Annotated in this window: 195 protein-coding genes, 2 tRNA genes and 3 pseudogenes (2 of these 200 running past the window's edge); 121 read left to right on the top strand and 79 right to left on the bottom strand. The window is 71.0% G+C overall.

Annotated elements, in window-relative coordinates; all coding sequences use genetic code 11:
- The 4 genes from ACIPWY_RS17170 to ACIPWY_RS17155 form a co-directional block, all read left to right on the top strand.
- On the top strand, positions 1–317 hold the 3' portion of the coding sequence (locus ACIPWY_RS17170) for a DUF3027 domain-containing protein (RefSeq protein ID WP_383881869.1). Its footprint begins 607 nt before the window's first position; only the last 317 of its 924 coding nucleotides appear in the window; the start codon falls outside the window, past its left edge; its stop codon occupies positions 315–317.
- Positions 318–413: 96 nt separating this feature from the next.
- Positions 414–1,085: a hypothetical protein gene (locus ACIPWY_RS17165; RefSeq protein WP_401533700.1), complete on the top strand. Its 672-nt coding sequence runs from the start codon at positions 414–416 to the stop codon at positions 1,083–1,085.
- 97 nt (positions 1,086–1,182) lie between these two features.
- A complete protein-coding gene (locus tag ACIPWY_RS17160; RefSeq protein WP_401533849.1) occupies positions 1,183–4,335 on the top strand; it encodes a sacsin N-terminal ATP-binding-like domain-containing protein in 3,153 nt (1,050 codons plus the stop codon).
- Positions 4,336–4,499: 164 nt separating this feature from the next.
- Positions 4,500–5,363, top strand: coding sequence for a DUF5707 domain-containing protein (locus tag ACIPWY_RS17155; RefSeq protein ID WP_351986546.1), 864 nt, complete (start codon positions 4,500–4,502; stop codon positions 5,361–5,363).
- Positions 5,364–5,399: 36 nt separating this feature from the next.
- Here ACIPWY_RS17155 and ACIPWY_RS17150 read toward each other — a convergent pair whose 3' ends face one another.
- Entirely contained in the window at positions 5,400–7,799 is a 2,400-nt protein-coding gene (locus tag ACIPWY_RS17150; protein ID WP_362898067.1) for a cation-translocating P-type ATPase, read from the bottom strand.
- A gap of 110 nt (positions 7,800–7,909) precedes the next feature.
- Positions 7,910–8,176, bottom strand: coding sequence for a DUF2530 domain-containing protein (locus tag ACIPWY_RS17145; RefSeq protein WP_362898065.1), 267 nt, complete (start codon positions 8,174–8,176; stop codon positions 7,910–7,912).
- A 192-nt stretch (positions 8,177–8,368) separates the two neighbouring features.
- Here ACIPWY_RS17145 and ACIPWY_RS17140 point away from each other — a divergent pair, with 192 nt between their 5' ends.
- Positions 8,369–9,817 carry an NCS2 family permease gene (locus ACIPWY_RS17140; RefSeq protein WP_401533697.1) on the top strand — a complete coding sequence of 483 codons (1,449 nt, stop codon included), beginning with the start codon at positions 8,369–8,371 and terminating at the stop codon, positions 9,815–9,817.
- A gap of 26 nt (positions 9,818–9,843) precedes the next feature.
- On the opposite strand, the gene ACIPWY_RS17135 is transcribed toward ACIPWY_RS17140, so the two are convergent.
- A complete protein-coding gene (locus ACIPWY_RS17135; RefSeq protein ID WP_362898061.1) occupies positions 9,844–10,026 on the bottom strand; it encodes a ribbon-helix-helix protein, CopG family in 183 nt (60 codons plus the stop codon).
- 154 nt (positions 10,027–10,180) lie between these two features.
- On the opposite strand from ACIPWY_RS17135, the gene ACIPWY_RS17130 reads away from it, so the two are divergent.
- Both ACIPWY_RS17130 and ACIPWY_RS17125 read left to right on the top strand, forming a co-directional pair.
- Positions 10,181–10,618, top strand: a complete 438-nt coding sequence (locus ACIPWY_RS17130; RefSeq protein ID WP_100595753.1) for a MarR family winged helix-turn-helix transcriptional regulator — start codon at positions 10,181–10,183, stop codon at positions 10,616–10,618.
- Between the two features lie 58 nt (positions 10,619–10,676).
- A complete protein-coding gene (locus ACIPWY_RS17125) occupies positions 10,677–12,020 on the top strand; it encodes an MFS transporter (RefSeq protein ID WP_362898059.1) in 1,344 nt (447 codons plus the stop codon).
- Between the two features lie 17 nt (positions 12,021–12,037).
- Here the strand turns inward: ACIPWY_RS17125 and ACIPWY_RS17120 are convergent, their stop codons facing one another.
- Positions 12,038–12,268 (bottom strand): hypothetical protein, encoded by a 231-nt coding sequence (locus tag ACIPWY_RS17120; protein WP_401533694.1) that lies wholly within the window; start codon positions 12,266–12,268, stop codon positions 12,038–12,040.
- A 17-nt stretch (positions 12,269–12,285) separates the two neighbouring features.
- On the opposite strand from ACIPWY_RS17120, the gene thpR reads away from it, so the two are divergent.
- Positions 12,286–12,867, top strand: coding sequence for an RNA 2',3'-cyclic phosphodiesterase (gene thpR, locus ACIPWY_RS17115; RefSeq protein WP_401533692.1), 582 nt, complete (start codon positions 12,286–12,288; stop codon positions 12,865–12,867).
- 270 nt (positions 12,868–13,137) lie between these two features.
- On the opposite strand, the gene ACIPWY_RS17110 is transcribed toward thpR, so the two are convergent.
- Both ACIPWY_RS17110 and ACIPWY_RS17105 read right to left on the bottom strand, forming a co-directional pair.
- The gene (locus ACIPWY_RS17110) at positions 13,138–14,133 is read right to left on the bottom strand and encodes an aldo/keto reductase (RefSeq protein ID WP_362898053.1); all 996 of its coding nucleotides are present in this window, start codon (positions 14,131–14,133) and stop codon (positions 13,138–13,140) included.
- A 30-nt stretch (positions 14,134–14,163) separates the two neighbouring features.
- A complete protein-coding gene (locus ACIPWY_RS17105; RefSeq protein WP_362898051.1) occupies positions 14,164–14,856 on the bottom strand; it encodes a GDSL-type esterase/lipase family protein in 693 nt (230 codons plus the stop codon).
- A gap of 69 nt (positions 14,857–14,925) precedes the next feature.
- Between ACIPWY_RS17105 and ACIPWY_RS17100 the strand changes: the two genes are divergently transcribed.
- The gene (locus tag ACIPWY_RS17100) at positions 14,926–15,903 is read left to right on the top strand and encodes a WD40 repeat domain-containing protein (RefSeq protein WP_393701403.1); all 978 of its coding nucleotides are present in this window, start codon (positions 14,926–14,928) and stop codon (positions 15,901–15,903) included.
- Between the two features lie 67 nt (positions 15,904–15,970).
- Here the strand turns inward: ACIPWY_RS17100 and serC are convergent, their stop codons facing one another.
- On the bottom strand, positions 15,971–17,089 hold the full coding sequence (serC, locus tag ACIPWY_RS17095) for a phosphoserine transaminase (RefSeq protein WP_362898047.1): 1,119 nt from the start codon (positions 17,087–17,089) through the stop codon (positions 15,971–15,973).
- Positions 17,090–17,227: 138 nt separating this feature from the next.
- Positions 17,228–18,439, bottom strand: coding sequence for a cytochrome P450 (locus ACIPWY_RS17090; protein ID WP_393701405.1), 1,212 nt, complete (start codon positions 18,437–18,439; stop codon positions 17,228–17,230).
- A gap of 60 nt (positions 18,440–18,499) precedes the next feature.
- Between ACIPWY_RS17090 and ACIPWY_RS17085 the strand changes: the two genes are divergently transcribed.
- On the top strand, positions 18,500–21,445 hold the full coding sequence (locus tag ACIPWY_RS17085) for an FAD-binding and (Fe-S)-binding domain-containing protein (RefSeq protein ID WP_362898043.1): 2,946 nt from the start codon (positions 18,500–18,502) through the stop codon (positions 21,443–21,445).
- Here the strand turns inward: ACIPWY_RS17085 and ACIPWY_RS17080 are convergent.
- The gene (locus ACIPWY_RS17080; protein ID WP_401533687.1) at positions 21,435–22,382 is read right to left on the bottom strand and encodes a LysR family transcriptional regulator; all 948 of its coding nucleotides are present in this window, start codon (positions 22,380–22,382) and stop codon (positions 21,435–21,437) included. The genes ACIPWY_RS17085 and ACIPWY_RS17080 overlap by 11 nt on opposite strands.
- A gap of 214 nt (positions 22,383–22,596) precedes the next feature.
- On the opposite strand from ACIPWY_RS17080, the gene ACIPWY_RS17075 reads away from it, so the two are divergent.
- The 10 genes from ACIPWY_RS17075 to ACIPWY_RS17030 all read left to right on the top strand — a co-directional run bounded on the left by ACIPWY_RS17075 (position 22,597) and on the right by ACIPWY_RS17030 (position 33,152).
- Positions 22,597–23,574 (top strand): DMT family transporter, encoded by a 978-nt coding sequence (locus tag ACIPWY_RS17075; protein ID WP_393701639.1) that lies wholly within the window; start codon positions 22,597–22,599, stop codon positions 23,572–23,574.
- 194 nt (positions 23,575–23,768) lie between these two features.
- A complete protein-coding gene (locus ACIPWY_RS17070) occupies positions 23,769–24,563 on the top strand; it encodes a TIGR03084 family metal-binding protein (RefSeq protein ID WP_401533684.1) in 795 nt (264 codons plus the stop codon).
- Entirely contained in the window at positions 24,560–26,260 is a 1,701-nt protein-coding gene (locus ACIPWY_RS17065; RefSeq protein WP_401533681.1) for an acyclic terpene utilization AtuA family protein, read from the top strand. Before ACIPWY_RS17070 ends, ACIPWY_RS17065 begins: the two co-directional genes overlap by 4 nt.
- A complete protein-coding gene (locus ACIPWY_RS17060) occupies positions 26,257–27,855 on the top strand; it encodes an acyl-CoA carboxylase subunit beta (protein ID WP_401533679.1) in 1,599 nt (532 codons plus the stop codon). Before ACIPWY_RS17065 ends, ACIPWY_RS17060 begins: the two co-directional genes overlap by 4 nt.
- A 17-nt stretch (positions 27,856–27,872) precedes the next feature.
- Entirely contained in the window at positions 27,873–29,723 is a 1,851-nt protein-coding gene (locus ACIPWY_RS17055) for a biotin carboxylase N-terminal domain-containing protein (protein ID WP_401533847.1), read from the top strand.
- The gene (locus ACIPWY_RS17050; RefSeq protein ID WP_362898034.1) at positions 29,723–30,892 is read left to right on the top strand and encodes an acyl-CoA dehydrogenase family protein; all 1,170 of its coding nucleotides are present in this window, start codon (positions 29,723–29,725) and stop codon (positions 30,890–30,892) included. Before ACIPWY_RS17055 ends, ACIPWY_RS17050 begins: the two co-directional genes overlap by 1 nt.
- A gap of 291 nt (positions 30,893–31,183) precedes the next feature.
- Positions 31,184–31,435: a DUF6400 family protein gene (locus ACIPWY_RS17045; protein WP_362898032.1), complete on the top strand. Its 252-nt coding sequence runs from the start codon at positions 31,184–31,186 to the stop codon at positions 31,433–31,435.
- A complete protein-coding gene (locus ACIPWY_RS17040; protein ID WP_266671677.1) occupies positions 31,419–31,658 on the top strand; it encodes a hypothetical protein in 240 nt (79 codons plus the stop codon). The genes ACIPWY_RS17045 and ACIPWY_RS17040 overlap by 17 nt, the downstream gene beginning before the upstream one ends.
- Before the next feature lie 157 nt (positions 31,659–31,815).
- Entirely contained in the window at positions 31,816–32,562 is a 747-nt protein-coding gene (locus tag ACIPWY_RS17035) for an enoyl-CoA hydratase family protein (protein WP_393701416.1), read from the top strand.
- Positions 32,550–33,152 carry a TetR/AcrR family transcriptional regulator gene (locus ACIPWY_RS17030; RefSeq protein WP_362898028.1) on the top strand — a complete coding sequence of 201 codons (603 nt, stop codon included), beginning with the start codon at positions 32,550–32,552 and terminating at the stop codon, positions 33,150–33,152. Before ACIPWY_RS17035 ends, ACIPWY_RS17030 begins: the two co-directional genes overlap by 13 nt.
- 106 nt (positions 33,153–33,258) lie before the next feature.
- On the opposite strand, the gene ACIPWY_RS17025 is transcribed toward ACIPWY_RS17030, so the two are convergent.
- Positions 33,259–34,377 (bottom strand): citrate synthase 2, encoded by a 1,119-nt coding sequence (locus ACIPWY_RS17025; RefSeq protein WP_362898026.1) that lies wholly within the window; start codon positions 34,375–34,377, stop codon positions 33,259–33,261.
- Between the two features lie 209 nt (positions 34,378–34,586).
- Here ACIPWY_RS17025 and pdxH point away from each other — a divergent pair, with 209 nt between their 5' ends.
- Complete coding sequence (gene pdxH, locus ACIPWY_RS17020) at positions 34,587–35,324, top strand: pyridoxamine 5'-phosphate oxidase (RefSeq protein ID WP_389539835.1); 738 nt, start codon at positions 34,587–34,589, stop codon at positions 35,322–35,324.
- A gap of 62 nt (positions 35,325–35,386) precedes the next feature.
- Here pdxH and ACIPWY_RS17015 read toward each other — a convergent pair whose 3' ends face one another.
- Together ACIPWY_RS17015 and ACIPWY_RS17010 are read right to left on the bottom strand one after the other, a co-directional pair.
- Positions 35,387–36,247, bottom strand: a complete 861-nt coding sequence (locus ACIPWY_RS17015; protein ID WP_362898024.1) for an alpha/beta hydrolase — start codon at positions 36,245–36,247, stop codon at positions 35,387–35,389.
- Between the two features lie 630 nt (positions 36,248–36,877).
- Positions 36,878–37,570 carry a metal-dependent transcriptional regulator gene (locus tag ACIPWY_RS17010; protein ID WP_362898022.1) on the bottom strand — a complete coding sequence of 231 codons (693 nt, stop codon included), beginning with the start codon at positions 37,568–37,570 and terminating at the stop codon, positions 36,878–36,880.
- A 205-nt stretch (positions 37,571–37,775) separates the two neighbouring features.
- Here ACIPWY_RS17010 and ACIPWY_RS17005 point away from each other — a divergent pair, with 205 nt between their 5' ends.
- Entirely contained in the window at positions 37,776–38,531 is a 756-nt protein-coding gene (locus ACIPWY_RS17005) for an SIS domain-containing protein (RefSeq protein ID WP_362898020.1), read from the top strand.
- A gap of 14 nt (positions 38,532–38,545) precedes the next feature.
- Here the strand turns inward: ACIPWY_RS17005 and ACIPWY_RS17000 are convergent, their stop codons facing one another.
- The 3 genes from ACIPWY_RS17000 to ACIPWY_RS16990 all read right to left on the bottom strand — a co-directional run bounded on the left by ACIPWY_RS17000 (position 38,546) and on the right by ACIPWY_RS16990 (position 41,912).
- Positions 38,546–39,943 carry a PAS domain-containing protein gene (locus ACIPWY_RS17000; RefSeq protein WP_362898018.1) on the bottom strand — a complete coding sequence of 466 codons (1,398 nt, stop codon included), beginning with the start codon at positions 39,941–39,943 and terminating at the stop codon, positions 38,546–38,548.
- 513 nt (positions 39,944–40,456) lie between these two features.
- Positions 40,457–41,341 (bottom strand): formyltetrahydrofolate deformylase, encoded by an 885-nt coding sequence (purU, locus tag ACIPWY_RS16995; protein WP_362898016.1) that lies wholly within the window; start codon positions 41,339–41,341, stop codon positions 40,457–40,459.
- Positions 41,342–41,411: 70 nt separating this feature from the next.
- Positions 41,412–41,912 carry a hypothetical protein gene (locus ACIPWY_RS16990; RefSeq protein WP_383881796.1) on the bottom strand — a complete coding sequence of 167 codons (501 nt, stop codon included), beginning with the start codon at positions 41,910–41,912 and terminating at the stop codon, positions 41,412–41,414.
- Between the two features lie 117 nt (positions 41,913–42,029).
- On the opposite strand from ACIPWY_RS16990, the gene ACIPWY_RS16985 reads away from it, so the two are divergent.
- Positions 42,030–43,328, top strand: a complete 1,299-nt coding sequence (locus ACIPWY_RS16985; RefSeq protein WP_393701426.1) for an ABC transporter substrate-binding protein — start codon at positions 42,030–42,032, stop codon at positions 43,326–43,328.
- A 48-nt stretch (positions 43,329–43,376) separates the two neighbouring features.
- Here ACIPWY_RS16985 and ACIPWY_RS16980 read toward each other — a convergent pair whose 3' ends face one another.
- Together ACIPWY_RS16980 and ACIPWY_RS16975 are read right to left on the bottom strand one after the other, a co-directional pair.
- Entirely contained in the window at positions 43,377–44,906 is a 1,530-nt protein-coding gene (locus ACIPWY_RS16980) for a hypothetical protein (protein ID WP_362898011.1), read from the bottom strand.
- Between the two features lie 216 nt (positions 44,907–45,122).
- Complete coding sequence (locus ACIPWY_RS16975; protein ID WP_362898009.1) at positions 45,123–46,505, bottom strand: transcriptional regulator; 1,383 nt, start codon at positions 46,503–46,505, stop codon at positions 45,123–45,125.
- Positions 46,506–46,828: 323 nt separating this feature from the next.
- On the opposite strand from ACIPWY_RS16975, the gene ACIPWY_RS16970 reads away from it, so the two are divergent.
- The 3 genes from ACIPWY_RS16970 to ACIPWY_RS16960 are packed head-to-tail and all read left to right on the top strand — an operon-like array spanning position 46,829 to position 49,978.
- Complete coding sequence (locus ACIPWY_RS16970) at positions 46,829–47,512, top strand: bifunctional DNA primase/polymerase (protein WP_362898007.1); 684 nt, start codon at positions 46,829–46,831, stop codon at positions 47,510–47,512.
- 37 nt (positions 47,513–47,549) lie between these two features.
- On the top strand, positions 47,550–48,401 hold the full coding sequence (locus ACIPWY_RS16965; protein ID WP_362898005.1) for an ABC transporter ATP-binding protein: 852 nt from the start codon (positions 47,550–47,552) through the stop codon (positions 48,399–48,401).
- Positions 48,398–49,978, top strand: a complete 1,581-nt coding sequence (locus ACIPWY_RS16960; protein WP_401533668.1) for a transporter — start codon at positions 48,398–48,400, stop codon at positions 49,976–49,978. Before ACIPWY_RS16965 ends, ACIPWY_RS16960 begins: the two co-directional genes overlap by 4 nt.
- 41 nt (positions 49,979–50,019) lie before the next feature.
- Here ACIPWY_RS16960 and ACIPWY_RS16955 read toward each other — a convergent pair whose 3' ends face one another.
- A complete protein-coding gene (locus tag ACIPWY_RS16955; RefSeq protein ID WP_393701433.1) occupies positions 50,020–51,363 on the bottom strand; it encodes an MDMPI N domain containing protein in 1,344 nt (447 codons plus the stop codon).
- Positions 51,360–51,947, bottom strand: a complete 588-nt coding sequence (locus ACIPWY_RS16950) for a sigma-70 family RNA polymerase sigma factor (RefSeq protein ID WP_362898001.1) — start codon at positions 51,945–51,947, stop codon at positions 51,360–51,362. The genes ACIPWY_RS16955 and ACIPWY_RS16950 overlap by 4 nt, the downstream gene beginning before the upstream one ends.
- A gap of 279 nt (positions 51,948–52,226) precedes the next feature.
- Between ACIPWY_RS16950 and ACIPWY_RS16945 the strand changes: the two genes are divergently transcribed.
- Positions 52,227–52,601 carry an STAS domain-containing protein gene (locus ACIPWY_RS16945; protein ID WP_362897999.1) on the top strand — a complete coding sequence of 125 codons (375 nt, stop codon included), beginning with the start codon at positions 52,227–52,229 and terminating at the stop codon, positions 52,599–52,601.
- 171 nt (positions 52,602–52,772) lie between these two features.
- Positions 52,773–53,300, top strand: a complete 528-nt coding sequence (locus tag ACIPWY_RS16940; protein WP_362897997.1) for an EF-hand domain-containing protein — start codon at positions 52,773–52,775, stop codon at positions 53,298–53,300.
- Between the two features lie 7 nt (positions 53,301–53,307).
- Here the strand turns inward: ACIPWY_RS16940 and ACIPWY_RS16935 are convergent, their stop codons facing one another.
- On the bottom strand, positions 53,308–54,888 hold the full coding sequence (locus tag ACIPWY_RS16935; protein ID WP_393701436.1) for a class I adenylate-forming enzyme family protein: 1,581 nt from the start codon (positions 54,886–54,888) through the stop codon (positions 53,308–53,310).
- A 165-nt stretch (positions 54,889–55,053) separates the two neighbouring features.
- Between ACIPWY_RS16935 and ACIPWY_RS16930 the strand changes: the two genes are divergently transcribed.
- The 4 genes from ACIPWY_RS16930 (at position 55,054) to ACIPWY_RS16915 (ending at position 59,256) form a co-directional block, all read left to right on the top strand.
- Complete coding sequence (locus ACIPWY_RS16930) at positions 55,054–56,244, top strand: amidohydrolase family protein (protein ID WP_376539159.1); 1,191 nt, start codon at positions 55,054–55,056, stop codon at positions 56,242–56,244.
- An 11-nt stretch (positions 56,245–56,255) separates the two neighbouring features.
- Entirely contained in the window at positions 56,256–57,440 is a 1,185-nt protein-coding gene (locus tag ACIPWY_RS16925; protein WP_393701438.1) for an acyl-CoA dehydrogenase, read from the top strand.
- A 2-nt stretch (positions 57,441–57,442) separates the two neighbouring features.
- Positions 57,443–58,306, top strand: coding sequence for an acyl-CoA dehydrogenase family protein (locus tag ACIPWY_RS16920; RefSeq protein ID WP_362897990.1), 864 nt, complete (start codon positions 57,443–57,445; stop codon positions 58,304–58,306).
- A 476-nt stretch (positions 58,307–58,782) separates the two neighbouring features.
- Positions 58,783–59,256 carry an ATP-binding protein gene (locus ACIPWY_RS16915; protein ID WP_362897988.1) on the top strand — a complete coding sequence of 158 codons (474 nt, stop codon included), beginning with the start codon at positions 58,783–58,785 and terminating at the stop codon, positions 59,254–59,256.
- A gap of 345 nt (positions 59,257–59,601) precedes the next feature.
- Here the strand turns inward: ACIPWY_RS16915 and ACIPWY_RS16910 are convergent, their stop codons facing one another.
- Entirely contained in the window at positions 59,602–60,528 is a 927-nt protein-coding gene (locus ACIPWY_RS16910) for a cyclase family protein (protein WP_393701442.1), read from the bottom strand.
- 84 nt (positions 60,529–60,612) lie between these two features.
- On the opposite strand from ACIPWY_RS16910, the gene ACIPWY_RS16905 reads away from it, so the two are divergent.
- The 3 genes from ACIPWY_RS16905 to ACIPWY_RS16895 are packed head-to-tail and all read left to right on the top strand — an operon-like array spanning position 60,613 to position 63,786.
- Positions 60,613–61,524: an SDR family oxidoreductase gene (locus tag ACIPWY_RS16905; RefSeq protein ID WP_362897984.1), complete on the top strand. Its 912-nt coding sequence runs from the start codon at positions 60,613–60,615 to the stop codon at positions 61,522–61,524.
- A gap of 16 nt (positions 61,525–61,540) precedes the next feature.
- Positions 61,541–62,740, top strand: coding sequence for an acyl-CoA dehydrogenase family protein (locus tag ACIPWY_RS16900; protein ID WP_393701444.1), 1,200 nt, complete (start codon positions 61,541–61,543; stop codon positions 62,738–62,740).
- Complete coding sequence (locus tag ACIPWY_RS16895) at positions 62,737–63,786, top strand: Zn-dependent alcohol dehydrogenase (RefSeq protein ID WP_383881753.1); 1,050 nt, start codon at positions 62,737–62,739, stop codon at positions 63,784–63,786. The genes ACIPWY_RS16900 and ACIPWY_RS16895 overlap by 4 nt, the downstream gene beginning before the upstream one ends.
- Before the next feature lie 28 nt (positions 63,787–63,814).
- Here the strand turns inward: ACIPWY_RS16895 and ACIPWY_RS16890 are convergent, their stop codons facing one another.
- Positions 63,815–64,816, bottom strand: coding sequence for a helix-turn-helix domain-containing protein (locus ACIPWY_RS16890; protein ID WP_362897979.1), 1,002 nt, complete (start codon positions 64,814–64,816; stop codon positions 63,815–63,817).
- Between the two features lie 85 nt (positions 64,817–64,901).
- On the opposite strand from ACIPWY_RS16890, the gene ACIPWY_RS16885 reads away from it, so the two are divergent.
- Entirely contained in the window at positions 64,902–66,242 is a 1,341-nt protein-coding gene (locus tag ACIPWY_RS16885; protein WP_401533660.1) for an MFS transporter, read from the top strand.
- On the opposite strand, the gene ACIPWY_RS16880 is transcribed toward ACIPWY_RS16885, so the two are convergent.
- The 4 genes from ACIPWY_RS16880 to ACIPWY_RS16865 all read right to left on the bottom strand — a co-directional run bounded on the left by ACIPWY_RS16880 (position 66,243) and on the right by ACIPWY_RS16865 (position 71,400).
- Complete coding sequence (locus ACIPWY_RS16880; RefSeq protein WP_401533659.1) at positions 66,243–66,860, bottom strand: flavin reductase family protein; 618 nt, start codon at positions 66,858–66,860, stop codon at positions 66,243–66,245.
- Between the two features lie 64 nt (positions 66,861–66,924).
- On the bottom strand, positions 66,925–67,713 hold the full coding sequence (locus ACIPWY_RS16875) for an enoyl-CoA hydratase-related protein (RefSeq protein WP_362897974.1): 789 nt from the start codon (positions 67,711–67,713) through the stop codon (positions 66,925–66,927).
- Between the two features lie 61 nt (positions 67,714–67,774).
- Positions 67,775–69,991: an acetate--CoA ligase family protein gene (locus ACIPWY_RS16870; RefSeq protein WP_362897972.1), complete on the bottom strand. Its 2,217-nt coding sequence runs from the start codon at positions 69,989–69,991 to the stop codon at positions 67,775–67,777.
- 254 nt (positions 69,992–70,245) lie between these two features.
- On the bottom strand, positions 70,246–71,400 hold the full coding sequence (locus tag ACIPWY_RS16865; RefSeq protein WP_401533656.1) for a flavin-containing monooxygenase: 1,155 nt from the start codon (positions 71,398–71,400) through the stop codon (positions 70,246–70,248).
- 149 nt (positions 71,401–71,549) lie between these two features.
- Between ACIPWY_RS16865 and ACIPWY_RS16860 the strand changes: the two genes are divergently transcribed.
- The 4 genes from ACIPWY_RS16860 to ACIPWY_RS16845 are packed head-to-tail and all read left to right on the top strand — an operon-like array spanning position 71,550 to position 73,909.
- Positions 71,550–72,002 carry a DoxX family protein gene (locus ACIPWY_RS16860; RefSeq protein ID WP_362897969.1) on the top strand — a complete coding sequence of 151 codons (453 nt, stop codon included), beginning with the start codon at positions 71,550–71,552 and terminating at the stop codon, positions 72,000–72,002.
- The gene (locus tag ACIPWY_RS16855; RefSeq protein WP_362897967.1) at positions 71,999–72,415 is read left to right on the top strand and encodes a Zn-ribbon domain-containing OB-fold protein; all 417 of its coding nucleotides are present in this window, start codon (positions 71,999–72,001) and stop codon (positions 72,413–72,415) included. Before ACIPWY_RS16860 ends, ACIPWY_RS16855 begins: the two co-directional genes overlap by 4 nt.
- A gap of 24 nt (positions 72,416–72,439) precedes the next feature.
- Positions 72,440–73,327: a GNAT family N-acetyltransferase gene (locus ACIPWY_RS16850; RefSeq protein ID WP_362897965.1), complete on the top strand. Its 888-nt coding sequence runs from the start codon at positions 72,440–72,442 to the stop codon at positions 73,325–73,327.
- Positions 73,328–73,333: 6 nt separating this feature from the next.
- Positions 73,334–73,909 (top strand): GNAT family N-acetyltransferase, encoded by a 576-nt coding sequence (locus ACIPWY_RS16845; RefSeq protein WP_362897963.1) that lies wholly within the window; start codon positions 73,334–73,336, stop codon positions 73,907–73,909.
- 10 nt (positions 73,910–73,919) lie between these two features.
- Here ACIPWY_RS16845 and ACIPWY_RS16840 read toward each other — a convergent pair whose 3' ends face one another.
- The 4 genes from ACIPWY_RS16840 to ACIPWY_RS16825 all read right to left on the bottom strand — a co-directional run bounded on the left by ACIPWY_RS16840 (position 73,920) and on the right by ACIPWY_RS16825 (position 78,636).
- Positions 73,920–74,573: a pyridoxal 5'-phosphate synthase gene (locus tag ACIPWY_RS16840; protein ID WP_401533653.1), complete on the bottom strand. Its 654-nt coding sequence runs from the start codon at positions 74,571–74,573 to the stop codon at positions 73,920–73,922.
- Positions 74,574–74,655: 82 nt separating this feature from the next.
- Positions 74,656–76,107 (bottom strand): amino acid permease, encoded by a 1,452-nt coding sequence (locus ACIPWY_RS16835; RefSeq protein WP_362898404.1) that lies wholly within the window; start codon positions 76,105–76,107, stop codon positions 74,656–74,658.
- A 153-nt stretch (positions 76,108–76,260) separates the two neighbouring features.
- Complete coding sequence (locus tag ACIPWY_RS16830; RefSeq protein ID WP_362897960.1) at positions 76,261–77,217, bottom strand: hypothetical protein; 957 nt, start codon at positions 77,215–77,217, stop codon at positions 76,261–76,263.
- A 201-nt stretch (positions 77,218–77,418) separates the two neighbouring features.
- Positions 77,419–78,636 carry a thiolase C-terminal domain-containing protein gene (locus ACIPWY_RS16825; protein ID WP_401533650.1) on the bottom strand — a complete coding sequence of 406 codons (1,218 nt, stop codon included), beginning with the start codon at positions 78,634–78,636 and terminating at the stop codon, positions 77,419–77,421.
- 155 nt (positions 78,637–78,791) lie between these two features.
- On the opposite strand from ACIPWY_RS16825, the gene ACIPWY_RS16820 reads away from it, so the two are divergent.
- Together ACIPWY_RS16820 and ACIPWY_RS16815 are read left to right on the top strand one after the other, a co-directional pair.
- Positions 78,792–79,988: an acyl-CoA dehydrogenase family protein gene (locus tag ACIPWY_RS16820; protein WP_393701458.1), complete on the top strand. Its 1,197-nt coding sequence runs from the start codon at positions 78,792–78,794 to the stop codon at positions 79,986–79,988.
- Positions 79,988–80,464 (top strand): nitroreductase family deazaflavin-dependent oxidoreductase, encoded by a 477-nt coding sequence (locus ACIPWY_RS16815; RefSeq protein WP_362897954.1) that lies wholly within the window; start codon positions 79,988–79,990, stop codon positions 80,462–80,464. The genes ACIPWY_RS16820 and ACIPWY_RS16815 overlap by 1 nt, the downstream gene beginning before the upstream one ends.
- A 99-nt stretch (positions 80,465–80,563) precedes the next feature.
- Here ACIPWY_RS16815 and ACIPWY_RS16810 read toward each other — a convergent pair whose 3' ends face one another.
- A complete protein-coding gene (locus tag ACIPWY_RS16810) occupies positions 80,564–81,211 on the bottom strand; it encodes a TetR family transcriptional regulator (protein ID WP_362897952.1) in 648 nt (215 codons plus the stop codon).
- Positions 81,212–81,510: 299 nt separating this feature from the next.
- Between ACIPWY_RS16810 and ACIPWY_RS16805 the strand changes: the two genes are divergently transcribed.
- Entirely contained in the window at positions 81,511–82,197 is a 687-nt protein-coding gene (locus ACIPWY_RS16805; RefSeq protein WP_401533647.1) for a VOC family protein, read from the top strand.
- A 214-nt stretch (positions 82,198–82,411) separates the two neighbouring features.
- A complete protein-coding gene (locus ACIPWY_RS16800; RefSeq protein ID WP_362897949.1) occupies positions 82,412–84,817 on the top strand; it encodes a PQQ-binding-like beta-propeller repeat protein in 2,406 nt (801 codons plus the stop codon).
- A gap of 11 nt (positions 84,818–84,828) precedes the next feature.
- Here the strand turns inward: ACIPWY_RS16800 and ACIPWY_RS16795 are convergent, their stop codons facing one another.
- A complete protein-coding gene (locus ACIPWY_RS16795) occupies positions 84,829–85,494 on the bottom strand; it encodes a hypothetical protein (RefSeq protein ID WP_362897947.1) in 666 nt (221 codons plus the stop codon).
- Positions 85,495–85,634: 140 nt separating this feature from the next.
- Between ACIPWY_RS16795 and ACIPWY_RS16790 the strand changes: the two genes are divergently transcribed.
- Positions 85,635–86,225: a hypothetical protein gene (locus ACIPWY_RS16790; protein WP_351986494.1), complete on the top strand. Its 591-nt coding sequence runs from the start codon at positions 85,635–85,637 to the stop codon at positions 86,223–86,225.
- A gap of 48 nt (positions 86,226–86,273) precedes the next feature.
- Here the strand turns inward: ACIPWY_RS16790 and ACIPWY_RS16785 are convergent, their stop codons facing one another.
- From ACIPWY_RS16785 to ACIPWY_RS16775, 3 genes are all read right to left on the bottom strand, one after another.
- Complete coding sequence (locus ACIPWY_RS16785; protein ID WP_401533643.1) at positions 86,274–87,047, bottom strand: enoyl-CoA hydratase/isomerase family protein; 774 nt, start codon at positions 87,045–87,047, stop codon at positions 86,274–86,276.
- Positions 87,044–87,496, bottom strand: coding sequence for an OB-fold domain-containing protein (locus tag ACIPWY_RS16780; RefSeq protein ID WP_362897944.1), 453 nt, complete (start codon positions 87,494–87,496; stop codon positions 87,044–87,046). The genes ACIPWY_RS16785 and ACIPWY_RS16780 overlap by 4 nt, the downstream gene beginning before the upstream one ends.
- Positions 87,497–87,558: 62 nt before the next feature.
- The gene (locus ACIPWY_RS16775) at positions 87,559–88,710 is read right to left on the bottom strand and encodes a lipid-transfer protein (protein ID WP_362897942.1); all 1,152 of its coding nucleotides are present in this window, start codon (positions 88,708–88,710) and stop codon (positions 87,559–87,561) included.
- Between the two features lie 123 nt (positions 88,711–88,833).
- Between ACIPWY_RS16775 and ACIPWY_RS16770 the strand changes: the two genes are divergently transcribed.
- Positions 88,834–90,420, top strand: coding sequence for a FadD3 family acyl-CoA ligase (locus tag ACIPWY_RS16770; protein ID WP_393701467.1), 1,587 nt, complete (start codon positions 88,834–88,836; stop codon positions 90,418–90,420).
- A gap of 31 nt (positions 90,421–90,451) precedes the next feature.
- Positions 90,452–90,769: pseudogene (locus ACIPWY_RS16765) on the top strand (SUKH-4 family immunity protein); the annotation flags it as partial.
- Between the two features lie 105 nt (positions 90,770–90,874).
- Here ACIPWY_RS16765 and ACIPWY_RS16760 read toward each other — a convergent pair.
- Entirely contained in the window at positions 90,875–91,045 is a 171-nt protein-coding gene (locus tag ACIPWY_RS16760; protein ID WP_165914673.1) for a hypothetical protein, read from the bottom strand.
- Between the two features lie 217 nt (positions 91,046–91,262).
- On the bottom strand, positions 91,263–94,262 hold the full coding sequence (locus ACIPWY_RS16755; protein WP_401533638.1) for a BTAD domain-containing putative transcriptional regulator: 3,000 nt from the start codon (positions 94,260–94,262) through the stop codon (positions 91,263–91,265).
- 175 nt (positions 94,263–94,437) lie between these two features.
- Between ACIPWY_RS16755 and ACIPWY_RS16750 the strand changes: the two genes are divergently transcribed.
- From ACIPWY_RS16750 to ACIPWY_RS16720, 7 genes are all read left to right on the top strand, one after another.
- Positions 94,438–95,694: an amidohydrolase family protein gene (locus ACIPWY_RS16750; protein WP_362897936.1), complete on the top strand. Its 1,257-nt coding sequence runs from the start codon at positions 94,438–94,440 to the stop codon at positions 95,692–95,694.
- A 4-nt stretch (positions 95,695–95,698) separates the two neighbouring features.
- On the top strand, positions 95,699–96,640 hold the full coding sequence (locus tag ACIPWY_RS16745; RefSeq protein WP_401533635.1) for an LLM class F420-dependent oxidoreductase: 942 nt from the start codon (positions 95,699–95,701) through the stop codon (positions 96,638–96,640).
- Positions 96,641–96,747: 107 nt separating this feature from the next.
- Positions 96,748–97,527: an SDR family NAD(P)-dependent oxidoreductase gene (locus ACIPWY_RS16740; RefSeq protein WP_362897933.1), complete on the top strand. Its 780-nt coding sequence runs from the start codon at positions 96,748–96,750 to the stop codon at positions 97,525–97,527.
- 157 nt (positions 97,528–97,684) lie between these two features.
- Entirely contained in the window at positions 97,685–98,803 is a 1,119-nt protein-coding gene (locus tag ACIPWY_RS16735; RefSeq protein WP_266563126.1) for an LLM class flavin-dependent oxidoreductase, read from the top strand.
- A 212-nt stretch (positions 98,804–99,015) separates the two neighbouring features.
- Positions 99,016–100,755 carry an amidohydrolase family protein gene (locus tag ACIPWY_RS16730; protein WP_393701475.1) on the top strand — a complete coding sequence of 580 codons (1,740 nt, stop codon included), beginning with the start codon at positions 99,016–99,018 and terminating at the stop codon, positions 100,753–100,755.
- Between the two features lie 8 nt (positions 100,756–100,763).
- On the top strand, positions 100,764–102,230 hold the full coding sequence (locus ACIPWY_RS16725) for an aldehyde dehydrogenase family protein (RefSeq protein ID WP_362897930.1): 1,467 nt from the start codon (positions 100,764–100,766) through the stop codon (positions 102,228–102,230).
- 263 nt (positions 102,231–102,493) lie between these two features.
- Positions 102,494–104,059: an APC family permease gene (locus ACIPWY_RS16720; protein WP_362897928.1), complete on the top strand. Its 1,566-nt coding sequence runs from the start codon at positions 102,494–102,496 to the stop codon at positions 104,057–104,059.
- Positions 104,060–104,072: 13 nt separating this feature from the next.
- Here ACIPWY_RS16720 and ACIPWY_RS16715 read toward each other — a convergent pair whose 3' ends face one another.
- Positions 104,073–105,602, bottom strand: a complete 1,530-nt coding sequence (locus ACIPWY_RS16715; RefSeq protein ID WP_362897927.1) for a CehA/McbA family metallohydrolase — start codon at positions 105,600–105,602, stop codon at positions 104,073–104,075.
- A gap of 167 nt (positions 105,603–105,769) precedes the next feature.
- Between ACIPWY_RS16715 and ACIPWY_RS16710 the strand changes: the two genes are divergently transcribed.
- Both ACIPWY_RS16710 and ACIPWY_RS16705 read left to right on the top strand, forming a co-directional pair.
- Positions 105,770–106,600, top strand: coding sequence for an LLM class F420-dependent oxidoreductase (locus ACIPWY_RS16710; protein WP_362897925.1), 831 nt, complete (start codon positions 105,770–105,772; stop codon positions 106,598–106,600).
- A 98-nt stretch (positions 106,601–106,698) separates the two neighbouring features.
- Positions 106,699–109,281 carry a bifunctional FO biosynthesis protein CofGH gene (locus ACIPWY_RS16705; protein ID WP_362897923.1) on the top strand — a complete coding sequence of 861 codons (2,583 nt, stop codon included), beginning with the start codon at positions 106,699–106,701 and terminating at the stop codon, positions 109,279–109,281.
- Positions 109,282–109,343: 62 nt separating this feature from the next.
- On the opposite strand, the gene ACIPWY_RS16700 is transcribed toward ACIPWY_RS16705, so the two are convergent.
- Positions 109,344–110,783 carry an FG-GAP-like repeat-containing protein gene (locus tag ACIPWY_RS16700; RefSeq protein ID WP_362897921.1) on the bottom strand — a complete coding sequence of 480 codons (1,440 nt, stop codon included), beginning with the start codon at positions 110,781–110,783 and terminating at the stop codon, positions 109,344–109,346.
- A 176-nt stretch (positions 110,784–110,959) separates the two neighbouring features.
- The gene (locus ACIPWY_RS16695) at positions 110,960–112,039 is read right to left on the bottom strand and encodes a tyrosine-protein phosphatase (protein WP_393701480.1); all 1,080 of its coding nucleotides are present in this window, start codon (positions 112,037–112,039) and stop codon (positions 110,960–110,962) included.
- Between the two features lie 263 nt (positions 112,040–112,302).
- On the opposite strand from ACIPWY_RS16695, the gene ACIPWY_RS16690 reads away from it, so the two are divergent.
- Entirely contained in the window at positions 112,303–113,442 is a 1,140-nt protein-coding gene (locus ACIPWY_RS16690; protein WP_362897917.1) for an ADP-ribosylglycohydrolase family protein, read from the top strand.
- A 59-nt stretch (positions 113,443–113,501) separates the two neighbouring features.
- Here the strand turns inward: ACIPWY_RS16690 and ACIPWY_RS16685 are convergent, their stop codons facing one another.
- Together ACIPWY_RS16685 and ACIPWY_RS16680 are read right to left on the bottom strand one after the other, a co-directional pair.
- On the bottom strand, positions 113,502–115,088 hold the full coding sequence (locus ACIPWY_RS16685) for a sodium:solute symporter family protein (RefSeq protein WP_401533628.1): 1,587 nt from the start codon (positions 115,086–115,088) through the stop codon (positions 113,502–113,504).
- A 208-nt stretch (positions 115,089–115,296) separates the two neighbouring features.
- Positions 115,297–116,079 (bottom strand): SDR family oxidoreductase, encoded by a 783-nt coding sequence (locus ACIPWY_RS16680; protein WP_362897913.1) that lies wholly within the window; start codon positions 116,077–116,079, stop codon positions 115,297–115,299.
- 81 nt (positions 116,080–116,160) lie between these two features.
- Here ACIPWY_RS16680 and ACIPWY_RS16675 point away from each other — a divergent pair, with 81 nt between their 5' ends.
- The gene (locus tag ACIPWY_RS16675; protein ID WP_393701484.1) at positions 116,161–117,003 is read left to right on the top strand and encodes a hypothetical protein; all 843 of its coding nucleotides are present in this window, start codon (positions 116,161–116,163) and stop codon (positions 117,001–117,003) included.
- A 142-nt stretch (positions 117,004–117,145) separates the two neighbouring features.
- Here the strand turns inward: ACIPWY_RS16675 and ACIPWY_RS16670 are convergent, their stop codons facing one another.
- From ACIPWY_RS16670 to ACIPWY_RS16660, 3 genes are all read right to left on the bottom strand, one after another.
- A complete protein-coding gene (locus tag ACIPWY_RS16670) occupies positions 117,146–117,355 on the bottom strand; it encodes a DUF397 domain-containing protein (RefSeq protein ID WP_356288190.1) in 210 nt (69 codons plus the stop codon).
- A 287-nt stretch (positions 117,356–117,642) separates the two neighbouring features.
- Positions 117,643–118,512, bottom strand: coding sequence for a helix-turn-helix transcriptional regulator (locus tag ACIPWY_RS16665; protein ID WP_362897910.1), 870 nt, complete (start codon positions 118,510–118,512; stop codon positions 117,643–117,645).
- 337 nt (positions 118,513–118,849) lie between these two features.
- On the bottom strand, positions 118,850–119,581 hold the full coding sequence (locus tag ACIPWY_RS16660; protein ID WP_390012311.1) for a GPP34 family phosphoprotein: 732 nt from the start codon (positions 119,579–119,581) through the stop codon (positions 118,850–118,852).
- A gap of 195 nt (positions 119,582–119,776) precedes the next feature.
- On the opposite strand from ACIPWY_RS16660, the gene ACIPWY_RS16655 reads away from it, so the two are divergent.
- Complete coding sequence (locus ACIPWY_RS16655; protein WP_401533624.1) at positions 119,777–122,503, top strand: D-alanyl-D-alanine carboxypeptidase; 2,727 nt, start codon at positions 119,777–119,779, stop codon at positions 122,501–122,503.
- A 93-nt stretch (positions 122,504–122,596) separates the two neighbouring features.
- On the opposite strand, the gene ACIPWY_RS16650 is transcribed toward ACIPWY_RS16655, so the two are convergent.
- The 4 genes from ACIPWY_RS16650 to ACIPWY_RS16635 form a co-directional block, all read right to left on the bottom strand.
- Positions 122,597–124,303: a hypothetical protein gene (locus tag ACIPWY_RS16650; RefSeq protein ID WP_393701489.1), complete on the bottom strand. Its 1,707-nt coding sequence runs from the start codon at positions 124,301–124,303 to the stop codon at positions 122,597–122,599.
- A 172-nt stretch (positions 124,304–124,475) separates the two neighbouring features.
- Positions 124,476–125,789, bottom strand: coding sequence for an extracellular solute-binding protein (locus tag ACIPWY_RS16645; RefSeq protein WP_362897904.1), 1,314 nt, complete (start codon positions 125,787–125,789; stop codon positions 124,476–124,478).
- Positions 125,786–127,090 carry a hypothetical protein gene (locus ACIPWY_RS16640; protein WP_401533621.1) on the bottom strand — a complete coding sequence of 435 codons (1,305 nt, stop codon included), beginning with the start codon at positions 127,088–127,090 and terminating at the stop codon, positions 125,786–125,788. The genes ACIPWY_RS16645 and ACIPWY_RS16640 overlap by 4 nt, the downstream gene beginning before the upstream one ends.
- Positions 127,091–127,143: 53 nt before the next feature.
- Complete coding sequence (locus ACIPWY_RS16635; protein WP_401533618.1) at positions 127,144–129,426, bottom strand: tetratricopeptide repeat protein; 2,283 nt, start codon at positions 129,424–129,426, stop codon at positions 127,144–127,146.
- Positions 129,427–129,553: 127 nt separating this feature from the next.
- Here ACIPWY_RS16635 and ACIPWY_RS16630 point away from each other — a divergent pair, with 127 nt between their 5' ends.
- On the top strand, positions 129,554–130,807 hold the full coding sequence (locus ACIPWY_RS16630) for a globin domain-containing protein (RefSeq protein ID WP_393701495.1): 1,254 nt from the start codon (positions 129,554–129,556) through the stop codon (positions 130,805–130,807).
- Positions 130,808–130,878: 71 nt separating this feature from the next.
- Here ACIPWY_RS16630 and ACIPWY_RS16625 read toward each other — a convergent pair whose 3' ends face one another.
- Positions 130,879–132,015, bottom strand: coding sequence for a sulfite oxidase (locus tag ACIPWY_RS16625; RefSeq protein ID WP_401533614.1), 1,137 nt, complete (start codon positions 132,013–132,015; stop codon positions 130,879–130,881).
- A gap of 271 nt (positions 132,016–132,286) precedes the next feature.
- Here ACIPWY_RS16625 and ACIPWY_RS16620 point away from each other — a divergent pair, with 271 nt between their 5' ends.
- The gene (locus ACIPWY_RS16620) at positions 132,287–133,642 is read left to right on the top strand and encodes an FAD-binding oxidoreductase (RefSeq protein ID WP_393701645.1); all 1,356 of its coding nucleotides are present in this window, start codon (positions 132,287–132,289) and stop codon (positions 133,640–133,642) included.
- Between the two features lie 37 nt (positions 133,643–133,679).
- On the opposite strand, the gene ACIPWY_RS16615 is transcribed toward ACIPWY_RS16620, so the two are convergent.
- From ACIPWY_RS16615 to ACIPWY_RS16605, 3 genes are all read right to left on the bottom strand, one after another.
- On the bottom strand, positions 133,680–134,225 hold the full coding sequence (locus tag ACIPWY_RS16615) for a GNAT family protein (RefSeq protein WP_362897892.1): 546 nt from the start codon (positions 134,223–134,225) through the stop codon (positions 133,680–133,682).
- Positions 134,226–134,321: 96 nt separating this feature from the next.
- Positions 134,322–135,686, bottom strand: coding sequence for a glutamate decarboxylase (locus ACIPWY_RS16610; RefSeq protein ID WP_362897890.1), 1,365 nt, complete (start codon positions 135,684–135,686; stop codon positions 134,322–134,324).
- A 179-nt stretch (positions 135,687–135,865) separates the two neighbouring features.
- Positions 135,866–136,756, bottom strand: a complete 891-nt coding sequence (locus ACIPWY_RS16605) for a helix-turn-helix transcriptional regulator (RefSeq protein ID WP_393701500.1) — start codon at positions 136,754–136,756, stop codon at positions 135,866–135,868.
- A 346-nt stretch (positions 136,757–137,102) separates the two neighbouring features.
- Between ACIPWY_RS16605 and ACIPWY_RS16600 the strand changes: the two genes are divergently transcribed.
- The 4 genes from ACIPWY_RS16600 to ACIPWY_RS16585 all read left to right on the top strand — a co-directional run bounded on the left by ACIPWY_RS16600 (position 137,103) and on the right by ACIPWY_RS16585 (position 140,800).
- On the top strand, positions 137,103–137,978 hold the full coding sequence (locus ACIPWY_RS16600) for a helix-turn-helix transcriptional regulator (RefSeq protein ID WP_401533611.1): 876 nt from the start codon (positions 137,103–137,105) through the stop codon (positions 137,976–137,978).
- Positions 137,979–138,308: 330 nt separating this feature from the next.
- Complete coding sequence (locus ACIPWY_RS16595; protein ID WP_362897884.1) at positions 138,309–139,148, top strand: SDR family NAD(P)-dependent oxidoreductase; 840 nt, start codon at positions 138,309–138,311, stop codon at positions 139,146–139,148.
- 224 nt (positions 139,149–139,372) lie between these two features.
- Positions 139,373–140,155, top strand: coding sequence for an SDR family oxidoreductase (locus ACIPWY_RS16590; RefSeq protein ID WP_362897882.1), 783 nt, complete (start codon positions 139,373–139,375; stop codon positions 140,153–140,155).
- Positions 140,156–140,308: 153 nt separating this feature from the next.
- A complete protein-coding gene (locus ACIPWY_RS16585) occupies positions 140,309–140,800 on the top strand; it encodes a zinc-binding dehydrogenase (protein ID WP_401533608.1) in 492 nt (163 codons plus the stop codon).
- Between the two features lie 56 nt (positions 140,801–140,856).
- Here ACIPWY_RS16585 and ACIPWY_RS16580 read toward each other — a convergent pair whose 3' ends face one another.
- The 3 genes from ACIPWY_RS16580 to ACIPWY_RS16570 form a co-directional block, all read right to left on the bottom strand.
- Positions 140,857–141,294, bottom strand: a complete 438-nt coding sequence (locus ACIPWY_RS16580; RefSeq protein WP_401533606.1) for a carboxymuconolactone decarboxylase family protein — start codon at positions 141,292–141,294, stop codon at positions 140,857–140,859.
- Between the two features lie 170 nt (positions 141,295–141,464).
- Entirely contained in the window at positions 141,465–142,919 is a 1,455-nt protein-coding gene (locus ACIPWY_RS16575; RefSeq protein ID WP_401533604.1) for an amidohydrolase family protein, read from the bottom strand.
- Positions 142,920–143,098: 179 nt separating this feature from the next.
- Complete coding sequence (locus ACIPWY_RS16570) at positions 143,099–143,890, bottom strand: Atu4866 domain-containing protein (protein WP_362897874.1); 792 nt, start codon at positions 143,888–143,890, stop codon at positions 143,099–143,101.
- Between the two features lie 466 nt (positions 143,891–144,356).
- On the opposite strand from ACIPWY_RS16570, the gene ACIPWY_RS16565 reads away from it, so the two are divergent.
- Complete coding sequence (locus tag ACIPWY_RS16565; protein ID WP_401533601.1) at positions 144,357–145,169, top strand: tetratricopeptide repeat protein; 813 nt, start codon at positions 144,357–144,359, stop codon at positions 145,167–145,169.
- 189 nt (positions 145,170–145,358) lie between these two features.
- On the opposite strand, the gene ACIPWY_RS16560 is transcribed toward ACIPWY_RS16565, so the two are convergent.
- A complete protein-coding gene (locus tag ACIPWY_RS16560) occupies positions 145,359–145,931 on the bottom strand; it encodes a TetR/AcrR family transcriptional regulator (protein WP_362897870.1) in 573 nt (190 codons plus the stop codon).
- Positions 145,932–146,057: 126 nt separating this feature from the next.
- Here ACIPWY_RS16560 and ACIPWY_RS16555 point away from each other — a divergent pair, with 126 nt between their 5' ends.
- Positions 146,058–147,080, top strand: coding sequence for a hypothetical protein (locus tag ACIPWY_RS16555; protein ID WP_393701510.1), 1,023 nt, complete (start codon positions 146,058–146,060; stop codon positions 147,078–147,080).
- Between the two features lie 81 nt (positions 147,081–147,161).
- Here ACIPWY_RS16555 and ACIPWY_RS16550 read toward each other — a convergent pair whose 3' ends face one another.
- Positions 147,162–147,374 (bottom strand): hypothetical protein, encoded by a 213-nt coding sequence (locus tag ACIPWY_RS16550; RefSeq protein ID WP_401533598.1) that lies wholly within the window; start codon positions 147,372–147,374, stop codon positions 147,162–147,164.
- A gap of 115 nt (positions 147,375–147,489) precedes the next feature.
- Here ACIPWY_RS16550 and ACIPWY_RS16545 point away from each other — a divergent pair.
- The 3 genes and pseudogenes from ACIPWY_RS16545 to ACIPWY_RS16535 all read left to right on the top strand — a co-directional run.
- Positions 147,490–147,561: pseudogene (locus ACIPWY_RS16545) on the top strand (oxidoreductase); the annotation flags it as partial.
- A gap of 902 nt (positions 147,562–148,463) precedes the next feature.
- Entirely contained in the window at positions 148,464–148,682 is a 219-nt protein-coding gene (locus ACIPWY_RS16540; protein ID WP_401533596.1) for a hypothetical protein, read from the top strand.
- Between the two features lie 573 nt (positions 148,683–149,255).
- Positions 149,256–149,492: a hypothetical protein gene (locus ACIPWY_RS16535; RefSeq protein ID WP_401533594.1), complete on the top strand. Its 237-nt coding sequence runs from the start codon at positions 149,256–149,258 to the stop codon at positions 149,490–149,492.
- A 221-nt stretch (positions 149,493–149,713) separates the two neighbouring features.
- Here ACIPWY_RS16535 and ACIPWY_RS16530 read toward each other — a convergent pair.
- Positions 149,714–149,786 (bottom strand) — tRNA-Arg (locus tag ACIPWY_RS16530).
- A 1,010-nt stretch (positions 149,787–150,796) separates the two neighbouring features.
- On the opposite strand from ACIPWY_RS16530, the gene ACIPWY_RS16525 reads away from it, so the two are divergent.
- The 10 genes from ACIPWY_RS16525 (at position 150,797) to ACIPWY_RS16480 (ending at position 159,060) form a co-directional block, all read left to right on the top strand.
- Positions 150,797–151,783, top strand: a complete 987-nt coding sequence (locus ACIPWY_RS16525) for a GlxA family transcriptional regulator (RefSeq protein WP_401533592.1) — start codon at positions 150,797–150,799, stop codon at positions 151,781–151,783.
- A gap of 126 nt (positions 151,784–151,909) precedes the next feature.
- Complete coding sequence (locus ACIPWY_RS16520) at positions 151,910–152,239, top strand: chorismate mutase (RefSeq protein WP_362897858.1); 330 nt, start codon at positions 151,910–151,912, stop codon at positions 152,237–152,239.
- Positions 152,236–153,111 carry a menaquinone biosynthesis protein gene (locus tag ACIPWY_RS16515; RefSeq protein WP_401533590.1) on the top strand — a complete coding sequence of 292 codons (876 nt, stop codon included), beginning with the start codon at positions 152,236–152,238 and terminating at the stop codon, positions 153,109–153,111. Before ACIPWY_RS16520 ends, ACIPWY_RS16515 begins: the two co-directional genes overlap by 4 nt.
- Positions 153,108–153,407, top strand: a complete 300-nt coding sequence (locus tag ACIPWY_RS16510) for a Dabb family protein (RefSeq protein ID WP_393701520.1) — start codon at positions 153,108–153,110, stop codon at positions 153,405–153,407. Before ACIPWY_RS16515 ends, ACIPWY_RS16510 begins: the two co-directional genes overlap by 4 nt.
- Positions 153,408–153,489: 82 nt before the next feature.
- Complete coding sequence (locus ACIPWY_RS16505; RefSeq protein WP_362897853.1) at positions 153,490–153,906, top strand: DUF2000 domain-containing protein; 417 nt, start codon at positions 153,490–153,492, stop codon at positions 153,904–153,906.
- A gap of 21 nt (positions 153,907–153,927) precedes the next feature.
- Positions 153,928–155,352: a phenylacetate--CoA ligase family protein gene (locus ACIPWY_RS16500; RefSeq protein WP_401533587.1), complete on the top strand. Its 1,425-nt coding sequence runs from the start codon at positions 153,928–153,930 to the stop codon at positions 155,350–155,352.
- Complete coding sequence (locus ACIPWY_RS16495) at positions 155,349–156,326, top strand: branched-chain amino acid transaminase (protein WP_393701524.1); 978 nt, start codon at positions 155,349–155,351, stop codon at positions 156,324–156,326. Before ACIPWY_RS16500 ends, ACIPWY_RS16495 begins: the two co-directional genes overlap by 4 nt.
- A gap of 24 nt (positions 156,327–156,350) precedes the next feature.
- A complete protein-coding gene (locus tag ACIPWY_RS16490) occupies positions 156,351–156,944 on the top strand; it encodes a prephenate dehydratase domain-containing protein (protein ID WP_362897847.1) in 594 nt (197 codons plus the stop codon).
- 17 nt (positions 156,945–156,961) lie between these two features.
- Positions 156,962–157,948: an ornithine cyclodeaminase family protein gene (locus ACIPWY_RS16485; RefSeq protein WP_362897845.1), complete on the top strand. Its 987-nt coding sequence runs from the start codon at positions 156,962–156,964 to the stop codon at positions 157,946–157,948.
- Between the two features lie 38 nt (positions 157,949–157,986).
- Positions 157,987–159,060, top strand: coding sequence for a histidinol-phosphate transaminase (locus ACIPWY_RS16480; protein ID WP_362897843.1), 1,074 nt, complete (start codon positions 157,987–157,989; stop codon positions 159,058–159,060).
- Between the two features lie 3 nt (positions 159,061–159,063).
- On the opposite strand, the gene ACIPWY_RS16475 is transcribed toward ACIPWY_RS16480, so the two are convergent.
- On the bottom strand, positions 159,064–159,516 hold the full coding sequence (locus ACIPWY_RS16475; RefSeq protein ID WP_362897842.1) for an Lrp/AsnC family transcriptional regulator: 453 nt from the start codon (positions 159,514–159,516) through the stop codon (positions 159,064–159,066).
- Between the two features lie 187 nt (positions 159,517–159,703).
- On the opposite strand from ACIPWY_RS16475, the gene ACIPWY_RS16470 reads away from it, so the two are divergent.
- The 9 genes and pseudogenes from ACIPWY_RS16470 to ACIPWY_RS16430 all read left to right on the top strand — a co-directional run bounded on the left by ACIPWY_RS16470 (position 159,704) and on the right by ACIPWY_RS16430 (position 174,985).
- Positions 159,704–160,612, top strand: a complete 909-nt coding sequence (locus ACIPWY_RS16470; RefSeq protein WP_362897840.1) for a DMT family transporter — start codon at positions 159,704–159,706, stop codon at positions 160,610–160,612.
- Between the two features lie 315 nt (positions 160,613–160,927).
- A pseudogene (locus tag ACIPWY_RS16465) lies at positions 160,928–166,552 on the top strand (SDR family NAD(P)-dependent oxidoreductase); the annotation flags it as partial.
- Entirely contained in the window at positions 166,545–168,446 is a 1,902-nt protein-coding gene (locus ACIPWY_RS16460; protein WP_401533583.1) for a beta-ketoacyl synthase N-terminal-like domain-containing protein, read from the top strand. The pseudogene ACIPWY_RS16465 and the gene ACIPWY_RS16460, both read left to right, overlap by 8 nt.
- A gap of 2 nt (positions 168,447–168,448) precedes the next feature.
- A complete protein-coding gene (locus ACIPWY_RS16455; RefSeq protein ID WP_401533581.1) occupies positions 168,449–170,005 on the top strand; it encodes a long-chain-fatty-acid--CoA ligase in 1,557 nt (518 codons plus the stop codon).
- 27 nt (positions 170,006–170,032) lie between these two features.
- On the top strand, positions 170,033–171,250 hold the full coding sequence (locus ACIPWY_RS16450; RefSeq protein WP_393701536.1) for a cytochrome P450: 1,218 nt from the start codon (positions 170,033–170,035) through the stop codon (positions 171,248–171,250).
- A gap of 2 nt (positions 171,251–171,252) precedes the next feature.
- Positions 171,253–171,507, top strand: a complete 255-nt coding sequence (locus ACIPWY_RS16445) for a ferredoxin (RefSeq protein ID WP_362897830.1) — start codon at positions 171,253–171,255, stop codon at positions 171,505–171,507.
- Positions 171,508–171,562: 55 nt separating this feature from the next.
- Complete coding sequence (locus tag ACIPWY_RS16440) at positions 171,563–172,453, top strand: TauD/TfdA family dioxygenase (RefSeq protein WP_362897828.1); 891 nt, start codon at positions 171,563–171,565, stop codon at positions 172,451–172,453.
- A gap of 105 nt (positions 172,454–172,558) precedes the next feature.
- Positions 172,559–173,122: an FcoT family thioesterase gene (locus ACIPWY_RS16435; RefSeq protein ID WP_362897826.1), complete on the top strand. Its 564-nt coding sequence runs from the start codon at positions 172,559–172,561 to the stop codon at positions 173,120–173,122.
- A 150-nt stretch (positions 173,123–173,272) separates the two neighbouring features.
- Complete coding sequence (locus tag ACIPWY_RS16430) at positions 173,273–174,985, top strand: class I adenylate-forming enzyme family protein (protein ID WP_393701539.1); 1,713 nt, start codon at positions 173,273–173,275, stop codon at positions 174,983–174,985.
- A gap of 30 nt (positions 174,986–175,015) precedes the next feature.
- Here the strand turns inward: ACIPWY_RS16430 and ACIPWY_RS16425 are convergent, their stop codons facing one another.
- Positions 175,016–176,299 (bottom strand): M6 family metalloprotease domain-containing protein, encoded by a 1,284-nt coding sequence (locus tag ACIPWY_RS16425; RefSeq protein WP_362897822.1) that lies wholly within the window; start codon positions 176,297–176,299, stop codon positions 175,016–175,018.
- A 304-nt stretch (positions 176,300–176,603) separates the two neighbouring features.
- On the opposite strand from ACIPWY_RS16425, the gene ACIPWY_RS16420 reads away from it, so the two are divergent.
- Together ACIPWY_RS16420 and ACIPWY_RS16415 are read left to right on the top strand one after the other, a co-directional pair.
- A complete protein-coding gene (locus ACIPWY_RS16420; protein ID WP_383882330.1) occupies positions 176,604–177,230 on the top strand; it encodes a TetR/AcrR family transcriptional regulator in 627 nt (208 codons plus the stop codon).
- Positions 177,231–177,408: 178 nt separating this feature from the next.
- Complete coding sequence (locus ACIPWY_RS16415) at positions 177,409–178,893, top strand: MFS transporter (protein ID WP_362898400.1); 1,485 nt, start codon at positions 177,409–177,411, stop codon at positions 178,891–178,893.
- Between the two features lie 50 nt (positions 178,894–178,943).
- Here the strand turns inward: ACIPWY_RS16415 and ACIPWY_RS16410 are convergent, their stop codons facing one another.
- Positions 178,944–179,456, bottom strand: a complete 513-nt coding sequence (locus ACIPWY_RS16410; protein WP_362897818.1) for a MarR family transcriptional regulator — start codon at positions 179,454–179,456, stop codon at positions 178,944–178,946.
- Between the two features lie 109 nt (positions 179,457–179,565).
- Between ACIPWY_RS16410 and ACIPWY_RS16405 the strand changes: the two genes are divergently transcribed.
- Positions 179,566–180,327 (top strand): dioxygenase, encoded by a 762-nt coding sequence (locus ACIPWY_RS16405; protein WP_393701647.1) that lies wholly within the window; start codon positions 179,566–179,568, stop codon positions 180,325–180,327.
- Positions 180,328–180,353: 26 nt separating this feature from the next.
- On the opposite strand, the gene ACIPWY_RS16400 is transcribed toward ACIPWY_RS16405, so the two are convergent.
- Positions 180,354–180,881, bottom strand: coding sequence for a GNAT family N-acetyltransferase (locus tag ACIPWY_RS16400; protein ID WP_401533576.1), 528 nt, complete (start codon positions 180,879–180,881; stop codon positions 180,354–180,356).
- A gap of 202 nt (positions 180,882–181,083) precedes the next feature.
- Here ACIPWY_RS16400 and ACIPWY_RS16395 point away from each other — a divergent pair, with 202 nt between their 5' ends.
- Entirely contained in the window at positions 181,084–182,088 is a 1,005-nt protein-coding gene (locus ACIPWY_RS16395; RefSeq protein ID WP_100596094.1) for an RNA polymerase sigma factor RpoD/SigA, read from the top strand.
- Between the two features lie 45 nt (positions 182,089–182,133).
- On the opposite strand, the gene ACIPWY_RS16390 is transcribed toward ACIPWY_RS16395, so the two are convergent.
- A complete protein-coding gene (locus tag ACIPWY_RS16390; protein ID WP_393701543.1) occupies positions 182,134–183,129 on the bottom strand; it encodes a helix-turn-helix transcriptional regulator in 996 nt (331 codons plus the stop codon).
- 153 nt (positions 183,130–183,282) lie between these two features.
- Between ACIPWY_RS16390 and ACIPWY_RS16385 the strand changes: the two genes are divergently transcribed.
- A complete protein-coding gene (locus ACIPWY_RS16385) occupies positions 183,283–184,785 on the top strand; it encodes an MFS transporter (protein ID WP_362897810.1) in 1,503 nt (500 codons plus the stop codon).
- A 64-nt stretch (positions 184,786–184,849) separates the two neighbouring features.
- Here ACIPWY_RS16385 and ACIPWY_RS16380 read toward each other — a convergent pair whose 3' ends face one another.
- Positions 184,850–186,109: an ABC transporter substrate-binding protein gene (locus ACIPWY_RS16380; protein WP_393701545.1), complete on the bottom strand. Its 1,260-nt coding sequence runs from the start codon at positions 186,107–186,109 to the stop codon at positions 184,850–184,852.
- Between the two features lie 71 nt (positions 186,110–186,180).
- Here ACIPWY_RS16380 and ACIPWY_RS16375 point away from each other — a divergent pair, with 71 nt between their 5' ends.
- The 6 genes from ACIPWY_RS16375 to ACIPWY_RS16350 all read left to right on the top strand — a co-directional run bounded on the left by ACIPWY_RS16375 (position 186,181) and on the right by ACIPWY_RS16350 (position 192,251).
- A complete protein-coding gene (locus tag ACIPWY_RS16375; RefSeq protein ID WP_393701547.1) occupies positions 186,181–186,891 on the top strand; it encodes a TetR family transcriptional regulator in 711 nt (236 codons plus the stop codon).
- A 55-nt stretch (positions 186,892–186,946) separates the two neighbouring features.
- On the top strand, positions 186,947–187,711 hold the full coding sequence (locus tag ACIPWY_RS16370) for a glucose 1-dehydrogenase (protein WP_362897805.1): 765 nt from the start codon (positions 186,947–186,949) through the stop codon (positions 187,709–187,711).
- 229 nt (positions 187,712–187,940) lie between these two features.
- Positions 187,941–188,702, top strand: coding sequence for a DeoR/GlpR family DNA-binding transcription regulator (locus ACIPWY_RS16365; RefSeq protein WP_362897803.1), 762 nt, complete (start codon positions 187,941–187,943; stop codon positions 188,700–188,702).
- A gap of 70 nt (positions 188,703–188,772) precedes the next feature.
- On the top strand, positions 188,773–189,720 hold the full coding sequence (pfkB, locus tag ACIPWY_RS16360) for a 1-phosphofructokinase (protein WP_362897801.1): 948 nt from the start codon (positions 188,773–188,775) through the stop codon (positions 189,718–189,720).
- A gap of 124 nt (positions 189,721–189,844) precedes the next feature.
- The gene (locus ACIPWY_RS16355) at positions 189,845–191,911 is read left to right on the top strand and encodes a fructose-specific PTS transporter subunit EIIC (RefSeq protein WP_393701550.1); all 2,067 of its coding nucleotides are present in this window, start codon (positions 189,845–189,847) and stop codon (positions 191,909–191,911) included.
- Positions 191,912–192,017: 106 nt separating this feature from the next.
- Positions 192,018–192,251 carry a hypothetical protein gene (locus ACIPWY_RS16350; RefSeq protein WP_362897797.1) on the top strand — a complete coding sequence of 78 codons (234 nt, stop codon included), beginning with the start codon at positions 192,018–192,020 and terminating at the stop codon, positions 192,249–192,251.
- A 52-nt stretch (positions 192,252–192,303) separates the two neighbouring features.
- On the opposite strand, the gene ACIPWY_RS16345 is transcribed toward ACIPWY_RS16350, so the two are convergent.
- From ACIPWY_RS16345 to ACIPWY_RS16335, 3 genes are all read right to left on the bottom strand, one after another.
- Positions 192,304–193,074, bottom strand: a complete 771-nt coding sequence (locus ACIPWY_RS16345; protein WP_362897795.1) for a DUF6227 family protein — start codon at positions 193,072–193,074, stop codon at positions 192,304–192,306.
- Between the two features lie 168 nt (positions 193,075–193,242).
- On the bottom strand, positions 193,243–194,436 hold the full coding sequence (locus ACIPWY_RS16340; protein ID WP_393701649.1) for an Ig-like domain-containing protein: 1,194 nt from the start codon (positions 194,434–194,436) through the stop codon (positions 193,243–193,245).
- 285 nt (positions 194,437–194,721) lie between these two features.
- Positions 194,722–195,789 carry a P1 family peptidase gene (locus ACIPWY_RS16335; protein ID WP_393701552.1) on the bottom strand — a complete coding sequence of 356 codons (1,068 nt, stop codon included), beginning with the start codon at positions 195,787–195,789 and terminating at the stop codon, positions 194,722–194,724.
- Positions 195,790–196,122: 333 nt separating this feature from the next.
- Between ACIPWY_RS16335 and ACIPWY_RS16330 the strand changes: the two genes are divergently transcribed.
- Positions 196,123–196,305: a hypothetical protein gene (locus ACIPWY_RS16330; protein ID WP_362897792.1), complete on the top strand. Its 183-nt coding sequence runs from the start codon at positions 196,123–196,125 to the stop codon at positions 196,303–196,305.
- Between the two features lie 7 nt (positions 196,306–196,312).
- Here the strand turns inward: ACIPWY_RS16330 and mscL are convergent, their stop codons facing one another.
- The 6 genes from mscL to ACIPWY_RS16300 form a co-directional block, all read right to left on the bottom strand.
- Positions 196,313–196,771, bottom strand: a complete 459-nt coding sequence (mscL, locus tag ACIPWY_RS16325) for a large conductance mechanosensitive channel protein MscL (protein ID WP_362898396.1) — start codon at positions 196,769–196,771, stop codon at positions 196,313–196,315.
- Positions 196,772–196,921: 150 nt separating this feature from the next.
- Entirely contained in the window at positions 196,922–197,506 is a 585-nt protein-coding gene (locus ACIPWY_RS16320) for an RcpC/CpaB family pilus assembly protein (RefSeq protein WP_393701554.1), read from the bottom strand.
- Positions 197,507–197,685: 179 nt separating this feature from the next.
- The gene (locus ACIPWY_RS16315; protein ID WP_362897788.1) at positions 197,686–198,561 is read right to left on the bottom strand and encodes an S-methyl-5'-thioadenosine phosphorylase; all 876 of its coding nucleotides are present in this window, start codon (positions 198,559–198,561) and stop codon (positions 197,686–197,688) included.
- 93 nt (positions 198,562–198,654) lie between these two features.
- Positions 198,655–198,990 carry an FmdB family zinc ribbon protein gene (locus tag ACIPWY_RS16310; protein WP_362897786.1) on the bottom strand — a complete coding sequence of 112 codons (336 nt, stop codon included), beginning with the start codon at positions 198,988–198,990 and terminating at the stop codon, positions 198,655–198,657.
- Between the two features lie 67 nt (positions 198,991–199,057).
- On the bottom strand, positions 199,058–200,344 hold the full coding sequence (locus ACIPWY_RS16305; protein WP_362897784.1) for an MFS transporter: 1,287 nt from the start codon (positions 200,342–200,344) through the stop codon (positions 199,058–199,060).
- 338 nt (positions 200,345–200,682) lie between these two features.
- Positions 200,683–202,254 carry a potassium/proton antiporter gene (locus ACIPWY_RS16300; protein WP_362897783.1) on the bottom strand — a complete coding sequence of 524 codons (1,572 nt, stop codon included), beginning with the start codon at positions 202,252–202,254 and terminating at the stop codon, positions 200,683–200,685.
- 217 nt (positions 202,255–202,471) lie between these two features.
- On the opposite strand from ACIPWY_RS16300, the gene ACIPWY_RS16295 reads away from it, so the two are divergent.
- Positions 202,472–205,321, top strand: coding sequence for a penicillin acylase family protein (locus tag ACIPWY_RS16295; RefSeq protein WP_393701560.1), 2,850 nt, complete (start codon positions 202,472–202,474; stop codon positions 205,319–205,321).
- Positions 205,322–205,425: 104 nt separating this feature from the next.
- On the opposite strand, the gene ACIPWY_RS16290 is transcribed toward ACIPWY_RS16295, so the two are convergent.
- Positions 205,426–206,028 carry a 5-formyltetrahydrofolate cyclo-ligase gene (locus ACIPWY_RS16290; protein ID WP_393701562.1) on the bottom strand — a complete coding sequence of 201 codons (603 nt, stop codon included), beginning with the start codon at positions 206,026–206,028 and terminating at the stop codon, positions 205,426–205,428.
- An 84-nt stretch (positions 206,029–206,112) separates the two neighbouring features.
- On the opposite strand from ACIPWY_RS16290, the gene galU reads away from it, so the two are divergent.
- From galU to ACIPWY_RS16255, 7 genes are all read left to right on the top strand, one after another.
- Positions 206,113–207,015, top strand: coding sequence for a UTP--glucose-1-phosphate uridylyltransferase GalU (galU, locus tag ACIPWY_RS16285; RefSeq protein WP_362897780.1), 903 nt, complete (start codon positions 206,113–206,115; stop codon positions 207,013–207,015).
- A 4-nt stretch (positions 207,016–207,019) separates the two neighbouring features.
- On the top strand, positions 207,020–208,369 hold the full coding sequence (gene glp / locus ACIPWY_RS16280; RefSeq protein ID WP_362897779.1) for a gephyrin-like molybdotransferase Glp: 1,350 nt from the start codon (positions 207,020–207,022) through the stop codon (positions 208,367–208,369).
- Between the two features lie 83 nt (positions 208,370–208,452).
- Positions 208,453–208,947, top strand: a complete 495-nt coding sequence (gene moaC / locus ACIPWY_RS16275) for a cyclic pyranopterin monophosphate synthase MoaC (RefSeq protein ID WP_362897777.1) — start codon at positions 208,453–208,455, stop codon at positions 208,945–208,947.
- Positions 208,944–209,444: a molybdenum cofactor biosynthesis protein B gene (locus tag ACIPWY_RS16270; RefSeq protein WP_393701565.1), complete on the top strand. Its 501-nt coding sequence runs from the start codon at positions 208,944–208,946 to the stop codon at positions 209,442–209,444. The genes moaC and ACIPWY_RS16270 overlap by 4 nt, the downstream gene beginning before the upstream one ends.
- On the top strand, positions 209,441–210,112 hold the full coding sequence (locus ACIPWY_RS16265; RefSeq protein ID WP_362898394.1) for a GNAT family protein: 672 nt from the start codon (positions 209,441–209,443) through the stop codon (positions 210,110–210,112). The genes ACIPWY_RS16270 and ACIPWY_RS16265 overlap by 4 nt, the downstream gene beginning before the upstream one ends.
- Before the next feature lie 171 nt (positions 210,113–210,283).
- On the top strand, positions 210,284–211,723 hold the full coding sequence (glpR, locus tag ACIPWY_RS16260; RefSeq protein WP_393701567.1) for a gephyrin-like molybdotransferase receptor GlpR: 1,440 nt from the start codon (positions 210,284–210,286) through the stop codon (positions 211,721–211,723).
- A gap of 86 nt (positions 211,724–211,809) precedes the next feature.
- Positions 211,810–211,883, top strand: a tRNA-Ala gene (locus tag ACIPWY_RS16255).
- A gap of 93 nt (positions 211,884–211,976) precedes the next feature.
- Here the strand turns inward: ACIPWY_RS16255 and ACIPWY_RS16250 are convergent.
- Entirely contained in the window at positions 211,977–212,483 is a 507-nt protein-coding gene (locus ACIPWY_RS16250) for a GNAT family N-acetyltransferase (protein WP_351986514.1), read from the bottom strand.
- Between the two features lie 284 nt (positions 212,484–212,767).
- Between ACIPWY_RS16250 and ACIPWY_RS16245 the strand changes: the two genes are divergently transcribed.
- Positions 212,768–213,568, top strand: coding sequence for an exodeoxyribonuclease III (locus ACIPWY_RS16245; protein ID WP_393701569.1), 801 nt, complete (start codon positions 212,768–212,770; stop codon positions 213,566–213,568).
- A 193-nt stretch (positions 213,569–213,761) separates the two neighbouring features.
- A complete protein-coding gene (locus ACIPWY_RS16240; protein ID WP_393701571.1) occupies positions 213,762–214,772 on the top strand; it encodes a DUF6528 family protein in 1,011 nt (336 codons plus the stop codon).
- Between the two features lie 14 nt (positions 214,773–214,786).
- Here ACIPWY_RS16240 and ACIPWY_RS16235 read toward each other — a convergent pair whose 3' ends face one another.
- Complete coding sequence (locus tag ACIPWY_RS16235; protein WP_362898392.1) at positions 214,787–215,413, bottom strand: MerR family transcriptional regulator; 627 nt, start codon at positions 215,411–215,413, stop codon at positions 214,787–214,789.
- 229 nt (positions 215,414–215,642) lie between these two features.
- On the opposite strand from ACIPWY_RS16235, the gene ACIPWY_RS16230 reads away from it, so the two are divergent.
- From ACIPWY_RS16230 to ACIPWY_RS16215, 4 genes are all read left to right on the top strand, one after another.
- Positions 215,643–217,196 (top strand): NAD(P)/FAD-dependent oxidoreductase, encoded by a 1,554-nt coding sequence (locus tag ACIPWY_RS16230; protein WP_362897769.1) that lies wholly within the window; start codon positions 215,643–215,645, stop codon positions 217,194–217,196.
- Positions 217,193–218,185 (top strand): alpha/beta fold hydrolase, encoded by a 993-nt coding sequence (locus ACIPWY_RS16225; protein ID WP_401533565.1) that lies wholly within the window; start codon positions 217,193–217,195, stop codon positions 218,183–218,185. The genes ACIPWY_RS16230 and ACIPWY_RS16225 overlap by 4 nt, the downstream gene beginning before the upstream one ends.
- The gene (locus ACIPWY_RS16220; RefSeq protein WP_362897765.1) at positions 218,182–219,057 is read left to right on the top strand and encodes an SDR family oxidoreductase; all 876 of its coding nucleotides are present in this window, start codon (positions 218,182–218,184) and stop codon (positions 219,055–219,057) included. Before ACIPWY_RS16225 ends, ACIPWY_RS16220 begins: the two co-directional genes overlap by 4 nt.
- 135 nt (positions 219,058–219,192) lie before the next feature.
- Positions 219,193–219,399: a hypothetical protein gene (locus ACIPWY_RS16215; protein ID WP_362897763.1), complete on the top strand. Its 207-nt coding sequence runs from the start codon at positions 219,193–219,195 to the stop codon at positions 219,397–219,399.
- Between the two features lie 245 nt (positions 219,400–219,644).
- Here ACIPWY_RS16215 and ACIPWY_RS16210 read toward each other — a convergent pair whose 3' ends face one another.
- Positions 219,645–222,977 (bottom strand): S41 family peptidase, encoded by a 3,333-nt coding sequence (locus ACIPWY_RS16210; RefSeq protein ID WP_362897761.1) that lies wholly within the window; start codon positions 222,975–222,977, stop codon positions 219,645–219,647.
- Positions 222,978–223,153: 176 nt separating this feature from the next.
- Here ACIPWY_RS16210 and ACIPWY_RS16205 point away from each other — a divergent pair, with 176 nt between their 5' ends.
- Together ACIPWY_RS16205 and ACIPWY_RS16200 are read left to right on the top strand one after the other, a co-directional pair.
- The gene (locus ACIPWY_RS16205) at positions 223,154–223,744 is read left to right on the top strand and encodes a TetR/AcrR family transcriptional regulator (protein ID WP_362897759.1); all 591 of its coding nucleotides are present in this window, start codon (positions 223,154–223,156) and stop codon (positions 223,742–223,744) included.
- A 146-nt stretch (positions 223,745–223,890) separates the two neighbouring features.
- Positions 223,891–226,098: an MMPL family transporter gene (locus ACIPWY_RS16200; RefSeq protein WP_401533561.1), complete on the top strand. Its 2,208-nt coding sequence runs from the start codon at positions 223,891–223,893 to the stop codon at positions 226,096–226,098.
- 47 nt (positions 226,099–226,145) lie between these two features.
- Here the strand turns inward: ACIPWY_RS16200 and ACIPWY_RS16195 are convergent, their stop codons facing one another.
- On the bottom strand, positions 226,146–226,475 hold the full coding sequence (locus ACIPWY_RS16195; RefSeq protein WP_362897755.1) for an SsgA family sporulation/cell division regulator: 330 nt from the start codon (positions 226,473–226,475) through the stop codon (positions 226,146–226,148).
- A gap of 203 nt (positions 226,476–226,678) precedes the next feature.
- On the opposite strand from ACIPWY_RS16195, the gene ACIPWY_RS16190 reads away from it, so the two are divergent.
- The 4 genes in view from ACIPWY_RS16190 to ACIPWY_RS16175 are tightly spaced (at most 51 nt apart) and all read left to right on the top strand, a layout consistent with a single transcriptional unit that may run on beyond the window.
- Positions 226,679–227,728 carry an energy-coupling factor ABC transporter permease gene (locus tag ACIPWY_RS16190; RefSeq protein ID WP_362897753.1) on the top strand — a complete coding sequence of 350 codons (1,050 nt, stop codon included), beginning with the start codon at positions 226,679–226,681 and terminating at the stop codon, positions 227,726–227,728.
- 1 nt (position 227,729) lies between these two features.
- On the top strand, positions 227,730–228,491 hold the full coding sequence (gene cbiQ / locus ACIPWY_RS16185; protein ID WP_393701583.1) for a cobalt ECF transporter T component CbiQ: 762 nt from the start codon (positions 227,730–227,732) through the stop codon (positions 228,489–228,491).
- Positions 228,479–229,252, top strand: a complete 774-nt coding sequence (locus ACIPWY_RS16180) for an ABC transporter ATP-binding protein (RefSeq protein WP_362897751.1) — start codon at positions 228,479–228,481, stop codon at positions 229,250–229,252. The genes cbiQ and ACIPWY_RS16180 overlap by 13 nt, the downstream gene beginning before the upstream one ends.
- Before the next feature lie 51 nt (positions 229,253–229,303).
- Positions 229,304–229,641, top strand: partial view of a serine hydrolase domain-containing protein gene (locus tag ACIPWY_RS16175; protein WP_362897749.1) — the beginning only. 823 nt of this gene lie beyond the right edge of the window; only the first 338 of its 1,161 coding nucleotides appear in the window; the start codon lies at positions 229,304–229,306; its stop codon lies beyond the right edge, outside the window.

Below are 229,641 nucleotides of genomic sequence, written 5' to 3'. Positions count from 1 at the left end.
ACGGAGCGAAGACGCAGATGGCCCAGGCGGCGCCCGCCACCTGCGTGTCCTGCGGTTTCCTCGCCCGGATCGGCGGTTCGCTCGGCCAGGCCTTCGGCGTCTGCGCCAATGAGTTCTCTCCGGCGGACGGACGTGTCGTCTCCCTCGCGTACGGCTGCGGTGGGCACTCCGAGGCGGCCGTCATGCCGAAGCCTCCCCGGCCGGCTCCCCACGTGATCGACGAGACACGCGTGGACCCCTTCCCCCTGCGCCCGGCGGCGGACTCGGGCTCGGTCCCGGTGACCCCGGACGGCACGGAGGATCTGGGGCACTCGTGAGCGGCCTGGCATAAGCCTGGTCACAGGGTTCCCACGGGATCTACTGTTCCCATGCGGCGCTCGGTGTGCGCGCTCGGGGGGTGTGGGGTGGGGACCTTGCGACGGGTGTTTCTGCGTGCCATGACGGCGGTCGTGGCGCTCGGTCTGGCGGCCGGGTGCGACGGTGGGACGTCCGCTCCGCCGCGTGAGGATTTCACGAAGAAGCAGCTGAGCAGGGCCGTCCTGGAGAAGGCCGCGCTCGACGGCTCGTCGCGGTTCAAGGTCATGCAGATCCCGCAGAAGGAGTTCCGGAAGCTGTCTGTGGACCCCTCGTCGCGGTGCGGTCCCCTCCGTCTCGCCATTGGCCACACCACCGTGCCGAGAGCCGAGGTGCGGACGACTGAATTGGTCTGGCCCGGCGACAGCACCGGCCCACTGCAGGTGTCGCTCCTCGCGCACCGGTACGACGATGCCCGTGCGGTCATGAAGGGCCTGCGCGCCACCCTGGCCCACTGCCGCACGTACCGCGACGAGGAGGGAGACACCGATGAGGTGACTCGGCTCCACGCGCGCTTCGGGGACGAGTCCGTGGCGTTCACCGTCGAGCTGGCGGCGGACAGCCCGGCCACCGTAATGGCCCGGATCATGTTCCGCTTCGTAGTGGTGCGGGCTGGTTCGGTGGTGGTGTTCGTGTCGCGGCTGGATTCGCAGGCGGGCGGAGCCCGGTTCATCGCATCCGCCGACACTGTCCTGCGCGCCCAGCTCGACAAACTCGCCCGCACTGCCTGACCAGCCCGCTCATTGCGGGCCGCAGGCCATCGCGCGGTAGCGTCTGCGTCGCCAGGGTTGGCCTGGGTGAACGGCAGAGGGAGACCACACCGTGAGCGTGAGCAAGATCGTGCGCCCGGCAGCCGAGGGGATGGACCCGTTCGGGACGGCCCGTCTGCGGCGTGGGGTCCTCGACGCCTGGGCCGGCAGCCCGGCCCGCTTCCGTGAGGACGCCAACGCCGAGGAGGACCTCGCCCTCGGCGGCTACCGCGACCGTCTCGTCGTCGAACTCGCCCAGAACGCCGCCGACGCCGCCGCCCGCGCAGGCGGCACCGCAGGTGGTCGCTTCTCCCTGACCCTGCGCGACGGTGTGCTCGTCGCCGCGAACACCGGTGCGCCGCTGGACGCCGCCGGTGTCGAGTCGCTGTCCACACTGCGGGCCTCCGCCAAGCGTGAGCAGGGCGACGGCGCGGTGGGCCGGTTCGGTGTCGGGTTCGCGGCCGTCCTCGCCGTGACCGACGAGCCCGCGGTCGTCGGCCGCACGGGCGGGGTGCGCTGGTCGCTCGCCGAGGCGCGCGGCCTCGCCGCCGACACGGCGCGGCACAGTCCGGGTCTCGGCGACGAGCTGCGCCGCCGGGACGGCCATGTCCCGTTGCTCAGGCTCCCGTTCGCCGCGGAGGGCTCCGCTCCGGAGCCGTACGAGACTGTCGTGATCCTGCCGCTGCGCGACGCCGCCGCCGAAGCGCTCGCGGGGCGGCTGATCGACGCCATCGACGACACGCTGCTGCTTGCCCTGCCCGGTCTCGACGAGGTTCACGTGGAGACCGCGTCCGGTACGCGCACGCTGCGCCGCAGGGCCGACGGGCCGTACGTGGCAATGGACGACGAGCGCGTGGACGCCGCGACGGGCGGGCGCGAGAGCGTCACGACCCGCTGGCGTGTCCTCACCCGCAACGGCCCGCTCGAAGCCGCCCTCCTCGCCGACCGGCCCCTCGAAGAGCGGCTGCGCCCGCACTGGTCCGTGACCTGGGCCGTGCCGGTGGACGCGGACGGCGCTCCCGAGCCGCCCCGCAGCGCGCCCGTGCTGCACGCGCCCACCCCCAGCGACGAGCCGCTCGGCGTGCCCGCGCTCCTCATCGCCTCCTTCCCTCTCGACACGACCAGGCGGCACGCCGCCCCCGGGCCGCTCACCGACTTCCTGGTGGAGCGCGCCGGCGACGCGTACGCCGAACTCCTCGCCGGATGGCGCCCGGTGAGCCCCGCCATCCTCGGCCTCGTGCCGGGCCCCCTCGGCCGGGGCGAGCTGGACGGCAGCCTGCGCGGCGCGATCCTGGCCCGGCTGCCGCGCACCGCGTTCCTGCCGCCCGCGCTGGCGCGCACGAAGGACGACGCCGACGGACTGCCCGAGACGCTGCGGCCGCGTGAGGCCGAGGTCGTCGAGGGCGCCGGCGCCGAGACCGTGCAGGTCCTGGCCGAGGTCATGCCGAGCCTGCTGCCCGCCGGCCTGGAGCGCCGTGTCGAGCTGCGGACCCTGGAGGTCGCCCGGGTCCCGCTGACCGAGGCCGTCGACCGGCTCGCCGGTCTGGAGAAGGAGCCGGGCTGGTGGCGGCGCCTGTACGACAGCCTCGCGGGCGTCGACCCGGACCGGCTCACCGGGCTTCCGGTGCCGCTGACCGGCGGGCGTACGACGATCGGGCCGCGGCAGGTGCTGCTGCCCATGCCGGACGCGACACCCGGCGAGACGCTCGCCCGGCTCGGCCTCAAGGTCGCCCATGTGGACGCCGCGCACCCCCTGCTCGAAAAGCTGGGCGCGCTGCCCGCGACGCCCCGCGCCGTCCTGACGACACCTCAGGTGCGGGCGGCCGTCGCCGGTTCCCTCGACGACGACGCCTGGTCCCTCGACGACGACGGCCCGGTCGGCGTGGACGAACTGGCCGAGCTGGTCCTCACCCTCGTACGGGACGCGAATCTGGAGCCCGGGGACGAGCCGTGGCTGGGTGCGCTCGCGCTGCCCGACGACGAGGGCGAGCTCGTGCCCGCCGGTGAACTGGCCCTGCCCGGCAGCCCGTTCGCGCAGGTCGTGCGCGAGGGCGAGCTGGGCATGGTGGACGGTGACCTCGCCGAGCGGTGGGGCGAGCAGCCGCTCGCCGCGTGCGGTGTCCTCGCCGGGTTCGCCCTGGTCCGTGCCACCGACGTGGTCCTCGATCCGGACGAACTCGACCCGCGCGAGGGCGACTTCGCGGAGCCGGACGACGCGGGCCTGCTCGACGCGGTCGACGTGTGGTGCGAGGACGTGCTCGACCGGCTGCCCGACACTCCCGTGCCGCCCGTCGCCACCGAACTCGTCGCCGTACGCGACCTGGACCTCGTCGACGACGACCGCTGGCCCCAGGCCCTCGCCCTCCTCTCCCGCCCGCCGCTGCGCGACGCCCTCACCCAGCCCGTACGGGTCCTGCTGCCCGACGGCACGCACGAGATCGTCCGCCCGTACACGGCGTGGTGGCTGCGCGACCACCCCGTCCTCGACGGCCGCCGCCCGGCCGGTCTGCGCGCGGCGGGCGGAGACCCGCTGCTCGCCGGGCTCTACGACCCGGCGGACGCGACCGGCTTCGAGGACGAACAGGTGCTGCGCGCGCTCGGCGTCCGCACGTCGGTCGCCGCGCTCCTCGACGAGCCGGGCGGCGCGGCCGAGCTCCTCGACCGGCTCGCCGACCCGGACCGCGAGGTCGGCGCGGCCCAACTCCACGCCCTGTACGGGGCGCTGGCCGATCTCGACCCGGAGCAGGTGACCCTGCCCGACGAGCTGCGGGCCGTGGTGGACGGTGAGGTCCGGGTCGTGGACGCGGCCGACGCCGTCGTCGCGGACGCGCCCGATCTGCTGCCCCTCGCCGGAGGTCTCGCGCTGCTGCCGGTGAGCCCGGGGCGGGCCGCGGACCTGGCGGAGCTGTTCCAGGTGCGGCGGCTGAGCGCGACCGTGGACGCCGAGGTCACGCAGGAGGGCGCCGAGCATCCGGTGCCGGAGTCCGTACGGACCCTGCTCGGGTCCGCGACCCCGCAGACGTACGTCGAGCACGAGGAGCTGCTCGTCGCCGGGGTGGAGGTCGACTGGCGGCGCACGTCCGACGGCACGGTCCACGCTTCGACGCTGGAGGGCGTGGCGGCGGGCCTGGCGTGGGCGGCGGGCCAGTGGCCGCGCCGCTTCGAGGTCGCGGCGCTGCTCGAGGACCCGTCGCGGACGGCGGAGCTGGCGCGGGACCGCTGGTTCGACTGAGGGGCGGGCGGAGCTGCGTAAACCAATCACAAAATGTTCACGCGGCGTACAACCAGCCCCGCCCGTCGCATGTCTGATCTTCCGAGTCAACAGACTCCTAGATCACTTGGATCCCGCGTGACGGCATTCGCACCGCGGGACCCCTTCTCCACCTTGGGGAACACATGCGCATACGTGCCACTGCGGCCGCCGCGACCATCTCCGGCGCCCTGGCTCTCACCGCGTTCGCCGTCCCGGCCGCGCATGCCGGCACCGGTACGGCTTCCGACCTGAACAAGCCGGGCGCCGCCCAGCGCTTCGCCGCCGAGGCTCCGGCCGAGCACATGTCCGCCTTCGCCGCGGAGACCGAGCCGGTCGTCTCCAACGTCACGGTCAACAGCGGCCAGGACGTGGTGCTCGGCACCACGAACCTGAAGACGTTCACGGTCTCCCTGACCGCCAGCCACGCCTCCGGCATCCAGGACGCGTACATCGACCTGTGGCACGGCTCCGACGTCGACCACGTCGACGGCTACCTGCCGCCGAACGAAGACGCCGCCACCTGCACCGCCGCCAGCGCCACCACCTCCACCTGCAAGCTGACCATCACGGTCGACCCGCGGGGTGACCTCGCCAACTCCCTTGCCGGTAGCTGGCACGTGACGGCCGGGGCGCTCGCGGGCGACGGCAGCATCTACTGGAACGACTACTACGGCAAGCGCAGCGTGAAGCGCTACTCGAAGCTCACCACCAATGCCGCCCCCGAGCCGGTGAAGAAGGGCAAGACCATCACGGTCACCGGCTCGCTCACCCGCGCCAACTGGGACACCAGCAAGTACATGGGCTACACCAAGCAGCCGGTGAAGCTCCAGTTCAAGAAGAAGGGCGCCAGCACCTACTCCACCGTCAAGACGGTGACGTCCTCCTCGACCGGCGGCCTGAAGACCACCGTGACGGCGGCCTCGGACGGCTACTGGCGCTACAGCTTCGCCGGTACGTCCACCACCCCGGCCGTGAACTCGACGAGCGACTTCGTCGACGTGCAGTAGTCCGTCAGACGGGGCCCCTCACACACGCGGGGCCCCTCACACGGGAAAGCGGCGGTCGACCCAGCGCCATGCGAATTCCAGGGCGACCGCCGCCACCGCCGCGACGCCGACCGCCGTCCACGGCATCGACGCGCCCACCAGCTTCAGCGCGAAGAAGTCCTGGAGCCACGGCACGACGAGGACGAGCAGGAATCCCGCGCCCATCGCGGCCACCAGGCACACCCGCCACCAGGTGTAGGGCCGCGCGATGATGGCGAGCACCCACATCGAGACGAGGAACAGCGTCAGCGTCGCCGAACTCGTCTCGGCGTCGAGCGCGCCGGAGCCCGTGTAGTAGTGCCGGGCGAGCATGTACGTCACGAAGGTGGCGGTCCCCGCGACGACGCCGCCCGGGATCGCGTACCGCATCACGCGCTTCACGAACTGCGGTTTGGCCCGCTCCTTGTTGGGCGCGAGGGCCAGGAAGAACGCGGGGATGCCGATCGTCAGGGTCGACAGCAGCGTCAGGTGCCGGGGCAGGAACGGGTACTCGATCTGGAAGCAGACCACGAGGACGGCGAGCAGCACCGAGTAGACCGTCTTGACCAGGAACAGGGACGCGACGCGCGTGATGTTCCCGATCACGCGGCGGCCCTCGGCCACCACCGACGGCAGCGTGGAGAAGCTGTTGTTGAGGAGCACGATCTGCGCGACGGCCCGCGTCGCCTCCGAACCCGAGCCCATCGAGACGCCGATGTCGGCGTCCTTGAGGGCGAGTACGTCGTTCACGCCGTCGCCCGTCATCGCGACCGTGTGCCCGTTCGACTGGAGCGCGCCGACCATGTCGCGCTTCTGCTGCGGGGTGACGCGGCCGAACACCGTGTTCTCGTCGAGTGCCTTCGCCATCCCGGGCTGGTCGGCGGGGAGCGTGCGGGCGTCGACGGTGTCCTGCGCGCCCGCGAGGCCCAGCTTCCCGGCGACGGCGCCCACCGACACCGCGTTGTCGCCGGAGATGACCTTCGCCTGGACGCCCTGGTCGGCGAAGTACCGCAGGGTGTCCGCCGCGTCGGGCCGCAGCCGCTGCTCCATGGCGATCAGGGCGGCGGCCTCGGCGCCCTCCTTGAGCGCCGGGTCGTCGAGGTCGGCACGGGCGCGGGCGAGCAGCAGGACACGCAGGCCCTGGTGGTTGAGCTCCTCGGTCTCGGCGAGCACCGGGTGCCCGGCCGGCAGGAGCACGTCGGGCGCGCCGAGGAGCCACGCGCTGCTCGTGCCGTCGCCCTCGCTGAACGCGGCGCCGCTGTACTTGCGGGCGGAGGAGAAGGGCAGCGACTCGGTGCAGCGCCACTCCTCGCTGTCGGGATAGGCGTCGATGATCGCCTGGAGCGAGGCGTTGGGCCGCGGATCCGACTCGCCGAGCGCTCCGAGGACCTTGCGCAGGTAGCCCTCGTCGGCGCCGCCGAGCGGGCGCAGTTCGGTGACGTCCATGCCGCCCTCGGTGAGGGTGCCCGTCTTGTCGAGGCAGACGGTGTCGACGCGGGCGAGGCCCTCGATGGCGGGCAGTTCCTGGACGAGGCACTGCTTACGGCCGAGGCGGATCACGCCGATCGCGAAGGCGACGGAGGTGAGCAGGACGAGCCCCTCGGGGACCATCGGCACGATGCCGCCGACGGTCCGCGCGACGGAGTCCTTGAAGTCGTTCTCCTTCACCACGAGCTGGCTGATGACGAGGCCGATCGCGGTCGGGACCATCATCCAGGTGACGTACTTGAGGATGGTGGAGATGCCGGTGCGCAGCTCGGACTGGACGAGTGTGAAGCGGCTTGCCTCCTCGGCGAGCTGCGCCGCGTAGGCCTCGCGGCCGACCTTCGTCGCGGTGAACGCGCCGCCGCCGGCGACGACGAAGCTGCCGGACATGACCTGGTCGCCGTGTTTCTTGACGACGGGGTCGGCCTCGCCGGTGAGCAGGGACTCGTCGATCTCCAGGCTGTCGGCCTCGGCGCACACACCGTCCACGACGATCTTGTCTCCGGGGCCGATCTCGATGAGGTCGCCGAGGACGATTTCGGAGGTGGAGATCTCGGTGGCCTGCCCGTCGCGCCGGACCGTCGGTCTCGCCTCGCCGATGACGGCGAGCGAGTCGAGGGTCTTCTTGGCGCGCAGCTCCTGGATGATGCCGATGCCGGTGTTGGCGAGGATGACGTAGCCGAAGAGGCTGTCCTGGAACGGCGCGACGAACAGCATGATCAGCCACAGGATGCCGATGATCGCGTTGAACCGCGTGAAGACGTTCGCGCGGATGATCTCGGTGGCCGAGCGGGAGCTGCGGACCGGTATGTCGTTGACCTCGCCCCGCGCGACGCGTTCGGCCACCTCACCGGTGGTGAGCCCCCTGGCCCGCTGGGGGACCGGCACCGGGTGGACCGGGTCCAGCTCGGAGCCCGCGTCGATGTGCGTCATGCAAACGACAGTACGGGCGGATTTGCGGCTTCACCCCTCGGGTGCGCCAAAGATCCGACCCGGGGAGGAGAGGGGTGGTCCCGTGGCGGTATGCGAGCCCCGCCCGGTGACTACTCGGGTGCCGTGCCCGCCTCGGCCGCCGCGCGCTTGATCGCCGCGTCGCGCCCCCGTACGTACCAGATGCCGATGAGTCCGAGCCCGGCGCCGGCCAGGCAGGTCCACACCCACCAGAGGTGGCCGTGGTCGTCGAACCAGCCGTAGAACGGCAGCTGCACCAGGAAGAGGACGAACCAGAGGATCGTGCCGCCCGTGATGGTGGCGACCACGGGCCCTTCGAGGGGCTCGGGTGCCTCGTGCTTGGGGGTCCACTTCTCCATGGGCACAGCTTACGAGGAGCACGAAACGGCGTCTTCAGTCGCCCCGGAACCCGTATGGGTCAAGGGTCTACGCGCGGAGATAGCCATTTCTTGCTCATATGTTCATACTGAAACGGCCTGAGTCTGGCCACTTCTGTTCGTAGAAAACGCCAAATGGCACCCCCACCAGCTACACCGATCCAGAGGTCATCCATGCCCAGCCCGGCCCCCGCCCCGGTCGATCTCACCGAGCCGCCGTCGGCCCCGACGAGCGGCCTCGACCGCTACTTCAAGATCTCCGAGCGGGGTTCGACCGTCAGTCGCGAGATCCGCGGCGGCTTCGCCACCTTCTTCGCGATGGCCTACATCATCGTGCTGAACCCGATCATTCTCGGCAGCGCGAAGGACATGTACGGGCACCAGCTCGACAACGGCCAGCTGGTCACCGCGACCGCGCTCACCGCCGCCTTCACGACCCTGCTCATGGGCGTCATCGGCAACGTCCCGATCGCGCTCGCCGCCGGCCTCGGCGTGAACACCGTCGTCGCCCTCCAGCTCGCGCCCCGCATGTCGTGGCCCGACGCGATGGGCATGGTCGTCCTCGCGGGCTTCGTCGTGATGTTCCTGGTGGCGACCGGCCTGCGCGAGCGCGTCATGAACGCCGTGCCGCTCGGCCTGCGCAAGGGCATCGCGATCGGTATCGGCCTGTTCATCATGCTGATCGGCCTGGTCGACTCGGGCTTCGTCTCCCGCATCCCGGACGCCGCGCACACCACCGTCCCGATCCAGCTGGGCGCCGACGGTCACCTCAACGGCTGGCCGGTCCTCGTCTTCGTGCTCGGCGTGCTGCTCACCCTCGCCTTGATCGTGCGCAAGGTGCCGGGCGCCATCCTGATCTCCATCGTCGTCATGACGCTCGTCGCGGTGGTCATCGACGCGGTCGCCGACGTCCCGAGCTGGGGCCTGACGACGCCCCAGTGGCCCGGCAACCCGGTCGAGATGCCGGACTTCGGGCTGGTCGGCCAGGTCAGCCTGTTCGGCGGCTTCAGCAAGGTCGGCATGCTGACCGGCATCCTCTTCGTCTTCACCGTGCTGCTGTCGTGCTTCTTCGACGCGATGGGCACGATCATGGGCGTGAGCGACGAGGCCCATCTGACGGACAAGAGCGGTCAGATGCCCGGCATGAACAAGGTCCTCTTCATCGACGGCATCGCCGTCGCCGCGGGCGGCGCCTCGTCCTCGTCGGCCACCACCTGCTTCGTGGAGTCCACCGCCGGTGTCGGCGAGGGCGCGCGCACCGGTTTCGCCAACGTGATCACCGGCGGTCTCTTCGCTCTCGCGCTGTTCCTCACGCCGGTCGCCACGATGGTCCCGTCCCAGGCGGCCACGCCCGCGCTGCTCGCGGTGGGTTTCCTGATCCTGTCGGGTTCGATCGGGGCCATCGACTGGAGCGACTACACGATCGCCATCCCGGCGTTCGTGACGATGCTGATGATGCCGTTCACGTACTCGATCACCAACGGCATCGGAATGGGCTTCATCAGCTTCACGCTGCTGCGGGTCGCGGCGGGCCGCGCCCGTTCGGTGCCGGTCCCGATGTACATCGTCTCGGCGGTCTTCGCCTTCTACTACCTGATGCCGGCGCTGGGTCTCACGAAGTAGCTGCCGGGTCGGTCACCCGGCGGCGCTCACGCCGCCCCGTAGAACTTCTCTGTCTCCTCGACGGCCGTCGCGAACCGTTCGTCGAAGTCGTCTCGAATGAGCGTCCGGACCACATAGTCCTGGACGCTCATTCCTCTTTTGGCGGCGTGGGTCTTGAGCCGGTCGAGCAGCTCACCGTCTATCCGCAGGCTGAGCACTGTCGATCCCATGCGCAACAGGGTCGCGGGCCGCTGTCGGCCCGCGTGTCACTTTTCGTGGCCACGTCACTCATATGGGTGATGGAGGGTGGTTCGGAGGATTCAGTGGGCGGAGTCACGGGAATCCGAGTGGTCTTTAGAGAGGGTAATGACTTAAGCTAAGGACATGCCGGACCTCTCCCATGGCGACGACGCAGCCGCAGTGAACGCACTGCGCTCAGCGGTGATGCGCCTGTCGCGCCGACTCAAGCACCAGCGGGTCGACGAGTCGCTGAGCCCCACCGAAATGTCGGTGCTCGGCACCCTCGCCCGCTGCGGCAGCGCGACTCCGGGCGAACTCGCCCGCAAGGAGCACGTGCAGCCGCCGTCGATGACCCGCATCGTCGCGCTGCTCGAAGCCAAGGGGCTCGTCCGGCTGGAGCCGCATCCCGAGGACCGGCGCCAGAAAGTCGTCACCTCCACCGAGCAGGCCGAGGCCATGCTCGAAGAGAGCCGCCGCAAGCGCAACGCCTGGCTGGCCTCGCTCGTGGAGAACCTGGACGAGGACGAGTGGGCCAAGATCCGCGCCGCCGCCCCCGTCCTGGAGAAGCTCGCCCACCTGTAAAGCCCCACGGGGCGCACACCGACCCGCCGTTCACGGCCGCCAAGGAGGCGAACCCGCATTGAGTACGGGATCCGGAGCAGACTCCGCCCCCGCACCAACCGCCCTCGACACGACCGACCGCCCCCGCAAGAGTTCGATGTTCAGCTCGCTGAAGATCCGTAACTACCGGCTCTTCGCGACCGGGGCCGTCGTATCCAACACCGGCACCTGGATGGCCCGCATCACCCAGGACTGGCTGGTGCTCAGCATCACCGGCTCCTCGGCGGCCGTCGGTATCACCACCGCCATGCAGTTCCTGCCGATGCTCCTGTTCGGCCTCTACGGCGGCGTCATAGCCGACCGTTTCGCCAAGCGGAACCTCCTGTTCGTCACCCAGGGCGCCATGAGCCTGTCCGGGCTCTTCCTCGCCGCGCTCACCCTCACCGGGAACGTCCAGGTCTGGCACGTCTACCTCGCGGCCTTCTTCACCGGCCTCGTCACCGTCGTCGACAACCCGACCCGCCAGTCCTTCGTGTCCGAGATGGTCGGCCCCGACCAGGTCCGCAACGCGGTCAGCCTGAACTCGGCGAACTTCCAGTCGGCACGCCTGATCGGTCCCGCGGTAGCGAGTGGACTCACTGCTGCCGTCGGTCCGGGCTGGGCGTTCCTCGCCAACGGCCTGTCCTTCCTCGCCCCGCTCACCAGCCTCTGCCTGATGCGCACCCGCGAACTGCACCACACCCCGCGCGCCTCGCGCGGCAAGGGCCAGCTCCGCGACGGCCTCGACTACGTCTCCAAGCACCCCGAGCTGATCTGGCCGATCGTCCTCGTCGGCTTCGTCGGCACCTTCGGCTTCAACTTCCCGATCTGGCTGAGCGCCTACGCCGACGACGTCTTCCACGGCGGGGTCGGTATGTACGGCGTCTTCAACACCCTCATGGCCCTCGGCTCGCTGGCCGGTGCGCTGCTCGCCGCCCGGCGCCGCTCCACCCGGCTACGCGTCCTCGCGGGAGCCGCCATCGGCTTCGGTGTCCTGGAGGTCCTGGTCGCGTTCGCGCCCGACGTCTGGGTCTTCGCGCCGCTGATCGTGCTCCTCGGCATCCTCGGCCTCACGGTCAACGTGACCGCGAACTCGTCCGTCCAGATGTCCACCGACCCCGAGATGCGGGGCCGCGTCATGTCCCTGTTCATGATGGTGTTCACGGGCGGTACGCCGCTCGGCGGGCCCCTGTTCGGCTGGCTCGCCGATCAGTACGGGGTCCGGGTCAGCTTCGCTCTCGGCGGCCTCATCTGCGCCGTGGCCGCGGTCGGCGTCGCACTGATGCTGGCCCGCGCCGCGAACCTGCGGCTCAAGCTCGACCTGCGCCGCGGACAGCAGCACGTGCAGTTCGTACCGCGCGACCAGCTGGCCACGGCGGCGTGAGCCGAGAGGCCTGACCGTCAGACGCGCCGGGCCAGGACCTGGCCCGGCCAGACGCCGTCGGTCTCCGCGATCCACGGCTGGCCCTTGGCCACGTACTCCTCGACCATCGCCACGGCCCGCGGACGCCGCGACCACGGCTGCTCGCCCCACTGCCCCGTGCGCCCCTGTGACACCAGCCACTCCATGGCCCCGTCGAACAGGCCGACTATCGCGGGGATGTCCGCCGTGCTGCCCTTTCTGATCTCCATGCGGGGACACTAGCCCGGTGAGACTCTTCGCAGCAGTGCTTCCGCCCGACGAGGCGGTGGCCGAACTGGGGCCCGCCGTCGACCAGTTGATGGACACCGAGGGGGCCGAGGGCCTGAGATGGACCGGCCGCCCCGGCTGGCACTTCACGCTCGCCTTCTACGGCGAGGTGCCCGACGAGACCGTGCCCGAGCTGTCCCGCCGCCTGGCGCGGGCGGCGGGACGCACCGCGCCCTTCCCGCTCGCCCTGCACGGCGGCGGCCACTTCGGGGACCGGGCCCTGTGGGCCGGCGCGTCCGGTGACGTGGCGGCGCTGCGGCGCCTCGCCGAGCGGGCCGGGGCCGCGGCCCGCAAGGCCGGCCTGCCGGCGGAGGAGCACCGCAAGGAGCACACCCACTACCGGCCCCACCTCACGCTGGCCCGCGGCTCCGGCGCCGTCCACCTCAAGCCGTACGCGGCCGCGCTCGACACGTTCACCGGCGAGCAGTGGACGGTCGGTGAGCTGGCGCTCGTCCGCAGCCGGCTGCCGACGTCCGGGGTACGGGGCGAGCAGCCCCGCTACGAGAAGGTCGGCGGCTGGCCGCTTTCGGGCACCGGTTAGTCTCGAAGGCGTGGACCCGAAGAGCCGTAACCGGATCATGGCCGTTGTGCTGGTACTGATGTTCGCCGTCGTCGCCGTGGCGGCCGCGGTCGGCAAGTGACCGCGGCCGCGCGGCGCCGTACCCGTACGTAGCCGGTCGGCTACCAGGTTCGCAGCGCGAGGCCCCGCTCTACCAGGCGAACGCCTCCGGCGACGGCCCCGGGCCCGGGCTGTGCTGTCCCGGGGGGCGGCCCCCGGACCCCCGGCCGTTTGCAGCGCGAGGCCCCCGCTCTACCAGGCGAACGCCTCCGGCGACGGCCCCGGACCCGGGAAGATCTCGTCCAGGCCCGTGAGGACCTCCTCGCTCAGTTCGAGTTCGACCGCGCGCAGCGCCGAGTCGAGCTGTTCCGAGGTGCGCGGGCCGACGATGGGGCCGGTGACGCCGGGACGGGTCAGGAGCCAGGCCAGCGCCGCCTCGCCGGGCGCGAGGCCGTGCTTGTCGAGCAGGTCCTCGTAGGCCTGGAGCTGGGCGCGCGTCTCGGGGTTCGCGAGCGCGTCCGCGGCCCGGCCGCTCGCGCGGCGACCGCCCTCGACCTCCTTCTTGATGACTCCGCCGAGCAGGCCGCCGTGCAGCGGCGACCAGGGGATGACCCCGAGGCCGTACTCCTGCGCGGCCGGGATGACCTCCATCTCGGCGCGGCGCTCCGAGAGGTTGTAGAGGCACTGCTCGCTGACGAGGCCGAGGGTGCCGCGGGCGGCCGCCTTCTCGTTGGCCTGGGCGATCTTGTAGCCGGGGAAGTTCGACGACCCGGCGTACAGGATCTTGCCCTGCTGGATCAGGACGTCGACGGCCTGCCAGATCTCCTCGAAGGGGGTCTCGCGGTCGACGTGGTGGAACTGGTAGATGTCGATGTAGTCCGTGCCCAGCCGCTTGAGGCTGGCCTCGACGGCGCGGCGGATGTTGACCGCGGAGAGCTTGTCGTGGTTGGGCCAGGGGGATTTGGTGCCCTCGCCGGCCATGTTGCCGTAGACCTTCGTGGCCAGGACCGTCTTGTCCCGCCGGTCGCCGCCCTGGGCGAACCAGCTGCCGATGATCTCCTCGGTACGGCCCTTGTTGTCGCCCCAGCCGTAGACGTTGGCGGTGTCGAAGTAGTTGATCCCCGAGGCCAGCGCCGTGTCCATGATCGCGTGGCTGTCGGCCTCGTCGGTCTGCGGGCCGAAGTTCATCGTGCCGAGAACGAGACGGCTGACCTTGAGTCCTGTGCGTCCGAGCTGCGTGTACTTCATGGGTCCCCAGCCAACGGCGTGGAGTGGACTCTAGGCAAGGCCCCCGTGCGATGCGTCCGGCGGACCCCACGCCTGACGCATCGCGAGGGCGAACGTGTCCGCGAGCTTGCGCTCACCGCTCTCGTTCGGGTGCGTGCCGTCGTACGTGTCCTGGTGGATGTCGTACGACTCCGGGACGGACGCGAGGAGCAGGGGGGAGCGGCCCGAGTCGAGGTCGGCGACCGCCTTCGCGAGAAGCGTGTTGAAGTGGGCGACCTCCGCGGCGAACGGCGCGTCCGTCTCGGCGCGCACGTTCGGGATGACCGGCAGCAGGACCATCCGCACCCGCGGGTTCGCCGCGCGGGCCCCGGCGACGAAGCGGCGGACGTTCTGCGCGGTCTGCTCCGCGTTCGTGTAGAAGCCGAGGTCGATCAGGCCGAGCGAGATGAGCAGGACGTCGGTGCGGGCGAGCGCGACCGCCTCTTCGATGACGGCCGCCATGTGCAGCCAGCCCTCGCCCCAGCCCGCGAGGTGACCGCGCGGGAATTCGGGGTCCGCGTCCGCGTAGTCGTGCGACACCGGGGCGTTCGCCGTCTTGTCGTGGAGCGTCTCGCGCGGCCCGGCGATCTCGAACGCGCCGTCGCCGTACGCGGCCCGCAGATGCTGCCACATCCGGTAGCGCCAGGTGAGTTCGCCCGCGCTGCCTATCGTCATCGAGTCGCCGACGAAAGTGAACCTGAGCATCCGCTCATCATGGCGGATCAAGGCCGGGCGGAGTGTGTGACGCTGAGCACGCCCTGGCAAGCTGGGGGCATGCGTTCGTTTCTGGGTGCGGCCGGAGCCGCCGTCGTTCTCGCGTTCGGTGCCACCGCTCCCGCCGTGGCGGACGACCCGGGCAGCGACGGTTTCACCATCAAGGACCCCCGGATCACAGAGTCCAGCGGCCTCGCCGCGTCCCGGATCCACCCGGGCATCTACTGGACCCACAACGACAGCAGCGACGGCGCGTACCTGTACGCGGTCGACGGCAGGACCGGGAAGACCGTCGCCACCCTCACCCTGACCGGCGTCGGCGCCCCGCGCGACGTCGAGGCCATCTCCATCGGCCCCGACAACAACCTGTACGTCGGCGACATCGGCGACAACCTCGGCGGCAAGTGGGACCACGTGTGGATCTACAAGCTGCCCGAGCCGAAGGAGCTCGTCGACCAGACCGTGCGGGCGACGCAGTACGTCGTGAAGTACGCGGACGGGCCCCGCAACGCCGAGGCGCTGATGGTCCATCCGAAGACCGGCCGTGTCTACATCGCCGAGAAGAACGAGGACGGCGGCGGCCTCTACGAGGGCCCCGAGAACCTGTCCGCGTCGGGCACGAACGTCTTCCGGCGTGTGTCCGGCATCGACCTGTGGGTGACGGACGGCGCGTTCTCGCCCGACGGCAGGCACCTCGCCCTGCGCGGCTACTTCGGCGGGATCTCGTACGCCTGGAAGGACGGGAAGCCCGAGCGCGAGGGGCAGTTGAGCGTGCCGATGCAGCCGCAGGGCGAGTCCGTCACGTACACCGCCGACGGGAAGACGCTGCTCTACGGGAGCGAGGGCCGGGGCAGTTCGGTGAAGCCCGTACAGGCCGGGGACGGGTCGTCCGGCGGCGACTCGAAGGCGCCCTCGGCGGACGGGGACTCGGGCGACGGGCGCATCGAAACGGGACTCAGCGCGGGCGCGGTCGGGCTCATCGCCGTGGTGATCGCCGTGTTCGGGATCGGGCGGCTGCTGCGGCGGCCGAAGAAGTAGTGACGCCGTACGCCGATGGGGCGCCCGGCGTGATGCCGGGCGCCCCATCAACGTGGAACCGGTGCGACTAGAGCTTCTCGATCACGTAGTCGATGCACTTCGTCAGCGCCTCGACGTCCGCCGGGTCGATCGCCGGGAACATCGCGACGCGCAGCTGGTTGCGGCCCAGCTTGCGGTACGGCTCCGTGTCGACGATGCCGTTGGCGCGCAGCACCTTGGCGACCGCCGCCGCGTCGATCTCGTCCGAGAAGTCGATCGTGCCGATGACCTGCGAACGCTTCGCGGCGTCCGTGACGAACGGCGTCGCGTGCTTGGAGTCCTCGGCCCAGCTGTACAGGCGCGTCGACGAGTCCTTGGTGCGGGCCGTCGTCCAGGCCAGACCGCCCTGGCTGTTCATCCACTCCAGCTGCTCACCGAGCAGGAACAGCGTCGCGAGCGCCGGGGTGTTGTACGTCTGGTTCTTGCGGGAGTTGTCGATCGCCGTCGGCAGCGAGAAGAACTCCGGGATGTGGCGGCCCGACGCGTGGATGCGCTCGGCGCGCTCCAGGGCGGCCGGCGAGAACGCCGCCAGCCACAGGCCGCCGTCCGAGGCGAACGACTTCTGCGGGGCGAAGTAGTAGACGTCCGTCTCGGCGATGTCGACGGGCAGGCCGCCGGCGCCGGAGGTCGCGTCCACCAGGACGAGGGCGCCGTCGTCGGCACCCGCCACGCGCTTGATCGGGGCGGCGACGCCGGTGGAGGTCTCGTTGTGCGTGAGGCCGTACACGTCGACGCCCGCCTCGGCCTGCGGCTCGGGGTGCGTGCCGGGCTCGGAGGCGATCACGGTCGGCTCGGCCAGCCACGGGGCCAGCTTCGAGGCCTTCGCGAACTTGGACGAGAACTCGCCGAAGTTCAGGTGCTGCGACTTGTTCTCGATCAGGCCGTGCGTCGCCACGTCCCAGAAGGCGGTGGAGCCGCCGTTGCCCAGGATCACCTCGTAGCCCTCGGGGAGCTGGAAGAGGTCCTTGACCCCTTCGCGCACCCGGCCGACGAGGTTCTTGACCGGGGCCTGGCGATGGGAGGTGCCGAGCAGGGACGTGCCGGTGGCGGCCAGGGCGTCCAGCGCCTCCGTGCGCACCTTGGAGGGGCCCGCGCCGAAACGTCCGTCGGCGGGCTTGATGTCAGCGGGAATCTGGATCTCAGCCACGACGTGAGCCTAGCGGCTCGGGGCACGCCGTCTTGTCGGTGTCCGTCGGCTGAGACCGTGCCCCACCCGGGTGGACGTTGCGGGGCTCCGCCCCGGACCCCGCTCCTCAAGCGCCGGAGAGGCTGGACAGGCCGGGCTTCAGGGACGAAGCCGTACCGGCAGCTCGAAGAGGTCGTTCTGCGTCACCACCGGCTTGTGGCGCAGGGACGTGGGCGGGACGGCGAGGGTGAGGTCGGGGAAGCGGGCGTACAGGGCCGGGAGTGCCACCGCCGCCTCCAGGCGGGAGAGCGCCGCGCCCGGGCACACGTGGGGGCCGTGGCCGAACGAGATGTGGCGGTTCGGGGAGTTGCGGGTGATGTCGAAGTCACCCGCACGGGGGCCGTGGGCGGCCTCGTCCCGGCCGATGGCCCCGTACGAAACGATCAGCGCCTCGCCCTTCGCGATCACCTTGTCGCCGACCGGTACGTCCTCGGCGGCGAAGCGGATCAGGACGTGCGACGTCGGCGTGGAGTGGCGCAGCGTCTCCTCGACCACCGCCTCCCACGGGACGTCGCCGGCGAGGACCTGGGCGAGCTGGCCGGGGTGGGCGGACAGGTTCACCACGGCGTTGACGATCAGCGAGATCGTCGTCTCGTGGCCCGCCGCGACCATCAGCTGGAGCGTGGAGACGATCTCCTCGTCGGTGAGCCGGTCGCCGTCGTCGCCCGACGCCAGGATCAGGGCGCTCGTCAGGTCGTCACCGGGTTCGGCGCGCCGGGCCGCGACCGTGGCGGCCATGATCCCGGCCAGTTCCGTCAGCGTCGCGACGACCTCCGCCGGCGGGGTCTGCGTGGAGAAGAACTTCTCGAAGAGGACCTTCAGGCGGGGCAGCGCCGAGTCGTCGATGCCCATGAGGTCGGCGATGACGTACATGGGGAGGGGGTAGGCGAACGTGGCCTTGAGGTCGACGGTGGTGCCGTCCGTGGGCAGGGCGTCCAGGAGCTCCTCGGTGCGCCGCGCGATCCGGTCGCGCATCAGCTCCACCCGGCGCGGCGTGAGGGCCTGCGCGACGAGCGTGCGCAGCCGGCGGTGGTCGTCGCCGTCGACGGTCAGCATGGAACGGCCCGGGTTGGCGAGCCCGATCAGCGGCCAGTCGTCCGGGATCTCGCCGCGCCGCCACGCGCCCCACACCTCGATGTCCTTCACCAGGCGGCGGTCCGTGAGGAGTTGACGTGCCTCCGCGTGATGCGTGACCGCCCATACGGGTACACCGCCCGGCAGCTCGGCCTCGGCGAGGGGCCCCGCGGCGCGCAGCGCGGCGCTCTCGGCGTCCAGGTCGGTGACGAATGGATCGAGGGCTATGCGGGGCATGGGAGTTGCTCCTGTCGTGGCGAACTGTTGTCGTTCCCGGGGGAGATGCATGCTGGGGGCATGGCTGCCACCGTGGGAAACCAGGACCCGGAAGGTATCGCGAGGGCGTTGCGCGGCGTCGTGCGCGGGGAGGTCGACTTCTCCGCGGCTGCGCGGGCGCTGATGACCATGGACGCGTCGAACTACCGGAGAGTTCCCGTCGGCGTCGTGGCGCCGCGCGACGCCGATGACGTGGCGGCCGTGCTCGCGGTCTGCCGGGAGCACGGGGTGCCGGTCGTGGCGCGCGGCGGCGGTACGTCGATCGCCGGCCAGGCGACGGGGACGGGCGTCGTCATGGACTTCACGCGGCACATGAACCGAATTGTGGACGTTGATCCGGACACGCGGACTGCCGTGGTGCAACCGGGAGTTGTGCTCGACCGGCTCCAGGAGGTGGCCGCGCCGCACGGCCTGCGGTTCGGGCCCGACCCGTCCACGCACAGCCGGTGCACGCTCGGCGGCATGATCGGGAACAACTCGTGCGGGTCGCATTCGGTGGCCTACGGGACGACGGCCGACAACGTCCGTTCGCTGTCCGCTGTCGTCCGTCAGTCCGGCGGTGATTTCCGGCAGCGCACCCTGGGCCGTGGCTGGCAAGGCGCCCCTGACTCCCTCCGTCCGCTGATCGAGGGCGAGTTGGCACTCCTGCGCACCGGCTTCCCCGACCTGCCGCGCCGCATCTCCGGGTACGCCGCCGACGCCCTGCTCCCCGAGAACGGCGTCGACCTCGCCCGCTTCCTCTGCGGCACCGAAGGCACCCTCGGCATCGTCACCGAGGCCACGGTCCGGCTCGTCGAGGCGCCACGCGCGCGTGCCCTCGCGGTGCTCGCCTACGCCGACGAGAGCGCCGCCGCCGAGGCCGCCGCGGGGCTTTTGCCGTACGGGCCGCTCACGGTCGAGGGCATGGCCGCCGACCTCGTACGGGAACAGGCCGGCCTGCCGAAGGGCGGCGCCTGGCTGTTCGTCGAGACCGGCGGCGACACCGCGGCGCAGGCATGCGCGCGCGCCGAGGCGATCGTGCGGGCCGCGGCCGGAGGCACGACGGACTCCCTCATCGTCGACGACCCCGCGGGCCAGCGTGCCCTGTGGCGCATCCGCGAGGACGCCTCCGGCACCGCGACCCGCATGCCGGACGGCACCGAGGCGTGGCCAGGCTGGGAGGACTGCGCGGTGCCGCCCGCCCGCCTCGGCCCGTATCTGCGGGACTTCAGGGGGCTCCTGGCGCAGCACGGGCTGCGCGGTACCCCGTACGGGCACTTCGGTGACGGGTGCATCCACGTGCGCATCGACTTCGACCTCCTCAGCGAGACCGGGGTGCGGCGCTTCCGCCACTTCTCCGAGGACCTCGCCGACCTCGTCGTCGCGCACGGCGGATCACTGTCCGGGGAGCACGGCGACGGGCAGGCCCGCGCCGAACTCCTGCCGAAGATGTACGGGACCGAGCTGGTGGGCCTCTTCGGGCGGATCAAGGACGCGTGGGACCCGGACGGGCTGCTCAACCCCGGCGTGCTCGTGCGCCCCGCCCGCCTCGACGAGAACCTGCGTTTCGCCGTCCTGCCGCGCGGCCCCGTCGACGTCGAGTTCGCCTACCCGCACGACGGCGGCGACTTCTCCGCCGCCGTACGCCGCTGCGTGGGCGTCGCCAAGTGCCGTACGGAATCGGCTCCTTCGGGCGGTGTCATGTGCCCGTCCTTCCGGGTGACGGGCGAGGAGGCGCACTCCACGCGCGGGCGCGCGCGCCTGCTGCACGAGATGCTCGCCGGCGAGGTCGTCACGGACGGCTGGCAGTCCACGGAGGTACGGGACGCGCTCGACCTGTGCCTGTCGTGCAAGGGGTGCCGCACGGACTGCCCGGTCGGCGTCGACATGGCCACGTACAAGGCGGAGTTCCTGCACCACCACTACGAAGGGCGCAGGCGGCCGGCGGCGCACTACTCCATGGGGTGGCTGCCGCGCTGGCTGTGGGCCGTGCAGCACGCGCGCGTGGCCGGCGCGGTCAACGCCGTCGCGCGCGTGGAGCCGTTGGCCGCCCTCGGCAAGCGGCTCGGCGGGATCGCGTCGGAGCGGAAGATTCCGCGGGTGGCCGCCGAGACGTTCAGCGCGGGGTGGCGGCGGGAGCTGCGGCGGCGGGTGCAGGCGGCCAGGCGGGGCGGCGCGGCGCGGTCCGGGGGCGACGGGCCTGAGGTCGTGCTGTGGCCGGACACGTTCACGGAGCATCTCGCGCCGCAGGTCGGGCGTGCCGCCGTGCGGGTCCTCGAAGCGGCGGGGCTCTCGGTGCTGCCGCCCCCGACGCGGGTCTTCGACCACAAGCCGGACGGCCTGGCGGCGGTCGCCGGGCTCCTGCCGTCGCGCCGTGGCCGCGTCTGCTGCGGCCTCACCTACGTCTCCACGGGCCAGCTCGACCGTGCCCGAGCCGTCCTGCGCCGCACCCTCGACCTGATGCGGCCGGTCATCGACGCGGGGCTGCCCGTCGTCGTCCTGGAGCCGAGCTGCGCCGCCGCGCTCCGTACCGATCTGCCGGAGCTGCTGCCGGACGACCCGCGCGCCCGGCGCCTCGCCGACTCGGTCCTCACGTTCGCCCAGGCTTTGGAGCGGCTCGTTCCGCACTGGGACCCGCCCCGTGTCGACCGCCCCGCCGTCGGCCAGACCCACTGCCACCAGCACGCGGTCCTCGGCGACGCCGACGAGCGGCGGCTGCGCGAAAGGGCTGGTCTGGAAGGCGAGTTGAGCGGCGGCTGCTGCGGTCTCGCGGGCAACTTCGGCTTCGAGGAGGGGCATTACGACGTGTCGGTGGCCTGTGCGGAGGAACAGCTCCTGCCGGCCGTCCGCACCGCCGGCGAAGGGGCGGTGGTTCTCGCGGACGGCTTCTCGTGCCGCACACAGCTGGAACAGCTGGCACCGGAAGGGGGCCGGCCGGGGCGGCATCTGGCGGAGGTCCTCGCGGAGGCGCTGGGGATCACTCCGTAGGGCCTGTGCGCCGGACGCGGCGCGCGCCGCCGGACGGCATGACCTCGTGGGCGAGTTCCACGAGGTCCCTCACGGCGGGGTGGCGCGGGCCGTCGCGCCAGGCGAGGACCACGGGCAGGTCGGGGGCGTCGGTGAGCGGGACGTAGACGACGCCGGGGTGCGGGTGCATGCCGGGCGTGGCGGTCGTCGTGACGCCCACCGCGCGGTCGGCCGCGATGGCGGCTAGCCAGTCGTCCGTGTTCGCCACGGTGATCGTCGCGGTGGGCCGGGCGGCGGCCGGCCAGAGGTCGGGGGCGGTGGTGCCGGAGACGGTGTTCACGGCGATGGTGTGGCCGGAGAGGTCGGCGAGGGTGAGTGCGCCGCGCGCCGCGAGGGGGCTGTCGGAGGGGACGGCCGCGACGCGGCTCTCCGTGTGCAGCAGCTCGGTGACCAGGCCCGGCGCGTCCACGGGCCCGCGCAGCAGCGCGATGTCGACGGCGCCGCGGGTCAGGCCGGCCGTGCGGTCGTCGATACGCAGGAGTTCGAGCGGCACGTCGGGGTACCGCTCGCGCCAGCGCCGCAGCAGGGGCGTGGTGTACGGGCCCGCCGCCGACCAGGCGTGCCCGAGCCGCAGCGGGCGCCGCACGGCGCGGACGGAGTCCAGGGCGTCCTCGAACGCGGCGACGGCGGCCGCCGCGCTCTCCTGGAACGCCCTGCCTTCGGCGGTCAGCGTGAGGTGGTGGGTGGACCGGTCGACGAGCCGTACGCCGAGTGCCTCCTCAAGGGTCGCGAGGGTGCGCGAGACGGCGGGCTGGGTGAGGCGGAGGCGGGCGGCGGCGCGTGTGACGTTGCCCTCCTCGGCGATGGCGAGGAAGCAGCGCAGATGGCGCAGCTCCAGCGAGTGGAGGGCGTACGGACCGCTCATGCCTGGGGAGCATAACGGGAGCACAGTAGGCATTTCACGGACCGAGCGCGGCGTCTTAGCGTGGCAGGTGGGCCCTTGTCGCACGTCAGCCGCAAAAGGGGTCCACGATCATGACGTGGTGTACTACCTTGGACGTTGAAGTCCACCCTGTTGAACTGTGGGGGGTGGCGGTGAAAGGGAAGGCTCAGACGTGAACGTCTCACGTACCGACCGGGCGGCGACCGGCGCCGACGCGGCGGCCGCCGCGCTGGTGCAGCCGGAGGCCGCGGTGGCGCAGCCGGAGGTGGCGGGGGCTCCCGCCGCGCCCGAGGGTGCCGCGCCGAAGGGCCGGTGGGGCGCGTTCGGCCCGGTCGGACTCGTGCTCGGCGGCTGCGTCTCGGTGCAGTTCGGTGCGGCGGTCGCGGTGACCCTGATGCCGCGCGCCGGGGCGGTCGGCGTGGTCACCCTGCGGCTCGTGTTCGCCGCGATCGTGCTGCTCGTCGTGTGCCGGCCGAAGCTGCGGGGGCACTCGCGCGCGGACTGGGGCACCGTCGTCGCCTTCGGCGTCGCCATGGGCGGCATGAACATGCTCTTCTATCAGGCGGCGGCGCGGATCCCCCTGGGCCCGGCCGTCACCCTGGAGGTGCTCGGCCCGCTCGCTCTGTCGGTCCTCGCCTCCCGCCGCCTGGTCAACGCCCTCTGGGCGGGCCTCGCGCTCTGCGGCGTCTTCCTCCTCGGCGGGGGCGGCTTCGGCGGACTGGACCTGGTCGGCGCGGCCTTCGCCGTCTCGGCGGGCGGCATGTGGGCCGCGTACATCGTCTTCAGTGCCCGTACGGGGCGCAGGTTCCCGCAGGCGGACGGGCTCGCCCTCGCGATGGGGGTCGCGGCCGTGCTCAGCCTGCCGATCGGCATCGCGGAGTCCGGCTCGAAACTCGTCGTGCCGACGACGCTGGCCCTCGGCGCCGCCGTCGCCGTCATGTCCTCGGTCCTCCCGTACACCCTCGAACTCCTCGCCCTGCGCCGCATGCCCGCGTCCACCTTCGCGGTCATGATGAGCCTGGAACCGGCCATCGCCGCGCTCGCCGGATTCCTCATCCTCGACCAGGCCCTGTCCGCCCTCGGCGCCCTGGCGATCGCCCTGGTCATCGCGGCCAGCATCGGCGCGGTGCGCACGCAGGTGGGCCGCGGGCGGGCGAAGCTGCCCGAGCCGGAGACCGTGAAGCGGCCGGTGCCGGAGGTCAAGTAGGCCGAACGGCGGGCTGGTTGACGCGCGGGAGCGGCGGACGCAGGTGCAGGGCCGAGCAGAGGCCCTCCGGCGTCCGCCGCTCCCCGTTTTCCGTTCCCCCGCCCTGGCCAATTCTCATACAAGCACGCTTGATTGTTTCTCCGGGCGCTGCCATGCTCCGGGGCACGCCGTCGTGCCCCGGAGGGGAGCGCATCGTGTCCGACCCGTTGGCCGTGCTCGAGGATCTGCGCAGTGAGAGCGCCGAACTCGACCGGATCGTCAGTGAGCTGAGCGAGGACCGATGGGCCCTCGCCACCCCCGCGCCCGGCTGGAGCGTCGCCCACCAGGTCGCCCATCTGGCCTGGACCGACCACTCCGCCCTGATCGCCGTCACGGACGCCGACGCGTTCGCCGCCCTCGTGCAGGAGGCCGTCGCCGCGCCCGACGCCTTCGTCGACGCGGGGGCGGAGGAGGGCGCCGCGCTGCCGCCCGCCGAACTGCTCGCCCGCTGGCGCGCCGGCCGCGAGGAGCTGCTCCGGGCCCTGGTCGCAGCCCCCACGGGAGTGCGCTTCCCCTGGTACGGGCCGCCCATGTCGGTCGCCTCCATGGCGACGGGCCGCCTCATGGAGACCTGGGCGCACGGCCAGGACGTGGCCGACGCGCTGGGCGTCGAACGCAAGCCCAGCGACCGGCTGCGGCACGTGGCCCGCATCGGGATCCGGGCCCGCGACTTCGCCTTCACCACGCGGGGCCAGACCCCGCCCGCCGAGGAGTTCCGCGTCGAACTGACCGCGCCCTCCGGCGACCTGTGGACGTACGGGCCCGAAGACGCGGCGCAGCGCGTGACCGGATCCGGGCTCGACTTCTGTCTGCTGGTGACGCAGCGGGCGCATCGCGCCGACCTCGACGTGCGGGCCGAGGGCGCCGACGCCGACCGGTGGCTGGACATCGCCCAGGCGTTCGCGGGACCGCCGGGAGCCGGGCGCACGGCCAAGGGCACGGCGCGGTGAGCGGGGACGTACTGCGCATAGGCAACGCCTCCGGGTTCTACGGCGACCGCTTCGACGCCCTGCGCGAGATGCTCGACGGCGGCCCCCTCGACGTCCTGACCGGCGACTACCTCGCCGAACTGACGATGCTCATCCTGGGCCGCGACCGTCTGAAGGACCCCGCGCGCGGCTACGCCCGCACGTTTCTGCGCCAGCTGGAGGAGACCCTCGGCCTGGCACTCGAACGGGGCGTGCGCATCGTCGCGAACGCGGGCGGCCTCAATCCGGCCGGACTCGCCGACGCCGTGAGGGAGTTGAACGACCGCCTCGGCCTGCACGCGCGCGTGGCGCACGTCGAGGGTGACGACCTCGCCCCGGGCGGGCGCCACCCGGGTGCCCTCACCGCCAACGCCTACCTCGGCGGCGCCGGGATCACCGCCGCTCTCGCGGCCGGCGCCGACATCGTGGTCACCGGCCGTGTCACCGACGCCGCCCTGGTCACCGGGCCCGCGGCCTGGCGCTTCGGGTGGGAGCAGGACGCGTACGACCGGCTCGCGGGTGCCGTCGTCGCCGGGCACATCCTGGAGTGCGGGACCCAGGCGACGGGCGGCAACTACTCCCGATTCGCCGGGCGGGCCCGCGACCTGCGGCGCCCCGGCTTCCCCCTCGCGGAACTCCACGAGGACGGCTCCTGCGTCATCACCAAGCACCCCGGCACGGGTGGCTTCGTGACCGTGGGGACGGTGACGGAACAGCTCCTGTACGAGACCGGGAGCGCCCGGTACGCCGGACCCGACGTGACCGCGAGGCTGGACACCGTACGGCTCACCCAGGAGGCTCCTGACCGCGTCCGCGTCGACGGCGTACAGGGCGAGGCCCCGCCCCCCACCCTCAAGGTCGGACTCAACCGGCTCGGCGGCTTCCGCAACGAGGTCGTGTTCGTGCTGACCGGGCTCGACATCGAGGCCAAGGCGGCGCTCGTGCGGGAGCAGATGGGCGAGGCGTTCGACCACGCCAAGTCCCGCCCCGCGCAGGTGAAGTGGGAACTGGCGCGCACGGATCGGGCGGACGCGGACACGGAGGAGACCGCGAGCGCGCTCCTGCGTCTCGTCGTCCGGGACGGCGACGCGGAAGCGGTGGGCCGCACCCTCAGCAGCGCGGCGATCGAGCTGGCGCTCGGCAGCTACCCGGGCTTCCACGTCACGGCCCCACCGGGGAAGGGAACGCCGTACGGGGTGTTCGAAGCGGCGTACGTGGATCGGGGCGAGGTCGAGCAGGTCGCCGTACTGCCGGACGGCGAGCGGAAGTTGATCACGTACGACGGGCCTGCACGCGCGCTGACGGACGTGGAGGAACCGCCCCTGCCCGCGCCCCTGCCGCCCGGTCCCACGCGGCGCGCCCCCCTCGGTCTCGTCGCGGGCGCCCGCAGCGGCGACAAGGGCGGGGACGCGAACGTGGGGGTGTGGGTGGACGGCGACGAGGCCTGGCGCTGGATCAGTCATGAGCTGACGGCTGACCGATTTCAGAGCCTGCTGCCCGAAAGCCGGCACCTGTCGGTCGTCCGGCACGTACTGCCCAACCTCCGCGCCCTCAACTTCACCGTCACCGGCCTCCTCGGCCAGGGAGTCGCCTCCCAGCACCGGTTCGACCCGCAGGCCAAGGGGCTCGGCGAGTGGCTGCGCTCCCGTCATCTGGACATACCGGAGGTCCTGCTGTGACCGTTCTCGCCTCGGCCCTGGACGTCGGCGGTGCCGACTTCGCCGCTCACCGCGAGGCCATGCTCGGCAGACTCGACGCGCTCGACGCCGAGCACGCCAAGGCGCTCGCGGGCGGCGGCGAGAAGTACGTCCAGCGCCACCGCAAACGCGGCAAGTTGCTCGCCCGCGAACGCGTCGAGCTGCTCCTCGACCCCGACACGCCCTTCCTCGAACTCTCCCCCCTCGCGGCCTGGGGCAGCGACTACGCCGTCGGCGCCTCCCTCGTCACCGGGATCGGAGTCGTCGAGGGCGTCGAGTGCCTGATCACCGCGAACGATCCGACGGTGCGCGGCGGGGCCAGTAACCCGTGGTCGCTGAAGAAGGCCCTGCGCGCCAACGAGATCGCGTACGCCAACCGGCTGCCCTGCATCAGCCTCGTCGAGTCCGGCGGCGCCGATCTGCCGTCCCAGAAGGAGATCTTCATCCCGGGCGGCGGCATCTTCCGCGACATCACGCGGCTGTCGGCCGCCGGGATCCCCACCGTCGCCGTCGTCTTCGGCAACTCCACCGCCGGCGGCGCGTACATCCCCGGCATGTCCGACCACGTGATCATGGTCAAGGAGCGGGCGAAGGTCTTCCTCGGCGGGCCGCCCCTGGTGAAGATGGCGACCGGCGAGGAGAGCGACGACGAGTCGCTCGGCGGCGCCGAGATGCACGCCCGCACCTCCGGGCTCGCCGACTATTTCGCCGTGGACGAGCGGGACGCGATCCGGCAGGCGCGCCGCGTCGTCGCCCGCCTCAACCACCGCAAGGCGTCCGCGGATCCACAGCTCGTGGAGCCGCCCAAGTACGACAGCGACGAACTCCTCGGCATCGTGCCCGGCGACCTCAAGGTGCCCTTCGACCCGCGCGAGGTCATCGCCCGGATCGTGGACGGCTCCGACTTCGACGAGTTCAAGCCCCTGTACGGGTCGAGCCTCACGACCGGCTGGGCGTCCCTGCACGGCTATCCGGTCGGCATCCTCGCCAACGCGCAGGGCGTCCTGTTCAGCCAGGAGTCGCAGAAGGCCGCCCAGTTCATCCAGCTCGCCAACCAGCGCGACATCCCGCTCCTGTTCCTGCACAACACCACCGGCTACATGGTCGGCAAGGAGTACGAGCAGGGCGGCATCATCAAGCACGGCTCGATGATGATCAACGCCGTCAGCAACAGCCGCGTGCCGCACCTCTCCGTCCTCATGGGCGCCTCGTACGGCGCCGGGCACTACGGGATGTGCGGGCGGGCCTTCGGCCCCCGCTTCCTGTTTGCCTGGCCGAGTGCCAAGTCGGCCGTGATGGGGCCGCAGCAGCTGGCCGGTGTTCTGTCGATCGTGGCCCGCCAGTCCGCCGCCGCGAAGGGGCAGCCGTACGACGACGACGCGGACGCCGCGCTGCGGGCCATGGTGGAGCAGCAGATCGAGTCCGAGTCCCTGCCGATGTTCCTTTCCGGGCGGCTGTACGACGACGGGGTCATCGACCCGCGCGACACCCGGACCGTCCTCGGCCTGTGCCTGTCCGCGATCCACACGGCGCCCGTCGAGGGCGCGCGCGGTGGGTTCGGCGTCTTCCGGATGTGAGGCCCATGACCACGCGAATGATCACCTCTGTACTCGTCGCCAACCGCGGCGAGATCGCCTGCCGCGTCTTCCGTACCTGCGCCGAGCTGGGCATCCGGACCGTCGCCGTGTACTCGGACGCCGACGAGAACGCCCTCCACGCGCGCGTGGCCGATGCCGCCGTACGGCTTGAGGGGGCTGCGCCCGCCGAGACGTATCTGCGCGGCGACCTGATCGTGAAGGCCGCCCTGGCCGCCGGCGCGGACGCCGTGCACCCCGGCTACGGGTTCCTGTCCGAGAACGCCGGCTTCGCGCGGGCCGTCGCCGACGCGGGCCTGACCTGGATCGGTCCGCCGCCCGAGGCGATCGAGGCGATGGCGTCGAAGACGCGCGCCAAGGAACTCATGGGCATCGAGCCCCTCAAGGCCGTCACGGACAAGGACCTCCCCGTCCTCGTGAAGGCCGCCGCCGGCGGTGGCGGGCGCGGCATGCGCGTCGTACGCGAACTGGCCGATCTGGACGAGCAGTTGGCCGCCGCCGGGGCCGAGGCGCTGAGCGCCTTCGGGGACGGCGAGGTGTTCGTCGAGCCGTACATCGAGGGCGGCCGGCACGTCGAGGTGCAGATCATGGCGGACGCGCACGGCACCGTGTGGACGCTCGGCACCCGCGACTGCTCGCTCCAGCGGCGCCACCAGAAGGTCATCGAGGAGGCGCCCGCGCCCGGCCTCACGCCGGAACTCGAAGTGTCCCTGAGGGAGATGGCCGTGCGTGCCGCACGCGCCACCGACTACCGGGGCGCCGGAACCGTCGAGTTCCTCGTCGCCGACGGCAGGGCGCACTTCCTGGAGATGAACACCCGCCTCCAGGTCGAACACCCCGTCACCGAGGCCGTGTTCGGCGTCGACCTCGTGGCGCTGCAACTGCGCGTCGCCGAGGGCGAGCCCCTGGACGAGGAGCCGCCGCCCGCACGAGGCCACGCCGTGGAGGCCCGTCTGTACGCGGAGGATCCGGGCGCCGGCTGGGCCCCGCAGACCGGCACGCTGCACCGGCTGTCCGTCCCCGCGTCCGTACGCCTGGACACCGGGTTCACGGACGGCGACCCGATCGGGGTGCACTACGACGCGATGCTGGCCAAGGCCGTCGCGCACGCGCCGACCCGCGCCGAGGCCCTGCGCAAGCTGGCGGGCGCCCTGGAGCGGGCTGTCGTGCACGGCCCGGTCACCAACCGGCAGCTGCTCGTCCGGTCGCTGCGGCACCCGGAGTTCACCGCGGGCGGCGCGGACACCGGCTTCTACGACCGGCACCTGGCCGCGCTCACGGCGGCGGACCCGGACCCGTACGCGCCGCTCGCCGCGGCCCTCGCCGACGCGCACGGCCGCTCCCGGTTCGGCGGCTGGCGCAACGTGGCGTCTCAGCCGCAGATCAAGCACTACCGCAGCGAGCCCGGCGGGACCGAGCACGAGGTGCGCTACCGGCACACCCGCGACGGCCTGGCCGCGGACGGAGTGCGCGTCGTGCGCGCGACCCCCGCGCTCGTCGTACTCGAAGTGGACGGCGTGGTACGGAAGTTCGACGTGGCGGTCCACGGGGAGCGCGTGTACGTGAACGGCGCCGCGCTCACCGCCCTGCCCCGCCTCCCCGAGCCCGTCGCACGCCAGGAGCCGGGATCCCTGCTCGCGCCCATGCCCGGCACCGTCGTCCGGCTCGCCGAAGGCCTCGCCGAGGGCGTCACGGTCACCGCGGGGCAGCCCCTCATCTGGCTGGAGGCGATGAAGATGGAGCACCGCATCACCGCTCCCGCCTCCGGCACGCTCACCGCCCTGCATGCCGCGCCCGGCCGCCAGGTCGAGGTCGGCGCCCTGCTCGCCGTCGTACAGGAGGATCAGTGATGAACGCTCCCGTCCTCGAATCCGAGGAGCACCGGGCCCTGCGCTCCGCCGTCGCCGCTCTCGGCAGCCGCTTCGGGCGCGACTACATGACCCGCGTCGTCCGCGAGGAGGGCCACCCCGAGGAGCTGTGGGCGGAGGCCGCGAAGCTCGGCTACCTGGGCGTGAACCTGCCCGAGGAGCATGGCGGCGGAGGCGGCGGCATGTACGAACTGTCGCTGGTACTGGAGGAGTTGGGGGCGTCCGGCGCGCCCCTGCTGATGATGGTCGTGTCGCCCGCGATCTGCGGCACCGTCATCTCCCGCTTCGGCACGCCGGAGCAGAAGGCGGCCTGGCTGCCGGGTCTCGCCGACGGCAGCCGCACGATGGCGTTCGGGATCACCGAGCCCGACGCGGGCTCCAACTCGCACCGCATCACCACCACCGCCCGCCGCGACGGGGACAGCGGCGACTGGATCCTGTCCGGGCGCAAGGTGTTCGTGTCCGGCGTCGACATAGCCGACGCCACCCTCATCGTGGGCCGCACCGAGGACGCGCGCACCGGCACCCTCAAGCCGTGCCTGTTCATCGTGCCGCGCGACGCCGAGGGCTTCGGGCGGCGGCAGATCGACATGGAACTCCAGGCGCCGGAGAAGCAGTTCGAGCTCGTCCTCGACGACGTACGGCTGCCCGCGGACGCGCTCGTCGGCGACGAGGACGCCGGCCTGCTCCAGCTGTTCGCCGGGCTCAACCCCGAGCGCATCATGACGGCCGCGTTCGCGATCGGCATGGGCCGCTTCGCGCTGGCCAGGGCCGTCGGGTACGCGAAGGAGCGCACCGTCTGGAAGTCGCCCATCGGCGCGCACCAGGCCATCGCGCACCCGCTCGCGCAGGCCCACATCGAGCTGGAGACGGCCCGGCTGATGATGCAGAAGGCGGCCCACCTGTACGACGCGGGCGACGACATCGGGGCGGGGGAGGCCGCGAACATGGCCAAGTACGCGGCCGCGGAGGCCTGTGTGCGGGCCGTCGACCAGGCGGTGCACACGCTCGGCGGCAACGGCCTCACCCGCGAGTTCGGCCTCGCCTCCCTCATCACGGCGTCCCGGGTGGCCCGCATCGCGCCCGTGAGCCGGGAAATGATCCTGAACTACGTGTCCCACCAGACCCTGGGCCTGCCGAAGTCGTACTAGCGACCTGAGCCGGAGATCCGGGCTCCTGGGGGTGTCCGGCGGATCATGGCCGGGCTCTCCCCGTGGGGCGCCGTGAAGTACGTCATAGTTCCGCCGGCGCCTCGTGCCGGTCTCTTCATGGCTGACATCGGCAACGGCCCACCCCCGTAGGTGAATCCGAGGCCGCCCCGTCGACCGTACGGGCGGCAAGTCGCTCCCGGTCACCGCAGGGCAACTTAGGTAACCCTTCCCCGGGGCCGGGGCGCCTGGTACTGATGGTCGGGTTCTGCTCAGCTCATCGGAAGTCTCGCCATGAACCAAGACAATTCCCCTGGCCTCATACCCTTCACGATCGACCTGACCTTCGAGGAGGCCCGGCGCCGCGCCGAGGTCGTGGCCGCGCTCGGGCCCGACTGGGATCCGGCGGCCGTCCTGCGGGGCGAGGACGAGGCGCACGCCCTCCTCTACTCGGGCCTGGATGCCGAGCAGCAGCGCACCTACGACCTTCTGGTGGCGGCCGGTGTCCTGCCGGGAGAGGGGCCGGGTCGTGCGGCTTCCCATTGATCCGCAGGCGGACATCGCCCGGCGCGCCTGGGTGGCCTGCCCCGTCTGCGACGACGCCCGCCACTGCGCGCCCTGCGCCGACCGCCGCAACTGCCGGGAGCACTGGCGCTACCTGATCTCCAATCAGGGGCCGGTCCTCCACCTCCAGTGCCCGCAGTGCACTCACATGTGGTCCCTGAACACCCGGCCGGGTGTGACCGGGCCCGACGGCAGGACGCTCTGACCCGCGGCCGGACGGCCGGATCCTGATTCATGCAGGCATGCTTGATTGTTTCTGTGCCCGCTGCCACTCTCTGAATGTCGCGCCCACGTGACCGGAGAGGGGTTGTGCCGCGCGCCGCCTCGGGAAAGATCCTCCGCCGACAGCTCCGGGAGACGTCATGAGCACTGCCAGGCCGCTGGTCCACACCGCGCACGAGCGCGGGATCACCACCCTCACCCTCGACTCCCCGGCCAACCGCAACGCCCTGTCCGCCGCGCTCGTCGCCGAGCTGGCGGACGCGCTCACGGCGTGCGGCAAGGACGAGGCCGTACGGGCCGTCGTCCTCACCCACACCGGCAACACGTTCAGCGCGGGCGCCGACCTGAAGTCGCCGCCCCCGCCCGAGGACCTGGTCGCGCTCCTGCGGCAGATCGTCGCGCTGGAGCGGCCCGTCGTCGCGCGGATCACCGGGCACGTGCGCGCGGGCGGACTCGGGCTGCTCGGGGCGTGTGACATCTCGGCCGCCTCGCACGCCGCCTCGTTCGCGTTCACCGAGGTCCGCATCGGGGTCGCGCCCGCCGTCATCTCGCTGCCCCTGCTGCCCCGCACGGACCCGCGCGCCGTCGCCCGCTACTACCTGACGGGCGAGCGCTTCGACGCGGCGGAAGCGGTCCGTATCGGGCTCCTGACGACAGCGGGCGACGATGCCGACGCGGCCCTCGCCCCCGTCCTCGACGGGCTGCGCAGGTCGTCCCCGCAGGGCCTGGCCGAGACGAAACGGCTGCTCACGGCTAGGGTGCTGGAGGCCTTCGACCGGGACGCGAGCGACCTGAGCGCACTCTCGGCCCGGCTGTTCTCCTCCGCGCAGGCAGGCGAAGGGATGACGGCCTTCCTCGAACGACGGGATCCCGCATGGGTGCTGTGACCTCCTCCGGTACGTCGGTCGAGCGCGCCCCGAAACAGGACCGCAGCCGCGCCACCCGCCGGCGGCTCCTCGAAGCGGCCGTGTCCTGCCTCGCCGAACGCGGCTGGTCCGGCTCCACGGTCTCCGTCGTCGCCGAACGGGCCGGGGTCTCGCGCGGCGCCGCCCAGCACCACTTCCCGACCCGCGAGGACCTGTTCACGGCCGCCGTCGAGTACGTCGCCGAAGAGCGCTCGACCGCGCTGCGCGCCCTGCGCCCGCGCGGCCGCACCGAGGTCGTCGCCGCCCTCGTCGACCTGTACACGGGCCCGCTGTTCCGGGCCGCCCTGCACCTGTGGGTGGCCGCGTCGAACGAGCCGCAGCTGGGCGGCCGGGTCACCGAACTGGAGGCCCGCGTCGGCCGCGAGACCCACCGCATCGCCGTGGAACTCCTGGCCGCCGACGAGTCGCGCCCCGGCGTCCGCGAGACCGTGCAGGGTCTCCTCGACATGGCGCGCGGCCTCGGCCTCGCGAACCTCCTCACCGACGACGGGCCGCGCCGCGAGCGGGTCGTCGCGCAGTGGGCGGCGATCCTGGACGGGGCGCTGGGGTGACGCGGGGCAGGTGACGCGAGGCGGATGACGCGGGGCAGATGGCGTACGCGAACGGCGCCGCACGGAGAACCGTGCGGCGCCGCTCGCTGTGCTGAGGGCAGTGGACTCAGCCCGAGATGTCCCCGAACCCCTCGATCTCGCGCGGTTCGCGCGTGCCCGGCCCGATGTAGCGGGCCGAGGGGCGCACGAGGCGGCCCGTGCGCTTCTGTTCCAGGATGTGCGCCGACCAGCCGGCCGTGCGGGCGCACGTGAACATCGACGTGAACATGTGCGCCGGGACCTCCGCGAAGTCCAGGACGATCGCCGCCCAGAACTCCACGTTCGTCGCGAGGACCCGGTCGGGCCTGCGGGCGTGCAGCTCCGCGAGGGCCGCCTTCTCCAGGGCCTCGGCGACCTCGAAGCGCGGCGCGCCCAGCTCGCGGGCCGTGCGCCGCAGGACGCGCGCGCGGGGGTCCTCGGCGCGGTACACGCGGTGCCCGAAGCCCATGAGGCGCTCGCCCTTGTCCAGCGCACGGCGGACGTACGCGTTCGCGTCGCCGGTGCGCTCGATCTCCTCGATCATGCCGAGGACGCGGGAGGGCGCGCCGCCGTGCAGGGGGCCCGACATGGCGCCGACGGCGCCCGAGAGCGCGGCGGCGACATCGGCGCCGGTGGAGGCGATGACGCGCGCGGTGAACGTGGAGGCGTTCATGCCGTGCTCCGCGGCGCTCGTCCAGTACGCGTCGACGGCGGCGACATGCTTCGGGTCGGGCTCGCCGCGCCACCGCTTCATGAACCGCTCGACGACGGTGCCCGCCTTGTCGATCTCGCTCTGCGGCACCATCGGCCTGCCCTGTCCGCGGGCCGACTGGGCGACGTAGGAGAGCGCCATGACGGCGGCGCGCGCGAGGTCCTCGCGGGCCTGCGCCTCGTCGATGTCGAGCAGCGGTTTCAGGCCCCACACGGGCGCGAGCATGGCGAGCGCGGACTGCACGTCGACGCGGATGTCGCCGGAGTGGACGGGGATGGGGAACGGCTCGGCGGGCGGCAGTCCCGGGTTGAAGGCGCCGTCGACGAGGAGGCCCCAGACGTTGCCGAACGAGACGTGGCCGACCAGATCCTCGATGTCGACACCCCGGTACCGAAGGGCGCCGCCCTCCTTGTCCGGTTCGGCGATCTCCGTCTCGAACGCGACGACTCCCTCGAGGCCGGGCACGAAGCCCGGGTCAAAGCCGGGGTCGGACATCAGGCGGCTCCTTCGAATGTGTACGACTGAATGTGTACGGCGGAGAACCCGGTGGTGGCGCGGCTCCGGGGGCTCGCGGGCCGGATCGGTCACCCCGGTGATGCCCCGTTCGGCAGGCGGTCACCCAACCTGAGGGGCGGCGGGACCGACGACGATATCCGCTGGTGCCACCCTTGGGGAGAGCTCGCGGCACTCAGTGCCACTCAGTGATGAACTCCACGCGGCCGACTGCCCCACGCGTACGGCAGGATGACGGCGTGAGCGACCACGACCAACACGACCACCACGCGCCATCGAACCCCGCCGTCATGCGTGCGCAGTACCGCCCGCCGGGTGAGGGTCTCCTGGAGGAGGACGTTCCGGCGCGCCCGATGGAACTGTTCGAGCTCTGGTTCAACGAGGCCACGCGGGCGCGCGGCGTGCTGTACGAGCCGAACGCGATGGTGGTCTCCACGGCGGACGCGGCCGGCCGGCCGAGCTCGCGCACCGTCCTGCTCAAGGCCTACGACGACCGGGGCTTCGTCTTCTACACGAACTACGGCTCCCGCAAGGCCCGCGACCTGGCGGCGAACCACGAGATCGCCCTGCTCTTCCCGTGGCATCCGATGGCCCGCCAGGTCATCGTCTCCGGCACCGTCGCCCACACGAGCCGTGAGGAGACGTCCGCGTACTTCCGCTCGCGCCCGCGCGGCTCCCAGCTCGGCGCGTGGGCCAGCGCCCAGTCGCAGGTCCTCACCTCACGCGCCGAACTCGACACCGCGTACGCCGAGCTCGACGAGCGCTACCCGGAGGGCGAGATCATCCCGGTGCCCGACCACTGGGGCGGCTTCCGTGTCACCCCGCGCACGGTCGAGTTCTGGCAGGGCCGCGAGAACCGCCTCCACGACCGGCTGCGCTACGTGCACGAGGCGTCCGGCGCCTGGCGCGTCGAACGCCTCGGCCCCTGACCCCGGGTCCGCGGCTACGACGTTCCACGGCTGCGAGGTTCCACCGCCGCGAGGTTCCGCCGCTACGAGGTGAGGACGCCTTCCAGGAAGGGCTCGATGGCGGAACGCAACGCCTCCGGCCGGTCGTAGTGCACGAGATGCCCGGCGTCCGCGATCTCCGCGTACTCGCCCCTGGGCAGGACGCGGACCATCTCCTGCGCCTCGGCGCGGCCCAGCTCGCCGTCGAGGCCGCGGACGACGAGGGTGGGGCAGCGGACCTGGGCCAGCTCCTCCCAGTGCGCGTCGTAGACCCACGTGGCCCGGGAGGCCAGCATCTGGCGGTGGTCGAACACGGGCCGCCAGCCGTCCGGGCTCTCCGCCATGACCTCGGCGTAGAACTCACCGCGCGAGGGCTGGGGCCGCTCCACCCACGGGTCGTCCTCGCCGAACCACTTCCGTACGTCGGCGAGCGTGGCGAACGGCAGCGGCCAGGCGTCGAACCAGTCGCCCCACTCCCGCTGGGACGCCGCCCCGAGCGCGGAGGCCCGCATGTCGCAGATGATCACGGCCCGTACGAGGTCGGGGCGGCGCGCGGCGAGCTGCCAGGCGGTGAGCGCGCCCATGGAGTGGCCGATGACGACGGCGGGGGCGAGGCCGAGCTGGACCAGGGCGGCCTCGGCGTCCTGGATGTACGCCTCGCGGTCGTAGGGGCCCTCGGCGGGTTTGTGGCTCTGGCCGTGGCCGCGCTGGTCGAGCGCCACGGCTCGGTGGCGCTCCGAGAGCCAGCGGGCGGTGCCCGCCCAGTGCGAGGCCCGGCCCATCAGGCCGTGCAGTAACAGCACGCCGGGGGACTGGTCAACCTCACCCGTCTTGGGAGGGTCGGCGAACTCCCACGCGGCAAGGCTCACGCCGCCCGCCCCGGTCACGTCGATGCGCCGCACCATAGGCCCTGGCACCCCCTTTTGGTCGCGCCTGCAGTCACGTACCCGCGCACGCTATCGAACTCTTTTTCGAAAACGGGGTCGTTCTCGGCAACACCCCTCGTTCGAGTGACCTCGTTCCAGGGTTGACCGCCGCCGCCGAGGGGAGATCTTCAGCGGGAGGCGGACCGCTCGGGGAAATCGGTCCGAAGGGGATGACCCTGGGAGCTCGGGGCTCCGGGTCAGCACAGGGGAGGACAGGCCCCGGCGCCGCAAGGCGCCGGGGCCCTCTGTCTGTCTGTGCCCTGTCGGTCTGTGCCCTGCCTGAGTGCGCCCTGCCTGGGTGCGTCGGCACATCGTCCTGCCCCCTCCCCGCCCGCGCGGCCGGACCGGTGCGGACCCGAAACCGAGACGGTCAGGAGTCCTCAGGTCATATGCCTCTCGCGACAGCCTTGCACGCAAAACGTCCGCGCGCTGCGATTCCGCACAGTGAATCTTGCTTTCTGCGAGAGTTCTCAGGGAATGCGATGACGTCCCAACTGTGCCTGTGGGAACAGGAGTTGACGCGTCGGTAAGTTGCCCGGGTGCCTTTTTCGCGTCCGGCGTCCGGCGCACCGGCGTACGGCCTCCGGCGCGCCCGGCTCAGCTCTCGGCTCAGCGCTTGGCGACGAAGACGTGCGAGGCGACATCCGCCACCAGCTCCGCCGCCTCACCGCTGCTGCCCACCAGGACCCCGCCCGGCGACGCCGTCACGCTGACCACGGAGCCCGGCTGGATGCCCGCACGCCGCAGCGTGTACATCAGCTGCGCGTCCGTCTGGATCGGCTCACCGATCCGGCGCACCACGACCGTCTTGCCGTCCGCGCCCGGGTCGAGATCGGCGAGGGACACCATGCCCTCGTCGAGGAACGGGTCCGCGCCGTCCTTCTCGCCCAGCTCTTCCAGCCCCGGGATCGGGTTCCCGTACGGCGACTCGGTCGGGTGCCGCAGCAGCTCGAGGACGCGGCGCTCGACCGCCTCGCTCATCACGTGCTCCCAGCGGCAGGCCTCCGCGTGCACCTGCTCCCACTCCAGGCCGATCACGTCGACGAGCAGGCACTCGGCGAGGCGGTGCTTGCGCATGACGCGCGTGGCGAGCCGGCGGCCCTCGTCGGTCAGCTCCAGATGGCGGTCCGTGGCGACGGCCACCAGGCCGTCGCGCTCCATGCGGGCCACGGTCTGGCTCACCGTCGGGCCGCTCTGGTCCAGCCGCTCGGCGATCCGGGCGCGCATGGGGACCACACCTTCCTCTTCGAGTTCGAGGATGGTGCGGAGGTACATCTCCGTGGTGTCGATCAGTCCGGACATACGTGCCCCTCGATTAGCTCTGCTAGCTCACCGCTAGCTCGTGCGCTGGCCCTGAACCCAATTCTGACGCATAGCGCTGACAACCGTGCCGCGCCGGGGGAACCGGGCTCCGTACGGCAGGAACGTATTGACAGGGCACTGGTCCGGACCGCAACGTGATGCGCGGCATACGGGCAGTACGGGACGACGAAGGGGCTCCACGCCGATGAGCGACAGCAAGCTGGCCGGTCAGTACCTCGATGCCGCGATCGGCCTGCTGAGGCGGGTGCGCGACGAGGAGGACCGCAACATCGCGGCCGCCGGCACGCTCATCGCCGACACGGTCGCCGACGGCGGCCGGCTCTTCGCGTTCGGCGCGGGGCACTCCTCGCTCGCCGCCCAGGACGTCGTCTACCGCGCGGGCGGCCTCGCCCTGATGAACCTGCTCTCCGTACCGGGGGTCGTCGGCGTCGACGTCATGCCCGCCACGCTGGGCTCCGCCCTGGAACGCGTCGACGGGCTCGCGGGCGCCGTCCTCGACTCCAGCCCCGTCCGCGCGGGCGACACCCTCGTGATCATCTCGCTGTCCGGCCGCAACTCCCTGCCCGTGGAGATGGCCATGAACGCGCGCGCACTGGGCCTGCGCGTGATCGGCGTGACGTCCGTGGCGTACGCGCGGGAGACCAAGTCCCGCCATGTGTCGGGCACGTTCCTCAAGGACCACTGCGACATCGTCCTCGACTCGAAGATCGAGGTCGGCGACGCGGAACTCACGTACGACACCGTCGAGGCCCCCTTCGGGCCCGCCTCCACGATGGTGGCCAGCGCTCTCATGCAGGCCACCATGGCGACGGCCGCGGCCGAGCTCGCCGACCGCGGCATCCAGCCGCCGCTCCTGCGCTCCGGGAACGTGGACGGCGGACACGAGTGGAACGGCCGCGTCTTCAGCGAGTACGGCGACCGGATCTTCTACCGGCACTGACGCCAGGGGCGCGGCTACCGGTCGAGGACCCGCGCCAGGTCGAGCGTCCCGGCGATCCGGGCCGCGACGCTCTCCGCGTACGTGGCGTCGGCCCGCTCGAACTGCGTACGGCTGGGCCCGCGCAGGAAGGTCACCACGCCCAGCGTGCGCGCCCGGCTGCGCAGCACCGCGCACAGGGCGTGCACCGTGCCCTCGGGCCACTGCCTCGCCTCGGCCCACTCGTGCGTCCGCGTCGCGTCGCGCCCGCTCGCGTCGGCGCGGACCGAACCCGCGCGCTCCACGCACTGCAGCGCCGGGTGGCCCTCCGCATAGCGCACGGGCAGCGTCGTCCGGGACACCAGCAGGCTCGGCCCCGGCGCCCCCGAAGGCGTCGCGGCGGCCCGCGCGAGGCGCACCGGCCCCGTCAGTTCCCCGTCAGCGCCCAGGTCGGCCTGCTCGTCGCCGACGACCAGGTCGATCAGCGCGTGGTCGGCGAACCCGGCCAGCGCGAAGTCCAGATGGACGGTCGCCGCCTCCGCGGGGTCCTCGCACTCGGCGGCGGCCCGCGCGGCCCGGTGCAGCTGGTTCGCCCGGAACCGCAGCTGCGCCGCCTCCTGCTCCGTCCGCTTGGCCTCGGTGACGTCCTGGAACAGCCATCCGACGCCCAGCGGTACGGGTTCCTCGGCCAGCGGTGAGGCGAGCCGCACGAAGCCGCTGCGCCAGCACCTGCGCGCGTCGCCCTCGGGGAGCCGCACCGTCACCCACAGCTCGGCGGGGGCCGGCGGCGCGCCCTCCGAGAGCACATGGGCGAGCGCGCTCTCCAGCTCCTCGACGCCCTGCGAGATCAGGTCGCCGAGGGGGCGTCCGAGCAGTGCGGTGCGGCCGGAGCCGAGAGCCCGCGCGGCGTGCACGTTCACGACGGCGGGCCGCAGGTCGGCGTCGACGAGGACGACACCCCAGGAGGCGTCCTCGAAGAGGGCCTCGCTCAGGGCGATCGACCGCTCCAGGTCGATCTGTGTGTGCACCTCGCTGAACGCGCAGTACAGCCCGGCCGGCTTGCCGTCGGGGCCGCGCACGGCGGCGGACTGCGTACGGACGAGGATCCGCCCGCCGTCCTTGGTCAGCAGCGCGAACTCGTGGACCTGCCGGCCCGGCGCGCGCATCGCGGCCATCAGCCGGGCCTCGACCTCGTCGGCGTCGGCGGTGCGCACCGCCCATCCGGAGAACCCGCGCCGTCCCACGGCCTCGGCCGCGGACCAGCCGAGGATCCGCTCGGCCTCCCGGTTCCAATGGGTCACGATCCCGTCGGCGTCGAACGCGCAGAGCGCGGCGTCCATCCCGTCGAGCAACGCGGCAAGAAGATCGGCCCCGTCCCGCTCGGGCTCGTCGGGCCCCAGCTCGTCGGTGGCCCCACTACGCCGGGAAGCACTCACCTGGCACCCCCTGCAGGCTGTGTCCGCGTGTTCCGCACTTCAGATCATTCAACTCGAACGTGACGCAGCACACACGGAGTTCGGGGAAATCGTTGCGTCCCGGAGATTCGGGAAGAACGTTCCGTCCTTGATCACAGCGTACGACCTCGCGCAGGGGCCGAACGGTGGGGCCGGACGGTGGGAGCTTTATTCGGTTGAAGGCTGCCCGGACCCTTCTTAGGGTGGGGGTACACACGAAGGGAGGTGGTTCGGCAGATGTATGAATACCGGACGCGTGAGGTGACTGCGGGCTAGCAGCCCGGCGTCGCATCCCGATTTCGGCGCCGGACCCGCACGTGAAAGCTGCGTGCAGCCGGCCCCAATCCCAAGCAGTCGCCCGACCCGCGAGCCGCCGGTACGTCCGGCCGGCCTCCGACCGTCTCGTACGGGAAGAGGCCAGGCTCGCGGGTCGTCTGCGTGTGTGCACCAATACGCGAGCCGACGGCCCGCGTGCGGTGGATCAGGTGAAGCGGATCAGGTGAAGACGACCGTCCGGCGGCCGTTCAGCAGGATCCGGCGCTCGGCGTGCCACTTCACGGCGCGGGCGAGCGCCTGGCACTCCACGTCGCGGCCGATCGCCACGAGCTGGTCCGGCGTCACGTCGTGGCCGACGCGCTTGACCTCCTGCTCGATGATCGGGCCCTCGTCGAGGTCGGCCGTCACGTAGTGCGCGGTCGCGCCGATCAGCTTCACGCCCCGCGCGTGTGCCTGGTGGTACGGCTTGGCGCCCTTGAAGCTCGGCAGGAACGAGTGGTGGATGTTGATGATCCGCCCGCTCAGCTCCTTGCACAGGTCGTCCGAGAGGACCTGCATGTAGCGGGCCAGGACGACCAGCTCGACACCCTCCGCGCGCACCAGGTCGAGGATCTGCGCCTCGGCCTCGGGCTTGTTGTCCTTCGTCACCGGGATGTGGTGGAAGGGGACGTCGTACGACTTCACGAGCTCGGCGAACTCCGTGTGGTTCGAGACGACCGCCGCGATGTCGACGGGCAGGGCACCGGTCCGGGCGCGGAACAGCAGGTCGTTCAGGCAGTGGCCGAACTTCGACACCATCAGGACGACGCGCATCCGCTCCGAGGAGCGGTGGATCTGCCAGTCCATCTGGAAGGAGTCGCCGACGGCGGCGAAGCTGGCCCGCAGCTTCTCCGCGGTGACGGGAGCGTCCGCCGAGAAGTGGACCCGCATGAAGAACAGGCCCGTGTCGTGGTCGCCGAACTGCTGGCTGTCCTCGATGTTGCAGCCGGTCATGAAGAGATAGCTCGACACGGCGTGCACGATGCCCCGCTTGTCGGGGCAGGAGAGGGTCAGGACGTACTGCTCGCCGCCGGCGACGCCGGACGCGGGGGACGGCTCATTCATGCAGGCAAGGGTCCCATACGCGTAAGCCGTGACGGGCGTCCGTCCCGCGGGTCGGACGGCCGCGTGGCGCTCAGGCCGCGCGCGTCATGATCCGCAGGACCTCGAGCGTGCGGGGCTCCGCGTCGGGGTCGTCGCCGTCACTCGTGGCGAGCACCACGTGCGCGTCCCGCGCGGAGTGCACCGCTTCCGGCCACGCGTGGTGGTCGAGATAGGCGGAGACGGGGGCGTCGGGGCCCACCTGGTGCATGATCCGCAGCACGCGCAGCACGGCGGTGTCGACGAGCTGCGCCTCCTGGGAGTCGCGGAAGATCGTGCCGACGTACTTCTCGGCGGACCAGTTGTCGAGCCAGGTGTCCTCGACGAGGCGGTAGACGGCGTCGGTCACGTCCCCGTACCCGTCCACACCGGCGAGCCAGACGTTCCGCTGGAAGGCGGGGTCGGAGAGCATGTGCAGCGCGGAGCGCACATTGCTGCGCCAGCGCCACCACGGCAGGTCGTTGAGTGGCATGCCGCCCATGGTGGAGGAGCGACGGCCGCGACGGGAAGACTTCTCCGAGCTTTGCACGGTCATCGATCGTACGTGCCGTCCCCTTCGGCCCGTCCTGACCCCCGTAATTCACCTCCACGTCACCCCACGTTGACCGCAGATCACTCAAGGGTTAGGGATGCGGCGGAATCGTGCAGGTTCATGACTGGCCGGCGCCGCACCACCACCTCGCGCACCTCGCGCTCCCTGCGTTCCACCGTGCTCTCGGCGGCGGTATGGGCGGCTTGTGCGTCGCTCGCCGCCGGGTGCGGGATCGTCTCCGACGTCACCGGGAGCTCCAAGGATCCCATCACGGTGATGACGTGGGCGCCCGAGAAGACCCAGGCGACCAACATGCCCGGCATGCCCGCCATGGCACGCGCCTACGCGCGCTGGGTCAACGCCCACGGCGGTATCGGCGGCCGCGACCTCCGGGTCATCACCTGCAACGACAACAACGACACCGTGGGCGCCGCCCGCTGCGCCAGGGACGCCGTCGAGCAGGACGCCGTCGCGGTCGTCGGCTCCTACAGCCAGCACGCCCGCTCCTTCCTCGCCCCACTGGAGTCCGCCGGCATCCCCTACATAGGCGGCTACGGCGTCACCGACGAGGAGTTCACCAGCCCCCTGTCGTATCCGGTCAACGGCGGCCAGCCCGCCCTGATGGCCGGAAACGGGCGCCAGCTCGCCGCCGCGGGCTGTGTGCGCACCTCGCTGGTGCGCCCCGACACCGTCGCCGGTGACGAGCTGCCGCTGCTCCTCGACACGGGCCTGTCCGCGGGCCGCAACCAGGCCTCCGACGTGCGCGCGGCCGAGGACGCCACCGACTACACGGAGCAGGCCCGCCAGGCGCTGCTGCGGGCGGCCGGCGCCGAACCGGCCGGGAAGGGCTGTGTGACGGCGGTACTCGGCGACCGCACGGACACGTTCTTCGACTCGTTCCGCCGCACCCGCGACTCGTATCCCAAGGTGCGGATCTCGACCGTCCTCGGCAGCGTCGACCAGACGGTCATCGACCGCTCCGGCGGCAAGTCGGGCGTCTACGAAGGGGCGTACGTCACCGGCTGGTACCCCGTGGCGACCGACAAGCGGTGGGCGACGATGCGCAAGGTCATCAGCGAGCAGGCGTTCGGCGACAACCGGATCGACCCGACGGACGCGGGCGTGCAGACGACGTGGATCGCGTACACGGTCCTGAAGCAGGTCGTCGAGTCGCTCGGCGGCGGTGACGTGACGGCGCACACGGTGCGCACGACGCTCGACGGCGGCCTGAAGGTACGCACGGGCGGTCTTACGCCGACCCTGAGCTGGCGCTTCGAGGACATGATCGCGGCCCGCGGCTTCCCGCGGCTCGTCAACGCCGACGTCACCTTCCAGGTGGTGCGCGACGGGCGGCTCGTGGCCGCGCGCCGCGGACTGGTCGACGTGTCGAGGACGCTGGAGGCGACCCCGATGGGCTGAGCCCACCTGGCCGCCTCCCGTATCAGCCGGAGCTGGAACGGCTTGCGCTCAGAGCTGGAACGGCTTGCGCTGCGGAAGGTTCCACTGCGTCGCGATGGCGTTCCACAGCTTCGACGCCTGGGTCTTCTGCGTGGAGGCCGTGCCGCTCGCCTGGTCGCCCGCGCGGCGCTGCGGGGTGGGCTTGGCGTGGCCCTTCTTGCAGCCGTTCTTGCCCGCGGCCTGGTCGGCCCACGCCGCGTAGTGACTGTCCGCGGAGGCGGAGGCCTGCCACGCCTTGGTGAGGGACTGGGTGAGCGCCGCGTGGTTCGGCAGCTTGTCCACTTCGAGGGCGGCGAGCCGGGTGACGAGGCCGGTGCGCTGGGTCGCGGCGCCGCGCAGGTCGCTGGCGGCCTTGCCGAGGTCCTTGCAGGCGCCGATGTTCGCGACGGCCCCGATCACCGTGTCGCGGCTGTTGTTCGAGTCGGCGAGGAGCTTGTCGAGCGCGACGGCCTGCGCCTTGGCGGGGTCGGCGGGCGTCGGGGACGAGCTGTCCGCCTCGCCGGTCGCGGCGGCCGGCTTGGCGTCGTCGCCCTTGTTCTCCTCGCCCCCGCTGCTGATGAGGGCGCCCGCGCCGATGCCGACGACGAGGATGCCGACGCCGATCGCGGCGATGAGCGGCACCTTCGAGCCGGTGCGGCTCTGGCCCTTGCGGGCGGCGGCCCGCCCGGAGGGCTCGTACGGGGCCTGCGGCTGTGCGGCAGGGCCGGGTCTCCCCGGTCCGCCTGCACCGCCCGGTCCGCCGGGCCCCGCGGGTCCGCCGGCGCGCGGGTCGAAGCGGGGCATCTGCTGCGTCGAGGCGGGGGCGTCCGGCTCCGGCTCCGTGCGGAAGAGGCTGTCGAACTCGGCCGGGGGCTGCCGGTCGCCGGGAGCGCCGGGGCGGATGCCGTAGGGCGCGCTCGGCGGCGGCGACGGCACGGGCGCGATGTACTGCGTGGCGTCGCTGTCGGAGCCGGCGGGCGGCATGGGCGCGGAGCCGTACGCCTGCTGTTGCTGCTGGGGCGGCAGCCGGCCGGGTGCGTTCGCGTGGCCCAGGTACTGGGTGGCGTCGGCGGGCACCTCGGGCGGCAGGGCCCCGGGCGCGACCGGCGCGATGTACTGCGTGGCGTCCGCGTCGGAGGGCGCGGCGGGGGCTATGTACTGGGTCGCGTCCGAGGCGGAGGCGGGGTACTGCGTCGCGTCCGAGGCGGGCGGCAGCGGTGCGGAGCCGTACGGGGCGGCGCCCGTCGGCAGCGAGGCGGCAGGGGGGCCGGCGGGCGGCAGCGGCGCGGAGTACGGCTGCTGCTGCGCGTGCTCACCCGGCAGCGCGGACGAGGCACCCCACTCGTAGGTGGGCATCGGGCCGCCGGAGGCCGCCTGCGCGGACTCGGGGCCCCACGGCTGGCCCCAGGGGCTGCCGCCCGAGGGGGCGACGTGGGACTGGTCGCCGAAGGTGCCCGGCAGCAAGGGCTCGCTGCCGTCGGCGGGCAGCACGACGCCTTCGTGTGCCTGCCGCACCGAGGGAAGGTGCGGATCCTCGCCCTGTCCGCTCTGTTGCGTCACCGGGACTCCTACGACTGGGGGACCTTCGGAATCGTCGGCTCACGCTACCGGGTCCCCGCACACACGTGCCACGCAGCTCAGAACCCCACAGCCTCCCCACACCTTCAAGTAACAAAACAGGCCTGCGGAACGCTGATTAGCGCCCTCCCCAAGCGGGTTGAGGCGTCCGTCACACAAGCTTCACCCGTACGTCTCCTGCGCGCCGCTCACCAATCTTCACGCTGCCTGAGGATCGAGGCGCGCACCGAACTCCCGCACCACGGGTTCGTCCCGGTACGGCTCCAGGCGCTGCCGGAAGTCGTCCAGGTACTCGGCGCCGCGGTTCGAGCGCAGCGTGCCGAGGAGTTCCACCGCGCGCGTCCCCGTCTGGCAGGCCTGCTCGATCTCGCGCTGCTGCACCTGCGCCGTGGCGAGCAGCACCAGACCGATCGCCCTGCGCCGCGCCCGCGACTGAGGATGGCCGGCCAGGGACGCCTCGGCCTGCCGCCGCGCCGCCTCGGCCTGTCCCAAGTCCCGGTAGCAGTGCGCCAGTTCGTCCGCGAGATACGCCGCGTCGAAATGCGCGATCCAGGGCGGGTCGTCACCCGAGTCCGGCTCGGCCCGCTCCAGCGCGGCCAGTGCGCTGCCCGCCACCGCCTGCGTCGCCCGAGCGTCCCCGAGCAGGGCGTGGCCGCGCGCCTCCGCCGCGTAGAACATCGCCTCCGCGCGCGGGGTCACCCGCCCGCGCGCCCCCTCCTGCGCCGCGCGCGCCAACTGGGCGATCTCGCGCGGGTTTCCGAGCTGCGCCGCCAGGTGACTCATGGACGCGGCCAGTACGTACCCGCCGTACCCGCGGTCCCCGGCGGCCTGGGCGAGGCGCAGGGACTGGATGTAGTACCGCTGGGCGAGGCCCGGCTGCCCGGTGTCGACGGCCATGTAACCGGCCAGCTCCGTCAACCGGGCGACCGCGGCGAACAGTTCACGCCCGACGGCCTCCCGGTACGAGCCCGCGAGCAGCCCCGACACCACACTGTTCAGATAGTGGACGACCACCGGCCGCACATGCCCGCTGCCGTACTGGTGGTCGAGGTCCGTCAGCGCCTGGGTCATCGCCCGCACGGCCGCCACGTCCGACGTACCGACCCGCGGCCCCGCCGACCGCGCGACCTGCGAGTCGGGTACGGAGATCAGCCAGTCCCGGCTCGGCTCGACCAGCGCGGACGAGGCCACCGACGACCCGGACAGGAAGTCCCTGCGCCCCACGTCGCTGCGCCACAGCTCGCACACCTGCTCAATGGCGCCGAGGACGGTCGGCGAGAACTGGAGGCCGACGCCCGAGGCGAGGTTCTTGCCGTTGGCCATGCCGATCTCGTCGATCGTGACCGTGCGGCCGAGCTTGCGGCCGATGGCCTCGGCGATGATGCCGGGCGCCCGGCCGCGTGGCTGCTGCCCGCGCAGCCAGCGCGCCACCGACGTCTTGTCGTAGCGCAGGTCGAGACCGTGTTCCGATCCGCACATGTTGACCCGGCGGGCCAGCCCGGCGTTCGAACAGCCGGCTTCCTGGATGAGCGCCTGCAGCCGTTCGTTGGGCTGTCGCGCGACGAGAGGCCTTGCGGCCATGGCGTACCCCCTGTGTGCACCGTGGACCATCGGGCGGACCTGCCGTCGCATGTCCGATCGGCCCGCCTTGAGGTGATCAATGCCCTGAGATCAAACGGAAGATGCGCCACAAAGAAGGGCAAAACAAGCAAGAGCCCCAGCTGGTGATCGATCGGTGGACAGCACCCTCGTCCGGTCCTCCGGGCTGGCTACCCCCCTGCCGGTGCCATTCCTCCCGCGCGCCCCCGCCCATGCACCCATGCGCCCCACGTGCAGGATCGGTGCTGCAGGCCCCCGCGCGCGTGCGCCCGTAACCCAGGGTGGCGGCGGGAGTTGAGAACCTCGTGGAAGAGACCATCGGAGTCACCTCGGCAGTCACCTCGTCCGTCACCTCGCCTCCCCAGATCCCCAAGCAGCGCGGGGAGACCCTCCTCGACGCCGCCGTGCGCTACGCGGAGGAACGCCACTGGGACGTGTTCCCCGGCACCTGGCTGGAGGTCGACGAGGGCAGGCAGCACTGCTCCTGCGGCGACGCCAGGTGCGCGGCTCCCGGTGCCCATCACGCCCGCGAGGACTGGGCGAACCAGGCGACCGGCAGTGCGACCGCCGCCCGCCGGCTGTGGTCCAAGCAGCCCACCGCGTCGATCCTGCTGCCGACGGGGCGTACGTTCGACGCGATCGACGTGCCCGAGACCGCCGGATTCCTGGCCCTCGCCCGCATGGAGCGCATGGAACTGACCCTCGGCCCGGTCACCTGCACCCCCGACCGCCGGATGCAGTTCTTCGTCCTGCCGGGCGCCGCCGCGAAGGTCCCCGACCTGGTCCGCAAGCTGGGCTGGCCGCCCGCCTCCCTCGACCTGGACGCGCTCGGCGAGGGCGCCTACGTCGCCGCGCCGCCCACCCGCTTCGGCGGCCGGGGCGCCGTCCAGTGGGCCTGCCGCCCCACCGCCGCGAACCGCTGGCTGCCCGACGCCGAGGAGCTGATCTCCCCACTGGCGTACGCGTGCGGGCGGGAAGGCCGCCGGTAGCAGCCGACGGCGCGTCCCACGGCCACGTATCGTGCGGATGGGTGATGGCGACGGACGAGGGACGGCGGGCGGCACAGTGACCGAGACGGGGATCAAGACCGAGGCGGGGATCGAGGCCGGTGCGCCGGCTGTACGCGTGACGGACCTGTGGAAGGCGTTCGGGCAGAGCGTCGCCGTCGCGGGGATCGATCTCGCTCTTCCCGCGGGCAAGTTCATCGGCCTCGTCGGGCCGAACGGCGCGGGCAAGACGACCACCCTCTCCATGGTCACCGGCCTGCTCCGGCCCGACCGGGGCAGCGTCGAGGTCGTCGGCCACGACGTGTGGCGCGACCCCGTCGAGGTGAAGGCCCGCATCGGAGTGCTCCCCGAGGGCCTGCGCCTGTTCGAGCGGCTCTCCGGGCGTGAACTCCTCGCGTACACCGGCAGGTTGCGCGGCCTGCCCGGCGCCGAGGTCGACAAGCGCGCGGCCCAGCTCCTCGACGTGCTCGACCTCACCGGTTCCCAGCACAAACTCGTCGTCGACTACTCGACCGGCATGCGCAAGAAGATCGGGCTCGCCGCCGCGCTCCTCCACAACCCCGAAGTCCTCTTCCTGGACGAGCCGTTCGAGGGCGTCGACCCGGTCTCCGCGCAGACCATCCGCGGCGTCCTGGAGCGCTACACCGGCTCCGGGGCGACCGTCGTCTTCTCCTCCCACGTCATGGAGCTCGTCGAGTCGCTCTGCGACTGGGTCGCCGTCATGGCCGCCGGCCGCATCCGCGCGCAGGGGCCCCTCGCCGAGGTACGCGGCGACGCCCCCTCCCTCCAGCAGGCGTTCCTCGAACTCGTCGGCGCGAACAGCCGCGACACCACCTCCGACCTGGACTGGCTGGGAGGCGGCAGCCGGTGACCACGACGACCACGCTCGTGCGCCTCAAGCTGGCGCTCCTGCGCAACGGCCTGCGCGGCTCCACGGGCCGCCGCGCCGCCTACATCGCCTCGCTCGTCGTCGTCCTGCTCGTCGCCGCGCTCCAGCTCATCGGCCTGATCGCCCTGCGCGGCAACACCCACGCGGCGGCCCTCTGCGTCATCCTCACCGCCGTACTCGCCCTCGGCTGGGCGGTGATGCCGCTCTTCTTCCCGTCCGGCGACGAGACCCTCGACCCGACCCGCCTCGTCATGCTCCCGCTGCGGCCGCGCCCCCTCGTGCGGGGCCTGCTCGTCGCGTCCCTCGTGGGGATCGGCCCCCTGTTCACGCTCTGTCTCGCGGTCGGCGCGGTGATCGCCCTGGCGCACGGGGCCGCCGCGTACGCCGTCGCGGTCCTGGCCGTCGCCCTCACCCTGCTCACCTGCGTGGCCCTCGCCCGCGCCGTGGCCGCCGCCAACATCCGGCTGCTCACCAGCCGCAAGGGACGCGACCTCGCCGTCCTCAGCGGGCTTGTCATCGCCGTCGGCGCGCAGGTCGTCAACTTCGGTGCGCAGCGCCTCGGTTCGGCCGGCGGCCTCGGGGCGCTCGACCCGGCGGGCGACGTACTGGCCTGGATCCCGCCCGCGTCCGCGATCGGCGCCGTCGACTCCGTCAGCCACGGCTCGTACGGCGTCGCGACGGCCCGCCTCGTCCTGTGCGCGACCGCACTCGCCGGGCTCCTGTACGCGTGGCAGCATGCCCTGACGCGTCTCATGACGTCCCCCGACGGCTCCACGGTCCAGGCCGCCGAACCCACCCGCCGCAGGCGCACGTCCCGCGGCCCCCGCCTCCTGCCCGACGGGCGCACGGGCACGGTCATGGAGCGCGCCCTGCGCTATGTGTGGCGCGACCCGAAGACCAAGGCGGCCTGGGTGACGTCCCTCGCCATCGGTCTGATCGTGCCGGTCTTCAACGCCCTCCAGGGCACCGGCTCCGTCTACTTCGCGTGCTTCGCCGCCGGAATGCTCGGCATCCAGATGTACAACCAGTTCGGGCAGGACACCTCGGCGTTCTGGATGGTCGCCATGACCATCTCCTCGCGGCACGACGCCTACGTCGAACTGCGCGGGCGCGCCCTCGCCCTCCTGACGATCACCCTGCCGTACGCGGCGCTGGTCACCGTCGTCACGACCGCCCTGCTCGGCGACTGGCGGGCCCTGCCCGAGGTGCTCGGCCTGTCCTTCGCGCTCCTCGGCGCGATGCTCGCGACCGGCGCCTGGTCGTCGGCCCGCTTCCCGTACTCGATCCCGCAGGAGGGCTACAAGAACGTCGCCCCGGGGCAGGCGGGCCTCGCCTGGATATCGATCTTCGGCGGGATGGTCGCGGCGGCCCTGCTGTGCGCCCCGGTCATCGGCGCCGCGATCTGGCTGCACGTGTCGGGCGCGGAGTCCGCGACCTGGCTGCTGCTGCCGCTCGGCGCGGCGTACGGAGCGGGGATCGCCCTGGCGGGCCTGCGCCTGGCCGCCCCGCGCACGGCGGCCCGCCTGCCGGAGATCCTCGCGGCGGTCAGCAAGGGGTGACGCGTGCCGCAGGGCGTATCCCGCGTATTCCTCCGGAAACATCACATCCGGCTGAGTGACGCCGTCGCGTACAGGACGTCGTGGATCGCCTCGCGGTCTCCGTCCTGGCCCGCGGCGGCCTCCTCCGGGGTGATGTGGCCGGCGGCCAGGCGGCAGAACTCGACGCCGTCCAGGGCGACATGGGCCACCTCGCGCTCCGCGGAGCCGACCGCTCCGGGTGAGTCCAGGGAGATGAGCCACTCGCCGCCGCCCGCCCCCTCGACCTCCAGGCGCAGGGTGCGGCCCGGCGCGCCCGCGGCGACGAGACCGCGGGCGGGTGCGGCGAGCCCCGCGCGACGGCGCCCCGCGAGGGAGTCGGGAAGCAGCCGGGCCGCCAGGTCGATCATGCGGTAGAGATGGCGGGGCGACGGCGGCTCGTACGGGTAGTCCACCGCCTCGGCGATGTCCTCGGCGTGCACCCAGCACTCGAAGGCCCGGTCCAGCATCGAGTCGCGCAGCGGCAGCGTGAAGTCCCCGTACGGGACCGCCAGTTGACCTGAGGAGCGGGTGCGGCCCGTGGAGCCGCTCGGGTCCGCCGCGAACGACACCGTGCGGATCACGGCGTGCGACTGCTCGCGCCAGGGGCCGCGGACGGCGCGGGTCGGCGGGAAGTGCGAGGCCTTCCAGAACGTCTCCGTGCGGCTCTCCGGGGTGCGGCGCTCCTCGGGCGCGACGCCGAACAGCGGGTCGTCGAGGCCGAGGGCGACGGCGACCAGGCCGTCCACGCTCATCAGGTGGGTGAGCACCCCGGCGACCGTCGTCTTGCGGCTGACCCGGTCGTCCCCCTCGTACCAGCGAAGGCGTACGGGCGCGTGCCACTCGGAGTCGCCGAAGTCCTGGAGCAGGGCGTCGAGGCGGGCGGTCTCGGCGTCGTACGGAGTGGCCCACTCGGGGACCGGGATGCGCGGCGGGCGGCGCGTGAGGCAGCCCTCCAGGACGCGGGAGCGCAGCATCGGGTCGAGGTCGAGGCTCTCCTCGGAGTGCAGCAGGCCCACGGCGTCCCGCAGCCGCAGCGCCTCCTCGGCGCACGGGCCGCAGTCACCGAGGTGCTCCTCCACGGCGACGCTCTCCTCGGCCGAGCACGCGGCCAGCGCCCACGCGCCGAGGAGGGACTTGAGGACGCGGTGCTCCAGGACCGGCGGCGCGGGGACGTGGTCCGGCAGTGGCCGCCCGGTGTCCTCCACGGACGAGCGCGGTGTCGGTATCCGGGCGCTCGCGGCGGCGTCGGAGCGGCCGGCGCCCTCGAAGCCCTCGGGCCGGCCGGCACCGTCGCGGTGGTCGCGGTTGTCGGAGTTGTTGGAGTTGTCGGGCTGGTCGGCGTTTCCGAAGGGGTTGGGCCCGCTCACAGCGCCCTCCCGTGTCCCGGAGGTCCCGGCGGGGTGCCGGACGTGCCGCTGTCGTGGGCCGTGGACAGGAGCTGGAGGCCCAGGCGCAGGCGGCGGCGCGCCTCGTCCTCGGTGACGCCGAGGTCGACCGCGGTCTGGCGGTAGTCCCTGCGCTGGAAGTAAGCCAGCTCCAGCGCGGCCCGCAGCGGGGCCGGCATCGAGGTGACGATGTAGTCGGCGCGGGCGGCGGCGGAGGCGTGCCGCACCTTGCGCTCCAGGTCCTCCGTGGTGCCCTCGCCGCTGCGCACGAGGGCGGCGGACTCGGTCTGGCGCAGGCGGTGGACCGCGCGCCGGTGGGTCAGGGTGGCGATCCAGGAGCGCAGCGGCCCCTGCTTGGGGTCGTACGCGTCGGGGTTCTCCCAGACGTGGGAGAAGACGTCGCGGGTGATGCGGTCGGCAGCGCCCTCGTCACCGAGCACGCGGTGTGCGAGCCCGTGCACGAGCGACGCGAAGCGGTCGTACAGTTCGCCGAGCGCGGCGGCCTCCCCGTGCGCGAGCCGCTGCTGCATCCTCCGGTCCCACCGGGTCGGAGTCTCCTTGGCCATGCGGCCCCCTCACCGTGTGCCTTCCCTCGAATGTAGTCGGACCCGCCGACAAAGCACGTGCCTTTGCGGCAAAGGTCGACCGGTCCGGACGCGCATAGTAAGGGCCCGGTCACGTTGCGCGGACCTTTGCTGCCGATGGCGACGCAAAATCCGATCACTTAGGCCTCAACCGGGCCATATGTGATACGCCTGCGGTGGTGTTTCAGCACCTCGCGGTCGGGCAGCCGCGAAAGAAGACAACCGTAAGCAGAGGTTCCGGATCAGCGAGAGGCGTAAGGCGTGACGCTCAGGGTGACCGAGGGACAGCAGGGTGGCTGGGCCGTCGTGCGGGTGTCGGGCGAGATGGATCTCGCCACCTCTCCCGCGCTGCGCCAGCAGGTGCACGACGCGGTCGCGGACGGCCGGCACAGTCTCGTCCTCGATCTCTCGCAGGTGCTCTTCTGCGATTCGAGCGGGGTCGGCGTGCTGATCGCGGCCCGCCGCCTGATGCGTTCCTGCCGCGGTGAGCTCCGCCTGATCCTGCCCGCCAAGGGAGCCGAGGACGGCTCGCACGTCAACCGCGTCCTGTCGGCGCTCGGCGTACGCCGCCTCTTCGAGGTGTACCCGGACGTCCTGTCGGCCGTCAGCGACGAGGCCTCGCCCCTCTCGGCCTGACGCACACCTGAGCGTCCGGGCCGCCGGGTGCCGAAGTTGTTGCGGAATTTTTCCGGTCTTGGCACAAGCGTCGCTGTGAGGGCCCCGGGCGCCCCTCCACGACGTACGCTCCCAGGCGAGGGGACGGGGCGGACCCGTACCACCACCGATGCGAGAGGCGGCCGAGGGGACATGGACCACGCCGAGAGCACCGATCACGCCGAGTACGAGCGCAGGATCGCTGCCCGCTTCGCCGGCTTCGACCAGGACGGCAACGGCTACATCGACCGCGAGGACTTCGTGACCGCGGCCAAGGGCCTGCTCACCGAGTTCACCACGACGGCACGCTGCGACAAGGGCCAGGCGCTCTACGCCGGCGCCGAGGCCTTCTGGCAGGGCATGGCCGGCATCGCGGACGTGGACGGCGACCAGCGCGTCACCCGCGAGGAGTTCGTGACCGGCGCGGTGAAGCGGCTGCGGGACAATCCGCAGCGGTTCGCGGAGATCGCCCGCCCCTTCCTGCGGGCCGCCATAGACGTCGCGGACGGGGACGGCCCGGGTCTCACCCCGGCGGCCGCGGAGCGCGTGCTGAGTGTCCTCGGTGTCGACCCGGCCGTGGTGGGACCGGTGGCCGCCGCGCTCGACGCGGACGGCGACGGCCGGATCTCCGAGGACGAGATCGTCACCGCGTTCGCCCACTACTTCACCGTCTCGGAATAGCGTTCATTCACCGTTCCGGAACAGCGTTCACCGGCCCTGTGCCCGAATAGCGCTCGCGCAGCTTGTACTTGAGGACCTTGCGCAGGGTGTCGTTGCGCGGAAGGGCGTCCACCAGCTCCAGCTGCTCCGGCAGTTTGTGTGTGGACAGCCCTTCCGACCGCAGATGGGACGTCACCGTCTCCAGGGTCAGCGGCTCGGTGCCCTCGCGCTGGACGACGACCGCGCAGACCCGCTCGCCGCGCTCGGGGTCCGGGAGCCCGACGACCGCCGCGTCACCCACCGCGGGGTGCGCGTGCAGCAGGTCCTCGATCTCCTTCGCGGAGATGTTCTCGCCCTTGCGGATGATGACGTCCTTGGCCCGCCCGGTGAGCACCAGATGCCCGGTGTCCCTCACATGCCCGAGGTCGCCGGTGATCAGGAACCCGTCGCCGTCGAACGCGGCAGCCGACTGCACGGGGTCCAGATAGCCCTGGCAGACGGCCTCCCCGCGCAGCCTGACCTCGCCGTCCACGCCGTACGGGACCTGCTTGCCGTCCGCGTCCACGACGCGGATCTCCATGCCCTCGGGGGGCCGCCCCTCCGTCGTCGCGAGGTTCTCGGCGGTGTCGTCGGGGGCGCCCATCGTGATCATGGGGACCTCGGTCATGCCGTAGCCGTGGGTGAGCTGACAGCCCATCTCGCGTACGACCGCGTGGTAGATCTCGGGCGGCTTGGGCGCGCCGCCGCCCGCGAGGAGCCGCAGTGTCGGGATGAGCCGGCCCGTGGGGGACTTGCGCTGTTCGGTCAGGAACATGGAGTAGAAGGCCGTGGAGCCGCCCGCGACGGTGACGCCGTGCCGCCGGTAGCCGTCGAGCGCGTCCGGCAGCGCGAACTGCTCGAACATCACCGCGGGGAACCCGTACAGGAGCAGCATGACCGTGTAGTCGGGGCCCGCGATGTGCGCGAAGGGGAACGCCATCGAGCCGATGTCGGACGCCGACAGGTGCAGGGCGTGCGCGAGGCAGGAGCCGCCGGCGATCAGTGAGCGGTCGGTGTGCAGGACGCCCTTGGGGTCGGAGGTCGTGCCGGAGGTCCAGTAGATCCAGCGCACGGCCGTGCCGTCGGCGGGCGGGGGCGGCAGTACGGAGGGATCGCCGTCGGGCAGCGTGTCGTAGGCCTCGAAGATCCCGCGTGCGCCGAGGCGGCGGGCCATCTCCGTGTGGTCGAAGCCGCGCCACACGCCCGGGGTCGCGAAGAACTCGGCCTTCGACTCGCGCAGCGCGAAGCCGACCTCGCGGTCCCGGTAGAAGGGGATGACGGGGGACTGGACGGCGCCGATGCGGGCGAGGGCGAAGGAGAGCAGCGCGGTCTCGATGCGGGTGGGGAGCTGCCAGGCGACGACCGTGCCGGGGCGTACGCCCATGTCGTACAGGCCGGCGGCGACCCGCTCGGCGCGCTCGCGCAGCTCGCCGAAGGTCAGGCGCCGGTCGTCCTCGGCGTCGGGGGCGGACTGGATCAGTACGGGGGTGTCGGGGGTGAGGCCGGCGCGGCGCTCGATCAGCTCCCAGAGCGTCCCGGCGGCGCCCAGGGCGTGTGCGGTGTCGTTCACTGCTCCCCCTCGAAACGGCGGACCGTACCTGACGGTTAGTCAGATCGTGCGCAGAGCGTAGAGCGCTGCGCCTTGTCGGTCCAGGGGTGCGGGGCTAGCCTGCTATCTGACGACCCATCAGAAACGCCATCAGAAACTGTCAGGTGAGGGGACACGATGGACCCGATGGAACTGCCCCGGATCATCAGCGTCGACGACCATGTGATCGAGCCCGCGCACCTCTTCTCGACCTGGCTGCCGGCGAAGTACCGGGACCGGGGGCCGCAGCCGCTCACGGCGGGGATCGGCGAGCTCGCCTACGTGGCGGGCAAGTACCAGATCACGATGGACCCGGACGGACCACCGACGGACTGGTGGATCTACGAGGACCTGAAGTTCCCGTACAAGCGCAACATCGCCGCCGTCGGATTCGACCGCGACGACATGACCCTCGAAGGCATCACGCGCGCGGAGATGCGGCGCGGCTGCTGGGACCCGAAGGCCCGCCTGGCGGACATGGACCTCAACCACGTGGAGGCCAGCCTCTGCTTCCCCACCTTCCCGCGCTTCTGCGGCCAGACGTTCGCCGAGGCCAAGGACAAGGAGGTGGCGCTCGCCTGCGTGCGCGCCTACAACGACTGGATGGTCGAGGAGTGGTGCGGCGACAGCGGGGGCCGCCTCATCCCGCTCTGCATCATCCCCCTGTGGGACATCGACCTCGCCGTCGCCGAGATCAGGCGCAACGCGGCGCGCGGCGTCAAGGCGGTCACCTTCTCCGAGATCCCGACCCACCTCGGACTGCCGTCGATCCACTCCGGCTACTGGGACCCGTTCTTCGCCGTGTGCCAGGAGACCGGCACGGTCGTCAACATGCACATCGGCTCCAGCTCGCAGATGCCCGCCGCGTCCCCCGACGCCCCGCCCGCCGTACAGGCCTCGCTCAGCTTCAACAACGCGATGGCGTCGATGATGGACTTCCTCTTCTCCGGGGTCCTGGTGAAGTTCCCGACACTCAAACTCGCCTACTCCGAGGGCCAGATGGGCTGGATCCCGTACGCCCTGGAGCGCGCGGACGACGTCTGGGAGGAGCACCGGGCCTGGGGCGGCGTGCGCGACCTCATCCCCGAACCGCCGTCGACGTACTACTACCGCCAGATGTTCTGCTGCTTCTTCCGCGACAAGCACGGGGTGGCGTCCCTCGACGTCGTCGGCCGGGACAACGCGACCTTCGAGACGGACTACCCGCACGTCGACTCGACCTTCCCGCACACCAAGGAGGTCGCCCTCGACCATGTGAAGGGCCTCGACTCCGAGACGGTCTACAAGCTCATGCGGGGCAACGCGATCCGCATGCTCGACCTGGACCTCGACAGGTAGCGGGCCGGGCCGTGGAGCTGACGTACACGGACGAGGAAGAGGAGTTCAGGGCGCGGCTGCGGGAGTGGCTCGCGTCCGTCCTGCCGGGGCTCCCCCCGAAGCCGTCGCCGAACGACTGGCCGGGCAGGCGCGCCTACGACCTCGGCTGGCAGCGCCGGCTGTACGACGCCGGGTACGCGGGCCTGCACTGGCCCGCCGACGCGGGCGGCCGTGGTGCCACGCCCACGCAGCACCTCATATTCCTGGAGGAGACCGAGAAGGCGGGCGCGCCCTACGTGGGGGCCAACTTCGTCGGGCTGCTGCACGCCGGGCCGACCATCGCCGCCGAGGGGACGCCCGAGCAGCGGGCGCGCTGGCTGCCGCCGGTCCTGCGCGGGGACGAGGTGTGGTGCCAGGGGTTCAGCGAGCCCGACGCCGGCTCCGACCTCGCGGCGCTGCGCACGCGCGCGAGGAGGGACGGCGACCACTACGTGGTCAGCGGGTCCAAGATCTGGACCTCGCACGCGGAGGTCGCCGACTGGTGCGAACTCCTCGTGCGCACCGACCCGTCCGCCCCGAAACACCGGGGCATCTCCTGGCTCGCCATGCCGATGGACGCGCCCGGGATCACCGTCAGGCCGCTGCGCACGCTCGCCGGGTCCGCCGAGTTCGCCGAGATGTTCCTCGACGACGTACGCGTCCCCGTCGCCAACAGGGTCGGCGAGGAGAACGACGGCTGGCGCGTGACGATGGTGACGCTGTCCTTCGAGCGCGGCACCGCGTTCGTCGGCGAGGTCGTCGCCTGCCGCCGCGTGCTCGGGGAACTGGCCGCGCAGGCCCGCAAGAACGGCCGCTGGGACGACGCCGTGCTGCGCCGCAGGCTCGGCCGCCTCAACGCCGAGTTCCGCGCCCTGTGGCGGCTCACCCAGTGGAACGTCAGCGAGGCGGAGCGGGCGGGCGGCGTCCCCGGCGCCGGCGGCTCGGTCTTCAAGCTGCGGTACTCGCACGCCCGCCAGGAGCTGTTCGACGCCGCGGCCGAGGTGCTCGGCGTCGCGGGCGCGCTCGACACGGACCAGGAGTGGACCCTCGACCGCCTGTCGTCCCTCTCGTACACGATCGCCGCCGGCACCTCCCAGATCCAGCACAACATCGTCGCCGAACGCATCCTCGGCCTGCCGAAAGACCGGCCGAAGGATCTTCAGAAGGGAGGGCGGTGAGCATGCGCTTCCAGCTCACCGACGACCAGCGCGCCCTGCGCGACGGCGTACGCGAGCTGCTCGCCGGCCGCTTCGACCGGGGCGCCCTGCGCACCGCCGTGGACACGCCCGGGCACCTGGACCGGGAGCTGTGGCGGGCCCTGGGTGACGCGGGCTTCTTCGCCCTGTGCCTGCCGGAGGCGGACGGCGGCGTCGGCCTGGGGCTGCCCGAGGCCGTCCTGGTCTTCGAGGAGGCGGGCCGGGTCCTGCTGCCGGGCCCGCTCGTCGCCACGCATCTGGCCGCGGGCGGCGTGCCGGGCGCCGCGACCGGCGAGGCCGTCGTGACGGCGCCCGCCGGCGAACTCCTGCCGTGGCGCGACGCGTCGGACGTCGTCCAGGGCGACGCGACCGGCGCCGTGCCCCTGGCCTCCGTCGACCCGCTCACGCCCCTGCACAAGCTGCCGGGCCCGCACGCGCCCCGCACCCCACGGGCCGTACTCCTCACCGCCGCCGAGCAGCTCGGTTCCGCCACGCGCACCTGCGAGCTGGCGGTCCAATACGCTCGCGAGCGCGAGCAGTTCGGTCAGCCCATCGGCGCGTTCCAGGCCGTGAAGCACCTGTGCGCCCAGATGCTCGTCCGGGCCGAACTGGCCCGCGCGGCCGTGTACGCGGCGGCCGTCACGGCGGACCCGGTGGAGATCGCCGCCGCCGAGCTGCTCGCCGACGAGGCGGCCGTGCGCAACGCGCGCGACTGCGTCCAGGTGCACGGCGGCATGGGCTTCACCTGGGAGGCCGATGTGCATCTGCACCTCAAGCGGGCCTGGGTGCGCGCCGGGTCGGGCCGTACCGCGCGCGAGACGGAGGAGGAGCTGGCAGCGGCGCTGTGACGTGCCCCGGGCCTGCACAGCGCGGGGCGAACCCATGTACGGACGGTCACGGAACGTCGATATCGGGTTGTGTCCTGCGCGGGACTCGTCACGGCACGGAGTCGGGGTTCCGCTCGGGTACCTTGTGTGGGATGCGAGTGGTTCCGAGTCCGAGCCATCCCGGTGTGGCCCCTGAGGCCGCTCCGGATCCGGCGATGCGCGCCGCTCGCAGCGCGGGCGCAGCGATGGGGTTCCCCCCTGCTCGAGCGCTTTCGAGAGCTTGGGGGCAGGGCCGCAGGCCCGCCCGTTCGACTCCCCACAGGACGCGTCGCACAGTATGGCGCACGCGTACTCCTTCGCGCTGGAATATGCCCGAAGCGCTTGTTGGGGTGACTGTACGTCAACCATGCTGTTTCCCAGGGGGATCACGGTCCGTGAGCTCCTTGACTTGTCACAGTCCCGAGGCGATGTGTCCGCCGGTTCGGATGGTGTGAGCGGTGCAGGTGCTTCAAGTTCAGCTGGAGGTCGGGGCGGATCCCGCGGAGGTGGGCCGAGCCCGCAGGTGGGCGCGTTCGCGCCTCGTAGGGTCCGGGATAGGGGCCGATGAGCCACTGGCGGAGACGCTCATCCTGATCGTCTCCGAGCTCGTCACCAACGCCGTGGTGCACACCGGCTGTCCGGCCGTCCTGCGCATGCTGCTGCCGGGCGCCGTGGCGGAGGCGAGTGCCGGCACGGTCCGCGTGGAGGTGGCCGATGCCAGTGACCGGCCGCCCGCGCCCCGGCATGCCGACGGGGAAGAGACCAACGGCCGTGGCCTGGAACTCGTCGACGGTCTGGCGGACCGCTGGGGCTGGCGGCCCGAGGGATCGGGCAAGGCCATCTGGTGCGAGATCGACCGCTGCGGCGCGCAGGGCGCGGAGGCGGGGACGTATCCGGGCACGTATCCGGGGATGGCGTACGAGGCGGTGTAGCTCCGCCCCTGGGTGCGCCGGAGCGCCTCGGAGTGCGTCGGTACGCGCCCGGCGTGCGCCGTCATAAAAGTCGCATAACTGGCACAGCTCAGTACGGGTGTTGACGCCAGGTGTCCGTTTGATCACGCTTGTGGTCAGCGATTCGTGGCGAGGGGACGCCAAGGGTTCCGGTGACGGGAGCCCTCGGTGAGTACGGGTCGTGCCGCGGCGGCCGGCTCTCCCAGGGGCCGGGGGAGCAGGGCCCGGCGCCGGGGTCCGGGCGGCGGTGCGAGCGCATCGCCGTCCGGTTCTGAACTCCCGCACCAAGGGCGCGCCAACCCCCGTACAGGGCACGCCGATCGGGCTCTAGAAGATCGCCACCGGGGCCACCGGTGTGCCGGTGCCGCCCACGAAGGGTTCGGGCATCGCCGACAGCAGGAACGCGTAGCGCGCATCTTGTGCACAGGCTGTGGACAAGTTTTCCAGATTCCAGTTCTGGCCCTGGATCATGCCCATTTCGACCAGGTCGAGGGCGTGCACCGGCAGCCAGAGGTTCTCGATCTCCGGCGGGAAGATCTCGAAGGTGAGGGTGTCGTTCGCGACGGCGGCCACGTCGCGCGCGTGGAACCACTCCGGCGTGCGCACGGACAGGCCGGGCGACGGATAGGCGTACGCGTGCTTGTCGCCCGCCAGATAGGTCTGGATCTGGCCGGTGCGGACCAGGACGATGTCGCCGGCGCGGACCGTGACCCGGCCGAACTCCTCGGCCTCGGAGAGGTCTTCGGGCGTCACGGCGTGGTCGCCGGGCAGCCGGTCCACGCCCTTCGCCGCCGCCACGTCGAGCAGGACGCCGCGCGAGACGACGTACGGGGCCTTGTCGATGCCGCTGAACCGCGCGCCGCCGTGCGCCGTGATCGTGTCGGCGGGGCGGCCGTTGTAGATCCGGCCCGAGTGCGAGACATGGGTGAGGGCGTCCCAGTGGGTGGCCGTCTGGAGCCCCATGGTCACCGCGTCGTCGCTGGTGGCGACGGTGCCGGGGCCGAACAGCTCGTGGTTGATCTGAACCATGGTGTGCAACGGGTTGACCCGGCCGGGGATCATTCCGGTCTGCACGCCGTCCTCCTTGAGGGGCAGCGCGAGCGGAATCCGGCGGCCGGTGCGGACGCTCGCCGCGGCCTCGCGCACGACCTCGTCGGTGACCAGATTGAGCGTGCCGATCTCGTCGTCGGCGCCCCAACGGCCCCAGTTGTTCACGAGCTTGGCCATTTCGTGGAACTCGGCAGGCAACGACATGAGTGCTCCCCGGGGCTTGTTTTCCGGTATCGATCCGGTCATAGAATCTAACGGTCCGTCAGAAACCGCGGGAAGGGGCCGGACGTGGGGAACTTCTTGGCAGGCAAGGTGGTGGCCGTCACCGGGGCCGGGCGCGGCATCGGCAGGGCCGTCGCGCTCGCCTGCGCCGCCGAGGGCGCACGGGTCGTGGTCAACGACTACGGGGTGTCCATCGAGGGCGGCGAGCCGGCGAGCGAGATCGCCGAGTCCGTCGTCAAGGAGATCGAGGTGGCCGGCGGCGAGGCCGTGGCCGTCGCCGACGACATCTCGACCATGGCGGGCGGACAGCGGATCGTCGACGTGGCGCAGGCGCAGTTCGGGCGGATCGACGGCGTAGTCTGCGTCGCCGGGATCCTGCGCGAGCGGATGCTGTTCAACATGTCCGAGCAGGAGTGGGACCCGGTGGTCGCCACCCACCTGAAGGGCACGTTCACCGTGTTCCGGGCGGCTTCCGCCGTCATGCGCAAGCAGGGGTCGGGCACGCTCATCGGCTTCACCAGCGGCAACCACCAGGGGTCCGTGGCGCAGGCCAACTACAGCGCCGCCAAGGGCGGGATCATCTCGCTCGTGCGCAGCGCCGCGCTCGGGCTGCACAAGTACGGCGTCACGGCGAACGCGGTCGCGCCCGTCGCCCGTACCCGCATGTCGGCGAACGTGCCCATGGAGCTCAAGGAGATCGGGGAGCCCGAGGACGTCGCCGCGCTCGTCGTCTACCTGCTCAGCGAGCGCGCCCGCGCCGAGAAGATCACCGGGCAGGTGTACACGATCGCCGGACCCAAGATCGCGGTGTGGGCCCAGCCGAGGGAGCTGCGGGCGGGGTACGCGGACGGGGCGTGGACGCCCGAGAAGATCGCCGACTTCCTGCCGGGGACGGTCGGCGTCGACCCGATGCCGATGCTGGCCCGCCTCGAGGAGATGGCGCGCGCGGCCGCCGCGAAGGAACGCCCCAACAAGTGACCGCGGAGGCGGCGTCGTGGAGTTCGGGTTCGGGGATGAGGACGAGGCGTTCCGGCGGGAGGCCCGCGCGTGGCTCGCGGAGCACCTCACCGGCGAGTACACCGTCGCCCGGGGGCGCGGCGGGCCCGGGAGCGAGCACGAGGACGCCGGCGTACGGCGGTCCTGGGAAAGGGAGTTGGGCGCGTCCGGGTGGATCGGGCTCGGCTGGCAGCGCGGCGGGTACGGCAACCGGGTCGCCTCACTGACCCAGCAGGTCGTCTGGGCCGAGGAGTACGCGCGCGCCAGGGCGCCCGCGCGCCACGGGCACATCGGCGAGAACCTGCTCGCCCCGACCCTGATCGCGTACGGCGACGAGGCGCAGCAGCGGCGCTTCCTGCCGCAGGTCGCCTCCGGCGAGGAGCTGTGGTGCCAGGGCTACAGCGAGCCCGGCGCAGGATCCGACCTCGCGAGCCTGCGTACGAGCGCCGTGCGCGACGGGGACACGTACCGCGTCACCGGGCAGAAGGTGTGGACGTCGCTCGCGCACGAGGCCGACTGGTGCTTCGTGCTCGCGCGCACCGAGGCGGGCTCGCGACGCCATCACGGCCTGTCGTTCCTCCTCGTGCCGATGGACCAGCCGGGCCGGATCGAGGTGCGGCCCATCCGGCAGCTGACCGGCACGGCCGAGTTCAACGAGGTGTTCTTCGACGGGGCGCACGCGCGCGTGGAGCACGTCGTGGCCGGCGAGGGGAACGGCTGGCAGGTCGCCATGGGGCTGCTCGCCCTGGAGCGCGGCGTCTCGACGCTGGCCCAGCAGATCGGGTTCGCCGCCGAACTCGCCGAGGTCGTCACGACGGCGGTGCGTACGGGGGCTGCCGAGGATCCGCTGTTCAGGGACCGCCTCGTGCGGCAGTGGGCCGAGCTGCGCGTCATGCGGTTCAACGCGCTGCGCACGCTCGGCGGCGCGCAGGACCCGGGCGCCCCGAGCGTCGCGAAGCTCCTGTGGGGCAGCTGGCACCAGCGCCTCGGCGAACTCGCCCTCCGGGCGCGGGGCGCGCTCGCCGCCGCCGGGCCCGGCAACTGGACGCCCGGAAGGCCGTACGAACTCGACGCCGCGCAGCGGCTGTTCCTCTTCAGCCGGGCCGACACGATCTACGGCGGCTCGGACGAGATCCAGCGCAACATCATCGCCGAGCGCGTGCTCGGGCTGCCCAGGGAGACGAGGGAGTCGTCATGAGGGGTGTCGTGTTCGACGGGGTCCGGGCCGACGTGGTCGACGATCTCGAAATACGCGATCCGGGGCCGGGCGAGGTGCTCGTCGACGTCGCCGCCGCCGGGCTGTGCCACAGCGACCTGTCGGTGATCGACGGGACCATTCCGTTCCCGGCGCCGGTCGTGCTCGGGCACGAGGGCGCCGGCGTCGTCGAGGCCGTCGGCGCGGGTGTCACGCATGTGGCGCCCGGGGACCATGTGGCGCTGTCCACGCTCGCCAACTGCGGTGCCTGCGCGGAGTGCGACCGGGGGCGGCCGACCATGTGCCGCAAGGCGATCGGGATGCCCACGCAGCCGTTCTCGCGGGGCGGCACACCGCTCTACCAGTTCGCCGCGAACTCCTCCTTCGCCGAGCGGACCGTCGTGAAGGCCGTGCAGGCCGTGCCGATCCCCGCGGAGATCCCGCTGACGTCGGCCGCGCTCATGGGGTGCGGGGTGCTGACCGGCGTCGGCGCCGTCCTCAACCGGGCGCGCGTCGACCAGGGCGACACGGTCGTCGTCATCGGGACCGGCGGGATCGGCCTCAACGTGCTCCAGGGCGCCCGGATCGCGGGCGCGTCCAGGATCGTCGCCGTCGACGCGAACCCCGACAAGGAGGCGGTGGCGCGGCAGTTCGGCGCGACGGACTTCCTGACCTCGGCCGCCGGGGTCAGGGACGTCCTGCCGCACGGCGCCGACCACGTCTTCGAGTGCGTCGGCCGCGTCGAGCTGGTCCGGCAGGCCGTCGACCTCCTCGACCGGCACGGCCAGGCCGTACTCCTCGGCATGCCCGCCGCCGACGCGGAGGCGTCCTTCGTCGTCGCCTCGCTCTTCCTCGACAAGTCCATCCTCGGCTGCCGCTACGGCTCCTCGCGGCCCCAGCGCGACATCAGGCTCTACGCCGACCTGTACCGCCAGGGCCGGCTGCTGCTGGACGAGCTGGTCACGGAGACGTACCCGGTGGAGGACTTCGCGAAGGCGGCGGAGGACGCGCAGCAGGGGAGGGTGGCGCGGGGGGTGCTGGTGTTCTGAGCTGCGTCCGCTCCGGCTGTCCCGTGCCCTACGGGTTGGTCGCGTGGAACGTGCGGCGGTACGCCGTCGGCGTCACGCCCAGTGCCGTCTGGAGGTGCTGCCGCATCGACTGCGCCGTGCCGAAGCCCGACTCGCGCGCCACCTGGTCCATCGACAGGTCGCTCGACTCCAGGAGGTGCCGGGCCCGCTCCACCCGCTGCTGGGTGAGCCACTGGCCCGGGCTGACGCCGGCCTCCTCGCGGAAACGGCGCGTGAAGGTGCGTACCGACATCGCCTCCTGGGCGGCCAGGTCGCGCAGTTGGAGCGGTTCGTGGAGGCGGGCGAGGGCCCAGGCGCGCGCCTTCGTCGTCGTCGCGAGCTGCGGCTCGGGTACGGGGCGGTGGATGTACTGGGCCTGCCCGCCGTCGCGGTGGGGCGGGACGACGGTGCTGCGGGCCACCTCGTTGGCCACCGCCGCGCCGTGGTCGCGGCGGACCAGGTGCAGGCAGAGGTCGATGCCCGCGGCGACCCCGGCCGACGTCAGGACGTCCCCGTCGTCGATGTACAGGACGTCCGCGTCGACCCGGACCCTGGGGAAGAGCCGCTGGAAGTGCTCCGCCGACGCCCAGTGCGTGGTCGCCGGGCGCCCGTCCAGATAGCCGGCCGCCGCGAGGACGTAGCTGCCGGTGCAGATCGACACCATCCGCGTGCCGGGCCTGATCTGCGCGAAGGCCGCCGCCAGCTCGTCGGTGAGCACGCCCTCGTCGAGGACGGGGCCCTGCTCGTAGGACGCGGGCACGACCACCGTGTCCGCGGTGGCGAGCGCTTCCGGGCCGTTCCTGATCAGGACCGCGAAGTCGGCGTCCGTCTCCACGGGGCCGGGTTCCCTGACCGAGCACGTCACGACCTCGTAGAGCGGCCGGCCCCCGGTGTCCTTGGCGCGGGTGAAGATGCGCTGGGTGATGCCGAGTTCGAAGGGGAGTACGCCGTCGAGGGCCAGGACGACCACACGGTGGGGGCGCCGGGTGCGGGGTGCGGGGGTCTCGGGCATGGCCCCGAGTGTATGGCCCGATCCTAGCGAAGGCTGTCTTTCGGGCCACTCGTCCGGGGTGGGCCCTTGATCCGATGCTGTCTGGGTGACGCACACAACCGACACCGACACCGTGGCCAAGGGCTCGCCCGGCGCGGGAGCCGCCCACCCGCCCCGCACGCGTCCCCGTATCCACCGCGCCTGGTTCGTGGCTGCCGTCACCTTCGTGACGATCATCGGCGCCGCCGCCTTCCGGTCCCTGCCGGGGCTCTTGATCGACCCGCTGAACGAGGAGTTCCACTGGTCGCGGGGCACCATCGGGCTGGCGGTCTCGATCAACCTCGCGCTGTACGGGCTGACCGCCCCCTTCGCCGCCGCCCTCATGGACCGGTTCGGCATCCGGCGCGTGGTCGCCGTCGCCCTGGTCGTCATAGCGGCCGGCTCCGGCCTGACCGTGTGGATGAACTCGGCCTGGCAGCTCCTGCTGTGCTGGGGCCTGCTCGTCGGACTCGGCTCCGGATCGATGGCCCTCGCCTTCGCCGCGACCGTCACCAACCGGTGGTTCACCGCCCGGCGCGGGCTCGTGACCGGCATCCTCACGGCCGCGTCCGCGTCGGGACAGCTCGTCTTCCTGCCGCTGCTCTCCTGGATCGTCGAGGCGCACAAGTGGCGGCCCGCGGCCGTGACGGTGGCGCTCGCGGCCCTCGCCGTCGTGCCGTTCGTGTGGCTGCTGCTGCGCGACCACCCGGCCGACGTGGGCAGCACCCCGTACGGCTCCGAGGAGTTCGTCGAGAAGCCGCCGCCCGTCACCGGGGCCGCCCGCCGCACCGTGGGCGTCCTGTTCAAGGCCGCCCGTACGGGTCCCTTCTGGCTGCTCGCCGGGACCTTCGCGATCTGCGGCGCCTCCACCAACGGGCTCGTCCAGACGCACTTCGTGCCGGCCGCGCACGACCACGGGATGCCGATCACCGCGGCGGCCTCGCTGCTCGCCGTGGTGGGGGTCTTCGACGTCGTCGGGACGGTGGCGTCGGGCTGGTTCACCGACCGCTTCGACGCGAGGCGCCTGCTCGCGGTGTACTACGCGCTGCGCGGGATCTCCCTGCTGTTCCTGCCGATACTCCTCGCCCCGTCCGTCCACCCGCCGATGATCTTCTTCATCGTCTTCTACGGGCTCGACTGGGTCGCCACTGTGCCGCCCACCCTGGCACTGTGCCGCGAGCACTACGGCGAGGACAGCGCGATCGTGTTCGGCTGGGTGCTCGCCTCGCACCAGGTGGGCGCCGCGCTCGTCGCCTTCCTCGGCGGCGTCGCCCGTGACACGTTCGGCTCGTACGACGTCGTCTGGTACGCGTCCGGGGCGCTGTGCGCCGCGGCGGCCCTGATGGCGCTGGTGATCCGGCGCCGGAACGCCGCTGCCGATGGCTTCCTGGTGGCCGAACTCGCCTGATCAGTGCTCGAAGCGGCCGAACGCGCCCTTGTGGAACAGGAGCGGGGGCGCGTCGCCGTCCGCCGTCCCGAGCGCCTCCACCCGGCCCACCACGATGAGGTGGTCCCCGCCCGTGTGGACCGCGTGGATCGTGCAGTCGACCCACGCGGGCGCGCCCGCGAGCCGCGGCGAGCCCGTCACCGGCGCCGCGTCGTGCTCGACACCGGCGAACTTGTCCGCGCCGCTGACCGCGAAGGACCGGCACAACGTGCCCTGGTCCGCGCCCAGTACGTTCACGCAGAAGACGCCGGCGCCCGCGATGCGCGGCCAGGTCGTGGACGTGCGGGCCACCATGAACGCCACCAGCGGCGGGTCCAGGGAGAGCGAGGAGAAGGACTGGCAGGCGAAGCCCGCGGGGGGAGCGCCGGGGTGCGGTGGCGGCGCCGTGACGATGGTGACGCCCGTGGCGAAGTGGCCGAGGACGCGCCGGAACTCGCCGGGGTCCAGTGGCGCCCGCTCGTCCTCGCCCACCGCGCGTAGCTCCGGACGTGGCAGTGCGTCCACCGGCTCGGCCGACGTGGGCGCACCGACCGACCGGAGGTACCTGACCACCGTGGCTGCCATTCCTGCGTGTCCCATCACACTACGATTGAAGCTGACGATGCGTCAGATAGGAAGTGGTGGGCCGGAATCGGTCGCGGGCTCACCGCCCCTTGTACGTCGGGTCGCGCCGCTCCTTGAAGGAGGCGACGCCCTCCTGCGCGTCCGCCGTCGTCATGTTGATCTCCTGCGCCGCCGCCTCCGCCGCGAACGCCGTCGCGCGGTCCGACTCCAGGGAGGCGTTGACCAGTTGCTTGGTCATGGCGATGGCCCGCGTCGGACCGCTCGCCAGGCGCGCCGCCCACTCCTGCGCCGTCTTGCGCAGCTCCCCGTCCGGGACCGTGCGGTTGACCAGGCCCAGGCGTTCCGCGTCCGCCGAGGAGAGTGCGTCGCCGAAGAACATCAGCTCCTTGGCGCGCTGCGGCCCGATGAGGCGCGGCAGCAGATAGGCGCCGCCGCCGTCCGGGACCAGGCCGCGGCGCGCGAACACCTCGATGAACCGGGCCGATTCAGCGGCGAGCACCAGGTCGCAGGCGAACGCCAGATGCGCCCCGATCCCGGCCGCCGTCCCGTTGACCGCCGCGACGACCGGCTTCTCGCAGTCCATGACCGCCGCGATCAGGCGCTGCGCGCCCCTGCGGATCGTGCGGGCCACGTCGCCGGGCACGCGCGGCCCGGTGGCCGGCGCGCCGCGCAGGTCCGCCCCGGCGCAGAAGCCCCTGCCGGTCGCCGTGAGGACGACCGCGCGCACGTCAGGATCCGCGGAGGCGTCGTTCAGGAGGGAGATGATCTCCTCCCGCTGGTCCCAGGTCAGCGCATTCATGGCCTCGGGACGGTTGAGCGTGATCCAGGTGACGGCGTCGGCGGTGGTGCACTCGATGGTGGCGGACATGACCTCTTCTTCCCTGTACGGCGGTGGGCGCGGGCGGTGTCCCGGATCCCGGCGAGGGGCCTCAGTGGCAGACGGCGAGCGCGTCGAGCGCCACCGCGCCCTGGCCCCGCGGGAGCACCATCAGCGGGTTGATGTCCAACTCCGCGAGCTCGTCGCCCAGTTCGAGGGCCATCCGCTGGACCCGCAGGACGACCTCCACCAGCGCGTCCAGGTCCACCGGCGGCGCCCCCCGCATTCCGTCCAGGAGGGGCCTGCCCCGCAGTTCGTCGAGCATCGCCCGCGCCTGGTCCTCCGCGAACGGCGGCACCCTGACCGCCGTGTCCCGCAGCACCTCCACGAGTACGCCGCCCAGTCCCACCGTCACCGTCGGCCCGAACAGGTCGTCCTGCGTGACCCCGACGACCATCTCGACGCCCCGCTCGACCATCTGGCAGACCAGGACGCCGTCCAGGTCGAGGCCCTCGTAGCGGGCGATGTCGGTGAGTTCCCGGTAGGCGTCCCTGACCTGGCTGGCCGAGGTCAGACCGACCTTGACCAGGCCCAGGTCCGACTTGTGGGCCAGCCGCGCCCCGGACGCCTTCATGACGACGGGGTAGCCGACCTGCCCGGCCGCCCGTACGGCCGCCGCGGCGCTGGTGACGAGCTGCTCGCGCGGTACGCGGATCCCGTACGCCCGCAGGAGCTGCTTCGCGGCGTGCTCGCTGAGCTGGCGGCCCGGACGCATCAGGGCCTGCGCCTTGCGGAAGGAGGGAGAGGGTGTGCGGGGGGCCTCGGTGAACGGGGAGCGGTAGGCGGCCGTGAACCGGTGGTGGTCCAGATAGGCGCGCACGGCCGTGATGCAGTTCCCGAACGTGCGGAACGTCGCGAGGCGTGAGGAGCCGAGAAGCGTCTCGCGGTAGGCGTCCTCGGTGCCGAGGGGCGAGCCCCAGACGACGCAGATCAGCTTGTCCGTGCGCTCCGCCGCCTCCGCGAGATCCCGGGCCAGCTTGTCGCTCATGGGCGGGAACGGGCCGGTGATCGGGCAGATCAGGACGCCTATGGACGGGTCCTGGAGGATCGATTCGATGATCTTGGGGCCGCGCCAGTCGCCCACCGGGTGGCCGCCGTTGTCGATCGGGTTCGCGACGTTGAGGTACTCCGGGATCCACTCGTGCAGCTCCTGCTGCTTCGCCTCGGACAGCGCCGGCAGGGTCAGACCCGCGCGGGTGGCCAGGTCGGCGAAGTGGGCGCCGGTGCCGCCGGATATCGAGTAGACCGCGACCCCGTCGGCCCGCGGCGGCCGGGCCCGCGCCAACAGGGCTGAGGTGTCCTGGAGTTCGTCGAGCCCGTCGACCCTGATCACGCCGAACTGCCGCATCGCCGCGTCCACCACCGTGTCCGCCCCGGTCAGCTTGCCCGTGTGCGAGGCCGCCATGCGTGCGCCCGTCTCGGTGCGGCCGACCTTGACGGCCACGACGGGTACGCCGTTGCGCGCTGCCCGGTCCGCCGCGAGGAGGAAGCCGCGCCCGTCTTTCAGGCCCTCCACGTAACACGCGATCGCCCCGACCTCCGGGCGCTCGGCGAAGTACGAGATGAAGTCCGCCGTCTCCAGGTCGGCCTCGTTGCCCGTGGGCGCCCAGTGCGAGAGCCGTACGCCCAGCTCCTGCATCGTGTAGAGGGGGCGGCCCTGGTGGCCGGACTGCGTGATCAGGGCGACGGCCGGCCCTTCGAGGTCCTCGCGGAACTCGGAGAACGCGTTCAGGTTGGTGTTCGGGCCCAGCAGGCGCATGCCCGAGCGGCTGACCGCCGCGGCCAGGGAGGACTGCGCGGCCGCTCCCTCCTCGCCCGTCTCGGCGAAGCCCGACGCGAACGCCACCGCGAACTTCACCTTGGCCTGGGCGAGTTCCCCGATGACCGGCAAAGGGTCCGAGACGAGGAGTACGGCGAGGTCGACGGTTTCGGGCAGTGCGGAGACGCCGGGCGAGCACGGGATGCCGAAGACGGTCTCGCGGGTGGGGTGCACGGGGTGGAGGCGGGCGCCCACGCGCTCCGCCCAGGCGATCAGCTGGCGCGTGATGCCCGTGTTCGGGCGGCCCTCGGCGTCGGACGCGCCGATGACCGCTATCGATTCGGGCCGGAAGAAACGGTCCAGGTCGGGCACCTCGCGGTGCAGTGGCCTGCCGCTCACGTCCACGTCGTCCGCCCTGCTGTGCACGGCGGGTGCCGGCTGTTCTCCGCAGGCGATCGTGCGGGCCCGGCGGGGGTCGGTGGTCAGGGTGCCGTATGTCGATCCAAGCATCGGGTCCGCCCGCTCCTCGACTGGTGCTCACGTAACTGACGTAGTGTCAGATTACTGAACTGACGCTGTGTCAGGAACAGGGCTGCACGCAAAGGCTGTTTACGGGTGTTCCCGCGAGCGGGCGGGTTGGAACGGCGGGAAGTGGCCACTGTGCCGTGAGTGGCGTCCCGAGGGGATGGCGCGCCATGGGTGGCGTCGCGAGCGGATGACGCCCTGCGCGCGGGTCGGTGGCCGGCCGGTGGCGCCGGGCGGGATCAGCCCGCGATCGCCTTCGCGATCTTCCGGGCGTCCAGGGCCAGTTCGCGGAACATGCCGCTGATCGGGTTCGTATAACCCGTGAAGTAGAGGCCGGGCGCGGCAGGGGCCGTCCGGCGGCCGTGCGTGGCCGGGCGTCCCCGGTCGTCGAGGACGCCGAGGTGGCCCACCAGGTCCTCCAGCGCGCGGCGGTAACCCGTCGCCGCGATCACGGCGTCGGGGGCGATGTGGGTGCCGTCCGCCAGGACCACCTTGCCGTCCTCGAACGACTCGACGGCCGCGACCGGTTCGACCTGACCCGTGCGTACGGCGTCGATCAGGCCGACGTCCTGCACGGGGATCGCGCCCTCGCGCACCCGCGAGTAGAGGCCGGTCGTCGGTCTGGGCAGGCCCTGTTCCGTCAGGTCGGGCACGCTGAGCTTCGCCATCGGGCGGGCCAGGCGGTCCACGAGCGCCACGGGCAGCCTGCGGCACAGGATGCCGGTCCGCTGCGCGGGCCAGCCCGCGGTGGACCGGCGCACGATGTGGGGTGCCGTGCGGGCCGCGAGCCGGACGCGGGACGCGCCGCCCTCGGCGAGGTCCACGGCGATCTCGGCGCCGGTGTTGCCGACGCCGACGACCAGCACGTCACGGCCCGCGTACGGCTCGGCGTTGCGGTAGTCGCCCGCGTGGAGGAGTTCGCCGGTGTACGAGGAGCGGCCCGGCCAGTCGGGCAGGCGCGGGGTGTGGTTGTAGCCCGTGGCGACCACGACGGCGCTCGCGGCCAGTTCACGGCCGCCCGAGGCGTGCACGAGCCAGCCGTCGTCGTCCGTGCGCTCCACGCGGGAGACCGTCACGCCGGTGACGATCTCCAGGTGGTGGAAGTCGGCGTACTGCTCCAGGTAGCGCACGACGTCGTCGCGGGACACCCAGCGGCCGAAGCGGCGCGGGATCGCGAGACCGGGAAGCCCGGAGAGCTTGCGGGTGGTGTGCAGGTGGAGGCGGTCGTAGTGCAGGCGCCAGGACGCCCCGACGTGCTCCGACTTCTCCAGGATCACGGCCCGTACGCCCCGCTCGCGCAGCGCCGCGGCCGCGGCGAGGCCGCCCGGCCCGCCCCCGATGACGTACACGGGGCGGTCCTGGTTGCGTGCGGCGGGCGCGGGGGTGGTGACCATGAGTGCGAGCGTAATCACGGTTCGATTTGATGGGTCTCGGTCAAGACCGGAATCGGTTGCGAATTCATCACGGCGTACGCCCCTTGCGGGACCGCCCCTCCGTGCGCTGAACTGACGTACCGTCAGAAACGGAGAGGAGGGCCCCGGTCGTGGACTCGATCTGGCTCGACGGCGTCGAATGGCTGGCCGTGCTGCGCATAGGCCTCGGACTGTGGTGGCTGGAGAGCTGGCGGCACAAGGACAAGAAGGGCTGGTTCGAGCGGGGCACCGGCATCGCCTGGGCCGCCGACGTCGCCGCGAAGCACCGGTGGAACGCCGTGCGCAGCGGCTTCGGCGCGGTCGTCACACCCCGGCCGAAAATGATGGCGTACGTCGTCGTCTACGCCGAACTGGCCCTGGGCCTCGGGCTCGTGGTGGGCCTGCTCACGCCGGTGGCCCTGATCGGCGGGCTGCTCCTGAACCTCCTGTACCTGGTCCTGATGATCCATGACTGGGCCGAGCAGGGACAGAACGCGATGATGGCCCTCATCTCGCTCGTGGCGCTCTTCGCCATGTCCTGGCAGGCCTGGTCCCTCGACGCGGCGATCGGACTCTTCCAGTGACTTCTCCCGCGACCGTACGGTTCGACCTCCCCGAGCCCGACGCCTTCACCCGCCCCTACTGGGACGCGGCCGCCGACGGGACGCTGCTGCTGCGCCGCTGCCGCGCGTGCGAGCGGGCCCATCACTATCCGCGCGAGTTCTGCCCGCACTGCTGGAGCGAGGACGTGACGTGGGAACCGGCGTCCGGGACGGCCGTCCTCTACACATGGTCCGTCGTCCACCGGAACGACCTGCCGCCCTTCGGCACCCGCACCCCGTACATCGCTGCCGTCGTCGACCTCGCGGAGGGCCCGCGGATGATGACGGAGATCGTGGACGCCGACGGCGCCGAGCTGCGCGTGGGAATGCCCCTGGAGGTCACCTTCCGGCAGGTGGAGGACTTCTCCGTCCCGGTATTTCGCTCGCGGAGGTGAGGGGACGGGCGGCACCATGCGGTCATGACAGAGAGCCCCGCTCCCGTGCCCGGCTGGCACGTCACCGCTGACGTCGACGACTTCCTCGCCCGCGCGGGCGCCTACCTGCGCGCCGAGCCCGCCCTGCACACCGTGGCCCTGAGCGTCACCGCGAGCCTGCGGGAACGGGGGCCGGCGGTGTACGGGGCGAGGAGTCAGCTCTTCGGGGTGCTGTACGGGCCGGACGGCCGCGTGGCGGGGTCGTTCGTGTGGACCCCGCCCTACGGGATCAGCGTCAGCCCCCTGGACAGGGAGCAGGCGGACGCGCTCGCCGTCGTGCTCCAAGGGCGGGCGGTGACCGGCGTGTTCGGGGTCGACGCGGCCTCGGCCGCCTTCGCCGACGCCTGGCAGGCCCGTACGGGAGCACCGGCCCACCGCGCGGTCGAGCAGCGCCTCTACCGGCTCGGCGACCTCACCCCGCCCCTGCCCGCGCCCGCCGGGCGGCCCCGCGTCGCCACCGCGGGCGACCGGGAGCTGCTGGCCCGGTGGCGCGACGCGTTCGCCGCGGACACCCGCGCTCCGGGTGGCGCAGCGGGCTCGCGGGAGTGGGCCGACGAGCGGATCTCGTACGGTGGCGTCACCCTCTGGGAGACCGAGGACGGTGTGCCCGTCTCCATGGCCGGAGTGACCCGCGAGGCCGCCGGAGCGGTCCGGGTCGCCCCCGTCTACACACCGAAGGAACTGCGCGGCCGGGGGTACGCGGGAGCGGTCACCGCCGAGGTCAGCCGCGCGGCGCGGGCCGCGGGCGCGCACGAGGTGGTCCTCTTCACCGACCTCGCCAACGCGACCAGCAACGGCCTCTACCTGCGCATCGGTTTCCGTCCCGTGCGGGACTTCGCCGTCCACACCTTCACCGCCCCCGAGAAGGGCTGACAGCTCATGACCGACAACCCTGAGATACGTGGCCACGGACTGTTCCTGCGGGCCTGGCGGGCCGGGGACGAGGGGGACGCCGCCGCCGTGCTGCGCGGCCTCGGCGACCCCGAGTTCCTGCGCTGGAACACCCCGCTCACCCCGGTCGACGACCTCGCCGGCGCCCACGCGTACCTGCGCTCACGCGAGGAGGCGCTCAAGAGCGGCGAATCCGTGTCCTGCTGCGTCACCGACGAGAGCACGGGTGAGGTGCTCGGGCACATCGGCGTCAACGCGATCATGCACGAGTTCAGCACCGCCCACGTCGGCTACTGGGTGCTGCCCGAGGCCCGCGGGCGCGGCGTCGCGACGCGTGCGCTGAGGCTCGCGTCGCGGCTGGCCTTCGGCGAACTCGGCCTCCACCGACTCGAACTGGGGCACGCCCTCGGGCACGAGGTGTCCTGCCGGGTCGCCGAGCGCGGCGGATACCGGTACGAGGGCACACTGCGGGGCGCGATGTTCGAGGCGGGGCGGCAGGACGCCTTCCGTGACGCGCACCTGCACGCCCGCCTCGCCTCGGACCCCGAGCCGCAGGTGGCGTGAGCCGCCCGCGTCACGGCCAGAGCAGCTCCCGTACCCAGCCCGCCTGTGCGGCGCGGTACCTGAGGCGGATGTGGCGGCGGCGGGCGTCGCCCTGGAAGAACTCCACCTCGCGTGGCGCCAGCGCGTAGGCCGTCCACGTGGGGGCGGGGGCCTTCGGGTCGGCCTGCGCGCGCTCCCAGGCCGCGACCGAGACCTCCTCCAACTCCCTTTGTGAGCCGAGGACTTCGCTCTGGTGGCCGACCAGTGCCGCCGCCAGCGCTCCGGTCGAGCGGACGTGGAGATCGGCCTGGCTCACCTCGGGAGACTCCGTGGTGACCTCGCCGCGTACACGGATCTGGCGGCCCTGCGACGGCCAGTAGAACCCGAGCGCGGCCTGCGGGTGCGCGGCGAGCTGGCGGCCCTTGGCGCTGCCCGCGTGGGAGGCGAAGTGGAAGCCGTCCTCGTCGGCGCCGTGCAGCATCACCGTACGGACGTCGGGCAGGCCGTCCGCGTCCACCGTCGCGAGCGACATGGTGTGCGGCTCGCTCTGGCCTGCGGCGGCCGCCTGCGCGAACCAGTCGACGAAGAGCGGCAGCGGCGAGGACGGGGCCGCGGACGGGTCGAACGCGGGCAGTTCGGTGTCCCAGACGCGCAGGGACTTCAGGATCTCTTGCAGTTCCGGCATGCACCGATTCTGGCGGTGAACGCGATCGCCCCGCCGACCGGTCCGTCCGGAAGGCGGGGCGACGTACGCCGGATGGAGCCCGTCAGATCAGGTCCATCGCCGCGACCTCGTCCGGGCTGCCGTAACTGACCGGGCCCTGGAAGCGGCGGCGGGCCGTCGCGAACCACCACACCGTCGCGATCACGAGTACGGCGACCAGGGCGATCGGCGCGTAGTTGAACGACGTCGCGTTGATCGGGGACGCCTGCGGCAGCATGAACAGGACGCTGCTCGCCACGATCCAGACCACCGCGATCGCGGCGACGGGCTTGCCCCAGCGGCCCAGGTTCCACGGCCCCTGCTGGAAGTCGTCGTGGCGCAGACGCAGATAGATCGGGACGGCGTACGCGAGGTAGAGCCCCACGACGTTGACGCTCACGATCGCGGTGAACGCCGTGTGCGACCACCAGCCCGGCACCACGAGGACCAGCGAGCAGGCCGCCGCGAGCCACACGGCCTTCACGGGCGTGCGCGTGCGCGAGGAGACCGAGTGCCACCAGCGCGAGCCCGGCATGGCGCCGTCACGCGAGAAGGCGAAGATCTGACGGGTGTTGCTCGTCATGTTGGCCAGACCGCAGAAAAGCATCGAGCCGATCACGACCAGCAGCAGGAGCTTCGCCGTCGTCATCCCGAGCGCGTCGATGAGGATCTGCACGGGCGGCGCCGACGCGCTGGCCTGCGCCTTGTAGTCGCCGATCGCGAAGACGAGGGCCAGCATCAGGATCAGGCCGGTGACGGCGGAGTAGCCGATCGCCCGCATGATGCCCTTGGGCGCGTTGACCGTCGCCTGGACCGTCTCCTCCGACATGTGGAAGCTGCCGTCGAAGCCGGTGAACGTCCAGCTGGTCACGAGAAGGCCGAGCAAAGCCGCGTAAATCCCGTTGGAGAAGCCGGTGTTGTTGGTGAACTGCGTGACGACCGACGCCGACTGGTGGTGGTCGGGTACGGCGATCAGCGCGACGACGATGACCACCATGCCGATGAGCAGCCACCACACGGAGATGCGGTTCACCAGCGCCACCAGCTGCACCGTGTACGTGTTGGCAAGCGCCTGGAGCAGCAGGATCACCGCCGTGATCAGGACCGTCTGCTGCGCCGTCGCCTGGTACGACGGCCACTGCATGACGAGGAACGCCTGGATGAACGTCGCCGCCGCGTAGCCCGTCGCCGCCGTGCCGCCGACCTGCCCCACGAAATTCAGCCAGCCCGTGTACCAGGACCAGGCGCCCTTGTGCCGTTTCGCCAGCTTTCCCGCCGAGAAATAGAGCGCCCCGCTCGTCGGATAGGCCGATGCGATTTCGGCCATCGACGCTCCGACGAATAGCACCATGGCCGCGACGGCTATCCAGCCGAACACGAGAATGCGTGGCCCGCCGGCGTTCATTCCGAACCCGAAGGAGGAGAAGATGCCGGAGATGATGTTGATGATCGTGAAGGAAATCGCGAAATTGTCGAACGCCTTGAAGCGCCGGGTCAGCTTCCGCGGGTAGCCCATCGCGTGCAGCGTCGCGTCGTCGTCGAGCGCGGCGGCGGGCCGCCCGGATCTGCTGGGGGACGTGGGGGGAGTGGTTGCGGTGGTCAGGGGGTCGGACACAACCTCGGCCTTCCGTTGTGGGGGGAATTTCCGAAACCTGTGGGGCGGGCGGGGTCAGGTGCTGTGCGGGACCGGCAGGCCGCACGCGCGCCGCGCCCTGCTGAGCTGTTCCTCGGGTTCGCCGAAGACGCTCCACGGCATCCGCGACGCGTACGGGCCCATGGCGGTGAACACCGCACGCGCCTCGAAGGCGCACTGCGCCATGTGCAGGGCGTGCGCCAGATACGCCAGGTCGAGGACCGGTGTGAAGCGGTAACCGGCCACCTGCGGCAGCCAGTTCCGGTATGCGCCGAGCGCCGTCGCCTTCCACTGCGGCTGGTCCCAGGTGTGTTCGGCGAGGAGGTGCGCGGGGTTGTGGCCCTCGACGAGGGTGACCAGAGGCAGCAGGCGCAGCGGGGACGAGGCCGGGGCGCGCTGGCTCAGATACGCGGCGACGTCCCAGGCCGCGTTCGCGGTGCCGCCGTGCCGGGTGAAGAAGAACGCCAGGAACTGGTGGTGGGCCTCGCGGTGCCAGGGGTCGAGACGCGTGATGTGCTCGAACTGGGCCCAGGGGCCGCGGGGTTCGGTGAGCAGGCCCTGCGGGGCGCGGTCGCGGGGCCGCTGGAGCCGGGCCATGGAGAGGCGGGCGGCCCACGGCGTGGGGTCACGGGGCGCCAGGTCGGAGGCCCGGTCGCAGGCGGACAGCGCTATCCGGCCCAGCGCCCCGATGCGCCGGTCGTGCGACTGGGCGGCGCGCAGGGTGCGGAACACGGCGACGCGCGCCCACAGCAGGGCGGCGTCGGGGCCGGGCTCTTCCTCCAGCCAGCGTTCCGCCAGGTCGGATTCGGCGGCCACCGAGGCGAGGACGAGGGAGCGGTGGGCGCGCAGTCCGAAGTCGTCGTGCGTCTCCTCGAGGACCGAGCGCGCGCCGAAGTAGCGGCCCGCCCGTAAATCCGTGCAGGCCCTGGCCAGCTCTCGGTCGTCGGCGGCGGGATGCCAGACGTACTGTCCTTCGAACGAGCCGGCGGTCATGCTCCCCTGCCACTGTTCTGCTTTTCCGTACGGACGACGGGGAGCACCCTACTAAGGATCAAGCCCTACGGACACTGTGCTTCCGAAATAACAGGTTCCGGGTTGTTTATGACGCGGCTCGCGATCCGGTATCGGGTTCGCGATCGGTTTATTGAAATTGCAAATTTATTGTGCCGATTCCGGGTTTCTCATGGCGCGGCCTCAGGACGTGCCGAGCACCACCGTCCCCGACGAGCAGAACCATCCGCCCGTACCGGACGCCACCGCGAGCCGCGGCAGCCGGTCGCCCGCCTTGCGCACCTGACGCTCCCCGGCCTCGCCCCGCAGCTGCCGCACGGCCTCCACCAGCAGGAACAGGCCCCGCATTCCCGGGTGTTGGGCCGACAGGCCGCCGCCGTCGGTGTTCGTGGGGAGCCCGCCGTCCCGCAGCAGCCGCCCCTTCTCCACGAACGGCCCGCCCTCGCCCTTCGCGCAGAATCCCAGATCCTCCAGCGTCACCAGCGTCATGTACGTGAAGGCGTCGTAGATCTCCGCGAGGTCGATCTCGTCGGGCGTGACGCCCGCCCGCTCGAAGGCGAGCTTCCCGCTGACGGCCGCCGGGGACACGGTGAAGTCGTCCCACTCGGACATCGTCGTGTGCGACACGTACTCGCCCGAACCGAGCACCCACACGGGCGATTTGGCGCAGTCGGGCAACAGGTCCTCGGCGACGAGCAGCACGGCGGCGCCGCCGTCCGAGCGTATGCAGCAGTGCAGTTTCGTGAACGGGTCCGCGATCATCGGGCCGTCGAGCACGTCGTCCACGGTGACCGGGTCGCGGAACATGGCCTCCGGGTTCAGCGCCGCGTTCGCCCGCGCCTGCACGGCGACCTCGGCGAGCTGCTCGAGCGTGGTGCCGTACTCGTGCATGTGGCGGCGCGCCGCCATCGCGTACTTGGCGATCAGCGAGTGCCCGTACGGCACCTCGAACTGGAGCGGGCCGCGGGCGCCGAAGCTCAGGTTCGACGTGCGCCGCCCGGCCTTGATGTCGGCGCGGGCCGTCGAGCCGTACACGAGCAGGACCGCGCGCGCGTGGCCCTGGGCGATGGCGTCCGCCGCGTGCGCCGCCATCACCTCCCAGGTGGAGCCGCCGACCGAGGTCGAGTCCACCCAGCGGGGTTTGAGGCCCAGGTACTCGGCGACCTCGACCGGCGCGAGGATGCCGAGGCCCGCGCTCGCGAACCCGTCGATCACGTCGGGGGTGAGCCCGGCGTCGGCGACGGCGCGGCGGGCGGCCTGGGCGTGCAGGGTGAATGGGGTCTCCCCTGCTCGGGCGGAGCCGAGAGCTTGGGGATGGGTGGCCTCGTCCACGCGGCCGCAGTCGGAGAGGGCGATGCCGGCGATGGCGACCCGGCGGGAACCGTGAAGGGCGGCAGTCATAAATCTGACGGTACATCAGATCGGGCGGATGGGTCGGCCGGTCCGTCGGAAGCTCTCTCCGTGCGTATCTCTGTGCATCCCGGCCCCGCCGCCCTAACATGACGCCCCGTCAGAACAGGGGGTCCGGGGTCGCCGGCCCTCGGGGAGGAGCCCGTATGGACGCCACCTTCACCGCGGAACAGGACGAGATCCGCCGCACCCTGCACGAACTCATGAACAAGCGCTGCGGCCCCGAAGACGTCAAGGCCGCCGTCGGCACCCCCGCCGGCTACGACCCGGCCCTGTGGTCGGCCCTCGGCGGCGAGCTCGGCCTGCCCGGCCTGGCCCTCCCGGAGCAGTACGGCGGAGTCGGCTGCGGGGTCACCGAACTCGCCCTCGCCTGCGAGGAGTCGGGCCGCGCCCTCGCCCCGTCACCGCTCCTGGCCACGGCGGCGCTCGCCGCTCCGCTCGTCCTCGCCCTCGGCACCGAGGCGCAGCGCGCCGAACTGCTGCCCCGTATCGCCTCCGGCGCCCTGACCGCCACGCTCGCCGTGCCCGGCCAAGGCCTCGCCACCGCGCTCGGCCTGACCGGCGACAACCGCGGCGACTGGTCGGGCGGCGGCCGAGCGGGCGGCGTCCAGGCCAGGCAGGGTGATCAGGGGAGCTGGCGTCTGTACGGGCAGGCCGACCAGGTCCTCGACGGGCACAGCGCCGGCCTTCTGATCGTCGCCGCCCACACCGGCGGCTTCGCCCGCTCACGGACCCTGCTCTTCCTCGTGCGCGGCGACGCGCAGGGAATCGCCAGGACCCGGCAGACGTCCCTAGACGAGACGCGGCCCCGCGCGCGGGTCGAACTGCGCGACGTGGACGCAGAGTTGCTCGGGTCCGGCGAGGGCGGCGAAGTGGCGGGCGCCCTGGCGGCCGTGGGCGACGCGGCCGCGACGGTCCTCGCCGCGGAAGCCGTCGGCGCCGCCGAGCGTGCCCTGGAGCGGACCGTCGAGCATGTGCGTCAGCGTGAGCAGTTCGGGCGCCCCATCGGCTCCTTCCAGGCGGTCAAGCACCGCCTCGCGGACGTCTACGTCCAGGTGCAGGCGGCGCGCTCCGCGGCGTACTACGCGGCCTGGGCCGCGGGCTCGGGGAGCGGGGAACGAGCGGGCGGCCTCGCCCTCGCCCAGGCCCTGGAAGCGCTGCGCACCGCGGCGTCCGAGGCCGTGCAGCTGCATGGCGGCATCGGCTTCACCTGGGAGCACGACGCCCACCTCTACCTCAAGCGGGCGACCGGCGACGAACTCCTCTTCGGCCCCGTCCACCTCCTGCGCGCACGCGCCGCGGAATCCGCCGGACTCTTCAGCCGCCAGGAGGCGACGGTCTGATGGCACCCCCCGGAACAAGACTCCTGCAGAAGGTCTCCTCGACCCGCGCCTTCGCCCGCGTCGCCCCGCACTTCATCCCCGCGATGGACCGCACCGTGCACCGGCTCACGCGGGGAAAGGTGCTGCTCAGCGCGCAGATGCTGCCCGGGGTCATCCTGACCGCGCGCGGCGCGAAGAGCGGACTGCCACGGCGTACACCGCTCGCGTGCATGCCCGAGGAGGAGGCGGACACGTGGCTCCTGATCGGGTCCAACTTCGGGCGTCCAGGACACCCGGCCTGGACGGCGAACCTGCTGGCCCACCCGGACGCCGACATCAACTGGAAGGGCGAGGACATCCCGGTCACCGCGCGGCTGCTCGACTCCGGCGAGCGGGAGGAGGCCTGGGCCGCGGCGCTGACGTTCTGGCCGCCGTACGCGAAGTACCAGGCGAGGGTGGAGCGGGAGATCAGGCTCTTCCGGCTGGCGCGCCGGTGAGGCGGACAATTGGCGGAAACTGCACAGCGGCGGTTCACGTGACACGCGAACCGCCGCTGCTCGACAGGAACTGGGAAACCCCGAAGGACCGCTCCAGGGCTACTTCGCCGGCTTCTTGCCGGTGACGCCCAGGTGCACCAACAGGGCGAGATTGGGCTTGAGTTCGGCCTGCTTCACGCCCCAGGTCTGGAAGCCCTTCTGGTGCGAGGCCACCGCCGCGAGCATCGCGACGAGCGAACCGGCCATCGCGGCGGGGCTCACGTCCTTGTCGACCTTGCCCTTGGCCTGGAGCTCCTTGACCGTGTCCGTAAGGGAGTTGTTCACGGAGTTGAGGATCTTCATGCGGATCTTGTAGAAGCGCTTGTCGCCCTCGGCCGCGCCGAGGTCGACGACGCGCAGGATCGCGTCGTTCTTACGCCAGAACTCGAGGAAACCGTCGACGAGTTCCTGCGAGGTCTGCCAGCCGGCCTTGCCGACCCACGAGCGCCCCTCGAGGAGCTGGGTCAACCCGGCGCCCTCCGTGGCCATTTGCTCGGCGATCTCCAGGACGGCGCCCTCGACGTCCGGGAAATACTGGTAGAAGGTCGCCGGCGAGGTGCCTGCCTTCCGGGCCACATCAATGACTTTGACGTCCCGGTACGGCGAGGAGCTGAGCATCTCGCCGAGGCACTCCAGCAGCTTCTGACGCGTGGCTTGACCACGCCGTCCGGCCACGCGGCCGTCGACGGTACGTACTTGTCCTGTCATGCCGTCAGCTTACCGAGGGGTGATCGGAGCGCGATTCGGCCGACTGCAAATGGGGTTGAGGGCTCCGGCACATGGGTTGATGCGGGGTCGTCCGGGGCTTTTGCGCATGTGGGGGCCGGTGGGATCGCGCACGTTATCAACAGGCTGTGGAAAACCCCGTGGATAAAATTGGCCAAGTGTTCGAATCGCCTGTGTCGCCGACCCGCGGACGAGGCACCCTGCCACCCAGGAGACACCTCTCCCCATTGTGACGTACGGCACACCCGCGTACGGCAGGTGAACAGGAAGGACGCACGCCGATGGAGTTCGCCGAGGGAGCCCCCTGCTGGGCCGACGCCGCGCTCCCCGACGTGGAGGCGGGCAAGCGCTTCTACGGCGACCTCTTCGGCTGGACCTTCGACGAGGGTGCGGGCGCGGAGTACGGCTACTACACCCAGGCCTACAGCGACGGCAGGACCGTCGCGGCCCTCGCCCCGGACCGTGACGGCCGCACCCCCACCGGCTGGACCGTCCACTTCAGGGCCCGCGACGCCGAGACCGTCGCCTCCGCCGTCCAGGACTCCGGCGGACGGCTCCTCGTCGAACCCCTCTCCATCGGCCCCTTCGGCACGATGGCGCTCGCCGCCGACCCCGAAGGCACCGTCTTCGGCCTCTGGCAGGCCGGCACCCACGGCGGCTTCGAGACGCGAGGGGAACCCGGGACGTTCCGCCGGGCCGAACTCCGCGCACACGACACGACGGCCGTCGCCCCCTTCTATGCGTCGGTCCTCGGCCACGGAGTCGCTGACCTCGGTATATCCAGCGCCGGCGGGGGTGCGCCCGCCCGCTTCCTCGTCCACTTCGCCGTCACCGACTGCGCGGCCACGGCCGAGGCCGCCACCCGCCTCGGAGGCCGCGTCAAGGAAGAACCGTCCGACACCCCGTGCGGACGCGTGGCCGTCCTCGCCGACAACCAAGGCGCCGCCTTCGCCGTCCACCAGGGCTGAACCGACACCTGCCGCCCTGCTCCCGCCCCGTCCGGCCCGGCGGAAGCCACCCGTAATGCGGCACCTCTCCCGTGACACCCCGATTTGCCCCAGGGTTCGCAACCGGAGCCCCGTACAGGAAGAATCGGGGTGCGTGCCGCCGTAGCGCTTCGGTGGTGAGACGCTGACCGGGGACTGTGCACAGCGACCCGGTCCCGTACGGGGAGGCAGGCAAGTGGTGGATCAGCTGACGCAGCACGATCCGAGGCGGATCGGCCCGTTCGAGGTCCTGGGACGGCTCGGCGCCGGCGGCATGGGACTCGTCTATCTCGCGCGCTCGGCATCCGGCCGGCGCGTGGCGATCAAGACCGTGCGGACCGAACTCGCCGAGGACCAGCTCTTCCGCGTCCGCTTCACCCGCGAGGTCGAGGCGGCCCGCGCCGTATCGGGCTTCTACACGGCCGCCGTCGTCGACGCCGACCCGCGCGCCGCCGTGCCGTGGCTCGCCACCGCCTACGTCCCCGCACCCTCCCTCGAAGAAATAGTGAACGAGTGCGGGCCCCTGCCGGCCCAGGCGGTGCGCTGGCTCGCCGCCGGAATCGCCGAAGCCCTCCAGTCGATCCACGGCGCGGGCCTCGTCCACCGCGACCTGAAGCCGTCGAACGTGCTCGTCGTCGAGGACGGCCCCCGCGTCATCGACTTCGGCATCGCGTCCGGCGTCTCCAACACCCGCCTGACCATGACGAACGTCGCCGTCGGTACCCCCGCCTACATGTCGCCCGAGCAGGCCAAGGACTCCCGGAGCGTCACCGGGGCCTCCGACGTCTTCTCCCTCGGCTCCACCCTCGTCTTCGCCGCCACCGGACACGCCCCCTTCCACGGCGCCAACCCCGTCGAGACCGTCTTCATGCTGCTGCGCGAAGGCCCCGACATCGAAGGCCTGCCCGCCGAACTGCGGCCCCTCATCGAGTCCTGCATGAAGATGGAGGCACCGCTGCGGCCCTCGCCCGCGGACCTCCAGGCCCAGCTCGCCCCACACCTGTTCGGCTCCGGCAGCGACGACAGCGGCACCGCGTCCGCCTGGCTCCCCGAGCGCTCCGTCGCCCTCATCGAGGAGCGCAGGGGTGGGCGGCCCCCGGTCAGGAGCAGCGGTCCCGGCCGCGGCGGCAGCGGCGGACGGGGTGTGCACGGCGGCGGCCCCGGCCCCATGCCGGTCATGCCCGCACAGCCCCCCGGCCCGCCCCCGTCCCACGCCCCCGGCACCGGCGGCTGGCGCCCCACGCCCGCGCCCGTCGGTACCTCGGGCCTCGCACCCGACGCCGGGCCCGTGCGCCTGGCCGGGGCGAAGGTCCCGATCGGGCCCGGCCCGCGCGTCGCCGACGCCCGCGCCGCCGCGGTGAAGGCACCGCCCGCCGACGCGGGCCTCGCCGCGTCCTGGTCCCGCCCCAAGCCGGGAGCCAACGGCGCCCCCGACCCCGTGATCCCCGCCCCGGCCCCCGAGGCGGGCGCCGCCTGGCGGCCCTGGCGCTTCCGTATGTCGAACGACGTGTGGGGCACCCCGTCCGTGGCCGGAGACCTCGTCTACGTGACCTCTTTCGAGGTACACGCACTCGACGTCTCCACGGGCCGGCGCCGCTTCAAGACCCGCGACGTCGCCTGGTCCATGGCCGTCGCCGACGGCCGTATCCACGCCTCCGACGGCCCCACCCTCTACGCGCTCGACGCCCGCGAAGGGCACGACCTGTGGCGGCTGCAGACCGACGCCTGGGTGTACTCCCTCAAGGCCGACCGCGGCACCGTCGTCACCGGCACCCGCGGCGGTGGCGTACAGGCCTGGGAAGCCGCCAACGGCGACAAGCTGTGGGAGATCACCGGCGCCCAGACCGACTTCGAGTCCCCCGAGGCCGGACCCGTCATCCACGACGGGACCGTCTACGTCTGGCAGGACGCCCGGCTGCGCGCGCTGGATGCCCGTACCGGCGAGGAGCGCTGGTCGTACCCGATCGGTGACGCGGCCTCCTGCGGCGGCGTCCCCGTCCGCCTCACCCAGGCCCCCGACGGCTACGTCTACGTGGCCGCCGGCACCCGCGTCCTGGCCGTCGACATCGCGAGCGGTCACGTCCGCTGGCACTTCGAGGCGCCCGCCGTGTTCCTCTGTCCGCCCGCGTTCGCCCCCGGCCCGGCCGTCACCGGCGGCGGCGTCTACCTCGCCGACCACCTCGGCACCGTCTACGCCCTCGACGCCACCGACGGCCGCGACCGCTGGCGCATCGCGACGGAACCCCGCCCCTCCTCCGTCGAACCGGTCCTCGTCTCGCACGGCCACGTCCACGTCGGCAGCGGCCAGGGCCTCTACACCCTCGACGCCGTCACCGGCACCCCCAAGTGGCGCTTCCAGGCGGGCGGCGAGGTCGTCGGCTCACCCGTGGTCGCCGACAACCGCATCCACTTCGGCGCCACCGACCACCTCCTCTACACCCTCAAGGCCGACGACGGCCGCCTGCGCTGGAAGCTCGCCACGGGCGGCGAGATCACCGGCGCACCCGTGGTCAAGGACGGCGTGGTGTACGCGTGCAGCAAGGACCGCTGCGTGTACGCACTCGACGCGGAAAAGGGCACGGGGACGGCTTCGGCGCGCTAGGGGGTATCCCCTTAGGGCTTGTCGGTCGGCTCCCCGCCCGGGTGTCCCCGCTGCCCCTCCTCGTACGGCGGCTCCTCGTAAGGGGGGTCCGGGTACGGAGGCTGCTCGCCGTACGGCTGCATCGGGCCCTCCAGCGTGTGCTGGGGCCCGTCGAGCGTGGGCGCCGGCGGCGGGACCGGGTCGGTGAAGTGCGTGGGCTCCGGGCCCGTGTCACCGGCGTACCCCTGGTCCGCGTACTCGGGGAGCCGTGGCTGCCGTTTCTGACGCCCGCTCATCACGGCCGCGGCGAGCAGCAGCACCACACCGCCGACGCCCGCGCCGGCCACTCCGAGACCGAGTCCGGAACCGTCACCGGCCACCACCATCCGCCCCTCGGCCTGCCCCACTCGCACCATCCACAGCACGGTGAACGCGAGCACCACCACGCCCGCGCACGCTACGAGCAGCCGCGACCGCAGCGCGACGCCGATCAGCGCAGCGGCGGCGGCCACCACGCACGGCAGGAAGAGGGAACCGAACAACTGCGCGCGGGCGTCCGTCACTCCGGCACCCGAGAACAGGTCACCGAGGCGGTAATAGCGCCCATGACGGCCGTCGTACCACGCACGGAAGGGACTGGAGACGGCGGCCGCCGCGCCTAGGAGAGCGAGGATCGACCCAAGGACGTTGCGGACCATCGCAGCCTCCTGAATGCTGCCCGGTTCGGCTCTCGGTCCCGACGCTACGCCTGGAGGAGACCCCTCGCCACGCGGCGCTGCTACGGTGTCGGGTCGCCGGAGGAATGCGATGATCACCATATTTTCGGGGGAGCGCAAGGATGCTGCGACGAGGGCTGAAGCTCACGGCACTGGCGGCCGTGGTCGTACTCGCACTGACCGGATTCTCGACGGGCCACGGCCACGGCGGGTCCGGCAAGAGCAAGAGCAGGGGGAGCAGTAGCAGCAGCGGTGGCGGCTGCTCCAGCTCGAAGCAGAACCACGGCTCGAGCTACAACGGCTCACACCACAGCGACTACGACGATGACGACTACTACGACGACGACTCGTACGGGTCGTCGGGCGGGAGCGACACCACGCCGACCCCGACGTCCACGGCCCCCAACACCGGTGACGCCACGTTCGTGATCGTCGACTGCGCGGGACCCGATCGCAGGGCCGGCAAGCGGAGCCGCGCCTCGAGGAAGGCCGACTCGACAGTGACCGTACGCGTCACCTCCCTCAAGGCGAGCACGTACGACTTCGGCATCTCGGTCGATCTCCTGGACGCCCGCGGCAACCTCGTCGAGAACGTCAACGACGACGTGAACCTCGACGCGGGCGAGACCAAGACCGTCACGCTCAGGATGACGGCTGCCGGCAAGGCGTCGAAGGTGAGCAAGTGCGCCAACCCGTGGGCGACCACGCTCTGACCTATTGGTCACCTGCCGACCTGTCCACTTACTCACCTGCCCGCCTGCTCACCGCACCCGGAAGTCGCCCGAGCGCCTTGTGGTGAACAGCTCCGTCTGCCGCTCCGGGGGCAGATTTCCCAGGGCGATCAGCTGCGGCGCGTGCGCGAAGGCCTGCGTGCGCGCCGCCTCCTTGGCCGCCCACACCGCCCGCACCGTGCCCTGCACGGCCTCGGTCGGATACGACGCGATGGTCTCGGCGCAGGCCACCGACGCCGCCAACGCATCGCCGGGCGCGGTGAGTTCGGACACGAGCCCGGTCTCGTACGCGCGCCGGGCCGAGATCCGCTCCGCGGTCCCCATGAGCGCCATCCGTGCCACCTCGCCGAACGGCATGCGCTGGGCGAGATGGATGGTCTCGTAGGCGCTGACCATGCCGTAGGTCGTGTGCGGGTCGAAGAACGTGGCGCTCTCGTCGGCGACGACGAACTCGCTCTCGCCGATGAGATAGAAGGCCCCGCCGCACGCCATCCCGTTGACGGCGGCGATGACGGGCTTCCACAGGTCGTTCGCCTTCGGCCCGACCGCGACGAGCGGATCGTCGATGCTGTACGGGGACCGCGGCTGCGGCACCTCGGCATCGCGGTCGATCCCCGTACAGAACGCCCGCTCGCCGGCCCCGGTGATGACGACGGCGCGCACCGAGTCGTCGAACCGGAACTCCCGCCAGATGGCGGCGAGTTCGGCGGCGGTGGTGAGGTCGATGGCGTTGTGGCGCTCGGGCCGGTCGAGGGTGACGACGGCGACAGCGGACCGTTTGTCGGTCTCGACGCGCAGAGTCATGGCCGCTCCAGGACCCAGCGGGGCATCGTCACGCCGTCGACGTCGGTGAAGACGACCTGCACCTTGGCGCCGATGCGCAGACGCGCGGGATCGACGGAGTCGAGGGGCGCGTCGGCGGAGGTGACGAGATTCCCGACGAGGCGGATCCGCGGAGCGTCCGCCAGTTCGACGACGATCGCGTTGTACGGGGCGACGGCGGCGTACGCGGGAAGCAGCGGCGGATGCGGGACGACGTAGGACCAGATCCGCCCGCGCCCGCTCATGAGCCGCCACTCGCTCTCGAACGACCCGCAGTGCGGGCAGCAGGGGCGGGGCGGGAAGCGCAGCTCGCCGCAGGCGGGGGAGGCGCAGGCCTGGATGCGGAGCTCGGATTGGGCGGCGTAGTGCCAGAAGGGTGCACCGTCGTCATCGATGACAGGTGACAGATAACCGGTTCCAGAGTCTGCCATTGATCAGTCCAACTTCCCTGTTGTCATGGGTCGGTACGGCTCTGCCGGGCGTGCGGCGCCGCTCACGCCCCCCGCAGCAGCAGAGCCGACGTGGGTACGCCCTCGCCCGCCGTCACCAGGCAGGTCCCCGCGCCCGGCACCTGCGCGGTGCTCGTCCCGCGCAGTTGCTTCACGCCTTCGTTGATCAGGTTGAAGCCGTGGACGTACGCCTCGCTGAGGCCGCCGCCGCCGGTGTTCAGGGGCAGCCGCCCGCCGATCTCCAGGGCCCCGCCCTCCGTGAACGCGCCGCCCTCGCCCCGCCCGCAGAACCCGTACCCCTCCAGGGACAGCGGGATCAGCGGCGTGAACGCGTCGTAGATCTGCGCCACATCCACGTCCTCCGGCCCGAAGTCGGCCTGCTTCCACAGGTGCCGGGCCGCCGTCCACGCCGGTCCTGTCAGCGGATCGTCGTTCCAGTAGTTGACCATCCCGTGGTGCTGCGAAGGCAGCCCCTGCGCCACCGAATGCACGTACACGGGCGTCTGCCGGCAGTCACGCGCGCGCTCGGCGGAGACGATGACGCACGCCAGCGCACCGTCTGTCTCCAGGCAGTTGTCGAAGAGGCAGAGCGGTTCGCTGATCATGCGGGCCGTCATATACATGTCGCGCGTCAGCGGCCGCTCGTACATCATCGCGGCCGGGTTCTGGTTGGCGCGGTTGCGGCAGGCGAGGGCGACGTTGAACAGGTGGTCCCTGGTCGCCCCGTACTCGTGCATGTAGCGGCGCGCGAGCATCGCGATCTCGTCGGCGGGGCGCAGCAGGCCGTACGGGCGGGTCCACTGCGCGGGTGTCGGCAGCTGGACCGCCGTGTTCTTCCACGGGCGCGGCCCGGACCCCCGTTTCCTCGACCGCCAGGCGACCCCGACGCTCGCCTGTCCGGTCGCGACGGCCGCGGCGAGATGCGCGACGGTCGCGCACGATCCGCCGCCCCCGAACCCCACCTTGCTGAAGAAGGTCACGTCCCCCGCGCCGACGGCCTTGGCGACCTCGACCTCGTCGGTCTCCTCCATCGTGTACGAGGCGAAGGCGTCGACCTCGGACGGCGCGATCCCGGCGTCTTCGAGAGCCCCGAGAATGGCCCGGCAGGCCAACGTCTTCTCACTCTCGGGCAGTTGCTTGCCGAAAGCCGTCTGCCCGATCCCCACTATGGCCGTCGCGTCCTTGAGCCCCGCCATCGCAAGCCACCTCCGCGCGTCGTGATGCCACCACGATCGTCCCGTCTGCTGACAGCGCGTCAGGCTACAGCTAATCTGACGGATAGTCAGCTACGGGTCGGCTACGGGTGTGGAGGTCGTGCGATGCGCGAGGACCTGGAGTGGGGCACCGTTCCCCAACTGGTGCGTGCGGCAGCCGAACGGTACGGGGAGCACGAGGCCGTCGTCGAGGGCCGTACGCGCATCTCCTACGCGGAACTCGGCGACCGCGTCGAACGGGCGGCCGCCGCGTGCATCGCGAGCGGCGTCGAAACGGGTGACCGGGTGGCGATCTGGGCGCCCAACACCCTCGACTGGATCGTCTCGGCGCTCGGCGCGGTGAGCGCGGGCGCCGTCCTCGTCCCCCTCAACACGCGCTTCAAGGGCACGGAGGCGGCCTACGTCCTGGACCGCTCCCGCGCGAAGCTGCTCTTCGTCACCGGCACCTTCCTGGGCACGTCGTACGTGGCGTCCCTGCGCCGGGCGAACGCCGAACTCCCTTATCTGGAACAGGTCGTCGTCCTCGCGGAATCGGCTCCCGACACCTCACCCGACGACGCGGACCCGCGCGTATGGCGGACCTGGAAGGACTTCCTCGCGGGCGGCGAGGGGATTTCGGGCGAGACGGTACGGGCCCGTTCGGCCGCGATAGACCCCTCATGGGCATCCGACATCATCTTCACCTCGGGCACCACGGGCCGACCCAAGGGCGCCGTGATCACCCACGCGCAGACCCTGCGCGGCTACGCGATCTGGTCCGACCTGGCCGGCCTACGCGAAGGCGACCGCTACCTGATCGTCAACCCCTTCTTCCACACCTTCGGCTACAAGGCCGGCATCATCGCCTGCCTGATGCGCGGCGCGACCATGGTCCCGCAGCCGGTCTTCAACGTGGACACGGTCCTCGCCAACATCGCCGCCGAACGCATCTCCGTACTCCCTGGCCCGCCCACCCTCCACCAGTCACTCCTGGACCACCCGAACCGCACCGCCCACGACCTGTCGGCGCTACGACTGGTGGTGACAGGAGCGGCAGTGGTCCCCCTGCAACTGGTGGAACGCCTGCGCGGTGAACTCGGCGTGGGCACCGTCCTCACGGCATACGGCCTCTCCGAGGCCAGCGGCATCGTCACGATGTGCCGCCGCGGCGACGAGGCCGAGGTGATCGCGTCGACGTCGGGCCGGGCGATACCCGGCACGGAAGTACGGGTGGACTCACCCGCCCCCGGCGAACCGGGCGAAGTCCTGGTCCGCGGCTTCAACGTCATGAGCGGCTACTTCGAGGACGACGAATCGACGCGCGAGGCGTTCACGCAGGACGGCGGCTGGCTGCGCACCGGTGACGTGGGCGTCCTGGACCGATCCGGCAACCTCCGCATCACCGACCGCATCAAGGACATGTTCATCGTCGGCGGCTTCAACGCGTACCCGGCCGAGATAGAACAGCTCCTCGGCCTCCACTCGCACGTGGCCGACGTCGCGGTGATCGGCGTACCGGACGGCCGCCTGGGCGAGGTCGGCAAGGCGTACGTCGTACGGCGCCCGGGTTCCGTCCTCACGGCCGACGACCTGATCGCCTGGTCCCGCCGCGAGATGGCGAACTACAAGGTCCCGAGGACGGTGGAATTCGTGGGGGAACTGCCGCGGAACGCGAGCGGGAAAGTGGTGAAGGGGGAGCTGCGGGGGCGGTGAGCCCCCGTAGTCGGTAGCTGTCCGAGGGCGGCACGGATCTCCTCGATCATCCGACGCCGACGAGAAGACCGTGCGGGAACTCCACGCGGACGTCTCCTCCCTCGTGCAGGTCACCCTGCGGTTCCAGCGCCTGCTCGAGGAGTTCGCCTTCGGCGGCGAAGACGCGGACGAGGAAGCCGACTTCGAGCGTCTGGAGGGCGAGGTCGGGCGGATTGGTCAGGAGACGAGCAGCGTCGACCCGCTTCCCTTCCAGGACGACGAAACCGTCTGGTCGGTGGTCGGCGAGGAAATCGCCATGGGCCGGCGCTTCAAGGGGAACAGTCCGGGAGCGCGCTCGCTCTACGGGTGACCGCCGTCGGCCTCTCAGGGGCCGGGCTGCCACGCCCGGACACGCCTCGGCCGCGACGGCTCCCCCTCCGCGCCGTCGCGGCCGATCCCCGTCGGGAAGAAAGTCTTAGGCGTCCTTGGGCGGTGCCGGCATGGAGTTGTCCATCGTGGTGATGGTCTCGTCCTTGGGCGGCGCCGGCATGGAGTTGTCCATCGTGGTGATGGTCTCGTCCTTGGGCGGCGCCGGCATGGAGTTGTCCTGCGTCGTGAACTGCGGGTCCTTCTTCTTCTCGGTCATGAGCTTCTGTCCTCTGCTGTTTTGACGAGTGAGGAACGCCCGCCCAGAAGCTCCCCCGAGGGCTGCTGGACGGGCGTTTCGGAGCCGCACACACTAGCGGTTGGGCTCCTGGCCAGACCGTCTGCCCCCCGACGCGACGGTGTGACACGTATGAGAGTGCCGGGCAGCGATAAACGAATGCTGAACGCCCGCAACTGCCCCGTGGTGGTGCCGTCGTTCACGCTGCCGTGGCGGGCCTGAGCAAGCTGCGTGCCTCATCGGCTTCGGGGGCCCCGTTCTGTTCGTAGAGGCCGAGCGCCTCCTGCCAGCAGACCCTCGCCCGGTCTGCCTGCCCCAGGGCAGAGAGTGCCCGTCCCAGGAGTGTCAGGACATTCCCCCGCATTCGGTCACCGCCGATACAACCCAGGGCGAGGGCTTGTTCGGCGTGCTGAGCTGCTTGTGGCGGGTGCTGGGCGGCGAGGTGAGCAGCGGCGATCCGGAAGTGGGTTGCCCCCTCCCAAAGACGCTGGCGATGCTCGGTAAAGATGCCCAGAGCGTCGGAGAACTGGCCGAGAGCCTCGGCGTGACGGCCGGCGTGGGTCAGGGCCACGCCGAGGGCGTAGTGCCCACTGGCACGACGCATCGGCTTGCCCAGCTCGGCGTGTACCGCCAGTGAGTGCTGTGCGATCTCGACCGCCCTCGCGACGTCGCCCATACCGAGATAGGCGCGCGAGAGATTGGCCAGCGTGACGGCTTCGCCGAGTCTGTTGCTCGCCGCGCGGTGGCCCTCGATTGCCTGGTCGAAACAGGCCTTCCCGTCCGCGTACTGGTGCTGGTGCAGCGAGACGAGGCCCCGGTCGTTGGCCACCCAGCTGATCGCGGTCGTGTCTTCCGCGCTGGTTGCGTACTCCATGGCGAGCTGTGCCTGCTCCGCTGCCTGCTGGATACGCCCAGAGACAAGGAGGACGTTGGTGAGTGTTGTCCGCGCCCTCCCCTCGGCGCGAGCGTCTCCCGCAGAGCGCGTGGCGTCACACATCGCTCTGGCCGTCGTCTCGTACTGGTGGGAGTTGGCCCCAGACTCGGTCAGGTCCTTCGCCGCCCACAGCAGATCCACGGCCCGCCGCAACCTGCCCGTGCCCGCGGCCTGCCGCACGCAGGCCAGCAGAGCGGCAGCCTCGGTATAGAGCCAATCCAAAGCAGCGGCCCCTTCGGTGAACCGCAATCCCGCGTACTGCGTCGCCTCCAAGTGATCCACCAGCCGATCCCCCGGCCGCTCAATCGCATAGACCCGAGCCGCCGTAGCCAGATAAAAGTCCAGCAGCCGCGACATCGCCGCCCCCCGCTCCTCCGGAGGCAGCTCGTCCCGTTCCGCGCACGCACGCGCGTAGAGCCGGACCAGGTCGTGGTAGCGGTAGCGGCCGGGGGCCGCGGACTCCAGTAGGGACGTGTCGACCAGTGACTCCAGGAGGTCCTCCGTCGACTCGACCGGGAGGTCCAGGACCGCTGCTGCCGCCGCCAGGGAGACGTCCGGGCCGTCCGCGAGCCCCAGCAGCCGGAATGCCCTGGCCTGCGCGGGCTCCAGCTGGCCGTAGCCCAGTTCGAACGTCGCCTTGACCGCCAGGTCGCCCGCCTGGAGTTCGTCCAGGCGGCGGCGTTCGTCGGCGAGCTTCGCCGCGAGGACCGAGACCGTCCACGTGCGCCGCGCCGCCAGGCGCGACGCCGCGATGCGGATGGCCAGAGGGAGGAAGCCGCACGCGGCGACGACGTCGAGGGCCGCCTCCCGCTCGGAGGCCACCCGTTCCGCGCCCACGATCTTCGTGAAGAGCTGGAGCGCTTCCTCCGGCGACATCACGTCCAGGTCCACGAGGTGCGCGCCCACCAGGTCGACCATCCGTACGCGGCCCGTGATGAGCGCCGCGCAGCCCTCCGTGCCGGGGAGCAGGGGGCGGACCTGGGCCGCGTCGCGGGCGTTGTCCAGGAGGATCAGGACGCGGCGGCCGTCGAGTGTGGAGCGGTAGAGCGCCGAGCGTTCTTCGAGGGAGTCCGGGATCGCGGAATCCGCGGTTCCCAGAGCGCGCAGGAACGAGCCGAGGACCGTCTCCGGTTCCGCCGCGCGTGAGCCCGCGCCCTGTAGGTCGACGTACAGCTGGCCGTCGGGGAACGAGGGGCGGGCGGCGTGGGCCACGTGGACGGCGAGCGTTGTCTTTCCTACGCCGCCGATGCCCGCGACCGCGGAGACGGCCATGACCTGGCCCGAGCCGTCGGGGGAGGAGGCGGAGGACAGGATGTCGCGCAGTTCGGTCACGAACGATGCCCGGCCCGTGAAGTCGGGGACCGTGGCAGGGAGTTGGGCGGGGCGGAGTGGCGCCGCCGAAGGCTCCGTCGTCGGGGCGGACGGTTCCGCGAGGGCCGGGTCCGCCTGGAGGATGCGCTGCTGGAGTTCGGCGAGTCCGGGGCGCGGGTCGACGCCGAGTTCGTCGGCGAGGAGGCGGCGCGTGTCGGCGTAGACGGCGAGGGCCTCGGCCTGGCGGCCGGAGCGGTAGAGGGCGAGCATGAGGAGCTCGCGCAGGCGCTCGCGCAGCGGGTGCGCGGCGGTGAGGGCGGTGAGTTCGGAGACCGCCTCCGCGTGGCAGCCCTGTTCGAGGTCCATGTCGAGGCGGGATTCGAGCAGGCCGAGGCGCCATTCCTCCAGGCGGGCGCGCTGGGTCTCGGCGTAGGGGCCGGGAATGTTGGCGAGCGGCTCGCCGTCCCACAGGGCCAGCGCCCGGTTGACCAGCTCGCGCGCCTTGCACAGGTCGCCGGCGCTCCGTGCCTTCTCGGCGTCGGAGCGCAGCGCCTCCGCCGCGGCGAGGTCGAGCGCGTCGGCGCTGACGGAGCGGATCGCGTAGCCGCCGGACTCGCTGACCAGGACGCCGGGGTCGAGGATCTTGCGCAGGCGGGAGGCGTACGTGCGAACCGCGGCGAGGGCTTGCGAGGGGGGCTCGTCGCCCCACAGCGCGTCGATCAGTTCGGCGGCCGTCGCCGTGCGGCCCTCACGCAGCAGGAGCGCCGCGAGCAGGGCGCGCTGCTGCGGTGAGCCCGTGGTCAGGAGCTCGTCGCCGCGCCAGGCGCGTACCGGTCCGAGCACGCTGAACCGCAGGCCCGCCGGGGTCTCCTGGGGCTCGGGAGATTCACAGCTCCCGGTGGCCCCGGAGGTCCCGGCGCGTCGCTGCTCCGGTACTCGCGGTACACCGTCCATCGTCGCCCCCTGCCGCATGGTCACGTCTCGCGGTCAACCCGAGACACCGAGGCCAGTTTGCCTTGTTCATGGCGGATGCGTCAGCCGCGCGAGACAGCCATCACACACACCTCACCTCATGTCCCCGCCGTCCGGAGAGCTGACGGGTCGTCAGATCAGCGCTACCGTGGTCGACATGGAGACCAATGAGAGCAAGGAGAGCCCCCGGGGCTTCCCGCGGATCATTTCCGTGGACGACCACACTGTGGAACCGCCCGGCGTCTGGCAGGACCGCCTTCCGGCCAGATACCGGGACGAAGGCCCCCGCATCGTGCGCGCGCCCCTGAAGGAAATGACGTTCCTGGGCGGCAAGTTCGCGCCCGTCATGGGTGCACCCGGGGACGAGGGGCCGATAGGCGACTGGTGGGTCTACGAGGACCTGCACCGGCCCCTCACCCGCCTCGACACCGCCGTCGGCTACGACCGCGACGAGATCAAACTCGAGGTCATCACGTACGAGCAGATGCGCAAGGGCTCGTACGACGTGCCCGCCCGGCTCGCCGACATGGACGTCAACCACGTCCAGTCCGCCCTCTGTTTCCCCACCTTCCCGCGCTTTTGCGGGCAGACGTTCACCGAGGCCAAGAACCGTGAACTCGGGCTGCTCGGCGTGCGCGCGTACAACGACTGGATGGTGGAGGAGTGGTGCGGGCCGCAGGCGCAGGGGCGGCTCATACCGCTCACCCTCGTCCCCCTGTGGGACGCCGAGCTGGCCGCGGCGGAGGTGCGGCGTAACGCCGCCCGGGGTGTCCGCGCCGTCGCCTTCTCCGAGATACCGCCCCACCTGGGCCTGCCCTCCGTCCACACGGACGAGTGGGACCCCTTCCTGCGGGCCTGCGACGAGACCGGCACCGTCATCGCGATGCACATCGGCTCGTCCAGCAAGATGCCGTCGACCTCGCCCGACGCGCCGCCCGCCGTCGGTTCGACCATCACCTTCGCCAACTGCTGCTTCTCGATGGTCGACTGGCTGATGAGCGGCAAGTTCGAGCGTTTCCCGAACCTGAAGATCATGTACGCCGAGGGCCAGATCGGCTGGATCCCGTACATCCTGGAGCGCGCGGACGTGGTCTGGGAGGAGAACCGCGGCTGGGGCGGCGTCGCCGACAAGGTCCGCAAGCGGCCCTCCGAATACTTCGCCGACCACGTCTACGGCTGCTTCTTCGACGACGCGTTCGGGCTCAGGAATCTCGACGCGATCGGCGTCGCGAACGTGCTGTACGAGACCGACTACCCGCACTCCGACTCCACCTGGCCGAAGTCCAAGGAGGTCGGCGAGGCGCAGATGGGCCACCTGGCGCCGGACGTCGTCGACCGCATCGTGCGCGGCAACGCCATCGACCTGCTGGGGCTGACCGACGACGGGCTCTGGGCGGGGCAGGGTGGTGAGTGACCCCATGAAGTCCGGGACGTCGCACCTCGCCTACGGCATCCAGCTCCCCGTCCAGTCCCAGTCCACGATGTACGCCGAGGGCTGGGAGGCCGGGGCCGGGGCCGCCGACCTCGCCGAGATCGCCCGCACCGCCGACCGCACGGGCTTCGACTACATCGCCTGCTGCGACCACGTCGCCATCCCGCGCCGGCTCGCCGACGCGATGAGCACCGTCTGGTACGACCCGGTGGCCACGCTCGCCTACCTCGCGGGCATCACCGAGCACGTGCGCCTCATGAGCCACGTCGCGATCGTCGGCCTGCGCCATCCGCTGGCCGCCGCCAAGCAGTACGCCACCCTCGACCACCTCTCCAGGGGCCGGCTGATCCTCGGGGTCGGGGCAGGGCACGTACAGGAGGAGTTCGAGGCGCTCGGGGTCGACTTCGCGCGGCGCGGGGCCGTGCTCGACGAGTCCCTGGACGCGCTGAAGGCGGCGCTCGGGCCGGAGGAGTATCCGTCGTTCAAGGGGGAGCGGTTCACCTTCGAGGGGCTCGGGCAGCGGCCGCGTCCCGCGCAGAGCCGCGTCCCCGTGTGGGTGGGCGGGTCCTCGGCCCCCGCAGTGCGCCGTGCCGCCCTGAAGGGGGACGGGTGGCTGCCGCAGGGGGACAGCCGCGATCAACTCCCGGGCCAGATCGCCAGGTTGAGGCGGCTGCGGGAGGAGGCGGGTATCGAGGCCCCCGTCACCGTGGGCGCGATCGCAGAGCCCCTGTACGTGGGCGAGCCCGCGTGGCACGTCGGGCGGCGCACCCTGTCCGGCGCCCCGCAGGCCCTCGCCGAGTCACTGCGCGCGTACGGCGCGATGGGCGTGGACCAGATCCAGGTCCGGTTCCGGTCCCGGGGTCTCGGTGAACTCACCGACCAGATGGCGGCGTTCGCCGCCGATGTCGCTCCGCACCTGAACGACTAGGTGGCTCAAGACGACCAGGTACGTGAACGACTGACTACCTGAACGACTGAGTACCTACCTGAACGACCAGGCAACGACCAGGCACCTCACCGACTAGGAGTACCGGCATGGGCAAGCTGGACGGGCGCGTCGTCGTCATCACGGGCGCGGCACGCGGGCAGGGCGAGCAGGAGGCGCGGCTGTTCGCCGCGGAGGGTGCCAAGGTGGTGCTCGGGGATGTCCTCGACGACCAGGGCGAGGCGCTCGCCAAGGAGATAGGCGGGCTGTACGTCCATCTGGACGTGAGCCGCGAGGACGACTGGGCGGCCGCCGTCGCTGCCGCGAAGAAGGCGTACGGGAAGATCGACGGGCTCGTGAACAACGCGGGGATCCTGCGGTTCAACGAGCTGGTCAGCACGCCTCTGGACGAGTTCCAGCAGATCATCCAGGTCAATCAGGTGGGCGCGTTCCTCGGGATCAAGACGGTCGCGCCCGAGATCGGGGCGGCCGGCGGGGGCACGATCGTGAACACGGCCTCCTACACGGGGGTGACGGGCATGGCGTACGTCGGCGCGTACACCGCCACCAAGCACGCCATCGTGGGGCTGACGAAGGTGGCGGCGCTTGAGCTGGCCGCGAAGAAGATCCGCGTGAACGCCGTCTGTCCTGGCGCGATCGACACCGCGATGAGCAATCCGTCGCAGCTCGATCCGGGCGCGGACACCGAGGAGGCCTCGCAGGCGCTCGACGAGCTGTACCGCAAGCTCGTGCCGCTGGGGCGGGTGGGGCAGCCCGAGGAGGTGGCGCGGCTCGCGCTGTTCCTGACCTCGCAGGAGGACTCCGCGTACATCACGGGCCAGCCGTTCGTCATCGACGGCGGGTGGCTGGCGGGCGTCAGCGTGCTCTGACGCCACGCTCCATGTTCCATGGTCTGACGCTGCATCAGGTATTGACGCTGTACGGGCACGGTGAAACAGTCGGCACATCGAATCTGACGGTACGTCAGAAAGAGCGCAGGAGCTTCTGACGCAGCCGCCGGTCACAGACAGGGGACGGTGAACCTCCTTGGAATTCGGGCTCTTTGTACAGGGATATGTGGGCAAGCGGGCCGAGACCGACCCGCTCGCCGAGCACAAGGCGCTGATGGAGGAGACCGAGTACGTCATCCAGGCGGACAAGTCGGGCTTCAAGTACGCCTGGGCGTCCGAACATCACTTCCTGGAGGAGTATTCGCACCTCTCCGCCAACGACGTCTTCCTCGGCTACCTCGCCCACGCCACCGAGCGCATCCACCTCGGCTCCGGCATCTTCAACCCGCTCGCCCAGGTCAACCACCCGGTGAAGGTCGCCGAGAAGGTCGCGATGCTCGACCATCTCAGCGAGGGACGGCACGAGTTCGGCAGCGGGCGCGGCGCCGGAAGCCACGAGATCCTCGGCTTCATCCCCGGCGTCACCGACATGAACTACACCAAGGAGATCTGGGAAGAGACCATCGCCGAGTTCCCGAAGATGTGGCTCCAGGAGGAGTACGTCGGGTTCAAGGGCAAGCACTGGCAGCTGCCGCCGCGCAAGATCTTCCCCAAGCCGTACGGGAAGGCGCACCCGGCCATGTGGTACGCGGCCGGCTCCCCGCCCTCGTACGCGATGGCCGCCAGGAAGGGCCTCGGCGTCCTGGGCTTCAGCGTGCAGAAGGTCTCCGACATGGAGTGGGTGCTGGAGCAGTACAAGTCGAACATAGGCAAGGCGGAGCCCGTCGGGGCCTTCGTCAACGACAACGTCATGGTGACGTCGACCGCGATCTGCGCGCCGACGCACGCGGAGGCCGTACGGATCGCCGCCACCGGCGGGCTGCACTACCTCCAGTCGCTGGTCTTCCGCTACCACGACACGTTCCCGCGCCCCGAGGGCTTCCCCGTGTGGCCCGAGACGCTGCCCGAGTTCAACGAGGAGATCATCGAACTCCTCATCGCCGAGGAGCTGTTGATCTGCGGCGACCCGGACGAGGTGCTCACGCAGTGCAAGCGGTGGGAGCAGGCGGGCGCCGACCAGCTGTCGTTCGGCATGCCGATCGGCATCTCCAAGGAGGACACGCTCCAGTCGATCAAGCTGATCGGCGAGCACGTCATTCCGAAGATCGATACGGATCCGGTGCACCGGACGACGCGCTTCCGTGAGGCCGTCTGATCCGGCCTCGCCCCTCGACCGCCCCGGCCCCTCCTTTCCCGGACGGGGGCCGGGGCCCTCCGGGGTGCGGGTTCCATGGGTGACCGTCTCGGGGCCGTGCCCCGGACCCCCTGTCGCCCTTCGGGCTCGTCCTCGAACGCCGGACGGGCCGGACGGGGCCCGAGTCCCCGCCACCCCCGCTACCACTCACCCTTCAGGAGGGGGACGACCTCGTGCTCGACCATCTGATCAAAAACGCGACCGTAGTCGACGGGACGGGAGCCCCCGCCTACGTCGCCGACGTGGGGATACGTGACGGGCGTATCGCCGTCATCGCCGAGCCGGGGCGCGTGACCGAGCCCGCGGCGGGCGGTGAGGACGCGCGCGGCCGGATTCTCGCCCCCGGTTTCGTCGACCCGCACACCCACTACGACGCCCAGCTGTTCTGGGACCCGTACGCGACACCCTCCCTGAACCACGGCGTGACGACCGTCGCGGGCGGCAACTGCGGCTTCACGCTGGCCCCGCTGCACCCCGAGCGGCCCGAGGACGCCGACTACACGCGGCGGATGATGTCCAAGGTCGAGGGGATGTCGCTCGTCGCGCTCGAACAGGGCGCGCCCTGGACCTGGAACTCGTTCGGTGAGTATCTCGACGCTCTCGACGGGCGGATCGCCGTCAACGCCGGCTTCATGGTGGGGCACTGCGCGCTGCGCCGGTACGTGATGGGCGCGGACGCGGTCGGCGGGCAGCCGACGCCCGAGCAGCTGGAGCAGATGCTCGCCCTGTTCCACGAGGCGATGGACGCGGGCGCCTGGGGGTTCTCCACGACGCAGTCGTCCACGCACTCGGACGGCGACGGGCGGCCCGTCGCCTCACGGCACGCGCTCCCCGAGGAGCTGATCGCGCTGAGCCGGGCCGTCGCCGAGCACGAGGGCACCCAGATCGAGGCGATCGTCGCCGGGTGCCTGGACCAGTTCAGCGACGACGAGATCGATCTGTTCGTCGAGATGAGCGTGGCCGCCGGGCGGCCCCTGAACTGGAACGTCCTGACCATCGATGCCGCTGTTCCGGAGCGCGTGCCGCGTCAGCTGATCCCGAGCGAGCGCGCCCGCAAGGCCGGCGGCCGGATCGTCGCGCTGACCATGCCGATCCTCACCCCCATGAACATGTCGCTCGGCACGTTCTGCGCCCTGAACCTCATCCCCGGCTGGGGCGAGATCCTCGCCCTGCCCGTCGACGAGCGGATCGCGAAGCTGCGCGACCCGGACGTGCGCGCCGAGATGCTGCGGCGTGCGGACAGCAAGGAGGCCGGCGTCTTCCGGCGGCTCGCCCACTTCGGGCGGTACGTCATCGGGGACACGTACTCGGAGGCGAACGAGGGCCTGACCGGGCGGGTGGTGAACGACATCGCGGCCGAGCGCGGCCAGGAGCCCTTCGAGTGCCTCGTCGAGATCTGCGCCAACGACCGTCTGCGGACGGTCCTCTGGCCCATGCCCAGCGACAACGACCCGGACTCGTGGGCCCTGCGCGCCGAGACCTGGAGCCACGAGGACGTGCTCCTCGGCGGGTCCGACGCGGGGGCGCACCTGGACCGGATGTGCGGAGCGCCGTACACGACGCGCTTCCTCGGGGACTGTCTGCGCGGGCGGAAGCTCGCCGGGATCGAGGAGGCGGTGAAGATGCTCACCGATGATCCGGCGCGGCTCTTCGGGCTGCGTGAGCGCGGCCGGATCGAGGAGGGCTGGCACGCGGACCTCGTCCTGTTCGACCCGGAGCGGATCGACGCGGGCAAGGCCACCCTCGTCCACGACCTGCCCGGCGACAGCCCGCGCCTCGACTCGAAGGCGATCGGCATCAACGCCGTGTGGGTCAACGGCGTCGAGGTCATCCGCGAGGACGTCGTGACCGGTGCCGTGCCCGGGACGGTGCTGCGGTCGGGGCGCGACACGAGGACGGTGTCCACCAAGTGACGCGTCAAGTGAACGATTCCCAGCGGCTGTTCATCGGCGGCGAGTGGACCGAGCCGGACGGCGGGCACTACGAGGTCGTCGATCCGGCGTCGGAGGCTGTCGTCGGGCTCGCGCCCGAGGCGTCCCGCGCGCAGGTCCACGACGCGGCGTCGGCGGCCCGCGAGGCCTTCGACTCGTGGTCGCGCACGAAGCCGGAGGAGCGCGCAGCGATCCTGGACCGGGCCGCCGACGTGATGCAGCGCGACTTCGCGGCGAACGCGGAGCTCGCGCAGGCGGAGAGCGGCGCGACGAGCGCGACCGCGCGCGGCATGCAGGTCGCGGTGGGGGTGGCCCGGTTCCGGCGCTATGCGAAGGGCGCGCTCGAACCGGTCGAGCAGGGGCTTCCGCCGCAGGTCAGCGAGGCGGGGCCGATGGGGAAGGCGGGTGTGCTCGGCGCGCTCGCCGTACGGCAGCCCGTCGGCGTCGTCACCTGCATCACCTCGTACAACAACCCGTGGGCGAACCCGGCGGGCAAGGTCGCCCCGGCGCTCGCCATGGGGAACACGGTCGTCGTGAAGCCGGCCCCGCAGGACCCCCTGTCGGTGTACCGGATGGCGGCCGCTCTGGAGGAGGCGGGGGCGCCGCCCGGCGTGGTGAACGTGGTCAGCGGGACGGCTGTGGACGTAGGGGAGGCGGCCGTCGACTCGCCGGACGTCGACATGGTCAGCTTCACCGGCTCCACCGCGGTAGGCCGCCGCATCGGCGAGGTGTGCGGGCGCGGCATGAAACGGCAGCTGATGGAGCTGGGCGGGAAGGGCGCGGCGCTCGTCTTCGACGACCTGGACGAGGCGGGCCTCGCCTCTGCGGTCGCCGGGATCGGGACGACGTACGCCTTCTACAGCGGCCAGATCTGCACCGCGCCGACCCGGGTGATCGCCCAGCGGGGGATCTACGACGCGCTCGTCTCGAAGCTGAGCGACTACATCGGGTACATGAAGGTCGGCGATCCGCGGGAGCGCGGGACGGTCGTCGGGCCGGTGATCTCGGCGGCGCACCGTGACCGTGTCGAGTCGTACGTCGAGCTGGGCCGCAAGGAGGGTGCGCGGGTCGTCGCGGGCGGCGAGCGCCCCGCCCTCGACCGGGGCTTCTACGTCGCCCCGACGCTCCTCGCGGACTGCACGAACGACATGCGGGTCGTGCGGGAGGAGATCTTCGGCCCGGTCGTGGCGGTGGTGCCCTTCGACGACGAGGAGGAGGGGGTGGCCCTGGCCGACGACAGTGAGTACGGGCTCATCGACTACGTGTGGTCGGGCGATGTGGCGCGGGCGTTCCGGGTGGCGCGGCGGCTGCGGGCCGGCGGGGTCGGTGTGAACACGGTCGGCCGGAACATGGAGGCCCCGTTCGGCGGGTTCAAGCAGAGCGGGGTGGGCCGGGACGTGGGCTCGTACGCCCTGCACGCGTACAGCGAGCTCCAGTCGATCGTCTGGCAGGGATGACGGCGGGTGTGACAGCCGGGGCTGCGTGACGGCTGGGGTAACCGGCGGAAACATCACACGGAAAATTTTGAACCCGGCAAAACGGGCGCCGCTGCGATTACCGAATACCGGACGCTGCTGGTTATTCCTTCCGATGAATGGGGTTAACCTGAAGCTGCCTTGAGGGCGCGGGATGGATACGTGAATCGGCCATCGATTCAAAGGTGGCCGGTTTCAGTCCTTGTCCCCCTTATGCGGAAACCGCAGCATTTAACGTCTTGTTCATGACTGAGCTGGACGCGCGGCCGACACAGGCTGCCCACGACACGGCAGGCGGCGCCCCCGACGGGGGCGTCCGCAGCAAGGGCCTCGGCGGTAACTCCGTCGGGCTGGTCGGCAGCGCGGTCATCGGCATCTCGACCGTGGCGCCCGTCTACTGCCTGACCTCGACCCTCGGCTCCACGTCCGGCGAGGTCGGTCTCCAGATGCCCGCCGTGTTCCTGGCCGGGTTCCTGCCGATGCTGCTCGTCGCCTTCGCGTACCGCGAGCTGAACAAGGCCATGCCGGACTGCGGCACGTCGTTCACCTGGACGGTGAAGGCCTTCGGCCCGCGCGTGGGCTGGATGTGCGGCTGGGGCCTGGTCATCGCGACGATCATCGTGCTGTCCAACCTGGCGGGCGTCGCCACGTCGTACTTCTGGCTCCTCGCGGGCGAGATCACCGGCAGCACGTCCATCGGCGCCCTGGACGACAACAAGGCCGTCCACATCGTCACCTGCCTCGCCCTGATCGCCGCCGCGACCGCGATCAGCTACCGCGGCATGACCGCGACGAAGGGCGTCCAGTTCACTCTGGTCGGCCTCCAGCTCGTCGTCCTCGCCGTGTTCGTCGTGATGGCCGTGGTGAAGGCGGGATCGGCGGACTTCCCCACGTCCGTGCCGTTCTCGTGGACGTGGCTCGACCCGTTCTCGGTGAAGTCGTTCGGCGCGTTCACCGCGGGCCTGTCCCTGTCGATCTTCATGTACTGGGGCTGGGACACCTGCCTCACCGCGAACGAGGAGACCATCGGCAGCGAGAAGACGCCCGGCCGCGCCGCCCTCATCGCGATGGTCGTCCTCGTAGGCTCCTACCTCGCCACCGGCGTCGCCGCCCAGATGGTCGTCGGCTCCGGCGGCAAGGGCCTCGGCCTCGCCAACCCCGCGACGTCCGACAACGTCTTCGCCGCCCTCGCGGGCCCCGTCATGGGCCCCGGCCTCGGCATCCTGCTCTTCGTCGCCGTCCTCGCCTCGGCCGCGGCCAGCCTGCAGACCACGTTCATCCCCGTCGCCCGCACGGTCCTCGCCATGGCGACGTACGAGGCGCTGCCCGCCTCCTACGCCCGCGTCCACCCGCGCTTCAAGACGCCGGGCCGCGCCACGGTCACCGCGGGCGTCGCCACCGGCGTGTTCTACACCGTCATGACGCTGGTCTCCGAGCACGTACTCGTCGACACGATCTACGCGCTCGGCCTCATGATCTGCTTCTACTACGCGCTCACGGCGTTCGCCTGCGCCTGGTACTTCCGCACCGAACTGCTGCGCTCGCCCAGGGACTTCTTCTTCAAGGCGTTCTTCCCGGTCCTGGGCGGCGTCCTGCTGTCCGCCGTGTTCGTGAAGACCCTCGTCGACATGTGGAACCCGGCGTACGGCAGCGGCTCCTCCGTCCTCGGCGTCGGCTCCGTCTTCGTGATCGGCGTCGGTCTGCTGCTCGTCGGCTTCGTGATCATGCTGGTGATGGGACGGCGCAGCCCGGCGTTCTTCCGCGGCGAGGTGCTGACGCGGGAGACGCCGGTGCTGGTCGTCGAGGACTGAGACTCGCTGGGGCCTACTTGCCCAGGAACACCGGGTTCGTGAACGCCGCGAGTGCGCCCGGCAGGACCGGGACCGTCGCCGGGTGCCGGACCTCGGCCCGTACGTAGGCCGCGTACGAGGCGGTCGTGCGCCACTCGGCCGTGCCCGTCCCGGACTCGGGGAGCGCCGGCGCCGTGAACAGCGTGCCCTGGTCCGTGACCACGTGGAGCGTGCAGCCCGGGGCGCCCTTGACCTCCAGGCGGACGGTGACCGGCGCGTCGGGGTCCACGTGGAGGCGCTCGCCGATGCCCGCGTGCTCGCCGCGCGAGCCGGACGCCGTGAACGCCAGCTCCACGGACTTCGACTCGGCGACGTAACTGCGGCCCGCCCTGATGCCCGCCTGGATGGCCTCGCGGGTCAGGTCGTCGGCGAGGACCACCGTCTGCGGGCCGCCGACGCGGTCCGGGTCGCGGTGGGCGTCGCTGTTGCCCATCGCCGGGATCCACTGACGCGAACCCCGCACGGACGCCACCAGCGTGTTGTCCCAGTCGGCCAGGGAGACCTCGTCCTCCGCGGTGTACGTGCCGTTCCACACCTCGACCGCGTCCGCCTCGCCGAAGCCGAACTTCCAGTTGCAGCCGATGCAGGTGGCGTGCGGATGCGCCGGCACGACCAGGCCGCCGGCCCGGCGGACCTCGCGCGCGTACTTGCCGAAGCGGTTGTCGCGGGCACGGTAGCGCCAGTCGACGAACGTGCCCGGGTCCGTGCCGAGCGCCAGCACGTGCCCGTTACGGGTCGTGATCTCCTCGCCGACCATGATCAGCAGGTCGTCGCCCGCCTGGTCGGCCCAGTGGGCGTGCGAGGAGTACGTGTTGTGGTCGGACGAGTTGATGAAGTCCAGGCCCGCCTCGCGCGCGAGCGCCGCGATCTCGGCGGGGGTGCGCCTGCCGTCCGAGTACCACGTGTGCAGATGGCAGTCCCCGCGGTACCAGGCGCGGCCCCGGCCCTTGGCGCGCGTGGGCGGGTAGACGGGCTTCGGGGTCTCGCCCTGCTCGCCGTACGTGAGCGTGATGGTCAGCTCGTACGGGAGGCCCTCGGGCGCCACCGTGTACGGGCCGAGCGCGATGTGCCAGGTGCCCGCGCGGACCGGGCCCGGGATGTAGCCCGGCGTCGCGTCGTCGGCCCGTACGAAGAACTCGGTGCGCGCGCCGCCCGACCAGCCACGGAAGCCCTGCCCGCCGAGCGCGGTGCCCCGCTCGTCGAACACCCCGATGTCCAGGGCGTTGTTCTGCGTGCCGGCCGGGACGGTCGCCTTCGTGTAGGTGTACGCGACGTGGATCTCGCGGACCCCGCGCGGCACCTCGACCGGCACATACACGAAGTCGGGCGCGCCGGGCGGCAGCGTCCCCTTCACCGTCTTCGTCGTCTTCGTTCCGTCCGCCGGTGTGCGGCCGTCGGCCGCGCTCGCGAAGCTCACACTGCTCAACGTAAGCGCGGTGGCCGCTCCCGTCACGAACAGCGCGCGTCTTCCCATGCCGGTCGTGGTGTGGTCGTCCTCGCACATGCTGCGGCTCCCAGGGTCTCGTGACGTTCCGTCTGTGACGTGGGTGGTGCAGGCAACTCTGGTATTGAGCCGTGAACTCTCAAGTAAGGGAAGGGGATCGGAGTCTTACGACTGTCCCTGCCGGGGAGTCCATGGACTCCTGAGGGGCGGGCCGGTAGTAATGCCCCATGCGGATCTCGACCACGATCTTCCTGACCGACGAGACCATCACGCCGGTGCGGCTCGCACGCGCACTGGAGCAACGCGGGTTCGCCGGGCTGTATCTGCCCGAGCACACGCACATCCCGGTGGAGCGGGCGACGCCGTGGCCGGTCGGCGGTGAACTGCCCGCCGAGTACGGCCGCACCCTCGACCCGTTCGTCGCGCTCGGCCAGGCCGCCGCCGTCACCGAGCGGCTCGGGCTCGGCACCGGCATCACGCTGATCGCCCAGCACGACCCCATCGGCCTGGCCAAGCAGATCGCCACCCTCGACCACCTCTCCGGCGGCCGCTTCACGCTCGGCATCGGCTTCGGCTGGAACGTCGAGGAGGCCGCGGACCACGGCGTCGAATGGCGCACGCGGCGCGAGCTCGGCCGGGAGCGCATGGCCCTCATGCGGGCCCTGTGGGCGCAGGAACCCACCGCGTACGAAGGCGAGTTCGGGGTGTCGGTGCGGGCCAGCCACGCCTACCCGAAGCCGGCGGGCGGCGCGCCCCGCACGCTGATCGGGGGAGCGGCGGGCCCGAAGCTGTTCGCGCACATCACCGAGTACGCGGACGGCTGGATGCCCATCGGCGGGCGCGGCCTGACCGAGTCGATGCCCGTCCTGCGAGCCGGCTGGGAGGACGCCGGCCGCGACCCGGCGGACCTGCACGTCGTCCCGTTCGCGGTCCTGCCGACTCCGGGCAAGCTCGCGCACTACGCGGAGCTCGGCATCGACGAGGTCGTCCTCCAACTCCCCCCGGCGGACGAGACTTCGGTCCTCAAGATTCTCGACGAGTGCGAGCAGTACCTGTAAGGGCGGCCCGGCCGGCAGGTGAAACGTGTACGTCGCGTGATCCCGCGCACGTCAGCGCGGCGCAGACGTGGTCGGCGGGCGCTCGTATCCTCGGGAGCATGAGTGATCCGGAGGCTGTACGACCCACTGCCAACGCGATGCGCCGCGCGTTGAAGCGGTCCCGCGACGGCGTTGCCCTCGACCTGACGGAGGCGGCGGTCCTGCTCCAGGCCCGCGGCGACGACCTGCGGGACCTGACGGCGTCCGCCGCACGCGTGCGCGACGCGGGCCTGAAGGCCGCGGGCCGTCCGGGCGTCATCACGTATTCGAAGAAGGTCTTCATCCCGCTGACCCGGCTGTGCCGGGACAAGTGCCACTACTGCACGTTCGTGACCGTCCCCGGCAAGCTGCGCCGGGAGGGCCACGGTATGTACCTGTCGCCGGACGAGGTCCTCGACATCGCCCGCCGCGGCGCCGAGATGGGCTGCAAGGAAGCCCTGTTCACGCTCGGCGACCGGCCCGAGGACCGCTGGCCCGAGGCCCGTGAGTGGCTGGACGCGCACGGGTACGACGACACGCTGGCCTATGTGCGCGCCATGGCGATCCGCGTCCTCGAGGAGACGGGCCTGCTCCCGCACCTCAACCCCGGCGTCATGACGTGGACCGACCTCCAGCGCCTCAAGCCGGTCGCGCCGTCCATGGGCATGATGCTGGAGACGACGGCGACGCGCCTGTGGTCCGAGCCCGGCGGCCCGCACCACGGCTCGCCCGACAAGGAACCCGCCGTCCGGCTGCGGGTCCTGGAGGACGCGGGCCGCTCGAACGTCCCGTTCACCACCGGCATCCTCATCGGCATCGGCGAGTCGTACGAGGAGCGCGCCGACTCCCTCTTCCAGCTGCGCCGCATCCAGCGCAGCTACCACGGCATCCAGGAAGTCATCGTCCAGAACTTCCGCGCCAAGCCGGACACGGCGATGCGCGGCATGCCGGACGCGGAGCTGGAGGAGCTGGCCGCGTGCATCGCGGTCGCCCGCCACGTCCTCGGCCCCTCCGCCCGCATCCAGGCCCCGCCGAACCTGGTCGACGAGGAGTACGCGCTCCTGATCGGCGCGGGCATCGACGACTGGGGCGGGGTGTCCCCGCTGACCCCGGACCATGTGAACCCCGAGCGCCCCTGGCCGCACATCGACGAACTCGCCGCGAAGACCGGCGAGGCGGGCTTCGAGCTGCGCGAACGCCTCACGATCTACCCGGAGTTCATCGAGCGCGGCGAACCGTGGCTCGACCCGCGCCTCCTGCCGCACGTACGGGCCCTCGCCTGTGCCGACACGGGCCTCGCCGACGAGGGCGCGCGCCCCGAGGGCCTGCCCTGGCAGGAGCCCGACGAGGGGTTCACCGCCACCGGCCGCACGGACCTGCACCGCACCATCGACACGACGGGCCGCACGTCCGACCGGCGCGACGACTTCGACGACGTGTACGGCGACTGGGAGGCGCTGCGCGAGCAGGCCGCGCCCGGCATGGTCCCGCAGCGCCTCGACGGCGATGTCCGCGCCGCGCTCGCGACGGCGGCCGACGACCCGACGAAGCTCACCGACGACGAGGCGCTCGCCCTCCTGCACGCGGACGGGCCCGCGCTCGACGCGCTGTGCCGCATCGCGGACGACATCCGCAAGACGGTGAACGGCGACGACGTCACGTACATCGTCACGAGGAACATCAACTTCACGAACGTCTGCTACACCGGCTGCCGCTTCTGCGCCTTCGCGCAGCGCCGCACCGACGCGGACGCGTACACGCTCTCGCTCTCCCAGGTCGCCGACCGGGCCGAGCAGGCGTGGGACGTGGGCGCGGTCGAGGTGTGCATGCAGGGCGGCATCCACCCCGACCTGCCGGGCACGGCCTACTTCGACATCGCGAAGGCGGTGAAGGAGCGCGTCCCCGGCATGCACGTGCACGCCTTCTCCCCGATGGAGGTCGTGAACGGCGCGACGCGCACGGGCATGTCGATACGGGACTGGCTGACCGCGGCGAAGGAGGCCGGCCTCGACTCGATCCCCGGCACTGCGGCCGAGATCCTCGACGACGAGGTCCGCTGGATCCTCACCAAGGGCAAGCTGCCCACGGCGACCTGGATCGAGGTCATCAAGACGGCTCACGAGCTGGGCATCCGCTCGTCGTCGACGATGATGTACGGCCATGTGGACCAGCCCCGCCACTGGCTCGGCCACTTCCGCACGCTGGCCGGGATCCAGCAGGAGACCGGCGGCTTCACGGAGTTCGTGACGCTCCCGTTCATCCACACCAACGCGCCGGTCTACCTGGCGGGCATCGCCCGGCCGGGCCCGACGACCCGCGACAACAGGGCCGTCACCGCCATGGCGCGTGTCCTCCTGCACCCCCACATCCCCAACATCCAGACGAGCTGGGTGAAGCTGGGCACGGAGGGCGCCGCGGAGATGCTGCGCTCGGGGGCGAACGACCTGGGCGGCACGCTGATGGAGGAGACCATCTCCCGTATGGCGGGCTCCGGTTACGGCTCGTACCGCTCCATCAAGGACCTCATCACGATCGCGGACGAAGCGGGCCGCCCGGCGAAGCCGCGCACGACGCTGTACGGGGAGGTCTCCGAGGAGCGGCAGCGCGCGGCGACGGCCTCGGACGGCCACCTGCCGGAACTGCTGCCGGTGCTGGGGGACTGAGCGGGACCACGCATGGCGGGGGTGGGTGGACCCACGGGCTCACCCACCCCCCCGTGTGACCGTCAGCGCCCGCCGAGGTCCTGCCCCAGCTGGGCGTTCTTCTCGGGGACATGGACGGCGGCGGCGCCGAACGACGTGATGCCGCTCGTGGTGAGCCCGCCGGTCGCCCCGCGCAGCACCCACGCGGCGCCGGAGTCGGTGTACGTGCCGTCCTCCAGGGGCGCGGCGGCGGTCAGGTCGGCCTTGCCGTCGCCGTTCAGGTCGTTCAGGACGACCTGCTGACCGAAGCCGTCACCGGTCTCCGAGGCGCCGGGCACGGCGGCCGTCGACTGGTTGAAGGCCTGGGAGCCCGTGCCGGACAGACCGCCGCTGCCGCCCTTGAGCAGGACGACGCTGCCGGCGTCCTTGATGTTGCCGATGGCCTCGCCGGGCACGCCGACGGCGATGTCCGCGAAGCCGTCGCCGTTCACGTCACCGGCGGAGATGTCGGTGCCGAACATGTCGCCGCTCTCGCCGACCCCGGGCACGCCGGTCGTGTCCTGCGTGATGGTCTTCGTGCGGGTCGTGGAGGGTCCGTCGGCGGTGCCGTACATGACGAGGACGGTGCCCTTCTCGTACGGGATGTCCTCGTAGTTGTCGCCGATGTCGTGGACCACGAGGTCGCCGTAGCCGTCACCGTCGACGTCACCGACGGCGCCGCGGAACGACGAGGTCAGCGACTTCGCGGTGTGCGAGACGCCGCCCTTCCCGCCCTTCCAGAACTTGCTGGCGTACGCCATCTCCTCGAAGCCGTGGCTCGTCACGATGTCGTCGGCGCCGTCCCCGGTCATGTCGCCGACCACGATGTCGGCGGGCCCGAAGGTCTGGCTGGTGGCGATGGTGTCCTGGCCGGCCGGCTTGGCGCTCGCGCGGTCGAAGGGGCCGTAGGAGATGGTCATCCCGGCGGCGTCGTCGTTCGGGTCGTCGCTGCGCGGGTAGTCGTCGGTGACGAGGTCGCGGTGCCCGTCCCCGTTGAAGTCGCCGACGGCGAACATCCCGGTCGACGTGGGCAGCGAGACACTGCCCTGCCCGCTCAGCCCGGCGGCCGAACCCCACAGCACGACGCTCGGCGAGCCGCCGAGACCGGCGACGACGAGGTCGGTGTACGAGTCCCCGTCGAGGTCGCCGCTGGTGACGCGCTCCCCGAAGTAGCCGCCCTCCTCGGCGGCCCCGGGTATCCCGGCGGTGGAGCGGGTGAAGACCTTGGCGTTCGCGGTGTCCGGCCCGTTCTTCCCGCCGTAGACCACGGAGACGGCCCCGGCGGTCTCCTGCCCGGACACGGTCGCGCCCGGCGCCCCGAGCACGAGGTCCCCGTACCCGTCGTGGTTGAAGTCGGTGGCGGGGACGCGAGGCGGAACGGGGGTGGCGGCGGCGGCCGTTCCGGCGGCGGCGGTGAGGCCGAGCGGCACGGCGAGCGCGGTGACGGCAAGGGCTGTGACGAGAGTGCGGCGCACTGTTCCCATCCTTCTTGGTGTCCTGTGGGGGTGCTTTTGGTTACGTGAAGAAAGACGGGCCACCCAAGGAAAACGTTGTACTCGCCGGCGGGTGTGTACGTCGCAAGCCTGTAACAGCGCATGCGGAGGCCCCCGTTCGGGACGTGTGTCCCGGACGGGGGCCTGAGCGCAGAGGAGCGGGAGCGTCAGCCGACCAGCAGGTCCTCGCGCAGGTCGCGTACGTCACGGTGGCTGAGGCCCAGGGCCTTGTCCAGGTAGCGGTCGAACGCGCCGTAGCGGCTCGTCACTTCCTGGAAGCCCGAGTTCAGGTACTCGGGGCGGACGTCCAGCATCGGCTTGTACACGGCGGCCTGCGCGGGCGGCATCGCGGCGAGCGTGGCCGCGTTCTCCTTCGCGCGGTACGTGTTGCTGGCCAGGTAGTCGTCCATCACCGTCTCGCGGGGCACGCCGAGCGCGGTCAGGAGCGTGGCGTTCGCCCAGCCCGTGCGGTCCTTGCCGGCCGTGCAGTGGAACAGCGTGTTCGCGCCGTCGGCGTCCGCGATGCCGTGGAAGACCGTGGAGTAGGCCTTCTGCGCGGTCGGGGTGGAGACCATGGTCTTCTCCGCGTCCACCATCAGCTGGGCGGAGGCCTCCGGCGACGCGGGCAGGCCGGACAGGCCCCCGAGGTCGCCGAGCACGTCCGCGACGACGTAGCGGGAACCGGCGGGGACGCGGTCGGGCCCGGCGGCGCGCTCCTGCTGCGTGCGCAGGTCGTAGTCCACGGAGATCCCGAGGCGCTTCAGCTTCGCCAGGTCCCGGTCACTGAGCTTGTCCAGGGCGGCGGTGCGGTAGATCTCGCCCATCCGCACCCAGTGTCCGTCGGTGGTGCGGTAGCCGCCCGCGTCACGGAAGTTGACCGCGCCGTCGAGGCGTATCTCGCGGTCGGCGAGGTGCAGGCCCTGGCCGCGGTCGGGGACCAGGTCGAACCACTGGCGGTCGGCGGCGGGCAGGCCGCGCACGGTGACCTTGCCGGAAGCGCCGCCCGAGGCGACGGTGCGCCCGCCCGCGCGGACCGCCACGTGCCGGACGCCGGGCGCCTTCCACTCGATGGTGAAGGAGGAGCCGTCCTCGGACGCCGTCACGGTCGCCGCCGTGAACGGGATGCGGTGGTGCGAGGTGTGCCCGTGGGAAGCGGGGTGCGCGGCGGCGACGGGTGCGGAAAGGCCCACGAGGAGCGCGGCGGCCAGGGCGTACGAGGAAGCCCTGACACGAGTCATCTGCGTCATGGTGCGGATGTTCCGGGTGCCCGGCGAGGTATACGCCAACGCACGGTGAACACCTCACGTCGGACGGCGGTCGAGCGGCGGCGCGGCGCCTGCCTCCAGGCCGCACCCCGGGACATCGCCCGGTTTGCGGAAGAAAAGTGGGTGAAGTGGTCTCAAGGGCGACTTGGCCTGTGCCGCTTCGGCTCTCAACCGGGTGCGGCCCGTCGATTACAGTGCTGCGCAGTCGTCGCACGCGTAACGAGACCCGGAGGGGAGAGCTCCCCGTGGCAGCCCCACTGACCCCCGAGCAGGGGGGACCCGCATCGGCCATCTGGGGCCGCGCCGAGCAGCAGGATTTTCGCAGCCGGGTCCGCGGCACGCTCATCGGGGCCGCCCTCGGCGACGCCCTCGGGGCGCCGCTCGCCGGGCTCTCCCTGGAGGAGGTCAGGGCCGCGCACGGGCCGCAGGGACTGACGGACCTCGCGCCCGCGTACGGGCGCCGCGGCGCCGTCACGGCCGCCACACAGCAGGCGCTCTTCACCGTGGACGGCCTGATAAGGGCGCAGGTGCGGCGCGACACGGGCGCCTGGCATCCGCCGACCGACGTGCACCGCGCCTACCTTCGCTGGGCCGCGACCCAGCGCGACTGGGGCCCGGACGAGCGGCGCAAGGAGGACGGCTGGCTCGCCCGCGAGGAGTGGCTGTACTCACGCCGCGGCCCGTCCCGCGACTGCCTCCTCGGCCTCGGCAACGACGTCATGGGGACCCTGGAGAAGCCCAAGAACGTGGCAGCGGCCGGGTCCGCGCCGGCCGCCCGGTCGGCCCCGTTCGGGCTGCTCGTCGGCTGGGAGCCGCAGCTCGTCTTCCAGCTGGCCGCCGAGTGCGCGGTCCAGACGCACGGTGCACCCGTGGCCTACCTCTGTGCGGGCGCGTACGCGGTCGTGGTGCACGGACTCGCGCGCGGCGAGAGCCTCGACGGCGCCGTGCAGCGCGCTCTCGTCGTCCTGGCCGCGCGCCCGGGGCACCAGCCCGTGACGGACGCGCTCAAGCACGCGCTCGGCGCGGTGCGCCAGGGCATGCCGTCGGCCGCCCGCGTCGACGAACTCGTGGGCGACGGGCTCGCGGAGGGGGTCCTCGCCGTGGCGGTGTACTGCGCCCTGGTCGGCGAGGACATACGGCACGGCCTGTGTCTCGCGGTCAACCACGGCGGCCCGTCCGAGGCGACCGGCGCGCTGTGCGGGGGCCTGCTCGGCGCCCTGCACGGGGAGACCGCGCTGCCGCCCGGCTGGGTGACCGAGCTGGAGGGCCGCCCCACCGTCCTGGAGCTCGCCGACGACTTCGCGATGGAGATGACGCAGGGGCCCGCCCTGCACAGCCCCGCGTCGTCGTCGCCGGGGTGGCTGGCCAGGTACCCCAGGGCGTGAACGCCGAAGCGCCGGACCGGCTGTGATCAGCCCGCCCGGCGCCCGGTGAGGAACAGTCGTTACGACAGCCGGCCGGGCGGCTGCGAGCCGACCGCCCCGTCCTGCGGCTCCGCGGGCGCGGGAACCGCCGCCGCCCCGGTGGACCCGTCGTCGTCCGTGTTGATGCGCTCGATGAGCGCGTCCCGCTCCGGGGTGTCCTCCGGCTTGATGTAGCCGATGACGATGTAGAGCACGAGCGAGACGGCGAGCGGGATCGACACCTGGTACTGGAGCGGGACGCCGCCCTCGACGTTCCAGCTGATCGGGTAGTTGACCAGCCAGAACGCGAGCAGACCCGCGGCCCAGCTGGTGAGCGCCGCCGTGGGACCGGACTTGCGGAAGGTACGCAGCAGACCCAGCATCATCGGGATCGCGATCGGGCCCATCAGACCGGCGACCCACTTGATGACGACGGTGATGATGTCCTTGAACGTGGGCGAGTTGACCTGCGTGGCGACCGCCATGGACAGACCGAGGAAGACCACCGTGGTGAGGCGGGCGGCGAGCAGTCCCTTGTTCCCGATCCACTGCTCCTTCGCCCTCTTCGAGACCGCGGGCGCCACGTCACGGGTGAAGACGGCGGCGATGGCGTTCGCGTCGGAGGAGCACATGGCCATCGTGTGCGAGAAGAAGCCGACGATGACCAGGCCCAACAGGCCGTGCGGCAGAAGCTGTTCGGTCATCAGGCCGTAACTGTCCGAACCGTCCGGCTTCTGCGCGTGCACCAGGAGCGGCGACACCCACATGGGGAAGAAGAGGACGACCGGCCAGACCAGCCACAGGACCGCCGAGAGGCGGGCCGAGCGGGTGGCCTCGCGGGCGGAGCCGGTGGCCATGTAGCGCTGGGCCTGGTTGAGCATGCCGCCGTTGTACTCGAAGAGCTTGATGAAGAGGAACGCCAGCAGGAACACCGTGCCGTACGGGCCGACGAGCGGCTTGCCGTGTCCGGCGAGCTCGGGCTCGTCCCAGACCCCGAAGATGCCGCCGAACGGGCCGAGCTTGGAGACGACGGCGACGAACATGGCGACACCGGCGATGAGCTGGATGATGAACTGCCCCAGCTCGGTCAGCGCGTCGGCCCACAGGCCGCCGATGGTGCAGTAGATCGCCGTGATGGCACCGGTGATCAGGATGCCCTGGTTGATCGAGATGCCCGTGAAGACGGACAACAGGGTGGCGATGGCGGCCCACTTGGCGGCCACGTCCACGATCTTCAGGAGCATGCCGGACCAGGCGAGCGCCTGCTGGGTGCCCAGGTTGTAGCGGTTCTTGAGGTATTCGAGCGGTGACGCCACATGCAGGCGCGACCGCAGCCGGTTGATGCGCGGGGCGAACAGCTTGGAGCCGATGGCGATGCCGAGCGCGATGGGGAACGACCAGGTGACGAAGGACGTCACGCCGTAGGTGTAGGCGATGCCGGCGTATCCGGTGAACATGACGGCGCTGTAGCCGGACATGTGGTGCGAGATGCCGGACAGCCACCAGGGCATCTTGCCGCCGGCCGTGAAGAAGTCGGAGACGTCGTCCACACGCTTGTGGGACCAGACGCCGATCGCGACCATGATGCCGAAATAGCCGATGAGCACGGCCCAGTCGAGACTGTTCATTGAGCCCCCTCCAGGGGTCTGGTCCTACTTGTGAACGCCGTTCATGGTGTGGGGAGCCGAAGGGCCAGGACAACGCACTGGAGGGTCAAGGGACAGTAAAATCGTTCTACTTATTGACCTGTGTTCACGTCCATGAATCGAGATGGGGGCAAAAAGGACCGCACGGCAGTGAGTGCCGTGCGGTCGGGTCCTGGCTGACGGTTCGGAACTACCGCATCAGCTCACCGGCGTTGACCAGAAGCGACTGCCCGGTGATGGCCCGCGCCCGGTCGGACGCGAGGAACACGGCGGCGTCCGCCACGTCCCCGTCCGTGGCCAGTTCGGGCAGCGCCATCCGCTCGGTGAGCCGCGCGAGGACCTCGTCCTGAGGTACGCCCTCGGTGTGCGCCGTGAACTGGACGTACGCCTCGACCGGCGGCCCCCACATCCAGCCGGGCAGCACGGTGTTGACCCGGACGCGGTGCGGGCCGAGCTCGCGCGCCATGGAGTACATCGCGGAGGTCAGCGCGCCCTTCGAGGCCGCGTACGCCGCCTGCCACACCTGGGAGGGCGCGGCCACGGCCGACTGCGTGCCGATGACGACGACGGAGCCGCCCCGCTCCTTGAGGGCGGGCAGGCAGGCCCGGGTCATGCGCAGGGTGCCGAGCAGGTTCACGTCGATGACCTGCTGCCAGGTCGCGAAGTCCGCGTCCTCCAGGCCGCCGAAGTAGCTGTCCCAGGCGGCGACATGGACCACGGCGTCGACCGAGCCGAACCGCTCGCGCGCGAGCCCCGCGAGCGCCTCGCACTGGCTCTCGTCGGTGATGTCCGTCGCCGCGTACGCGGTGTGCGTACCGTCCGGGTCGATCTCCGCGGCCGACTTGGCGAGGTTCGCCTCCGTGCGCGCGCCGAGCACGGCGTTGCCGCCGTCGCGCACCACGGCCGCGGCGACCTGGTGGCCGAGCCCGGCCCCGACCCCCGACACGACCACTGTCTTTCCGTTCAGGAGCATCCGGTCGCCTCCCGGCTATGGCAGTTCTTCTGACGGGGCGTCAGAGTAGGCCCGTCCGGTGGAGGAAGGAAGGGGATCGCCGTGAGCGAGGACGCGAGGAGCGAGGTGTACGCGGAGCTGGCATCGGTCGGCCCGTACGGGGTACGCCCCGGGCACGCCCTGATCACCATGGTCGAGCCGCACCCGGGCCATGAGTACGCGTACAACCGCTGGTACGAGGACGACCACTACTACGCCGGCGCGATGGCCATGCCCTGGATGAACTCGGGGCGCCGCTGGGTGGCCACGCGCGAACTGCAACTCCTGCGCTACCCCGAGAAGTCGGCGGTCGCGCAGCCGGTCACCGCGGGCTGCTACATCTCCACGTACTGGATCACCGACGGCCGCTACGACGACCACATGAAGTGGACCGTCGGCATCAACAAACGGCTCAACCGGGACGGGCGCGTCTATCAGGACCGCACGCACGTCTTCACCGCGTTCCAGGACCACGCGGCGACCGTGTACCGCGACGGGGCCGCCGGACCGCGCGACTACCACGCACTCGACCACCCCTACCGGGGTCTGGTCGTGGAGGTCATCGACGCCGAAGGGACCGAGCAGCGCGAGGAATTGCTGGAGTGGCTGCGCTCACGCCACCTGCCGAAGCGGCTCGCGGGCTCACCGGCGGCGATGGTCACGGTCTTCCGCCCGACGCCACTGCCGGGCGACCGGATGTCGTACGTGAAACAGGTCGAGGGCGTCGGCACCCGCCTCACCCTCCTGTGGTTCCTGGAGGCGGACCCGGCGGACTGCTGGGAGGACCACTTCACGGGCCTGGACACGGCCGTTCACGAGTCGGGCCTCGGCCGCGTGGAGCTGGTGGCGCCGTTCATCCCGACGATCCCCGGCACGGATCGGTATGTGGACCAGCTGCGGGGGTGAGCGGAAAAAGCCGAGCCCCCTCGGCCAGGACGGCGGGCCAGTCGAGAGGGCTCTTTCAGTACCGCAGTGGTGCTCTTTTGGTGACGAAATCCTGCTGTGGTGCTGAGTTGGTGCTGTGTCGCGATGGGTGCGCTCCGATGCCTCAGGCGGCGTCGAAGGCGCCCCGGCCGACCTCGGTCACGAAGGAGTTCCACGAATCGGGGGCGAAGCCGATCGAGGGCCCCTCGGGGGCCTTCGAGTCCCGCACCGCGATCGCGTGCAGGAGGGGGGACTTGACCTCGACGCACGCGCCGTTCCCCGTCGAATAGGAGGACTTGGTCCAGGAATTCGTGCCGCCCTGCTGAATTGCCATTTTTGCTCCGGTTTAGCCAGTGGTCGAATTGCTGCCACCGCTCCTGTGAAGCGGTTTGCGCCAACGTGGTGCTTGATGGCGTGATCGACGCTACTAGCCAACATCGGTGCGCGAAGGGGCCATTCACTCGACCGGATGGCATATTCCAGTGGGGTCTTCCGCCCCGCCGCGGCGAAGGTGTACCGTGCGGCACTTTGCTCGCGCGGGGCGGATTCTGTCCCTCTGGACTACCCCTGGACTACCCCTGGACTTCCTCTGGACGGCCTCTGGGCTGCCTTTGGATCTCCCTAGACCGTTTCCTGGAGCGCGTATTCCTGCGCGATCTTCGCAATGAACTGTCGGGATTGCTCCACATTCAGTGCCTGTGCCCGCAGATGCTCGTACATCACGCTGTACTTCTGCACATCGTTGGCCTTCTCCAGATAGAGATCACTGGTGACGCCCTCGATGTAGACGACGCTCGAATCCGCGGCGTCCGGGAACTCCAGAATCGCGTACTGGCCGTTCAGGCCCGGATGTGCGCCCATGTCGAACGGAATGACCTGCACGGTCACATGCGGGAGCTGGGACTGCTCGACCAGGTGCTCCAGCTGCTCGCGCATGACGGTCCGGCTGCCGACGACGCGGCGCAGCGCCGACTCGTCGAGCACGGTCCACAGGCGCAGCGGGTTGTCCGGGGCCGCGATGCGCTCCTGGCGGCGGACGCGGACCTGGACGCGCTTGTCGATGTCGGTCGGCGTGGTCTCCGGGAGCGCGCCGGTGATCAGCGTCTCCGCGTACGCCCGGGTCTGCAGCAGGCCCGGCACGACCTGCGGATCGTAGACGCGCAGACTGGCCGCGTCCGTCTCCAGACCGATGTAGACGCTGTACGGGATGTCGCCGAAGGAGTGCCACCAGCCCTGCTGGCGGGAGTCCTTGGCCATCTGCATGAGCGAGTCGACGATGCGGTGGTCCTCGACCTCGTAGACCCCGCACAGGTCGCGGACGTCGCGCTGGCTGATGCTGCGCCGCCCGTTCTCGAGCCTGCTGATCTTCGACTGTGAGACCAGGAGCCGCTCGGCCACCTCTTCGGCGGTCATGCCTTTGAGCTCGCGGAGCCGGCGCAGCTCCTGGCCCAACCGGCGCCGCCTGACGGTGGGATTGACGTTGGACGCCACGGGACGTGCACCTCCGGCTGCGTGCCTCTGTGATTTTTTGCGTATCTTGCGAATCTGCTGCTCAGCAGATTGCCACCCTGGGCTTCATACCGCTGGGAAACAGCGGATATGCGCAGCGGACACGACAGTTGGGCCCGCGGCGGGGCGTACTGCCGTGCCGGGGCGTACGGCTGGGGCTGTCGCCGGACATGCGGCCGCGCGGGGCGCCGGTCCGTGTCGTCGTCCCGACGTCCGGATCCGGCACCCCGCGCGGCTCAGCGGCTCCCGGACCGGTCTTTGGGGACTGCGGTGCGGCGCTGTTGCGGTGCGGGCCGTTCAGATGGTGCTGGTGCGGTGCTCAGTGCGCCACGGCACGGGCCATCGCCCCGTGGTGCGGCTGCATCGGAACCCTGCCGGGCTCCGGCGCTCCCCTGCCCGGCGGGGCCGGGCTGCGGCGTGGCTGAGCGGCCACACCGTTCTGGACGTCCATCACGGCGTGCGCCACGAGTCCGCCCATGGGGTCGTGCCTGATCAGGTCCCGCAGCCGGGAGCGGGACGATCGTCCCTCGTTCCCCGGATACAGGTGCTTGCCGAGTCCGACCGCGTGGGCCAGTGCGGCGAGCGCCGCGGTCCGTGGGTCCGGCGGTACGCCGGTACGGATCGCACTGTCCAGCCGGTTCTTGATCTCCCGGCTGATCGCCGTGTCCGTCGCCTGGTAGCGAGTCGTCGGCAGCACCCCGCACATCTGGCCGGCCACGGCATGAACCATGCCGCACCTCTCCAGATGCGAGAGATAGGTCTGGCGCAGCCCCAGTCGGGGCCCGCCGATCCAGTGGACCGCACGTACCGGGGCGCCGCGCCTTCGCAGCAACTCCAGTGCGCAGTCCAAAGTCGGATCTCCGGTCGGCCGTGGTGCCACCACGGCGATACGATCCCCATCTGGGGCTATCCGTCCGGCCAACGCCAGCTCTACTAGCTGTGCTCCGGCCAGACCTAGGTCGAGCGACTGCGGCTGCGCTGTGGTACCCGTGGCCGGGTCCAGAGCGAGCAGCAGAAGCTCTTCCGGAATGGTTCTGCGGCTCCTGCCCATCCATGCCTCCCCGCGTGGATGAATGACAGGGTGACCCCTCTCACATTGGTCTGTCGAGAGTGCGTGGGTGCTATGTACGGGAACCAGTAGGTATGTCGTTCTCGTCTATCACGGGGGTGAAGCCCCCACACAGGACACTGGTACATGGTTCGGACAGCAGCGGCGTAGCGCGTGGCGCGTAGCGAGGAGGCATCGGTGGCGGGGACCCCCGACAGGTCGAAGCAGCAGGAGTCGTCGGGAGGACCGACCTCGGAGGAACGGGACCCCAGGCTCGCGATGGCCAGGCAGTCGCCGGAGCGGGTCGATCAGGCGACTGCGGTGTTCTCCGTAAGGGACGTTCCGGGGGCGGGCGCGGTTGCGGACGCCTCCGGCGCGCAGGACGCGGACGCGGACCCGGCTCCCGGTTCGGCATCGACATCGGCATCGGCATCGGATTCAGGGGCGGACGCGGAGCCCGAGGCGGGTTCGGCGGACGGTACGGCGCCGGGTTCCGGCGACGAGCCGGGCGACGCACGCCTGCGTGCCGCGGTGGCGGCCTGGGTGGGCGCTCCGCGGGACGGCTCCGCCGACGAGCCTGACGAGCCGGAGACGGCCGGTACGGACGCCTCCGGCGCGGAGAGCCCGTCTGAGGGCGACAGCGCCCCTGACGCGGGCGAGCCCGAGAGGGACGAGCCTGAGGCGGCAGACGCCGCCGCTGAGGGCGACGGTGCCGATTCCGGGGCGGACTCCAGCGCGGACTCCGGTGACGACGAGGCGGGCGCCCCCGAGGACTCGGCCGACGCCGAGGCCACGGATGCCCCCGAGGAGTCCGGCGACGACGCCGATTCGGCTGACGCCCGCGCGGCGGCCGCCGAGGACGCGGAGCCGTCCGACGAGGACGAGCAGTCGTCCTCCGGTGACGCCAAGCTGTCCGACGAGGACGAGCAGTCGTCCTCCGGTGACGCCAAGCTGTCCGACGAGGCCAAGTCCTCCGATGACGCGAAGGCTGACGCCGAGCCGGCTGACGAGGCCAAGACGCCGTCCGGCGAGACCAAGCCGGCCGACGAGACGAAGGCCGAAGCCAAGCCGACCGACGACGCCAAGGCACCGGCCGACGCGAAGCCGACCGACGACGAGCCGTCCGCCGAGACCAAGCCGGCCGACGAGACGAAGGCCGAAGCCAAGCCGACCGACGACGCCAAGGCACCGGCCGACGCGAAGCCGACCGACGACGCCAAGGCCGACGCCGAGCCGACCGGCGACGACGCCAAGCCCGACGACGCCAAGCCGGCCAAGGATGCCCAGCCGTCGGACGGCGCCCAGTCGTCGGACGACGCCAAGGCCTCCACCCCCGCCGTCGACCAGGCCACCGCCGTCTTCAAGGCCGTCAAGCCGCCCGTCGATCAGCCGACCCAGATGCTCAAGTCGCTCGGGTCCAAGCCCGCCGGTGCGGGCAAGGCCGAGTCCGATGCCGAGCGCACCAGCAAGTTCGTGCCGCTCAGGCTCGACTCGGGCGCCCCGGCCAAGCCCAAGGCGCAGCCCGGTGCTCAGTCTGGTGCGCAGCCCGGTGCACAGCCCGAGGCGGAGCCCACCGCGGCCCCGCAGGCGAAGCCGTACGTCGGGCCCGAGCGCACCAGCCAGCAGCCGCTCCCGCCGCTGCCCCCGCTCGACCTCCTGGCCGAGCTCACCAACACGCCGCCGCCCGCGGAGACCCGGGTTCGCACGACTGTGCGCAGGGTCAAGATCTGGACGCCGCTCGTCCTGCTGCTCGCCGTGGTATTTGCAGTCGTACAGGCCGTACGACCGCTGCCCGCGCCTACGCTGGCGCTGACCGCCAAGTCGACGTTCACGTTCGACGGCGACAAGGTCTCGCTGCCGTGGCCCGCCGAGGGTCAGGGTTCGATGGACGCCAGCGGCATCGGCTCGATGGATCAGTTCGGCGAGCAGAAGCCCGTACCGATCGGGTCCGTGGCCAAGGCCATGACGGCGTACGTCGTGCTCAAGGACCACCCGCTGCAGGCGGGCAAGAACGGGCCGTCCATCGACGTGGACGCCAAGGCGGAGACGGAGGGCGGCTACGACTCGGAGGGCGAGTCGACGCTGAACACCGTCAAGGAGGGCGACAAGCTCAGCCAGAAGGACGCCCTTGCGGCCATCATGATTCCGTCTGCGAACAACATCGCGCGGCTCCTTGCGCGTTGGGACGCCGGTTCCGAGGAGGCGTTCGTCAAGAAGATGAACGCCGCCGCGAAGGACCTCGGCATGACCGGCACCACGTACACGGACCCGTCCGGGCTGAAGGGGACGACCGTCTCCACCGCTCAGGACCAGGTCAAGCTCGGCAACGAGCTGGTGAAGATCCAGGCCCTGATGGACATCACCAAGCTGCCGACGTGGACGGACCCGTCGGGCAAGACGTGGCAGAACTACAACCGCCTCGTCCCGTACAACAACGCGATCGGCGTGAAGACCGGTTCGACCACGAAGGCCGGCGGCAACCTGCTCTTCGCCGCGACGAAGGACGCCGGCGGCGAGACCGTGACGGTCGTCGGCGCGATCCTCGGGCAGCACAAGGTGCCGATCATCGACACCGTGAACGCCGTCAGCAAGACGGCGATGCTCGCGGCGCAGGACGCGGTGAAGGCGTCGACGATCCTGAAGAAGGGCGACGTCGTCGGGTACGTGGACGACGGGCTCGGCGGGCACACCCCGGTCGTGGTGACGAAGAACGTCTCGGCGGTCGGCTGGGCGGGCCTGACGGTGAAGCTGGAGCTGGCGGACGGTGCCAAGGGTGCCGTCATCCCGCACTCCGCGAAGGCCGGTACGAAGGTCGGCGAGCTGAAGGTCGGCGACGGTTCGGGCGGCGCGGTCGCCGTCCCGGTCGCCCTCCAGAAGGATCTCGCCGAACCGGACTTCAGCGCCAAGCTGACCCGCGTCGGCTGACCTTCAGGTCGGCCTCACACAGCAGCGCAGCGCCCCCACGGCACACAGCCGCGGGGGCGCTTCCGTCGCCCGCCCCCCCCCGAAGGGGACCGCTCACTTCGTCTTCGGCGGTACGCACTTGGGTGCCGTCTTGCCGGACGGCCCCCCGTACTGCGAGCTGATCCGGACGTCGCCCGGCTCCTTCACGGTCAGGCGTGTGAACTCGCCGTCCTCGCGCAGGCAGCCGTTGTCCGCCCACAGCCACGGCGAGTACGCGATGCGCACGGTGATCGAGCCGGACTTCGGCATCCGTACGACGAGGTTGGCGCCGTCGGAGCGGACCACCGAGCCGGGCGAGTCCACCAGCGGTACGGCGTTCTTCACGCGGTAGATCCGCCAGTTGGCGTCCTTCCACACCGGTTCGAGGTAGTCCGGCTCGGTGGACACCAGCTTGTGCTCCAGCTCCGCGGGGCCGTCGGGCTCGCCGTTGTAGACGACGACGAAGCCGACCGCCCACTCGGAGAGCCAGGCGTGGTACGAGGCGGAGGAGAAGGCGCCCTCGGGTACGTCGGTGCCACCGTGACCCTCGTAGAAGAGCCGTCCGCGCTCGACGTCGGCCTGCCGGTTCCAGCCGCGCGCCATGTTGATGTAGGGCGCGAGGACGGCCGCCTCTCGGTGGTCGCGGGCGGGGACGACCTCGACGCGGGTGCGTTCGGCGCCGAGTTTCTTCAGCTTGGAGACGACGCCGTCCGTCTTGATGGCCCACTCGGGGACCTCGGTGTTGGCGACGACGTCGGCGATGGTCTTGCCGGACAGCCAGCCCAGGGAGAGGACGATCGCGACGATGCACATGACGCGCTGGCGGTGGAGCGGGAAGTACCGGCCGCGCCGGCCCTCGTAGCGGGGCCCGCGGTCCCGGTCCATCACGGCGGCGAGGATCAGCGCGGGCGCCACGATCTCCGTGAGCCGCTCCACGTTCGTGCCGATCGGAGTGGCGATCAGATAGGTGAGGACCACGCCGAGCGCGTACACGGCGGTGCCGAGGCGGACCACGCGCCAGGCGCGCGGCGCGCACACCAGGACGACCGCGCACAGGACGACGGGCGGGAAGATCCGGTCGAACGGCATGGGCTGTTCGCCCTTGAAGGGGAACAGCCAGGTCGTCACGGCGACGATGAGGACGGGCGGCAGGAGCAGCGACAGGGCCTTGCCCCACTGCTTGTTCAGGAGCCAGGCGGCGCCGGCGACGACGAGGAAGAGCCCGGCGACGGGGCTGGCCATCGTGGACAGCGCGGCGCACACCGTCGCGATGACGATGCGCCGGCCGTTCATGTGCGCGAGGACGGCGCCGAGCCCGAAGGCCACCCCCAGCATGAACGTCGAGCGCCCCGACACGACCTGGCACCACAGCGAGAACCCCACCACGAGGGCCGGCCACAGCGGTCTTCGGATGCCGCTGCGCTCGACGATCGACGCGGCCAGCCAGGTGGACGAGACGCCGGACAGGAGGGTGACGGGGACGACGCCGAACATCGCCATCAGATAGGGCGAGATGAGGCTGTAGTTGGCGATGTGGAGGCCGCCGTACCAGAACAGGTTGTACGCGGAGCCCGGGTACATCCTGGCGAACTCGGCCCACGCCACCTGTGCCGCGAGGTCGCCGCCGCCGGTCGCCAGGAACGCCAGCCACAGGACGTGGAGCGGAAGTATGCAGGCGGTGACGAGCAGTGCGGTCCGGTACCGGCCGTGCCAGGGCTCGGGGACGTCCGGGGGGCGGCGCGCGCGTGCGGCAGAGGGTGGAGACAGTTCGGCAGAGGCCACTGCGGCGTTCCGTTCCGGTCGGACGGGCGATTGAGTACGGGCAATTGCGTACGGGCAATTGTGTTCGGATAGACGCTAGCCGTGGCCGCAGAGTTGGTTGACGCGCCCCTGATGTCTGCGGCAAATCTACGCAGGGTCCCTCGTGTCCGGCACGGCCCCGTGTCCGGCGCGGCTATCCGCCCGGCGGCGCGCAGATGTCGTCGGGCGTGCGCGGCTGTCCCGACCGGCCCGACGGTGTTCCGGCGATCTGGCTGCGGACGGTCTCCAGCTGCCCGAGGAGCGTGTCCAGCGTCCCCGTACGCGGATCCTGGAAGTACGTGAGGACGGCCCGGTAGAACGCGTCGCGCAGCACGGGCGGCATCACGTCCGACGCGTCGAAGCACAGGGTGTCCGCCTCGCGGGTCAGATACGAGGCGACGGTCTGGCCGGTCGGGTCGTCGGGCTGGGGGTCGCTGGCGTCGGGGAAGAAGGGCCGCAGCTGCTCGGGCGCCGCCCGCGACCAGCTCGCGCGGCCGCTCTCGCTCGTCAGCAGCGTGACGAGTTCCTGCGCCGCCGGGTTGTCGGTGAGCACGGCGGCCATGTCGCCCGACACCTCGTACGCGCCCTTGTACGCGGCCTGCCCGTGCAGGAACCGGGCGGCCGGCTCCACGCGCAGGGCGTCGCCGGCGGCGCCGGGGTAGAGGTAGCGGATGAAGGAGCCCTGGTGTTCGTGGGTGCAGCCGGGCAGTGAGCCGCCGAGCAGCCCGCGCCGGGCGCCCGAAGGGTCTGCGGGGGCGGGCGTGCCCTCGAACGACATGGTCAGGGAGCGTTCGACGGCCTCCGGCGACCGTGGGCCGAGGATTCCGGCCCAGGTCGTGAAGGCGCGGCGCACGGCCGGGTCCTTCTTCCAGTCGAGGCGGCCGGTGGCCCACCGCGTGTACGTGTCGGGGCCCGCCTGGTGGAGGAGTATGTCCTCGATCCAGTCGGTGCCGGGCCACCCGGAGGTGGCTTCCGCGGCCATGCCCACGCACCAGTCGGGCGCCTTGGCCGGGGTGCCGCGCTTGCTCCACACGAGGCTCTTGAGGTTGACGCGCAGCGGCACCCAGTAGGTGCGGCGCCTGCCGTCGAGCGTGAGGGTGGGGGACCAGGGCGGGTAGCCGCGTTCGGCGGCCTTCTGGGACAGCGGCTGGAGTTTGCCGTCGGCCGCGTACTCGGTGAGTTCGCCGATGCTGTTGAGGATCGCGACGTCGGGCGGGGCGCCGGCCTCCAGTTGCGCGACGAGGGTCTCGCGCAGGGAGCGGGTGCCCTTGTAGACGTAACTGTGGCCGCTGCGGTCCGACAGGCGGGACAGGGCGGCCTCGAACGCGGCGCCTTCCGGTCCCGTCCACGGCCCGAGCACGACGACGGTCCGGTCTGCGTCGCCGCCCGCGCAGCCGCCGGTGAGCGCGGCGAGGGCGAGCAGGCAGGCGGCGAGGGCGAGCCGCAGCATCCCGTTCCGGCGCCTCATACGGCGGTCCCGGGGCGCCCCACGAGCAGGTATTCGCGCCGGTAGGCGTGGAGGGTGGCACCGGTGACGGCGGCGACGAGCAGGCCCGCGGGCGCCACCCAGGGGGCGGCCCCGTCGACGGCGGCGAGCCTGCCGCGGTCCAGGACGTCGTCCATCGAAGCGGCGAGTGTGACGATGGCGGTGTCGCCGGGCGGGTCGATGCGGTGCTCCTCGACGGCGACCTCGGTGGACGGCGAGGCCACTTGGGACAGGCGGCGGGCGATCGGCACGGTGTCCTCCTGGGCGGCGTACGCGCGCAGCCCGTCCACGGCGAGCAGGGGCACGGCGAGCAGCGGCAGCGCGGCGGCGAGCAGCGCCACGCTGGCCCGGATGCGGAAGCGGATCCGCAGGAAGCGCAGGGTGCGCCACAGACCGACGGCCAGCAGCACGAACGCGACGGCCGACACGGCGGCGGCGGTGACGGCGGCGGGGCCGAGCGTGGCGCGCGCTTCGAGGCGGTGGCGCAGGGCGCTTTCGAGGGCCGAGATGCGGTCGACGACGGCCGTCGCCTCGCTGCCGGTGACGGTCTTGCATCTGAGGTAGGGCGCGTAGCGGTTGGTGGCGGGTTCGTAGGGGGCGTCGGCGTCGATGGCGTGTCGGTCGGGTTCGGTCGAGCAGAGCATGCTCTGGGCGTAGGAGAGTCCGGCCTTGCGCAGGGGCTTGTCGGAGACGTTGGTCTGGGCCCAGGCGATCCAGCGCTCGTAGCCGTCGACGAGGCCCGAGACGACGTCGAGTTCCTGGCGTTCGGCCGCGGTCAGGGCGCCGCCGCGCGCGACCTGGCTGAGGTCCTGGGCGGCACCGGTGATCCGGGAGCCGTAGCGGGGGCTGAGCCCGCTCAGTTCCACGGCGTCCCCCGCGTCGAGGCTCACCTCGGCCTCCCGCTGGGCGATCCGCAGGGAGGTCCGCGCGTCCGTCAGGTCGCGCAGCGCGGGCGCGATATGGGTGCGGATCGCGGCGGAGTCGTCGCGCAGGGAGGTGGCGGTGAAGCCGAGTCCGGCGAAGGCGACGGCGGCGAGGAGAGGCAGCGCGACGAGCCGGTCGTGGAGATAGGCGCGGTTACGGGGAGGGGTTGCTGTCGCACGGTTGCTCGGCCGCTCCGTGGCGCGGGGGGAGGCCCCCGCCCGGGCGCCCGGCCGTTCCACGCCCCGCACCGGCGGGGCCCACGCGTACCGCCACAGCACCCGCGCGTACTGCCACAGCACCTGTACGTACCACCACAGCACCCGCGCGTACGACCACAGCGCCCGCCCGCCCTCGACCACCCCACCCGCGCAACGCCTCGCGAGCCCGCCTCCCGTTCCCCGCGGCGCAGGGCTCATCGGTCCGCCGCCGGACGCCGTCCGGTGAGCCGGGGCCGCCGGCGGGGCGGCCAGGTGCGGTCGCGGCGGTGCCACATTTCGAGCGGACGCACCAAGTAGGCGCGGTCCAGGAGGCGTTCGGCGACCACGTCGCCGTGCGGGCTGTCGGAGCGGGCGGCCTGCCGGGCGAGCGCCCGGTAGAACTGCGAGAGCTGACGCCTCAACTCGACGTCCCCCGAAGGGAATTCCAGCCGCCCGCCCGCGTCCCGCGCGTCCTGGTCGCGCCGGGCCGCCGCCTCCGAGAGCCGCCCGAGCGCGTCCGCCCCCACCTTGCCGTCCGCCACGAGGCGCTGCGCGGCCTCCCACACCTCGGCCTTCATCCGTACGCGGGCCTGCTCGTCGGTGAGCCCGTGCTCGTTGAAGAGGCGCGCGAGCCGGGTGAGCGCGCTGCGCAGCCCGTCGGCCGTCGTCGCGTACTCGACGGCGATGCGCACGGTCGCGGTCCGCGCGCCGGTGCGGTGCCGCGAGTGCTGCGGCACGGCGTCGAGCGCCTCGATGGCCGCGCGCTCGGGGGTGGCGCCCCCGAGCGCGAGGCGCGCCCGGGCCGCGCCGAACGCCGCGCTGCCGAGCGACGGGTTGCGCAGCCGTACGGCCTCGTAGAAGGTCAGCGCCTCGTGCCAGTGGCCGAGCCGCTCGGCGCAGTGGCCGAGCGCCAGTTTGGGCGCGTACTCGCCGGGGATCGCGCCGTAGACCTGGTCGAAGTAGTCGCGCGCGGACGCCACGTCGTCCTCGGCGAGGTTCAGGAGGCCGCGGTGCCAGTCGATGCGCCAGTCGTTCCGGGACAGTTCGGGCCCGATGCCGTCGACGGCGCCGCGCAGCTCCTCGGCGGCGGGTTCCAGGTCCGGCCGTTCGCCCTCGGCCCGTTCGGCCAGTACGGCGACGCGCAGCCGGAGCCTGCACCGCAGGAGCCGTACCTCGGGAGAGTCCCGCCAGTCCCCGGTGTGCTGGAGGAGCGCGGCGGGATCCGCGTCGGCGAGGCGGCTGAGGCCGTCGTGGTGGGCGTCGTGCGGGTCGGGGCGCGGCACGGGCAGGCGGGCCGCTACGTCTGCGGCGGACGGCGGCTCGTGCAGCGGGGCGGGCGGGGCGCCCCCGGCCGGAGTCGCCCACCGGGGCAGGACCGGCGCGACGCCGAGCGCTCCGTCCAGGGCGTACGGCGACTGCAGGAACAGCGGCGACGGCTCGAAGGTCTCCTGACCGGTCCGCAGAGACCTCAACTCACGGAACACACCCCGCAGTTGATCGGCCATCTCGTCCGCGTCCGCGTACCGCTCGGCGGACTCGGGGCGGGTGGCGCGGCGCAGGGCGCGGGCCAGCGAGACGAGGCCGAGGCCTTCGGGGGCCGGGGTGGTGGTCAGCGCGGCGGCCTGCGCCGTCACCGGGTCGCCGTCGAGCAGCCGGTCCAGGGCGCCGAGTTCGGCCAGCGAGTGGGTCCCGATGCCGAGACCGCTCAGGGTGCGCAGCGTCTCGCCCAGGCTGAACAGGTCGTCGCGCGGCGCGGACGCGCCGTTCAGGGCGGGCGGGGCGAGCGGCACGTTCGGCGCGCGGAACCCGTCGGTGGTCAGTCCGGGCGCGCCCTCCACGCGGATCGACCCCACGTCGATGACCTTGGTGGTGGCGCCGTCGTGCATCACGTTCTCCGGCTTCAGATCGCCGTACACCTTGCGGGGCCGGGGCCGCGCGTGCAGATGGTCGAGGGCGGACAGCACGCGCAGCCCGTACGCGAGCACGAACTCGTGGAAGCGGGCGCCACCGAACCGGTCCGGGTCGTGCCGGGCGAGGGCGCGGATCTCGTCGAGGTTGAGCCCGTCGACGTACGGCAGGACGAGGAAGGGGCCGACGCGGGGGTGCCGGCCGTAGTTGAAGACGGGGATGATCCCGTCGTGGTGCAGGTCCGCGAACGCCTGTCGCTCGTCCTCCAACGAGCCGAGGCGCGCGGCGAGTTGCTCCGGCCGCAGCGTCTTCACGGCGACCTCGCGGTCGTCGACCTTCCTGTCGAGCGCGAGATACACGTCGCCCATGCCGCCGCGCCCGAGACGCCGTACGACCTGATACTGCTCCGCCAGCAACTCACCCTGGAACAAGGCGGATTCACCGGGACCCTCGGCCCGTCCCCGGTCGTCGCGCGGCCTGACCTCGGGCAGCGCCGTCGGATCGGGCCCCTCGTCGGGCAGCGTCACCCAGGCGTCCCGCGGCCCGTCCGGAGGCGGCATCACGAACAGCGGACCGGAGGACGTCGTCATCGGCCGCCCCTGAATTCTCCGGTTGCTCCCGCGTCCCCCCTCATGCTGCCCCAGGATAGGGGCGCGGGGTCCGGATGGCGCCCGTCCGTAGGCCTCCGGCCTGACCGTGGAATCGAGGCCCCGCCCAGTGACGACGACTACCGGCGCGAGACCGTACGCCGCCCTGAACCCCGCCCTGATCCGCTCCAGCCTCGCCGTCGTGGAACGCCGCGCGGAGGCGGTGACGAAGTATTTCTACGCCCACCTGTTCAAGCACAATCCCGGCGTACGGGCCATGTTCCCGGAGCGGATGGAGGAGCAGCGCGACCGCCTCTTCGCCGCGCTGACCACGGCGATCCTCAACCTGGAGGACACCGGCGCGCTCGTCGGCCACCTGCGCACGCTCGGCTTCGACCACCGTAAGTTCGGCGCCCGCACCGAGCACTACCCGGCCGTCGGGGACAGCCTGATAGCGACCCTGAAGTTCTTCTCGGGCAGCTCCTGGACGCCGAAGACGGAGGCCGCGTGGCGCGCGGCGTACGAACTCATCTCCAAAATCATGATCGCCGGAGCGGGGTCCGTCCCGGCGTCGGAACCGGCCTGGTGGGACGCGGAGGTGCTCCGCCACGAGCGCCGCACGGACGACATCGCCGTGCTCACCGTCCGCCCCGACCGCCCGTACCGGTACCTGCCGGGCCAGTACGCGACCCTGACCGCCCCCGAGGCGCCGCAGGTCTGGCGCCCGTACTCGATCGCGAACGCCCCGCGCGCCGGCGGCTCCCTCGACTTCCACATACGCCGCGTCGACGGAGGCCTCCTGAGCAGCGCCCTCGTCGACGACGTCACCCCGGGCGGCACCGTCCGCCTCGGCCCGGCACTCGGCACGACGACGCTGCCCGAGGCCCCGGAGGGGGAGCTGCTCTTCGTCGCCGGGGGGACAGGCTGGGCGCAGATCAAGGCGCTCATCGAGCAGTTCGCCGTCTGCCGGGGCGACGCGACCGCCACCCTGCTGATCGGCGCCCGCACGGAGGACGACGTGTACGACGCCGGCGTCCTGCAACTCCTCGCCGGCGCGCACCCCTGGTTACGCCTCGTCGGCGCGCTGCCCCCACACGACGGAACGCCGCACGACGCGGACGGGGCGCTCGTACGGGAACTGACCCGATACGCCTCCGCGCAGAGCCTGCGCCACGCGCCCGCCGAGTGGCCGCACGTGTACGTCAGCGGCCCCTCGGCCATGGTCGAGACGGTGGAGACCCAACTGTCCACGCTGCACCGGGTACCGCCCGGCCGCATCCACCACGACCCGGTGGTCCACCACGCCACGGGGGACCGTCCGGAGACGGCGGCGGAGTGGTTCCTGATGAAGCGCGAGATCCCCTGGATCCGGCCTCGCCCGTAGCGTCAGCGCTGCGACGGGCGAGGGGGAGGAAGGCGACCCAGGTCGGTGTGGTGCACGTTTTCCCGGCGGGGCTAGACGCAGTGGACGGGGATGCGCTGGACGAGGTTGTTGCCGAAGCCGCCGCGGTTCCACGGCTGGGTGAGCGGCTGGGTGCGGCCGGTGGCGTCGGTGGCGCGGGCGCCGAGGACGTGGGTGCCGGGTGCGGCGGTCCACGGGGCCTGCCAGCGCCGCCAGGCCGCCCCGTCCGGTGGGTGTCCGCCCGGAGGGTCCAGCGTGGCGTCGCTCCACGTGGCGCCGTCGTCCGTGGTCACCTCGACCCGGGTCACAGGGCCGTGGCCGGACCAGGCCCGGCCTTCGAGGAGTACGGGCTCGGGGCGGACGACGCGGGCGCGGGACATGAAGTCGGGGAATCCGGGCGGGATCATCAGGGCGCGCGGCAGGATCTTGGTGACGGGCTCGCCGGGATCGTCGGCGTTCCAGCGGAAGCGGTACGCGACGGCCTGCTGGAACCCGTCGAACGGGGCGTCGACCAGCGTGATCTCGCGCAGCCACTTCACGTGCGCCATGCCGTACCAGCCGGGGACGACGAGCCGCAGTGGGTAGCCGTGCTGCGGGGGCAGGGGCGCGCCGTTCATGCCGTACGCGACGAGGACGTCACCGAAGGCCACCGCGACGGGCAGGCTCCGCCGGTAGTCCTGCTCGACGCCGCGTTCGACGCCGTGGTCGGCGCCGGTGAAGACGGCCTCGGCGGCGTCCTCGGCCACCCCGGCCTCGTCGAGGAGGACACGCAGCGGCACGCCGGTCCAGTCCGCGGTGCCGACGGCCTCGACCAGCCAGGGCTGGCTGACGGGCCGGGGTGTGAGCAGGGCGCGGCCGTTGCCCGCGCACTCCAGGGTGACGCGGCGGGTGACGGCGGGCAGGGAGCGCAGAGCCGCCATGTCGAGGGCCAGCGGCGTCCTGACCAGGCCATCTACCGTGAGCTGCCAGTTGTCGGCGCTCGTGGCCGGGATGTCGTAGTGGACGAGGACGTAGTGCAGGCCCGGCGGGGTGACGTCGTAGCGGAGGGCTTCGAGGGGGAGGCCGTGATTACGCGCGGCGAGCGCCAGTTCATCGGGGGTGATGCCTTCGCCGGGGGCGGCGAGCCGGGCGGGACGGCTGACGCCGCCGAGGCCGTCAGGTCCGTTCGTGACCTGGTCCGCTCCGTCCATGTCTTCATCGTCCTCCGCGATTGCGGGGCCTGCCGGGCGGGCGGATCCTTGAAGAGTCAGCCGGCGCTCGATTCGGTGTGTCGGTGGCTGACGGGGGCGTCCGCACGCCGGCGCACGAACCGCTCACCGACGCCGCCGAGAGGTGGGAAGACGGGACGGACGGGGGACAGCGGTCCGCGGAGCGACGCGTCCGGTCGAGGAGAGCGCGATGAACGACACCGACACCGACACCACAGCCGCGGTTCCCACCGGGGTGGACGTCGTCGATCTGATGCGAACTGAGCTTCGTGGCCCGGTCATTGCGCGGGGCGACCCGGAGTACGACGAGGCCCGCAAGATCTACAACGCGATGATCGACCGGCAGCCGACCGCGATGGTGCGCTGCTCGGACGCGGCGGATGTCATGTCGGCGGTCGACTTCGTCCGCGACCACGGACTGGAGCTCGCCGTCCGCAGCGGCGGCCACAGCGGCGGCGGCCTGTGCCTCCTCGACGACGCGATCACGATCGACCTGTCACCGATGCGCTGGGTGCGGGTGGACCCCGCGCAGGAGACGGCGTGGGTGGGCGGCGGCAGCCTGCTCTCCGACCTGGACCACGCGGCGCACACTTTCGGCCTCGCGATACCCGCCGGAATCATCTCGACGACCGGCATCGCGGGCCTGACGCTCGGCGGCGGTCACGGTTACCTCACGCGCAAGTACGGCCTGACGATCGACAGCCTCCTCAGCGCGGACATGGTCCTCGCGGACGGCAGCTTCGTCACGGCGAGCGAGACCGAACACTCCGATCTGTTCTGGGCGTTGAGGGGCGGTGGCGGAAACTTCGGGATCGTCACGGCGTTCAGGTTCCAGCTGCATCCGGTGCACACGGTGGGCGTCGCGCTGACGCTGTGGCCGGTCGAGAAGACACGTGAAGTCCTGGAGTGGTACCGCGTGTTCCTGCCGCAGGCACCGGAGGACCTGAACGGCTTCTTCGCCGCGCTGACTGTGCCGCCGGGACCGCCCTTCCCCGAGGAGATCCACGGCAAGAAGATGTGCGGGGTGGTGTGGTGCTGGACCGGAGACCTGGCGCGGACGGGCGAAGCGATCGCGGCGGCGACGGAAGTGGGGCCGCCCGCCTTCCAGTTCACGGCACCGATGCCGTACCCGGCGCTGCAGAGCATGTTCGACGAGCTGTTGCCCACGGGCCTGCAGTGGTACTGGCGCGGTGACTTCTTCGACCGCGTCACGGACGAAGCGATCGACGTCCACAGCAAGTTCGCCGAGAACCTCCCGACGCCGCTGTCGACGATGCACCTCTACCCCGTGGACGCGGCGGCGTCCCGGGTCTCCGAGGACGCGACGGCCTGGGGGTACCGGGAAGCGGTCTGGTCGGGCGTCATAGCGGGCATCGACCCGGACCCGGCGAACGCGGAGGCGGTCAAACGGTGGGCGACCGCGTACTGGCACGACCTGCACCCGTACTCGATGGGCGGCGCCTACGTGAACTTCATCGGCGAGGACGAGCACGATGACCGCGTCCATGCGACGTACCGCCACAACTACGACCGCCTGGCGGAGGTCAAGCGCCGGTACGACCCGAAGAACCTGTTCCACGCGAACCAGAACATCGAGCCGGCGGCGTAAGCAGGGGGCGTCCGTCATCAGTGACGGAGGTGCCCCGTCACCGGTGACGGCTGGCGAACTCCCGGTCGAGCATGCCCAGTAGGACGAGATCGTGATGTCGGCCGCTGTGGAACATGTGATCGCGCAGCCGCCCCTCCTCGACGAAACCGAGCTGCCGCTGGAGGGCGAGCGAGGGCTCGTTGTGCGCGAAGACGCGGGCCTCGGCCTTGTGGTAGCGCCGCTCGTCGAACATGTAGCGCAGCAGCAACACGACGGCCTCGGCCGCGTACCCCTTGCGCCGGTGTCCGTCCCCGATGGTGACGCCGTACTCGAACGACCCGGACCGCGGGTCGGCGCGGTGCACCCCGAGGGACCCGACGGCATCTCCCGTCACCACGTCCTCGACGACAAGCCGAAAGCGGTCCCCGTCCCCGGACGCCCCGGCTTCCTCACCGGCCCAGGCCCGGAACCGCTCGGCAGACCGAGGCACCTGCACAAGGTCCCCCGACAACTCCTCTTCCTCGGCAAGCCGCATGAACACCCCCCAGTCCCCGGGCTCAACCCCACGCAACCGAACCCGCTCCCCGACCCAGAAGGCACCCATGGGGCTATTCGATCAAGCGGGGGGACTGCCGTCCAGGGGTTCCCAGGGGCTCCATGAGGCGGGGCAGGTGTGTGCAACCGGGGCGATGGAGGTGCGTCAGTAGCCGGTGCCGCGCTTGACCTGGGCCCGCTCGATCTGGTGGACCGCCCCCTTGTTGTCCAGAGTGCGACACGCGTCGTGGATGTCCTGGCTAAGGCGATCGATCTGCTCGCGGCTCAGGGTCTCCTTGACCAGGGCCCGCATGATCTTCACCCGCTCCGCGTTGGGCGGGAGCGTGTACGCCGGGACCATCCAGCCGCGCTCGGCGGAGAGCTGCCAGGCGACGTCGGTCTCGTCGTAGGCGTTCTCGCCGGCGAGACGGAAAGCGACCAGCGGCAGCTGCTCAAGACCACTCCCGATGATTTCGAAGCGGCCGCCGCTGCGCAGGTTGTCCTCCAGCGCGTGGGCGTTCTTCTGCATCATCTTCATGACGTACGTGTAGCCCTGGCGACCGAGCCGGACGAAGTTGTAGTACTGCGCGAGCACCATCGCCGCGCCGGTGGAGAAGTTCAGCGTGAACGTCGAGTCGGTCCTGCCGAGGTAGTTCTCGTGGAACACGAGATCCGTGGGCAGGTCGGACTCCTCGCGGAAGATCAGCCAGCCGATGCCGGGGTAGACCAGGCCGTACTTGTGCCCCGAGACGTTGATCGAACGGACCTGCTCCAGCTGGAAGTCCCATTTCGCGTCGGGGTAGAGGAAGGGCCATACGAAGGCGCCGCTGGCTCCGTCGACGTGGATCGGGATGTCGAGGTCGCGCTCCTTGCGGACGTCCCGCAGAAGCTTGTCGATCCCGACGACGTCGTCCTTGTGGCCGGTGAACGTGGTGCCGAGCACGGCGACGACGCCGATCGTGTTCTCGTCGAGAAGGGGCTCCACGTCCTGAGGCCCGATCGTGTACTTGCCCTCGGCGAGCGGCACGATCCGCGGCTCGACGTCGAAGTAGCGGCAGAACTTCTCCCACACGACGTGGACGTCCCCGCCGAAGATCAAGTTGGGTCGGTCGACCGGCAGATTGGCCGCCTGGCGGCGCTGCCGCCACTTCCACTTCAGCGACAGCGCCCCGAGCATGATCGCCTCGGACGAGCCCTGGGTCCGGCATCCGGTCGTCTTGCCCGGCGCGTGGAACAGGTCGGCGAGCATGCGCACGCAACGCTGCTCGATCTCGGCGGAGATGGGGTACTCCGCGTGGTCGATGAAGTTGCGGTGGAGGTTCTCGGCGATGATCCGCTGCGCCTCCGGCTCCATCCACGTGGTGACGAACGTGGCGAGGTTGCGCTGCGGGTCACCCTCCATGACGAGGTCCACGTCCAGCAGCCGCATCGCGTCCCTCGCGGCCATGCCTTCCTCGGGGAAGGTCTCCGAGGGAGCGGGCACGGTCAGGAACCGGTTGCCGAACAGTTCCGCTTCGTCACGCTTAGTCATTCGGCGATTCAAACAGCGCCGGATCCCGCCTCGTCCGGGGACACGCCGAGTCGGAACCGATAGACCCACCTTGCCGGACGGCTACACCTTCGCCGGCCAAAGGCGGGGGTGGGGGTGCCTGGCGCAGCTGTGGCCGGTGTGCGGGCGGCTGGGCTCTTTGGTCCGCCCGCCGGCAAGGCTCACGTGGTCGTGCGCCGCTGGTGCTCGTCGCCGCCGAGGTCCGCGGTGGGCACGGGTGTCCGGGTCTGCTTCGGCTGCGTGGCCATGGATCTCAGTGTCTCGAAAGCGGCTGCCGTCGGGCCGGCCGGTTCCGCTTGGTAGACCACCAGTTGCTGGTGCGGGGCCCCGTTGACCGTGAAGGCCGCGAATTTGATGTGCAGGTCTCCGACCTGGGGGTGTTGGAGATGCTTGCCTTCTTGGGACTTGCCCTTCACATCGTGCAGCTGCCAGATTCCGGCGAACTCCTCGCTCTGGGCGGACAGTTCCGCCACGACCTCGGCGATGCGGGCCGATTCGGGGTCGTGGCCGTACGCGGCCCTGATTTCGGCGACACAGGAGTGCGCGGCTCGCTCCCATTCCTGGTAGAACGTGCGCCCTGCCGGGTCGACGAACACCATGCGGGCGAGGTTGTCGAACTTCTCGAACCCGCTGTGGAGGGCCGTGGCGAGGGAGTTGCCCGCCATGATGTCGAGGGCCGGGCCGACGATGAAGGCCGGAGTGTGGTCCCAGCTGTCCATCAACTGCAACAGCTGCCGGCTGACGCCCGTCTCGCCCCGGTCGCGCGGCCGTTGCGAGGCGGTGAGACAGAGGCGGTTGAGGTGGTCGGTGGCTTCCCCGTCCAGCTTCAGGGCCTGCGCCACGGCGTCGAGGACCTGCGGGGACGGACTGTTCTCGCGTCCCTGTTCCAGCCGGATGTAGTAGTCGGAGCTGACTCCGGCGAGCAGCGCGACTTCCTCTCTGCGCAGTCCCGGCACCCGGCGCCGCCCGTATTCGGGAAGGCCGACGTCGTGTGGCTTGAGAGCTTCCCGGCGGGCTCGGAGGAAATCACCCAAAGGCGTCCCATTGCTCATGCAGCAAGCCTAGATGGTTTGTGGCCGGGAGAAGTGTCAGTCGCGTGATTGGCGCCACGTGGTCCATGCACTCCATAGTTCACGCCACGTACTCCAATGTCCGCGGAGGGTATTCGCCTGCCCGGTTTGTGGATTCTCTGCCCGCGAGCCTCACTGCGGAGACTTGAGCTGCGGCGGGAGGCGCTGCGAGGCGATGGCGGCTCCGGCCGCAGCTCAGGAGCATCCATGACGATTCGCCGAGGTCCGTTACGTGCTTTCCCCTGGAAAGGGGGACCCGCGTTCCTGGGAGTAATACACCCACCACCGGCCCAACTTTGCCCGAGTTTCTCCGCCTAGCCTTGGCGGCATGGACAACGACACGCACCCTGACCCGGCGGGAGGGCTGGGTCAGTTCCTCCGCTCCCGCAGAGACCGGCTCAGCCCTGATGCGGCAGGTTTGTCCGGCGCGGGCCGGCGAAAGGTGCCCGGCCTGCGGCGTGACGAGGCCGCGACGCTCGCGGGTGTCAGCCTCAGCTACTACAGCCGACTCGAACAGGGCCGTGAACTCAGCCCGTCCCCCGGGGTGTTGGAGGCTCTTGCCCGCGCCCTGCGGCTCGGTGACGAGGACAAGGAGGAACTCTTCCGGCTGGCACGGCCGACAGCCCGCCGTACGAAGTCCCCGGCCCGGGTCGAGCGGGTCCGCCCGCATCTGGTGCAACTGATCGAAAGCTGGACCAGGACGCCCGCCTTCGTCATCGGGCACGCCCAGGACCTACTGGCCACCAACGCATTGGCCGACGCCCTCTACCGTGACTTCGCGCACCACGACAACGTGCTGCGCATGCTCTTCCTGGACCCGGCGGCGAGGTCCTTCTACCGGAATCCGGAGCGGGCCCGCCATCGCGCGGTCGCGGACCTCCAGCAGACCGCCGCGAGCACTCCGGAGGATCCCCGCGTCCTGGAGCTGGTCGGTGAACTGTCCGTGCGCAGCGGCGACTTCCGCTCCCTGTGGGCCCGCGAGTACACCCGGGTCCCGCCCTACGAAGTCAAACAGGTGTGTCACTCCGTGGTGGGAGACCTGGAGCTGCGGCACGAGGCCCTCGCCATCCGCAGCGCCCCGGGACAGCAGCTGATCATTCTCCAGGCCGAGCCGGGTTCCCCCTCCGCCGACGGACTGGCCCTGCTCGGCTCCCTCGACGCACCGGAAGCACGCCACCGGGAGAATCCCGCACACGGTTCCTGAAGCGCACGCGGTTCCTGGGCACGCACGGTTCCTGAAGCAGGAGACCGCCGGGAAATCGCCCCCCATCGGGAATTCCGTCCGCTTCGGTGAACGCGCCGTTCCGAGGGTGGGCCTCGGCCGGACCGGCGCTGCCGCGGCCGACGGCCCTTGCCTCCTCGTTGGAGCCGCTGCTCAGCCTGTGGTCGTGTCGCGCGGACGCACCACGCTCCGTCTTCCTGGGTGTGGGACTCCCAGGAAAAGCACGGCCTTCATAGCTCCGTACCGGACAGGCAGACTCGAATACGTCAAGAAGAAATCCCCGAAAAGGGAAGCGATGAAAGAGGTTTTCTGATGGCTACGTGGTTTATCACCGGCGCCTCCCGTGGAATTGGTGCGGAAATCGCCCGCGCCGCCCTGGCAGGCGGTAACGATGTCGTGGTCGCCGTACGGAATCCGGAGCGTGTGCCGGACGACCTGAAGAACTCGGACAAGGTTTTCGCGGTCGCCCTCGACGTGACGGACAACGACACCATCCCGCAGGCGGTCGAGGCCGCCGTGGACCGGTTCGGCGGCATCGACGTCCTGGTGAACAACGCCGGCCGCGGCTTGCTCGGCGCGCTGGAGGAGATCACCGACGCGGAGGCCCGGTCCCTGTTCGACCTCAACGTCTTCGGCCTGATCAACGTCACCCGCGCCGTGCTGCCCGTCATGCGCAAGCAGGGCTCGGGCCGGCTGGTGCACATCGGTTCGCGTTCCGGCTTCGAGGGCGAGCCCGGTGTCAGCCTGTACTCCGCGTCGAAGTTCGCCGTCGCCGGCATCAGTGAGGCGCTCTCCGTCGAGATGGCGCCGTTCGGGATCCAGTCGATGGTCGTCGAGCCGGGTGTGTTCCGCACCGACTTCCTCGACGCCAGCTCCCTGTCGGTCGCCGCGAACCGCATCACCGACTACGACGACACCCCCGCGCACGTCACGCTCGACTGGATCGACCGGGCCAACCACGCCCAGCTCGGCGACCCCGTCAAGGGCGCCGCCCTCATCGTCGAGGTCGCCTCCACCGAGAAGCCGCCCACGCACCTCTACCTCGGGCGCGACACCCTCGAGCGGCTCGACGTCAAGTACCAGCAGGTGCAGGACGACCTCGCCCCGTGGCGTGAGAAGTCCGCTGCCACCGGGCACGACGACGCCGCCTGACCCCCGCCGGGTGCCCTCGCCTTCGGGTGCCCTCGCCTTCGGGCGCATGCGGCCCTCTCCGACAGCCCGGCCGGGCAGGGACGATCCGGCCGGCCGGGCCCCCACCCCAGCTCTCCCCCTCCCCACCTCCCCTCTCCCCCCACCCTCCTCAGCTCTCCCCGTCTCCGCGAGCTGCTCTCCCCGCCTCCGGGCCTTCCGATCCGAATCAAAGAGATTGAGGTTTTGTGATGTCTGCTGCTCTGCTCACCGGCACCCCCCTCGCCGGCCGTGTCGCTGTCGTCTCCGGCGCCTCCAGCGGCATGGGCGCCGTCACCGCTCAGCGCCTCGCCGAACTCGGCGCCACCGTCGTCGTGCTGGCCCGGCGCAAGGAGCGCCTCGACAGCGTGGTCAAGGACATCGAGGCCGCAGGCGGCACCGCGCTCGCCCTGGCCGTCGACGTCACCGACCGTGCCGCCGTCCAGACCGCCGCCGACCAGGTCGCCGCACGGTTCGGCAAGGCCGACCTCGTGTTCAACAACGCCGGCGTCCAGCTCATCTCCGGCATCGAGGAACTCAAGGTCGACGACTGGCAGCGTCAGATCGACCTCAACATCAGCGGCCTGATGAACGTCATCGCCGCGTTCCTCCCGCACCTGACGGACTCCGCCGCCCAGGGCAAGCCCGCCGACCTGATCAACACCTCGTCCATCGCGGCCACCCGCATCCTGGCGAAGTTCTCCATCTACTCCGGGACCAAGGCGTACATCAGCCACCTCACCCGGCTGCTCCGCGTCGAACTCGGCCCCAAGATGGTCCGCGTCGCCACCATCGAGCCCGGCATGGTCGACACCGAACTCCCCGACCACGTCACCGACCCCGACGCCTCTCAGCTGATGGCCGACCTCATCCACGACATCGACTGCCTGCAGTCCGCCGACATCGCGGAAACCGTCGCCTTCATGGCGGCCGTCCCCCGCCACGTCAACCTCACCGAGATCACCATCATGCCCACCGCCCAGGCCATCTGAAGTCCGATGCGTCATGGCGGGGGAGGAACAGCGTCACGCTGTTCCTCCCCCGCCATGACGCATCGGAGGCCGGTGAGTGCCGGGCCTCGTCGAGCTCGCACCCGCGGGCCCTGCAGGGACGCAGGATTCTGGCCACGGGTGGTGGGAGGCGGCGTGGGACAGCTCCTCATCCAGCTGGCCGTCGCCGAGGGTGCGAAGATCACCGCCGTCGCCGCGCACGGCCGGCCGACCGAGCACATGGCCGCACTGGGCGCCGAGATCGCCCTCGACATCGAGACCCTCGCCGGCGACCCCTTCGACATCGTGCTGGAGTCCGTGGGCGGCGATGTGGGATCGAAGGCGGCCTACACGCTGCGCCCCGGCGGGCAGTACGTCTGGTTCGGCCAGGCCGGCGGCAACCCCATCAGCCTGGAACTCTTCCGGCTGCTCCAGGGCGGCACCTCGCTGATCCTGCGCCACTTCGTCTACAGCGACGGCGACGGAAGCCGCGAAGCCGAGGACATGGCGGCGCTGCCGGCCCTGGCGTCACACGGAAAGCTCCAGGTGGAGATCGGCCACCGCGGCGACTTCAGCAGCGCCGGGCCACTGCTGAAGGAGATGTCGACGGGCCGCCTGCGGGGCAAGGCGGTCGTGAGCATCGGATGACCGGTGCTGGGCCACGGCATTCGCTGGACCACGGTATTCGCTGGGCAACGGCATTCTCAGGAGCTGCGTTCCTCGGAGTCCGGATACGCCGCTGAGACGCCTCGCTCCGCGAAGACCTTCTTGGCCACGAAAGTGGCGTTGAGGGACCTGGGCATGCCGCAGTAGACGGTGGCATGCAGCAGCGCCTCGACGATCTCGTCAGGCTTCAGGCCGACGTTGAGCGAGGCGTTGACGTGGACGTCGAGCTGCGGCTCGCAGCCGCCCAGGGCGGTCAGGATGCCCAGGGTGACCAGTTGGCGGTCCCGCGGAGCCAGTTGCGGACGGTCGTACATCTCGCCGAATGCCCAGGCGACCACCTGGTGACCCAGCTCGGGGGAGATGTCGGCCAGCGAATCGATGACCTTCTGCCCGCCCTCGCCGTCGATGTTCGACAGTACGGCCATGCCGTGGTCGAACCGTTCCCGCCGGTCCTTCGCGCTGTCATTGGTGCTCATGGCTCCGCTCTCTTCCTGTCGTTCGACGGCCTGTGCGCCGAGGGGTGGGACATGGGAACTCCGGGAGGGGGCGTCCGGTTGTCGTCCCGTGGCTTGCGTGCGCCCGATCGGCCGAGGGGTGCCGTGCCACCGGGCTGCCAAGGGTTCCCCCCCCCGGCTGCAGGGGCTGCTCAGGCGGCCGGGGTGTTCGGGTCGTCGGGGATGTTCGGGATGTTGGGGTTGCTCGGGGTGTTCGGGTTGTTGGGGTTGTTCAGCACGTAGTCGCGCGAAGCGCGCACCTCGCTGCGCAGGGCTGCCAGGTCGACATCGAGGACCTGTCCGTCCCACTTGCGGGGTTCGCCGTTGATGAGGACGGCGCTGATGTTGCGGGCGTCGGAGCCCAGCACGATCGTGCCGATCGGGTCGTTGAGCGGCATGTTGTTGAGGTCCTCGGCCTGGATGACGAGGAGGTCGGCCTTCTTGCCCGGGGTGAGTGAGCCGGTGACGGCGGCCAGGCCGTTGGTACGTGCGCCCTGGAGGGTGGCGAAGTCGAGGACGTCGTGGGTGGTGATGCGGGAGGGCCGCTGGTCGGTGCCGTGGACGGCGTTGACCGCGCGCATCCGCTGGATGGCGTGCAAGGCCCGCATCTGCGTGAACATGTCGCTGGCCAGGGCGACTTCGACGTCGATGCTCAGTCCGGGGCGGATGCCGGCGGCGAGCGCCTCGTCGACGGCGGGGATCGCGGTCTCCAGACCGATCTGCGCGTCGGACGTGGGCGCGAGCGCCACGGTGGTGCCGGTCTCTCCCATCGCCTTCCATGCCTCAGGGGTCAGTCCGGTGGAGTGGATGAGGGTGACGTCGGGGCTGAGGATGCCGTCCTTGGCCCAGCGCAGGATCGCCTCGGACGAGGACGTACCGAAGACGGCGTCCACGCTGACTCCGACGCCCAACTCCTTTGCCATGAAGGCTAGTTCCGAACCGTAGGCGAGCGCCGGTCCGGCGATCTCGTCGGTGGCGAGGGTCGCCAGGCGCAGCGTGAGCAGCTGGTCGTCGCTGCTGAAGTACCGGTCCTTGAGACGGGTCAGGTCGCCGGGCCACTGCCGGTCCCACGCGCCGAAGTGAGGGCCCATGGAAGCGTGCACGCCACGGATGCCGGTGTCGCGGAGGGCCTCGACGGCGGCGTCGGAGTGCTCGCGGGTGCGGGAGTTGTGGGAGAAGTCGAGCATGGTCGTGATGCCGCTGTCGATCGCGGTCAGGGCGGCCAGGCGGGTGCCGACGTGCATGTCCTGGGGCCGGTAGAGCGGCGCGTAACCGGCCAGGGTGGCCATGACGTAGCCGCCGAGGTCGTCGACGTCCGGCATGATCCGGCGCAACTGGGCCTCCCAGGCGTGCCGGTGGGTGTCGACGAAGCCGGGGGTGAGGATCGTGCCGGTGGCGTCGACGACCACGGCATCGCCCGCGTCGAGGTGACGGCCGACAGCGGTGATCGTGTCGCCCTCGACGAGGAGGTCGCCGCCGTCGACTACGCCGAGGCCGGGGTCCATGGTGACGATGGTCGCGCCGGTGAACAGGATGCGTCGCCGGTCGGCGGGCCGGCGCCGGAGTTCTTCGAGCACGGCGGCGCCGGCGGTGTTGTTGACGTTCATGAGAGGTCTTCTTTCCGTACGGCGGAGAGGGCCCAGAGGATGGGCGGTCCGCCGGAGAGGGGCCCGGAGAGGGCTGGGAGGGGTGGGGTCGCCGGACCGGCCGAGGTTGCTCGAACACCGGCCTCGGTCGCGACCGTTACGGCAATCAGGCCGCGGTAGCGAAGCTCAGCTCAGGTCACTCAGCCCAGCCCAGCCCAGCTCAGGTCAGGTCGGCCCAGCTTCATGGCGTAGCCCGCGTGATGGAGTTCGTCGCCCTGGAACTCTCCGTAGGCCCAGAAGCCGAGGTCGTCGAGGTAGTCGATGCGGTCGCCGTCGATCCAGTACCGGCCCTGGTAGGCGTGCGGCCGGCCGCCGCGGGTTTCGTCGTAGCGGCCGTCGGCGGTGAGTTCCTGGTGCAGGAAGTCGTTCTTGTCGATCCAGACGCCGACGCGTGGGCTGCCGGTCAGGTCCGCGGCGGCCGGGACACCCGCCTCGGGGGCGGTGGCCCGGCCGGGGACGTCGCTGCCGGCCCACAGGACCGGCCGGCCCGCCGCGACAAGTGCGCGGACCAGCTCCGGCCGGGTCATGAGTGCGGCTACCGCGGCGGGCACGTCTGCGGCGAGCTCGTCGGGCACCACCAGGAAGTCGGGGGTGTTGCCCGGGGTCAGCGTCGCGACGTACTCCGAGCGGTGGCCGCGGCCACCGGCCAGCGCGACGGTGTCCACGACAGCGGGGGCGATGGTCATGCCGGTGCAGTTGACGACGATGGCGTTGTCGTCCTGAGCCGCGGTGACGATGGCGGGCCCGACGCCCACGACCAGGGAGCCGACGAACAGGAGGTCGGCACCCGTCATGGTCCCGATCAGCGGGTCCATCGTCAGAATGCGGGCGTTGGTGAACAGGACGGGTCGCCCCTCGTCGTTCGAGAGGATCCCGTCGAGGGCCTCGGGGTTCCAGCTCACGGTGCCGGTGACGTTCATTGCGACGCTCATGCCTGCTCCTCGGTGGAGTCGCCTCATCGGTGTCCCCGCTGCGCGAAACCAGCGCCGGGGCCGAACGGAGGCGGATGTCCGGCCGCCATGGCGGCTGCCTGACACCAGATTCGTCGCACGGTGAAACCGGAACCAGGCCGCGCTGTCCCCAGGTGCCGGGCACCCAGGATCAGCCCGGCCGTGTGTGACGAAGGGGAGCGGGGGGATTGGAGGCGGCTTCGGACAGCCCGCGCCACCGCTCTCCGGAGATGCTGGTGAGCCGCCGTACCCCGCCCCGCCCAGTGGCCGTAGAGCGGCTGTTTCCCGAGCCGGCGTCGAGCGGCTGGTGCGGGAGACGTGCTGTACCCGACACCCGAAGACTGGCCCGCCGAGCCCGCCGAGCCCGCCGGATCCCGGGACGTCAGGGCCGGCCGACCAGATCCCGACCGTTCACCGAACAGCCTGCACAGATCCGTATGCTCCGGCCATGAAATTCTTCCGACCGCGCGCCGGACGCACGACTGGATTCCCCGTGTCCCGGGCCAAGTCCCTGTACGAGGCCGGGCGTTACGCCGAGGCGGAGGCAGAGGCCCGCGCCGTGGCCCGGTCGCTGCCACGCGACGACGTGTACGCGCCGCTGGCGCTGAGTATCGCCGGGCTCGCCACGGGCGCCCAGGGCCGCCACGCCGAGGCTCTCGCCACATACGACGAAGCGCTGCCGGCCTTCGGCAGGGTCTTTGGAGGCGATCACTGGCAGACCCTGAAGCTGCGCTCGGACCGTACCCAGCAGCTGACCGCGCTCGGTCGGCACGCCGAGTGCGAGGCAGAGGGCACGGCCGTCGTCCAGGCCGCGACCCGCGGTACGGGCCCGGAGATGCAGGTCATAGCTGCGGCCGCCCGCAACGGACTGGTCTTCGCCCTCAACGCGCAGGGACGCCACCCGGAGGCCGAGGCGATCGCCCGCGAGGCCCTGGCAGCCCTTCGCGAACCGGACCGGCTGTCCCTGGTCCTGCGGCTCGGCCTGGCCCGCAGCCTCAACGGCCAGGCCCGCCACGAAGAGGCCCTCGGCGAGGCGGCGCGCGCCGACGAGCTGCACCGCGGTCTGCCCGAGGAGGAGCGCCACGCGGAGACGGGCGCCGTCGAGCTGGCCGTGGCCACCGCCCTCGTGGGGCTACGCCGCAATACCGAAGCCCGCCTCCAGGCCACGGCCGCTCACGACGCCTGCCTGGCCTCCTTCGGCCCGGACCATCGCCGCACCATCGAGGCTCGGGACCTGCTCGACCGTATCGACGGTGCCTGACAGGGTCGCAACGCCTCCCGCTTTGCTCAACGCGCACACCCGCTCAAAGCGCGCACAACCGCTTCAAGGAGTTCGGTCCGAGCGCAGTCCAGCCTGCTGCCGGCGGCTGATGCGATACCCGGAGGCAGACGCTGGTGCACGCCCCCGTCCGGCGTCGCCGATGTCAGCAGTGGATGTCAGCAGTGGATGTCAGACACGTGGCTGCGGGGCGGGTGACAGTGCGGTGCGGGCGGCGGAGAGGACCTGCTCGGACAGCGGGGAGTCCTTGGTGGCGCGGGCCAGGATAAGGGCGCCGAGCATGGTGCACAGCCGGGCGATGCCGTCCTCGTCGTCGGTGGCGAGCCACTGGGTGAAGTCCTGTACGCCCTCCGTGTAGGCGCGGTGTGCCCCGCGGTCGCCACTGTGCCGGGCCATGTCGGTGGCGAGCGCGGCGACGGGGCAGCCCGAGGCGGGGTTGTCCCGGTGCCGGACGGACAGGTATCCGTCGATCAGGGCCTGCTGGGCCTCGACGCGCTGCCCCTCGTGCTCCTCGAGCGTGGTGGCGTGGCGCTCGGCCAGTTCGTCGACCGCGTGGATGACCGCCTCGTCGATCAGAGCCTCCTTGGAGGCGAACTGCTTGTAGAAGCCGCCGTGCGTCAGGCCGGCCGCCTTCATCAGATCCGCGACGCTCACGCCCGTGCCCTGCTCGCGGAACAGCTGCGAGGCCCGCTCCACGACCCGCTGTCGGTTCGCCTGTGCCTGTGCTTGTGAGACGCGACCCATACGGCATCTCCTCTTTGGATGTCGGAAGACATCTATCGTACGCTGCTATTTAGATCGCCCGCATAATCTATTTTGGGCGCACACCTCCGCTCGTTCAAGGGTGCGCCCCCTCACTGGAGACATTTCATGGCCACTCGCCTCGGCGCGCCCGCCGAAGCCGACCTGACCACCACCACCGCCTCCTCCTCGGCCGCGCCACCGGTCCGGCTCTGGCTCCAGCCGGCCGTGATCGCCCTGGTCGTCGTGGCGGCCTTCGTCGGCTGCTACGTCGGTCTGCAGCGCAACCCCCAGCCGCACCGGGTGCCGGTGGCTGTCGCCGGGCAGGAGCTTTCGGGCGAGATACGCCAGGTCCTTGGTGACAGCGTCGATGTCCATCCGGTCGCCGACGCCGCCACGGGACGCGCTGAGCTGGAGCGCCGCGATGTCGTGGCCGCGCTCAGCGGCCGCGCGGACTCCGACCGGTTGCGCCTGGAGGTCGGCGGGGCCAACGGGCAGTCGACGACGACGGCCGTCAAGAGCCTGATCGGCGCCTATGCCCACGGGGCGAGCCGGCGCCTGACCACGGTGGACGTCGTCCCGTTCGCCCGTTTCGACTCCCGTGGACTGGCCGGGTTCTACGTGGCGTTCGGTGTCACGCTGGCCGGCTTCGTCCTCGCCCAGAACGCCCTCGGGCTCGCGAACCGTCTGCACCTGCGCCACCGGTTCTGGCTGCTGTCCGGCGCCTCCGTGGCCATCGGCATCGTCGCCACCGTCATCGCGGGACCCATCCTCGGGGCGGTGCCCGCGCCAGTGGTGCCGCTGGCCTTCGGCTTGACCCTGCTGGCCGCGGCAGCCGCGTTCACCACCAAGCTGCTGGGCACCTACCTGGGCCCGGTCGGCGTGCCGGTCGCCACCCTTTTGCTGCTCACGGTCGGCAACTCCACCAGCGGAGCCACCATCGGCCCGGACCTCCTGCCCTCCGCCGCCCGCGCTGTCTCCGCCCTGCTGCCGCCGGGCGCGGCCGTCCGCGCCGTGACCGACCTGAGCTACTTCCACGGCGCTCAGGCGGTGCAGCCGTTGGCCACCCTCGCGCTGTGGGCGGTGATCGCCGCGGTCCTGGTCAGCCTGCGCCCCCACCTGAGGCGACGGCGCACACGGGTGACCACCTGACCCGCGGTCAGGGCGAAGCCCGTGTCACGGACGTGCCACTGCGGGCCCGCAGCCATTCCCCGCCCATCTGGTCCGGCGCGCTCAGGTAAGGGCTTCCGAGTGCCCGTCGGGGAAGGTGCACCTGGGGCCGCCGCGGTAGGGGCCGCCCTGGTCGACCGTTCCGCCCTGGGCCGTGCACTGGTCGGCCGAGATGGCCGGATGCGTCACTGCCTGAGCGGCGGCGGCGCCGACAGCACTCACGCCGGCGAGGGTCGCTGTGGCGAGGGCGAGGCCTAGCAGTTGTCGTATACGCATGGCTTTCTCCTCCCGAGTGTCCCTGGTGATGTGCTTCGGGATGACCTGCCTCACGTCAGGGACGCCCTATTACTCAGAATGGGTGACGGCGAGCAGACCTGCGAGTCGTGGGCAGGCCCGCGTCATCCGGCTGCACGACGCCCGCCACGGCGCAGCAACCCTCCTCGCCGCTGCCGGAGTCGCGCCCCTCGGAAGCAGATGCCAAAGGCCACCTACCAAGATCGGTAGGTGGCCTTGTCGCTTGTGCCCCCGGCAGGATTCGAACCTGCGACACCCGCTTTAGGAGTTCGATCCGATCCTGCTCCCGCTGCTATCGGTGACTGGCACGACGTCCGGACAGGGATGCTGATTTACGCCGCCGTCCGGTGCCGTTGATGTCAGGCGTGGATGTCAGAGGCCTCGTCGACAGGGCAGGAGACGTGTCAGACCTGCGGTGAATGATCCCGGGTATGGGATACGAACTGCACATGACGCGCGCCTCGGACTGGTTGGACAGCGAGGAACGCCCCATCTCGCTGCGCGACTGGCCTTGAGTTTGCACGCAACAGCGCGGCACTTCGGCAAGAAGGCCACCTCGACCTGCACAGCGTAGGCCGGCAACCGGTGTTCACATGGGGCAGCCTGGACAGCGTCGCGTTCGGGCTCCATTGGTGCGAGGGACGAGTGATTCTGTCCGGGGCCCACGCACCTGGTGTGGACCTGGCCGGCTTGGCTGACCTCGCAGCCGAACTGTCCGCGAAGCTGATCGGCGACGAGGGGGAGCAGTACCCGGGATCTGTCCGCCGCGGCAACGAAGAGCCCTGAGCTTGGGAATCACCGGGCCGTCACGGAGGGGGTTGACGCTGACCAGCGCAAACCGTCTCTGGTGATTAATCGCGAGGCGTCGCGCTTGACTGCTCTTGACCGCTGGGATCCGCTCTTTCTGGCACGGATGTGGCACGGGCTTCCATCCGCTCTGACGGGTCGCGTCACCGACCCCGCACCCGACAGCAATGTCAACCGAACGGCCCGACATGACGTGTCGCCCACATGGATGAACAATTGGCTGAGTAGTTTCCCAACCGAGGCAATCTGTGAAAGGCGAACCAAATGCGCATTCGACGAATCCTCGCCGCAGTCTTCGCCACGGCAGCCCTCGCCGGACTCGGCCTCACAGGCGCCGCCACTGCCACCGCCACCGCCGGCAGCGTCACCCCGGCCAGCGTCACCCCGGGTGAGTGCACGGACAACGGCGGAACGATCGATCGGTCGACGCCCGTGCTCCCGACCTGCAGAGGCGGTATGCACGACGGGCAGACGGTCGACTGAACCCCACCAGGGCCCGTTGCGAAAGTGGATCGGCGCCCCGCAGCCACGCGTTGCGGGGCGCTCCCTCGCGAGCGTTCCCCCTCCCCGCTTCAGGAGTTCGATCCGAGCCCGCTCAAACTGCTGCCGTCGACTGGTGTGACGGCCGGACAGAGACGCTGGACGCCTTCGTCCGGCGTCGTTGATTTCAGCCGTGGATGTCAGAAGCCTTCTGATCCGTAGCTCTATGCAGATCGGTTGGTGAGGGTCGGACCAATCGCGCTACGGCCTTACGGAGTCATCGCCGACCGGGGCCAGTTGGTGTGGTTGCTGTACTTCGCTGCTGTACCGCCACAGGATTTGTCGGCCGACCACCGCTTTAGGAGCGAGGTTGGGGGACCCTAGGGGACCCTAGGCGTGACCTGGGAAGCCCGGCCGTGGGCAGCGTGGGGCGGTGCGCACCCTGGCGAACCTTGGTTCCCCGTGAGTCCCCGTCCGTTCTGGCACGGAAGTGGCACGCCTAGCGGCCCCCTCGATGCGAACTACGGGCGGGACGGTCGCTGAGGTCTGGTCGCTCGGCTCGTGAGGAGCGCAAGCGTGCCGCCCTCTGTGCCTGCCGCCGCGAGCCAGGAGGATGCGGAGAAGGAGCGCATGGTCGGCGTGTATGTCGACTACGAAGGCCATCGGACCCGCGGCAGCTATGACCGGGACACCAAGCGCATCGACATCACATCGGGGCCGCTTGCCGGGCAAAGTTTCAAATCGCCGACCGGGGCGGCGCGTGCGGTGGTGGCGCACTACAAGCCGGACGTGAATCCGAACCGCAACGGCTGATCGTTTTGGCTGCTTGATGGTGGGTCCGGTGGGTTGCTGCAGACCATCCGACACTCGGAATGAGTTCGGGGCGGGCGACCCGTTCTGCGGCTTCCTGCCCATGCGCGGAAGGGTCGCCCAGGCTGGGGGTGCAGACGTAGTGACACGTGTGTGACGCGGCGCCTGAAACGCCGAAGGGCCAGCCTGGGAGGAAACCCCTCCTGAGCTGGCCCTTCTGTCTGTGCCCCCGGCAGGATTCGAACCTGCGACACCCGCTTTAGGAGAGCGGTGCTCTATCCCCTGAGCTACGAAGGCGGGGATCTGTCGGAAAACGTGTCTGAAACCCTCCCTGAAGTGGGCGGATCCAGGCTGCTTGCTTCCCGGCAGTTCTGTGGTGGGCAGGCGCGAAGGTCTGCGCCACCGCAGACAGTGTAGCGGGTGGCGGTGCTGAGGAGCGGTGGCCCTTGGCCGGGGCCCAGTGTGTGTGCCGGGCGTGCTGGAGGTGGGGGCAGGGCCTGCGCCGGCCGAAGACGTGGGGGCATGGCCTCGGTCTGCTCCCGGCCTCGAGGCTCGGACTGGGGCGAGGTGGTGTACGGGAATCTCTTCGAGCGGAACGTTCAGCCGGACTGCCTTGGGGGCGGCGGTGGTGCGGTTACGGACCGCACGATCCCTGGGAAACCACAGGGAACTCACAGGCGATTCACAGGAAACGCGCGGATCCGAGTCCCGGCGACGCGGGTGATGTCGGCGAGGCAGCCGGCATCGTCGAGGCGGTGCGGGAGGCTTTATGGGGGGCGGATCCGGACGTCGGCGCTGGGCCGGTTCATGAACCGTTTGTGAACCGTGGACTGCGATTGACTTCGATACGCCCAAGCCTGCCGGGAGTTGGCGGCACGCATAGCCGCTGGTTAGCACATAAATGATCGCGGCAGACGGTTTCCCGGCAGGCGTGTCCTGAGTCACGTCGCCCTGTCTCTCCATATGGACACCGTGTGGTGAGCCTGAATCAAGTGTGCCAGGCTGATCTTGAGTTCATGCCGGGCGAGGGTTGAACAACGGGGTGTAAGAGTGCTTTCGTCGTACGCAGAAAAACTGCGATTACATGCTGCTTATATCGGGCCACTTGCGCAGAGCGACTACATGGGTTGGGCGACAGCAAGCCCTGTGAACCGGGCTGTTGTATGCACCTCCAGGCCGCGCGACCCGATTCTGGTTGAAAGACCAACTGGCGATCGGGTGTGGACCCGAGAGCCCCGAGAGTTGCGTAAGTCCCGAGAGCTGCCCTTCCGTCCACTCACGCAGCGACGGGCGGTCCACTGATGTATGTGGACGTGACGGTCGTGGCCTACGACGGTATGCAGGAACTGCAGTTGGCGGGCCCGCTCGAGGTGCTGAGTGCCGCGACGGGAATGCCCTCCGCCGCAGTGGCGTACCGGACTCGTATTGCATCGGCCGATGGTCGCCCCGCTCGTACGGCCGGTGGCTTGACGGTGGCGCCCGACGGCGCCCTCTGTGACGGCCCGGTGCCGGACCTTCTGATCGTCCCCGGCGCGGGCGAAGTGGCGCCGCACGGCAGTGAACTGGCGCGCGCACTCGCGGAGTTAGTTCATCGCGCCGTACGCGTCATGGCCCTGTGTACCGGCGTGTTCCTGCTGGCGGAGTCCGGTGTGCTGTCCGGGCGTCGGGTGACCACGCACTGGAAGTGGTGCGATCGCCTTGCCACTGCCCACCCGGATGCCCGTGTGGATACCTCGGCGTCCTTCGTCAAGGACGGGCCGGTGTTCACCTGCGGGGGCGGCACGGCCGGAATCGACCTGGCACTCTCGCTGTTGGAGGACGACGCGGGGCGCGACGTGGCCCGCGACGTGTCGCACCAGCTGCTCACACACACGCACCGGCCGGGCGGCCAGGCGCAGTTCGCGCCTCGGCCCGCGCCGTCGGTCGACCATCCCGCGGTGCGCGATGCCATCGAACTGATCACGAACGAGCCGGCGGGCGATCTGTCCCGCAGTCGGCTGGCTGCCCAAGTGGGCATGTCCGTACGTAACTTCGGCAGACTCTTCGCGGTGCAGACCGGCATGACGCCGGGCCGGTACGTCGAACGGGTCAGAGTGGAGACCGCACGCCGGATCCTGGAGAGACCTGAGCCGCCGGCGAGCCTCGACGAGGCCTCGGCGCGTGCGGGGTTCGGGACGGTGCAGTCGATGAGGCTCTCATTCGGGCGAGTGCTTCATGTCACACCGGCCGAGTATCAGAAGCGTTTCAACGGTTCTGCCCTACGCCCTATTGGGCGACAGCGCGCATCCCGATGATTGTCGGAATACTTCCAGGTCTCAGAATTTGAGATTCTCTTCGAAAGTGATTGAACGCCGAGGGCGAGTTGTGGATACGCTTGCCGGTGTCGCGGGATCATTCCTCCTGCCTGCAATTCTCCGCACTTGAAGGAAGAGGTTGACGTGGGGTCACACGAGCATGCCGCGGTGGGTTTTACGATCGATGAGGCGCGCAAAGAGATCGACGCGTTAGATGTTCAAATGTTGGACATCGTGCGACGCCGAAAGGCCATTTCTCATCAAATTCAGCAACAGCGCACGAGTGGCGGCGGAACGCGAACCGTACTCTCTCGTGAGAAGATCATCATCGATCGCTATGTGGCGGAGCTGGGGCCGGAAGGGGCCACTCTCGCCCTCAACGTTCTGAGCCTCTGCCGGGGTCGGCTCCCCAAGCCTGCGGCCGAGGCGGGTGGCGCGCCAGTGGGTAACTCGTGAAGACTTCCGAGACCCTTGTACTGCGCGTCGGCGATATCTCTTTCCTTAACTGTGCACCGATCCGTTGGGGCCTGAACGACAGCGGATCCGCGCGCGATGTCGATATGGTCTCCGCGCCACCTGAACGGCTTGCTTCGGAGCTTCTTTCGGGCAACCTCGATATCAGCCCGATCAGCCTTGCCAGGTATTTGCAGCACGCGGACGACCTGTGTCTGCTGCCTGGGATCGCGATCGGCAGCGATGGTCCTGTGCGCTCGTGCCACATCGTCTCTCGCGGTCCGCTCGAAGGCCTGGACGGACGCGTGGTCGCGCTCTCCGAGGCCAGCCGCAGTACCGCGCTGCTGGCCAGAATGCTGCTGGAGGACGCGGTCGGCGTACGCCCGACCTACCGCGCAGTGGGCCAGGACCTGGACGACATGCTGAGCGTGGCTGACGCCGCCGTCGTCATAGGTGACGACGCGCTGCGCCTGCAGGCGGACGTGCCGCGCGGCCTCACCGTTCACGACACGGGCGCGATGTGGCGGAGCTGGACGGGCCTGCCCATGGTCTTCGCGGTCTGGGCGGTGCGCCGCGAGTTCGCGGAGGCCTACCCGGACGCGGTGGACGCGGTGCAGGCGTCGCTCGTGGACGCGGTCCGGCGAGCTCGGTCGCGCCCCGTCGAGGTGGCGGTCGCGGCGGCTCGTGAGTCGCGGGAAAGCCGGGCCGGCGCCGTGGACGTACCCGTACTGCTCGACTACTACCGGGCTCTCGACTATTCGCTCGGCGAACGCCAGATGGCCGCGATCAACGAGTTCGCCGGACGCGCTTTCGCCCGCGGCGAGGCGCTCGTCCCGGCGGCCACCCGAATACCGATCCCCGAAGGACAGACATGATCCGTCACATAGTGCTCTTCAAGTTCAAGGACGGCATTTCCTGGGACGACCCCAGGGCGGAGGAAGCGGAGCGCGTCGCGGCCAAGGTGGGCGACGAGGTCCCGGAACTCCATGAGTGGACTGCCGGCCGCAACATATCCACGCGACCCATTGCGCATGACTTCGCAGTGATCGGTCTCCTGGATGACGAAGAAGCGCTGGAGCGCTATCTGGTGCACCCGTTCCACCAGGATGCGATCCGGCTCTGGCGCGAGATCAGTGACTGGGTCATCGCGGACCTCGAAGAACAGCACTGAGGAAATCGATGGCGAATTCCGTCGAGGCTACTCGCTGTCGCGAATGAAGAAGCAGTATGAAGAAGCGGTATAAGGGGCAGTAGTGAGTGCAAAATACGAGAAGTGTGCCTTCGTTGTCGACAAGGATCTCGCCGCCGGTCTGGCCATGAATGCGGTGGCGGCGCTCTCCATGTCTGTGGGGCGGTTCGTGGACGGAATCATCGGCGACGCGGTCAAGGATGCCGACGGGCGACCGCACACCGGAATCACCGCCATTCCGTTGCCCATCCTGAAGGGCGAGACGTCTGACCTGCAGGACATCGTTCTGAAGGCCGCCGACATGCCTGACGTCTTCGTGGTCGACTTCACCGCGGTGGCGCAGTCGTCGCGAAGCTACGACGAGTACATCCGCCGGACCTCCGAGCAGGGCACCTCCGAACTTCCCTATATCGGAGTCGCTGTCTGCGGCGGAAAGAGCGCGGTGAACAAGCTCACCGGCAGCCTGCCGTTGTACCGCTGACGCGACTGACAGGAGAGACACATGTTCACCGTTTTCAACGAAGAACTTGCCAAGACCGCGCGCGAGATACGTGACCGGCACCAGGAATTCGCGGCAGGCACCTGGGACGACGCCGCCCTGGCGGGGTACCAACTTCAGGAATTCCGCCGCACGCTGGCGTATGTGAAGGACAAGTCTCCTTTCTACGCGAAGCACTTGGCCTCGGTGGATCCCGAGGCCATCACTTCACTGGATCCCGAGCAGCTGGCTTCCGTACCGTTCACGACCAAGGACGATCTGCGTCGCGAGTTCGAGAACGTGCTCTCGCTCCCGCTGTCCAAGGCCTGGATCTTCTACGAGACCACCGGTACCACCGGCCGGAGTACGCCCTGCCCGCGGGACAATGTCGACTCGCTGCACAACAACACGGCGCTGACCGTCTATTACGACACGATTTTCCGGCAGTTCGGTGATGAGCAGGTGATCGGCGTCTCGGGGCCGACCGAACTGCACGCCTTCGGTGACACCTTCGGCGACGTCTGCCGCAATCTGGGGCACGCCGTCGCCAAGATGTGGCCGCATTCGCCGATGGTCGGTTACGACCGTGCGCTGGAGACGCTGCGGGTCCTTCCGGCCACCGGTCTCTTCAGCACACCGGGCATGGCGCTGTCCCTGGCGAAGAAGGTGTACGCGGCCGGCCTCGATCCGCGGCGGGACTTCAGCCTCGACGTACTCATGTGCACGGGAGAACTCGCTTCGCCGAGCCTGCTCGAGAACATCGGGCAGGTGTGGGGCGCCAAGGTGTACAACGCCCTCTACGCCTCGCAGGAGGCCTCGGTGATGGGCGCGGCCGGTGCCGACGGCGCCCTGTACACGGCTCCCCTGCTCAATCTGTACGAGGTGATCGACCCGGACACCGCGACAGCGGTCGAGCCGGGCCCCGACGGTGTGCGCACCGGCGAACTCGTCATCACCGCGCTGTACCGGGGCAGCAAGCCCCTGGTGCGCTACCGCACGGGAGACCTGGTCCGTCTCGGTCCCCAGAGCGCGGGCCACACCCTGCCCGCGCCCACCCTGGAGGTGCTCGGCAGGACCCGCGACATCCTTGTCATCGGCGGTCACCGGATCAGTGGCTACGACCTCGAGGAACTCCTGCTGACCCAGCCGCGGGGCTACCTCGACTACCAGATCGTGATCGACGCCGTGGAGGGCCGGGACGAGCTGACCCTTCGCCTGGAACTGCCGCCCGAGAGCGAGGGCGTGCGCATCGACGAGACCGCCATCGCGGAACTCGTTCGCGAGCGGCTCGAGGTCCCGGTCCGGTTCGAGTACGGCGTGCTCGGCAGCGTCACGACGACCGGGGCGATGGTCAGTTGGAAGGCCGCCCGGGTGGAGGACCGGCGCCAGTCCGCGTCGGACGACGAGCGTGCCGCCGCCCTTGCCGTGGCCAACGGGAGGGCCCAGTGACCAGCGCCGTAACGACCACCGCCGGCCGGACAACGCCCGCCATCGCGGCTCTGGCCTACCACGACGGGGAGTTCGTCACCCTGGCCGAGGCCACGGTGCCCGTCACCACCCAGGCACTCCAGTACGGCACAGGTGTCTTCGAGGGCATCCGCGCGTACGTTCAGGAGGACGGGGGCCTGGCGGTCTTCCGTGGGCACGACCACTACCGGCGCCTCCTCAAGAGCTCTCGGACCCTGCGCATCGAAGTGGGCCGGGACGTGGAGCAGTTGTCGGAGCTGACGGCGGAACTGCTGCGGCGGATCGGCCCGACCTCGGACATGTACATCCGCCCGCTGGCGTTCAAGAAGTCGCTGCTGCCCGGCACCCCGCCCGGCGTCCAACTCACGGGCGTTTCGGACGCGTTGACGATCAACGCGTTCCGGATGGGCTCGTACACCGATCGCGGCGGGATCCGCGTGGCGATCAGCTCGTGGCGCAGGCCGGAGTCCGGCGTGCTGCCGGTCCGCGCGAAGGTCACCGGTGGCTACGTCAACAACGCGCTCGCCGTGGACGAGGCGAGGGCCGCCGGGTACGACGACGCCATCCTGCTCAACAGCCGTGGCCAGGTCGCGGAGGCCAGCACGTCCAACGTGTTCGCCGTCATCCGTGGCCGACTGGTCACACCCCCGGTCACGGCCGATCTGCTCGAAGGCATCACGCGGGACACCGTGGTCACGCTGGCCACCGAACTGCTGGGCGTCGACACCGATTTCCACGACCTCGGCCGTGAGGATCTCTCCAATGCCGACGAGGTCTTCCTCACCGGCACGGGGGCGGAGATCGTTCCGGTGACCGAGATCGGTGGCCGTCCCGTCGGAGACGGCGTCCCGGGGCCGCTCACCACCGCGTTGATGACCGCGTACCACGACGTGGTCCGTGGCAAGGACCAGCGCTACCGCCACTGGCTGCAGACCGTCGGCTCCGACACGACCTGATCGTCAATTCCTAGGGGGAAGAAAATGAACCAGGCAACAGGATGGATAGACACCGCCCTGTCAGCGGGCCCGTCGGTCAAGACCATAGGCACCCTCGGCCCCGCTGGTACCAGCAGTGAGCAGGCGGCACTGTATCTCTGGGCGGACCACGGGCACGGTGGGCCGCCGGACATCCAGCTCTACGAGACATTCGAGAAGGCCGGCGAGGCGTTGCGTGAGGGCGTCGTCAGCCATGTCGTGATCGCGAACGCGTACGCCTCGGTGCACAACTTCTACATGGATCCGGCGCTGCGGTTCGCCGGCGCCTTCCTCTTCGACACCCCGCACTACGGCATCGCCGTCTCACGGGGGCACAGCATTCCCAAGGCGGCCCGGATCGCCACCCACCCGGCACCGGTCCCTCTCGTCGAGGAGCTGCTTCCGAAGGAGTACTCGGTGGCGGAGATCCGCCTCGCGACCTCCACCAGCGCGGCAGCCGGCCAGGCTCGCCGTGGGGAGGCCGACCTGGCGCTCACCACACTGCCGGCGGCCAAGGCCAACGAGTTGGAATTCATCTCCCGTACCCGGCCGATCCGCATGCTGTGGTCGATCTTCACCCTCGCCGGTACGGACTCCTGAAAGAAACAGGTCAACCCATGATTCTCCTCGACCGCGCCACGGTGCGTGAGATCTATCCGGTCAGGACCGCGCTGCCGGTGATGGCGGAGGCCATGCGCCGGTACAGCAGTGGCCAGGTGGATCTGCCGTTGCGGACCATCCTGCGGCCCGAGAAGGACACCGGTCTGCTGGGCACCATGCCGGGGTTCGTCGCCGGGGACGACCTGGCGGGGTACGGGCTCAAGGCCATGGTGCTCAAGCCCGAAAACCCTGCCCGTGGTCTCGAACTGCACATCGGGATCGTCATGGTCTTCGATCCGGAGACCGGCGCTCCACTGGCGCTGATGGACGCGGGCGCGGTGACCGCCGTACGAACGGCCGCCGTGTCCGCCGTCGCCACCGAAGCACTGGCACGGCCGGACGCCGGTGACCTCGCCGTGCTCGGCTCGGGTGTCCAGGCGCGCAGCCATCTGGAGGCCATGCACCTGGTCAGGCCGTTGCGCCGCGTCAGGGTGTGGAGCCGTACCAGCGAGAACGCGGAGGCCTACCGGGCGTGGGCGGCCGCGGAGCTGGACATCGAGGTGGAGACCGTCACCACGCCGGCGCAGGCATTGGCCGGGGCCGACCTCGTCTGCACCACGACATCGACCAAGGAGCCCGTCGTCCAGGCCGCGGACCTCGCACCCGGAGTGCATGTCAACGCCGTCGGGGCTTCCTTCGTCGACCACCGCGAACTGTCCGCCGAGGCTGTGGCGAAGGCGTCCTTCTTCGTCGACAGCCGGGAGTCGGCCCGCGCCGAGTCCGGTGACCTGCTGGCGCCGGTGACCGAGGGGCTGGTCGGCGCTGACCACATCCAGGCCGAGCTGGGCGAGGTGCTGCTCGGGGTGCATCCCGGACGCCGCGAGGGTTCGGAGATCACCGTCTTCAAGTCACTCGGCCTCGGCGTGCAGGACGTCATGTCCGGCTTCGCCGTCGCCAAGGAGGCGGCGGCCCGCGGGCTGGGCCAGACCTTCGAACTCGACTGACCGACACGCCAGGAAAACAGCAGAGGAGAACGAAAGAAGTGAGTCCGCACTCACCGTCGCCGCGAGCGATTCTCGACGGCATACCGGCCTACGTGCCCAAGCCGCCGCAACCACCTGCCGCAGGCGTGTCCCACCGGCTCTTCCTCAATGAGAACCCTTACCAGCCGCTGCCCTCGGCGCTCGCGACGATCTCCCGGGCTGCGGCGCAGACCAACTTCTACCCGGGCATCTTCCCGGACGAGCTGTCGGCCGCCCTGGCCGACAAGCTGGACGTCCCGCTCTCGCATGTGGTCACGGGTCCGGGGTCGGTCGGCATCTATCAGCAGATCGGCCAGGCGATGCTCTCGCCCGGTGACGAAGTGGTCTACGCCTGGCCCTCGTTCGAGGCTTTTCCCATCGTGGTGCGGATGGCCGGTGCCGTTCCGGTCGAGGTACCGCTCACCGACGAGACGCATGACCTGGAGGCGATGGCGGCGGCGATCACGCCGCGGACCTCCATGGTGCTGCTGTGCGAACCCAACAACCCCACGGGTACCGCCGTCGGCGCCGCCGAGCTCAAGCAGTTCCTGGACCGCGTGCCGGATCACGTCCTGGTGGTGCTTGACGAGGCCTACTTCGAGTTCTATCAGGCCCCGGGCGCGCCGGACGGAGTGGAACTCCACCGTGACCGGCCCAACCTGGTGGTGCTCCGCACCTTCTCGAAGGCCTATGGGCTCGCCGGCCTGCGCGTGGGCTACGGCGTGGCCCACCCCGAGATCGCTGAAGCACTCCGCAAGTGCGCCGTGCCGTGCGGAGTGGGCCGGATCGCGGAGCAGGCGGCCCTGGCCGCGCTGGACGCGGAGGACGAACTCTTCGAACAGGTGGGCCGGATCACCGCCGAGCGGGAGAGGCTGCGGAAGGCTCTTGGTGCGCAGGGCTGGGAAACCCCTGCGAGCGAGACGAACTTCCTCTGGATGCCGATCGGTGAGGAGTCCGACAGGGTCGCCGCGGCACTTGAGCAGCGTGGACTGCTGGTCCGCAACTTCTCCGGCATGGGGCTGCGGATCACGGTCGGCAGTCCGGAGGCGAACGATCTGCTGATCGCGTCACTGGGGACTCTCACACCTGCTTGATGACTACACCTGCTCGATGACGTTCTTGCGCAGATGCCCGTAGACCACCGAGGTGCGTACGTCCGAGAGTTCCTGTCGCTCTGTCAGCTTGTCCAGGACCACCGCGTGCAGATGGTCGGCGTCGCGAACAGCCACATGGAGGAGGAAGTCGTCGGTGCCCGTCAGCACGAAAACTGAGAGCACCTCAGGCATCCTCGCCACGAAGGCCTGGAACTGCTCGATCACCGCACGCGTCGGCGGACGCACTCGCACGGCGATCATCGCCTGGAGTCCGCGGCCGAGTGCGGTGAGGTCCACCTCGGCGTGGAATCCGAGGAGTACACCGCGCTCGCGCAAGGACCGCACCCGCTCCAGGCAGGTGGAGGGTGCGATCCCCAGTTCCGTCGCCAGGTCCCGGTTGGAGCGCCGACCGTCTTGCTGCAGGAGACGCAGCAGCGCCGAATCAAGTTCGTCCATGTTCCGTCACATCCAGATGTTCCCGAATTATGTTCGGCCAGCGTGCCATCTTCCCGGTGTAATTGCTAGTGTCCTCACGGTAGTTCCGTCCATGGCTCGATTCTCTACCGAGTGGTCGATGCGGAGTCGGGACGCGGAACGGAAGGGAAGTTCACGGGTGGACGGGCGGCAGGCGAGGCTCGGGGCAATGGGCGCGGTCGTGGCGGCGGCGCTGTTCTGGAGCAGTTCGTACGCGGTGACCAAGAAGGTGCTGGACGACGTCGGGCCGCTGAGCATCGGGGCCATCCGCTTCACGCTCGCCGCGGGCATACTCGCGATCATGGTGCGCACGCGTCGTAATCCGGGCGTGCGGCCCGATGCCCGGCAGCGGCGAATGATGTACCTGAGTGGTTTGCTCGGCATCACGGCCTATTTCGTGCTGGAGAATATCGGGGTCGAGCTTTCGACCGCCTCCGATGCCTCCCTTATCGTGGCCACCTATCCGCTGATGACCATGCTCCTGGAATTGGTGGCTTTTCGGGCCAGGATGCCGCTGCTCCGAGTCGCAGGCGTCCTGCTTGCCACCGTGGGGGCCTTTCTGGTCGTGCGTAACGGCGCGGAGGTGGGAGGCAGCGACCGCTGGCTCGGCGACATCCTGCTGCTGCTCGGCGGGCTGGTGTGGGCCGGGTACAACGTGCTGGGCAAGTACGCGGGCCGAGGGCAGGACGCGGTGAACCTGACCTATTACCAGACGGTGGCGGGCGCTGCCGGCTTCCTGCTCGCCTCGCTCCTGGAGGTCGGGGACTGGCGGGTGCCGGACGCATCGGCCTCGGCGCTGCTTGTCTACCTGGCCGTGGCGTGTTCCGTCGGCGGCTTCCTTCTCTACAACTACGGCCTGCGTCGCATGACGTCGAGCGTCGCGGTCAACATCCTGAACCTGGTCCCGGTGTTCGGCGTACTGGGCGCCGTGGTGATCAACGGGGAGACGATCCGTCTCCCGCAGGTGTTCGGGGGCGTGATCATCATCGCGGGTGTGGCGCTCGGACTGGTCGAGCGCCGGACGGCCGTCGAGCAGGCCGGAGTCGTCGGGGCGACTCCGATCGGTGAGCGAGCCTGAAGGGGCCCGTCCTGAGAGGGCCCGTCCTGAGGGGGCCCTGCGCCCGGAGTGCCTGACGGACAAAATTGCCCGAATTTCATTTTCTGCGCCCGGAGTCATTTGAAGACCGGGCGTAGAAGAATGCGCTGCGCGCTTTTGGCGCGGCGGCGTTCTTCTCCATGGGTGGGTACTTACTTGATCCATAGCTCCGGATCAGATAGCTCGGGATCAGATAGCTCCTGATCCGGATAGCTCCTGCAGATAGCTTCTGAGTCATTCGTTGGTCAATAGGGCAAAACGAAGGAAGATCGGCCCTAGGGGGGAATTGTCCACGTGGACGACGTGCTCGATTTGGTGTGCCGAAACACGGCCGAGGTGCTGGAGGAGGAGGCCGCAGACATTGATCCGGATCTCACCTTCCAGGATCTGGGCCTCGATTCACTGACAGCGGTCGAGCTGCGCGACCGGCTCGACGTGGCGACCGGCCTCAGGCTTCCCTCCTCCCTGGTCTTCGACTACCCCACGCCGGTGGCCCTGGCGGACTACCTGCGAAGCCGGCGGGAGTCCACGGAGGCGGGGAAAGCGGACTCTTCCGGCCCGTCCGGGGAGTTCCCCGCCCTGGACGACGACCCCGTCGTGATCGTGGGTATGGGCTGCCGGTTCCCCGGAGGGGTTCGCTCACCCGAAGGCCTGTGGAGCCTGGTGTCTTCCGGTGGCGAGGCGATATCGGAGATACCGAAGGACCGCGGCTGGGATCTTGAAGGGCTGTTCGATCCCGATCCGGACCGGCCGGGCACCATGTACGTGCAGGGCGGCGGATTCCTGGATCGTGTCGATGAGTTCGACGCGGAGTTCTTCGGCATCTCACCGCGTGAGGCACTCGCGATGGATCCGCAGCAGCGGCTGCTGCTTGAGGTCTCCTGGGAGGCGATCGAGCGGGCCGGGATCGATCCGTCGTCGTTGAAGGGTTCCGACACCGGTGTCTACACCGGCCTCGCTTCCTTCGACTATCCGTCAATTGTCCGCGACGTACCGGACGTTGATCACTTCTACACCACCGGTACCCAGGCCAGTGTCGCCTCGGGCCGGGTGGCTTATGCGCTGGGCCTCGAAGGGCCGGCCATGACGGTGGACACGGCGTGCTCCGCGTCTCTGGTGGCCGTTCATCTGGCGGTCCGGGCGCTGCTGGCCGGCGAGTGCACCATGGCCCTGGCCGGCGGGGCCACGGTGCTGGCAGGGCCCAGCGTGTACCTGGGGTTCTGCCGGCAGCGCGCCCTCTCGGTGGACGGCCGCTGCCGGGCGTTCGCCGAGGGGGCGGACGGGTTCGGGCCCGCCGAGGGCGTGGGCGTGCTGGTGCTGGAGCGGCTGTCGGATGCCCGGCGGCGGGGCCACGAGGTGTTGGCAGTGGTCAGGGGGTCGGCGGTCAATCAGGACGGGGCGTCGAACGGACTGACCGCTCCGAACGGACCCTCGCAACAGCGGGTGATTTCCCGGGCGTTGCGGGCGGCGGGGCTGGACGTCGCGGATGTGGACGTGGTGGAGGCGCATGGCACCGGCACGCCCCTGGGCGACCCGATCGAGGCGCAGGCGCTGCTGGCCACGTACGGGCAGCGCGGCGCCGAGGCCCCTGCGGTGCTCCTCGGCTCGGTGAAGTCGAACATCGGCCATGCGCAGGCGGCCGCCGGTGTGGCGGGTGTGATCAAGAGCGTGCTGGCGCTCCGGCACGCAGTGGTCCCGGCGACGCTGCACGTGGACCGGCCCACGTCCCATGTGGACTGGGAGTCGGGGGCGGTAAGGCTGGTGACCGAGGCGGTGCCGTGGCCACAGAGTGAACGGCCGCGTCGGGTCGGCGTGTCGGCCTTCGGTATGAGTGGCACCAACGCGCACGTGATTCTGGAGCAGGCACCCTCCGGTGAGAACGCCGGTGGAGGGCGCGGACAAACCCCGCGTACGACTTCGGCGGCGCGGGAGCCGGGCGTGGACCTTGCGGGAGTGGTGCCGCTGACGGTGTCGGGGCGCAGCGCGGAGACGTTGCGCGCGCAGGCGAATTCGCTGGCCGGATATCTGGCGGCCCGTCCCGGCGGCGATCTGCGGGCGGTCGCCAAAGGCCTGACACGGGGGCGTGCGGCCTTCGAGCACCGGGCCGTGGTGCTGGCGCGCGGCCACGGTGGCGGCCTGGCAGGCCTGCGGGCGGTGACAGCCGGCGAAGAGGTGGCCGGCGCCGTGACCGGCACGGCCCTGCGTGATCCCAGGCCGGTCTTCGTCTTCCCCGGCCAGGGTTCGCAGTGGGCGGGGATGGGGCGGGCACTGCTGGCGGGATCACCGGTGTTCGCACAGTGGATCGCCCGCTGTGAGGAGGCCTTCGCCCCGTTCGTGGACTGGTCGCTCCGAGAGGTGCTGCAAGGAGAGGCGAGCCTGGAGCGGGTGGATGTGGTGCAGCCGGCCCTGTTCGCCGTGCTGACCGGTATCGCACGAATGTGGGAGCACCACGGGGTGGCGCCGGCGGCCGTGGTGGGGCATTCGCAGGGGGAGATCGCCGCCGCGTGCGTGGCCGGGGCGCTGAGCCTTGAGGACGCCGCGCGGATCGTGGTGTTGCGCAGCCAGGCGTTGGCCGCACTCGCGGGGACCGGGGGCATGGCGACGGTGATGTCGTCGCGCGCCGCGGTCGAGGACATGCTCAGCCGGTGGGCCGGGCGGTTGTGGGTGGCTGCCGTCAACGGTCCCTCGGCGATGGTGGTGTCCGGAGACTCCGCCGCGATCGAGGAATTCCTTCGGCATGCGGACGCGACGGGGGTGTGGGCCCGCCGGATTCCGGTGGATTACGCCTCCCACTCACCGCACATCGAGCAGGTTCGCGCGCAGTTACTCGACGCGCTGCGGCATGTAGCGCCGCAAGCCGCCCAGGTCCCCTTCTACTCCACGCTGACCGGCGGGCCGTTCGACACCACCGGCCTGGATGCCGATCACTGGTACCGGAACCTGCGGCATCCCGTCGAATTCGACGCCGCGGTGCGGGCGTTGCTCGATGACGGGCACCGCATGCTCATCGAAATGAGTCCGCATCCGGTCCTGACCGCCGCGCTCGGGCAGACGGTCGACGACAGCGGGCGCCCCGCCGCTGTCCTGGAGTCGCTGCGGCGCGATCAGGCGGACCCCGACGACTTCGCCGCCTCTCTCGCACGGGCCTATGTCCGGGGAGCCGCAGTCGACTTGGAGAGCCTGCTGCCCGACGGCACCCCGTCCGACGTGGCGCAGGACCTCCCCACGTACGTCTTCCGGCGCCATCATTACTGGCCCCCCGCAGCGGTGGACCGGGACCGGGGCCGGGACGCGGTGGTGGAGCACGCGGAGTCCGGCGGGGTGCTGCTGACGAGCCGGCTCGGCCTCGACACGCACCCCTGGCTGGCCGATCACGCGGTGCACGGCAAGCCGCTCCTTCCGGGCACGGCGCTGCTGGACCTGGCCCTGCGGGCGGGCGCGGCCGCGGGATGCCCGCGGGTGTCCGAACTCATCCTGGAGAGCCCGCTGGTGGTCCCGGACGGCGGCGCCGCGCAGGTGCAGACATGGGTGGGCGCCGCGGACGCGGACGGCCATCGGCCGGTCACGATCCACTCCCGGCCCGACGACGCGCCGCCGGGCACGTCCTGGACCCGGCACGCCCAGGGGGACGTCACGGCGGGCGCCGCCACGCCGCCCGCCCGTACGCCCGTCACCCCCTGGCCGCCGGCCGGTGCCGAGCAAGTGGGCCTCGAGGACTTCTACGCAGAGGCCGCCCGGCGCGGCTACGACTACGGCCCGGCCTTCCGCGGACTGCGTGCGCTGTGGCGCCGGGGCGACGAGTTCTTCGCGGAGGCGGTCCTGCCGCGGGAGGCCGGAGGGGACCTACGGCGGTACGCGCTGCACCCGGCGCTGCTGGATGCGGCTCTGCATCCGCTGGCCCTGGACGCCGACGGCATGCGGCTGCCGTTCTCCTGGCAGGGCGTGCACTGCCGGGCCGTCGACGCGACGGTGCTGCGGGTCCGGGTCACACCGGCCGGGCCCCACGCGGTGTCGGTCCAGGCCATGGACGAGGACGGCAGGGCGGTGGCGTCGGTGGAGTCCCTGGCGCTGCGCCCCGTCACGTCCGAGCAGCTCACCGCGGCTCACCGGACCCACCAGGACGCGCTGTTGCGCGTGGACTGGCAGCCCGTGCCGGTCGCCCTGCCCGACCCGGGCCGGCGCACCCCGGCGGTCCTGGGTTCCGACTGGCACCACCCGGGTGTCGAGCGATACGAGACCCTGGCCGCACTGCGGCAGGCCCTGGATGCCGGGGCGGCCGTACCGGACCTCGTGTACGCGCCGTTCGACCTGGTGCCGGCGGTCACGACCGCACGGGGCGTGGTGACGGAGCCGACGTGCCGGGGGCTGGCACTGATTCAGGCGTGGCTCAAGGACGAGCGGCTGACGGCGTCGCGGTTGGTGATCGTCACCCGGGGGGCGGTGGCCACACGTCCCGACGAGGACGTCTCCGACCTGTCCCACGCGCCGCTGTGGGGCCTGGTCCGCTCGGCCCAGGCCGAGCACCCCGACCGTTTCGTGCTGCTGGACCTCGACGAACCGCAGGCGTCCGCGGCGCTCCTGGCGATGCCGGGGAACCACGCCGAGCCGCAGCTCGCCGTGCGCGCGGGCCAGGTGCTCGCGCCCCGGCTGGCCCGGGTGACCACGGCTCGTACGCGCGGACTGGGACACCTGGACCCGGAAGGCACCGTGCTCATCACGGGCGGGTTCGGGATGCTGGGCGGGCTGATGGCCAGGCGGCTGGTCCAGCGTCACGGCGCCCGTCATCTGCTGCTGGTGGGCCGCCAGGGCGCGGATGCCCCCGGGGCCGCGGACCTGGTGAAGGAGCTGACCTCCCTGGGAGCGCGGGTCACCCCGGCTGCCTGTGACGTCGGCGACCGGGAGGCGCTGCGCGAGGTGCTGGCGGCGGTGGACCCGGATCGTCCGCTGATCGCCGTGGTGCACGCCGCGGGGCTGCTGGACGACGGCGTCATCGGCTCGCTGGACCCCGACGGCGTCGACCGGGTCCTGCGGCCCAAGGCCGACGCCGCGCTGCACCTGCATGAGCTGACCATGGGCCAGGACCTGGGGATGTTCGTGCTGTTCTCCTCCGCCGCGGGGATCCTGGGCGCCGCCGGGCAGGCCAACTACGCCGCGGCGAACACCTTCCTGGACGCGCTGGCTCACCACCGTCACGCCCAGGGGCTGCCGGCCACCGCGCTCGCGTGGGGGCACTGGGAACAGGCCAGCCGCATGACCGCCCACCTCGACCGGGCGGACCTGGCCCGGTTGTCGGCCATGGGCATGGCACCCATGCCGACCGAGGTGGGGCTCGCCCTGTTCGACGCCGCCGTCGGCTCGGCCGAGCCGGTGCTGGTGGCGGCGCGGGTGCAGACCTCCGGGCTACGGACCCCTGTGCCGCCGCTGTTCCAGGACCTTGCCGGGACCGCTGCCGACCGGTCCGGGCGCACGGGCGACCCCGGCGCGCTCCGCGAGCGGCTCGCCGCCCTGCCCCGTGCCGAGCGGGAGGGCGAGCTTCTGGAGCTGGTGCGCGCCCAGATCGCCGCCGTACTGGGGCACCCGTCCGCCGCGGCGGTGCCGGCCGACCGCACCCTGCACGACTTGGGTGTCGACTCACTGGCCGCGCTGCAGCTCCGCAACGCCATCGGCCGGGCCGTCGCGGAGCGGCTGCCGGCCACGGTGGTCTTCGACCATCCCACGGCGTACGCGCTCACCGGCTTCCTGGCCGCTCGGCTCTCCGGCGACGAGCCCGTTCCCGAGGACTTCGCACCGGCTGCCGCCCGGTCCGACGCGGCTGAGCAGGACCTGACCGAGGACGCGGTGTCGTCGGCGTCGGACGAGGAACTGTTCGCCCTGCTCGACGCCGAGTTGGGGCTCGGCGAGGAGGAGTCCCGCAATGGCTGACGAGAGAAAACTCCGGGAGTACCTCAACCGGGCGACGGTCGAGCTGCACCGCACCCGGCAGCGGCTGCGCGAGCTGGAGGGGCGCGACGAGCCGGTGGCACTGGTGGGCATGGCCTGCCGCTACCCGGGCGGGGTGCGCTCACCGCAGGACCTGTGGCAGCTGCTCGTCGACGAGCGGGACGCCATCTCCGGCTTCCCGACCGACCGGGGCTGGGACCTCGACACGCTGTACGACCCGGTGTACGACACCCCGGGAACGGCGTCGGTGCGCGAGGGCGGATTCCTTCACGACGCCGCGGACTTCGACGCGGAGCTCTTCGGAGTGTCCCCGCGCGATGCGCTGGCGATGGACCCGCAGCAGCGCCTGTTGCTGGAGACGTCCTGGGAGGCGCTGGAGAGCGCGGGCATCGCCCCCGACTCCCTGCGAGGCAGCCGCACCGGGGTGTTCGCCGGGGTCATGTACAACGACTACGCGTCCCGGCTGTCCGCCGTCCCCGCGGATCTGGAGGGAACGCTGCCCATGGGCAGCGCGCCGAGCGTGGCCTCCGGCCGCATCTCCTATGCGTTCGGTCTTGAGGGCCCAGCGGTGACGGTGGACACCGCATGTTCGTCGTCGCTGGTCGCACTCCATCTCGCGGCCCAGTCGCTGCGCGCCGGAGAGTGCGGTCTCGCGCTGGTCGGCGCGGCGGCGGTGATGTCCTCACCGACGGTCTTCGTCTCGTTCAGTCGGCTGCGTGGGCTCTCGCCCGACGGGCGGTGCAAGTCCTTCGCGGCCGGAGCGGACGGCTGGGGCCTGGCCGAGGGCGTGGGCATGCTGGTGCTGGAGCGGCTGTCGGAAGCCCGGCGCAACGGTCACCCGGTGCTGGCCCTGATCGGCGGCTCCGCCGTGAACCAGGCCGGCGCGACCAACGGCATGACAGCACCGAGTGGTCCCAGTCAGCGGAAGATGATCCAACAGGCGCTGACGGCCGCCGGACTGGCCGCCTCGCAGGTCGACGCGGTGGAGGCGCACGGCACCGGCACCGCCCTGGGAGATCCGATCGAAGCGCAGGCGCTGCTGGACTCCTACGGCAGGTCGCGCCCGCCCGGGCGGCCCCTGTGGGTGGGCTCGGCCAAGTCCAACCTGGGCCACACCCAGTCCGCCGGAGGCATCGCCGGAGTGATCAAGATGGTGTCGGCGATGCGGCACGGCCTGTTGCCGCGATCGCTGCACTCCGACGAGCCGTCGCCGCACGTGGACTGGTCCCAGGGGACGGTGCGGCTGCTGACCAAGGCGATGCCCTGGCCGGACACCGGTGACGAGCCCAGACGGGCGGGCGTGTCCTCGTTCGGCGTCAGCGGCACCAACGCGCACGTGATCCTGGAACAGGCACCGCGGCAGGACGACCCGCCCGCCCGTGGCGAGCCGACGCCGACGGTGCCGTGGGTGCTGACGGCGGCCGGTGACCGCGCTCTACGGGCACAGGCCCGGCAACTCGTCGCGCTGCTCGACGCGGACCCGGACCAGGACCTGCTGGACGTGGCGTGGTCGCTGGCGTCCTCCCGGGCGGTCCTTCCACACCGTGCGGTCGTCGTGGCCGGTGCCCGCACCGGGTTCCGGGACGCGCTGCTGGCCCTGGCCGACGGGCGGTCCGCGCCCGGCTTGTTCCACGGAGTGGCGCAACCGGTCCCCGGCACCGCACCGGCGCCGCTGCCCGGGGCGGATGACCCGGACGGGCTCCTGGCCCATGCGGCCAGGACGTTCTGCCACGGCGCGACCGTGGACTGGACCGCTCCCTTCCGCGGGCTCGGCGCCCGCCTCACCGACCTGCCCACCTACGCCTTCCAACGCCGCCGGTACTGGCTGGACGAACCTGCCGGCCCCATCGCCGCACCACCCCGGAAAGGGCTCTGAGGATGAACACCCTTGATGCCGTACTCGCGACGCACGCCGCCGAGCGGCCCGAGAAGGTGGCCCTCGTCTGCGACGGGCGCCGCGTCACGTACGGCGCCGTCGCCGAGGAAAGCGACCGGTGGGCGCGAGCTCTGCGCGCGTCCGGTCTCGCACCGGGCGCCCGCGTCGGCTATCTCGGCAAGGAGTCCGAGCACTACTACGAACTCCTCTACGCCTGCGCGAAGAGCGGCGTCGTCCTCGTCCCGGTCAACTGGCGGCTCACCCCGCACGAGGTGGACCACATCCTGCGCGACTCCGAGTCCGAACTCGTCTTCGTGGAGGAGGAGTTCCTCGACGTGGCCGGGAAGGTCCAGGCGGACCTGCCGAAGCTGAAGACGATGGTGCTGCTCGACTGCGCCGACCCGGCCGGCATCGCCCTGCCGGAGTGGAAGGCCGCCGGAAGCGAGCGGGCGGAGCCGTGGCCGGCCACTCCAGACACCCCGATCGTGCAGCTCTACACCAGCGGGACCACCGGCTTCCCCAAAGGGGTGGTGCTGGCCCACCGCAGCTTCTTCGCCGTACGGGAATCGCTAGCCGCGAGCGGAGAGGACTGGATCGACTGGCGGCCGGACGACGTGAGCCTGATCGGTGTCCCGGGCTCCCACATCGGCGGCCTGTGGTGGGCCACCCAGGGGTTCAACGCCGGAATCACCAACGTCACCATGCGCGTCTTCGCCGCCAAGGACGCGATCGCGCTCGTCCGGGACCTCGGCGTCACCGTCACCTGCGTGGTGCCCGCGATGCTGCTGATGCTCCTTGCGGAGCCGGACGTGGACCGCTCCGATTTCGCGACCCTGCGCAAGGTGGTCTACGGCGGTTCGCCGATCTCGGAGTCGCTCCTGCGCAGCTGCATGGACGTCATGGAATGCGAGTTCGCGCAGATCTACGGCCTGACGGAAACCGGGAACACCGCGATCTGCCTGCCGCCCGCCGCCCATCTGCGGGGCGGCGATCTGCTGAAGGCCGCCGGCCGGCCCTACCCCGGCTTCGCAGTGAAGATCGTGGACGAGCGGGGCGGGCAGCTCCCGGCCGGCGAGGTCGGCGAGGTGTGCATCAGGACCCCGGGACGGATGGTCGAGTACTGGCGGCTGCCCGAGGCGACCGAGCAGACGCTGGTGGACGGCTGGATCCACACCGGGGACGCGGGCTACACCTCCGACGAGGGTTACCTCTTCATCCACGACCGCATCAAGGACATGATCATCCGCGCCGGGGAGAACATTTACCCGGCCGAGATCGAAAACGCGCTGAGCGCACATCCTGACGTCGTGGACGTGGCGGTGATCGGGGTCCCGGATTCCCGCTGGGGCGAGGCCGTGCACGCCTTCGTTCAGCTCCGGCCCGGGGAACGGATCCCGCCCCGAGAGCTCAAGGCTTTTCTGCGGGATCGCATAGCCGACTACAAGATCCCGTCGAAGTACGAGTTCATCGACCGGGTACCGCGCAACGCCAGCGGCAAGATCCTGCGGCGCACACTCCGGGACGGCCGCTGGAGTTCGCAGGACCGCCAGGTCAACTAGCCATTTCTTACGAGGAGTTCATGCATCATGGAGCCACAGTTCCGGCCCTACACGCATAAGCTGGATTCCCCTTGGGAGGAACTGCGTGCGGATCGCGAGGGCTGCCCGGTGGCGCACTCCCAGCATCTGGACGCGGTGCAGGTGAGTTCGTACGCCGCCATCCGGGAAGTGATGGAGAAGCTGCCGCATTCCTTCACCGGGAAATACAGCACCCTCTATCCGCTGGAGCAGCCGCTGCCGGAGGAGGAGCAGGTGTTCGCGGCCGCGGACCCGCCCCGCCACACCCGCCAGCGACGGCTGTTCGTCAAGGCCATGTCGGCATCGCGCATTCAGCACATGCGGCCGTTCAGTGAGGGACTGGCCGACAAGCTGATCGACGCCATCGTGGCGAAGGGCGACACCTTCGATCTGGTCACCGCCTACGCCCGGAAGGTGAGCGAAGGGCATATAGCCGAGCTGCTCGGCATACCGGAGGAGAACCGCGAGCGCTTCCTTCACCTGTCGTCCCTTTTCGAGCTGAGCACGGCGGACCGGCAGAGCGAGGCACACGCCGCCGATATGGCCGGCTGGCACGCGGAGTTGGCCGAGACGGTGCGGGAGCGGCGCGCGGCCGGCCCGGAAAGCGATGACCTGATCACGAGGCTGTGCTTTGCCGAGGACGACGGCGACCGGCTGGAGGAGCTCGAGGTCGCGGCGATGATCAGGTCCATGATCCGGGCCGGGAACTCCACGACGTCGGCCGCAATCGTCAATACCGTGGCCGCCTTGGAGCGGCACCCGGAGGAGAAGGCCAAATACCTGGCCGACATCGACGGGCTGACTCCCACTCTGCTGGAAGAGGGTCTTCGCTACGACGGCCCGGCCCTTGGGCTGTGGCGCCGCTGCTCCCGCGCGACATCGATCCAGGGCTACGAACTGGACCCGGGAGACCGGATCTTCACCATCTACACCGCGGGAAACCACGACCCGGAGGTCTTCGACCGTCCGGAAGAGTTCATCATCGACCGGGACTGGAAGCAGCTGCCGCCGCATCTGGCCTTCGGCTTCGGCATTCATCACTGCATCGGCATGAACCTCGCCAGGCTCGAGTGCGAAACGTCCATCTCCGCGCTTTACCGCCGCCTGCCCGGACTGCAGTTGAAGCCGGGTGCGCCGACACCTCAGGTGCCGGGACCGGTATTCCGTAACTGGCTCAGCCTGGAAATGGAGTTCACCCTGCCCGCCCTGCCCGCCGGTAACCGATGACCGTGGCCGAGCCGCGTGCGGGCGCTCGCCGCGTCACGGTCGACCACGACCTGTGCAGTGGCAGCGGACGCTGCCGTGACATCGCGCCGGACATCTTCGTGATCAGGGACGACAGGTCCTGGCCGGCCGGGAACGCGCAGATGACCGATGCCGACGAGGTCCTGGTGCGGGAGGCGGAGGCCGCCTGCCCGTGGTTCGCGATCTCCTACGCGCCGGGGAGCGATGCGCCGGGGAGCGCACCGGGCGCGGAGGTGTGAATCAGCATGCCTTTTCGACGGAACACTTCAACAACCAACAGTCATGGAGGGTGATATGCGTATCGAGGTGGAGACTTCGCAGGCGATGGGTGCCCGCGTCCACGACTTCGACCTGCACACGGCTGGGGACGAAGACTTCGCGGAGATGAAGAAGCACATCTACGCGAACAAGATAGTTGCGCTCAAGGGGCAGCAGCTCTCTTCGCCCGAGTTCATCGAGCTCGGCCGCCGGCTGGGCGAGATCGATGTGTACTACGAGCCGATGTACCACCACCCCGAGTACCGCGAGATCTTCGTCTCCTCCAATGTCCCGAAGGAGGGGAAGCAGGTCGGAGTGCCCAAGACGGGGAAGTTCTGGCATGCCGACTACCAGTTCATGCCGCGCCCGTTCGGCTTGACCCTGATCTACCCCCAGGTGATCCCGGCGGAGAACCGGGGCACCTACTTCATCGACATGGGGCAGGCGTACCAGAACCTTCCTGAGGAGCTCAAGAAGGCGATCGCCGGTACCCGCGCCGAGCAGAGCCCGCGCCGGTATTTCAAGATCCGTCCGTCCGACGTCTATCGCCCGGTCTCGGAGCTGCTGGACGAGATCGAGCAGAAGACCCCCGCCGTGAAGCACCCGACGGCATTCGTGCACCCGGTCACCGGCGAGACCGTGCTCTATGTCAGTGAGGGATTCACCTGCGCCCTGGAGGACGGCCGGGGAAACACGCTCGACGAGCAGCTGGTGCCGCAGCTCCTCGAAGCGTCGGGTCAGCTGGACATGACCTTCGAGCACCCGAACATCCACCTGCAGACGTATGAGGAGGGAGATCTCCTCATCTGGGACAACCGCAGCCTGATCCACCGTGCGCTGCACACCACCACCCCGGAGCCCGCGGTGTCGCACCGGGTCACGGTCCACGACGAATTCCCTTTCCACGACGGATTCAGCGCCGCCTAGCCCGCTGCCACCGGCCGGCCTCCGAGTCGCTTCGGGGGCCGGCCGGTCCGGCGCGGTCCGTCCAGCACCTGTCAGCTCCTGCCCCGTTGAAAGGCGTGAAACGAAATGACGACAAGCGCTCCACCGGTCGAGTCGGTCGCACATGATGCCCCGCTGCTGAACCGGGTACTGGCGCCCTACCGTGAAAACTGCCGTTACCTGAGGTCTGCCGAGATTTCTGTCTCCGGAGAGTCGATGAGCGGCGGCGTGGCCACCGCGAGATGTGAGTTCGAAATCGATGAGTCGTGCTACATCGATGACACCGGCCACTTCAACGCCGTCGAGTTCAACATCTGCTACAACCAGATGTTTTACTACATCATCGCAAAGGGTGTTCAGGACCGGCTCTTCACGCCGTTCGACGGGTGGAGCATGCAGGACTACTGGGACCGACAATTGCCGGACATCCTGATCGCCAGACTGAGCAGCAGCTTCCGCCGTCCCATCAACGCCCGTAAGTTCTCCGGCGAAATCCGGTTGGAGAAGGTCGTGGAGCGCGTGCGTGGCGGTGGCGGCGGACTCGTCGTTGCCGACACGACCTGCCATTTCTGGGATGACCACGGTGGGGACAGCCGCGGTGACGTGAAGATTGCCATCACGAACGCTCCGGTCACGGAAGCCGTCAATTGAGTTACGTCGCTCCTGATGGCACCCGCCCTCGCAGGTAGGGGAGCAGGTCTCGGGGAAATCTGGGGGATCCCCCTGTGGCACGCGGCACCGGCGACGTAGCGTCCGTCATGCCTGCAGATCGTGTCCGTCCAGTTGGAAGGGGCCTTGTCCATGGAGCCGCAACCCGCCGACCCCGCCCTCGACCTGCTCACCTCACCCGGCGCCCCCTTCGCCGTCGTGCGCAACGAGAGCGGTGGTCCCGAGTACGCCGACGGGCCGCGGACCCTGCGTGAGTTCGTCGAGACGACGTGGGCCTTCAAGGACACGCCCTTTCTGATCGCCGACGGCGGGCGGCTCACCTACGGGGAGTTCTTCGCCGAGGCCTGTGCGCTCGCCCGTCGGTTCGTGGACGTGTACGGGCTGCGGCCCGGCGACCGCGCCGTGGTCGCCATGCGCAACCACCCCGAGTGGCAGATCGCCTTCTGGGCCGCCCAGTTGGCGGGTCTCGTCGCCGTTCCGCTGAACGCCTGGTGGACCGCCGGAGAGTTCACGTACGCCCTCGACGACTGCGAGCCGGGCGTGCTCCTCGTCGACGGCGAGCGGCTGGAGCGCGTCGGGCCGTGGCTGGACCGGCAGCCGGGTGGGCGGCGGCCCTGGACCCTTGTCTTCCATCACGACGGCGACCTCCCCGGCGACCGTGTCGAGCGGTACGAGGACCTGCCCGCCGCCGATCCCTCGCTCGGGCCGCCCGATGTCGACGTCCAGCCCGACGACGACGCCACGATCATCTACACCTCCGGGACCACCGGGCGGCCCAAGGGCGCCGTCGCCACGCACCGTGCGCATGTCGGTGCGGTCGCCAACCCCCGTTATTTCGCGGCCTTTTCGGCCCTGCGGCGCGGTCAGATTCCCGGGCAGGGGCCCACGCCCGTCGCGCTGCTCACGTTCCCCTTCTTCCACGTCGCCGCGTTCACCGGCTTCTACGCGGCGATGGCGGCCGGCGGCACCCTCGTCCTGCTGCGCAAGTGGGATCCGGCCAGGGCGCTGGACGCGATCCGGGAACACGGGGTCACCAACTACGGCGGTGTGCCCGCGACCGCGCTGCAACTGCTCGACGCCGCCGAGGCCGCGGGTGACGAGATGCCGACGCTCGCCATGTTCAACACCGGGGGCGCCGCCGCGCCGCCCGACCTGGTGGCCCGGCTCACCGCCCGGTTCGGGGAGCGCGTGGAGCCGCGTAACGGATACGGGCTGACCGAGACGCTCGGCGGCGTCACCGCCAACTTCGGCGCGGAGTACCGGGCCCACCCGGAGAGCGTGGGCAGGCCCGCGCCCGCCGTGGAGGTGCGGGTCGCCGGGCCAGGCGGCGAGGACGTCGTGGACGGCGAGGTGGGGGAGCTGTGGCTGCGCGGGCAGTCGGTCATCCGCGGTTACTGGCGCGACGAGGCGGCGACGGCCGCGGCGTTCGCGCCGGGCGGCTGGTTCAGGACCGGGGATCTGGCGACGCTGCGGGACGGGCGGGTCAGCGTGGTCGACCGGATCAAGGACATGGTGATCCGGGGCGGCGAGAACGTGTACTGCGTGGAGGTGGAGGCCGTCCTGCACGACCATCCGGACGTCGTCGACGCGGCGGTGCTCGGGGTGCCGCACCCGGTGCTCGGTGAGGAGGTCGCGGCGGTCGTGCAGGTGCGGCCCGGGACGGAGCTGGACGCCGACGCGGTCAGGGCGCACGTCGCCAAGTCGCTCGCGGCCTTCAAGGTGCCCGCCCACGTACTCCTGCGGGACGACCCGCTCCCGCGCAACGCGACCGGCAAGCTCCTGAAGCGGGAGCTGCGCGGGCCGGTGGGGGAGGCCGTTCACCGGCCGCCCGCTGCGTCCGCGTGACGAGCGCCTGATGGTCCCCGTCGTCGCCCGCTACTTCCGCGTGACCAGCACCCGGTAGTCCCCGTTCCGTTCCCTCCCCGCGACCTTGATCTTCACCCCTTTCTTGGCGTCCTTGAAGGTCTGGCCGGGGGTGAAGGGGGCGTCGGAGAGTTCCGCGTGGACGTTCGGGCTGCGCGTGCAGCCGCCGCTGTCCCGGGTGGCGTCCTCGATGGTGATCGGGCCGCGGCCGGTGTCGATGTCGGCGTCGACCCGGTAGATGAGGACGCCGGGCCGGCACACCGCCTCGTCGTTGCCCTCGCGGGTGCGGACCTCGACCGCGTACCCGGTCTTCGCGGTGAGCGGTACGAACGTGAGCTTCGGGCCGCCGCGGCGGCCGAGCGGCGACAGGACGTGCTCACTCGTGCCGTGTGCCGAGGCGCAGGTGACCTGTTTGTTCCCGAGCCAGCCGAGCTTCCACTTGTGCCAGCCGAGGAGGTCGTTGTCGGCCCCCCAGTCCTCGCTCATGATGTCCCAGTGGCCGACGGCGCCGCCGCCGTCCTGGGTGTAGAGGTCGGGCAGGCCGAAGGTGTGGCCGTTCTCGTGGGGCAGTACGCGGTAGCCGGTCTCGGAGTACGAACCCGAGCCGTCGTCCTGGCGGCTGTAGACGAACGAAGCGTTGGCTATGTGGACGCCGTCGGCGACCGGCGCCTCGCGGTTGCCGGCGAACGTCACGGACAGCACGGTGTCCAGGGCCGAGGGGCCGGCGTTCGGGGTGACCAGGATGTTGAGCAGGTCGTAGTCGCGGAAGTTCACGTCCCGGTCGGCCTTGGCCACTATGTCGTCGACCAGGTCGCGGTAGCCGGGGTCGAAGGGGGCTCCGCGTTCTATCCCGTAAGCGGTGAACGGCTTCGGCATGTGCAGCCAGTGCTTGATCGGCGCCTCCGGGTGGTAGTCGAGCTTCCCGTAAGACGCGGTGTGGAACCAGTCCTGCGTCTGCGGGAAGAACTCGCCGAGGCGGTCGAGCGCGGTGCCCTCGCCGCGGGCGTCGGGGAAGTCGACCATGAGGTTCAGGGCGTGGACGGCGCCCGTGGAGCGGGCGTAACCCGACTGTGTGGGCACGCCTTCCGACATCTGTACGCCCAGTGCGCCCTGGATCATGCAGGGCGTCAGCGCGGCCGGCCGGGACAGGGACGCGGAGCCCGCGCCGGACGGGGACTGGGACTGTTCCAGGAGGTGGCCCGTACTCGCAGACGTGGTGATGGCGAGGGCCACGGCGATGAGCCCCGCGAGTCCCGCGCTGCGCCGGGCCCTGCGTATGCGCTGCGGCAATGCCATCGCCTCACCCTCGGTCCCCGGCAGCCCCGAGAGTCGGGCTGCGTTCTTCGATCACCCTGTGACGGGGTGTGTCGGGACGCTCGCTGGGTGCGCCGATCGTGGGTTTTTCGTGAATGTGACCCAGGTCACGCGAATGGCGGGAAATAACCGGGGAGGCCCTCCCCGTTTAGCCCTGTGTCCGCACGAAACGGGGACTCACTCCCCGGAACGAGTTGGCAACGGAGAATGACCGCAACGTCCGCCGGAAGGAGCCAGAACCGTGAGCGCCGCAGCCACCACCACCGCACCCGGGACAGGGAAGCGCATGCCCAAGCCGCGTGCCGACGCCCTGCGCAACCGGGAGCGGATCGTCGCCGCGGCCCGTGAGATGGTCGTCGAGTTCGGGGCCGAGGTGCCGATCGACGAGATCGCCCGCCGCGCGGGCCTCGGCAACGCCACGGTCTACCGGCACTTCGCGGACCGCGCCGACCTGCTCAGGCACGTCGTCCTCTCCGTCATGGACACCGTCACCGAACACGCCGAACAGGCGCTCGCCGTCGCGGACGCCGACCCGGACGCCTCCTTCGGCGCCCTGCGCACGTTCGTGCACGCGGCCGCGGACGAGCGGATCGGCGCCCTGTGCCCGATGCTCACGTCCGGCTTCGACAAGGACCATCCCGATCTGCTGGCCGCCCGCGACCGGCTCGAGGCCGGCACCGAGGGCCTCATGGAGCGGGCCCGCGCGGCCGGGCAGCTGCGCACCGACATCGCCGTCGGGGATCTGATGGTCGCCCTCTCCCAGCTCACCAGGCCGCTGCCCGGAATCGCCTGCCTGGACATCGACCGCTTCGTCCACCGCCATCTGCAGCTGTTCCTCGACGGCCTGATGGCACCGGCCCGCTCGGAGCTGCCGGGCGCGCCCGCGACTCTGGAGGACCTCCGGCAGGCCTGATCCACCCGCGCCCCGCCGTCGCCGTCGCCGTCGGAGCCCGCCCACAGCTTCAGCTGCTCAAGCAGTGTCAGCAGCATCAGCAGCTTCAGTAACACCCGATATTTCACGCTTATTTGAGACTTGGAGTGCCGTCGTGGCTACGCCCTTGCCAAAAATAGAACTGCCCAAGGCAGACCCCATGCGCTGGAAGGCACTCGTCTTCATCGCGCTCGCCCAGCTGATGGTCGTGCTCGACGCGACCATCGTGAACATCGCGCTGCCGTGGGCCCAGCAGGACCTCGGCATCTCCGACGGGAACAAGCAGTGGGTCATCACGGCCTACGCGCTCGCCTTCGGCGGACTGCTCCTGTTCGGCGGACGCATCGCCGACATGTGGGGCCGTAAGCGGACCTTCGTCACCGGCCTGCTCGGCTTCGCCTTCGCGTCCGCGCTCGGCGGCGCGGCCCAGGGCGAGGCGATGATGCTCGGCGCCCGCGCCCTGCAGGGCGTGTTCGGCGCGCTGCTCGCGCCCGCCGCGCTCTCCCTGCTCGCGGTGATGTTCACCGACGCCAAGGAGCGCGCCAAGGCGTTCGGCATCTACGGTGCGATCGCCGGTGGCGGTGGCGCCGTCGGCCTGATCCTCGGCGGCTTCCTCACGGAGTACCTGGACTGGCGCTGGACGTTCTTCGTGAACATCCCGTTCGCGATCATCGCGGCCGCGGGTGCCTACTTCGTCATCCGTGAGCCGGCCGGTTCCCGTAACCGCTCGTCGCTCGACATCCCGGGCGTCGTCCTGTCGACCCTCGGCCTGGTCTCCCTGGTGTACGGCTTCACGCGCGCCGAGTCCAACGGCTGGTCCGACGCCATGACGGTCGGCCTGTTCGTGGCCTCCGCCGTGCTGCTGCTCGGGTTCGTCTTCACCGAGTCCAAGGTCCGCTCGCCGCTGCTGCCGCTGCGCGTCCTGCTCGACCGCAACCGCGGTGGCGTCTACATGTCGCTCGGCCTCGCCGTCATCTCGATGTTCGGCCTGTTCCTCTTCCTGACGTACTACCTCCAGGTCGTCCGCGGCTACTCGCCGGTGACCACCGGCTTCGCGTTCCTGCCGATGATCGTCGGCATGATCACGGGATCCACGCAGATCGGCGCCCGGCTGATGACGCGGGTCCCCCCGCGGCTGCTCATGGGCCCCGGCTTCCTGGTTGCCGCGCTCGGCATGCTGCTCCTGACGCAGCTGGAGATCGACTCCTCGTACCCGTTCCTGATCCTGCCGGCGCAGCTGCTGCTGGGCCTCGGCATGGGTACGGCGTTCATGCCCGCCATGTCCCTGGCCACGCACGGTGTCGAGCCGCGTGACGCCGGTGTCGCCTCCGCGATGGTCAACACCTCGCAGCAGGTCGGCGGCGCGATCGGCACGGCGCTGCTGAACACGATCGCCGCGTCGGCGACCACCGCCTACGTCGCCTCGCACGCGGCCGGCGCCACCAACGCCAAGCTCCTCCAGGCGCAGGCCATGGTGAACGGCTACACCCACGCCATCTGGTGGGCCGTCGGCATCCTGGCCGTGGCGGCCACGATCGCCGTCACCCTCATCAACACGGGTGTCCCGGGCAGCGCCGGCCCGAAGGCCTCCGGTTCCCCGGAGGACGCACAGGACGAGGTGCAGATCCCGGTGATCGCGCACTGACCAGTAGTAAGGCGTACTGACCCGCACGGGCCCGAAGCGGATTCAGGGCGCTACCGGAGCCAGGGGAGATCCGCCCCCGCCTCCTTCGGCTGAAGTCCCTCGGCGACGATCCTCATGATCTCGCCGAGGGACTTCTGCTGTTCGGGGGAGAGCCGGTCGAAGAGCGCCTGCCGGACGGCGGTGACATGGCCGGGCGCCGTCCGTTCCAGGACCTCGTACCCCTCGTCGGTGAGGCACGCCAGCTGGCCGCGCTTGTCGGAGGGGCAGTCCTCGCGGCGCACCCAGCCGTTCTTCTCCAGGCGCGCGATGGCGTGCGAGAGGCGGGAGCGGGTGATCTTCGCGTTGATGGCCAGCTCGGTCATGCGCAGGCGCCGGTGCGGCGCTGCGGAGAGCTGGACGAGGAGCCCGTAGTAGATGTGCGGCATGCCCGCGTCCCGCTGGAGTTGGCGGTCGAGGTGGTCCTCCAGCAGCGTGGACGCGTGGAGGTACGCCTGCCAGGTGCGCTGTTCCTCGTCCGTGAGCCAGCGCGGGGCTTGGGTCGGTGCCGTCGTCATAGGTTCCACTGTACGTACCCCCTTCTTGAAGATTAAACAACTGGGCACTACTCTGTCACTACAGCTTGAGAGTTCAAGTAATTCAGGGTCGTCGTCATCCAGGAGTGCCGCCATGCGTATGCCCGCCCTCTATCTCAGTCATGGTGCGCCGCCGCTCGCCGACGACGACCTGTGGACCGGTCAGCTCGCCGCGTGGTCGGCCGAACTGCCGCGCCCCAGGGCGATCCTGATGGTCTCCGCGCACTGGGAGGAGGCCCCGCTCGCCCTCGGCGCCACCGAGACCGTGCCGCTCGTCCACGACTTCTGGGGCTTCCCCGAGCCCTACTACCAGGTGCGGTACGAGGCCCCCGGCGCACCCGAACTGGCCGACTCCGTAAGGAAGCTGCTGCGCGGGCCCGGCACCCCCGTCCAGGACATCCCCGACCGCGGCCTCGACCACGGCGCGTACGTCCCGCTCGTCGAGATGTACCCCGGAGCCGACATCCCGGTCCTGCAGATCTCCATGCCGACGCTCGACCCGCAGGAGCTGATGGACATCGGGCGCAAGCTCGCGCCGCTGCGTGACGAAGGGGTTCTGATCGTCGGCTCGGGCTTCTTCACGCACAACCTGGCCGCGCTGCGGCAGGGCGGGATCCCGGCCTGGTCGGCCGAGTTCGACGACTGGGGGCACCGCGCCCTGGAGAGCGGCGACGTGGACGCCCTGCTCGACTTCACCAGCAAGTCGCCGGCCGGACAGCTCGCCCACCCGCGCACCGAGCACTTCGCGCCGCTGTTCGTGACGATGGGCGCGGCGGACGCGGGCGGCGAGCTGGACGCGCAGCGCAGCGTGATCGACGGGTTCTGGATGGGGCTCGCCAAGCGGTCGGTTCAGTTCGGCTAGGTGCCGATCGATCACGTGCCGCTCGGTCAGGTGCCGCTGTCGACCGGGCGCTCGTACCAGGCCACATCCCAGTACCGCCCGAACTTCCGGCCGACCTCGCGGTACGTGCCCACGTATGTGAAGCCGAAGCGGGTGTGCAGGCGGACCGACGCCTCGTTCGGCTGGGTGATGCCCGCGTACGCGCGGTGGACGTCCTCGCCCGCGAGCGCTTCGAAGAGCGCCTCGTAGAGCAGGGTGCCGATGCCGCGGCCGCCCGCGTCGGGCGCGCAGTAGACGCTGACCTCCACCGAGGTGTCGTACGCCGCCTTCGCGCGGAACGGGCCCGAGGTCGCGTAGCCGAGGATGCGGCCGGAATCACCCTCCTGGGCAACCAGCAGCCGGTGCCGGCCGTCTTCAAGGTGGGAGAGCAGCCACGGACGGCGCTCCTGTGGGGTGAAGGCGGCCGTGTCGAAGGTGATCGGCGTCTCGCGCACAAAGTGGTTGTAGAGGTCGGTGAGGGCGTCGAGGTCCGCGTCGACGCCATGCCTGACCTGCACTTCCGTGGACTCCGTCACGCTGTGGACCTCCCCGTATCCGGCCAATGGCGGCACAGGGTACTGCATGATCACGAAAATCGATGGTCAGCTTGGGAATTCTGTCCGGATTCCAGTCGTTGTTTCCATCGGATGCAGGGCACCCGGGAGGGTGTGCCGGGCACCACAGGACCACAGGACCTGTCCACCGCAGGCCCCCGCCCACCATCGCAAGGGAGCACGCATGGCAACCCGTGCCGTCGCCCGTCGTAAGTCCGCCGCCTCCGGCGAGACCGACGGCGCACGCAGTGTTCGCGCCGTAGGCGGCGAGATCGCCGACCGCGACCTGGTCGGCATGTACCTCGACGAGATAGCGCGTACACCGCTGCTCGACGCCGCCAAGGAAGTCGAACTTTCCCAGACCATCGAGGCGGGCGTGTACGCCCGGCAGATCCTCGACGGCGAGGCGGAGAGCGAAGCCGCGGGCAAGGCGTCCCGCGAGGAGCTCGAAGCACTCGTCGCCGCGGGTGAGCGGGCCAAGGACGTCTTCATCAAGTCCAATCTGCGCCTGGTCGTGGCTGTCGCGCGCCGCTACCCGAGGAGCGGTCTCCCGCTGCTCGACCTCATCCAGGAGGGGAACGCGGGCCTGGTGCGCGCCGTCGAGAAGTTCGACTACCGCAAGGGCTTCAAGTTCTCCACGTACGCGACGTGGTGGATCCGGCAGGCCATCACGCGCTCGATAGCCGACCAGTCACGCACGATCCGGCTCCCCGTCCACCTGGTGGAGGAGCTGGGCCGCATCCGGCGCGTGCAGCGCGAGTTCAACCGGAAGAACGGCCGGGACCCCGAGCCCGAGGAGATCGCCGCCGAGCTCGACTCCAAGCCCGCGCGCGTCGTCGACGTCCTGGACTGGGCCCGCGACCCGGTCTCGCTGAACATGCCGGTGGACGACGAGGGCGACACCCAGTTCGGCGACCTCCTGGAGGACACCTCCGCCGTGTCGCCCGAGCAGTCCGTCCTCACGCTGCTGCGCAGCGAGGAGCTGGACGACCTCATCGGGCGCCTCGACCAGCGCACGGCGTCCATCATCAAGATGCGGTACGGGATCGACGACGGCCGTGAGCGCACGCTCACGGAGGTCGGCAAGGAGCACGGGCTGACCCGCGAGCGGATCCGGCAGATCGAGAAGCACGCGCTTCTCGAGCTGAAGAAGCTGGCTCGGGACACCGGGTTCGATGCCGCCGCGTGAGGTTGTTCCGGGGGTGCTGCCCCCGGACCTCCGCATCACTTGCCCTCAAGCGCCGGACGGGCCGGATTTCAACGGCCCGTCCGTAGCGCGGGCGAGGCGGCTGCTCAACTCTGTCAGGTAGTCCGTCAGTTCATCCGGCCCGTGCACCGTGAACTCGCAGTCCACCAGCGCGAGCCGCAGCGCCAGCCACTCCACCGAGTCGCTCGCCGTCGCGCGCAGGCGGCACGTCCCGTCGGGCTGCGCCTCGGGCGCGCCGAGCGTCGAGGGCAGCCGCGCCACCACGAAGTCCGCCGGCGCTCGGAACGTCACGTCGATCTCGTACGAGGGCCGGCCGCGCCCCGACATGGAGCGCCGCAGGTACTCCGCCGCGTCGCCGGTCGGCAGCTCCCGCGGAGCGAACCGCGCACCCGTGGCGAACGGCTCCTCGACCCGGTCCACGCGGAAGGTGCGCCAGTCGTCCCGGTCTATGTCGTACGCCACCAGATACCAGCGCCGCCCCGTCGACACCATCCGGTACGGCTCCGTCAGACGGCGTGACTCCGTGCCGTCGCCCGCGCGGTAGCGGAACCGCAGCCGCTCCTGCCCCGCCGTCGCCGACGCGAGGACCGTGAGCGTCTCCGTCGCGATGGACGCCCCGTCCCCGCCGGTCAGCGGCATCGTCGCGGCCTGGAGCGTGGAGACCCGGTGCCGCAGGCGCGAGGGCAGCACCTGTTCCAGCTTGGCCAGCGCCCGCACCGACGCCTCCTCGACACCCTCGACGGCGTGCCCCGCCCCGGCCCGCAGGCCCACCGCGATCGCCACCGCCTCCTCGTCGTCCAGGACCAGCGGGGGCAGCGCCTTGCCCGCGACCAGGCGGTAGCCGCCCTCCGCGCCCATCGACGCCTGCACGGGATAGCCGAGGTCACGCAGCCGGTCCACGTCCCGGCGCACCGTGCGCCGCGAGACGCTCAGGCGCGCGGCGAGCTCGCCGCCGGGCCACTCGCGCGGGGTCTGGAGCAGGGAGAGCAGTTGAAGCAGCCGGGCCGGGGTGTCGGTGGTCATGGTGCGTCCCCTCTCGTTCGCGTCTCGTTATCGTGTCCGTCCCGCTCGCGGCGCCCTCGCTTCTGGCTTTCGCGGCGCATTCGTTATCGGGAGATTCCAGGGTGCGGGTCATCTAGGACACGGCCTGTCCTACATGCCTCCTAGTCTCCTCGTATGACTTCACCCGTGACCACCCCCGACAGGCGACGATGGTTCGCCCTGGCCATCGTGATGACCGCCGCCTTCATGGACCTGGTCGACGTCACGATCGTCAACATCGCGATCCCGTCCATCCAGCGCGACGCCGGCGCCACCGTGAGCCAGATCCAGTGGATCACCGCCGGATACGCGCTGGCGTTCGCCGCGGGCCTGATCACCGGCGGGCGGCTCGGTGACATCTACGGCCGCAAGCGGCTCTTCCTGATAGGCATCGCCGGCTTCACGCTCGCCTCGGCGCTCTGCGGCTTCGCGGCGAACCCCGAGATGCTGGTCGCCTCGCGCATCCTCCAGGGCGGCATGGCCGCGATGATGGTGCCGCAGGTCCTGTCGATCGTGCACGCCACGTTCCCGGCGGAGGAGCGCGGCAAGGTCTTCGGCCTCTTCGGCATGATCGTCGGCCTGGGCGCGGTCTCCGGCCCGCTGCTCGGCGCGCTGCTCACCGAGTGGAACCTGTTCGGTCTCGAATGGCGCCCGATCTTCCTGATCAACCTGCCGGTCGGTATCGCCGGACTGCTCCTCGGCCGCAAGTTCATCAGCGAGTCCAAGGCGCCGCGCGCCCTCAAGCTCGACCTCGTCGGCGTCGTCCTGGTCACGCTCGGCCTGCTGATGCTGATCTACCCGCTGACGCGCGGCCGCGAGCTGGGCTGGCCCGTGTGGGGCCACGTCATGATGGGCTCCAGCGTCCTCGTCTTCGGCGCGCTCGTCGCCTACGAGAAGTACAAGACGCGGCGCGACGGTTCGCCGCTGGTCGAGCTGTCGCTGTTCAAGGTGAAGAGCTTCGCGGCCGGTATCGCCGTACAGATCGTCTTCGGTGTCGCACTCGGCGTGTTCTTCCTGGTGTGGACGATGTACATGCAGGTCGGCCTCGGGTGGACGGCGCTGCACGCGGGCCTGACCGGAGTGCCGTTCTCCATCGCCGTGTCGGTGGCGGCCGGGATCTCCGTGCAGAAGCTCGTACCGAAGTTCGGTCGCAAGGTGCTCCAGACCGGCGCGCTGGCGATGATCGCCGGACTGCTGCTCTACATCTGGGAGGCCGGCCGGTACGGCGCCGGGATCGCGTCCTGGCAGATGGCGCTGCCCCTCGTCGTGATGGGCGTCGGCATGGGCCTCATCGTCGCCCCGCTGACCGACGCGGTGCTCTCCGACGTGCCGCGCGAGCACGCCGGTTCGGCGTCCGGGCTGATCAACACCATGCAGCAGATGGGTACGGCGCTCGGGCTCGGCCTGGTCTCCGTGGTGTTCTTCGGGACGATCGGTGACCACCTCGCACCGACCGAGGTCGGCCAGGCGTTCACCGACGCGTTCCGCAACTCGCTGTGGTACGTCGTCGGCGTGCTCGCCGTGATCTTCCTGTTGATGTTCGCGCTGCCGAGCCGGCCCGCGCAGCACGTCGAAGGGGGCGCGCAGGACGCTGACCCGGAGGCCGGACCGGTGAAGAAGGAGCCGGAGCTGGTCTGACGCCTCTGGTTGCTGCGGGACTTGATGTGGGCGGGCCCCCGAGTGGGGTCCGCCCACAGTGCGTTCAGCTCGCCGCGCGGATCTCCGCGCGGCTCGCCGTCGTGTCCAGGGTCTGGAGCACCTCGCGCGGGTTGCCGCCCCGGACGACCGCCGAGCCGATGTCCTCGCGGATCGCGGCCCGCACGTCGGGCCAGGACGCCTGGTTCACCGGCTGGAACTCCGCCCGAGGCATCTGGTCGATGAACTTCCACAGCGGGCGCTGCGCGGGGTCGGAGCGCAGGGCGTCCGACGCGGACGCCGTCACGGGCAGCGCCGCCTGGCCGCCCCCGTACGTCCTGGCCGACTTACGGCTGTAGAGGTAGGTCAAGAACTCGCCGCACTCGGCCTTGTGGCCGTTCCGGTTGAACGCGAGCAGCCAGTCGCTCAGCCCGACCGGCGCCGCCGCGCCCCCTTCCCGCTGCGGGAACGCCGCGTGCGCGTACGGGACCTTCGCCCGGTCGGCCGCGTTCATCAGGACCGGGTGGGCGATCATCATGCCGATCTGCCCGCGCATGAACTGCCCGTAGGCGGCCGTCCTGTCGAGGAGCTGGGGCGCGGAGCCGGCCAGGCCCTCGCCGACGAGACGGTCGCGCAGCCAGGTCAGCGTCGCGATGTTGCCGGCGGTCGCGAAGTCGTAGCCCGTGACGCCCGCGTAGGTGCCGCCGCCGGCCAGCAGCCACGCGAGCGCCTCGTCCTCGGCGGCCTCGGGGCCGAGCTGCAGCCCGTACGGCGTCTTCACGCCGATCGCCTTCAACGCCTTTGCCACGGCGTGCAGTTCGTCCCACGAGGTGGGCGCGGAGACACCCGCCCGCTCGAAGAGCTTCGTGTTGTAGAAGAGGCGCGGCGTGCTCGCCATGAACGGGATGCCGTACTGGACGTAGTGGGCCGTGCCCGCCTGGGTGAACGACTGGGTGAAGTCGGCCTGGGTGGGGATGTCGAAGAGCTCGGACACCGGGTAGAGCTTGCGCTGGTCGGCGAAGGTCGCGAAGACGTTGGACTGCGCGATGTCGGGCGCCTTGCCGTCCTTCACCCGCTGGGCGAGGGTCCGGTCCAGCTTGGCGAACGGGATCCGCTCGACATGGACCGTGACGTCCGGCTTCACCTTCTTGTACGCCTTGACGACCTGGTCCCACTGGTCGCCGATCGAGGAGCCGACGCTCTGGTCGTAGCTGGCCACCATCAGGTTGAGGGAGGCCTTCGACGAGCCGGAACCGCAGCCGCTGAGGCCGTAGGCCGCGGCGCCGGCGAGCCCGGCCGTCTGAAGAAGGAAACGTCGCCGCCGCACTGCTTTCGCCCACCCCTTGGTTGCACGCCAGGTCGGTGGCAGATTCTGCCACAGAGGCATAACATGACTTCATGCCCGGTAGCTCTACGACTGAGACGCTGACGGAACGACGCAAGGCCGCCACCCGCCTGGACATCGCCCGTACGGCAGCGGCGCTCTTCATGGAGGACGGCCTGCGCGCCACCCGCGCCGAGGACATCGCCCGCGCCGCCGGGGTCGCTCCGCGCACCTTCTACCGCTACTTCGCGACCAAGGAAGAAGCGGTCGCCCCGCTCTTCGCCGCGGGGGCCCAGCAGTGGGCGGAGGCCGTACGCGACGCCCCGGCGGCGCTGTCCGTACCCGACGCGCTGCGGCACGCGGTCGCGCAGTCGCTGACCGTGGACGACGCGGCGAACGGGGAATCGCTGGAGTGGGTCAGGTCCCTGCTGCGCATGGCGGCGGAGAGCCCGGCGCTGCAAGCGGTGTGGGGCACCGCCTGCCACGCGTCGGAGGCGACGCTGCTCGCGGTGCTCGTGGAGCGGATGGGGGACGGCCCGGAAGCCGGATCAGGCGCTCCTCAGGCCCCCGCGTCGCTCGCCCTGCGCCTGACCGCCGGGGTCGCCTGCACGGCCGTTCGCGTGGGCGTGGAGACCTGGGCCGCGAGCGACGCCCCCGCGGACGGCGAGCTCGGGCCCGCGGCGCTCGCCGCGGGGTGCCTCGCGGCGCTGGGCGACTTCCCGTGGGCCCCGGCCCAGGGCCTTTGGCCTGGCCCCGACCCAAGCCCGCCGGCCCTCACTCCTTGAACTCGCTTACCCCTCCTGAACTCCCTTGTTCCACCCTCGACTTCCTGGAGCATCCATGAACAACCTCACCGGCAAGACCGTTCTCGTCACCGGCGGAGCCCGCGGCATCGGCGCCGAGATCGCGCGCCGCGCCGTCGAGGCCGGTGCCAACGTCGTCGTCACCGACGTCCTGGAGGACGAGGGCAAGACCCTCGCTGCCCACCTCGGCGACCGCGCCCGCTTCGTGCGGCACGACGTGACGTCGGAGGAGGACTGGACGGCCGTCGCCGCGTTCGCCGTCGCCGAGTTCGGCGGGATCGACGGCCTGGTCAACAACGCGGGCATCTCCACCGGCCAGCCCCTGGAGACGGAGACCGTCGAGCACTTCCGCAAGGTCCTCGACATCAACCTCACCGGCGTCTTCATCGGCATGAAGACGGCCATCAACGCGATGAAGGACAACGGCGGCGGCTCCATCGTCAACATCTCCTCCGCCGCCGGCCTCATGGGCCTCGCCCTCACCGGCTCCTACGGCGCCTCCAAGTGGGGTGTGCGCGGCCTGACCAAGCTCGCCGCGGTCGAGCAGGGCACGGCGAAGATCCGCGTGAACTCCGTGCACCCCGGCATGATCTACACCCCGATGACGGCCCAGCTCGGCATCCAGCAGGGCGACGGCGGCTACCCGAACACCCCGATGGGCCGCGTCGGCGAGGCGGACGAGATCGCCAAGGCGGCCGTGTTCCTGCTCTCGGACGACTCCTCGTACGTCACCGGCGCCGAGCTGGCCGTGGACGGCGGCTGGACCACGGGCCCGACGGTCAAGTACGTGATGGGCCAGTAGGCACGCAGGCATCCCGGAAGGGCCCGGTTCTCCGCGAGGAGGCCGGGCCCTTCTGCGTGTGCGCCTGTCTACGTCTACGGGATGTACCCCTGTCCACGCCTACCGGACGAAAGTCCGTTTGTGTCCGCGACATGCCCGAACCTGTTTACTTTCTGGAAATCCAGTCGTAGCCTCAGATCGAAACCACAGACTCGGGCGTGCCCGGGTGAGACGGCGGAGGCAAACGGACATGTACGCACCGGAGCGGCAGCAGGAGATCCTCCGCCTCGCGCGGGATGGCGGACGCGTGGACGTGCTGTCACTCGCCGAGGAGTTCCAGGTCACCGCGGAGACCATCCGCCGCGACCTGAAGACCCTGGACAGGGCCGGTCTCGTACGGCGCGTGCACGGCGGTGCCATACCGGCCGGGCGGCTCGACTTCGAGCCCGACGTCGCCGAACGCGAGGGCACCGCGGCCGACGAGAAGGACCGCATCGCCCGGCTCGCGCTCGCCGAGCTCCCCGAGGACGGCACCGTGATCCTCGACGCGGGCACCACCGTCGCCCGCCTCGCCGCGGCGCTGCCCCTGGAGTCGACGCTCACCGTCGTCACCCACGGCCTGCCCGTCGCGGCCCGCCTCGCCGACCACCCCGGCATCCAGCTGCACCTCGTCGGAGGCCGCGTCCGCCACCGCACCCGCGCCGCCGTCGACGCATGGGCCCTGCGGGCGTACGCGGAGATCCGCGCCGACGTCCTCTTCCTCGCGGCCAACGGATTCTCCGCCGAACACGGCCTGACCACCCCCGACCTCGCCGAGGCCGCCGTGAAGCGCGCGGCCGTCTCCGCCGCCCGCCGGGTCGTGCTGCTCGCCGACTCCGCCAAGTACGGGCAGGAGCACTTCGCCCGCTTCGGTGACCTGGGGGACGTGGACGTGCTGATCACGGACAGCGGCCTCAGCGACGGGGACGCAGCCGCCATCGAGAAGGGCGGCACGGAAGTGGTCCGCGCATGAGCCCCACGACACCGGCCCCGGAACCCCCCACGCAAGCCACCACGGAAGACGCACGGAAGACGTACGCGGCATGATCCTCACCGTCACCCCCAACCCGTCCCTGGACCGCACCTACGAGGTCCCCGCACTCGACCGGGGCGCGGTCCTGCGCGCCGCCGGTGAGCGCATGGACCCGGGCGGCAAGGGCGTCAACGTCTCGCGGGCCGTCGCCGCCGCCGGCGCCCGCACGCTCGCCGTGCTCCCCCTGGGTGGCGCGCCCGGCGCCCTGGTCGCCGAACTCCTCGACGCCCAGGGGATCAGCGTCGCCTCCGTTCCCGTAGCCGGACAGACCCGGTCCAACATCGCGCTCGCCGAGCCGGACGGAACGCTGACGAAAATCAACGCGCCGGGTCCCGAACTCACCCCGGAAGAAGCCGAGTCGCTGCTCTCCGTCGTCGGCGAGCGCTCCGCCGGTGCCGCCTGGACCGCCTGCTGCGGCAGCCTCCCGCGCGGCCTCGCCCCGTCCTGGTACGCCGAGCTGGTCGCCCGCGCCCACGCGGCCGGCGCCCGGATCGCCCTCGACACCTCGGGCCCGGCCCTCCTCGCGGCCCTGCGCGAACGGCCCGACGTCGTCAAGCCGAACGCGGAGGAACTCGCCGAAGCGGTCGGCCGTCCGCTCGCCACCGTCGGCGACGCGGTCAAGGCCGCCGAGGAGCTGCGGGAACTCGGCGCGCGCGCCGTCCTCGCCTCCCTCGGCGCGGACGGGCAGCTGCTCGTCGACGGCTCGGGCGCCTGGTTCGCCACCGCCCCGGTCGACACCGTCCGCAGCAACGTCGGCGCGGGAGACTCGTCCCTGGCCGGCTTCCTCATCGCGGGCGGCACGGGCCCGCGGGCGCTCGCCTCGGCCGTCGCCCACGGCGCCGCGGCGGTCCAGCTCCCGGGCAGCGCGATGCCGACCCCGGCCGACCTGAACCCGGACGCGGTGACCCTGACGGCGGACGTCCCGCTGGACCGCGTACTGAAGGAGCCCGCGCCATGACGGCCTGCGCCCCGCCCCTGATCACTCCCCACACTCCTTTCCGGAGCCGCCGTCCCCGCGGCGAAACCCCCGTCCCCACCCCCGCCCCCGCCGCCAAGGCGATACGCGTGCGAAGGAGCCCGCGATGAGCGAGATGATCACCGCCGACCTGGTCGATCTCGACCTGTCCGCCGACACCAAAGAGGCGGCGGCCCGTGCCCTCGCCGAGCGGATGGTCGCCCGGGGCCGGGTGACCGACCTGGACGGCTTCCTGGCCGACGTCGCGGCCCGCGAGGCGCAGATGCCGACCGGCCTCGACGGCGGCATCGGCATCCCGCACTGCCGCAGCGAGCACGTCACCGAGCCGACCCTCGCCTTCGGCCGCAGCGCCGACGGGATCGACTTCGGGGCGCCGGACGGCCCGGCCGACCTGATCTTCCTCATCGCCGCGCCCGCCGGAGCGGACGACGCCCACCTGACCATCCTGTCGTCGCTGGCACGGCAGTTGATGGACGAGGACTTCAAGGCGGCACTGCGGACGGCGACCGACGCGGGGGACACGGCGGCGCTGATCCGCGGGGATGAGCCGGAGACGCAGCCGGAGCCGGAGCTCACGCACCGGCCCACGTCCGAATCCGAGCCCTCGCCCGCTGCCGAAGCCCCGGCGGCTGCGCCCGAGCCCACGCCCCCGCCCGAGCCGGAGGCCCCCGCCGCGAAGTTCAAGATCGTCGCGGTCACCTCCTGCCCCACCGGCATCGCCCACACCTACATGGCGGCCGAGTCCCTGGAGAAGGCGGGCCGGGACGCGGACGACGTCGAAGTGGTGGTCGAGACGCAGGGCTCGGCCGGGTTCACCCGCCTCGCCCCCGAGGTGATCGCCGCCGCGGACGGCGTGATCTTCGCCCACGACGTGCCCGTACGGGAGAAGGACCGGTTCGCCGGGAAGCCCACCGTCGATGTCGGCGTGAAGGCGGGCATCAACCGGCCCGCCGAACTCATCGGCGAGGTCCGCGAGAAGGCCGCGCGCGGGGAGACGACATCGGGAGCCGCACCCGGCACCCCCGTGGACCGGGCCGGTGACACCGGCGACGGCTACGGCACCAAGCTGCGCAAGTGGCTGATGAGCGGCGTCAGTTACATGGTCCCGTTCGTCGCGGCCGGCGGTCTTCTCATCGCCCTCGGCTTCGCGATCGGCGGCTACACCATCAACAAGGCACCGTCCGTCGCCGAGCACTTCGTGTGGACCCAGACCGACAGCTGGGCCGCGCTGCTCTTCCAGGTCGGCTCCGTCGCCTTCGCGTTCCTCGTCCCGGTCCTCGCGGGCTTCATCGCGTACGGGATGGCCGACCGGCCGGGGCTCGTGCCCGGGTTCGTCGGCGGTTCGATCGCGCTCACCATCAACGCCGGCTTCCTCGGCGGCCTCGCCGCCGGTCTCATCGCGGGCGGCGTCGTGATGGCGATCCAGAAGGTGCACGTGCCGCCCGTGCTGCGCGGGATCATGCCGGTGGTCGTCATCCCGCTGATCTCCTCCGCCGTGGTCGGCTTCCTGATGTTCCTCGTCATCGGCAAGCCCATCGCCTCACTCCAGCGCGCCCTGACGGACTGGCTGAACTCCCTGTCCGGCGCCAACGCGATCATCCTCGGCGTCATCCTCGGCCTGATGATGTGCTTCGACCTGGGCGGCCCGCTGAACAAGGTCGCGTACGCCTTCGCGGTCGGCGGCCTCGCGAACCCCACCGAGGGCTCGCTCAAGGTCATGGCCGCGGTGATGGCGGCCGGTATGGTCCCGCCGCTGGCCATGGCCCTCGCGACGACCGTGCGCGGCCGGCTCTTCACCAGGACCGAACGCGAGAACGGCAAGGCGGCCTGGGTGCTCGGCGCCTCGTTCATCACGGAGGGCGCGATCCCGTTCGCCGCGGCGGACCCGCTGCGCGTCATCCCCGCCTCGATGGCGGGCGGCGCGGTCACCGGTGCCCTGTCGATGGCCTTCGGCTGCACCCTGCGCGCCCCGCACGGCGGCATCTTCGTGGTCCCGCTGATCGGCAACCCGTTCCTGTACCTCATCGCGGTCGCCGCCGGTGTCTGCGTGTCGACGGCCCTGGTCGTGGTCCTGAAGGGGATGCGGAAGGCCGCCCCCGAGGGCGTGGCCGACGGGGCAGGCGACGCGGTCGCGGCGAAGGACGAGGAGCCGAAGATATCGGTGGCCGCCTGACGGTTACCGCCTGACGGTAAACACCTGACAGTTCGGAACTGTCCGCTCATGCGAGATACGTCACGGTCCGGGACCAAAGTTCCGGACCGTGGTGTTGACTGGGCCCATGCCTGAGCACGTGTCGATCTTTCAGCAGGTAGGCGTGGCGTTCCTCGCGGTCGCCACCGTGGTGTGGGCGGTCGGTCTCGTCCGGCTGGTCCGCCATGTGGCCTGGGGCACCGCGCAGCCCCTCGCCTCGCTGCCGGGTCAGGGCGGGCCGCCCGCCCTGGAGTCCGTGCCGCTGACACCGGACGAGCGCGACGCGTTCGCGGGCCTGGTACGCCAGTTCAGCCGCCGATAGAGACCGCTGGCCGCTGATGGACACCGCTGGCCGCAGCTGAGGCGCGAGCGGTCTAGCCGCAGCTGGGGCGGGAGCGGTCGGTGGCGCGGCGCTGCATCGCCGCGCGGGCCTCGTCCTGCGTGGCGTACACCTCGCACATGTGACGGCCGTCCGGTGTCGCCGTGTGCTCGATCTCCCAGAGGCTGACCTCGCTGCCGTCGTGCAGCAGGAACGCGTGCTCGTAGAGCGTGAATCCGAGGCGCGGGCGACCGAAGGCCTGCGTGATCTGGTGCGCGTACGCGGTGTGCAGGAGACGGGCGGTGCCGGGGCCCGGACGGTCCTCGTTCTCCGCGCGGCGCAACAGGCGGCGGGCGTGGTCCGCCGAGTTGTCGGCCGCGTAACTGCGGCGCGGCTCGGGGACCGACGGGAGCTGGAGCGGGAGCGGCAGCTCGAATTCGGGGGCGGCCTCGCGGGGCAGCGGGAGGCGGTCCGTCGCCAGGTGGAGATCGTCCTCCGACGTGTACACCTCGTGCTGGGTCGCCCGGCCGGGCATCGTGTTGTGCACGAGCTCCCACAGCGTGAGCGCGCTGCCGTCGGCGAGGAGCCACGTGTGCCGGTACGTCTCGCGGTGCAGGCCCGCGCTGTGGTGCGCGGAGTGCAGCGAAGTGTCGTACGCGAGCGCGCAGTCGAGGCGGGCGAGGGCCTCGTCGGGCAGCTCGAAGGAGTTCAGGGCCCGGCCCAGAAGGCGCCCGAGGTGCTCATCCGGCTGGTGCGTGCCGTCCGGCTGATGCGACTCGTGCGATTCGGGTGGCTCGTACGCTGCGGTGTCGTACGGAACGCTCAAGGCATCTCCCGGCGTTGCTACATGTCACCTTGTGGGTGCATACCGTAGCCCCTAGGTCGGACATCATGTCCTCGAAATCAGAAACGAGCGGGCCGCACGGGGAAGTTCCCGCGCGGCCCGCTCTCGTACCCGTTTTTTCGGCGGGCTCCGGGCTGCTCTCGGTGGGGCTCAGGCCGCGCTGCCGGCCGTCCACTGGCTCCACGACATGTTCCAGCCGTTGAGGCCGTTGTCGGGCGCGATCGTGGTGTCGGGGGAGTGCTTGACGGTCACCACGTCGCCGACGAGCGAGTTGTCGTAGAACCACTTGGCGATCGTCGCGCCGCCCGCCCCCTGGACGTCCGCGAGGCCGATGCAGCCGTGGCTGGTGCCGGAACGGCCGAAGGGCGGATTGCCCTTCGGGTACCAGTAGTTGCCGTGGATGAACGTCCCGGACGAGGACAGGCGCATCGCGTGCGGCACGTCAGGGATGTCGTACTCGCCGCCGAAGCCGACCGTCGACCCGTTCATCCGGGTCTGGACGAACTTCTCGGAGATCACCATCTGCCCGTTGTACGTGGTGTGCTGGGCGCTGCCGGCCGAGATCGGGATCGTCTTGACGGTCTTGCCGTCCCGCACGACCGTCATCGTCTGGGTGTTCACGTCGACGGTGGAGACCTGGGAACGGCCGACGGTGAAGCTGACCGTCTTGTTCTGTACGCCCGTCACCCCGTTCGCGCCCTGCACGCCGTCCAGAGCGATCCTCATCGTGACCTTGGAGCCGGCCTTCCAGTACTCCTCCGGTCGGAAGTCGAGCCGCTGCGCGCCGAACCAGTGGCCCACGATCTGCTGGCCGCTGCTGGAGGAGACCGTGATGTGCGACTGCACGGCCTTCTTGTTCGTGATCGCCTTGTCGAACGTGAACGAGACCGGCATGCCGACGCCGACGGTGGTGCCGCCGTCCGGCGTGTACGTGCCGATGAAGCTGCCCGACGTGGTGACCGTCGTGAAGATCGAGTTGGCGGCGGCGGGGCGGCCCTCGGAGTCCTTTGCGGTGGCCGAGATGCGGTACTTCGTCCCTCGCTCCAGCTGCTCCTTGGGCTTCCACGCCGAGCCGTTGGAGGTGAGCGAGCCGGGCACGGTCTTCCCGCTGTCGGGCTCCGTCATCGTCACGGCGGTGAGCTTGCCGGACTTGACCTTCACGCCCGTCGCGTTGATGGACGCGCCCGTCGAACCGTCCTTGGCCGAGATCGTGATCTGTGCGGCGGAGGAGCCCTTGTTGTCGCCGCTCTTGCCGGTCGAGTCGTCGTCGTTCTCCGCGCTGGCGCTGCCGCCGCAGGCGGTGAGGGCGAGCGCGCAGGCGGCGAGCGCGGCCGTCGCCACCAGGACCCGCCGCGCGGTGCGCCCGCGGCCCTGCCCGGGCTGCCGGGGATGCTGCTGGTGCGCGGAGGTGTCCGGGGTTGTCACGAGATGCTCCAGGATTAGGTAGTTACTCCAGTGTGGGTAGAGAGTGCGGCCTGAATGGAAAGGTTCCTTCGGGAACATGTGAACGGAGACACAGGCCACACCAGGAACCGGGCGGGCCGTCCGCCGCGTGGATCACGGGCTGCGTGAGCCCCGGGGCCGCGTGAGCCACGAGGGCGCCCTGCGTCCTGGACTGCGCCCGGCACCTCAACTCCCGTACAGATCCCGGTACGAGAGGAACGTACCGCCCGGCCCCCGCACCGACTCCGCCGCGAGCACCGCCCGCACGATCGCCCGCGTCACCATGTCCGCGCCCGCCGCGAGGATGTCGTTCAACGCGAGGGGGTTGTCCTCGTCGATCGGGCGCGTGCCGGTTGACACGGCGAAGACGGTGTCCCCGTCGTTGAGGAGGTGCACCGGACGAACGGCGCGCGCGATGCCGTCGTGCGAGGTGCCCGCCAGCTTCTGTGCCTGGGAACGGGTGAGCAGCGCGTCCGAGGCGACGACGGCGAGCGTGGTGTTCAGCGGGGGCGATGTCTGCCCGGCGGCCTCCTCCCCGGCCCGCGCGATCCGCGCCCGCGCCTGCGCGTGGGTCTGTGGCGACGGATACGGGCCGCCGCCTCGCTCGGGGGCGGAGCCGGGGTCGAAGAGCCGTCCGTAGAGTGCGCCCGTCGCCGGATCGACGGCGGAGCCGGCCGCGTTGGCCACGACCAGCGCCGCGACCGTGACACCCGAGTCGAGCACCGTGCTCGCCGTGCCCACACCGCCCTTGAGCCCGCCGATCACCGCACCGGTGCCCGCGCCCACCGAGCCCTCCGCGACGGGGGAGCCCGGCGCGGAAGCGGCCGCCGCCTCCACCGCCGCGCGGCCGGTAGCCGCGCCGGGCCTGGCCCCGAACTCGCCGCCGCGGCCCAGATCGAAGACGCACGCGGCGGGGACGACCGGCACCACCTCGCGCGGCCCGGCCCCCACCCGTACACCCCGGCCCTGCTCCTCCAGCCACGCCATGACACCCGACGCGGCGTCCAGGCCGTAGGCGCTGCCGCCCGTCAGCGTCACGGCATCGATGCGCCGGACCACATTGCGCGGGTCGAGGGCGTCCGTCTCCTTCGTACCCGGGCCGCCCCCGCGCACATCCACGGCGGCGGTCATCCCGCCCTCGGGCGCGAGCACCACCGTGGTGCCGGTCAGCCAGCCGCCTTCGCCGACGCGGGTGGCATGACCGACCCGCAGGCCGGCGACATCGGTCAGGGCATTGCGCGTGGGCGTCGTCATACGGCATGCGTATCACGCGAGTTGGGCCCCGACCCCGCCTCCGCACGCGCCGAACAGCAGGTGCCGTACGGGACCCGTCGAAGCGACGGCCGGCTCGCGGACAAGATCGGCGACGCCTGCGTCACGATCTTTTCTTTGCGGCGTTTTATGGGCTTCTACGTCACATGCATCGGCCTCTGCCGGTGGTTCTACGCCCGCAAGGGCGCCGAATCCCCCAGCTGACCGGCAACCCACGGAGCCGAAGGTCCCGGAAAGCATGCGTCGAGCCGGGGGCCGACCCCCCGGCACCCCGCGCCCGGGCACCCCGCCCCCCGACGGACGTACGCTTGAGGCATGAGCACCGCCCCCGCCCCCGAACCGCGCGATCCGAAGAACGCGCTGGTCTTCGACGATCCGTTGAGCACGCAGTCCTCGGACGATACGGACCGAGGGTGGGGCGAGCGGCCCACCTCCGGCGGCGACAGTGCCGCCGACCTGGCACGCTTCCTCGACGAGAAGCCGCCCCACCACCTCTGAGTCGCGGCTACTGCTCGTTGTGCCCCGAGCCGCGCTGTGCCACCAGGGCGTCGCGGATCTCCTTCAGGACCTCCAGCTCGGACAGCTCGACGACCTCCGCGGCGCCTTCCTTCGCGGCGTCCCGGGCCGCCTTCTTGGCCAGGTACTTGGCCATCGGCAGCACCATCAGGAAGTACACGACCGCGGCCGTGATCAGGAACGTGAGGGTGGCGCTGAGGACCGAGCCCCACAGGATCTCGATGCCGTCGGGGCCCGGGCACGTGCCCTTCAGGCACGACTTGTAGCCGTTCAGGTCCTGCGTGCCGAACGCGCCGACCAGTGGGTTGATGACGCCCTTCACGACGGAGTTCACGATGTTGGTGAACGCGGCTCCGATGACCACCGCGACCGCAAGGTCGATCACATTGCCGCGCATCAAGAAGGCCTTGAAGCCCTCCCACACGCTCGGCTTCTTCTTCTCGCTCACCAGAAGGCCTCTCTTCATTTGTGCAGTCTGTGGAACAAACAGTTCCGCAACCTACGGCAGGGCCTGACGGACCTGTCCAATTCGCTGACTCGAACGAGGGACTTGGCTTCGAACCCGTGCGGACCGGCCCGTCCGGATGCCCGAAAATGATCACCACAGAGTCACCGCCAGCCGCGAGGTGGCACCGGCCGCGGCCAGCCGCGCCGCCGTCGTCCGCGGCACGGACAGGACGACCAGCGCGCCACCCTCCGCGGCCGTATCGTCGACTGGCTCCGGCGATCCCGGCGATCCCGATGACCCCGGCACGGAGCTGACCCGCACCCCCGCCGCCACGACCCTGCCTCCCTGACCTCCGGAGCCCTGCGCCTCACCGGCACCGGCTCCCGCCCCCGCCGCCACGACGTCGACCCGGTCACCGGGCCGCAGCAGTCGCACCGCCGCCGCGTCCGCGATCCGCACCGGCGCGGACACCGTCACGACCGGCCGCCGCCCCCGCTCCCGCGCGGAGCCTGAGGACTCGGAGCCCGAGGTCGCGGAGCCTGAGGAGCCCGTGCCGGAAGACCCCGCGCCGGAAGGCCCCGCGGCCACCAGGACCGCCGCCGTCATGACGAGGCCCGCGGCGACCGCCCGCCGCCGGTGCCGGCCCGCACGGCGTGGCAGCCACCGCCCGCCGCGGACCCGCAGCGGCGCGAAATGCGGGACCTCACACGTCGGGGGAGTGCTGAACGGGGACATGGGCGACCACCACCTGGATCGTGAGGCATCGAAGAGCCTCGGAACGCGCAAGCTCGGAAGCTCGCCTCGCGCTCCACGATCCAGGCCCGCGCCGATTCCCGCTGAGGCCCGTGTACTACTCGCCGGTTGTGGACAACTCCCTCACCCGAAGGCGAAGTTCAGCCACCCTCCCTGCCGGGTCACGGCAGCACGATCCCCGGATCCATCCCGCCGAGCGCCCTCACGCACAGGCAGTCGCGCTCGCCCTCCGCCGGAAGCCCCGCCACCGCGTCGAAGAGCACCGTCCGCAGCCGGTCCACATTGGCGGCGAAGACCTGGAGGACCTCGTCGTGAGAGACGCCCTCGCCCGGATCGGCGCCCGCGTCGAGGTCGGTGACCAGGGTCAACGACGTGTAGCAGAGTTCGAGTTCACGGGCGAGCATCGCCTCGGGGTGGCCGGTCATGCCGACCACCGACCAGCCCTGGGCGGCATGCCAGCGGGACTCGGCGCGGGTCGAGAACCGTGGTCCCTCGACCACGACGAGCGTCCCGCCGTCCACCGGTTCCCAGTCGCGCCCGCGCGCTGCCTTCACGGCGACCCGGCGCCCGGCCGGGCAGTAGGGGTCGGCGGGCGACACGTGCACCACGTTGGGCACGGTCCCGTCCGCGAGCGGCTTCCCGTCGAAGTACGTCTGCGCGCGGGCCTTCGTCCGGTCCACGAACTGGTCCGGCACCAGGAGCGTCCCCGGTCCGAACTCGGGCCGAAGCCCGCCCACGGCGCAGGGCCCGAGGACCTGCCGCACGCCCACGGAACGCAGGGCCCAGAGGTTGGCGCGGTAATTGATGCGGTGCGGCGGCAGATGGTGGCCGCGGCCGTGGCGGGGCAGGAAGGCGACCTTGCGGCCCGCGATCTCGCCGAGGAAGAGCGAGTCGCTCGGCGCACCGTACGGGGTGTCGACCTGGACCTCGGTCACCTCGTCCAGGAACGAGTAGAAGCCGGAGCCGCCGATGACACCGATCTCGGCCGTGGCCCGTGTGTTCGCCTTGTTCGCCGTGCCCGGAACTGTATTCGCCATGTGCGGCACAGTATCCGTCCGGGAACGCCGAAAACCCTGTCGTCGGAAGGACGACAGGGTTCCGTAAGAACTTGGCCGTGGCGGCCGAGCGCCTTACGCGGCGGAAGAGCTCGAGGACGAGCCCGAAGAGGAAGACGAAGCAGAAGCCGAGGACGTCGACGCGGACGACGACTTGGAGTCCGAGGACGAAGACTTCGACTCCGAGGCGGTCGACTTCGCGGACGACGGTGCCGGGGAGCTGCTCGACGAGGAGCCGCGGCTGTCGTTGCGGTAGAAGCCCGATCCCTTGAAGACGATGCCGACCGCCGAGAACACCTTCTTGAGGCGTCCGTCGCAGCTCGGGCACACGGTCAGTGCGTCATCGGTGAACTTCTGCACCGCCTCGAGGCCCTCGCCACACTCGGTGCACTGGTACTGGTACGTCGGCACTTGCTTCCTCCTGGCACTCTCACTCGATGAGTGCTAACGACAATCCATAGTGACGTATTCCGCGAGATCAGTCCACCGACACCGGCACTCGGTGACCGACGCCACGCGCCACGGTCCGGCTCGTCGACGGCGGGACGAGGCGGGAACGCAGGGTCGCCAGGAGCAGTACGGCGAGCACCGTGCCGCCCATGGGGACGAGGAATCCGGCGCCGTCCCAGAGGCGGTCCTCCAGCTGGCCGGCGACCGTGACGGCCGCTGCCTGGCCGAGGGCGACCGCGCCCGTGAGCCACGTGAAGGCCTCGGTGCGGGCGGTCGCGGGGACCAGCTTCTCGACGAGCGTGTAGCCGGTGATCAGGGCCGGGGCGATGCACGTGCCCACCAGCAGGCCGATCCCGGCCAGCAGGAGTACGGACTGCGCGGCCCAGAGGCCGGAGGCGGTCACGGCGAGCGCGGTGTAGGCGAGCAGGAGCCGGCGCTGCGGCGCGATCTTCCACGCGACGGCTCCGCAGACGATGCCGGAGAGCATGTTGCCCGCGGCGAACGTCCCGTACAGGACACCGTTCAGACCGGGCTCGCCGATCGACTCGGTGAACGCGGCCAGGGCGACCTGCATGCCGCCGAAGACGGAGCCGATGCCCAGGAACGCCACGATCAGGACGCGCACTCCAGGGATCCGCAGCGCGGAAACGTGCTCCACGCGTGCGTGGGCCTCGCCCGCGGACCGGGACGGCACGGGCTGCGTGCCGCGCTGCGCGGCGAACAGGAGGCCACCCAGCAGCGTCAGGGACGCCTCCGTGACGAGACCGGCGGCGGGGTGCACGCTGGTGCACAGAGCGGTCGCGAACAGCGGGCCGAGGACGAAGGTGAACTCGTCGGTGACGGACTCGAAGGCGGCGGCCGTCGTCATGAGGGGCGAGCCCTGGAGCTTGACGCCCCAGCGGGCCCGGACCATGGGCCCGACCTGCGGGGTGGAGGCGCCGGTCGGGACCGCCGCGACGAACAGGGTCCACAGGGGGGCGTCGGTGAGCGCGAGCACGGTCAGCAGGAGCACGGACGCCGTGTGCAGCAGGACGCCGGGCACGAGGACGGCACGCTGCCCGAAGCGGTCGGCGAGCTTGCCCGTGAAGGGGGCGAACAGCGCCATGGAGACGCCGGTGGTGGCGGAGACGGCGCCCGCGGTGCCGTACGAGCCGGTGGTGTGCTGCACGAGCAGGACCGTCGAGAGGGTGAGCATCGCGAACGGCTGCCGGGCGGCGAAGCCGGGGAGCAGGAACGTCCAGGCGCCGCGTGTGCGCAGCAGCTGACCGTATCCGGGGCGCTTGTCGGTGACCGTGGCCGTGTAATTCTCTGGCACGGCCCTTGCCTTTCTGCCGCCTGGTAGCGCTGACCCTGTGGGGTGCGCGCCGAGAGCCGTCCTCATGCGCCGGGAACCGAGTGATACCGGGGTCCGCGCCAGGAGGGCCTGGGCCATGCAGGATGCTGCAAGGGAACCGCGGCCGCTTTGCGGTCGCGCCGGCTCTACATCAGGCAGAGTCGGTGGAACTTCAAGTGTGTACCGACCATGCTAACGGCCGGACGGGCCACTTTCTTCCGCGTGGCGGAACTTCATCCACCGGCCACCGGCCTGACATCCACCCGCCGGCTCCCTCCCTGCGCCCCGGTGCCCCCGCTCTCCGCGTACGGGCTACGGCGCTACTGCGCCCGCCGTCCGCGTCCCGGGCCGCCGTTCCCCGCGAGCCATCCGGCCAGCTTGCCGCCCTGTCCCACGGCCCGCAGCCGGGCCTCGGCCTGGTCCCGCACCTGGTCCGTCGCGACCACGAGCAGTTCGTCGCCGTGCCGCAGGACGGTCGTCGGCAGCGGCACGAAGGACTGCTTGTCGCGCACGACGAGCGTGACGGCGGCGCCCGGGGGCATCCGCAGCTCGCTGACCTCGACGCCGTGCATCCGGGACTCCTTGGGGATCGACACGGACAGCAGATGTCCGCGCAGCCGCTCCAGGGGCGCCGATTCGATGCCGAGGTCGGCGGCGGAAGCGGAGTCGCTGCCGAGCCGCAGTTTCCGGGCGAGCCAGGGCAGCGTCGGTCCCTGGATGAGCGTGTAGACGACGACGAGGACGAAGACGATGTTGAAGATCCGGGTGCTGTCCTCGACGCCGTTCACCATGGGGATCGTCGCCAGGATGATGGGCACCGCGCCACGCAGCCCGGCCCAGGACATGAGGGCCTTCTCCTGCCAGGGCATGCGGAACGGCAGAAGGCTCAGGACGACGCTGAGGGGGCGCGCCACCATCGTCAGGACGAGACCGATGACGATCGCGGGCCAGGCGTCGTCCACGAGGTCGTGCGGGGTGACGAGCAGGCCGAGCAGGACGAACATGCCGATCTGCGCGATCCAGCCGAGTCCTTCGGCGAAGCCGCGGGTGGCGGGCCAGTGCGGCAGTTTCGCGTTGCCGAGGACCATCGAGGCGAGGTAGACGGCGAGGAACCCGCTGCCGTGGGCCATGGCTCCGGCCGCGTACGCGGTGACGGCGATGGCCATGACGGCGATCGGGTAGAGGCCGGAGGCGGGCAGGGCGACGTGCCGCAGGCCGAAGGAGCCGAGCCAGCCCACCGCGATCCCGATCGCGGCGCCGATCGCCAGTTCGAGGGCGATCTCGCCGACGAGGGTGTACCAGTGCTCGATGGGTCCGGCCGTGGAGAAGGCCACCACCAGGATCACCACAGGGGCGTCGTTGAAGCCGGACTCGGCCTCCAGGACGCCCGTCACGCGGGACGGCAGCGGCACCTTGCGCAGCACGGAGAAGACGGCCGCGGCGTCCGTCGAGGACACCACCGCGCCGATGATGAGCGCGTGCCGCCACTCGAGGCCCACGACGTAGTGCGCCCCGGCGGCCGTCACACCCACGCTGACGGCGACGCCGACCAGCGACAGCATGACGGCGGCCGGCAGCGCCGGCTTGATCTCTTTCCACTTCGTGCCGAGGCCGCCCTCGGCCAGGATCACGACGAGGGCCGCGTAGCCGATGACCTGTGTCAGCTCGGCGTTGCTGAACGACACGTTGCCGATGCCGTCCTGACCCATGGCCACCCCGATGCCGAGGTAGAGGAGCAGGCTCGGCAGGCCGCTGCGCGAGGAGATGCGCACGGCGGCGACGGCGATGAGCAGGACCAGCGAGCAGACGAGCAGGAGCTGGTTGAGGTGGTGGACAGTCAGGGGCTGTTTCCTTCCTCCGAAGGTCGTGCGGGATGGCCCGTACGGGTGCACGGGACGCTGTGGAACGACCAGGTACTTCGTTACCTTACCTAATCGTTAACGCTTTCTTGACGCCCTCCAGGGTGACCTCGGGCGGGTTGGGGCCCCGGGTTCTTGACACCGCGTCCGAGGCCGCCGTGCCCTGCGCCTATGGTTGCTCCAGCGCTCCGTGACCCCACAGCCCGCCTGCAGCCCGCTCTGCCGCTCGCGAAGGACAGCAAGGACAGCGATGCCCTCGAACACCAACGCCTCTTCCGGCCATTCGTCCGGCAAGAAGAAGAAGGGGCGCAGAGCCCGACTGATCGTGATCGTGCTGGTCCTGGCCATTGTCGCGGGCATCGGTTACGGCACGTACTGGAGCGTCAGTACCGTGCGTGACTCCTTCCCGCAGACAAAGGGCTCGATCAAGCTCGACGGGCTCTCCGGTCCCGTGGACGTCAAGCGGGACTCCTACGGGATCCCTCAGGTCTACGCCTCGTCCGACGAGGACCTGTTCATGGCCCAGGGCTATGTGCAGGCTCAGGACCGCTTCTGGGAGATGGACGTCCGCCGCCATATGACCTCCGGCCGGCTCTCCGAGATGTTCGGCAAGAGCCAGGTCAAGACCGATGAGTTCCTGCGGACACTCGGCTGGCACCGGGTGGCGCAGAAGGAGTACGACTCCAAGCTCTCGCCCGAGACGAAGAAGTACCTCCAGGCGTACGCCAAGGGAGTCAACGCCTACCTCGCCGGCAAGGACGGCGGGGACATCTCCGTCGAGTACGCGGCGCTCGGGTTCACCAACGACTACATGCCGCAGAAGTGGACGCCGGCGGACTCCGTGGCCTGGCTCAAGGCGATGGCGTGGGACCTGCGCGGCAACATGCAGGAAGAGATCGACCGCTCCCTGATGACGAGCCGGCTCGGCCCGCAGCAGATCGCGGACCTGTACCCGGACTACCCGTACGACCGGAACAAGGCGATCGTCCAGTCCGGCTCCTACAACAGCGCGACCGGCTCCTACGGGGAGGGCTCCGGCGGGTCCGGAAATCAAACCGGCACGGGTACGGGCACCGGAACGGGTACCTCCACCGGAACCGGAACGGGAACCGGCACCGGGACCTCCACCGGCACCGGCACCGGTACCGGCACTCAAAGCGCCGCCGGCACCGGTCTCGCGGGCAACACCGAGGCCCCCAACGGCCTCCAGAGCCAGCTGACCGGGCTCTCCGACGCCCTGGACCAGGTCCCCGCGGCGGTCGGCCCGAACGGCAACGGCATCGGCTCCAACTCGTGGGTGGTCTCCGGCGCGCACACCATCACCGGGAAGCCGCTGCTCGCCAACGACCCGCACCTGTCGCCGCAACTTCCTTCGGTCTGGTACCAGATGGGCCTGCACTGCCGGAGCCTGTCGCCCTCGTGCCAGTACGACGTCACGGGCTACACGTTCTCCGGGATGCCCGGCGTGATCATCGGCCACAACCAGGACATCTCCTGGGGCATGACCAACCTGGGCGCCGACGTCACCGACCTGTACCTGGAGAAGCTGAACGGCGGCGGCGGGTACCAGTACGACGGCAAGACGGTCCCGTTCAAGACCCGCAAGGAGACCATCAAGGTCGCCGGCGGCGACGACAAGACCATCACCGTGCGCGAGACCAACAACGGTCCGCTGATCTCCGACCGGGACGACGAGCTGGTCAAGGTCGGCAAGAAGGCGAAGGTCGACGCGGCCGCTCCCGACCGGGGCGACGGCTACGGGGTCTCGCTGCGCTGGACCGCGCTGACCCCCGGCAAGTCCATGGACGCCGTCTTCGAGCTGAACAAGGCGAAGGACTGGACCCAGTTCCGCAAGGCCGCCGCCGACTTCGAGGTGCCCTCGCAGAACCTGATCTACGCCGACACCAAGGGCAACATCGGCTACCAGGCACCCGGCAAGATCCCGGTCCGCGGCAAGGGTGACGGTTCGCTGCCCTCGCCCGGCTGGGACTCCGAGTACCGCTGGAAGAGCTACATCCCGCAGGCCGCGCTGCCGTACGAGTACAACCCCAAGCGCGGCTACATCGTGACCGCCAACCAGGCCGTCATCGACAAGGACAAGTACCCGTACCACCTCACCTCCGACTGGGGTTACGGCACGCGCAGCCAGCGCATCACCGATCTGATCGAGTCGAAGATCGCCGGCGGCGGCAAGATCTCCACCGACGACATGCGCACCATGCAGATGGACAACAGCAGCGAGATCGCCAAGCTGCTCGTGCCCAAGCTGCTCAAGATCGACGTCGCGGACAAGGACGTCCGCGAGGCGCAGAAGCTCCTGGAGAACTGGGACTACACCCAGAACCCGGACTCGGCGGCGGCCGCGTACTTCAACTCGGTCTGGCGCAACATCCTCAAGCTGTCCTTCGGCAACAAGCTGCCCAAGGAGCTGCGGGTCAAGGGCCAGTGCCTGAGCGTCGAGCCGGCCGGTGACACCGGACCTGCGGACGAGGACCGGCGGGTGCGCGAGTGCGGCGAGCGCGACGCGGACTCGGCGCAGCCGGACGGCGGCGACCGCTGGTTCGAGGTCGTCCGCAAGATCATCAACGATGAGAACAACGACTGGTGGAAGGCTCCGGCCACCCGCACCGACGCCGAGACCAAGACCCGTGACCAGCTGTTCGCGCGGGCCATGGAGGACGCGCGCTGGGACGTCACCGCCAAGCTCGGCAAGGACGTCGACACGTGGAGCTGGGGCCGGCTGCACCAGCTGAGCCTGAAGAACCAGACCCTCGGCACGGACGGGCCCGGCTGGCTCCAGTACGTGCTCAACCGCGGGCCGTGGAAGCTCGGCGGCGGCGAGGCGGCCGTGGACGCCACCGGCTGGAACGCGGCCGGCGGCTACGGGGTCATCTGGGTCCCGTCGATGCGCATGGTGGTCAACCTCGCGGACCTCGACAAGTCCAAGTGGATCAACCTCACCGGCGCCTCGGGGCACGCGTTCAGCGCGCACTACACCGACCAGACCGAGAAGTGGTCCAAGGGCGAACTCCTCCCGTGGGTCTCTTCGGAGAAGGCGGTCGGCAAGAACACGAAGGACACCCTGGTGCTGCGGCCCTGACGTCGGGCGACACCTCGTTAAAGGGCCCTCCACGCGTGCGTGGAGGGCCCTTTCACGTTCCTGAGGACAGGTCCGTCCCTCTGAGGACAGGTCGAACAGGTCGTTCACCGAAAGCGGCGCACTCCCGAAGGCGTCACCACGGCGTGCACGGGACGGTCGTGCGGCTCCTCGGGGACGTGCTCGACGACCTCGCCGTCGTACAGGAGCACCACGAGCGCCGGATCCGCGTCGGCCCGCTCCAGCCTCGCCAGGACCCGGTCGTACGAGCCGCCGCCGCGGCCGAGCCGCATGCCGCGCCCGTCGACGGCGAGGCCCGGCAGCAGCACCGCGTCGGCCTCCACGACGGCCTCCGTGCCGAGGCGCTCCCCGGCGGGCTCCAGCAGGGCCATCTTTCCGGCATGTCGCACGCGCGCGAGGGAGCCCTGTCCGTCGTAGGCGCCCCAGTCGAGGTCGTTGTCGTCCAGGAGTACGGGGAGCAGGACGCGTACCCCGCGCGCGTAGAGGGCGTCGAGCAGCTCGCGCGTGCCCGGCTCCCGGCCGACGGAGACGTACGCGGCGACGGTCCGCGCACCGGCCAGCTCGGAAAGTCCCAGCGCCTGGCGGGCGAGCGACCCGGCCGCCTTCGCGACGTCATCCGCGGGCAACCCGGATCTCACCTGGAGGAGTTCTGCCCGCAACGCGCTCTTGTCAGCCTTTGGCAAACACATAGCCAGCTCACAAACCCCTCATATAGGCACCAAGTTAACTGGAAGCAAATCTTCCGCCCAGACGCTACGGATATGGTTCACCGCATGACTGAGTCGCACCCCAGGATCAGCAAGGCTGTCATCCCCGCCGCGGGCCTCGGCACCCGGTTCCTGCCGGCCACCAAGGCAACGCCCAAGGAGATGCTGCCGGTCGTCGACAAGCCGGCGATCCAGTACGTCGTCGAGGAGGCCGCGGCTGCCGGTCTCGACGACGTACTCATGATCACGGGCCGCAACAAGCGGCCTCTGGAGGACCACTTCGACCGCAATTACGAGCTCGAGTCGGCTCTCCAGAAGAAGGGTGACGCCGGCCGCCTCGCCAAGGTCCAGGAGTCCAGCGACCTCGCGACCATGCACTACGTCCGCCAGGGCGACCCCAAGGGCCTCGGCCACGCCGTCCTGTGCGCGGCCCCCCACGTGGGCCAGGAGCCCTTCGCGGTCCTCCTCGGCGACGACCTGATCGACCCGCGCGACCCCCTGCTGTCCCGCATGGTCGAGGTCCAGGAGCAGCGCGGCGGCAGCGTCATCGCGCTCATGGAGGTCGAGCCCTCGCAGATCCACCTCTACGGCTGCGCCGCCGTCGAGGCGACCGAGGACGGCGACGTCGTCAAGATCACCGGCCTGGTCGAGAAGCCCGACCGCGCCGACGCCCCGTCGAACTACGCGATCATCGGCCGCTACGTCCTCGACCCCGCGATCTTCGACATACTGCGGCGGACCGAGCCGGGCCGCGGCGGCGAGATCCAGCTGACCGACGCGCTCCAGCAGCTCGCCGACGACGAGAAGGCCGGCGGCCCCGTCCACGGCGTCGTCTTCAAGGGCCGCCGTTATGACACCGGGGACCGCGGCGACTATCTGCGTGCCATTGTCAGACTCGCATGCGAACGTGAGGACCTGGGACCGGACTTCCGGACCTGGCTTCGCAGTTACGTCACCGAGGAGATGTAGCACCTTGAGCAGCACGACCACGCACGCCACCGGACAGGAGCACGTCTGGTCGGTGGCGGAGCACCTTGAGGACATCCTCGCCACGGTCCGCCCGCTGGAGCCCATCGAGCTCCAGCTCCTCGACGCACAGGGCTGCGTCCTCGTCGAGGACATCTCGGTACCCCTCTCGCTGCCCCCCTTCGACAACAGCTCGATGGACGGGTACGCGGTCAGGGCCGCCGACGTGACAGGCGCGAGCGAGGACTTCCCCGCGGTGCTCACGGTCGTGGGGGACGTCGCCGCGGGCCAGGCCGGGCTGCTCCGCGTGGGGCCCGGCCAGGCCGCCCGCATCATGACCGGCGCCCCGCTCCCGCCCGGCGCCGAGGCCGTCGTCCCCGTGGAGTGGACCGACGGCGGCCTGGGCGAGGGCCCGGTCTCCGGGATGCGCGCCCACAGCGCCGCCCCCGAGGGCGCCTCCGGCGAGGTCCGTGTGCACCGCCCCGCCGAGGCACGCGCGCACGTGCGCGCCAAGGGCAGCGACGTCAAGGCGGGCGACCGCGCCCTGGAGGCCGGCACCGTCCTCGGCCCGCCGCAGATCGCCCTGCTCGCCGCGATCGGCCGCGGCACCGTACGCGTACGCCCGCGCCCGCGCGTGGTCGTCATGTCCACCGGCAGCGAACTGGTCCAGCCCGGCGAGGAGTTGGCCGAGGGCCAGATCTACGACTCCAACAGCTTCGCCCTCACCGCCGCCGCCCGCGACGCCGGAGCGATCGCGTACCGCGTCGGCGCGGTCGCCGACGACGCGGAGACACTGCGCTCCGCCATCGAGGACCAGCTGATCCGCGCCGACCTCATCGTCACCACGGGCGGCGTCAGCGTCGGCGCGTACGACGTCGTGAAGGAGGCGCTGACCTCCGTCGGCGACTCCGAGGACGAGACCGGCATCGGAGCCGGCAGCGGTGTCGACTTCCGCAAGCTCGCCATGCAGCCGGGCAAGCCCCAGGGTTTCGGCACCATCGGCCCCGAGCACACCCCGCTCCTCGCCCTGCCGGGCAACCCCGTCTCCTCGTACGTCTCCTTCGAGCTGTTCGTACGCCCCGCGGTGCGCACCCTCATGGGCCTGCCCGCAGCGGACGTCCACCGGCCGTCGGCCAGCGCCGTCCTGAAGTCGTCCAAGGCCCTCAGCTCGCCCGCCGGACGGCGCCAGTTCCTGCGCGGGACGTACGACGCCGAGGCCGGGACCGTCACCCCTGTGGGGGGCGCCGGATCCCACCTCGTCGCCGCGCTCGCCCACGCGGACGCGCTGATCGTCCTGCCCGAGAACACCACGTCGGCCGAGCCCGGCGCGGAAGTGGACGTGGTCCTCCTCGGCTGAGCCCGCCGTCCGCGCGATACCGTGTCGCGCACAACGGGCCGCGCGCAGCACCGTGGCCCTCGGACCGGGAGCGTCACAGCACCATGAGCAGTTCGCAGGACCGACTGACGCACATCGACGAGGCGGGCGCGGCCCGCATGGTCGACGTGTCCGCCAAGGACGTGACCGCGCGCACCGCTCGTGCCAGCGGCCGCGTCCTCGTATCGCCCCGTGTGGTGGACCTGCTGCGCGGCGAGGGAGTGCCCAAGGGCGACGCTCTCGCCACGGCGCGCATCGCCGGAATCATGGGCGCCAAGCGGACCCCCGACCTGATCCCGCTCTGCCACCCGCTGTCGGTGTCCGGAGTGGAACTGGACCTGTCGGTCGCCGACGACGCGGTCGAGATCCTCGCCACGGTGAAGACCACGGACCGCACCGGCGTCGAGATGGAGGCCCTGACGGCCGTCTCGGTGGCCGCGCTCACGGTGATCGACATGGTGAAGGCCGTCGACAAGGGCGCCGTCATCACGGACGTACGCGTCGAGGAGAAGACGGGTGGCAAGTCGGGCCACTGGTCCCGTCCGGGGGCCGGGGAATGAGCCCCTACCGCGCTCTCGTCGTCACCGCCTCCAACCGCGCCGCCGCCGGTGTCTACGCCGACACCGGCGGCCCCCGGATCGTGCAGGGCCTCGAAGCCCTGGGCTTCCAGGCCGACGGGCCGCGGGTCGTCCCCGACGGAGACCCGGTGGCCGAGGCGCTGCGGGCCGGTGTCGACGCCGGGTACGACGTCATCCTCACCACCGGCGGCACCGGCATCTCGCCCACCGACCGGACCCCCGAGGCGACCCGCAGTGTGCTCGACCACGAGGTGCCGGGCATCCCCGAGGCCATCCGCGCGTTCGGGCGGGAGAAGGTGCCCACGGCCGCGCTCTCCCGGGGCCTCGCCGGCATCGCGGGACGGACCCTGATCGTGAACCTGCCCGGGTCGTCCGGCGGCGTCAAGGACGGCCTCGCCGTACTCGGCCCCCTGCTGACCCACGCCGTCGACCAGTTGCGCGGCGGCGACCACCCCAGACCCGATGGGGGTGCGAGCTGAACACCCCATCCTGGCCGGTCGAGCTGACGGACGGTGACGTCTGCCTGCGCCCGATAAAGCTGCGCGACCAGCGGGCCTGGCGCGAGGTCAACCGCCGCAACCGCGACTGGCTGCGACCCTGGGAAGCGACCATCCCGCCGCCCACGCCCAGCGGCCCCATCGCCCACCGCCCGACGTACCGTCAGATGGTGCGCCATCTGCGCGCCGAGGCGAGCGCGGGCCGCATGCTGCCCTTCGTCATCGAGTACCAGGGGCGCCTGGTCGGGCAGTTGACGGTGGCGGGGATCACCTGGGGCTCGATGTGTTCGGGTCATGTCGGCTACTGGGTCGACGAGTCGGTGGCCGGGCGCGGAGTGATGCCGACGGCCGTGGCGCTCGCGGTCGACCACTGCTTCCGCACCGTGGGCCTGCACCGCATCGAGGTCTGCATTCGCCCGGAGAACGGGCCGAGCCGCCGGGTCGTCGAAAAACTCGGATTCCGTGACGAAGGGCTGCGGCCCCGCTATCTCCACATCGACGGCGGCTGGCGCGACCATCTCGTCTTCGCGCTCACCGCGGAGGAGGTCCCGGAAGGCCTCCTGAACCGCTGGCGTCGCAAGCGGGGTGGCAACACCGCTGGTCCGGGCGGTCCGAACGCCGCGGATCGGCCCGGGACATCGCCTAAATAAAATAAGTGTTCGAAATTGATCGGAGATCGTCCACCGCAGGCATTAAATTCGCTCGACGGGTGGCGCGTTGATGCCTCAGTCGGAAAAAAAGCTCGAAATATCAGCCAGATCGTGCGACACACCGGCTCAATTGGCGGATGGCCTCACGCAAACCCCTCTACCGTGTGAGGTGTGAGCAGCAGCGGCCTCATCTACGCAGTCATCGTCGGGGCCTGGGCCGCCTACTTGGTGCCGATGTGGCTCCGTAGGCAGGACGAGCTGAACGAGGCCCGTCCGACGGAACGCTTCAGCACCGCCATCCGGCTGCTGTCCGGACGGGCGGGCATGGAGCGCCGATACGCCAAGGACCTGCAGGCGCGCTCTCCCGAAGGGGAGGAGCAGCGCGGCGACCCGTCCGTCCCGGACGCGGCCACCGACTCGGTGGACGTCCGGGCCTTCGCCGCGCCTCCGGTCAGCGGGGAGCGCAGGAACGAGAACCGGGACGCCCGTCACGAGCGGCACCCCGGAGCCGAAGCGCACCCCGAGCCCCGGCCCAGGACCTCGCCCGCCCGGCAGACCCCCGACCGTCAGGTATCCGCCCGGACCCCCCACGGCCAGCAGACGCACGACCGGCCGAACCGCGACCGGCCCGCCAACGACCCCCCGCACACGAACGGCAGGTCGGCAAGCGGACGCCAGGGCCCCGACCGTCAGCTGTCCGACCGTCAGCCGTCGGACCGTCAGGCGTCTGACCGCCAGGGGCCCGAGCGCCAGCCGTCCGACCGGTCCACCTCCGAGCGGTCCGTGTCCGAGCGATCCGCGTCCGAGCGGCAGGCCGCCTCGGCGGATGCCGCCGCCCGCGCCCGCCGCACCAAGGTGCTCGCACGCAGGCGCCGTACGACCGTCATGCTCTTCCTCGCCTTCACGGCCGGCGCGGTCGTCGCCGCCGTCGGCGGGCTCGCGTTCCTGTGGGCGCCCGCGGTGCCCGCCGTGCTGCTCAGCTCATACATCTTCTATCTGCGGGCCCAGGAGCGGCGTCGCTTCGCGTACACGATGGACCGGCGTCAGGCCGAGGTCGCGGCGCAGCGGCTGCGCGAGCGGCAGCCCCGCAGGCGTCAGCCCGCCGCGGGGCGGGCCGCCGCGGAGGAGGCCGAAGAGGGGCCTGCGCCAGAGGTGGAGACCGACCCCGGGCTCGAGGCGCTCGCGGCCGACCGGCGCGCGCTCGTCGAGCAGACCGACCACGCCGAGTGGGTCGACCAGCAGCGTGAGCGGCAGCACGGCCCCGGCCGCGGCGACAGCTGGGACCCGGTCCCGGTGCCGCTGCCGACGTATGTGACCGCCCCGGTCGCCCCGCGCGCCACGGGCGGCGTCGACCTCGGCGCCCCCGACGCGTGGAGCTCGGCCCGCTCCAGCACGGCTGGTACGGCCGGTGCGGCGCAGCAGGAGTCGGACGGGCACGCGGGCGAGGAGCCGGGAGCGGCGTCCGGGGAGTGTGACGGCGGGGACGAGGTCGAGGGCGAACGCAGTGACGCCCGTCGGGCCGCCTCCGCGCGCCGCTCGCGCGAGCGCGGCCGCACCCCGCTCTTCGATCAGTACGACGACGGCGGCCGACCCCGCGCGGCCAACGAGTGAGACCCGTCCGGGGCCACCCTGGCTGACCAGCCAGGACCGGATTTCCGAGCACCCCGATCGGGATGCTAGAGTTTCACTCGTTGCAAGGGCCTGTGGCGCAGTCTGGTAGCGCACCTCGTTCGCATCGAGGGGGTCTGGGGTTCAAATCCCCACAGGTCCACCGCAATTAAGAGCCCCACCGGATTCGTCCGGTGGGGCTCTTGCCTTTCCTGTTGACTCCCTCCCCCTGGCGCCTTCCGCGATGTTGCGCGCGTCACAGGGCCTTGGCGAAGCAGCGGCTCAGCTCCTCGAAGCGGTAGTAGCCGAACTTGGTGCAGGGCGTGTAGCCGCTCGACGTGTAGAGGGTGATGGCCTCCGGCTGCTTGAGGCCGGTCTCCAGGACCATGCGGGAGCGGCCGGCGGCGCGGGCGTCGTCCTCCAGGGCCGCGAGTATGCGCCGGGCCAGACCGAGCCCCCGCGCCTCGGGCGTGACGTACATCCTCTTCAGCTCGGCGTCGCCGTCCGAATATCCCTCGTCGTTCTGCTCCTGGGTGCGCCAGCCGCCGGTGGCGAGCGGGGTGCCCGCGCCGTCGTACGCGATCAGGTAGAGGCCGCCCGGGGTGTCGAACATCGTCGGGTCGAGCGGGGTGGCATCGCCGTCGTCGCCGTAGCGCTCGACGTATTCGAGCTGGACGCGGTCGTTCAGCTTGATCGCGTCGGGGTGTCCGAAGGAGACGCGCTGGAGGGTGTGTGTCGCGGGCCGAATGGGCTGGATAGTCATGCCAAGTATCGTATCTCTATGCTGGGAGTGGGGCTGTTCGTTCTGGCGGATGCGGCAGTTCTTCTCAAGTGTGCCGGTACCGAGCCCGGGTGAATTGAGCGCGCCTTGACCGTCCGTCCAGCATGGCGTGCGGGAATTCGGCGAGACCCCCGCGGTGCCGGTACCCGGCTGACCGGTCCGAGGGTGGCGCAGCCGTCGAGGTTCACCCCGTGTGGGAGCCTGGCCCCTGGGAGGATCGGGGCGGCCAGTGAGCCGTGGTCTCCCCAGGGGAGTAGGAGAGTGTTTTGTACACAGTGACCAGCGTCAACGTGAACGGGCTGCGGGCCGCCGCCAAGAAGGGCTTCGTGGAGTGGCTGGCCGGGACCTCCGCGGATGTCCTGTGCCTCCAGGAGGTGCGGGCCGAGCCGGAGCAGCTGCCCGAAGAGGTGCGCGAGCCCGAGGGGTGGCACGTCGTGTACGCCCCCGCCGCCGCGAAGGGGCGGGCCGGTGTGTCGCTCTTCACCCGCCGCGAGCCGGAGCGTGTACAGGTCGGTTTCGGGTCCGCGGAGTTCGACGGCAGCGGGCGGTACGTGGAGGTGGACCTCCCTGGTGTCGTCGTGGCCAGCCTCTATCTGCCCTCCGGCGAGGTCGGGACCGAGAAGCAGGGCGAGAAGGTCCGCTTCATGGACGAGTTCCTGGTCTATCTGAAGGGGCTGCGTGAGCGGGCTGCCGCAGAGGGCCGCGAGGTGCTGGTGTGCGGCGACTGGAACATCGCCCACCGTGAGGCCGACCTCAAGAACTGGAAGGCCAACAAGAAGAACTCCGGCTTCCTCCCCGAGGAGCGTGACTGGCTCGGACAGGTCCTCGACGAGGCCGACGGCGGCTACGTCGACGTGATCCGCTCCCTGCACCCCGACGAGGAGGGCCCGTACTCGTGGTGGTCGTACCGGGGGCGGGCGTTCGACAACGATTCAGGGTGGCGGATCGACTACCACCTCTCGACGCCCGGTCTCGCCGCACGGGCGATCAAGGGGTTCGTGGAGCGGGCCGCCACACATGACGAGCGGTGGTCGGACCACGCGCCGGTGACCGTCGTCTACGAGTAGGCCCCTGAGGCGCGAGCGGGCCTGCTTCGTCACACAGTCCGGTACGGGCGTCAACGAAGTCCGGTACGGGCGTCACAAAGTCCGGTACGGGCCTGTCGCCGTATTCGCATGGCGTGGCAGATTCTGGCCCGTACATGGCGAGCGGGCGTAGATCGATCCGAGTCGTCAACCGGCAGTCGTACGGGGGGACTTCATGGCCGCGTTTCCTTCCAGGCGAGGTGTGCTGCTCGGGGCTGCCGGGGCGGGGATCGCGGCGGTGGTGTCGCCGGGAGTGGCGTATGCGGCGCCCTCGGGGACTCCCGCGGTCATGGTCACCGAGCAGGCGAGCAAGCGGATTCTGGTTCTTGATCCGCAGCGGGCGGTCTGGGATCCGGCCGCCGATCCGGCCTCCGTGCGGTGGGAGTTCTCGCCGGTCGGGGATCCTCGGTACCGGGATCTCGTGCCGGAGGAGAGCTGGGTGTATCCCGCCGAGGCGAAGGTCCGGGTGCATCGCGGGCGGACGTATCTGCTGACCACGGCGTCGTTCGGGTTCGCGGCCGTCGTCTCGTATCCGTCGGGCCGGCGGTACTGGGGTGCGACGCTCGGGCCCGGCGACGATCTCTTCAACCCGCACAGCATCGAGATCCTGCCGGACGGGAACGTGGCCGTCGCGTGCAGTACGGGCGCGCTGGTGCGGCTCTACGCCGCGTCGCTCGGCCCGCACTCGGAGCGGTTCGCCGAGGTGACGCTGAAGGGCGCGCACGGGCTGCACTGGGACGGCCGGCGTGAGGTGCTGTGGGCGCTCGGGGACGACGAGCTGGTCGCGTACCGGGTCGGTGGTAGTCGGGTGCGGCCCGCGCTGACGCGCATTTCGGCGGTGGGGCTGCCGGTCGCCAAGCCGGGGAAGTCGCCCGGCGGGCACGACCTGTTTCCGGTGGCGGGGCGTCCGGGGCGGCTGTGGGTGACGACGAGTGCCTCCGTGTTCCAGTACGACATCGGGGGCGGGGTCTTCGTGCAGGACTTCGCCGGTGCGGCCGAGATCGCGAGGCCCGGGGTGAAGGCGATCGGGAACGATCCGCGGACCGGGCAGGCGCTCAGTACCGTGCCGGAGAGCGGCCTCGGTGAGACGTGGTGGACGACGAAGGTGAGCGTGCACCGGCCGCCGGCTTTGTACACGCTCGTCAACGGCGGTGTTTACAAGGCGCGTTGGTGGCTGCCGAGGTAGGCGCGTAGGGCTGCCTACTCTTCCGGTTTCTTCGCCAGGGTGCGGTCCAGGGCCAGGGACAGCTCCGCCTCGACCACGCTCTTGGCGAGCGGGCGCAGGCGCTGGAGGTCCTGTTCCGATGCGTGGGAGAGGACCAGGTCGGTGAAGAGTTCGGCCAGGTCCTCCGCGTGGGCGCGGACGCGTTTGGCGGCCTTGAGGACGTCGGCGAGCGGGACGCCCTCGCGGACCAGGGCGGCCGACACGTCGAGCAGGCGCCGGCTGACGTGCACGATCTCCTCGCCGTCGACGCCGACGTAGCCGAGGTCCATCGCGGCTTCGAGGTTGTCCGGGGTGACCTGGCCCGCGAAGTAGTCGGCCAGTTCCTCGGGGGTGAGGCGGACCGGGGTCTCCTCGGACGGTTCGCCGAGGCCGAGGAGTTCGCCGACGTCGCGGCCGCGGTCGAAGGCCTCGGAGAGTTCGGCGATACCGCTGAGGGTGTGGCCGCGTTCCAGGAGGGCGGCGATGGTGCGCAGGCGGGCCAGGTGGCCCTCGTCGTACCAGGCGATGCGGCCTTCGCGGCGCGGGGGCGGGATCAGCTTGCGCTCGCGGTAGAAGCGCAGGGTGCGCACGGTGATGCCGGCCTCCCGCGCGAGCTCCTCCATGCGGAACTCCCGGGTGCCGGGCCCTTTCGCCTTCGCGCCTTCCCTCGCCGTTCCCCCGGCCGCTTTCCTCGCCGCTTCCTTCGCCACTTCCTTCGCCACGTGAGAACCCTATGTTGTACCGCCGGTAACTTAGATGGTCCCGACCCCTACCCATCAGTACGCACCTGCTCTACTGTCCCCATTGCGCCAGTGTTCACTGGCAGGGTCGTGCGGTTAGGGAGGCGCCGGGATGACCGAGCACGAGCATGAGCACGTACGGGTGGCGGTGATCGGGTCCGGGTTCGGCGGCCTCGGGGCCGCGGTCCGGCTGCGGCGCGAAGGCGTCACCGACTTCGTGGTCCTGGAGCGGGCCGGGGCCGTGGGTGGCACCTGGCGCGACAACAGCTACCCGGGGTGCGCGTGCGACGTGCCCTCCCACCTGTACTCCTTCTCGTTCGCGCCCAACCCCGACTGGCCGCGCACCTTCTCCGGCCAGGAGCGCATCCGGGAGTACCTGGAGGGCGTCGCCGACACCTTCCGGCTGCGCCCGCACATCCGCTTCGACCATGAGGTGAAGCAGGCGCGCTGGGACACCGAGAAGCTGTGGTGGGTGGTCGAGACGTCACAGGGGACGCTCACCGCCGACATCGTCGTCTCGGCGACCGGCCCGCTGTCCGACCCGAAGATGCCGGACATCAAGGGCCTCGACGCCTTCCCCGGCAAGGTCTTCCACTCGGCGCGCTGGGACCACGACTACGACCTGCGCGGCAAGCGCGTCGCCGTGATCGGCACCGGCGCCTCGGCCATCCAGATCGTGCCGGCCATCCAGCCGGACGTGGCGAAGCTGACGCTCTTCCAGCGCACCCCGCCGTGGGTCATGCCGCGCGCCGACCGCGCCATCACGGGCGCCGAGCGCTGGCTGCACCGCCAGCTGCCGTTCACCACGCAGGCCCGCCGAGGTCTGCTGTGGGGCATCCGCGAGCTCCAGGTGCAGGCGTTCACGAAGCGGCCCAACGAGCTGGGCCTGGTCGAGCAGCTGGCCAAGCGCAACATCCACCGGTCGATCAAGGACCCGGCCCTGCGCGCCAGGCTCACCCCGGACTACCGCATCGGCTGCAAGCGCATCCTGCTGTCCAACGCCTACTATCCGGCGCTCGCGCAGCCGAATGTCGACGTCGTGGCCTCCGGGCTCAGTGAGATCCGCGGCTCGACGCTGGTCGCCACCGACGGGAGCGAGGTGGAGGTCGACGCGATCGTCTTCAGCACCGGCTTCCACGTCACGGACATGCCGATCGCCGACCGGGTCGTGGGCGCCGAGGGGCACTCGCTCATGGAGTCCTGGAAGGGCGGCATGAAGGCGCTTCGCGGCGCGACGGCGGCCGGGTTCCCGAACTTCATGACGGTCATCGGGCCCAACACCGGCCTCGGCAACTCCTCGATGATCCTGATGATCGAGTCCCAGCTGAACTATCTGGCCGACTACGTACGTCAGTTGGACGTACTCGGCGGCCGCGTTGCCCTCGACCCGCGCGCCTCGGCGGTGAACGCCTGGAACCGGCGCGTGCAGGACCGGATGGAGCGCACCGTGTGGAGCTCCGGCGGCTGCAGCAGCTGGTACCTCGACGAGAGCGGCGTGAACACCACACTGTGGCCGGGCACGACGACCGAGTTCCGGTCCGCCACGCGCCGGGTCGACCTCGGCGAGTACGAGGTGGTCAGGGCGCCGGCGGCGAAGCCGGCCGCGGTGTCCGCGGCACGTACGAAGAAGGGCCGGGGCGGCAAGGTGGAGGCGGGAGCGGCATGAGCAGGTTGACGCACGTGACGAGCGGGCCTTACGCGCCGCCCGCCGCCGCGAAGGAACTGGCCGCGGTCTCCGCCGACGGAGCCCGGCTGCACGTCGAGGTGCACGGCCCCGAAGGGGCGCCCGCCGTGGTGCTCGCCCACGGGTGGACGTGCTCGACCGCGTTCTGGGCCGCGCAGATACGTTCCCTTGCCGCCGACCACCGCGTCGTCGCGTACGACCAGCGTGGCCATGGGCGCAGTCCGGCGGGGCAGGCCCCGTACTCGACGCGGATGCTCGCCGACGACCTGGAGGCCGTGCTCGGCGCGACGCTCGCGCCGGGTGAGAAGGCCGTGCTCGTCGGGCACTCCATGGGCGGCATGACGATGATGGCGGCGTCGCAGCGGGCGAAGTTCCGCGAGCACGCGGCCGCGGTCCTGCTGTGCAGCACGGGCAGTTCGCGCCTGGTGGCCGAGTCGACCGTGCTGCCGCTGCGGCCCGGTCGGCTGCGGACCCGGATCACGACCGCCGTGCTCGGCGCGCGGGCGCCGCTCGGGCCCGTCACGCCACTAGGCAAGAAGGTCCTGCGCTACGCGACCATGGGCCCGGGGTCGTCGCCGGACAAGGTCGAGGCCTGCGCCCGGATCGTGCACGCCTGCCCGACCAAGGTGCGCTACCACTGGTCGCACGTCCTCGCCGAGCTCGAACTCGATGAGGGAGTGGCCGCGTTGCGGGTGCCGACGGCGGTCATCGCGGGTACGGCCGACCGGCTCACGCCCGTCGTGCACGCACGGCACCTGGCCGCGATGCTGCCGGAGTGCGTGGGGCTCACCGAACTCACCGGGCTCGGGCACATGACGCCCGTCGAAGCGCCCGACCTGGTCGCCGAGCGCATCCGCGAACTGACCGAGTACGTCACGAAGGGCGAGGCGAACGACGTCACGAGCGGCGAGACGAATGACGTCGCGAGCGGCGAGACGAACGACGAGTTGAAGGGAGCGGCATCCGCATGAGCAGGGTCAGTCTCGAAGGTCAGGTAGCGGTCGTCACGGGTGCCGCGCGCGGCGTGGGCGAGCTGCTCGCGCGCAAGCTGGCGGCGCGCGGCGCCAAGATCGCGCTCGTCGGTCTGGAGCCGGACGAGCTGAAGGCCGTCTCCGAACGCCTCGACACCGACAGCGACTTCTGGCATGCCGACGTCACCGACCACGTGGCGATGGCGCAGGTCGCCGAGGAGGTCAAGCAGCGCTTCGGCAAGGTCGACATCGTCGTCGCGAACGCGGGCGTCGCCAACGGCGGCCCGTTCCTCGACTCCGACCCGGTGGCCTGGCGCCGCGTCATCGAGGTCAATCTGATCGGCTCCGCGGTCACGGCGCGGGCGTTCCTGCCGGTGCTCATGGAGAGCCGCGGGTACCTGCTCCAGATAGCGTCGCTCGCCGCGATCACACCGGCGCCCATGATGACCGCGTACTGCGCGTCGAAGTCGGGCGTGGAGGCGTACGCGCACAGCCTGCGCGCCGAGGTCGGCTACAAGGGCGTACGGGTCGGGGTCGGGTACCTGTCGTGGACCGACACCGACATGGTGCGCGGCGCCGACCAGGACGACGTGATGCGCGAGCTGCGGCAGCGGCTGCCGTGGCCGTCGAACAAGACGTATCCGCTGGGACCGGCCGTGGACCGGATCGTCGCGGGCATCGAGCGGCGGTCCTCGCACGTGTACGCGCAGTGGTGGCTGCGGGGCATGCAGGGCATCCGCGGCTATCTGCCCGCAGTCATCGGGGCGGTCGGGCAGCGTGAGATGCGGCGGTTCGAGCCGCGCCTGAAGAGCGTCTCGACGGGTCTGGTCGGGGCGGGCGGTGCCGCCGACGAGTCCGTACGGGGGCGCTGACGCTTCCTGTGCGGCGCTGACCTGCGGTTTTGGGTGGCGGGCACGGTCCGTAATTGACCGAAATGCGGGCCCTGTCCCGGCGTGTAAGTCTGGTCGAGCCCGACCCCCCCTCACCCAATACGGGAGTGAAATCGCATGGGCATGAAGGACCAGTTCCAGGACAAGGCCGACAAGCTCGCCGACCAGGCCAAGAAGAAGATCCGCGAAGGCAAGGACCAGGCGGGCGAGCGCACGTCGCAGACGCAGGACGACCTGCGACGTGAGCGCGGCTCGCAGTCCCAGGAGACCGAGCGGCGGCGGCAGGAAGCGCAGCACAAGCTCGACCAGGACTATGACGCGTGACGCTGAGCTGAGCTGAGCTTGCGGACGAGGGTCACCCGGGACGCCGGGTGACCCTCGTTTTTGTGCGTGGGCTTGGCGCCTGAATGCCGTGGCCCGGCGCGCGGGCTGTGCCCACCCTCCCCCAAGCTCTCGGCTTCGCTCGAGCAGGGGGGACGAGGGGGACCCCCATCGCATCTGGCGGCCCACTGCCCACAGAAGGAAGGGGGAGGGGGCAGCGTGAAGCGGAGTGTGACGTGCAGGGCGCCTCAGCGTGGTGGCAGTTCGGGGCGGGCGTGGTTCGGGGTGTTGGTGTAGTCCGGGGGGGTTTTGGCCGGGGAGGCGACCAGGAGGTCCAGGGCCAGGTAGACCGCGTCGTCGAGTTGGCGGTGGCGGCCCTCTGCCCAGTCCAGGGGGGTGCGCAGGACCTCGATGTCCGGTTCCACGCCCTTGTTCTCGACGGACCAGCCGTACTCGGGGAACCAGGCCGCGTTCATCGGGACCGTGATGACCGTGCCGTCGCCGAGCGTGTGGCGGCCCGTCATGCCGACGACGCCGCCCCAGGTGCGCTGGCCCACGACGGGGCCGAGGTCGAGGAGCTTGAACGCCGCGGTGATCATGTCGCCGTCGGACGAGGTCGCCTCGTCGGCCAGGGCGACGACCGGACCGCGCGGGGCGTTCGACGCGTACGAGACGGGCTGGGCGTCGCGGGTCAGGTCCCAGCCGAGGATCTTGCGGGTGAGTTTCTCGACGACCAGCTCGCTGATGTGGCCGCCCGCGTTGCCGCGTACGTCGACGATCAGGGCGGGCCGGGAGACCTCCATGCGCACGTCACGGTTGAACTGTGCCCAGCCGGAGCCTCCCATGTCGGGGATGTGCAGATAGCCGCAATGGCCGCCGCTCAGCTCCCGGACGACCGCGCGGCGCTTGGCCACCCAGTCCTGGTAGCGCAGCGGACGCTCGTCGACGAGGGGGACGACCGCGACGCGGCGGGGGCGGCCCCCGCCCTCCGCGGGCCGGAACGTCAGCTCGACCGTCGTGCCGCCCGAGCCGGCCAGCAGCGGGAACGGGCCGGCGACCGGGTCGACCGGGCGCCCGTCGACATGCGTGAGCACGGCGCCCTCGCGGATGCCGCTGCCGGCCAGCGGGGAGCGCGCCTTGGAGTCGGAGGAGTCGCCGGGCAGGATGCGGACGAGCTGCCAGCCCTCCTCGCGGCGCACGAAGTCGGCGCCGAGGAGGCCCTGGGCGCGCTGGTAGTGGGGCGGGCCCTCGTTGCGGCGGGCGGCGGAGACGTAGGCGTGCGAGGTGCAGAGTTCGCCGAGCACCTCGCGCAGCAGGTCGGCGAACTCGTCGGGGGACGCGACCCGTTCGACGAGCGGCCGGTACTGGGCGAGGACCGCGTCCCAGTCGACGTGGCACATCTTCGGGTCCCAGTAGTAGGCGCGGATGATCCGGCCGGCCTCGTCGTACGCCTGGCGCCACTCGGCCGCAGGGTCCACGTCGTGCAGGATGCGGCGCAGGTCGATCCAGACGGTGGTGTCGCTGTCGGCGACCTCGGTGGAGGGGACGGCCCGTAGTTCGCCCTCGTCGACGACGACCAGGCGGGTGCCGTCGCCGCTGACCGCGAACCAGTCGAGGTGGGTGACGAGTTCGGTCTTCTTGCCCTTGCTGAGGTTGAAGTGCTCCAGGGTGGGGCGGCCCGAGGTGTCGGCCGGGTTCACGAACGTCTCGCCGAGCGCGCCGGAGATCGGCCAGCGCAGCCAGACGAGGCCGCCGCCCGAGACGGGGTGGAGCGCCGAGTATTTGGAGGCCGAGACGGGGAACGGCACGACGCGGTTCGCCAGGCCCTCGATCTCCACGGACGGCGCCCCGTCGGCCCCCGAGTCCTCGGTCGGGTCGAGCCCGCCGGCGGCCGTGCGCCCGTGGGGCGACAGGGCGAACGGGGAGGGTGTCGCGGACGACAGCGGTACGAGGTAGGGGCGGCAGCCGAGCGGGAAGGACAGGTCGCCGGTGTGCACGTCGTAGACCGGGTCGAAGCCGCGCCAGGAGAGGAAGGCGAGATAGCGGCCGTCGCGCGTGAAGACGGGATTCTCGTCCTCGAAGCGGCCGTTGGTGACGTCGACGATCGTGCGGTCCTTGATGCGGGCCATCTTGATCTGCCGCAGGGAGCGCCCGATGCCGGGGTGGGACCAGGTGAGCCAGGCGCCGTCCGGCGAGAAGGCCAGGTCGCGCACGGGCCCGTTGATCGACCGGATCAGCTCGGTGACCTCGCCGCCGGCCCGTGCCGCTTCCCGTTCCCGTGCCGCTTCCCGTTCCCCTCCACCTTCCTCGTCCTCTTCCCCTTGCCCTCCTTCTTCTTCCTCCTCGTCCTCGGTCGTGTCGATGAGGAGGAGGCGGCCGTCGTGCGACGCGATGGCGAGGCGCTCGCCGTCGGGGTCGCTGACCATTTCGAGGACCCGCCCGAGCTCCCCGGACGCGAGGCGGCGCGGCTCGCGCTCACCGCTCGCGCGCGGCAGGTACGAGATCTCGACCGCGTCCTCGCCCTCCGCGTCGGTGACGTACGCGACCTGCCCGCCGGAGCCGAGCATCTCCGGCTGCCTGACCCGCACGCCGGGGGTGTCCGCGATGGTCCTGGCGGGGCCGTCGCGGTGGGTGAGCCAGTACAGGCTGCCGCGGACGACGACGGCGCTGGCCCGGCCCGTCTCGTCGACGGAGAGCCCGTCGACGTGGTGGGCGGCCGGCACCTGGTAGGGCCGCCGCCCGACGCGCGGGCCGCCGAGGCGTACCTCCAGCTTGCGCGGCACGGAGTCGGCGGAGAGGTCGTCGATGATCCACAGGTCGCCGGCGCACTGGTAGACGATCCGGGTCCCGTCGCTGGAGGCGTTGCGGGCGTAGAACGCGTCGTGGTCGGAGTGGCGGCGCAGGTCGGAGCCGTCGGGCAGGCACGAGTACACATTGCCGATGCCCTGGTGGTCGGAGAGGAACGCGATGCGTCCCGCCACGAACATCGGTGCCTCCAGATGCCCGTCCAGGTCGGCTACGAGCTGCTCGCCGTGCAGCCACAGGCGGCCCTGGGCGCCGCCCCGGTACCGCTTCCAGGCGGCCGGCTCGTGCGGGGGAGTGCCGGTCAGGAGAAGCGTCTTGCGCTCGCCGTCGAACTCGGCGACCGCGATGTCGGAGACCGGCCCCCAGGGCAGCCTGCCGCCGGGGGAGCCGTCGGTGTGGACGTCGTAGGCCCAGGTGAAGTACGAGAAGGGCTGGCCGTGCGAGGCGACCGCGAGGATGTCGGTCCGCCCGTCCTTGTCGGGCGGTGTCCAGCCGCGGACCTGGGTGTCCGTACTGCCCCAGTAGGTGAGCCGGCGCGCGGGGCCGCCGTCCACCGGCGCGAGATGGATCTCCGGGTCCAGGCTGCGCCAGGTCGTGTACGCGATGTGGCGGCCGTCCGGGGAGAACCGTGGGCTGCTCACCTTGGTCCGGTCGACCGTGAGCCGCCAGGCCCGGCCCGGCCGGTCGAGCGGGGCGACCCAGAGGTCGTCCTCGGTCTCGAAGCAGAGCCGGTCCTCGTGCAGATGGGGAAACCGCAGGTACGCGTTGTCGCTCACCTACCCATGCTTTTCCGCTCCAGGGGCCCCGGCAACTTGTGGGTTGCCCGTATCCGACCGAGGCTTGTGGCGCAGGACACGTACGAAACGGTTTCGTTTCGTTAAGAGCGGTCGTACAGTAACTCTGTACGAAACGGTTTCGTACACACCGTCTGGACCCGGGACAGGAGTGACCCATGGCTGAAGCCGCGACGACGCGTCGCAGCCGGATCACGCCCGAGCGCGAGGCCGAGCTGTACGGCGCCGTGCTCGAACTGCTTCGCGAGGTCGGTTACGACGCCCTGACCATGGACGCCGTGGCCGCCCGCACCAGGTCGAGCAAGGCCACGCTCTACCGCCAGTGGGGCAGCAAGGCCGAGCTGGTCGTCAGGGCGCTGCGGCACCAGAAGCCGTCGCGCCTGAGCGAGATCGACACCGGGTCGCTGCGTGGCGACTTCCACGAACTGGTCCTCCGCGAGGACGACTGCGAGATGGCCCAGGGGTCCGCGCTGATGCGGGGCCTGGCCATGGCGGTCCACGAGAACCCGGACCTCCTGCGCGCCTTCCGCGAGCTGCTGATCGAACCCGAGATGGCGGAGCTGCGGCAGATGCTCGCGCGCGCCGTCGACCGTGGGGAGATCCGCGCGGACAACCCGGCGCTCGACTACGTCCTCCACATGATCGTCGGCGCCTTCGCGGCCCGGACCCTCATCGACGAACTGCCACCCACCCAGGCCTTCGTCGCCTCCTACATCGACGCCGTGGTCCTCCCCGCTCTCGGCGCCTGAATCCTCTCCACCCAAGATCCCAAGATCTGGCACAGCCGAGATCTGTCACACCCAGACACCTGTCACACCCAAGCTCCTGACGCGACCGCTCACGTCGTCGGGCTGATCCCCCCTGCCCCCATACGACTGACCGGGAGTACGCCCTCGTGGCCACTTTCCTCTACAAACTCGGCAAGCTCGCCTTCCGCCGAAGGCACTTCGTCGCCCTGATCTGGGTGGCGCTGCTGACCCTCGCGGGGGTGGGCGCCGCCTCGGCGCCCACCGCGGCCTCCAGTTCCTTCTCCATCCCGGGCACGGAGGCCCAGAAGGCCTTCGACCTGCTCGACCAGCGCTTCCCCGGCTCCAGCGCCGACGGCGCCACCGCGCGCGTCGTCTTCCAGGCGCCCGACGGGGAGAAGATCACGTCCGCGGCCAACAAGGCCGAGGTCAGCAAGACCGTCGCGGACCTCGGGTCCGGATCCAAGGAGGTCGCCGCGGCGGCCGACCCGTTCGCCGCGAAGACCGTCAGCAAGGACGGCACGATCGCGTACTCCTCGGTCTCCTACAAGGTCTCCTCGATGGAGCTGACGGACGCCGACCGGGACGCGCTGCAGAAGACCGTCGACGAGGCGCGGGACTCCGGGCTGACCGTCGAGGTCGGCGGTGACGCGCTGCAGGCCATGCCGGAGACCGGGGCCACCGAGATCATCGGTGTGGCGATCGCCGCCGTCGTCCTCGTGATCACCTTCGGCTCGCTCGTCGCGGCCGGGCTTCCGCTGCTCACCGCGCTGATCGGCGTCGGCATCGGGGTCTCGTCGATCACCGCGCTGGCCAACGCACTCGACCTCGGCACCACGACCTCGACGCTGGCCATGATGATCGGCCTCGCGGTCGGCATCGACTACGCGCTGTTCATCGTCTCCCGCTTCCGCGCCGAGCTGGCCGAGGGCCGCGACCGCGAGGAGGCGGCCGGGCGGGCCGTCGGCACCGCGGGATCCGCCGTGGTCTTCGCCGGTCTGACCGTCGTCATCGCCCTCGTCGGGCTCGCCGTCGTCAACATCCCGATGCTGACGAAGATGGGCATCGCCGCGGCCGGCACGGTCGCCATCGCCGTCCTCATCGCGCTCACCCTCATCCCGGCGCTGCTCGGCTACGCCGGCAAGCGGGTGCACGGCCGCAAGGCCCGTAAGGTCCTGGCCGCGGAGAAGAAGCCCGAGCCGAAGACGAACATGGGCACCCGCTGGGCGCGCTTCGTGCTGCGCCGGCCGGTCGCCGTGCTGCTCACCGCGGTGGTCGGGCTCGGCGTGATGGCCGTGCCGGTGTCCTCGCTGGAGCTGGGCCTGCCCGACGACGGGGTCCAGCCCACCGACACCACGCAGCGCAAGGCGTACGACCTGCTCTCCGACGGATTCGGGCCCGGCTTCAACGGTCCGCTGGTGGCGGTCGTCGACGTGAAGCACTCGCAGGACCCGAAGGACGCGGTCGCCCGCGTCTCCAAGGACATCGCGGCGACCGACGGCGTCAAGACGGTCACCCCGCCCGCGTTCAACAAGGCCGGTGACACGGCGACGATCACCGTCGTGCCGTCGTCCAAGCCCAGCTCCACGCAGACCGAGGACGTCGTCCACACGATCCGCGACAAGGGTGCGGACATCAAGGCGGACACCCGCGCCGAGGTCCTGGTCACCGGCACCACGGCCATGAACATCGACGTGTCGCAGAAGCTGAACGACGCGCTGGTGCCGTACCTGGCGCTCGTCGTGGGCCTCGCGTTCCTGCTCCTGATGGTGGTCTTCCGGTCGGTCCTGGTCCCGCTGAAGGCGGCGCTCGGCTTCCTGCTCTCGGTGGTCGCCGCGCTCGGCGCCGTCGTCGCGGTCTACCAGTGGGGCTGGCTCGGCTCGCTGTTCGGCGTGGAGCAGACCGGACCGATCATGTCGATGATGCCGATCTTCATGGTGGGTGTGGTCTTCGGCCTCGCGATGGACTACGAGGTCTTCCTCGTGACCCGCATGCGGGAGGCGTACGTCCATGGGGAGCGGCCCGCGCAGGCCATCGTCACCGGCTTCCGGCACGGGGCCCGGGTGGTCACGGCCGCGGCCGTCATCATGATCGCCGTCTTCGCGGGCTTCATCGGCTCCAGCGAGCAGATGGTCAAGATGATCGGCTTCGGGCTCGCCATCGCGGTCTTCTTCGACGCGTTCCTGGTGCGTATGACGATCGTGCCGGCCGTCCTCGCGCTGCTCGGCAAGCGCGCGTGGTGGCTGCCGAAGTGGCTCGACCGGATCCTGCCGAACGTGGACGTCGAGGGCGAGGGCCTCAAGACGGCCTCCGGCGACGACTCCACGGAGGAGGACCGGGAGCTGGCCCGGGTCTGACCCGGTAGTCGGACCGGCTCGCTCTCAGCGGGCCACCGTGGACCGGCTCAGTGGGTCACCGGGGTGGCGGCCGTGTACGTCTGGCGAAGGAAGCGCACCAGCGCCTTCTTCTCGAACTGCACGACCGCCACCCCTTTCGGCGAGTGGAACTCCATGACGGCCTGGACGCGGCCGCACGGCCAGATGTGGACGTCGCCCACGGTGGTCGGGGCGCGCAGCCCCTGTTCCAGGAGCTCGCGGGTGAAGTACCAGTCACCTTCTTCGGGGACGGTGACGTGGACGCGTCCGTCGTAACTCAGGACCGCGGGGACGGCCGGCGTTTCGTCGGGGGAGTCCGTGACGATGTGGGCGGGTGCGTACTGCTCTACGTCAGACATCGGAGACTCCTCGTCGTTTTTTCGCGCGTACTGTCATCTAATGTCCCATATAAGTCATATGTCCCGCTATCTGTCCGGGCTTGGATTCGGTCTTATTCGTGCTCCCGGCGCTCTTGCAACCGGTTCGCAACAAGGCACTATCATCGAACGGTCACCCACGCCGTCGCGAACCTGTCGCGTGCCCCGAAGCGGAGCTTTCACCCATGCATGTCCCCGACGGATTCATCAACGCCCCCGTCTCGGCGGCCGCAGGTGTCGTCGCCGCGGGCGCCGTGGCCGTCAGCCTCCGAGGCGCGCGGCGTGAACTCGACGAGCGGACGGCCCCCCTCGCGGGCCTCGTCGCCGCGTTCATCTTCGCCGTTCAGATGCTGAACTTCCCCGTCGCGGCGGGCACCAGCGGCCACCTCCTCGGCGGCGCGCTGGCCGCGATACTCGTCGGCCCCTATACCGGCGTCCTCTGCGTGTCCGTGGTGCTCCTGATGCAGGGCGTGCTCTTCGCCGACGGCGGCCTGACCGCGCTCGGCGTGAACATCACCGACATGGCGATCACCACGACCGTCGTCGCCTACCTCGTCTTCCGCGGCCTGGTGAAGGTGCTGCCCCGCGGGCGCCGCTCCATCACCGTCGCCTCCTTCGTCGCGGCGCTCCTGTCCGTACCGGCCGCGGCCGTCGTCTTCACCCTGATCTACGCGATCGGCGGCACCACCGACGTCTCGATCGGCAAGGTAGCGACCGCCATGGTCGGCGTGCACGTCCTCATCGGCATCGGCGAGGCCGTCATCACCGCACTGACCGTCGGCGCCGTCGTCGCCGTCCGCCCCGACCTCGTGTACGGCGCCCGCGGCCTGCACCGGCCGCTCAAGCTCCGCGTCGGCGGCGAACTCGTCGACGCCCCGGACACCGCGCCCGCGCCCGTCGCCGCCCGCTCCCACCGCAAGATCTGGATCACCGGCCTCGTCACCTCCCTCGTCCTCGCCGGCTTCGTCTCCTTCTACGCCTCCGCCAACCCGGACGGCCTGGAGAAGGTCGCCCACGACAAGGGCATCGACAAGAAGACCGAGAAGCACGCCTCCGACGGCTCCCCGCTGGCCGGTTACGGCGTCAAGGACGTGGGCGACGCCCGGCTCTCCGGCGGCCTCGCCGGCGTGATCGGCGTCGGCGTCACCGTCGTCGCCGGCAGCGGCGTCTTCTGGGTGCTGCGCAGGCGCCGCACGGCGGACACCTCCCCGAGCGAGATCACGGAGACCGTCTGACATGGGTGCGGGGCACGCGCACAAGCTCTACCGGCACGGGCACTCGCCCGTGCACGGCCTGCCGCCGCACACCAAGCTCGCCGCCGTCTTCTGCTTCGTCATCGTGGTCGTCTCCACGCCCCGCGAGGCGATGTGGGCGTTCGCCCTGTACGCGGTGCTGCTCGCGGCCGTCGCGTACGCGGCCAGGGTCCCGGCCGCGTTCCTCCTCAAGCGGCTCCTCATCGAGATCCCCTTCGTCGCCTTCGCCGTCCTCATGCCGTTCGTCGCGCAGGGCGAGCGTGTCGACGTCCTCGGGATGTCCCTCAGTGTCAACGGCCTGTGGGGCGCCTGGAACGTCCTCGCCAAGGGCACCCTCGGCGTCGCCGCGTCCGTCCTGCTCGCCTCCACGACCGAGCTGCGCGAACTGCTGCTCGGCCTGCAACGGCTCAAGCTGCCGCCGCTCCTCGTCCAGATCGCGTCGTTCATGATCCGCTACGGCGATGTGATCACCGACGAGATGCGCCGCATGAAGATCGCCCGGGAGTCGCGCGGCTTCGAGGCGAGCGGCCTGAAGCACTGGGGCGTCCTCGCCAAGTCCGCGGGCGCCCTCTTCATCCGCTCCTACGAGCGCGGCGAGCGCGTGCATCTGGCCATGGTCAGCCGCGGGTACGCCGGATCGATGCCGGTCATCGACGACGTGAGCGCGTCCCGCACGCAGTGGTCGTACGCCCTCACCCTCCCCTGTGCCGCTCTCGTCGTCTGTCTGCTGGGATGGCTGCTGTGACTGTTTCCCCTGACCCCACGCCTGCCTCCCTCGAGGTCAGCGGCCTCGCCTACGCCTACCCCGACGGGCACCAGGCCCTCTTCGGCGTCGACCTGACCATCGGCCGCGGTGAGCGCGTCGCCCTGCTCGGGCCCAACGGCGCGGGCAAGACGACCCTCGTGCTGCATCTCAACGGCATCCTCACCGGCGGCGCCGGCACCGTGACCGTCGCCGGTCTGCCCGTCGGCAAGCAGCACATGGCCGAGATCAGGCGCAAGGTCGGCATCGTCTTCCAGGACCCCGACGACCAGCTCTTCATGCCGACCGTCCGCGAGGACGTGGCCTTCGGGCCCGCCGCGGCCGGGGTCAAGGGGCCCGAACTCGAGGCCCGCGTGCACAGGGCTCTCGCCCAGGTCGGCATGGCCGGCTTCGCCGACCGCCCGCCGCACCACCTCTCCTTCGGACAGCGCCGCCGCGTCGCGGTCGCCACCGTCCTCGTCATGGAGCCCGAGATCCTCGTCCTGGACGAGCCCTCGTCGAACCTCGACCCGGCCTCGCGCCGCGAACTCGCCGACATCCTGCGGACGTTGGACGTGACCGTCCTGATGGTCACGCACGACCTGCCGTACGCGCTCGAACTCTGCCCGCGCTCGGTGATCCTCAGCGAGGGCGTGATCGCGGCCGACGGGACGACCGGCGACCTCCTCGCCGACGAGGACCTCATGCGCGCACACCGCCTGGAGCTCCCCTTCGGCTTCGACCCGAAGTCCGTGAAGGTCTGAGAGCCGAGGAATCCTCAGCGATCCATGGCGGTTACACCCGATGTGAGTGACATGAACGGCACAGTGGACACCGGGTTCGAACCGGTCAGGGACGCGTTCGCCCACAACTTCGAAGCGCTCGGCGAGCGCGGCGCGGGCGTCGTCGTCTACCGCGACGGACACAAGGTCGTCGACCTGTGGGCCGGCACCCGCGACGTGAGCGGCGGCGCCCCCTGGGAGCGCGGTACCGCCCAGATCCTGCGCTCCGCCACGAAGGGCGTGGCCGCCGCCGCGCTGCTCCTCCTGCACCAGCGAGGCGAGCTCGAGCTGGACGCGCCGGTCAGCGCCTACTGGCCCGAGTTCAAGGAGCACGGCAAGGAGCACGTCCTCGTCCGCGACGTCCTCGCGCA

This window comes from Streptomyces sp. NPDC090032 (genome assembly GCF_044748025.1).
Taxonomy (GTDB): domain Bacteria; phylum Actinomycetota; class Actinomycetes; order Streptomycetales; family Streptomycetaceae; genus Streptomyces.
This window is presented reverse-complemented; position numbering and strand designations above follow the sequence as displayed.

Bases quoted from the DNA above. Each gene is read 5' to 3' on its own strand.
- ACIPWY_RS17155 (WP_351986546.1), top strand. From the start codon at position 4,500: ATGCGCATACGTGCCACTGCGGCCGCCGCGACCATCTCCGGCGCCCTG.
- ACIPWY_RS17150 (WP_362898067.1), bottom strand. From the start codon at position 7,799: ATGACGCACATCGACGCGGGCTCCGAGCTGGACCCGGTCCACCCGGTG.
- ACIPWY_RS17145 (WP_362898065.1), bottom strand. From the start codon at position 8,176: ATGGAGAAGTGGACCCCCAAGCACGAGGCACCCGAGCCCCTCGAAGGG.
- ACIPWY_RS17140 (WP_401533697.1), top strand. From the start codon at position 8,369: ATGCCCAGCCCGGCCCCCGCCCCGGTCGATCTCACCGAGCCGCCGTCG.
- ACIPWY_RS17135 (WP_362898061.1), bottom strand. From the start codon at position 10,026: ATGGGATCGACAGTGCTCAGCCTGCGGATAGACGGTGAGCTGCTCGAC.
- ACIPWY_RS17130 (WP_100595753.1), top strand. From the start codon at position 10,181: ATGCCGGACCTCTCCCATGGCGACGACGCAGCCGCAGTGAACGCACTG.
- ACIPWY_RS17120 (WP_401533694.1), bottom strand. From the start codon at position 12,268: ATGGAGATCAGAAAGGGCAGCACGGCGGACATCCCCGCGATAGTCGGC.
- ACIPWY_RS17110 (WP_362898053.1), bottom strand. From the start codon at position 14,133: ATGAAGTACACGCAGCTCGGACGCACAGGACTCAAGGTCAGCCGTCTC.
- ACIPWY_RS17105 (WP_362898051.1), bottom strand. From the start codon at position 14,856: ATGCTCAGGTTCACTTTCGTCGGCGACTCGATGACGATAGGCAGCGCG.
- ACIPWY_RS17100 (WP_393701403.1), top strand. From the start codon at position 14,926: ATGCGTTCGTTTCTGGGTGCGGCCGGAGCCGCCGTCGTTCTCGCGTTC.
- ACIPWY_RS17090 (WP_393701405.1), bottom strand. From the start codon at position 18,439: ATGCCCCGCATAGCCCTCGATCCATTCGTCACCGACCTGGACGCCGAG.
- ACIPWY_RS17085 (WP_362898043.1), top strand. From the start codon at position 18,500: ATGGCTGCCACCGTGGGAAACCAGGACCCGGAAGGTATCGCGAGGGCG.
- ACIPWY_RS17080 (WP_401533687.1), bottom strand. From the start codon at position 22,382: ATGCCTACTGTGCTCCCGTTATGCTCCCCAGGCATGAGCGGTCCGTAC.
- ACIPWY_RS17055 (WP_401533847.1), top strand. From the start codon at position 27,873: ATGATCACCTCTGTACTCGTCGCCAACCGCGGCGAGATCGCCTGCCGC.
- ACIPWY_RS17050 (WP_362898034.1), top strand. From the start codon at position 29,723: ATGAACGCTCCCGTCCTCGAATCCGAGGAGCACCGGGCCCTGCGCTCC.
- ACIPWY_RS17045 (WP_362898032.1), top strand. From the start codon at position 31,184: ATGAACCAAGACAATTCCCCTGGCCTCATACCCTTCACGATCGACCTG.
- ACIPWY_RS17035 (WP_393701416.1), top strand. From the start codon at position 31,816: ATGAGCACTGCCAGGCCGCTGGTCCACACCGCGCACGAGCGCGGGATC.
- ACIPWY_RS17030 (WP_362898028.1), top strand. From the start codon at position 32,550: ATGGGTGCTGTGACCTCCTCCGGTACGTCGGTCGAGCGCGCCCCGAAA.
- ACIPWY_RS17025 (WP_362898026.1), bottom strand. From the start codon at position 34,377: ATGTCCGACCCCGGCTTTGACCCGGGCTTCGTGCCCGGCCTCGAGGGA.
- pdxH (WP_389539835.1), top strand. From the start codon at position 34,587: ATGAACTCCACGCGGCCGACTGCCCCACGCGTACGGCAGGATGACGGC.
- ACIPWY_RS17015 (WP_362898024.1), bottom strand. From the start codon at position 36,247: ATGGTGCGGCGCATCGACGTGACCGGGGCGGGCGGCGTGAGCCTTGCC.
- ACIPWY_RS17010 (WP_362898022.1), bottom strand. From the start codon at position 37,570: ATGTCCGGACTGATCGACACCACGGAGATGTACCTCCGCACCATCCTC.
- ACIPWY_RS17005 (WP_362898020.1), top strand. From the start codon at position 37,776: ATGAGCGACAGCAAGCTGGCCGGTCAGTACCTCGATGCCGCGATCGGC.
- purU (WP_362898016.1), bottom strand. From the start codon at position 41,341: ATGAATGAGCCGTCCCCCGCGTCCGGCGTCGCCGGCGGCGAGCAGTAC.
- ACIPWY_RS16990 (WP_383881796.1), bottom strand. From the start codon at position 41,912: ATGACCGTGCAAAGCTCGGAGAAGTCTTCCCGTCGCGGCCGTCGCTCC.
- ACIPWY_RS16985 (WP_393701426.1), top strand. From the start codon at position 42,030: ATGACTGGCCGGCGCCGCACCACCACCTCGCGCACCTCGCGCTCCCTG.
- ACIPWY_RS16975 (WP_362898009.1), bottom strand. From the start codon at position 46,505: ATGGCCGCAAGGCCTCTCGTCGCGCGACAGCCCAACGAACGGCTGCAG.
- ACIPWY_RS16965 (WP_362898005.1), top strand. From the start codon at position 47,550: ATGGGTGATGGCGACGGACGAGGGACGGCGGGCGGCACAGTGACCGAG.
- ACIPWY_RS16950 (WP_362898001.1), bottom strand. From the start codon at position 51,947: ATGGCCAAGGAGACTCCGACCCGGTGGGACCGGAGGATGCAGCAGCGG.
- ACIPWY_RS16940 (WP_362897997.1), top strand. From the start codon at position 52,773: ATGGACCACGCCGAGAGCACCGATCACGCCGAGTACGAGCGCAGGATC.
- ACIPWY_RS16930 (WP_376539159.1), top strand. From the start codon at position 55,054: ATGGAACTGCCCCGGATCATCAGCGTCGACGACCATGTGATCGAGCCC.
- ACIPWY_RS16920 (WP_362897990.1), top strand. From the start codon at position 57,443: ATGCGCTTCCAGCTCACCGACGACCAGCGCGCCCTGCGCGACGGCGTA.
- ACIPWY_RS16910 (WP_393701442.1), bottom strand. From the start codon at position 60,528: ATGTCGTTGCCTGCCGAGTTCCACGAAATGGCCAAGCTCGTGAACAAC.
- ACIPWY_RS16895 (WP_383881753.1), top strand. From the start codon at position 62,737: ATGAGGGGTGTCGTGTTCGACGGGGTCCGGGCCGACGTGGTCGACGAT.
- ACIPWY_RS16890 (WP_362897979.1), bottom strand. From the start codon at position 64,816: ATGCCCGAGACCCCCGCACCCCGCACCCGGCGCCCCCACCGTGTGGTC.
- ACIPWY_RS16880 (WP_401533659.1), bottom strand. From the start codon at position 66,860: ATGGGACACGCAGGAATGGCAGCCACGGTGGTCAGGTACCTCCGGTCG.
- ACIPWY_RS16875 (WP_362897974.1), bottom strand. From the start codon at position 67,713: ATGTCCGCCACCATCGAGTGCACCACCGCCGACGCCGTCACCTGGATC.
- ACIPWY_RS16870 (WP_362897972.1), bottom strand. From the start codon at position 69,991: ATGCTTGGATCGACATACGGCACCCTGACCACCGACCCCCGCCGGGCC.
- ACIPWY_RS16865 (WP_401533656.1), bottom strand. From the start codon at position 71,400: ATGGTCACCACCCCCGCGCCCGCCGCACGCAACCAGGACCGCCCCGTG.
- ACIPWY_RS16850 (WP_362897965.1), top strand. From the start codon at position 72,440: ATGACAGAGAGCCCCGCTCCCGTGCCCGGCTGGCACGTCACCGCTGAC.
- ACIPWY_RS16845 (WP_362897963.1), top strand. From the start codon at position 73,334: ATGACCGACAACCCTGAGATACGTGGCCACGGACTGTTCCTGCGGGCC.
- ACIPWY_RS16840 (WP_401533653.1), bottom strand. From the start codon at position 74,573: ATGCCGGAACTGCAAGAGATCCTGAAGTCCCTGCGCGTCTGGGACACC.
- ACIPWY_RS16835 (WP_362898404.1), bottom strand. From the start codon at position 76,107: ATGGGCTACCCGCGGAAGCTGACCCGGCGCTTCAAGGCGTTCGACAAT.
- ACIPWY_RS16830 (WP_362897960.1), bottom strand. From the start codon at position 77,217: ATGACCGCCGGCTCGTTCGAAGGACAGTACGTCTGGCATCCCGCCGCC.
- ACIPWY_RS16825 (WP_401533650.1), bottom strand. From the start codon at position 78,636: ATGACTGCCGCCCTTCACGGTTCCCGCCGGGTCGCCATCGCCGGCATC.
- ACIPWY_RS16820 (WP_393701458.1), top strand. From the start codon at position 78,792: ATGGACGCCACCTTCACCGCGGAACAGGACGAGATCCGCCGCACCCTG.
- ACIPWY_RS16815 (WP_362897954.1), top strand. From the start codon at position 79,988: ATGGCACCCCCCGGAACAAGACTCCTGCAGAAGGTCTCCTCGACCCGC.
- ACIPWY_RS16810 (WP_362897952.1), bottom strand. From the start codon at position 81,211: ATGACAGGACAAGTACGTACCGTCGACGGCCGCGTGGCCGGACGGCGT.
- ACIPWY_RS16805 (WP_401533647.1), top strand. From the start codon at position 81,511: ATGGAGTTCGCCGAGGGAGCCCCCTGCTGGGCCGACGCCGCGCTCCCC.
- ACIPWY_RS16795 (WP_362897947.1), bottom strand. From the start codon at position 85,494: ATGGTCCGCAACGTCCTTGGGTCGATCCTCGCTCTCCTAGGCGCGGCG.
- ACIPWY_RS16790 (WP_351986494.1), top strand. From the start codon at position 85,635: ATGCTGCGACGAGGGCTGAAGCTCACGGCACTGGCGGCCGTGGTCGTA.
- ACIPWY_RS16785 (WP_401533643.1), bottom strand. From the start codon at position 87,047: ATGACTCTGCGCGTCGAGACCGACAAACGGTCCGCTGTCGCCGTCGTC.
- ACIPWY_RS16780 (WP_362897944.1), bottom strand. From the start codon at position 87,496: ATGGCAGACTCTGGAACCGGTTATCTGTCACCTGTCATCGATGACGAC.
- ACIPWY_RS16775 (WP_362897942.1), bottom strand. From the start codon at position 88,710: ATGGCGGGGCTCAAGGACGCGACGGCCATAGTGGGGATCGGGCAGACG.
- ACIPWY_RS16770 (WP_393701467.1), top strand. From the start codon at position 88,834: ATGCGCGAGGACCTGGAGTGGGGCACCGTTCCCCAACTGGTGCGTGCG.
- ACIPWY_RS16760 (WP_165914673.1), bottom strand. From the start codon at position 91,045: ATGACCGAGAAGAAGAAGGACCCGCAGTTCACGACGCAGGACAACTCC.
- ACIPWY_RS16755 (WP_401533638.1), bottom strand. From the start codon at position 94,262: ATGGACGGTGTACCGCGAGTACCGGAGCAGCGACGCGCCGGGACCTCC.
- ACIPWY_RS16750 (WP_362897936.1), top strand. From the start codon at position 94,438: ATGGAGACCAATGAGAGCAAGGAGAGCCCCCGGGGCTTCCCGCGGATC.
- ACIPWY_RS16745 (WP_401533635.1), top strand. From the start codon at position 95,699: ATGAAGTCCGGGACGTCGCACCTCGCCTACGGCATCCAGCTCCCCGTC.
- ACIPWY_RS16740 (WP_362897933.1), top strand. From the start codon at position 96,748: ATGGGCAAGCTGGACGGGCGCGTCGTCGTCATCACGGGCGCGGCACGC.
- ACIPWY_RS16720 (WP_362897928.1), top strand. From the start codon at position 102,494: ATGACTGAGCTGGACGCGCGGCCGACACAGGCTGCCCACGACACGGCA.
- ACIPWY_RS16715 (WP_362897927.1), bottom strand. From the start codon at position 105,602: ATGTGCGAGGACGACCACACCACGACCGGCATGGGAAGACGCGCGCTG.
- ACIPWY_RS16710 (WP_362897925.1), top strand. From the start codon at position 105,770: ATGCGGATCTCGACCACGATCTTCCTGACCGACGAGACCATCACGCCG.
- ACIPWY_RS16705 (WP_362897923.1), top strand. From the start codon at position 106,699: ATGAGTGATCCGGAGGCTGTACGACCCACTGCCAACGCGATGCGCCGC.
- ACIPWY_RS16700 (WP_362897921.1), bottom strand. From the start codon at position 110,783: ATGGGAACAGTGCGCCGCACTCTCGTCACAGCCCTTGCCGTCACCGCG.
- ACIPWY_RS16695 (WP_393701480.1), bottom strand. From the start codon at position 112,039: ATGACGCAGATGACTCGTGTCAGGGCTTCCTCGTACGCCCTGGCCGCC.
- ACIPWY_RS16685 (WP_401533628.1), bottom strand. From the start codon at position 115,088: ATGAACAGTCTCGACTGGGCCGTGCTCATCGGCTATTTCGGCATCATG.
- ACIPWY_RS16680 (WP_362897913.1), bottom strand. From the start codon at position 116,079: ATGCTCCTGAACGGAAAGACAGTGGTCGTGTCGGGGGTCGGGGCCGGG.
- ACIPWY_RS16670 (WP_356288190.1), bottom strand. From the start codon at position 117,355: ATGGCAATTCAGCAGGGCGGCACGAATTCCTGGACCAAGTCCTCCTAT.
- ACIPWY_RS16660 (WP_390012311.1), bottom strand. From the start codon at position 119,581: ATGGGCAGGAGCCGCAGAACCATTCCGGAAGAGCTTCTGCTGCTCGCT.
- ACIPWY_RS16645 (WP_362897904.1), bottom strand. From the start codon at position 125,789: ATGAGGCGCCGGAACGGGATGCTGCGGCTCGCCCTCGCCGCCTGCCTG.
- ACIPWY_RS16635 (WP_401533618.1), bottom strand. From the start codon at position 129,426: ATGACGACGTCCTCCGGTCCGCTGTTCGTGATGCCGCCTCCGGACGGG.
- ACIPWY_RS16625 (WP_401533614.1), bottom strand. From the start codon at position 132,015: ATGGACGGAGCGGACCAGGTCACGAACGGACCTGACGGCCTCGGCGGC.
- ACIPWY_RS16620 (WP_393701645.1), top strand. From the start codon at position 132,287: ATGCGAACTGAGCTTCGTGGCCCGGTCATTGCGCGGGGCGACCCGGAG.
- ACIPWY_RS16615 (WP_362897892.1), bottom strand. From the start codon at position 134,225: ATGGGTGCCTTCTGGGTCGGGGAGCGGGTTCGGTTGCGTGGGGTTGAG.
- ACIPWY_RS16610 (WP_362897890.1), bottom strand. From the start codon at position 135,686: ATGACTAAGCGTGACGAAGCGGAACTGTTCGGCAACCGGTTCCTGACC.
- ACIPWY_RS16605 (WP_393701500.1), bottom strand. From the start codon at position 136,756: ATGAGCAATGGGACGCCTTTGGGTGATTTCCTCCGAGCCCGCCGGGAA.
- ACIPWY_RS16600 (WP_401533611.1), top strand. From the start codon at position 137,103: ATGGACAACGACACGCACCCTGACCCGGCGGGAGGGCTGGGTCAGTTC.
- ACIPWY_RS16595 (WP_362897884.1), top strand. From the start codon at position 138,309: ATGGCTACGTGGTTTATCACCGGCGCCTCCCGTGGAATTGGTGCGGAA.
- ACIPWY_RS16580 (WP_401533606.1), bottom strand. From the start codon at position 141,294: ATGAGCACCAATGACAGCGCGAAGGACCGGCGGGAACGGTTCGACCAC.
- ACIPWY_RS16575 (WP_401533604.1), bottom strand. From the start codon at position 142,919: ATGAACGTCAACAACACCGCCGGCGCCGCCGTGCTCGAAGAACTCCGG.
- ACIPWY_RS16570 (WP_362897874.1), bottom strand. From the start codon at position 143,890: ATGAGCGTCGCAATGAACGTCACCGGCACCGTGAGCTGGAACCCCGAG.
- ACIPWY_RS16565 (WP_401533601.1), top strand. From the start codon at position 144,357: ATGAAATTCTTCCGACCGCGCGCCGGACGCACGACTGGATTCCCCGTG.
- ACIPWY_RS16560 (WP_362897870.1), bottom strand. From the start codon at position 145,931: ATGGGTCGCGTCTCACAAGCACAGGCACAGGCGAACCGACAGCGGGTC.
- ACIPWY_RS16555 (WP_393701510.1), top strand. From the start codon at position 146,058: ATGGCCACTCGCCTCGGCGCGCCCGCCGAAGCCGACCTGACCACCACC.
- ACIPWY_RS16550 (WP_401533598.1), bottom strand. From the start codon at position 147,374: ATGCGTATACGACAACTGCTAGGCCTCGCCCTCGCCACAGCGACCCTC.
- ACIPWY_RS16540 (WP_401533596.1), top strand. From the start codon at position 148,464: ATGCGCATTCGACGAATCCTCGCCGCAGTCTTCGCCACGGCAGCCCTC.
- ACIPWY_RS16510 (WP_393701520.1), top strand. From the start codon at position 153,108: ATGATCCGTCACATAGTGCTCTTCAAGTTCAAGGACGGCATTTCCTGG.
- ACIPWY_RS16500 (WP_401533587.1), top strand. From the start codon at position 153,928: ATGTTCACCGTTTTCAACGAAGAACTTGCCAAGACCGCGCGCGAGATA.
- ACIPWY_RS16490 (WP_362897847.1), top strand. From the start codon at position 156,351: ATGAACCAGGCAACAGGATGGATAGACACCGCCCTGTCAGCGGGCCCG.
- ACIPWY_RS16485 (WP_362897845.1), top strand. From the start codon at position 156,962: ATGATTCTCCTCGACCGCGCCACGGTGCGTGAGATCTATCCGGTCAGG.
- ACIPWY_RS16475 (WP_362897842.1), bottom strand. From the start codon at position 159,516: ATGGACGAACTTGATTCGGCGCTGCTGCGTCTCCTGCAGCAAGACGGT.
- ACIPWY_RS16470 (WP_362897840.1), top strand. From the start codon at position 159,704: ATGGGCGCGGTCGTGGCGGCGGCGCTGTTCTGGAGCAGTTCGTACGCG.
- ACIPWY_RS16460 (WP_401533583.1), top strand. From the start codon at position 166,545: ATGGCTGACGAGAGAAAACTCCGGGAGTACCTCAACCGGGCGACGGTC.
- ACIPWY_RS16455 (WP_401533581.1), top strand. From the start codon at position 168,449: ATGAACACCCTTGATGCCGTACTCGCGACGCACGCCGCCGAGCGGCCC.
- ACIPWY_RS16450 (WP_393701536.1), top strand. From the start codon at position 170,033: ATGGAGCCACAGTTCCGGCCCTACACGCATAAGCTGGATTCCCCTTGG.
- ACIPWY_RS16440 (WP_362897828.1), top strand. From the start codon at position 171,563: ATGCGTATCGAGGTGGAGACTTCGCAGGCGATGGGTGCCCGCGTCCAC.
- ACIPWY_RS16435 (WP_362897826.1), top strand. From the start codon at position 172,559: ATGACGACAAGCGCTCCACCGGTCGAGTCGGTCGCACATGATGCCCCG.
- ACIPWY_RS16430 (WP_393701539.1), top strand. From the start codon at position 173,273: ATGGAGCCGCAACCCGCCGACCCCGCCCTCGACCTGCTCACCTCACCC.
- ACIPWY_RS16425 (WP_362897822.1), bottom strand. From the start codon at position 176,299: ATGGCATTGCCGCAGCGCATACGCAGGGCCCGGCGCAGCGCGGGACTC.
- ACIPWY_RS16420 (WP_383882330.1), top strand. From the start codon at position 176,604: ATGCCCAAGCCGCGTGCCGACGCCCTGCGCAACCGGGAGCGGATCGTC.
- ACIPWY_RS16415 (WP_362898400.1), top strand. From the start codon at position 177,409: ATGCGCTGGAAGGCACTCGTCTTCATCGCGCTCGCCCAGCTGATGGTC.
- ACIPWY_RS16405 (WP_393701647.1), top strand. From the start codon at position 179,566: ATGCCCGCCCTCTATCTCAGTCATGGTGCGCCGCCGCTCGCCGACGAC.
- ACIPWY_RS16395 (WP_100596094.1), top strand. From the start codon at position 181,084: ATGGCAACCCGTGCCGTCGCCCGTCGTAAGTCCGCCGCCTCCGGCGAG.
- ACIPWY_RS16390 (WP_393701543.1), bottom strand. From the start codon at position 183,129: ATGACCACCGACACCCCGGCCCGGCTGCTTCAACTGCTCTCCCTGCTC.
- ACIPWY_RS16385 (WP_362897810.1), top strand. From the start codon at position 183,283: ATGACTTCACCCGTGACCACCCCCGACAGGCGACGATGGTTCGCCCTG.
- ACIPWY_RS16375 (WP_393701547.1), top strand. From the start codon at position 186,181: ATGCCCGGTAGCTCTACGACTGAGACGCTGACGGAACGACGCAAGGCC.
- ACIPWY_RS16370 (WP_362897805.1), top strand. From the start codon at position 186,947: ATGAACAACCTCACCGGCAAGACCGTTCTCGTCACCGGCGGAGCCCGC.
- ACIPWY_RS16365 (WP_362897803.1), top strand. From the start codon at position 187,941: ATGTACGCACCGGAGCGGCAGCAGGAGATCCTCCGCCTCGCGCGGGAT.
- pfkB (WP_362897801.1), top strand. From the start codon at position 188,773: ATGATCCTCACCGTCACCCCCAACCCGTCCCTGGACCGCACCTACGAG.
- ACIPWY_RS16355 (WP_393701550.1), top strand. From the start codon at position 189,845: ATGAGCGAGATGATCACCGCCGACCTGGTCGATCTCGACCTGTCCGCC.
- ACIPWY_RS16350 (WP_362897797.1), top strand. From the start codon at position 192,018: ATGCCTGAGCACGTGTCGATCTTTCAGCAGGTAGGCGTGGCGTTCCTC.
- ACIPWY_RS16335 (WP_393701552.1), bottom strand. From the start codon at position 195,789: ATGACGACGCCCACGCGCAATGCCCTGACCGATGTCGCCGGCCTGCGG.
- ACIPWY_RS16330 (WP_362897792.1), top strand. From the start codon at position 196,123: ATGAGCACCGCCCCCGCCCCCGAACCGCGCGATCCGAAGAACGCGCTG.
- ACIPWY_RS16320 (WP_393701554.1), bottom strand. From the start codon at position 197,506: ATGTCCCCGTTCAGCACTCCCCCGACGTGTGAGGTCCCGCATTTCGCG.
- ACIPWY_RS16315 (WP_362897788.1), bottom strand. From the start codon at position 198,561: ATGGCGAATACAGTTCCGGGCACGGCGAACAAGGCGAACACACGGGCC.
- ACIPWY_RS16295 (WP_393701560.1), top strand. From the start codon at position 202,472: ATGCCCTCGAACACCAACGCCTCTTCCGGCCATTCGTCCGGCAAGAAG.
- ACIPWY_RS16290 (WP_393701562.1), bottom strand. From the start codon at position 206,028: ATGTGTTTGCCAAAGGCTGACAAGAGCGCGTTGCGGGCAGAACTCCTC.
- galU (WP_362897780.1), top strand. From the start codon at position 206,113: ATGACTGAGTCGCACCCCAGGATCAGCAAGGCTGTCATCCCCGCCGCG.
- moaC (WP_362897777.1), top strand. From the start codon at position 208,453: ATGAGCAGTTCGCAGGACCGACTGACGCACATCGACGAGGCGGGCGCG.
- ACIPWY_RS16270 (WP_393701565.1), top strand. From the start codon at position 208,944: ATGAGCCCCTACCGCGCTCTCGTCGTCACCGCCTCCAACCGCGCCGCC.
- ACIPWY_RS16250 (WP_351986514.1), bottom strand. From the start codon at position 212,483: ATGACTATCCAGCCCATTCGGCCCGCGACACACACCCTCCAGCGCGTC.
- ACIPWY_RS16240 (WP_393701571.1), top strand. From the start codon at position 213,762: ATGGCCGCGTTTCCTTCCAGGCGAGGTGTGCTGCTCGGGGCTGCCGGG.
- ACIPWY_RS16235 (WP_362898392.1), bottom strand. From the start codon at position 215,413: ATGGAGGAGCTCGCGCGGGAGGCCGGCATCACCGTGCGCACCCTGCGC.
- ACIPWY_RS16230 (WP_362897769.1), top strand. From the start codon at position 215,643: ATGACCGAGCACGAGCATGAGCACGTACGGGTGGCGGTGATCGGGTCC.
- ACIPWY_RS16225 (WP_401533565.1), top strand. From the start codon at position 217,193: ATGAGCAGGTTGACGCACGTGACGAGCGGGCCTTACGCGCCGCCCGCC.
- ACIPWY_RS16220 (WP_362897765.1), top strand. From the start codon at position 218,182: ATGAGCAGGGTCAGTCTCGAAGGTCAGGTAGCGGTCGTCACGGGTGCC.
- ACIPWY_RS16215 (WP_362897763.1), top strand. From the start codon at position 219,193: ATGGGCATGAAGGACCAGTTCCAGGACAAGGCCGACAAGCTCGCCGAC.
- ACIPWY_RS16205 (WP_362897759.1), top strand. From the start codon at position 223,154: ATGGCTGAAGCCGCGACGACGCGTCGCAGCCGGATCACGCCCGAGCGC.
- ACIPWY_RS16195 (WP_362897755.1), bottom strand. From the start codon at position 226,475: ATGTCTGACGTAGAGCAGTACGCACCCGCCCACATCGTCACGGACTCC.
- ACIPWY_RS16190 (WP_362897753.1), top strand. From the start codon at position 226,679: ATGCATGTCCCCGACGGATTCATCAACGCCCCCGTCTCGGCGGCCGCA.
- cbiQ (WP_393701583.1), top strand. From the start codon at position 227,730: ATGGGTGCGGGGCACGCGCACAAGCTCTACCGGCACGGGCACTCGCCC.
- ACIPWY_RS16180 (WP_362897751.1), top strand. From the start codon at position 228,479: ATGGCTGCTGTGACTGTTTCCCCTGACCCCACGCCTGCCTCCCTCGAG.